At 37.5% G+C, this 230,686-nt stretch carries 216 protein-coding genes, 1 tRNA gene, 1 other RNA gene, 16 pseudogenes and 1 riboswitch (2 of these 235 running past the window's edge); of the genes and pseudogenes, 117 read left to right on the top strand and 117 right to left on the bottom strand.

The window, feature by feature from the left end:
- The 6 genes from IGJ87_RS06590 to IGJ87_RS06565 form a co-directional block, all read left to right on the top strand.
- On the top strand, positions 1 to 103 hold the end of the coding sequence (locus IGJ87_RS06590; protein ID WP_002295807.1) for a hypothetical protein. Its footprint begins 485 nt before the window's first position; 103 of the gene's 588 nt are visible here — the last part of the coding sequence; its start codon lies beyond the left edge, outside the window; it ends in the stop codon at positions 101 to 103.
- Positions 104 to 279: 176 nt separating this feature from the next.
- Positions 280 to 1,221, top strand: a complete 942-nt coding sequence (rnz, locus tag IGJ87_RS06585) for a ribonuclease Z (RefSeq protein WP_002295809.1) — start codon at positions 280 to 282, stop codon at positions 1,219 to 1,221.
- Positions 1,218 to 2,006, top strand: coding sequence for an SDR family NAD(P)-dependent oxidoreductase (locus tag IGJ87_RS06580; RefSeq protein WP_002296573.1), 789 nt, complete (start codon positions 1,218 to 1,220; stop codon positions 2,004 to 2,006). Before rnz ends, IGJ87_RS06580 begins: the two co-directional genes overlap by 4 nt.
- Positions 2,007 to 2,450 (top strand): LapA family protein, encoded by a 444-nt coding sequence (locus tag IGJ87_RS06575; RefSeq protein WP_002303793.1) that lies wholly within the window; start codon positions 2,007 to 2,009, stop codon positions 2,448 to 2,450. It abuts the gene before it with no gap.
- 141 nt (positions 2,451 to 2,591) lie between these two features.
- On the top strand, positions 2,592 to 4,889 hold the full coding sequence (gene recJ / locus IGJ87_RS06570; protein ID WP_002297438.1) for a single-stranded-DNA-specific exonuclease RecJ: 2,298 nt from the start codon (positions 2,592 to 2,594) through the stop codon (positions 4,887 to 4,889).
- Positions 4,890 to 4,902: 13 nt separating this feature from the next.
- Entirely contained in the window at positions 4,903 to 5,415 is a 513-nt protein-coding gene (locus IGJ87_RS06565) for an adenine phosphoribosyltransferase (RefSeq protein ID WP_002295813.1), read from the top strand.
- 288 nt (positions 5,416 to 5,703) lie between these two features.
- Here the strand turns inward: IGJ87_RS06565 and IGJ87_RS06560 are convergent, their stop codons facing one another.
- Together IGJ87_RS06560 and lexA are read right to left on the bottom strand one after the other, a co-directional pair.
- Positions 5,704 to 5,922 (bottom strand): hypothetical protein, encoded by a 219-nt coding sequence (locus IGJ87_RS06560; protein WP_002297436.1) that lies wholly within the window; start codon positions 5,920 to 5,922, stop codon positions 5,704 to 5,706.
- 179 nt (positions 5,923 to 6,101) lie between these two features.
- A complete protein-coding gene (gene lexA / locus IGJ87_RS06555) occupies positions 6,102 to 6,725 on the bottom strand; it encodes a transcriptional repressor LexA (protein ID WP_002296572.1) in 624 nt (207 codons plus the stop codon).
- 146 nt (positions 6,726 to 6,871) lie between these two features.
- On the opposite strand from lexA, the gene IGJ87_RS06550 reads away from it, so the two are divergent.
- The 8 genes from IGJ87_RS06550 to IGJ87_RS06515 all read left to right on the top strand — a co-directional run bounded on the left by IGJ87_RS06550 (position 6,872) and on the right by IGJ87_RS06515 (position 14,855).
- A complete protein-coding gene (locus tag IGJ87_RS06550) occupies positions 6,872 to 7,123 on the top strand; it encodes a DUF896 family protein (protein ID WP_002295816.1) in 252 nt (83 codons plus the stop codon).
- Positions 7,124 to 7,224: 101 nt separating this feature from the next.
- Positions 7,225 to 9,222 (top strand): transketolase, encoded by a 1,998-nt coding sequence (tkt, locus tag IGJ87_RS06545; RefSeq protein ID WP_002295818.1) that lies wholly within the window; start codon positions 7,225 to 7,227, stop codon positions 9,220 to 9,222.
- 245 nt (positions 9,223 to 9,467) lie between these two features.
- Positions 9,468 to 10,355: a glucosaminidase domain-containing protein gene (locus IGJ87_RS06540; protein ID WP_002295819.1), complete on the top strand. Its 888-nt coding sequence runs from the start codon at positions 9,468 to 9,470 to the stop codon at positions 10,353 to 10,355.
- 139 nt (positions 10,356 to 10,494) lie between these two features.
- On the top strand, positions 10,495 to 11,421 hold the full coding sequence (gene cysK / locus IGJ87_RS06535) for a cysteine synthase A (RefSeq protein WP_002296093.1): 927 nt from the start codon (positions 10,495 to 10,497) through the stop codon (positions 11,419 to 11,421).
- A gap of 235 nt (positions 11,422 to 11,656) precedes the next feature.
- The gene (locus IGJ87_RS06530) at positions 11,657 to 12,103 is read left to right on the top strand and encodes a Fur family transcriptional regulator (protein WP_002289542.1); all 447 of its coding nucleotides are present in this window, start codon (positions 11,657 to 11,659) and stop codon (positions 12,101 to 12,103) included.
- Positions 12,104 to 12,375: 272 nt separating this feature from the next.
- Complete coding sequence (locus tag IGJ87_RS06525) at positions 12,376 to 13,728, top strand: NADH oxidase (protein WP_002289543.1); 1,353 nt, start codon at positions 12,376 to 12,378, stop codon at positions 13,726 to 13,728.
- A 170-nt stretch (positions 13,729 to 13,898) separates the two neighbouring features.
- Positions 13,899 to 14,186: a DUF5960 family protein gene (locus IGJ87_RS06520; protein ID WP_002289544.1), complete on the top strand. Its 288-nt coding sequence runs from the start codon at positions 13,899 to 13,901 to the stop codon at positions 14,184 to 14,186.
- 225 nt (positions 14,187 to 14,411) lie between these two features.
- Positions 14,412 to 14,855, top strand: a complete 444-nt coding sequence (locus tag IGJ87_RS06515; RefSeq protein ID WP_002289545.1) for a MarR family winged helix-turn-helix transcriptional regulator — start codon at positions 14,412 to 14,414, stop codon at positions 14,853 to 14,855.
- Positions 14,856 to 14,860: 5 nt separating this feature from the next.
- Here IGJ87_RS06515 and IGJ87_RS06510 read toward each other — a convergent pair whose 3' ends face one another.
- The gene (locus IGJ87_RS06510) at positions 14,861 to 16,045 is read right to left on the bottom strand and encodes a tetracycline resistance MFS efflux pump (RefSeq protein ID WP_002297435.1); all 1,185 of its coding nucleotides are present in this window, start codon (positions 16,043 to 16,045) and stop codon (positions 14,861 to 14,863) included.
- Positions 16,046 to 16,312: 267 nt separating this feature from the next.
- Between IGJ87_RS06510 and IGJ87_RS06505 the strand changes: the two genes are divergently transcribed.
- Positions 16,313 to 17,011 (top strand): DnaD domain-containing protein, encoded by a 699-nt coding sequence (locus tag IGJ87_RS06505; RefSeq protein WP_002289610.1) that lies wholly within the window; start codon positions 16,313 to 16,315, stop codon positions 17,009 to 17,011.
- 6 nt (positions 17,012 to 17,017) lie between these two features.
- Positions 17,018 to 17,695, top strand: a complete 678-nt coding sequence (nth, locus tag IGJ87_RS06500) for an endonuclease III (RefSeq protein WP_002296097.1) — start codon at positions 17,018 to 17,020, stop codon at positions 17,693 to 17,695.
- Positions 17,696 to 17,820: 125 nt separating this feature from the next.
- Here the strand turns inward: nth and IGJ87_RS06495 are convergent, their stop codons facing one another.
- The 4 genes from IGJ87_RS06495 to recU form a co-directional block, all read right to left on the bottom strand.
- Complete coding sequence (locus IGJ87_RS06495) at positions 17,821 to 18,354, bottom strand: hypothetical protein (RefSeq protein WP_002289611.1); 534 nt, start codon at positions 18,352 to 18,354, stop codon at positions 17,821 to 17,823.
- Between the two features lie 95 nt (positions 18,355 to 18,449).
- Positions 18,450 to 19,622 carry an IS256-like element IS1542 family transposase gene (locus IGJ87_RS06490; protein WP_002323245.1) on the bottom strand — a complete coding sequence of 391 codons (1,173 nt, stop codon included), beginning with the start codon at positions 19,620 to 19,622 and terminating at the stop codon, positions 18,450 to 18,452.
- Between the two features lie 360 nt (positions 19,623 to 19,982).
- Positions 19,983 to 22,364, bottom strand: a complete 2,382-nt coding sequence (locus IGJ87_RS06485) for a PBP1A family penicillin-binding protein (RefSeq protein ID WP_002289606.1) — start codon at positions 22,362 to 22,364, stop codon at positions 19,983 to 19,985.
- Positions 22,354 to 23,001, bottom strand: a complete 648-nt coding sequence (recU, locus tag IGJ87_RS06480) for a Holliday junction resolvase RecU (RefSeq protein ID WP_002289604.1) — start codon at positions 22,999 to 23,001, stop codon at positions 22,354 to 22,356. The genes IGJ87_RS06485 and recU overlap by 11 nt, the downstream gene beginning before the upstream one ends.
- Positions 23,002 to 23,064: 63 nt before the next feature.
- On the opposite strand from recU, the gene IGJ87_RS06475 reads away from it, so the two are divergent.
- From IGJ87_RS06475 to IGJ87_RS06435, 9 genes are all read left to right on the top strand, one after another.
- Positions 23,065 to 23,604, top strand: a complete 540-nt coding sequence (locus IGJ87_RS06475) for a DUF1273 domain-containing protein (protein ID WP_002299695.1) — start codon at positions 23,065 to 23,067, stop codon at positions 23,602 to 23,604.
- A gap of 89 nt (positions 23,605 to 23,693) precedes the next feature.
- Complete coding sequence (gene gpsB, locus IGJ87_RS06470) at positions 23,694 to 24,113, top strand: cell division regulator GpsB (protein ID WP_002295835.1); 420 nt, start codon at positions 23,694 to 23,696, stop codon at positions 24,111 to 24,113.
- A gap of 21 nt (positions 24,114 to 24,134) precedes the next feature.
- An RNA gene (gene rnpB / locus IGJ87_RS06465) (RNase P RNA component class B) lies at positions 24,135 to 24,502 on the top strand.
- A gap of 208 nt (positions 24,503 to 24,710) precedes the next feature.
- Positions 24,711 to 25,877 (top strand): THUMP domain-containing class I SAM-dependent RNA methyltransferase, encoded by a 1,167-nt coding sequence (locus IGJ87_RS06460; RefSeq protein WP_002289183.1) that lies wholly within the window; start codon positions 24,711 to 24,713, stop codon positions 25,875 to 25,877.
- 45 nt (positions 25,878 to 25,922) lie between these two features.
- Positions 25,923 to 27,419 (top strand): carboxypeptidase M32, encoded by a 1,497-nt coding sequence (locus tag IGJ87_RS06455; protein ID WP_002289184.1) that lies wholly within the window; start codon positions 25,923 to 25,925, stop codon positions 27,417 to 27,419.
- A gap of 80 nt (positions 27,420 to 27,499) precedes the next feature.
- Positions 27,500 to 28,183 (top strand): HD domain-containing protein, encoded by a 684-nt coding sequence (locus IGJ87_RS06450; protein WP_002289185.1) that lies wholly within the window; start codon positions 27,500 to 27,502, stop codon positions 28,181 to 28,183.
- Between the two features lie 644 nt (positions 28,184 to 28,827).
- Positions 28,828 to 30,018: a glycine C-acetyltransferase gene (locus IGJ87_RS06445; protein ID WP_002299697.1), complete on the top strand. Its 1,191-nt coding sequence runs from the start codon at positions 28,828 to 28,830 to the stop codon at positions 30,016 to 30,018.
- 101 nt (positions 30,019 to 30,119) lie between these two features.
- On the top strand, positions 30,120 to 31,073 hold the full coding sequence (locus IGJ87_RS06440; protein ID WP_002325703.1) for an L-threonine 3-dehydrogenase: 954 nt from the start codon (positions 30,120 to 30,122) through the stop codon (positions 31,071 to 31,073).
- A gap of 68 nt (positions 31,074 to 31,141) precedes the next feature.
- The gene (locus tag IGJ87_RS06435; protein WP_002323546.1) at positions 31,142 to 32,491 is read left to right on the top strand and encodes an APC family permease; all 1,350 of its coding nucleotides are present in this window, start codon (positions 31,142 to 31,144) and stop codon (positions 32,489 to 32,491) included.
- Positions 32,492 to 32,672: 181 nt separating this feature from the next.
- On the opposite strand, the gene IGJ87_RS06430 is transcribed toward IGJ87_RS06435, so the two are convergent.
- The gene (locus IGJ87_RS06430; RefSeq protein WP_002299700.1) at positions 32,673 to 32,996 is read right to left on the bottom strand and encodes a hypothetical protein; all 324 of its coding nucleotides are present in this window, start codon (positions 32,994 to 32,996) and stop codon (positions 32,673 to 32,675) included.
- 128 nt (positions 32,997 to 33,124) lie between these two features.
- Between IGJ87_RS06430 and IGJ87_RS06425 the strand changes: the two are divergent.
- Positions 33,125 to 34,289, top strand: a pseudogene (locus IGJ87_RS06425) (VanZ family protein).
- Positions 34,290 to 34,358: 69 nt separating this feature from the next.
- Complete coding sequence (locus tag IGJ87_RS06420) at positions 34,359 to 35,708, top strand: DEAD/DEAH box helicase (protein ID WP_002289190.1); 1,350 nt, start codon at positions 34,359 to 34,361, stop codon at positions 35,706 to 35,708.
- A gap of 44 nt (positions 35,709 to 35,752) precedes the next feature.
- Here the strand turns inward: IGJ87_RS06420 and IGJ87_RS06415 are convergent, their stop codons facing one another.
- Complete coding sequence (locus tag IGJ87_RS06415) at positions 35,753 to 36,184, bottom strand: GNAT family N-acetyltransferase (RefSeq protein ID WP_002295842.1); 432 nt, start codon at positions 36,182 to 36,184, stop codon at positions 35,753 to 35,755.
- 387 nt (positions 36,185 to 36,571) lie between these two features.
- On the opposite strand from IGJ87_RS06415, the gene alaS reads away from it, so the two are divergent.
- The 3 genes from alaS to IGJ87_RS06400 all read left to right on the top strand — a co-directional run bounded on the left by alaS (position 36,572) and on the right by IGJ87_RS06400 (position 41,280).
- A complete protein-coding gene (gene alaS, locus IGJ87_RS06410; protein ID WP_002299704.1) occupies positions 36,572 to 39,214 on the top strand; it encodes an alanine--tRNA ligase in 2,643 nt (880 codons plus the stop codon).
- Positions 39,215 to 39,413: 199 nt separating this feature from the next.
- Entirely contained in the window at positions 39,414 to 40,010 is a 597-nt protein-coding gene (locus IGJ87_RS06405) for an ECF transporter S component (RefSeq protein WP_002295844.1), read from the top strand.
- Positions 40,011 to 40,131: 121 nt separating this feature from the next.
- Complete coding sequence (locus IGJ87_RS06400; RefSeq protein ID WP_002295845.1) at positions 40,132 to 41,280, top strand: cation diffusion facilitator family transporter; 1,149 nt, start codon at positions 40,132 to 40,134, stop codon at positions 41,278 to 41,280.
- Positions 41,281 to 41,317: 37 nt separating this feature from the next.
- Here the strand turns inward: IGJ87_RS06400 and IGJ87_RS06395 are convergent, their stop codons facing one another.
- Entirely contained in the window at positions 41,318 to 41,731 is a 414-nt protein-coding gene (locus tag IGJ87_RS06395) for a ribonuclease HI family protein (protein ID WP_002295847.1), read from the bottom strand.
- A 78-nt stretch (positions 41,732 to 41,809) separates the two neighbouring features.
- Here IGJ87_RS06395 and IGJ87_RS06390 point away from each other — a divergent pair, with 78 nt between their 5' ends.
- On the top strand, positions 41,810 to 42,241 hold the full coding sequence (locus IGJ87_RS06390) for an EbsA family protein (protein ID WP_002295850.1): 432 nt from the start codon (positions 41,810 to 41,812) through the stop codon (positions 42,239 to 42,241).
- 98 nt (positions 42,242 to 42,339) lie between these two features.
- On the opposite strand, the gene IGJ87_RS06385 is transcribed toward IGJ87_RS06390, so the two are convergent.
- Complete coding sequence (locus IGJ87_RS06385) at positions 42,340 to 42,573, bottom strand: cold-shock protein (protein ID WP_002303804.1); 234 nt, start codon at positions 42,571 to 42,573, stop codon at positions 42,340 to 42,342.
- 182 nt (positions 42,574 to 42,755) lie between these two features.
- Between IGJ87_RS06385 and IGJ87_RS06380 the strand changes: the two genes are divergently transcribed.
- The 19 genes from IGJ87_RS06380 (at position 42,756) to IGJ87_RS06290 (ending at position 61,324) form a co-directional block, all read left to right on the top strand.
- The gene (locus tag IGJ87_RS06380; RefSeq protein ID WP_002295854.1) at positions 42,756 to 44,426 is read left to right on the top strand and encodes a formate--tetrahydrofolate ligase; all 1,671 of its coding nucleotides are present in this window, start codon (positions 42,756 to 42,758) and stop codon (positions 44,424 to 44,426) included.
- Positions 44,427 to 44,572: 146 nt separating this feature from the next.
- On the top strand, positions 44,573 to 44,959 hold the full coding sequence (locus tag IGJ87_RS06375; protein WP_002295856.1) for a hypothetical protein: 387 nt from the start codon (positions 44,573 to 44,575) through the stop codon (positions 44,957 to 44,959).
- Positions 44,946 to 45,644, top strand: a complete 699-nt coding sequence (locus IGJ87_RS06370; protein ID WP_002295857.1) for a CBS domain-containing protein — start codon at positions 44,946 to 44,948, stop codon at positions 45,642 to 45,644. The genes IGJ87_RS06375 and IGJ87_RS06370 overlap by 14 nt, the downstream gene beginning before the upstream one ends.
- Positions 45,645 to 45,648: 4 nt before the next feature.
- The gene (lspA, locus tag IGJ87_RS06365) at positions 45,649 to 46,113 is read left to right on the top strand and encodes a signal peptidase II (protein ID WP_002306762.1); all 465 of its coding nucleotides are present in this window, start codon (positions 45,649 to 45,651) and stop codon (positions 46,111 to 46,113) included.
- Entirely contained in the window at positions 46,110 to 47,021 is a 912-nt protein-coding gene (locus tag IGJ87_RS06360; RefSeq protein ID WP_104770973.1) for an RluA family pseudouridine synthase, read from the top strand. The genes lspA and IGJ87_RS06360 overlap by 4 nt, the downstream gene beginning before the upstream one ends.
- Positions 47,022 to 47,255: 234 nt before the next feature.
- Positions 47,256 to 47,795: a bifunctional pyr operon transcriptional regulator/uracil phosphoribosyltransferase PyrR gene (gene pyrR / locus IGJ87_RS06355; RefSeq protein ID WP_002295862.1), complete on the top strand. Its 540-nt coding sequence runs from the start codon at positions 47,256 to 47,258 to the stop codon at positions 47,793 to 47,795.
- A 13-nt stretch (positions 47,796 to 47,808) separates the two neighbouring features.
- Positions 47,809 to 49,092: a solute carrier family 23 protein gene (locus IGJ87_RS06350; RefSeq protein ID WP_002288870.1), complete on the top strand. Its 1,284-nt coding sequence runs from the start codon at positions 47,809 to 47,811 to the stop codon at positions 49,090 to 49,092.
- Between the two features lie 12 nt (positions 49,093 to 49,104).
- A complete protein-coding gene (locus tag IGJ87_RS06345) occupies positions 49,105 to 50,031 on the top strand; it encodes an aspartate carbamoyltransferase catalytic subunit (RefSeq protein WP_002288872.1) in 927 nt (308 codons plus the stop codon).
- Positions 50,032 to 50,049: 18 nt separating this feature from the next.
- Positions 50,050 to 51,330: a dihydroorotase gene (locus IGJ87_RS06340; RefSeq protein ID WP_002288875.1), complete on the top strand. Its 1,281-nt coding sequence runs from the start codon at positions 50,050 to 50,052 to the stop codon at positions 51,328 to 51,330.
- Positions 51,331 to 51,334: 4 nt separating this feature from the next.
- Positions 51,335 to 52,411 carry a carbamoyl phosphate synthase small subunit gene (locus IGJ87_RS06335; RefSeq protein WP_002288877.1) on the top strand — a complete coding sequence of 359 codons (1,077 nt, stop codon included), beginning with the start codon at positions 51,335 to 51,337 and terminating at the stop codon, positions 52,409 to 52,411.
- A gap of 4 nt (positions 52,412 to 52,415) precedes the next feature.
- A complete protein-coding gene (carB, locus tag IGJ87_RS06330; RefSeq protein WP_002288878.1) occupies positions 52,416 to 55,601 on the top strand; it encodes a carbamoyl-phosphate synthase large subunit in 3,186 nt (1,061 codons plus the stop codon).
- A 53-nt stretch (positions 55,602 to 55,654) separates the two neighbouring features.
- Positions 55,655 to 56,431 (top strand): dihydroorotate dehydrogenase electron transfer subunit, encoded by a 777-nt coding sequence (locus IGJ87_RS06325; RefSeq protein ID WP_002288879.1) that lies wholly within the window; start codon positions 55,655 to 55,657, stop codon positions 56,429 to 56,431.
- Positions 56,428 to 57,360 (top strand): dihydroorotate dehydrogenase, encoded by a 933-nt coding sequence (locus IGJ87_RS06320; protein WP_002288880.1) that lies wholly within the window; start codon positions 56,428 to 56,430, stop codon positions 57,358 to 57,360. The genes IGJ87_RS06325 and IGJ87_RS06320 overlap by 4 nt, the downstream gene beginning before the upstream one ends.
- Positions 57,357 to 58,073, top strand: a complete 717-nt coding sequence (pyrF, locus tag IGJ87_RS06315) for an orotidine-5'-phosphate decarboxylase (RefSeq protein WP_002288882.1) — start codon at positions 57,357 to 57,359, stop codon at positions 58,071 to 58,073. Before IGJ87_RS06320 ends, pyrF begins: the two co-directional genes overlap by 4 nt.
- A gap of 6 nt (positions 58,074 to 58,079) precedes the next feature.
- Entirely contained in the window at positions 58,080 to 58,709 is a 630-nt protein-coding gene (gene pyrE, locus IGJ87_RS06310) for an orotate phosphoribosyltransferase (RefSeq protein WP_002288884.1), read from the top strand.
- Positions 58,697 to 59,011, top strand: a complete 315-nt coding sequence (locus tag IGJ87_RS06305) for a hypothetical protein (RefSeq protein WP_002288892.1) — start codon at positions 58,697 to 58,699, stop codon at positions 59,009 to 59,011. The genes pyrE and IGJ87_RS06305 overlap by 13 nt, the downstream gene beginning before the upstream one ends.
- Before the next feature lie 37 nt (positions 59,012 to 59,048).
- Entirely contained in the window at positions 59,049 to 59,690 is a 642-nt protein-coding gene (locus tag IGJ87_RS06300; protein ID WP_002288886.1) for a YfbR-like 5'-deoxynucleotidase, read from the top strand.
- A 42-nt stretch (positions 59,691 to 59,732) separates the two neighbouring features.
- Positions 59,733 to 60,425 (top strand): carbonic anhydrase family protein, encoded by a 693-nt coding sequence (locus tag IGJ87_RS06295; protein WP_002321477.1) that lies wholly within the window; start codon positions 59,733 to 59,735, stop codon positions 60,423 to 60,425.
- A complete protein-coding gene (locus tag IGJ87_RS06290; protein ID WP_002288888.1) occupies positions 60,422 to 61,324 on the top strand; it encodes a LysR family transcriptional regulator in 903 nt (300 codons plus the stop codon). The genes IGJ87_RS06295 and IGJ87_RS06290 overlap by 4 nt, the downstream gene beginning before the upstream one ends.
- 157 nt (positions 61,325 to 61,481) lie before the next feature.
- On the opposite strand, the gene efbA is transcribed toward IGJ87_RS06290, so the two are convergent.
- Positions 61,482 to 63,188, bottom strand: a complete 1,707-nt coding sequence (gene efbA / locus IGJ87_RS06285; RefSeq protein WP_002295863.1) for a fibronectin-binding protein EfbA — start codon at positions 63,186 to 63,188, stop codon at positions 61,482 to 61,484.
- A 189-nt stretch (positions 63,189 to 63,377) separates the two neighbouring features.
- Between efbA and IGJ87_RS06280 the strand changes: the two genes are divergently transcribed.
- The 11 genes from IGJ87_RS06280 (at position 63,378) to IGJ87_RS06230 (ending at position 73,799) form a co-directional block, all read left to right on the top strand.
- A complete protein-coding gene (locus IGJ87_RS06280; protein WP_002295864.1) occupies positions 63,378 to 64,001 on the top strand; it encodes a hypothetical protein in 624 nt (207 codons plus the stop codon).
- Between the two features lie 449 nt (positions 64,002 to 64,450).
- The gene (gene trpX, locus IGJ87_RS06275) at positions 64,451 to 65,500 is read left to right on the top strand and encodes a tryptophan ABC transporter substrate-binding protein (protein WP_002289632.1); all 1,050 of its coding nucleotides are present in this window, start codon (positions 64,451 to 64,453) and stop codon (positions 65,498 to 65,500) included.
- On the top strand, positions 65,497 to 66,378 hold the full coding sequence (locus IGJ87_RS06270) for an ABC transporter permease (RefSeq protein WP_002289631.1): 882 nt from the start codon (positions 65,497 to 65,499) through the stop codon (positions 66,376 to 66,378). The genes trpX and IGJ87_RS06270 overlap by 4 nt, the downstream gene beginning before the upstream one ends.
- A 2-nt stretch (positions 66,379 to 66,380) precedes the next feature.
- Complete coding sequence (locus IGJ87_RS06265; protein WP_002289629.1) at positions 66,381 to 67,151, top strand: ABC transporter ATP-binding protein; 771 nt, start codon at positions 66,381 to 66,383, stop codon at positions 67,149 to 67,151.
- A 278-nt stretch (positions 67,152 to 67,429) separates the two neighbouring features.
- Positions 67,430 to 68,284, top strand: coding sequence for a shikimate dehydrogenase (gene aroE, locus IGJ87_RS06260; RefSeq protein ID WP_317726873.1), 855 nt, complete (start codon positions 67,430 to 67,432; stop codon positions 68,282 to 68,284).
- Between the two features lie 177 nt (positions 68,285 to 68,461).
- The gene (locus IGJ87_RS06255; protein ID WP_002295866.1) at positions 68,462 to 69,625 is read left to right on the top strand and encodes an LCP family protein; all 1,164 of its coding nucleotides are present in this window, start codon (positions 68,462 to 68,464) and stop codon (positions 69,623 to 69,625) included.
- A 116-nt stretch (positions 69,626 to 69,741) separates the two neighbouring features.
- Positions 69,742 to 70,152, top strand: a complete 411-nt coding sequence (locus IGJ87_RS06250) for a VOC family protein (RefSeq protein ID WP_002295867.1) — start codon at positions 69,742 to 69,744, stop codon at positions 70,150 to 70,152.
- A 173-nt stretch (positions 70,153 to 70,325) separates the two neighbouring features.
- Positions 70,326 to 72,554 (top strand): DNA topoisomerase III, encoded by a 2,229-nt coding sequence (topB, locus tag IGJ87_RS06245; RefSeq protein WP_430609067.1) that lies wholly within the window; start codon positions 70,326 to 70,328, stop codon positions 72,552 to 72,554.
- Between the two features lie 169 nt (positions 72,555 to 72,723).
- On the top strand, positions 72,724 to 73,008 hold the full coding sequence (locus IGJ87_RS06240; protein ID WP_002317704.1) for a hypothetical protein: 285 nt from the start codon (positions 72,724 to 72,726) through the stop codon (positions 73,006 to 73,008).
- Between the two features lie 159 nt (positions 73,009 to 73,167).
- Positions 73,168 to 73,404 carry an AbrB/MazE/SpoVT family DNA-binding domain-containing protein gene (locus IGJ87_RS06235; RefSeq protein WP_002289715.1) on the top strand — a complete coding sequence of 79 codons (237 nt, stop codon included), beginning with the start codon at positions 73,168 to 73,170 and terminating at the stop codon, positions 73,402 to 73,404.
- Positions 73,401 to 73,799, top strand: a complete 399-nt coding sequence (locus tag IGJ87_RS06230; protein WP_002338268.1) for a type II toxin-antitoxin system death-on-curing family toxin — start codon at positions 73,401 to 73,403, stop codon at positions 73,797 to 73,799. Before IGJ87_RS06235 ends, IGJ87_RS06230 begins: the two co-directional genes overlap by 4 nt.
- Positions 73,800 to 74,465: 666 nt before the next feature.
- Here the strand turns inward: IGJ87_RS06230 and IGJ87_RS06225 are convergent.
- Positions 74,466 to 75,410, bottom strand: coding sequence for an L-lactate dehydrogenase (locus tag IGJ87_RS06225; RefSeq protein WP_002289717.1), 945 nt, complete (start codon positions 75,408 to 75,410; stop codon positions 74,466 to 74,468).
- A gap of 296 nt (positions 75,411 to 75,706) precedes the next feature.
- Entirely contained in the window at positions 75,707 to 76,651 is a 945-nt protein-coding gene (locus tag IGJ87_RS06220) for an AraC family transcriptional regulator (RefSeq protein ID WP_025478675.1), read from the bottom strand.
- Between the two features lie 192 nt (positions 76,652 to 76,843).
- Here IGJ87_RS06220 and IGJ87_RS06215 point away from each other — a divergent pair, with 192 nt between their 5' ends.
- On the top strand, positions 76,844 to 78,085 hold the full coding sequence (locus tag IGJ87_RS06215) for an MFS transporter (protein WP_256624758.1): 1,242 nt from the start codon (positions 76,844 to 76,846) through the stop codon (positions 78,083 to 78,085).
- 21 nt (positions 78,086 to 78,106) lie between these two features.
- Complete coding sequence (locus IGJ87_RS06210; RefSeq protein ID WP_002324096.1) at positions 78,107 to 80,122, top strand: family 78 glycoside hydrolase catalytic domain; 2,016 nt, start codon at positions 78,107 to 78,109, stop codon at positions 80,120 to 80,122.
- A gap of 82 nt (positions 80,123 to 80,204) precedes the next feature.
- Here the strand turns inward: IGJ87_RS06210 and IGJ87_RS06205 are convergent, their stop codons facing one another.
- The 5 genes from IGJ87_RS06205 to IGJ87_RS06185 form a co-directional block, all read right to left on the bottom strand.
- Complete coding sequence (locus IGJ87_RS06205) at positions 80,205 to 81,578, bottom strand: PTS ascorbate transporter subunit IIC (RefSeq protein ID WP_002306740.1); 1,374 nt, start codon at positions 81,576 to 81,578, stop codon at positions 80,205 to 80,207.
- Between the two features lie 25 nt (positions 81,579 to 81,603).
- A complete protein-coding gene (locus tag IGJ87_RS06200; protein ID WP_002286047.1) occupies positions 81,604 to 81,888 on the bottom strand; it encodes a PTS sugar transporter subunit IIB in 285 nt (94 codons plus the stop codon).
- Between the two features lies 1 nt (position 81,889).
- Positions 81,890 to 83,905 carry a BglG family transcription antiterminator gene (locus IGJ87_RS06195; protein ID WP_113787818.1) on the bottom strand — a complete coding sequence of 672 codons (2,016 nt, stop codon included), beginning with the start codon at positions 83,903 to 83,905 and terminating at the stop codon, positions 81,890 to 81,892.
- Positions 83,906 to 84,083: 178 nt separating this feature from the next.
- Positions 84,084 to 84,389, bottom strand: coding sequence for a hypothetical protein (locus IGJ87_RS06190; protein WP_002286049.1), 306 nt, complete (start codon positions 84,387 to 84,389; stop codon positions 84,084 to 84,086).
- Between the two features lie 88 nt (positions 84,390 to 84,477).
- On the bottom strand, positions 84,478 to 85,509 hold the full coding sequence (locus IGJ87_RS06185; RefSeq protein WP_002325706.1) for a Gfo/Idh/MocA family oxidoreductase: 1,032 nt from the start codon (positions 85,507 to 85,509) through the stop codon (positions 84,478 to 84,480).
- 206 nt (positions 85,510 to 85,715) lie between these two features.
- Between IGJ87_RS06185 and IGJ87_RS06180 the strand changes: the two are divergent.
- A pseudogene (locus IGJ87_RS06180) lies at positions 85,716 to 86,592 on the top strand (MurR/RpiR family transcriptional regulator).
- 151 nt (positions 86,593 to 86,743) lie between these two features.
- Here the strand turns inward: IGJ87_RS06180 and IGJ87_RS06175 are convergent.
- Positions 86,744 to 87,196 (bottom strand): annotated as a pseudogene (locus tag IGJ87_RS06175) (class C sortase); the annotation flags it as partial.
- A 144-nt stretch (positions 87,197 to 87,340) separates the two neighbouring features.
- Between IGJ87_RS06175 and IGJ87_RS06170 the strand changes: the two are divergent.
- Positions 87,341 to 88,126, top strand: a complete 786-nt coding sequence (locus IGJ87_RS06170) for a hypothetical protein (RefSeq protein ID WP_002325707.1) — start codon at positions 87,341 to 87,343, stop codon at positions 88,124 to 88,126.
- Positions 88,127 to 88,198: 72 nt separating this feature from the next.
- Here IGJ87_RS06170 and IGJ87_RS06165 read toward each other — a convergent pair whose 3' ends face one another.
- Genes IGJ87_RS06165 through IGJ87_RS06155 form a run of 3 tightly spaced genes read right to left on the bottom strand, consistent with a single transcriptional unit; the run spans position 88,199 to position 90,619 of the window.
- Positions 88,199 to 88,846 (bottom strand): TetR/AcrR family transcriptional regulator, encoded by a 648-nt coding sequence (locus IGJ87_RS06165; RefSeq protein ID WP_002324090.1) that lies wholly within the window; start codon positions 88,844 to 88,846, stop codon positions 88,199 to 88,201.
- A gap of 7 nt (positions 88,847 to 88,853) precedes the next feature.
- Entirely contained in the window at positions 88,854 to 89,540 is a 687-nt protein-coding gene (locus IGJ87_RS06160) for an ABC transporter ATP-binding protein (RefSeq protein WP_002286060.1), read from the bottom strand.
- Positions 89,541 to 89,545: 5 nt separating this feature from the next.
- Complete coding sequence (locus IGJ87_RS06155) at positions 89,546 to 90,619, bottom strand: ABC transporter permease (protein WP_002325708.1); 1,074 nt, start codon at positions 90,617 to 90,619, stop codon at positions 89,546 to 89,548.
- Between the two features lie 222 nt (positions 90,620 to 90,841).
- On the opposite strand from IGJ87_RS06155, the gene IGJ87_RS06150 reads away from it, so the two are divergent.
- From IGJ87_RS06150 to IGJ87_RS06130, 5 genes are all read left to right on the top strand, one after another.
- Positions 90,842 to 91,516: a response regulator transcription factor gene (locus tag IGJ87_RS06150; RefSeq protein WP_002286063.1), complete on the top strand. Its 675-nt coding sequence runs from the start codon at positions 90,842 to 90,844 to the stop codon at positions 91,514 to 91,516.
- 4 nt (positions 91,517 to 91,520) lie between these two features.
- A complete protein-coding gene (locus IGJ87_RS06145) occupies positions 91,521 to 92,861 on the top strand; it encodes a sensor histidine kinase (protein ID WP_002297809.1) in 1,341 nt (446 codons plus the stop codon).
- A gap of 88 nt (positions 92,862 to 92,949) precedes the next feature.
- Entirely contained in the window at positions 92,950 to 93,279 is a 330-nt protein-coding gene (locus tag IGJ87_RS06140; RefSeq protein WP_002325709.1) for a transposase, read from the top strand.
- Between the two features lie 30 nt (positions 93,280 to 93,309).
- Positions 93,310 to 93,531: a hypothetical protein gene (locus tag IGJ87_RS06135; protein ID WP_002343483.1), complete on the top strand. Its 222-nt coding sequence runs from the start codon at positions 93,310 to 93,312 to the stop codon at positions 93,529 to 93,531.
- A complete protein-coding gene (locus IGJ87_RS06130; RefSeq protein WP_425277773.1) occupies positions 93,441 to 94,376 on the top strand; it encodes an IS3 family transposase in 936 nt (311 codons plus the stop codon). The genes IGJ87_RS06135 and IGJ87_RS06130 overlap by 91 nt, the downstream gene beginning before the upstream one ends.
- A gap of 197 nt (positions 94,377 to 94,573) precedes the next feature.
- Here the strand turns inward: IGJ87_RS06130 and IGJ87_RS06125 are convergent, their stop codons facing one another.
- Positions 94,574 to 95,560, bottom strand: coding sequence for a DUF2382 domain-containing protein (locus IGJ87_RS06125; RefSeq protein ID WP_002318678.1), 987 nt, complete (start codon positions 95,558 to 95,560; stop codon positions 94,574 to 94,576).
- 731 nt (positions 95,561 to 96,291) lie between these two features.
- Between IGJ87_RS06125 and IGJ87_RS06120 the strand changes: the two genes are divergently transcribed.
- The 5 genes from IGJ87_RS06120 to IGJ87_RS06100 all read left to right on the top strand — a co-directional run bounded on the left by IGJ87_RS06120 (position 96,292) and on the right by IGJ87_RS06100 (position 100,958).
- Entirely contained in the window at positions 96,292 to 97,323 is a 1,032-nt protein-coding gene (locus IGJ87_RS06120) for a tyrosine-type recombinase/integrase (RefSeq protein ID WP_002302025.1), read from the top strand.
- Between the two features lie 108 nt (positions 97,324 to 97,431).
- The gene (locus tag IGJ87_RS06115; protein WP_430609066.1) at positions 97,432 to 98,964 is read left to right on the top strand and encodes an AMP-binding protein; all 1,533 of its coding nucleotides are present in this window, start codon (positions 97,432 to 97,434) and stop codon (positions 98,962 to 98,964) included.
- 138 nt (positions 98,965 to 99,102) lie between these two features.
- The gene (locus IGJ87_RS06110) at positions 99,103 to 99,915 is read left to right on the top strand and encodes a hydroxymethylpyrimidine/phosphomethylpyrimidine kinase (protein ID WP_104858060.1); all 813 of its coding nucleotides are present in this window, start codon (positions 99,103 to 99,105) and stop codon (positions 99,913 to 99,915) included.
- Complete coding sequence (locus tag IGJ87_RS06105; RefSeq protein ID WP_002286069.1) at positions 99,905 to 100,390, top strand: ECF transporter S component; 486 nt, start codon at positions 99,905 to 99,907, stop codon at positions 100,388 to 100,390. The genes IGJ87_RS06110 and IGJ87_RS06105 overlap by 11 nt, the downstream gene beginning before the upstream one ends.
- 22 nt (positions 100,391 to 100,412) lie before the next feature.
- Entirely contained in the window at positions 100,413 to 100,958 is a 546-nt protein-coding gene (locus IGJ87_RS06100) for a TIGR01440 family protein (protein ID WP_002302021.1), read from the top strand.
- A 72-nt stretch (positions 100,959 to 101,030) separates the two neighbouring features.
- On the opposite strand, the gene IGJ87_RS06095 is transcribed toward IGJ87_RS06100, so the two are convergent.
- The 13 genes from IGJ87_RS06095 to IGJ87_RS06035 all read right to left on the bottom strand — a co-directional run bounded on the left by IGJ87_RS06095 (position 101,031) and on the right by IGJ87_RS06035 (position 114,282).
- Positions 101,031 to 102,674 carry a glycoside hydrolase family 13 protein gene (locus IGJ87_RS06095; RefSeq protein ID WP_002302020.1) on the bottom strand — a complete coding sequence of 548 codons (1,644 nt, stop codon included), beginning with the start codon at positions 102,672 to 102,674 and terminating at the stop codon, positions 101,031 to 101,033.
- Between the two features lie 128 nt (positions 102,675 to 102,802).
- Positions 102,803 to 105,031, bottom strand: coding sequence for an AAA family ATPase (locus IGJ87_RS06090; protein WP_104858059.1), 2,229 nt, complete (start codon positions 105,029 to 105,031; stop codon positions 102,803 to 102,805).
- 32 nt (positions 105,032 to 105,063) lie between these two features.
- The gene (locus IGJ87_RS06085) at positions 105,064 to 105,543 is read right to left on the bottom strand and encodes a DUF6530 family protein (protein ID WP_002286073.1); all 480 of its coding nucleotides are present in this window, start codon (positions 105,541 to 105,543) and stop codon (positions 105,064 to 105,066) included.
- A 230-nt stretch (positions 105,544 to 105,773) separates the two neighbouring features.
- Complete coding sequence (locus IGJ87_RS06080) at positions 105,774 to 106,622, bottom strand: DegV family protein (RefSeq protein WP_002298432.1); 849 nt, start codon at positions 106,620 to 106,622, stop codon at positions 105,774 to 105,776.
- Between the two features lie 156 nt (positions 106,623 to 106,778).
- Positions 106,779 to 108,389 (bottom strand): polysaccharide biosynthesis protein, encoded by a 1,611-nt coding sequence (locus IGJ87_RS06075; protein WP_002302018.1) that lies wholly within the window; start codon positions 108,387 to 108,389, stop codon positions 106,779 to 106,781.
- Between the two features lie 243 nt (positions 108,390 to 108,632).
- The gene (locus IGJ87_RS06070; RefSeq protein ID WP_002295896.1) at positions 108,633 to 108,950 is read right to left on the bottom strand and encodes an AzlD domain-containing protein; all 318 of its coding nucleotides are present in this window, start codon (positions 108,948 to 108,950) and stop codon (positions 108,633 to 108,635) included.
- The gene (locus IGJ87_RS06065) at positions 108,943 to 109,722 is read right to left on the bottom strand and encodes an AzlC family ABC transporter permease (RefSeq protein ID WP_002295898.1); all 780 of its coding nucleotides are present in this window, start codon (positions 109,720 to 109,722) and stop codon (positions 108,943 to 108,945) included. Before IGJ87_RS06065 ends, IGJ87_RS06070 begins: the two co-directional genes overlap by 8 nt.
- Positions 109,723 to 109,854: 132 nt before the next feature.
- Positions 109,855 to 110,790, bottom strand: a complete 936-nt coding sequence (locus IGJ87_RS06060) for a cation diffusion facilitator family transporter (RefSeq protein ID WP_002295900.1) — start codon at positions 110,788 to 110,790, stop codon at positions 109,855 to 109,857.
- Between the two features lie 75 nt (positions 110,791 to 110,865).
- Complete coding sequence (locus IGJ87_RS06055) at positions 110,866 to 111,258, bottom strand: DUF4430 domain-containing protein (protein WP_002295902.1); 393 nt, start codon at positions 111,256 to 111,258, stop codon at positions 110,866 to 110,868.
- Complete coding sequence (locus IGJ87_RS06050; protein WP_002295904.1) at positions 111,239 to 111,757, bottom strand: membrane protein; 519 nt, start codon at positions 111,755 to 111,757, stop codon at positions 111,239 to 111,241. Before IGJ87_RS06050 ends, IGJ87_RS06055 begins: the two co-directional genes overlap by 20 nt.
- 147 nt (positions 111,758 to 111,904) lie before the next feature.
- The gene (locus IGJ87_RS06045) at positions 111,905 to 112,978 is read right to left on the bottom strand and encodes a hypothetical protein (RefSeq protein WP_104858058.1); all 1,074 of its coding nucleotides are present in this window, start codon (positions 112,976 to 112,978) and stop codon (positions 111,905 to 111,907) included.
- Positions 112,971 to 113,888 carry a coiled-coil domain-containing protein gene (locus IGJ87_RS06040; protein ID WP_002302013.1) on the bottom strand — a complete coding sequence of 306 codons (918 nt, stop codon included), beginning with the start codon at positions 113,886 to 113,888 and terminating at the stop codon, positions 112,971 to 112,973. The genes IGJ87_RS06045 and IGJ87_RS06040 overlap by 8 nt, the downstream gene beginning before the upstream one ends.
- Before the next feature lie 202 nt (positions 113,889 to 114,090).
- Entirely contained in the window at positions 114,091 to 114,282 is a 192-nt protein-coding gene (locus IGJ87_RS06035) for a hypothetical protein (RefSeq protein ID WP_002295907.1), read from the bottom strand.
- A gap of 158 nt (positions 114,283 to 114,440) precedes the next feature.
- Here IGJ87_RS06035 and IGJ87_RS06030 point away from each other — a divergent pair, with 158 nt between their 5' ends.
- The 3 genes from IGJ87_RS06030 (at position 114,441) to IGJ87_RS06020 (ending at position 118,002) form a co-directional block, all read left to right on the top strand.
- Positions 114,441 to 115,949 carry a DUF1846 domain-containing protein gene (locus IGJ87_RS06030; protein WP_002295908.1) on the top strand — a complete coding sequence of 503 codons (1,509 nt, stop codon included), beginning with the start codon at positions 114,441 to 114,443 and terminating at the stop codon, positions 115,947 to 115,949.
- Between the two features lie 234 nt (positions 115,950 to 116,183).
- Complete coding sequence (locus tag IGJ87_RS06025) at positions 116,184 to 117,365, top strand: NupC/NupG family nucleoside CNT transporter (protein WP_002302011.1); 1,182 nt, start codon at positions 116,184 to 116,186, stop codon at positions 117,363 to 117,365.
- Positions 117,366 to 117,453: 88 nt separating this feature from the next.
- Positions 117,454 to 118,002 (top strand): guanylate kinase, encoded by a 549-nt coding sequence (locus IGJ87_RS06020; RefSeq protein WP_002302009.1) that lies wholly within the window; start codon positions 117,454 to 117,456, stop codon positions 118,000 to 118,002.
- A gap of 255 nt (positions 118,003 to 118,257) precedes the next feature.
- On the opposite strand, the gene IGJ87_RS06015 is transcribed toward IGJ87_RS06020, so the two are convergent.
- The 15 genes from IGJ87_RS06015 to IGJ87_RS05945 all read right to left on the bottom strand — a co-directional run bounded on the left by IGJ87_RS06015 (position 118,258) and on the right by IGJ87_RS05945 (position 134,504).
- Positions 118,258 to 118,770 (bottom strand): GNAT family N-acetyltransferase, encoded by a 513-nt coding sequence (locus IGJ87_RS06015; RefSeq protein WP_002302007.1) that lies wholly within the window; start codon positions 118,768 to 118,770, stop codon positions 118,258 to 118,260.
- A gap of 43 nt (positions 118,771 to 118,813) precedes the next feature.
- On the bottom strand, positions 118,814 to 119,770 hold the full coding sequence (locus tag IGJ87_RS06010; protein ID WP_002302005.1) for a sce7725 family protein: 957 nt from the start codon (positions 119,768 to 119,770) through the stop codon (positions 118,814 to 118,816).
- Positions 119,771 to 119,775: 5 nt separating this feature from the next.
- On the bottom strand, positions 119,776 to 120,465 hold the full coding sequence (locus IGJ87_RS06005; RefSeq protein ID WP_002325714.1) for a hypothetical protein: 690 nt from the start codon (positions 120,463 to 120,465) through the stop codon (positions 119,776 to 119,778).
- Between the two features lie 125 nt (positions 120,466 to 120,590).
- A complete protein-coding gene (locus IGJ87_RS06000) occupies positions 120,591 to 121,250 on the bottom strand; it encodes an amino acid ABC transporter permease (RefSeq protein WP_002321153.1) in 660 nt (219 codons plus the stop codon).
- Complete coding sequence (locus tag IGJ87_RS05995; RefSeq protein WP_002298445.1) at positions 121,250 to 122,086, bottom strand: transporter substrate-binding domain-containing protein; 837 nt, start codon at positions 122,084 to 122,086, stop codon at positions 121,250 to 121,252. The genes IGJ87_RS06000 and IGJ87_RS05995 overlap by 1 nt, the downstream gene beginning before the upstream one ends.
- A 20-nt stretch (positions 122,087 to 122,106) precedes the next feature.
- Positions 122,107 to 123,558, bottom strand: a complete 1,452-nt coding sequence (locus tag IGJ87_RS05990) for an amidase (protein ID WP_002327903.1) — start codon at positions 123,556 to 123,558, stop codon at positions 122,107 to 122,109.
- 134 nt (positions 123,559 to 123,692) lie between these two features.
- Positions 123,693 to 124,637, bottom strand: a complete 945-nt coding sequence (locus IGJ87_RS05985; protein WP_002295918.1) for a dihydroorotate oxidase — start codon at positions 124,635 to 124,637, stop codon at positions 123,693 to 123,695.
- A gap of 83 nt (positions 124,638 to 124,720) precedes the next feature.
- Positions 124,721 to 125,368 (bottom strand): PepSY domain-containing protein, encoded by a 648-nt coding sequence (locus IGJ87_RS05980; RefSeq protein WP_002346575.1) that lies wholly within the window; start codon positions 125,366 to 125,368, stop codon positions 124,721 to 124,723.
- A gap of 133 nt (positions 125,369 to 125,501) precedes the next feature.
- The gene (locus IGJ87_RS05975) at positions 125,502 to 126,674 is read right to left on the bottom strand and encodes an IS256-like element IS1542 family transposase (RefSeq protein ID WP_104775442.1); all 1,173 of its coding nucleotides are present in this window, start codon (positions 126,672 to 126,674) and stop codon (positions 125,502 to 125,504) included.
- Between the two features lie 255 nt (positions 126,675 to 126,929).
- Positions 126,930 to 128,096 (bottom strand): SAM-dependent methyltransferase, encoded by a 1,167-nt coding sequence (locus IGJ87_RS05970; RefSeq protein ID WP_002298451.1) that lies wholly within the window; start codon positions 128,094 to 128,096, stop codon positions 126,930 to 126,932.
- 150 nt (positions 128,097 to 128,246) lie between these two features.
- Positions 128,247 to 129,062, bottom strand: coding sequence for a maltodextrose utilization protein MalA (locus IGJ87_RS05965; protein ID WP_002298453.1), 816 nt, complete (start codon positions 129,060 to 129,062; stop codon positions 128,247 to 128,249).
- Positions 129,063 to 129,074: 12 nt separating this feature from the next.
- Positions 129,075 to 129,926, bottom strand: coding sequence for a sugar ABC transporter permease (locus IGJ87_RS05960; protein WP_002288156.1), 852 nt, complete (start codon positions 129,924 to 129,926; stop codon positions 129,075 to 129,077).
- A gap of 2 nt (positions 129,927 to 129,928) precedes the next feature.
- Entirely contained in the window at positions 129,929 to 131,230 is a 1,302-nt protein-coding gene (locus IGJ87_RS05955) for a carbohydrate ABC transporter permease (protein ID WP_002288157.1), read from the bottom strand.
- 146 nt (positions 131,231 to 131,376) lie between these two features.
- Complete coding sequence (locus tag IGJ87_RS05950) at positions 131,377 to 132,636, bottom strand: extracellular solute-binding protein (RefSeq protein WP_002288159.1); 1,260 nt, start codon at positions 132,634 to 132,636, stop codon at positions 131,377 to 131,379.
- 101 nt (positions 132,637 to 132,737) lie between these two features.
- Entirely contained in the window at positions 132,738 to 134,504 is a 1,767-nt protein-coding gene (locus IGJ87_RS05945) for a glycoside hydrolase family 13 protein (protein ID WP_139914011.1), read from the bottom strand.
- Between the two features lie 388 nt (positions 134,505 to 134,892).
- Between IGJ87_RS05945 and IGJ87_RS05940 the strand changes: the two genes are divergently transcribed.
- The 5 genes from IGJ87_RS05940 (at position 134,893) to IGJ87_RS05920 (ending at position 138,547) form a co-directional block, all read left to right on the top strand.
- Positions 134,893 to 135,741 carry a YitT family protein gene (locus tag IGJ87_RS05940; RefSeq protein ID WP_002288161.1) on the top strand — a complete coding sequence of 283 codons (849 nt, stop codon included), beginning with the start codon at positions 134,893 to 134,895 and terminating at the stop codon, positions 135,739 to 135,741.
- Between the two features lie 96 nt (positions 135,742 to 135,837).
- Positions 135,838 to 136,272, top strand: coding sequence for a VOC family protein (locus IGJ87_RS05935; protein WP_002288162.1), 435 nt, complete (start codon positions 135,838 to 135,840; stop codon positions 136,270 to 136,272).
- A 179-nt stretch (positions 136,273 to 136,451) separates the two neighbouring features.
- Positions 136,452 to 136,862, top strand: coding sequence for an organic hydroperoxide resistance protein (locus tag IGJ87_RS05930; RefSeq protein ID WP_002288163.1), 411 nt, complete (start codon positions 136,452 to 136,454; stop codon positions 136,860 to 136,862).
- A gap of 56 nt (positions 136,863 to 136,918) precedes the next feature.
- Positions 136,919 to 137,359: a MarR family winged helix-turn-helix transcriptional regulator gene (locus tag IGJ87_RS05925; protein ID WP_002311986.1), complete on the top strand. Its 441-nt coding sequence runs from the start codon at positions 136,919 to 136,921 to the stop codon at positions 137,357 to 137,359.
- A 108-nt stretch (positions 137,360 to 137,467) separates the two neighbouring features.
- Positions 137,468 to 138,547: an AI-2E family transporter gene (locus IGJ87_RS05920; protein ID WP_002288167.1), complete on the top strand. Its 1,080-nt coding sequence runs from the start codon at positions 137,468 to 137,470 to the stop codon at positions 138,545 to 138,547.
- A gap of 125 nt (positions 138,548 to 138,672) precedes the next feature.
- Here the strand turns inward: IGJ87_RS05920 and IGJ87_RS05915 are convergent, their stop codons facing one another.
- The gene (locus IGJ87_RS05915) at positions 138,673 to 139,722 is read right to left on the bottom strand and encodes an LPXTG cell wall anchor domain-containing protein (protein ID WP_002298457.1); all 1,050 of its coding nucleotides are present in this window, start codon (positions 139,720 to 139,722) and stop codon (positions 138,673 to 138,675) included.
- Positions 139,723 to 139,869: 147 nt separating this feature from the next.
- On the opposite strand from IGJ87_RS05915, the pseudogene IGJ87_RS05910 reads away from it, so the two are divergent.
- Positions 139,870 to 141,422 (top strand): annotated as a pseudogene (locus IGJ87_RS05910) (helix-turn-helix domain-containing protein).
- 107 nt (positions 141,423 to 141,529) lie between these two features.
- Here the strand turns inward: IGJ87_RS05910 and uxuA are convergent.
- Both uxuA and IGJ87_RS05900 read right to left on the bottom strand, forming a co-directional pair.
- Positions 141,530 to 142,612: a mannonate dehydratase gene (uxuA, locus tag IGJ87_RS05905; RefSeq protein WP_002296275.1), complete on the bottom strand. Its 1,083-nt coding sequence runs from the start codon at positions 142,610 to 142,612 to the stop codon at positions 141,530 to 141,532.
- Positions 142,603 to 144,249, bottom strand: a complete 1,647-nt coding sequence (locus IGJ87_RS05900) for a mannitol dehydrogenase family protein (protein WP_002311989.1) — start codon at positions 144,247 to 144,249, stop codon at positions 142,603 to 142,605. The genes uxuA and IGJ87_RS05900 overlap by 10 nt, the downstream gene beginning before the upstream one ends.
- A 183-nt stretch (positions 144,250 to 144,432) precedes the next feature.
- Here IGJ87_RS05900 and IGJ87_RS05895 point away from each other — a divergent pair, with 183 nt between their 5' ends.
- The 6 genes from IGJ87_RS05895 to IGJ87_RS05870 all read left to right on the top strand — a co-directional run bounded on the left by IGJ87_RS05895 (position 144,433) and on the right by IGJ87_RS05870 (position 149,898).
- Positions 144,433 to 145,095, top strand: coding sequence for a GntR family transcriptional regulator (locus tag IGJ87_RS05895; RefSeq protein ID WP_002288176.1), 663 nt, complete (start codon positions 144,433 to 144,435; stop codon positions 145,093 to 145,095).
- Positions 145,096 to 145,238: 143 nt separating this feature from the next.
- On the top strand, positions 145,239 to 145,802 hold the full coding sequence (gene ahpC, locus IGJ87_RS05890) for an alkyl hydroperoxide reductase subunit C (RefSeq protein WP_430610053.1): 564 nt from the start codon (positions 145,239 to 145,241) through the stop codon (positions 145,800 to 145,802).
- A gap of 9 nt (positions 145,803 to 145,811) precedes the next feature.
- Positions 145,812 to 147,341, top strand: coding sequence for an alkyl hydroperoxide reductase subunit F (gene ahpF / locus IGJ87_RS05885; RefSeq protein ID WP_002325720.1), 1,530 nt, complete (start codon positions 145,812 to 145,814; stop codon positions 147,339 to 147,341).
- A 275-nt stretch (positions 147,342 to 147,616) separates the two neighbouring features.
- On the top strand, positions 147,617 to 147,967 hold the full coding sequence (locus IGJ87_RS05880; RefSeq protein WP_002288180.1) for a DUF2200 domain-containing protein: 351 nt from the start codon (positions 147,617 to 147,619) through the stop codon (positions 147,965 to 147,967).
- A gap of 98 nt (positions 147,968 to 148,065) precedes the next feature.
- On the top strand, positions 148,066 to 148,593 hold the full coding sequence (locus IGJ87_RS05875; protein WP_002324862.1) for a DUF308 domain-containing protein: 528 nt from the start codon (positions 148,066 to 148,068) through the stop codon (positions 148,591 to 148,593).
- 153 nt (positions 148,594 to 148,746) lie between these two features.
- Entirely contained in the window at positions 148,747 to 149,898 is a 1,152-nt protein-coding gene (locus IGJ87_RS05870; protein WP_002298469.1) for a cation:proton antiporter, read from the top strand.
- Positions 149,899 to 150,006: 108 nt separating this feature from the next.
- Here the strand turns inward: IGJ87_RS05870 and IGJ87_RS05865 are convergent, their stop codons facing one another.
- From IGJ87_RS05865 to amaP (IGJ87_RS05785), 17 genes and pseudogenes are all read right to left on the bottom strand, one after another.
- Positions 150,007 to 152,043, bottom strand: coding sequence for a penicillin-binding transpeptidase domain-containing protein (locus IGJ87_RS05865; RefSeq protein ID WP_002325722.1), 2,037 nt, complete (start codon positions 152,041 to 152,043; stop codon positions 150,007 to 150,009).
- Positions 152,044 to 152,168: 125 nt separating this feature from the next.
- Positions 152,169 to 153,054: pseudogene (locus IGJ87_RS05860) on the bottom strand (LCP family protein).
- 91 nt (positions 153,055 to 153,145) lie between these two features.
- Positions 153,146 to 154,252 (bottom strand): FtsW/RodA/SpoVE family cell cycle protein, encoded by a 1,107-nt coding sequence (locus IGJ87_RS05855; protein ID WP_025478677.1) that lies wholly within the window; start codon positions 154,250 to 154,252, stop codon positions 153,146 to 153,148.
- A gap of 180 nt (positions 154,253 to 154,432) precedes the next feature.
- Positions 154,433 to 154,599: riboswitch (M-box (ykoK) riboswitch) on the bottom strand.
- A 225-nt stretch (positions 154,600 to 154,824) separates the two neighbouring features.
- Positions 154,825 to 155,031: a hypothetical protein gene (locus IGJ87_RS05850; RefSeq protein WP_002287763.1), complete on the bottom strand. Its 207-nt coding sequence runs from the start codon at positions 155,029 to 155,031 to the stop codon at positions 154,825 to 154,827.
- Positions 155,032 to 155,046: 15 nt separating this feature from the next.
- A complete protein-coding gene (locus IGJ87_RS05845) occupies positions 155,047 to 155,661 on the bottom strand; it encodes a flavin reductase family protein (protein ID WP_002297470.1) in 615 nt (204 codons plus the stop codon).
- A gap of 146 nt (positions 155,662 to 155,807) precedes the next feature.
- Positions 155,808 to 156,491 (bottom strand): N-acetylmannosamine-6-phosphate 2-epimerase, encoded by a 684-nt coding sequence (locus IGJ87_RS05840; protein WP_002287767.1) that lies wholly within the window; start codon positions 156,489 to 156,491, stop codon positions 155,808 to 155,810.
- A 108-nt stretch (positions 156,492 to 156,599) separates the two neighbouring features.
- The gene (locus IGJ87_RS05835; RefSeq protein ID WP_002295936.1) at positions 156,600 to 157,058 is read right to left on the bottom strand and encodes an ASCH domain-containing protein; all 459 of its coding nucleotides are present in this window, start codon (positions 157,056 to 157,058) and stop codon (positions 156,600 to 156,602) included.
- 83 nt (positions 157,059 to 157,141) lie between these two features.
- A pseudogene (locus tag IGJ87_RS05830) lies at positions 157,142 to 158,733 on the bottom strand (1-deoxy-D-xylulose-5-phosphate synthase).
- A gap of 292 nt (positions 158,734 to 159,025) precedes the next feature.
- Positions 159,026 to 160,486 carry a hypothetical protein gene (locus IGJ87_RS05825; protein WP_002295937.1) on the bottom strand — a complete coding sequence of 487 codons (1,461 nt, stop codon included), beginning with the start codon at positions 160,484 to 160,486 and terminating at the stop codon, positions 159,026 to 159,028.
- Positions 160,487 to 160,693: 207 nt separating this feature from the next.
- Positions 160,694 to 161,620 carry a glutaminase A gene (gene glsA, locus IGJ87_RS05820; RefSeq protein WP_002295938.1) on the bottom strand — a complete coding sequence of 309 codons (927 nt, stop codon included), beginning with the start codon at positions 161,618 to 161,620 and terminating at the stop codon, positions 160,694 to 160,696.
- A gap of 22 nt (positions 161,621 to 161,642) precedes the next feature.
- Complete coding sequence (locus IGJ87_RS05815; RefSeq protein ID WP_002325727.1) at positions 161,643 to 163,070, bottom strand: amino acid permease; 1,428 nt, start codon at positions 163,068 to 163,070, stop codon at positions 161,643 to 161,645.
- A gap of 30 nt (positions 163,071 to 163,100) precedes the next feature.
- Positions 163,101 to 164,315 carry an ammonium transporter gene (locus tag IGJ87_RS05810; RefSeq protein ID WP_002325728.1) on the bottom strand — a complete coding sequence of 405 codons (1,215 nt, stop codon included), beginning with the start codon at positions 164,313 to 164,315 and terminating at the stop codon, positions 163,101 to 163,103.
- Between the two features lie 85 nt (positions 164,316 to 164,400).
- Positions 164,401 to 164,628: a hypothetical protein gene (locus IGJ87_RS05805; protein ID WP_080032953.1), complete on the bottom strand. Its 228-nt coding sequence runs from the start codon at positions 164,626 to 164,628 to the stop codon at positions 164,401 to 164,403.
- 27 nt (positions 164,629 to 164,655) lie between these two features.
- Positions 164,656 to 164,898, bottom strand: a complete 243-nt coding sequence (locus IGJ87_RS05800; protein WP_002290686.1) for a GlsB/YeaQ/YmgE family stress response membrane protein — start codon at positions 164,896 to 164,898, stop codon at positions 164,656 to 164,658.
- Positions 164,899 to 164,929: 31 nt separating this feature from the next.
- Complete coding sequence (locus IGJ87_RS05795) at positions 164,930 to 165,487, bottom strand: Asp23/Gls24 family envelope stress response protein (protein ID WP_002295944.1); 558 nt, start codon at positions 165,485 to 165,487, stop codon at positions 164,930 to 164,932.
- A gap of 12 nt (positions 165,488 to 165,499) precedes the next feature.
- A complete protein-coding gene (locus tag IGJ87_RS05790) occupies positions 165,500 to 165,688 on the bottom strand; it encodes a DUF2273 domain-containing protein (protein ID WP_002290682.1) in 189 nt (62 codons plus the stop codon).
- Positions 165,689 to 165,700: 12 nt separating this feature from the next.
- Positions 165,701 to 166,267: an alkaline shock response membrane anchor protein AmaP gene (gene amaP, locus IGJ87_RS05785; RefSeq protein WP_002297459.1), complete on the bottom strand. Its 567-nt coding sequence runs from the start codon at positions 166,265 to 166,267 to the stop codon at positions 165,701 to 165,703.
- A gap of 386 nt (positions 166,268 to 166,653) precedes the next feature.
- Between amaP (IGJ87_RS05785) and IGJ87_RS05780 the strand changes: the two genes are divergently transcribed.
- Positions 166,654 to 167,826: an IS256-like element IS1542 family transposase gene (locus IGJ87_RS05780; protein ID WP_002323245.1), complete on the top strand. Its 1,173-nt coding sequence runs from the start codon at positions 166,654 to 166,656 to the stop codon at positions 167,824 to 167,826.
- Between the two features lie 216 nt (positions 167,827 to 168,042).
- Positions 168,043 to 168,413: pseudogene (locus IGJ87_RS05775) on the top strand (hypothetical protein).
- Between the two features lie 268 nt (positions 168,414 to 168,681).
- Here IGJ87_RS05775 and IGJ87_RS05770 read toward each other — a convergent pair.
- The 9 genes from IGJ87_RS05770 to IGJ87_RS05730 all read right to left on the bottom strand — a co-directional run bounded on the left by IGJ87_RS05770 (position 168,682) and on the right by IGJ87_RS05730 (position 174,750).
- Positions 168,682 to 168,924 (bottom strand): GlsB/YeaQ/YmgE family stress response membrane protein, encoded by a 243-nt coding sequence (locus IGJ87_RS05770; RefSeq protein ID WP_002291278.1) that lies wholly within the window; start codon positions 168,922 to 168,924, stop codon positions 168,682 to 168,684.
- A 31-nt stretch (positions 168,925 to 168,955) separates the two neighbouring features.
- Positions 168,956 to 169,858, bottom strand: a complete 903-nt coding sequence (locus IGJ87_RS05765) for an Asp23/Gls24 family envelope stress response protein (protein WP_002298670.1) — start codon at positions 169,856 to 169,858, stop codon at positions 168,956 to 168,958.
- Between the two features lie 12 nt (positions 169,859 to 169,870).
- Positions 169,871 to 170,059, bottom strand: a complete 189-nt coding sequence (locus IGJ87_RS05760; protein WP_002291274.1) for a DUF2273 domain-containing protein — start codon at positions 170,057 to 170,059, stop codon at positions 169,871 to 169,873.
- A 12-nt stretch (positions 170,060 to 170,071) separates the two neighbouring features.
- Positions 170,072 to 170,635 (bottom strand): alkaline shock response membrane anchor protein AmaP, encoded by a 564-nt coding sequence (amaP, locus tag IGJ87_RS05755; protein WP_002296677.1) that lies wholly within the window; start codon positions 170,633 to 170,635, stop codon positions 170,072 to 170,074.
- 37 nt (positions 170,636 to 170,672) lie between these two features.
- Positions 170,673 to 171,566, bottom strand: coding sequence for an SDR family oxidoreductase (locus tag IGJ87_RS05750; RefSeq protein ID WP_002298671.1), 894 nt, complete (start codon positions 171,564 to 171,566; stop codon positions 170,673 to 170,675).
- A gap of 77 nt (positions 171,567 to 171,643) precedes the next feature.
- Entirely contained in the window at positions 171,644 to 172,567 is a 924-nt protein-coding gene (locus tag IGJ87_RS05745) for a magnesium transporter CorA family protein (protein ID WP_002376595.1), read from the bottom strand.
- A 48-nt stretch (positions 172,568 to 172,615) separates the two neighbouring features.
- Entirely contained in the window at positions 172,616 to 172,966 is a 351-nt protein-coding gene (locus IGJ87_RS05740; protein WP_002298673.1) for an iron-sulfur cluster biosynthesis family protein, read from the bottom strand.
- Positions 172,967 to 172,997: 31 nt separating this feature from the next.
- Positions 172,998 to 173,900 (bottom strand): glycosyltransferase family 8 protein, encoded by a 903-nt coding sequence (locus IGJ87_RS05735; RefSeq protein ID WP_002298674.1) that lies wholly within the window; start codon positions 173,898 to 173,900, stop codon positions 172,998 to 173,000.
- Entirely contained in the window at positions 173,893 to 174,750 is an 858-nt protein-coding gene (locus IGJ87_RS05730; RefSeq protein ID WP_002298675.1) for a glycosyltransferase family 8 protein, read from the bottom strand. The genes IGJ87_RS05735 and IGJ87_RS05730 overlap by 8 nt, the downstream gene beginning before the upstream one ends.
- 333 nt (positions 174,751 to 175,083) lie before the next feature.
- Here IGJ87_RS05730 and IGJ87_RS05725 point away from each other — a divergent pair, with 333 nt between their 5' ends.
- Both IGJ87_RS05725 and IGJ87_RS05720 read left to right on the top strand, forming a co-directional pair.
- Positions 175,084 to 175,893, top strand: coding sequence for a Cof-type HAD-IIB family hydrolase (locus IGJ87_RS05725; RefSeq protein WP_002298676.1), 810 nt, complete (start codon positions 175,084 to 175,086; stop codon positions 175,891 to 175,893).
- Positions 175,894 to 175,932: 39 nt separating this feature from the next.
- Positions 175,933 to 176,430 (top strand): isochorismatase family cysteine hydrolase, encoded by a 498-nt coding sequence (locus IGJ87_RS05720; RefSeq protein WP_002296667.1) that lies wholly within the window; start codon positions 175,933 to 175,935, stop codon positions 176,428 to 176,430.
- A gap of 386 nt (positions 176,431 to 176,816) precedes the next feature.
- Here IGJ87_RS05720 and IGJ87_RS05715 read toward each other — a convergent pair.
- Positions 176,817 to 176,890: transfer RNA gene (locus IGJ87_RS05715), tRNA-Ile, on the bottom strand.
- Between the two features lie 154 nt (positions 176,891 to 177,044).
- On the opposite strand from IGJ87_RS05715, the gene IGJ87_RS05710 reads away from it, so the two are divergent.
- Complete coding sequence (locus tag IGJ87_RS05710) at positions 177,045 to 178,217, top strand: IS256-like element IS1542 family transposase (protein ID WP_002323245.1); 1,173 nt, start codon at positions 177,045 to 177,047, stop codon at positions 178,215 to 178,217.
- 200 nt (positions 178,218 to 178,417) lie between these two features.
- Here the strand turns inward: IGJ87_RS05710 and IGJ87_RS05705 are convergent, their stop codons facing one another.
- Positions 178,418 to 179,596, bottom strand: a complete 1,179-nt coding sequence (locus tag IGJ87_RS05705; RefSeq protein ID WP_000997695.1) for an IS256-like element ISEf1 family transposase — start codon at positions 179,594 to 179,596, stop codon at positions 178,418 to 178,420.
- Between the two features lie 167 nt (positions 179,597 to 179,763).
- Positions 179,764 to 180,660 (bottom strand): annotated as a pseudogene (locus IGJ87_RS05700) (IS982 family transposase).
- Positions 180,661 to 180,791: 131 nt separating this feature from the next.
- On the opposite strand from IGJ87_RS05700, the pseudogene IGJ87_RS05695 reads away from it, so the two are divergent.
- From IGJ87_RS05695 to IGJ87_RS05675, 5 genes and pseudogenes are all read left to right on the top strand, one after another.
- Positions 180,792 to 181,115 (top strand): annotated as a pseudogene (locus IGJ87_RS05695) (hypothetical protein).
- Positions 181,116 to 181,278: 163 nt separating this feature from the next.
- A pseudogene (locus IGJ87_RS05690) lies at positions 181,279 to 181,532 on the top strand (hypothetical protein).
- A 69-nt stretch (positions 181,533 to 181,601) separates the two neighbouring features.
- Positions 181,602 to 181,847 carry a helix-turn-helix domain-containing protein gene (locus tag IGJ87_RS05685; RefSeq protein WP_002298680.1) on the top strand — a complete coding sequence of 82 codons (246 nt, stop codon included), beginning with the start codon at positions 181,602 to 181,604 and terminating at the stop codon, positions 181,845 to 181,847.
- 75 nt (positions 181,848 to 181,922) lie between these two features.
- Positions 181,923 to 182,288, top strand: coding sequence for a TIGR02328 family protein (locus tag IGJ87_RS05680; RefSeq protein WP_002296662.1), 366 nt, complete (start codon positions 181,923 to 181,925; stop codon positions 182,286 to 182,288).
- 675 nt (positions 182,289 to 182,963) lie between these two features.
- Positions 182,964 to 183,923, top strand: a complete 960-nt coding sequence (locus IGJ87_RS05675; RefSeq protein WP_002293280.1) for an IS30-like element IS6770 family transposase — start codon at positions 182,964 to 182,966, stop codon at positions 183,921 to 183,923.
- A 625-nt stretch (positions 183,924 to 184,548) separates the two neighbouring features.
- On the opposite strand, the gene IGJ87_RS05670 is transcribed toward IGJ87_RS05675, so the two are convergent.
- Entirely contained in the window at positions 184,549 to 184,749 is a 201-nt protein-coding gene (locus IGJ87_RS05670) for a cold-shock protein (RefSeq protein ID WP_002293303.1), read from the bottom strand.
- A gap of 383 nt (positions 184,750 to 185,132) precedes the next feature.
- On the opposite strand from IGJ87_RS05670, the gene IGJ87_RS05665 reads away from it, so the two are divergent.
- On the top strand, positions 185,133 to 185,282 hold the full coding sequence (locus IGJ87_RS05665; RefSeq protein WP_002318983.1) for a hypothetical protein: 150 nt from the start codon (positions 185,133 to 185,135) through the stop codon (positions 185,280 to 185,282).
- Between the two features lie 206 nt (positions 185,283 to 185,488).
- On the opposite strand, the gene IGJ87_RS05660 is transcribed toward IGJ87_RS05665, so the two are convergent.
- The 3 genes from IGJ87_RS05660 to gnd are packed head-to-tail and all read right to left on the bottom strand — an operon-like array spanning position 185,489 to position 188,170.
- Positions 185,489 to 186,256 carry an HAD family hydrolase gene (locus IGJ87_RS05660; protein WP_002298686.1) on the bottom strand — a complete coding sequence of 256 codons (768 nt, stop codon included), beginning with the start codon at positions 186,254 to 186,256 and terminating at the stop codon, positions 185,489 to 185,491.
- An 8-nt stretch (positions 186,257 to 186,264) separates the two neighbouring features.
- Positions 186,265 to 187,266 carry a D-isomer specific 2-hydroxyacid dehydrogenase family protein gene (locus tag IGJ87_RS05655; protein WP_002325732.1) on the bottom strand — a complete coding sequence of 334 codons (1,002 nt, stop codon included), beginning with the start codon at positions 187,264 to 187,266 and terminating at the stop codon, positions 186,265 to 186,267.
- A 1-nt stretch (position 187,267) separates the two neighbouring features.
- Positions 187,268 to 188,170 carry a phosphogluconate dehydrogenase (NAD(+)-dependent, decarboxylating) gene (gene gnd, locus IGJ87_RS05650; protein ID WP_002325733.1) on the bottom strand — a complete coding sequence of 301 codons (903 nt, stop codon included), beginning with the start codon at positions 188,168 to 188,170 and terminating at the stop codon, positions 187,268 to 187,270.
- Positions 188,171 to 188,306: 136 nt separating this feature from the next.
- On the opposite strand from gnd, the gene IGJ87_RS05645 reads away from it, so the two are divergent.
- Positions 188,307 to 189,155, top strand: coding sequence for a MurR/RpiR family transcriptional regulator (locus tag IGJ87_RS05645; protein ID WP_002298689.1), 849 nt, complete (start codon positions 188,307 to 188,309; stop codon positions 189,153 to 189,155).
- A 449-nt stretch (positions 189,156 to 189,604) separates the two neighbouring features.
- On the opposite strand, the gene IGJ87_RS05640 is transcribed toward IGJ87_RS05645, so the two are convergent.
- Positions 189,605 to 190,924 (bottom strand): IS1380 family transposase, encoded by a 1,320-nt coding sequence (locus tag IGJ87_RS05640; RefSeq protein ID WP_002292716.1) that lies wholly within the window; start codon positions 190,922 to 190,924, stop codon positions 189,605 to 189,607.
- Between the two features lie 558 nt (positions 190,925 to 191,482).
- On the opposite strand from IGJ87_RS05640, the gene IGJ87_RS05635 reads away from it, so the two are divergent.
- Entirely contained in the window at positions 191,483 to 191,689 is a 207-nt protein-coding gene (locus IGJ87_RS05635) for a DUF3955 domain-containing protein (protein ID WP_002298690.1), read from the top strand.
- 201 nt (positions 191,690 to 191,890) lie between these two features.
- Here the strand turns inward: IGJ87_RS05635 and IGJ87_RS05630 are convergent, their stop codons facing one another.
- The 3 genes and pseudogenes from IGJ87_RS05630 to IGJ87_RS05620 form a co-directional block, all read right to left on the bottom strand.
- Positions 191,891 to 192,892: an alpha/beta hydrolase gene (locus tag IGJ87_RS05630; RefSeq protein WP_002325734.1), complete on the bottom strand. Its 1,002-nt coding sequence runs from the start codon at positions 192,890 to 192,892 to the stop codon at positions 191,891 to 191,893.
- 4 nt (positions 192,893 to 192,896) lie between these two features.
- Positions 192,897 to 194,809, bottom strand: a pseudogene (locus IGJ87_RS05625) (alpha/beta fold hydrolase).
- Positions 194,810 to 194,976: 167 nt separating this feature from the next.
- Positions 194,977 to 195,483: a cysteine hydrolase family protein gene (locus IGJ87_RS05620; RefSeq protein WP_002298694.1), complete on the bottom strand. Its 507-nt coding sequence runs from the start codon at positions 195,481 to 195,483 to the stop codon at positions 194,977 to 194,979.
- A 1,315-nt stretch (positions 195,484 to 196,798) separates the two neighbouring features.
- On the opposite strand from IGJ87_RS05620, the gene IGJ87_RS05615 reads away from it, so the two are divergent.
- Positions 196,799 to 196,999 carry a hypothetical protein gene (locus IGJ87_RS05615; protein WP_002299261.1) on the top strand — a complete coding sequence of 67 codons (201 nt, stop codon included), beginning with the start codon at positions 196,799 to 196,801 and terminating at the stop codon, positions 196,997 to 196,999.
- 117 nt (positions 197,000 to 197,116) lie between these two features.
- Here IGJ87_RS05615 and IGJ87_RS05610 read toward each other — a convergent pair whose 3' ends face one another.
- Complete coding sequence (locus tag IGJ87_RS05610) at positions 197,117 to 197,956, bottom strand: CPBP family intramembrane glutamic endopeptidase (RefSeq protein ID WP_002296628.1); 840 nt, start codon at positions 197,954 to 197,956, stop codon at positions 197,117 to 197,119.
- Between the two features lie 184 nt (positions 197,957 to 198,140).
- Between IGJ87_RS05610 and IGJ87_RS05605 the strand changes: the two are divergent.
- The 3 pseudogenes from IGJ87_RS05605 to IGJ87_RS05595 form a co-directional block, all read left to right on the top strand.
- A pseudogene (locus IGJ87_RS05605) lies at positions 198,141 to 198,692 on the top strand (rotamase); the annotation flags it as partial.
- 95 nt (positions 198,693 to 198,787) lie between these two features.
- A pseudogene (locus IGJ87_RS05600) lies at positions 198,788 to 199,733 on the top strand (IS30 family transposase).
- Between the two features lie 15 nt (positions 199,734 to 199,748).
- A pseudogene (locus tag IGJ87_RS05595) lies at positions 199,749 to 200,087 on the top strand (rotamase); the annotation flags it as partial.
- A 565-nt stretch (positions 200,088 to 200,652) separates the two neighbouring features.
- Here IGJ87_RS05595 and IGJ87_RS05590 read toward each other — a convergent pair.
- The 10 genes from IGJ87_RS05590 to IGJ87_RS05545 form a co-directional block, all read right to left on the bottom strand.
- A complete protein-coding gene (locus tag IGJ87_RS05590) occupies positions 200,653 to 201,348 on the bottom strand; it encodes a fructose-6-phosphate aldolase (protein ID WP_002299263.1) in 696 nt (231 codons plus the stop codon).
- Positions 201,332 to 201,730, bottom strand: a complete 399-nt coding sequence (locus tag IGJ87_RS05585) for a PTS glucitol/sorbitol transporter subunit IIA (protein WP_002319298.1) — start codon at positions 201,728 to 201,730, stop codon at positions 201,332 to 201,334. Before IGJ87_RS05585 ends, IGJ87_RS05590 begins: the two co-directional genes overlap by 17 nt.
- Positions 201,731 to 201,747: 17 nt before the next feature.
- Positions 201,748 to 202,743: a PTS glucitol/sorbitol transporter subunit IIB gene (srlE, locus tag IGJ87_RS05580; RefSeq protein WP_002326991.1), complete on the bottom strand. Its 996-nt coding sequence runs from the start codon at positions 202,741 to 202,743 to the stop codon at positions 201,748 to 201,750.
- A 17-nt stretch (positions 202,744 to 202,760) separates the two neighbouring features.
- A complete protein-coding gene (gene srlA, locus IGJ87_RS05575; RefSeq protein WP_002319296.1) occupies positions 202,761 to 203,315 on the bottom strand; it encodes a PTS glucitol/sorbitol transporter subunit IIC in 555 nt (184 codons plus the stop codon).
- Positions 203,303 to 203,794: a transcriptional regulator GutM gene (locus IGJ87_RS05570; protein ID WP_002299268.1), complete on the bottom strand. Its 492-nt coding sequence runs from the start codon at positions 203,792 to 203,794 to the stop codon at positions 203,303 to 203,305. The genes srlA and IGJ87_RS05570 overlap by 13 nt, the downstream gene beginning before the upstream one ends.
- Positions 203,787 to 204,137, bottom strand: coding sequence for a regulator (locus IGJ87_RS05565; protein WP_317726878.1), 351 nt, complete (start codon positions 204,135 to 204,137; stop codon positions 203,787 to 203,789). Before IGJ87_RS05565 ends, IGJ87_RS05570 begins: the two co-directional genes overlap by 8 nt.
- Positions 204,138 to 204,241: 104 nt before the next feature.
- Positions 204,242 to 204,463 carry a hypothetical protein gene (locus IGJ87_RS05560; RefSeq protein WP_002319294.1) on the bottom strand — a complete coding sequence of 74 codons (222 nt, stop codon included), beginning with the start codon at positions 204,461 to 204,463 and terminating at the stop codon, positions 204,242 to 204,244.
- A 35-nt stretch (positions 204,464 to 204,498) separates the two neighbouring features.
- Positions 204,499 to 204,846, bottom strand: a complete 348-nt coding sequence (locus tag IGJ87_RS05555; protein WP_002333576.1) for a PRD domain-containing protein — start codon at positions 204,844 to 204,846, stop codon at positions 204,499 to 204,501.
- A gap of 2 nt (positions 204,847 to 204,848) precedes the next feature.
- Positions 204,849 to 205,454: an HTH domain-containing protein gene (locus tag IGJ87_RS05550; RefSeq protein ID WP_002333577.1), complete on the bottom strand. Its 606-nt coding sequence runs from the start codon at positions 205,452 to 205,454 to the stop codon at positions 204,849 to 204,851.
- Positions 205,455 to 205,472: 18 nt separating this feature from the next.
- Complete coding sequence (locus tag IGJ87_RS05545; protein WP_430610031.1) at positions 205,473 to 206,273, bottom strand: SDR family oxidoreductase; 801 nt, start codon at positions 206,271 to 206,273, stop codon at positions 205,473 to 205,475.
- 222 nt (positions 206,274 to 206,495) lie between these two features.
- On the opposite strand from IGJ87_RS05545, the gene IGJ87_RS05540 reads away from it, so the two are divergent.
- The 5 genes and pseudogenes from IGJ87_RS05540 (at position 206,496) to IGJ87_RS05520 (ending at position 209,736) form a co-directional block, all read left to right on the top strand.
- Positions 206,496 to 206,711, top strand: coding sequence for a DUF378 domain-containing protein (locus IGJ87_RS05540; protein WP_002289418.1), 216 nt, complete (start codon positions 206,496 to 206,498; stop codon positions 206,709 to 206,711).
- Positions 206,712 to 206,849: 138 nt separating this feature from the next.
- Positions 206,850 to 207,334: pseudogene (locus IGJ87_RS05535) on the top strand (hypothetical protein).
- Between the two features lie 306 nt (positions 207,335 to 207,640).
- A pseudogene (locus IGJ87_RS05530) lies at positions 207,641 to 208,677 on the top strand (IS630 family transposase).
- Between the two features lie 248 nt (positions 208,678 to 208,925).
- A complete protein-coding gene (locus tag IGJ87_RS05525; RefSeq protein WP_002299276.1) occupies positions 208,926 to 209,339 on the top strand; it encodes an Hsp20/alpha crystallin family protein in 414 nt (137 codons plus the stop codon).
- Positions 209,340 to 209,475: 136 nt separating this feature from the next.
- Positions 209,476 to 209,736 (top strand): hypothetical protein, encoded by a 261-nt coding sequence (locus IGJ87_RS05520; protein WP_002322258.1) that lies wholly within the window; start codon positions 209,476 to 209,478, stop codon positions 209,734 to 209,736.
- Positions 209,737 to 210,021: 285 nt separating this feature from the next.
- Here the strand turns inward: IGJ87_RS05520 and IGJ87_RS05515 are convergent, their stop codons facing one another.
- The 4 genes from IGJ87_RS05515 to lepA form a co-directional block, all read right to left on the bottom strand.
- Positions 210,022 to 210,750 (bottom strand): ROK family protein, encoded by a 729-nt coding sequence (locus IGJ87_RS05515; RefSeq protein ID WP_104832566.1) that lies wholly within the window; start codon positions 210,748 to 210,750, stop codon positions 210,022 to 210,024.
- Entirely contained in the window at positions 210,731 to 211,609 is an 879-nt protein-coding gene (locus tag IGJ87_RS05510; RefSeq protein WP_229059958.1) for an MFS transporter, read from the bottom strand. The genes IGJ87_RS05515 and IGJ87_RS05510 overlap by 20 nt, the downstream gene beginning before the upstream one ends.
- A gap of 76 nt (positions 211,610 to 211,685) precedes the next feature.
- The gene (locus IGJ87_RS05505) at positions 211,686 to 212,864 is read right to left on the bottom strand and encodes an IS256-like element ISEf1 family transposase (RefSeq protein WP_139896849.1); all 1,179 of its coding nucleotides are present in this window, start codon (positions 212,862 to 212,864) and stop codon (positions 211,686 to 211,688) included.
- Positions 212,865 to 213,834: 970 nt separating this feature from the next.
- Positions 213,835 to 215,670 (bottom strand): translation elongation factor 4, encoded by a 1,836-nt coding sequence (gene lepA, locus IGJ87_RS05500; protein ID WP_002319153.1) that lies wholly within the window; start codon positions 215,668 to 215,670, stop codon positions 213,835 to 213,837.
- Between the two features lie 146 nt (positions 215,671 to 215,816).
- On the opposite strand from lepA, the gene IGJ87_RS05495 reads away from it, so the two are divergent.
- From IGJ87_RS05495 to IGJ87_RS05485, 3 genes are read left to right on the top strand one after another with little or no spacing between them, the layout of a single operon-like run.
- Positions 215,817 to 217,037: a GNAT family N-acetyltransferase gene (locus tag IGJ87_RS05495; RefSeq protein ID WP_002319152.1), complete on the top strand. Its 1,221-nt coding sequence runs from the start codon at positions 215,817 to 215,819 to the stop codon at positions 217,035 to 217,037.
- A gap of 19 nt (positions 217,038 to 217,056) precedes the next feature.
- Positions 217,057 to 217,551, top strand: a complete 495-nt coding sequence (locus IGJ87_RS05490; protein ID WP_002319151.1) for a nucleoside 2-deoxyribosyltransferase — start codon at positions 217,057 to 217,059, stop codon at positions 217,549 to 217,551.
- A complete protein-coding gene (locus IGJ87_RS05485; protein ID WP_002376436.1) occupies positions 217,529 to 218,215 on the top strand; it encodes a hypothetical protein in 687 nt (228 codons plus the stop codon). Before IGJ87_RS05490 ends, IGJ87_RS05485 begins: the two co-directional genes overlap by 23 nt.
- 146 nt (positions 218,216 to 218,361) lie before the next feature.
- Here IGJ87_RS05485 and clpB read toward each other — a convergent pair whose 3' ends face one another.
- On the bottom strand, positions 218,362 to 220,971 hold the full coding sequence (clpB, locus tag IGJ87_RS05480; RefSeq protein WP_002319149.1) for an ATP-dependent chaperone ClpB: 2,610 nt from the start codon (positions 220,969 to 220,971) through the stop codon (positions 218,362 to 218,364).
- A gap of 358 nt (positions 220,972 to 221,329) precedes the next feature.
- Here clpB and IGJ87_RS05475 point away from each other — a divergent pair, with 358 nt between their 5' ends.
- Positions 221,330 to 222,508, top strand: coding sequence for an IS256-like element ISEf1 family transposase (locus tag IGJ87_RS05475; RefSeq protein ID WP_000997695.1), 1,179 nt, complete (start codon positions 221,330 to 221,332; stop codon positions 222,506 to 222,508).
- 123 nt (positions 222,509 to 222,631) lie between these two features.
- Here IGJ87_RS05475 and IGJ87_RS05470 read toward each other — a convergent pair whose 3' ends face one another.
- Genes IGJ87_RS05470 through IGJ87_RS05460 form a run of 3 tightly spaced genes read right to left on the bottom strand, consistent with a single transcriptional unit; the run spans position 222,632 to position 223,868 of the window.
- On the bottom strand, positions 222,632 to 222,847 hold the full coding sequence (locus IGJ87_RS05470) for a hypothetical protein (protein ID WP_002319148.1): 216 nt from the start codon (positions 222,845 to 222,847) through the stop codon (positions 222,632 to 222,634).
- A gap of 15 nt (positions 222,848 to 222,862) precedes the next feature.
- On the bottom strand, positions 222,863 to 223,435 hold the full coding sequence (locus IGJ87_RS05465) for a YcdB/YcdC domain-containing protein (RefSeq protein WP_002325739.1): 573 nt from the start codon (positions 223,433 to 223,435) through the stop codon (positions 222,863 to 222,865).
- Between the two features lie 13 nt (positions 223,436 to 223,448).
- A complete protein-coding gene (locus IGJ87_RS05460) occupies positions 223,449 to 223,868 on the bottom strand; it encodes a MarR family winged helix-turn-helix transcriptional regulator (protein ID WP_002319145.1) in 420 nt (139 codons plus the stop codon).
- A gap of 99 nt (positions 223,869 to 223,967) precedes the next feature.
- Here IGJ87_RS05460 and IGJ87_RS05455 point away from each other — a divergent pair, with 99 nt between their 5' ends.
- A complete protein-coding gene (locus IGJ87_RS05455) occupies positions 223,968 to 225,188 on the top strand; it encodes an MFS transporter (RefSeq protein ID WP_317726775.1) in 1,221 nt (406 codons plus the stop codon).
- Positions 225,189 to 225,450: 262 nt separating this feature from the next.
- On the opposite strand, the gene IGJ87_RS05450 is transcribed toward IGJ87_RS05455, so the two are convergent.
- The 6 genes from IGJ87_RS05450 to IGJ87_RS05425 all read right to left on the bottom strand — a co-directional run.
- The gene (locus IGJ87_RS05450) at positions 225,451 to 226,497 is read right to left on the bottom strand and encodes a lysylphosphatidylglycerol synthase transmembrane domain-containing protein (RefSeq protein ID WP_317726773.1); all 1,047 of its coding nucleotides are present in this window, start codon (positions 226,495 to 226,497) and stop codon (positions 225,451 to 225,453) included.
- Positions 226,498 to 226,507: 10 nt separating this feature from the next.
- Entirely contained in the window at positions 226,508 to 226,780 is a 273-nt protein-coding gene (locus IGJ87_RS05445; RefSeq protein WP_002288344.1) for a DUF1294 domain-containing protein, read from the bottom strand.
- A gap of 34 nt (positions 226,781 to 226,814) precedes the next feature.
- Positions 226,815 to 227,723 (bottom strand): diacylglycerol/lipid kinase family protein, encoded by a 909-nt coding sequence (locus IGJ87_RS05440; protein ID WP_002319141.1) that lies wholly within the window; start codon positions 227,721 to 227,723, stop codon positions 226,815 to 226,817.
- Positions 227,724 to 227,854: 131 nt separating this feature from the next.
- Positions 227,855 to 229,087, bottom strand: coding sequence for a peptidase T (gene pepT / locus IGJ87_RS05435; protein WP_002288340.1), 1,233 nt, complete (start codon positions 229,085 to 229,087; stop codon positions 227,855 to 227,857).
- Between the two features lie 14 nt (positions 229,088 to 229,101).
- Positions 229,102 to 230,223 (bottom strand): Nif3-like dinuclear metal center hexameric protein, encoded by a 1,122-nt coding sequence (locus IGJ87_RS05430; RefSeq protein WP_002325741.1) that lies wholly within the window; start codon positions 230,221 to 230,223, stop codon positions 229,102 to 229,104.
- Positions 230,220 to 230,686, bottom strand: the 3' portion of a protein-coding gene (locus tag IGJ87_RS05425) for a tRNA (adenine(22)-N(1))-methyltransferase (RefSeq protein ID WP_002319139.1). The gene runs 235 nt beyond the window's last position; only the last 467 of its 702 coding nucleotides appear in the window; its start codon lies beyond the right edge, outside the window — the gene reads right to left on this strand; its stop codon occupies positions 230,220 to 230,222. Before IGJ87_RS05425 ends, IGJ87_RS05430 begins: the two co-directional genes overlap by 4 nt.

Raw genomic sequence — 230,686 nt, 5'->3', positions numbered from 1 at the left:
GAAAGAAGCTGAAAATCATGCGAAAGAAGCTGCACAAAAGACTTGGAAGGACAAACATCCGCAAACTTCCAACGACAATGAAAGTTCTGGATCTTCAAATTAATAAAAAACAGCAGAGGATCTCAAACGGGTTCGCTGCTGTTTTTATAGTAATTTTCAAAGAAAACGCTATCGCTTTAGAACGTTATTTTTAATTTGAACCCATTCTCGACTTACGGTTGATTATCCCTTCTTTTTACCCTAAAATTAAAGAGGAACTTAAAGAAAGTCAGGTAGATTATGGAATTACAATTTTTAGGAACAGGTGCAGGTGTTCCTGCAAAACATAGAAATGTGACAAGTATAGCATTGAAACTTTTAGACGAGCGCAATGAAGTTTGGTTGTTCGACTGTGGCGAAGGCACGCAAATGCAGATTTTGCGAACGACTATTCGTCCGAGAAAAATCGGTAAAATTTTCATTACACATTTACACGGCGATCATATTTTTGGACTTCCCGGGCTCATCAGCAGCCGGTCATTTCAAGGTGGGGATACGCCATTAGAGATTTACGGGCCAAAAGGGATAGAGGAATACATAAAAGTCTCTTTAGGTATTTCGCAAACGCGTTTAAGTTATCCGCTGAAATTCATTGAGCTAAATGAAACAGCCCCGATTTTTACTGATCAGCAATTTTCTGTTTATACAAAAAAACTAAATCATGGGATCGACAGTTTTGGTTATCGTGTGGTTGAACATGATCATAAAGGAGAATTGCAGGTGGATCGTCTAAAAGAATTAGGTATTCCAGCTGGACCACTGTACGGCAAACTGAAGCAAGGTGAAACGATCCAACTAGAAGATGGGCGGACGATCAATGGAAAAGATTTCGTAGGTCCAGATAAAAAAGGACGAATCGTGACTATTTTAGGCGATACGAGAAAAACACATAATTCCGTTGTGCTTGCGGAAAATAGCGATATTCTGGTACATGAAAGCACATTTAATAAAGATGAAGCAAGAATGGCGCACAACTATTTCCATTCCACGACTCATCAAGCTGCTGAAGTTGCAAAAGAAGCGCAGGCAAAACGGCTGCTACTTACTCATATCAGTGCGAGATATTTAGGAAAAGCAGCTTTAGAGCTTGAAAAAGAAGCACAAGAAGTGTTTGAAAACACGACGATTATGAAAGATTTTGATAGCATTGAGATTCCATTTCGCGAGGAGGAAGAGGCATGAATTTAGAAGATAAAGTTGTTTTAGTAACAGGTAGTTCAGGCGGTCTGGGCGCACAAATCTGTTATGAAGCAGCAAAGCAAGGAGCAATCGTTATAAGTTGCGCACGAAGAATGGCATTTGTAGAAGGTGTCAGAGACGAGTGCAGACGCTTGAGCGGCAAAGAGGCTTATGCTTTCAAGGTAGACGTCAGCAATCCTGAAAGCGTGGACGAATTATATGAAAAGGTGATGGAAGAAGTCGGGCGCGTCGATATTCTGGTAAACAATGCGGGTTTTGGGATTTTCGAAGACTTCCTTACATTCGACCTTGGAAAAGCATACGATATGTTTGAAGTCAACATCTTAGGAATGATGGTTTTGACACAAAAATTTGCGATCGATATGGCAGAAAGAAGACAAGGTCATATCATTAATATCGCCTCTATGGCTGGAAAAATGGCAACTGCAAAATCAACGGTTTATTCTGCCACGAAATTTGCAGTCCTTGGCTTCTCCAACGCTTTGCGATTAGAATTGAAACCACTTGGCGTAGCTGTTACGACAGTGAATCCAGGTCCAATCGAGACAAATTTCTTCGATAAGGCTGATCCAAGCGGAAGCTATTTGGAAAAAGTCGGACAAATCGTTTTAGAACCTGCCAAGTTGGCAAAAATGATCGTCCGCAATATGAGACATCCAAAACGGGAAATCAATCAACCGTTTATTTTAGAAGTTGCATCAAAATTTTATACGCTGTTTCCAACGATTGGTGATTATTTAGCCAGCGGAATTTTTAACAAAAAGTAGGTGAAGGAATTGAAAAAGCAAAGCAATGTGATTCTTGGATTTGTTTTAGTTTTGATTATTGTTCTTTTTGCTGTATTGAACAATAAAAATGTTCCTGTAAGTTTTGGCTTCACTTCCTTTTCTGCGCCATTGATCTTAGTGATCATCGGTTCTGCGCTGATTGGTGCACTGATTGTATTTTTGACTGCTTCGGCAACACTATGGCAGCAAAAAAAGCAAATCAAACAGCTGACTCAGGAAATGTCAGAATATCAAACAGAACTTCAAAAGAAAATTGAAGAAGCAAAAGAAGAACAGCAACGCGAGTTTAGAAACGAACGTGCGGAGTTGGAAGCTGCTTATCAGGCGGAGTTACAAGCGAAAACCGCACAAATCAGTCAATTGAAAGCGCCGGAAGAACAAAAAACTCAATCGCCCAAACAAAGCTTCAATTATTTTGACTAATAGGGATATTTCATAAATGGTCGTACAAAAGATCAGGTCCTGCTGAACATCTGTCTAGCGGATCTGATCTGTTTTTATTCTTTCTTTCTGCTTTTTTTTGCTGATTTCCTTTGCTATAATAACTAAGTTAGGAGTGAGAAAGTGAGACAAGCAAATTTTGATTGGAAGTTAAGCGAGACAGAGCCTTCTGAATCCTTTCTCCAAATGATCCGTGAACTGAAATTATCTCCATTTGTCGGTAAGTTACTGTGGCAAAGAGGTTACCATGAGGAAAAGGATATCAACCGATTTTTACATCCAAAGGAACAAGAATTACATGATCCGTATCTGATGCACGATATGGATAAAGCAATCAGCCGAATCCAAGAAGCTGTAATCAGTGGAGAAAAAATCCTCGTTTACGGTGATTATGACGCAGATGGGATCACCAGTGCAACGGTAATGAAAGAAACACTGGAATTACTTGGTGCAGAAGTAGAAGTATTCCTGCCAAATCGATTTGAGCATGGGTATGGACCAAACCAATCGGTATACCAAGAAAAGATCGAAGAAGGAATCCAGTTGATCATCACTGTTGATAACGGGGTAGCAGGAAATGATGCGGTAGCATACGCTCAGCAAGCTGGTGTAGACGTGATCATTACAGATCATCACGAACTACCTGAGAATTTACCAGACGCTTATGCGATTGTTCACCCTCGTCATCCAGCGGGGCACTATCCATTTCCAGATTTGGCAGGAGTCGGAGTAGCATTCAAAGTAGCTTCTGCATTATTGGAAGAACCGCCTGCAGAATTTTTGGATTTAGTAGCGATAGGAACGATCGCCGATTTAGTTTCATTGACTGATGAGAATCGAATCCTTGTTTCATTAGGAATCGATGCCATTCATCATTCAGAACGGATAGGACTTCAGGCGCTATTTGAAGAAAGCGGCGTAAAAATGAGGGACGCAGACGAAACAACGATCGGTTTTTCGATTGCTCCCAGACTAAATGCAATCGGTCGGATGGGCGATCCACGTCCTGCCGTCTCGTTACTTGCGACGTTTGATGAAGAGGAAGCATCCGTTCAAGCAAAAAAATTGAATGAGATCAATGAAGAAAGAAAAGCAATCGTAGAGCAGATAACACAAGAAGCATTAGCGATGGTCAATAAGGAGAATCATATCCATCTATTGGTAAACCGAGGATGGCATGAAGGCGTTTTGGGCATTGTTGCTGGGAAAATAATGAATGAAACGGGTAAACCAACGCTTGTCCTTACTTTAAAAGAAGATGGATCAGCTAAAGGATCTGGACGTAGTATTGAAGCCTTGAATCTTTTTGAAATGCTTGACCAGATGCGAGATTTATTTACTTACTTCGGAGGACATCATGCAGCAGTCGGTTTAACGATGCCAAGTGAAAATGTCACTATACTACAGGAGAAGATGAACCAATATATAGTCGATCATCAAATTGACTTGATGAGAGGGCCTGAGTTGAGAATTGATGAAGTATTGCTGCCAAATGAAGTAACAGTAGAGCGAATTGATGAGCTGAAACTATTGGCGCCATTTGGTACGGATAATCCTTTGCCTCAGTTTTTATTTCGACAAGTCCAAGCAGAAAATATCAAAAGAATCGGAGCAAACCAACAGCATCTGAAATTTGTCCTTTCCGATGCATCGAGTCAGCTTGATGCGGTCGCTTTTGGTTTTGGTACTCAAGAAGAAGAACTGCTGAATAATCAGGTAGATGTGGTAGGAAAGCTTTCGATCAATGAATGGAACGGGCGTAAGAAACCGCAGCTGATGGTATCTGATTTTTCTGTGGGTGGTCTGCAAGTATTTGATTGGCGGGCAAAACGTTTCCGTGAACAGAGCCGAACGTCGGAAGGTAGCCTTTATTTAGCATTTGATTCTTCGACGTTGAAATTCGTGCCTGAGATTATCCAGGAAGCTGCGATTGTTTTCGAAGGACTAGATTCTGTAAAGGCAATAATTGAAAAAAGAAAACCAAACTCTCTAGTTGTTATGGATTGTCCAGATGATTTAGCGGATCTGAAAGAAGTTTTTCGGTCTTATTCATTCAATCGTGTTTATCTGATGGGGATTTCACCTGATGAGGCCTATTTGAATGGGGTAGGCACAAGAGAACAGTACGCAAAATTGTTTAAATTGATCCATTCTCAAGAACGAATTGATATACGTCATAAAATAAAAGCAATAGCTCAATATTTGCGTATCCCTGAAAAATTATTAATTTTTATGATACAGGTGTTTTTTGAATTGAAATTTGTTACAATAGAGAACGGTGTTTTACAAAAAGTCGCTAGCCCAGAAAGTCATCCTTTGACTGAGAGCAGATTATACCAGCGACGGCTCAATAAAATCAAAGTTGAGGAATTTTTGCTTTTGAGCGATATTCCTACCATAAAGAAATGGTTAACAACCTAGGAGGAAACAAAGAGTGGATTTAAAAGATTATATTGCCAGTATTCCCGACTATCCGTCAAAAGGAATTGTGTTTCGAGATATTTCCCCACTGATGGCAGATGGTGACGCTTATCGGGAAGCTACTAAACAAATCGTAAATTATGCAAAAGAAAAACGAATTGATATGGTAGTTGGGCCAGAAGCCCGTGGATTCATCGTAGGATGTCCTGTTGCTTATGAGTTAGGAGTCGGTTTTGCCCCAGTCCGCAAAAAAGGGAAGTTACCTCGAGAAACCATCGAAGTGACTTATGGATTAGAATATGGAACAGATACATTGACATTGCATAAGGATGCCATTAAACCAGGTCAACGTGTGCTGATTTGTGACGATTTGCTAGCTACTGGAGGAACAATCAAAGCGACGATCGAACTGATCGAACAATTAGGCGGTGTAGTCGTAGGCTGCGCATTTTTGATCGAATTGATGGATCTCCATGGACGCGACAAAATCAAAGGATATGACATCATTACATTAATGGAATATTAAGCAGAAAAAAGAAGCTATTCTTGATGTTATTCTTAAAGAAGCGATTTTAAAGCGACCCTCAAAAGTCAGATTCTCTATCTGACTTTTGAGGGTCGCTATTTTTTTATAAATGGAAACAAGCAAAGACCAGTAGAAGTTTAAAAAATCACTTTTTCCGCAATTTGACTTAATACCGAAAAACTGGCTTTAGAACACCGTTTATTCGAAAAAAAGGATGTGACCGATTTTTGTCACACCCCCGTAAAAGTTTAACTTCTTGTCTTTTGAATAATTAGCAGTCAATCCTTATTATGATTGCCTGGATCTGTAGTAGGGCTCATGATAGAAATGATCTTCATGAATTCTGCGCCGCTCAGATTGACGGTACTTCTTTTCATCCCACAACATGAACCACAAAGTAAATAACGGAACAAACACAAGTAAAGCTGGACGTATGCCGAAATTACCAATAATAATACCTAAAAACAAAACAGTTAATACTAAGCCAAGACGTCTCATTGATTTCATGAATTCTCACCTCTTTAATTTATGCGAACAATTGTTCGTATATTTAGTATACGAATATTTGTTCGGTTTGTAAAGAGGGAAGTGATAAAAATTTGAAAGAAGAAGAACCCGGGCGAAAAAAGAGTTTGAGACCAACGTCTCAAACTCTTTTTAAAAAGTTTTCTTTTAATTAGTAGCAATTAATAGATATGACTACGATAAAGTCCTACTACTCGTCCTAATATAGATACTTGATCTAAGATGATTGGTTCGAGCAAGTCGTTTTCAGGCTGCAGACGGAAAAAGTTTTTTTCTTTATAGAATCGTTTGCAAGTCGCTTCGTCCTCGGCAGTCATTGCAATGACAATATCGCCATTTTGAGCAGTTTCTTGCTTCCGAACGATCACGTTGTCACCATCCAATATCCCAGCATTGATCATACTATCTCCACGAATTGTCAGCATAAAGAGACTGCCTTCTTCGGAAGAAAGATTAGGAGGGATTGGAAAGAAGTCTGAAGCATCCTCTACTGCTAAAATGGGTTCTCCAGCTGTTACGACGCCAAGTACTGGAATAGTTGTTGGACGAATCCCAATCTTTTCTAAACCTTGTTTTGTCAACTCGATTGCACGAGGTTTCGTCGGATCTCTTTGGATAAACCCTTTTTTTTCAAGCCGTGCAAGATGACCGTGAACAGTAGAAGTAGAAGAAAGCTGAACAGCTTCCCCGATTTCACGGACAGTCGGCGGGTATCCTTTTTGGGTTACTTGTTCATGGATATATCGTAAGACTTCGATTTGTCTTGATTCAGTTTGTCGGGCCACAAGGTACACCTTCTTTCACTTGATAAATAAATAGTACCATATAAAAAGCGCTAAATCAAACGAATGTTCGTATTTTATTTAGTTTATCTAGTTGTTTTTTTTTCAGTTTTTATATAATATGAAGGAGAGTAAAAGGAGGGCTGAGCATGCTGTCACCTGAAAAAATAGAGCGGATCAATGAACTTGCACGTAAAAAGAAGGAAAATGGTCTCTCAAAAGCCGAAGAACAAGAACAAATCAACTTGCGCAAAGAGTATTTGGAAGCTTTTCGTTCCGGTATGCGTCATCATATCGAAGGAATGAAAGTCGTCGATCCTGAGGGCAATGACGTGACCCCGGAAAAATTAAAAGAAATCCAAAAGAAAAAAGGCTTACACAACCGAAATGACAACTTTTAGTAAAAAATACTGAAAAAGATTGCTTTTTCGTGTGACATCTTATAGAATGAAAGTGTAAGAAATAAAGGTAAAAAAAACCTAAATTAATAGGAGGGGTTATTTTGTTTGACAAAATTGACCAACTTGGCGTTAACACAATTCGTACATTAAGTATTGAAGCAGTCCAAAAAGCAAACTCAGGACATCCTGGATTGCCGATGGGCGCAGCACCTATGGCATATGCGTTATGGACAAAACACCTGAAAGTAAATCCAACGACATCAAAAAACTGGGCTGACCGCGACCGTTTCGTTCTTTCGGCAGGACATGGGTCAGCAATGTTGTATAGCTTGCTTCATTTAGCTGGCTATCAAGTGACAATCGATGATTTGAAACAATTCCGTCAATGGGATTCTAAAACACCAGGACATCCTGAAGTACATCATACAGATGGTGTAGAAGCCACTACAGGGCCATTAGGACAAGGGATTGCAATGGCTGTCGGTATGGCAATGGCAGAAGCGCACCTTGCAGCAACGTATAACAAAGAAAACTTTAATGTGATGGATCACTATACGTATGCAATATGCGGTGACGGAGACTTGATGGAAGGGGTATCTCAAGAAGCAAGTTCGATGGCAGGTCATATGAAACTAGGGAAATTGATCGTTTTATACGATTCAAACGATATTTCACTAGACGGTCCAACTTCAAAAGCTTTCACAGAAAACGTTGGTGCTCGCTATGAAGCATATGGCTGGCAACATATCTTAGTGAAAGACGGAAATGACCTAGAAGCAATCTCTAAAGCGATTGAAGAAGCAAAAGCTGAAACAGACAAACCAACATTGATCGAAGTAAAAACAGTCATCGGCTATGGTGCTCCTAAAGAAGGAACATCTGCTGTTCATGGTGCTCCTCTTGGTGAAGATGGCATCAAGATGGCTAAAGAAGTTTATGGTTGGGAGTATCCAGATTTCACTGTTCCAGAAGAAGTAGCTGCCCGCTTCCATCAAACGATGATAGAAGAAGGACAAAAAGCTGAAGATGCATGGAATGAAATGTTTGCCAATTATAAAAAAGCTTATCCTGAATTAGCACAACAATTTGAAGATGCTTTTGATGGCAAACTACCAGAAAACTGGGATGCAGAATTGCCAACTTATGAAGTTGGAAGCAGTCAAGCAAGCCGTGTTTCAAGTAAAGAAGTCATCCAAGAATTATCGAAAGCTATACCAAGCTTCTGGGGTGGTTCAGCGGACTTGTCAGGTTCCAATAATACAATGGTGGCTGCAGATAAAGATTTCACTCCTGAACATTATGAAGGACGCAACATCTGGTTCGGTGTCCGCGAATTTGCAATGGCTTCGGCTATGAATGGTATCCAACTTCATGGCGGAACTCGTATCTACGGTGGAACATTCTTTGTCTTTGTCGATTATCTAAGACCAGCAGTTCGTTTAGCAGCAATCCAACATACTCCTGTTGTTTACGTCTTAACACATGACTCGGTTGCTGTCGGAGAAGACGGACCAACGCACGAACCGATTGAACAACTAGCATCTGTTCGCTGCATGCCTGGTGTTCAAGTGATTCGTCCGGCAGACGGAAATGAAACACGTGCTGCTTGGAAAGTAGCGATGGAGACAACAGATGCGCCTACTATCCTTGTATTGAGTCGTCAAAACCTTCCAGTATTGCCTTCTACAAAAGAAGTAGCAGATGAAATGGTGAAAAAAGGTGCGTATGTTCTTTCTCCATCACAAGGAGAAACACCAGAAGGTATTTTGATTGCAACAGGTTCTGAAGTTGATTTGGCTGTGAAAGCTCAAAAAGAATTGGCTGAAAAAGGCAAAGATGTTTCTGTTGTTTCTATGCCAAGCTTTGACCTCTTTGAAAAACAATCTTCTGAATATAAAGAAAGTGTACTTCCTAAATCAGTGAAGAAACGTGTGGCTATCGAAGCTGCTGCATCATTTGGATGGGAACGCTACGTAGGAACAGAGGGCGCAACGATTACAATCGATCATTTCGGTGCATCTGCCCCTGGCACTAAAATTTTAGAAGAATTTGGATTTACAGTAGAAAATGTCGTGAATACGTACAATCAACTATCATAGATCCAAGCAATTGTTTGACTGATAAGAACAGCTGTCTGCAAGTTGGAGACAGCTGTTCTTTATGTGTTAGAAGAATAAATCAATATTACTTTTCGTTTTCGGCTATGTTACATTTAAATGACAAAACAAAGAATTCTTCGGATTAGTTTGTGTTTCTTGAGAATTAAAAGTATAATTTAATTAATTAAGTTTGTTTTAAGAAGAGAACTTTTTATTAAGTTTTTTTATTTTGAGGAGGAATTTGAATGCAAGAGCTGAAGACCCGCAGTGCCCGGCACCATAGACCTAAAAGAAAAATGGTGATCAATAAAAAAGCGATTGCTCCTTTAATTGGAACGAGTCTTTTAGTTGGGCCGATGATGGTTACAGCGGTACCGCAACATGTTCATGCAGATGAACAAGGATCTCAAACAGTCGCTGATCCTCAAGCGTTTATCGATCAAATCGGCTGGTCTGCGTCAGAAGTTGCTGCAAGTAATGACTTGTATGCTTCAGTCATGATCGCTCAAGCGTTGTTGGAAAGTGCATATGGCACTTCCGGATTAGCTAGTGCGCCAAATTATAATCTATTCGGTGTGAAAGGAAGCTATAACGGACAGGTCGTTTATATGGCAACCAAAGAATATGTAAACGGACAATGGGTAACGATGAATGAGCCATTCCGAAAATATTCTTCTTATTGGGAATCCTTCCAAGACCATGCGAATGTTCTTCGTTCAACCAGTTTTTCCACGGGCGATTATCATTATGCTGGCGTGTGGAAAAGCAATACAACAAGTTTTTATGATGCAACAGCGTACTTGACAGGTCGTTATGCTACCGATCCAAATTATGGGGCCAAATTGAACTCATTGATTAATACTTATAATTTAACCCGTTTTGATACGCCATCAACAGGTTCGGCTACAACAACCACAAGTACAACAACAACGACTACTACGACGACTTCAACGTCATCATCTTCAACAACAGATGTAAATACAAATAATGGTCAGACATATACAGTCGTGTCAGGTGATACGCTATGGGATATTGCACAAAAATTTGGCATGTCTGTTGATGATCTAATGGCGAAAAATGGCATGTCTATGTCCAGTTATTCTTTATTAGTTGGTCAAGAACTAAACGTTTGATTTAGATAAAAAGGCAAAGAAATTACCATATATGGTATATCTTTGTCTTTTTTTTGCTAGTCAAAGACGAATCACTCGCCATAAATGAACAGATTGTATTATGATAAGTAAGAAGAGCAAAGACAAGGAGGAATTGAAGATGACAGCTATCTATAACTCAGTCACCGAATTGATTGGCAAAACGCCAATCGTCAAATTAAATAAAATCGTACCAGAAGATTCAGCAGATGTTTTTGTAAAGCTTGAGTTTTTTAATCCAGGAGGAAGTGTAAAAGATCGTATTGCTTTAAGTATGATAGAAAAAGCAGAACACGATGGTCTACTGAAACCAGGTGATACTATCATTGAACCTACTTCTGGAAATACAGGAATCGGATTGTCGATGGTAGGAGTTGCAAAAGGATATAAAGTAATCATCGTGATGCCTGAGACGATGAGTATCGAAAGACGTTTATTGATGAAAGGGTACGGCGCAGAGTTGATTTTGACTCCTGGTGCGGATGGTATTTCTGGATCAATCAGAGAAGCAGAACGTTTGGCAAAAGAAAACGGCTACTTTTTACCATTACAATTTGAAAATGAAGCAAATCCTCTTGTGCATGAGAAGACGACTGGTCCTGAGATACATCAAGCATTTGGAGTAAATGGCTTGGACGCGTTTGTTGCAGGTATCGGTACAGGAGGAACGATCACTGGCGCTGGCCGAGAATTAAAACGTGTGTATCCGAAAATCGAATTAATCGGGGTAGAACCAGCAGAATCTGCTATTTTAGAAGGGAAAGAAGCGGGACCTCACAAAATCCAAGGAATCGGTACAGGTTTTGTTCCTAAAACACTGGATACTTCTGTGTATGATAAAGTCCTTTCTATTAGTGGAGACGAAGCGATGGAAACAGCTAGAGAAGTTGGGCGAAAAGAAGGGATTTTAGTAGGCATCTCATCTGGCGCTGCAATTGCTGCCGCGCTAAAAGTCGCAAAAGAATTAGGAAAAGGCAAGAAGGTATTAGCTGTGGTTCCCGACAATGGTGAACGTTATTTATCTACAGCCCTTTACCAAGAGATATAAGGCACTTGGTTTTTCTCCAGATAGGTTTATGTAAAAAACTTTTAAAGATGAAAAGAACACACAAAAATTTATGATGAGAAAAATTATTTGAATAGAGACGTAGAATAGTGAACGCGACTGTTTTACGTCTTTTTTCATTAAAATACAATAAAATTGAATTTTCTTTTCATGTTAAGTGGATTTTAAAATGTAAAAATAGTATGATAAGACGAGAATAACAACGTGGGGTGTTTACATGGAAAATAAGTTAGTCGAAGAGGTTATCGAAAAGTTAAAAAAAGAGAACATTCGAATCACACCTCAACGGTACGCGGTTTTAGAATATTTGATTGAACATCATTCCCATCCAACGGCTGATGAGATTTATAAAGCACTTGAACATCGGTTTCCAAATATGAGTGTTGCGACTGTTTACAATAACCTTCGCTTATTTACTTCGATTGGATTTGTTCAAGAAATGAAGTACGGCGATGCTTCTAGCCGATTTGATTTCAGTTCAAAGCGTCATTATCATGTAATTTGTGAAAACTGCGGTAAGATTGTTGATTTTCATTACCCAGGGCTTGAAGATATAGAAATGGCTGCAAGCAGACTGACTGATTTTGAGATTAATGAACATCGGTTGGAATTGTATGGACTCTGTCCGGATTGTAAAGAGTCAGCAAAAAAGGCGCAAATGTAAAAACAGTTTCTACAAGTGTTATACCTAAAAAAAGCTAGCTGTGTAAAAAAAACGCTAGCTTTTTTATTTTTTTGTCTTTTATTCACAATCTTAGATATAAAAGTGAATATTATCAAAATAAGAATCTTGTAGATATTGGGTTCTTATGCTTGAAAAGGAATGAAACTACAAACAAACCTTTGTGAATTCACAAGCATTAAACTGTTGTATCCGTTTTATTTCTGTTATAGTAGTTTTGTCGAAGGACAAAATGTTAATCGGAGGGACCATAAATGAAAGTAGTAGTAATTGGCTGTACTCATGCAGGTACTGCAGCTGTAAAAAGTATTTTAAAAAATCATCCAGAAGCAGAAGTGACAGTATATGAAAGAAATGACAATATTTCTTTCTTATCTTGCGGTATCGCACTTTATGTCGGCGGAGTAGTAAAGGACCCAGCAGGCTTGTTCTACTCAAATCCTGAAGAATTATCTTCATTAGGAGCAACAGTTAAAATGGAACACGATGTAACAGACGTCGATACAGAAAATAAAACAGTAACGGCAAAAGATCTGAAAACAGGAGAAACAGAAACGGTTTCTTATGATAAATTAGTGATGACAACTGGTTCATGGCCTATTATCCCACCGATTAGTGGAATCGATGCGAAAAATGTACTCCTATGCAAAAACTACAATCAAGCAAATGAAATTATTGCACAAGCGAAAGAAGCAAAACGTGTAGTAATTGTTGGTGGTGGATATATCGGTATTGAATTAGTAGAAGCTTTTGTCGAATCTGGAAAACAAGTGACATTGATTGATGGATTAGATCGCATCTTGAATAAATATCTAGATAAACCATTCACAGATATCTTAGAAAAAGAATTGACAGACCGCGGTGTTACTCTTGCGCTAGGCGAAAATGTTACTGAATTTATCACAGATGAAGAAGGAAAAGTGAAACAAGTAGCTACACCAACAGATACATTTGATACAGATATGGTCATTTTATGTGTGGGCTTCCGTCCAAATACAAAACTGATCGAAGGAAAAGTAGATACACTGCCAAACGGGGCAATCAAAGTGAATGAATACATGCAGACAAGTAATCCAGACATTTTTGCAGCTGGAGACTCTGCAGTAGTCAACTACAATCCAAGTGGCACGCAAAACTATATTCCTTTGGCAACAAATGCCGTTCGTCAAGGTTTGCTTGTGGGAAATAACTTGACAGATCATAAAATGGCGTATCGTGGTACTCAAGGAACTTCAGGACTTTACCTATTTGGCTGGACGATCGGTTCGACAGGTGTGACCAAAGAAAGCGCAACTTTGAACGATCTAGAAGTCCAAGCGACTGTATTTGAAGATAATTATCGTCCAGAGTTCATGCCAACTACTGAAAAAGTAATGATGGAGCTAGTCTATGAAAAAGGAACGAATCGTATCGTAGGTGCTCAGTTCATGTCCAAATACGACATTACACAATCAGCAAATACCATGTCTTTAGCTGTTCAAAATAAAATGACTGTAGAAGATCTCGCACTTTCAGATTTCTTCTTCCAACCACATTTTGACCGCCCATGGAATTACTTGAACCTACTTGCACAAGCAGCGCTAGGCGAAATCGAAACTGCACAATAAAGAAAAAGGGTTGTGACACAATTTTGTCACGACCCTCTGTCTTTTTTTGTGAAAAGTACAATTAGTTGTCTTTCTTCGAATTTTTTGTCACAATAAGCAGCAAAGATAAAGCTGTTACATAAAAGAACAAGCAGCTTTATTTGATTTTGAAAAGAAAGGTGAGAAAGAAGATGAATAAAGAATATTTTGTCCAACAAGATGCATTTTTAGAAGATTATAAAAGTGCTTCGAAGAAATCAACGATCAATATTGATGAGTTGGCAGATCAAGTACTCTCTCAGTTGAATGAAACGCAAGAGGAATATTACACGATGCCAGCAAAAGACGCCAAAGATAATGTTTCTCATCGTTTTCCTTTCAGTAGACGCATCTACTCAGATGAAAATGACGGCACATTGAATACAGAGTACACATATGAAGGTCAGCCATATGTGCTAGAAACTGATGATGATCTTTAAAGACAGTTTTTGAAAAGGCCGCTCATCCTTAAGTGATGACAAAAAATCATCACAATTACCGATGACTGTCTCTTTACTATCTTTTAATCAGAAAAAGGGGTTATGACAAGCTTTGTCAACCCCTTTTTTTCTTGGTTTCAGATTGGGTTTTCCTACAAAATATTTTTATCTTTGTTGAATAGGAAACAAAAAAACAATATAATGAAAGAAAAAGAAGGTGTAGAAATGGATAAAAGACAACTGCTAATAGAAGAATATCTGGATTTAGCTAATGAGATTATTCATCGTAATAAACCAGAAATGGAAAAAGAATTTGCAGGATTTACTCTAAATGAACTAGAAGTGATTGAACATATCGGGAAAATCCCTGATCCTAACGTGACAAAATTAGCGAATGCTAGTTACATGACTAGAGGAGCCATCAGTAAGCTAACAAAAAAACTGATAGCTAGAGGGATCATAAACACTTATCAAAGCGAAGAGAATAAAAAAGAAATCTATTTTCAATTGACGCCAATCGGACAAAAAATAAGGAATAGACACGAGCAACTCCATCAAAAATGGGTACAGCGAGATGCTACTGTATTTGAAAATATGTCAAAAGAAGAATTTGACACAGTATTTCGTTTTATCGGTCGATACAGAGAATTTATACGAAGTAGCAAATGAAGCTACTATTTTTTATTGTAGTGATAATAGGCAAAAATCATAAGCAAAAATCCGAATACCGTCGGAAGAAATGGTGCTGCAGCATAAAGCTGTCCTGCGATTAGCGGGCCGATGACGCGCGATAGAGATTGTATACTTTGGGTACCGCCCATTACAAGACCTTGCTGGTTATCTGAGACAGAATTGGATAGTTGGCCATTGAATACAGGAGTAAAAATAGAATCACCGAAACCATAACAGATAATCCCAAATAAAAACAAAATCGGCAGTAGAAGAATTCCAGATAATGTGATGAATAGATAGGCGAGGATTTCACTGAACATCCCTATTCTTGTGATCTGCTGTTCTGAAAATTTTTTGAGCAATCGAGGCATAATGAACAATTGCGAGACAGTATCCAAGATTCCAATCAAAGAGAAGCTTAAACCAACCAACCCAGCCTTCCACTGAAAGGCGTCAATCGAAAATTGAGAAAAGATAGATTGAAGAGAGCCAGCTGCCAACCAAACAGCAAAACCTGCTGTCAATAAAGGAATAACGGATGAAATCTTGAATAATTGTTGTAATTGGTGAAAAGGTCTTACATGGGAGAAACTTAAATCTACTGAACGTTTTTTTATTGGAAGGCTTTCTAGCATAAATGTGTAGCCATAAACGGCATTTAAGAAAGTAAAGAGTGCTCCAATAAATATAGGAACAGAATTCCCCAACTCAGCTAATAGACCCCCTATAATAGGACCCAGCGTTGTTCCTATACCGACTAAAGCACCCATCCATCCAAAAACTTTGGTTCTTTCATTAGGTTCCGTGATGTCGGCAAAGTAAGCATATAAGGTGGAGATTTCTCCTGCCGTCAATCCTTCAATGATACGACCAAGGAACAACATCCATATCGAATTTCCTAAACCAAAAAGCAAATATCCGATACTTGATCCTAATAAACTGATAATAAGGATCGGACGACGCCCAAAATGATCACTTAAGCTACCGAGAATGGGGGCAGATAAGAAGGCAGCTAGAGCATAAACAGACATGAGCAAAGTGATATAGAAAGCTTGCTGATGTATGGAGTGAGAATAAGGCAGCGTTAAAAACGGAAGTACAGGACTGACGATAGTAAATCCTAATCCAGTGAATAAGACAGAGACGTATCCAAAAACTTTAGAATGTTTATTTGTGAAACTGTACATGTAAAAACTCCTTTATGCAATAATGTTAACTTGGAAACAAAAATAGTGTATAGTAATTTTGTTTCCTTGTCAACATTCTAAGGAACAGCGAAATCTACTTAATTTATTTATTCCGAAAAGTGAAGATACGCATCAAAAACATGAACAAACAAAAATCAAGTAGACGACATTGTAAATCTGACCGATCAGTGAAGTAAATAGAAAAGAAACCTGTTCTTGCTTCCCATGTTTTTTTTACGTATACTGTGATTGAGCGGAGGAGAAATCATGTTGAATTTAGAAAATTACTTAAGCGCTGGACAAACAGTCATATCTAATCTTTTACTTAAAAATTATCATAGGATCGGTCTACAATCTGAAGAATTTTTATTTGTTCTACAGTTGCATATGGCACAGCTTGAAGGAGATACTTTCCCTGATTTGCAGATGATTGCTATGGATATGGGAATCAAACAAGATCAGATTTTTCAAATACTGGATCGTCTCGTAACAAATGGATTTATCAAGATAGAAACGACGATTGTCAACGGTAAAAAAGCAGATCGATATAATCTTTACCCCATCTATGATCTATTAGGTGAGTATTTAAAAACACAAGAAAAAAAATACGAAGAAAAAACACAAGAAAAAGAAATCCAGTCAGTGTATCAATTATTTGAACAAGAATTTGGACGCCCGCTTTCTTCGATCGAGTTCCAGCGGATCGGACAATGGCTAGAAGAAGACCATTATCAGCCGGAAATTTTGAAGCTAGCACTGCGGGAAGCCGTATTAAATCAGGCTTATAGTTTTAATTACGTTGACCGCATTTTGCTATCGTGGGAAAGAAAAAATCTACGTACAAAACAACAAGTGGAAGAAGACCAAAAACGAAGAAAACAGCAGCTTCTTCAAAGAGAAGTAGAACAGTCAGCTCAACAAGAAGAATTGCCGAAAGTCTCACTGAAAAATTGGTTGGAGGAGTAGCGGAATATGTTAAGCAAACAAAAAACAATGGAAGCTCTAGAAACGATGTATGGAATGTTTCCCGAAGCACATGGAGAACTCAAGCACAATAATCCATTTGAGTTATTGATTGCAGTGATCTTAAGTGCCCAGGCGACAGATGTATCAGTGAATAAAGCAACGCCAGATTTGTTTGCCTCTTTTCCGACACCCGATGCGTTAGCAGAAGCTTCAATCGATGAAATCATTCTTAAAATAAAAACGATTGGTTTGTATCGAAATAAAGCAAAAAACATCAAAGCGTGTGCACAGCAGCTGATTGAACGTTTCGATGGGCAAGTGCCAACGTCAAGAGAAGAATTGATGTCTCTTCCTGGTGTAGGCAGAAAGACAGCAAATGTCGTATTGGGGGATGCATTCGGGATACCAGCAATCGCAGTAGATACCCACGTGGAACGTGTCTCAAAACGCCTGAGGATCTGCAAACTAGATGCTACGGTCATGGAAGTAGAAGAAACACTGATGCGGAAAGTACCACAAGAATTATGGGTAAAGACACATCATACACTGATTTTTTTTGGTAGATATCATTGCACGGCAAGAAATCCCAAGTGCGAGGTATGTCCTTTGCTATCAATATGTCAAGATGGGAAAAATCGGATGCGTCTAAAAGAAAAGGCACTAAAAAAGAAACCACGCCTGTAGACGTGGTTTCTTTAATTGCAAATAAATGTATGAATTATCTTGTTATTATGGAGAAAAGCTGTTTCGTTTATCTTTTTTGCATGAAAAAGTAAATGTACATACTCAGTAGCTAGGATGGTAACTTATTACAATTTATTGCGATAAAAATAAAAGTTGTTATTTTTATTGGGAAAATACCCGATGTAGAAAATAATGCCTTCCAATATACCTATAAAATAAGTCCAGTATTCCAAAGGATTATATAAATAAGTGACGTATCTATCTAAAGGTGTAATAAAAATGATAAGTGATAATAAAAAAATACCATTTATAACTAAACATAAACTAATGGATTTGGGCGGTTTCAGGCTCATCAGAAAAATATAGATTCTGGTGAACAACAACCATAAAAAAGTGAGAATCATTGCATGAGAGCTTCTTTCCATAAATTTTCCTTTAAGAGTAGTGCTTAAAAGTACAGAAAAAATAATAAATGCAAGGATAGGAGCAATTAAAGTAAATTTATTTAATAATAAACAAAATTTTTCAGCTTTTTTATTCTTGGAATAACGAGGTATTGTTTTCGATAAAAAAAGATGGTGCAGACAAATTATGATAATTAAGCATACTATCAGATAACTCAAAATGAAGCCTTCTTTCAAAAAATTATTCAAAACCATATATTGTATTTTTTATTTGATAATAACAATGGGATTATTAAGAAAGTCAAGTCCATAATCCTGTGTAAAATACTATACAATGTTTTACCGGTCTCTCATTGATCAAACTTAATATATTTTCTTGTAGAACTGAGCCATTCGTCATGAAGGTCCATAAGGACAGCTCCAATTAATCGATTGGCAGACGTTCGGTTGGGAAAAATCCGAATAATCTTTTCTCTTCTGCGGACTTCCTGGTTCAGTCGTTCAAGAAGGTTGGTGCTTTTTAGCCGATTATGACTATTTCCGATAACCGTGTATTGAAAGGCATCTTCGAAGCCATTATCCAATATTTCGCAGGCTTTTGTATATTTAGGCTGGTCGATATATTCACCGACTAAGGCATTCTTAGCTGTTCGAGCGAGTTCAATATCCGTAAACTTAAAGATCGCTTTTACTGCTTCTCTAAACGGTTTTGAATTCTTTTTTGGAATGGAACTGAAGATGTTTCTTAAAAAATGGACCTGGCATCTCTGCCAACTTGCGTTGGTAAATGACTTACGAATCGCAGACACTAGGCCTTTATGGGCATCAGAAATGATGAGTTCTGTCCCCTTTAGGCCGCGTTCTTTTAAGTATTCAAAGAAGATGGACCATGTGTCATCACTTTCTTCATTTTGAATCATGAAGCCAATGATTTCACGGTCGCCACCTTCTGTTATCCCGATCGCAATATGGCAGCTTTTAGAAAGCACTCGATGGTCCTCACGGACTTTTATGTAGAGAACATCAGTCATCAGATAAGGATAATTCGTACCTGAGAGTGAACGGTTCTGCCATTCGTTGACCATCGGGTCTAACTGCTCAGTCAGGCTAGAAACAAAAGATTTCGATACAGATTTTCCACATAGCTCTTCAACAATCTTTGAAACTTTACGTGTCGAAACGCCCGAAACATACATCTCAAGCATTGAAGCGAGCAGTGCCTTTTCATTTCGCTGATAACGCTCAAACACCGTCGGTGAAAATTCACCATCACGTGTTCTAGGCACTTTTAATTCGAGTGTACCCACACGAGTCGTAAAGTCTCGCTCATAATAGCCATTTCTTTGACTCTGACGACTTTCTGAACGTTCATAGTCATCGGCTTGAATATATTCTGTTCGTTGATTTTCCATCAATTGGTTGAAAACAGTGGTTAAAATATTTTTAGAAACATCATCTTTTACCGAATGTTCAATAATACTTTGAACCTCTTCGTTGTTCAGTGTAAAATGTACTTGGGTCATGTAACGTCCTCCTGGGTATGTTTTTGTGGTTAAAAACATTGTACCGTAAAAGGGCTGTTACATGGCCTTTTATCTTTTACACAATTATATGGACTTTATCATTAAGAAGTGGCACTAAATAAAAGACTAGTGTGTATTTAGCCGATTTAATTATAAACAAGTAAATGGATAAAGTATATGTAATGATAAAAGAAAAATGGATTTTCTAATTTTTAAGCTAAATGTTAGATCACACATGTATATGCTGGATAGTCTTATAAAAAATCATGTAATACAGCTTGGTACATGATTTTTATTTGTAGCTGTTTTTTACATAGACACAAAAAAGAAACCACGCTTGTAGACGTGGTTTCTTTTTTACTATCTGTTTCCAGAAGCTGAGGTGCTGCTGGATGGTGTATGGTCATTTGCAGCATCCGCTCCGCTAGTTGCTGGCTCACTGGAAGAAGCAGGAGGAGCAGATGAAGACGGTGTCGAGCTTTCTTCGGATGAAGAAGAAGGAACCGTTGTTGAAGACGCTGGCTCGCTTGTTTCTGCTGTCGTGCTTTCTTTTGAGGACTCAGCAGTTGATTCGCTTTGACTAGTAGAGCTAGAGCTTTGAGTCGTTGTCTCTGTTGTTGAGCTTCCAGGAGTCTGGACATAGCTGGAAGATGGAATAGTTGTTGATGGTGTAATTGCATTCGATCTAGCTGTATATTGATCTTTGTAGTACAGTTCACCGCCCACACGAATTAATCCGCTTGGCATCTCCCAGTCTGTATTTGTCACGTTAGCTGAAACATACTGCATAAGCTCGCGATAAACATCAGAGGCTACGTGTGACGATTCCGAAGTGACAGGTGTCATTTTTTTATTGTAACCTGTCCACACGGAAATCGAATAATTTGGCGTATAGCCCGCAAATAGGATATCTGGATACACCCCAGAAGAAATACCAAGTTTTGCATACTCGTCATCTGTGTAATTGGATGTTCCGGTCTTACCGGCTTGATATAACCCAGCGATTTGCGCATTCGTACCAGTTCCTTCAGTGATCGTATCTTTTAAAATGTCTGTGATCATATAAGCTGTTTCTGGAGACATGGCTGTTTTTCCATCTGGCTCATAAGTTTCTTCTGTTCCGTCTTGGAAGACGATTTTATTAACATATTGAGGTTTGTAATAAGTCCCTCCATTGGCGAAAGCCGCATAGGCTGCTGCCATTTTTAAGGAAGAAGCTCCGTATTTTGTCCCATCTTGTTCTTCCGTATTACTAGAGATCGCATTCGATTGATGGATCGTACTGTATTCGATCCCAAGATTTTTTAAGAAAGAAGCCACTTTATCTGAACCGACTTCATTGAATAATTTGACTGCTGGAACATTACGGGATAAGTAAAGTGCTTGGCGTAAAGTAATGGTGCCCATATATTGATTATCCCAGTTTCCTACAGGAGTCGAAGTCCCTTCATAGTTATACGGTGCGTCAGTAATAGTTTTTCCAGTAGAATATTTCAAATATTCAAAAGCTGGTCCGTAATCTGTGACAGGTTTCATCGTAGAACCAAAATCACGGGAAGTATTCACTGCTAAGTTGTTGCCTAAAGTTACGTCTTCTGCGATGTGACGTCCGCCAATCTGGGCTTTTACTTTCCCGGTATTGGTGTCGATAAGGGTGGAGGCAACTTGCATCTCGTCGTCTGGGTAAGAGACATACTGATCCGTGTTGACGATATCATATAGTTTCTTTTGGGCGTCCAGATCCAAATTCGTATAAATCTCTAAACCGTCTGTGTAGACATTCTTATCTGTTTTTTCTTGTACTTCATTGATGACTTCTTTGACATAATTATCGACGATCTTAGTATTGTCATCGGATTGAGTTAGTTCTTGCAGACCATCCGTTACCGGTACATTAACAGCTTGATCATATTCTGTTTGAGAGATTTTTTCGTTTTGAAGCATCGTATACAAAACAGTATCTCGTCTTTTCTTCGCCTGATCTGGATAAACATAAGGATCATAGGCGGAAGGGGCTTGAGGCATCCCAGCAAGCAATGCTGTTTGCGGTAAAGAAAGTTCTGATAATTTCTTACCAAAGTACATCTCAGAAGCTGTCTCCATCCCGTACAAGCCGTTTGACATATACACTTTATTTACGTAGTAGGTCAAGATCTCTTGTTTCGATTTTTTTTGTTCCAATCTTACAGCCATCCACGCTTCTTGGGCCTTGCGTTTCAGAGTCTGATCCTCGGCACTGGTGGAGAAGAAGGAAAGTTTGATCAATTGCTGTGTCAAAGTACTTCCGCCTTGCAGTCCGCCAGAGGTAAAGTTAGAGAGGGCAGAACCGATGATCCGAATAGGGTCAACCCCGATGTGTTTATAAAAACGGCGATCTTCTACCGACACGATCGCATCTTCTAATGTTTTCGGTAATTCATTCGCAGAAATTTTTTCACGCTTTTCTGCGCCTAAATCTTCGAATAGTTCGCCATCTTGTGTATATAGTTTGGAAGATACGGTAGCGTCTAATTTTTTATCCGTCAATTCGGGCGCATCTTTTGCGTAATACCAGAAAAGTCCTACACCTGCTAAAAAGAGGATACAGAAAAATGAGAGTATTCCTAAAAGGATCTTGATAAATAATCCTTTTTTATGTGTTCCAGAGGACTTTCCAGAACCTTTGCCAGAATTCTTCTTCACACTCTTTTTAGGAGTAGGCTGTTTCTGTCGTCTAGAGCTTCTAGTTTGTTCATTTGCCATTCTTGCTTTCTCCTTCAATAGATAATGTTGATAAATAGAAGTCAACCGCGTCCAAATAAGGAATCCGCGGAGAAATACCAGTTTTGATCTCTATTCCTAGTTCTTCGATCAAAGATAAAGGTAGTGATTTGCGTCCTTTTTCCTTTTGGGCGTCCCAGTAAGCAATCAAATGAACACTATTCAAATAAAAACAGCGCTTCAAAGACGAAAACCATAACAAGACAAAGCAGACCCCATTTTGTTCGAGGCATGCTTTCATATGTTCGATTTGATGGGCATGGAAGTTTTTAAAGGGAAAAGATGTTTTGTTCTTGGTTTCTTTTGCTTCAAAGTCCAAGTAAAAGCCTCGATAGACGCCATTATAGTCTGTAGTTGAGGCTTGGGTAAAGTAGGCTTCCTTGATCACAGCAGCACTTCTCTTAGGATAGTCTACTTTCACGATTTGGATAGGGGTAGGCTTTTTATGGATAACCGCCAACCCGCGGGAAAGATAATATTTATTACTTTCATTGATTGCTTCTTCAAAGCGCATCCCCCGATTGCCGAATTCAGTGATCTGATTTCTTTTTTCTTGAATTTTTTCGACGGGAGAGGCATTCTTATAATAAGGTTGGCCATTTGGATAGCGCAATACCATCTTTAATCACACTCCTAGGCCACATTATAGCAAAAAAGCGGATAGAAAGAAAAGGAATCTGAGATGGATAAGTCAAAAGTAATCTATGTGTCTGGGTATCGAAGTTTCGAACTCGGTGTTTTTAAAGAAAATGATCCTAAAATCCAAGTTGTTAAAAATGTTTTAAAAAAAGAACTCCATCAGTTAGCAGAAGAAGGGCTGGAATGGGTACTTGTCAGTGGGAATTTGGGCGTCGAACTATGGGCTGTGCAAATAGTAGCGGAATTGAAAGAAGAATATCCGGAACTATCTCTTGGTATTTTGTATCCTTTTTCTGATTTTGGTAATAACTGGAATGAAGGGAACCAAGAAAAAAAACAATTAGCAGAACAATTAGCAGATTATGTCGAAGCTGTTAGCCATCAACCCTACCAATCACCTAGTCAGCTAAAGAATCACACTCGTTTTATACTTGAGCATACAGTGGGCTGTCTGCTGATCTATGATGAAGAATTCCCTGGAAAAACGAAGTATTTTTTTGAAGATGCACAGAATTACCAAGCAGATCATCCCTACGAAATTCGGCTGATCAGTATGGACGATCTTCAAAATTTTAGTGAATAATCGATATTGTGTTTGATTTATCAACTTTTTTCCTATACAATGAAAAAGGTAGAAATGTTATTACGTAAATGAAAACTAGAGGTGTAAATATGGCGAATTTGGTTTATAGTCCTAAAGACATTTTACAACAAGAATTCAAAACAAAAATGCGCGGCTATGATCCCGTTGAAGTTGATGAATTCTTAGACAATATCATCAAAGATTATGAAACTTACAGCAAAGAACTCCTTGCTTTACAAGAAGAAAACGATCGATTGAGTGCAAAAGTAGCTCAATTATCTAAAACTCAAGGAGCAGCTCAAACACGCGTGCAACAAACAGAGGCACCAAAGAGCGCAGCAGTGACCAATTTTGATATCTTAAAACGCTTGTCAAATCTTGAACGTGAAGTATTTGGTAAAAAGCTTGATCAACAAGCAAGTGCAGTCAAACCAGCACAACCTAATCCAAATAACTACACAAATGCAGACACAAGCTTAGATGATAATGAAAAAACACGTCAATTTTAATTTTTGATTAATGAATTTGCGGTTTTCGGGTAATCGCGGTCTGACTTGATCAGGCTGAGGAAAGTCCATGCTCGCACAGGCTGTGATGCCTGTAGTGTTCGTGCTTAGCGAAACCATAAGCTAAGGTACTCTTTGGAGTAACGGCAGGAAAACAAGCTAAGGCTTCGGCTATGCTTAAGTATCCTTGAAAGTGCCACAGTGACGAAGCGGCTGGGGAAACCCATCCGGTGGAACGCGGTAAACCCCTCGAGCGAGCAACCCAAACAATGGTAGGGGCGCTTTTTGTCTGGAAGAAGAACAGGACAAAAAGGCAGTATAACTGCAGATAGATGGTTACCGCTTTGTTTTTTCTCCCTGGAAAAGCAAAGTACAGAACATGGCTTATAGAAAACCGCAAACATCAGGGAATTAGGTCGTGACAAAAGTAATGCGTTATAAGAAACAAGAAAAACATTTGAAAGCTATTTTTCAATACTTCAGATGAATCGTTCTTATTACAAAACAAACTTTTGTATCACCGGTTATTCGGAATTTGAGTAAAAGTGTGGGGTAGGACTGATGTCCCACCTCCTTTTTTTATAAATAAGGAGATTGTGTATGGAAAAAAACAGGAAGTTCAACCTCGTCGCAACTGCGGCAAGCGGGCTAGAAGCACTGGTTGGTAAAGAATTAAGAGATCTTGGAATCGAATGCCAAGTTGAGAACGGACGTGCACGTTTTGAAGGAACAATGGAAACGATCGCTACAGCTAATTTATGGTTACGTACAGCAGATCGAGTAAAAATCGTGGTTGGGGAATTCGATGCGTATACGTTTGATGAATTGTTTGAAAACGTAAAAGCATTGCCTTGGGAAGATTTTCTTCCACTAGATGCAGCTTTTCCTGTAGCTGGAAAATCGATCAAGTCGAAACTATATAGCACACCTGATTGCCAAGCGATCACAAAAAAAGCAATCGTTGAACGTCTCCGTACCTATTATCACCGTCCAGCTTCTGTACCACTGACGGAAACTGGCGCACATTTTCAGTTGGAAGTAGCTTTGCTGAAAGACCATGTGATGGTAACTCTGGATACGACAGGACCAAGTTTATTCAAACGTGGTTATCGCTTAGAAAAAGGTGGAGCACCATTGAAAGAAAACATGGCAGCAGCACTTATTATGTTGACAAATTGGCGAAAAGACCGTCCATTTTATGATCCTGTATGTGGTTCAGGTACGCTTTGTATTGAAGCAGCCTTAATAGGCCATAATATCGCACCAGGATTCAATCGTGAGTTTGCTTGCGAATCTTGGGATTGGTTCAGTCAAGAAATCATGGAAAATGTTCGATCAGCAGCCGAAGAAAAAGCAGATTATGATATTGAATTAGATATTACTGGTTCAGATATCAATGGACGGATGATTGAAATTGCCAAAGCCAATGCAGAAGAAATCGGATTAGGCTCTTCGATTACCTTTAAGCAACAAGCAGTCAAAGACTTCAAAACGGATAAAGAATACGGGGTCATCGTGGCTAATCCGCCTTACGGAGAACGTCTAGGAGAAGAAGAAACTGTTCGGAAATTATATAAAGAAATGGGCGATGTATTCCGTCCATTAAAAACATGGAGTAAATATATCTTGACTAGCGACTTAGCGTTTGAGGAATTTTACGGACAAAAAGCAACCAAAAAAAGAAAATTGTACAATGGTGCATTGCGTACGGATCTATTCCAGTATTGGGGAACTCGTCCGCCTAGAAAAAAAGAGAAAGACGAATAATCTTACTAATTGATTCATTCAATTGGATGTTTGGAGGAATAGGGAATGAAAGAAAAAGAGTTTTTACAAGAAGTAAAAGAAATCAATCTTCTACAACAAGCTTTAGGAATCCTCGATTGGGATACACAAACAGGTATGCCTGAAAAAGCTAGTGCATACCGAAGTGAAGTAGACAGCTATCTTTACAGCATTTATTTTTCAAAAAAAATCGGTCCAAAAATCAAAGAAGCCATTCGCTATTTTTCTGAACATCCGGAAGAATTGTCGGAAGTTGGAACTGCCGTTTTTGCCAAAGTAAAAGAAGAGTATGATTTGGAACATCGCGTACCGGAAGATCTTATGAGAAAATATACAGCTGCCGTTTCTTCAGCACACGGACAATGGCAAAAAGCTAGAGAAACACAACAATTTTCTGATTTTCAACACGCATTGAATCAAAATATTGAATTAACAAAACAGTTGATACCTTACTGGAGAAAAGATGAAAAGACGAATTATGATGTTTTGCTGAATCAATACGAACCCGGGATGACTGTCGAAATCCTTGATAAGGTATTTGATCAGCTTAAAGAAGGAATTCTTTCGATCCGCCGTACGCTCCAAGAAAAAGGGACTGAACCTGAAACAGACTTTTTAAATCGGAGAATGACGAAAAAACAACAGAAGAGATTTGTAGTGAAAGTAATCGAACAACTTGGTTATGATTTTAGTCGTGGTCGTTTAGATGACACTGTCCACCCATTTATGACTGGAATTAATCCGAATGATGCACGAATCACGACACGATGGAACGAAACAGATTTCAAAATGGCTGTTTTTGGAGTGATCCACGAGGCTGGTCATGGTATGTATGAACAAGACATCGATGATAAATATGCGTATACACCGGTTTATGAAGGTACATCAATGGGTATCCATGAGTCACAATCGTTGTTTAACGAGATCATTATTGGAAGTAGTCGCAGCTTCTGGAAAAAGCAATATCCTTTCTTTCAAGAATGTGCAGAAGGAACATTCGATGATATTCCTTTTGACAAATTTTATCGTTCATTGAACCATACAAAATCAAGTTTGGTTCGTATCGAGGCAGACAGTTTGACTTACCCTCTCCATATCATCATTCGTTATGAAATCGAAAAAATGATTTTCAATGAAGGGGTAGATGTTGCTGAACTACCTGAAATATGGAATCAAAAATATGAAGAGTATCTGGGAATACGACCAACAAATGATGTGGAAGGCATCCTACAAGACGTTCATTGGTCAGGTGCAAGCTTTGGTTATTTTCCCTCTTATGCATTAGGGTACATGTATGCGGCACAATTACTTCATTCTTTGCAGCAAGAAATAGATGTGGAAAATGTTCTAGCGTCAGACGATTATTCTCCAATCAAAAACTGGATGTCAGAGCATATCCATCAATATGGTGCATCTAGAAAACCAAATCAATTAATCATGGATGCAACACATGAACCGCTTAATCCGCAATACCTGATCGACTATATGAAAGACCTGTATTTTAATGTATATCAGGTAAAATAAAATACAATTTACAAAGATAGCTGAAATTCATCTAATCTATAGATGTTTTCAGCTATTTACTTAAGAAAGAAGTGGAACGAATGGATAAATTACAAGTGATCGCTGATTATAGTATGGACCAATTAGCGCATGATCAAACAGGACATGGGAGCGATCATACCAAAAGAGTTGTCAAGTTAGCTGAAAAAATTTTGGAGACGGAACCGCAGGCAGACCGCTTTGTGACGCTTGCAGCAGCTTACCTACATGATACGATTGATGATAAAGTCGTTAAAAATGAGAACGAGGCAAAGCAACAGCTTCGTGTATTCCTTCGCTCTTTGCCAATAGTAGAGGAACAGATCTCGATGATTTTTTCCATTATCGAAAATATGTCCTTTTCTAAAAATCTCTCTGAAGCGGCCGAACTATCTCTGGAAGGTAAGATCGTTCAAGACGCTGATCGTATCGAAGCATTAGGAGCAATCGGCATTTTGCGTACTGCTTATTTCGGCGGTGGACATGGGCACCCGATTTTTGATCCTGAACTGTATCCGCAAACATTCAAGGACAAAGAAAATTACCGAAAAGGCACGACAGTGATCAATCATTTTTATGAAAAACTGTTCTTGCTGTCTGATAAAATGAATACTGATTACGGATATGAAGAAGCCAAACGAAGAGAAACCTTCATGCGTGAATTCTTAGAAGAATTTTTTCTGGAATGGTCTATTGACGATGAAAATTTTACTCCAGACAATTGGATCAAAAATAACAAAAAATGATGGAGGTTGTGACAGAAGTGGTCAGCTCCAAGATATTTCGGATCATTTTCCGTAAAATTTACTTCTGGAACACTGTTTACCAAGAGGTCATGAGCCTGCCGTTCAGCCCCGAGTCACAAGGAACAATTTCAAAAAATAGCTTCTCATGTTTGATGAATATTGTAACTTGTGATTCGGAATTGGCAGGAGAACACCGTTTATTCGGAAGAATAGGACTGTGACAAGACTTTTGTCACAGTCCTTTTTTCGAATTCAACAAGTAAAACTTTTAAGAAATATTCAGAGAGTAAAATTAAAAATTGCTGATAAATAAAGATGGAAGTTTTATGTATTTTTATTGGTCTATGCAATAAATAAATTAAATATTCAGAATACAATTGATTTTAACGAAAGGGCTTCTATCAATGGTTGTGTTGTATTTATCTGCCCAGGTAGAGTAAAATAGATCATTATCTAAAAGGTAATTGTTCATACTATATAAGTCATTTGAAAGTAAAAAGATACTGTAAATAAAAAATGTGGTTAAATAATTCTCATAATCAGTGTAAGCGTTATCAAAAATATGGCATACTTGCTTTGTAGATGAATGACACGATATATGTTTGGTATGTTCTGCAAGACAGATGAATATGGAGGTGGAGACAATGTCTTCCAAAGAACTAACAATGTATTTAGAGAAAGAATTGGATCAACTGAAAGAAAAGGGGTTATACAATACGATCGACATACTAGAAAGTGAAAATGGTGCTTGTATCATCGTAGACGGAAAAAGGATGATCAATCTAGCATCCAACAATTATCTTGGATTTGCCAATCGCGAAGAATTGAAAAAAGCATGTATTGAAGCAACCGAAACTTATGGTGTAGGAGCAGGAGCAGTCCGAACGATCAATGGTTCGCTGAAAATCCATCAGCAATTAGAAGAAAAAATCGCAGAATTCAAAGGGACAGAAGCAGCAATCGCCTTTCAATCTGGATTCAACTGCAATATGGGCGCTATCTCTGCAGTAATGACAAAAGAAGATGCTATCTTATCGGATGAATTAAACCATGCATCTATTATTGACGGTTGCCGCTTATCCGGAGCAAAAATCATCCGAATTAAACATCAAGATATGAAAGACCTTGAGAAAAAAGCAAAGGAAGCGATAGAAAGTAAGAAATATAAAAAAATCATGTATATCACAGATGGTGTTTTCTCCATGGATGGAGACATTGCACGATTGCCGGAAATTATTCCGATTGTTGAAAAATATGGACTGGTCACCTACGTTGATGATGCGCACGGCTCAGGCGTAACTGGAAAAGGTGCAGGAACCGTCAAGCATTTTGGATTAAGCGACAAAATCGATATGCAAATGGGCACGTTATCGAAAGCTATAGGTGTTGTTGGGGGTTATGTAGCTGGATCGAAAACACTAATCGACTGGTTGAAAGCTAGAAGTCGGCCATTCCTATTTTCTACTTCGCTAACTCCAGGTGCAGCTGCAGCTGCATTGGCTTCGATTACTTTGATGCAAGAACATCCGGAACTTGTCGAAAAAGTTTGGGAAAATGCTAATTATTTTAAAGAAGAATTGAAAAAAGCAGGCTATAACATCGGTATGTCTGAAACACCTATTACTCCAGTCATTTTGGGAGACGAAAAAGTGACTCAGACTTTCTCTAAGAAGCTGATCGAACATGGGATTTATGCTAAACCAATCGTTTATCCAACTGTGCCTCTTGGGACAGGCAGGATCAGAAATATGCCGACTGCGGAACATACGAGGGAAATGCTTGATGAAGCAGTAGCAGTTTATCAAAAAATAGGAAAAGAAATGGAAATTATTTAACTAAATTTAGTTTTTTCGTCTATTTAAAATTAGAGAACATGTTCACGCATATATTGTTAATCATCTGAAGATAGTAGTAAAAAAGATCAGGGAGGATCATCATGAAAAAAGTATTGGTGACAGGATGTTTAGGACAAATTGGTTCAGAGTTGATCACACGACTACGTCAAGAACTAGGCAGTGAAAATGTCATTGCGACAGATATACGCATGCCTGAAGTCATTGAGAAAAACGATATCTTTGAGATCCTAGATGTAATGGATTACGAAAAAATGCGCAGCATAGCAGAACAATATCAAGTGGACACATTGATTCATTTGGCTGCTCTTTTGTCAGCTGTTGCAGAAGCAAAACCACAATTAGCCTGGGATTTGAACGTGACTGGGCTGGTCAATGCATTGGAAGTCGCTAGAGAATTCCAGCTGAAATTTTTTACGCCAAGTTCAATCGGCGCGTTTGGTCCAAATACTCCAAAAGATCATACCCCACAAGATACTCTTCAGCGTCCTACAACCATGTATGGGGTAACGAAGGTAGCTGGAGAACTACTATGTGATTGTTATTATGTGAAATATGGCGTAGATACTCGTGGTGTCCGTTTCCCTGGATTGATTTCTTATGCAACCTTGCCAGGAGGCGGTACGACAGACTACGCAGTCGATATTTATTATTCAGCAATCAAAGAAGGAAAGTACACTAGTTTCATTGATCAAGGTACATCAATGGATATGATGTATATGCCAGATGCGATCGATGCCATTATAAAACTCATGAATGCAGATCCTGATCGATTGGTTCATCGAAATGCCTTCAATATATCGGCGATGTCTTTTGACCCGGAAGAGATCAAAGCATCTATTCAAAAAATCATACCAGATTTTGAAATGGATTATGATGTGGATCCTGTACGTCAGTCAATAGCAGAATCTTGGCCAAATTCACTAGATGTTTCTTGTGCGCAAGAGGAATGGGGCTTTTCGCCGAAATACGACTTAGATGCGATGACAAAGGATATGTTGGAAAAACTGAAAGAAAAATTGGTAGAGACGGTATAAAACAAGAACCACATCCAAAAAGTTTTTTATACTTTTGGGATTGGCTATGGTATGAAAGGGGACAAGGGATGGAAGAATATCAAGCCACGCCAGTAAAAGAAGTAAAAATAGAAAATGAATTAAAACGTACGATGGGATTTTTTACTGCTTTATCGACTGTTATGGGCACAGTGATCGGTGCAGGGGTATTTTTTAAAGCCGCAAGCGTAGCAGAAGTTACAGGATCCGCCAGTTTGCATATGTTTTCTTGGTTTCTCGGTGGTATGATTTCTGTCTGTGCAGGACTAACAGGAGCTGAACTGGCAGCTGCTATTCCAGAAACAGGAGGGATGATTAAATATATCGAACGGATTTACGGAAATACAGCAGCTTTTTTATTGGGCTGGGCGCAAGTCGTGATTTATTTTCCAGCAAATGTAACAGCCTTGTCGATCATTTTCGGTACACAGTTCGTCAATCTATTTGGTCTTTCCCAGTCAATGATTGTTCCCGTAGCTGTTACAGCTGCTGTATCGATCCTGCTGATCAATTTTTTAGGTTCTAAAGCTGGAGGGGCTTTTCAGTCGATTACGCTTGTCTGCAAGCTTATCCCTTTGTTTGTGATCGTCATTTTCGGTTTGTTCCGACAAGAAGGAGTAGACTTCCAACTGTTTCCGATCCAAGCAGGAGAAAATCTTTCATTTTTCTCAGCCTTGGGAGCGGGCTTGCTAGCAACGATGTTCGCATACGACGGTTGGATACACGTAGGAAATATTTCGGGAGAATTGAAAAAGCCGGCGAAAGATTTGCCAAAAGCAATTTCTTTAGGAATCATCGGAATCATGATCGTTTATTTATTAGTAAATGCGGTGTTCTTAAGAACCGCATCTATCGACGGAGTCGCAGGAAACAGCAATGCGGCAAGTGACGTTGCAAAAATGATTTTTGGCGGCTTCGGTGGAAGACTGGTCACAGTTGGTATCTTGATTTCTGTTTATGGAACCATCAATGGCTATACCCTTACTGGAATGCGTCTCCCTTATGTTATGGCAAAAGAAAACAACCTGCCTTTTAGCAAGCTCTTTGCTAAACTTCATGATAAAACTAAAGTTCCTGTAGCCGCAGGTATCTTAGAGCTAGTCATCGCTATTGGCATGATGATGATCGGTGGTTTTGATACACTAACGGATATGCTGATCTTTGTCATTTGGATTTTTTATACGATGGTCTTTGTTGGTGTCATTCTTCTTCGTAAAAAAGAACCTGATTTGTTTCGACCATACAAAGTTCCAATGTATCCGTTTATTCCACTAGTAGCAATCATTGGAGGGACTTTTATCGTATCAAGCACGCTTATCACTCAGACCTTTTTAGCTTCGATGGGGATAGTATTGACACTTGCCGGTATCCCGATTTATCTCTATTTAAAACGTAGATAGCTAAAACATTCGAATTTTATTAAAACTGCACTCTCTGCCAAACAAAATATTTTATTTAAATGAGGAGTACGTGGAAGAAATGTCAAAAGTACTCGTTAATTTTGATCACGTAAATGTCGTTTTGTCTACAATGAAATAGCAAAGTAAAAGACAGAAATCGGGCTCAACCGATTTCTGCCTTTTACTTTGATTTGCGTAACTGAACTATTCGGCGTACGCCGCGATAAATATTTAATAAAACCAAGCAACCAGAAATGAAAATGGGAAGCCAAATCAGATAGACAGGGTAGCCAAGCACTTTAGACAAAGCTTGTGGAGTCATTTTATCCATTTCAAGAAGTGCTTGCTGCCAAGTCTGAAGATTGAAGACTAGCATGAAACCCGAAATAATCAGGAGAATAAATCCTAAATAATGAATTGTAGTTCTTTTTCTTACATAAGCGATCGTAGCATAAAGGAACAGTAAAAAAATAGGTACGCCAAAAACAAAGTACATATTCAGCATCTCGACACCCCCTTTGTGTTTATCTTACTTTACTTTGAAAGAAATGAGAAATAATAGCCTCGTTACTTGCTTGAAACAGCAAAGGACTGCTAAGATAAGAGAGATACAAAGAATCAAGGAGGAGTCATATGGCAAGTTATATCGAACCGATTCGTTTTGCGCTGATTGTTTTTCCATTTTTAGCCTTAGCGATCTCATCTGTTTTTTTTTATTTATGAATATCGAAAGTATGGAACATTTCTAGTAACAAGGGCAGTTATTTTGTATTCTTTCGTTTTTTATTTATTGTGTGCGTATTTTTTGGTGATCTTACCACTTCCGGCAAAGGAGACGGTTGCCCAAATGACTGGGCCAAAGATGGAGCTGCATTTATTTGCTTCATGGCAACATTTCAGAGACAACACGGTATTGGTCTTGTCTGAACCTAGTACCTACCTGCCGGCAATGAAGCAGAGTGTATTTTTGGAACCAGCTTTTAATGTTTTATTACTCATACCATTTGGCATTTATTTAAGATATTATTTCCGGCTTTCTTTTATGAAAACGATGATTGCTAGTTTCTGCCTTTCTCTATTTTTTGAATTGACGCAGCTAAGTGGACTTTATTTTATCTACCCAAGACCATACCGCTTATTTGATGTGAATGATTTAGTGACAAATACATTGGGTGGAATCATTGGTTTTGTCGTTACGCCGTTATTTACATTTATGCTTCCTACAAGAAGACGAATGGATGAACTTTCTTATGAAAAAGGAAAGACTGTCTCATTGACTCGACGCTTGGTCGCTTATTTGATCGACTGGACATTTTTATCTCTTATTAATTTGGTAGCGGCGATTTTCTTTAAACTTGCGTTCGATTCAGGGACAGTTACTTCTCATATCTGGTGGCTTTTATTAGAAGTAGGGGTATACTTTATGATTGTACCGTTTATAACCAATGGATGGACACTTGGCAAAAAAATTGTGCGTATCCGTTTGGTGGAAGAAGACCGCGAACGAATTTCTTTAAAAGCATTGATGATCCGCTACGGGTATCTGTACTTTCTTTTTTATGGTTTAAGCTGGTTGGGGCAGTTGCTTCAGCAAATCATGAATTCGACAACGAATACGGTGTTGCAGATGAGTGCAGTATTCATTTCTCTCGGTGTCTTGTTACTACAAGGTATTTTTATTTTAAATATCTTGCTATCATTTTTGAGAAAAAAACGGATTCTGTTTTATGAAAAAGCTAGTCACACATATACTGTTAGCACGATTGGCCAAACAAAGGATGATGATTCTCGAAATTAGCTGAGCAAAAACGCTTTGTCTGTGTTATAATGCCAAAGTCGTGATAATTTAAAGAGAAGAGGTGCACGAATGAATAATTTTGATATATTCCGCTTCAAACCGTTTATCAATGAAGCGTTAACCGCAAAGGGCTTCAAACAGCCCACAGAGGTCCAGGAACGTTTGATTCCTTTAATTGCAAAAGGAAAAAATATCATTGGGCAATCTCAAACTGGTACAGGAAAAACACATACGTTTTTGTTGCCTTTGTTTGAAAAAATCAATGCAGAAAAAGAGGAAGTACAAGTTGTTATTACAGCTCCAAGTAGGGAACTAGCTGCACAGATCTATGAAGCAGCTACACAAATCGCTAAATTTTCTACACCGGAGATCCGTGTCTCGAATTTTGTCGGCGGTACAGACAAACAGCGTCAATTAAATCGTCTGCATCACCAACAGCCACAGGTTGTAGTAGGCACGCCTGGTAGAATATTAGACATGATGAATGAACAAGCGCTGAAGATTCACACCGCATTTGCATTTGTTGTCGATGAAGCGGATATGACATTGGATATGGGTTTTTTAAATGAAGTAGACCAAATTGCAAGTCGATTACCAGAAAAGCTGCAGTTTTTAGTTTTTTCTGCCACTATTCCAGAAAAACTTCGTCCATTCTTACGAAAATACATGGAAAATCCAATCATTGAAGAAATCAAACCAAAAGCAGTTATTTCTGAAGACATTGAAAATTGGCTGATTTCAACAAAAGGTAAAGATGAGAATCAAATGATTTATCAACTGCTGACAATTGGTCATCCTTATTTAGCAATCGTATTTGCCAATACAAAACAGCATGTGGATGAAATTGCCGATTACTTGAAAAACCAAGGCTTGAAAGTAGCAAAGATTCATGGAGACATCACCCCAAGAGAGAGAAAACGAGTGATGCGACAAGTACAGAATCTGGAGTATCAATATGTTGTAGCGACTGATTTAGCTGCTAGAGGGATCGATATCGAAGGTGTCTCTCATGTTATCAATGCAGAAATTCCAGAAGATCTAGACTTCTTTATCCATCGTGTCGGACGTACTGGACGTAATGGCTTAAAAGGAACGGCCATTACGTTATATTCGCCAAATGATGAGCAAGCCATTGATGCGATAGAAAAATTGGGCGTCTCATTTGAACCAAAAGAAATCAAAAACGGGGAAATCGTCAAAACATACGATCGTAATAGACGTGCCAAACGAGAAAAATCAAAAGATGTATTAGATCCCACGCTGATTGGTCTTGTGAAGAAGAAAAAGAAAAAGATCAAGCCTGGTTATAAGAAAAAAATCGATTGGGCAATTGCAGAAAAAAATAAAAAAGAACGCAAAATCGAACGCAGACAGCAAAGCCGTACTGCTCGTAAAAATAAGAAAAATTCACATAAATAAAAAACAAGAGGTTGTGACAAAAGGCGTGTCACAATCTCTTGTTTTTAAGCTAGACTTTTTTCCATTCCGATACAAAGTACTTCATCTTCAATAAAAGGTTCTGTGCAAGTATGATACCCTTGTTTTTCATAAAAATCTACAGCCGTCATTTCAGCTACTACATAACTAGTCTGACAACCTTCTGAAACCGCCCGTTTTTCAGCAGCTTCAAGCAACTGACCGCCTAACCCTTTTCCTCGGTATTCTTTTGCTACGCAAAATCGTTCCGGCTTGAAGCAAGTAGGTGTTTTCTTTTCATAACGCAAAGTAGCTACTGGTCTTTTTTGATCAAGAAATAGATAATAGGTTTGTTGCGGGATATCTTTTCCGTCGAATTCTAGTTCTGCAGGAATCCCTTGTTCTAATACAAAAACTTGATATCTCAAAAAGCAGCTAGCTGCGCGTATCCATTCATCCGCTCCAACTATTTTTTTCATCATATTCCTCCTTGTCATGAATAGCAGAGATGTATTGATTCCTTTATTCTTATCGTACCAAAAATCGTGGAGTATGACCAAAAGGAAATGAAAATAAAAATTGAGATATTGACAGTGATCAATAGAATGCGTATACTAATTAAGTACGAAAAGGATATGATTTGTTTTTTAAGACTCACAGAAAATTCTTTCTTGGCTGAAAAAAGAATAGTCACTAATCAAATTGCTCCCTTTTTCTATTTTGGTAGAAATACCGACGCAGCTCAGCGTTATCGAGTTTAAGAGGTAATGATTACACATCATTGCAATCAAGGTGGTACCGCGAGTTTTCGTCCTTGGCTGTGATGGTGTTTTTTTGTATTTAATTTATAGAAAGCAGGTAATGACATGAAACAATTAAGTAGTGCACAAGTTCGACAAATGTTTCTTGATTTCTTCCAATCTAAAGGACATACGATTGAACCTAGTGCGTCTTTGATCCCCGTGAACGATCCAACCTTATTGTGGATCAACTCTGGTGTTGCAACATTGAAAAAATATTTTGATGGTTCAGTTGTGCCAGAAAATCCAAGAATCACAAATGCCCAAAAATCTATTCGAACAAATGATATCGAAAATGTCGGTAAAACAGCACGGCACCATACGATGTTTGAGATGCTGGGTAATTTTTCGATTGGTGACTATTTCAAAAATGAAGCCATCCACTGGGCATGGGAATTTTTGACTGATCCAAAATGGATGGCATTCGATCCAGAAAAACTTTATGTAACAGTTTATCCAAAAGATACAGAAGCAAAACGCATCTGGCATGAAGAAGTTGGCCTGCCACTAGATCACATTATTGATGTAGAAGACAACTTCTGGGATATCGGTGCAGGCCCATGTGGTCCGGATACGGAAATTTTCTATGACCGTGGAGAAGCTTATAACGATTTAGCAGAAGACGATCCTGAAAACTATCCAGGAGGAGAAAATGAACGTTATTTAGAAATCTGGAACTTAGTATTTTCAGAATTCAACCATAAGCCTGATAACACATTTGAACCACTTCCTCATAAAAACATTGATACGGGGATGGGATTGGAACGCATGGTCTCAATCGTTCAAGATGCGCCAACGAACTTTGAGACAGACTTGTTTATGCCTATTATCCACGCCGTAGAAAAGCTAAGCAAACAAGTAAAATATGGTGAAAACCCAGTAACAGATATTTCTTACAAAGTAATCGCAGATCATATTCGCGCCCTTTCATTTGCTATTGGCGACGGTGCATTGCCATCGAATGAAGGGAGAGGGTATGTCTTACGCCGTTTGCTTCGTCGTGCTGTCATGCATGGGAAAAAATTAGGTATTGAACAAGCATTCTTATATCGTTTAGTCCCTGTTGTTGGGGAAATCATGGTAAGTTATTATCCTGAAGTACTTCAACAAAAAGAATTTATTGAAAAAGTTATCCGTACAGAAGAAGAACGTTTCAATGAAACAATCAATGAAGGTTTGGAAATCTTAAATCAAGTGATCCAAGAAGTAAAAAACGAAAACGGGACGACTCTAGCAGGAAAAGACATCTTCAAACTATACGACACATATGGCTTCCCGGTAGAATTAACGGAAGAGGTGGCAGAAGATGAAGGACTGAAAGTTGATCATGCTGGTTTTGAAAAAGAAATGGATGCACAACGCGAACGTGCTCGCTCTGCCCGCAGTACTGAAAAATCAATGGGGGTACAATCTGCTTTATTGACAGATATCAAAGTAGAAAGTAAATTCATTGGATACACAGAACAAGAATCAGATAGTCAATTATTGGTCATCGTTAAAGGTGAGTCTCTTTTGAATGAAGTCGCAGAAGGTGAAGCTCAAATGATCTTTGATCAAACACCTTTCTATGCAGAAATGGGTGGGCAAGTAGCGGATCAAGGATGGATCATGAATGAAGTAGGCGAAATCGTAGCAGTTGTTACAGATGTTCAAAAAGCGCCTAATGGTCAATTTATGCACACCGTAGAAGTAAAAGCACCAATGAGTGAAGGACAAACCTATCATCTATTGATCGATCAATCGATGCGCAATCGGATCATCAAAAACCATACAGCAACCCATCTACTGCACAAGGCATTGAAAGAAGTACTTGGCGAGCATGCAAATCAAGCTGGTTCTTTAGTCGCTCCTGGACATTTACGATTCGACTTTACCCACTTTGGTCAAATCACTTCAGATGAATTAGCTGAAATGGAAAGAATCGTCAACGAAAAAATCTGGGAAGCTATCCCAGTTGAAACAATTGAAACAGATATCGATACAGCCAAAAACATGGGTGCAATGGCTTTGTTTGGTGAAAAATACGGACATGACGTTCGAGTAGTAAATATTGGCGGCTGGTCAATCGAACTGTGCGGAGGCACACATGTAGCAAATACAGAAAACATCGGAATCTTCAAAATCGTTTCTGAATCAGGAATTGGTGCAGGCGTGCGACGAATCGAGGCTGTAACAAGTAAAGAAGCGTACGAACTACTTGAAGAAGAAGAAAAACAACTAAAACAAGTAGCAACAATTGTTAAATCACCTCAATTGAAAGAAGTTGTTTCAAAAGCGGAACAATTGCAACAGCAAGTAAGAGAGCTACAAAAGGAAAATGAACAATTAGCTAGCAAGTTAGCGAATCAACAAGCTGGTGATGTATTCAAAGATCCAGAAACGATCAATGGAAAAACAATCATTGCAGCACAAGTAAAAGTGAAAGATATGAATCAGCTGCGTCAATTAGCTGACCAATGGAAACAAAAAAATATTTCAGATATTCTTGTTTTAGCAAACGAACAAGAAGGAAAAGTCAGTCTGCTAGCGGCAATGACGAAAGAATCAAATGAAGCTGGACTAAAAGCTGGCGACTTGATTAAAGCAATCGCACCGAAAGTAGGCGGTGGCGGTGGTGGACGTCCAGACATGGCACAAGCTGGCGGGAAAAATCCTGCTGGTATTCCAGATGCACTTAAAGCTGCGAAAGAATGGGTTGCGCAACAATAGGGCGTTTACGTTTGACAGAAAAACAAAAGTTCAAACATTGAACGAAACATGATTATGGGGGCGAAGACAAACAAGTCTTGCCCTCATACTTTTTTCAATTGGCTGGCGCATCTAATCAAATGGTCGGATTCGGATGGTCTTTAGTTGACGAAAGTGACAGAAATTTTTACGATTAGTATAAATAAAAAGGGGTGAAAAAATGAATAGTAGAAATAAGACCTTTCGACTAGTCTTACGTGCGATCTTGTTAGCAATCATCATCGTACAAGCGATGGTTCCTTGGCTGGGGTTTATTCCATTAGGATTCATTAGTTTAACAATTATCCATATCACAGTAATTATTGCTGCAGTAGTATTAGGCCCAAAAGATGGCATGGTGATTGGCTTGTTTTGGGGAATCGCTACAATTGTTCGTGCCTATGCCATGCCAACAACGCCATTTGATACATTAGTGTTCACGAATCCGATTATCTCGGTAGTTCCCAGAGTACTTGTTGGCTTAGTAGCAGGCTTGGTTTTCCACTGGATTTATCAAAAAAATAAATCAATAACGATCAGCTCAGCCTTTGCAGGGGTACTGGGTTCATTGGTCAATACAGTCTTAGTGTTAGGATTCATGGGATTATTTTATACAGGTGCAACGGCAGATGCCTATGGTGTAGATTCTGCTCTTTTATTTAAAACCTTAGCAGGGGTTGCAGCAATCAATGGGATACCAGAAGCAATAGGTGCGGGAATCATAACACCATTACTAGCAAAAGCGTTATTTGCAGCAACACCGTTGAAACCAGAATAATGACCATCTTTTAATAGTAATAGGGCGCACGATAGATAGAAAAAGGAAGAGAGGAGAAGAAAACAATCGTCCTCTCCATCTTTTTACCTGAGCAACAAGCAAACTAGAAGGGGTAAAAAACTTGGCTAAGAAACAAGAAGAAAAAAAGAAACAAATACCGCAACAGCGGACAAAAAAAGGAGTACTAGCGGGTATCTTAGGATTGGTTACGAATCTGATCTTGTTTGTCTCTAAGCTAATGATCGGGCTTTTTTCAGGAAGTGTCTCCATTATGGCTGATGCAGTGAACAGTCTATCAGATACTGCTTCATCCATATTGACTTTGATCGGATTTAAAATTGCTGCAAAGCCAGCAGATCAGGAACATCCTTATGGACACGAACGCTTCGAATATATCAGTGGGTTATTTGTTTCGATCATCATTACTTATGTAGGATTTCAATTTTTAGAGTCTTCTGCTGAAAAAATCATCCATCCAGAAAATGTCTCTTTAACACCCATCGTCTTTTTTGTCCTAATCATTTCCATCTTTTTGAAATTTGCACAAGGCAAAATGTATCAGGTTATTGCGCAATCCATTGATTCTGAAACATTGAGAGCTACAGCAACAGATAGTTATAATGATGTCTTTACTACACTGGCTGTATTGCTTTCAGCAGCAATCGAATGGGTAACTGGATGGCGTATTGATGGATATATAGGTTTTGCTTTAGCATTATATATCCTTTATAGTGGATTGACGATGCTTCGAAATTTTGTATACGAACTATTAGGAAGTCGCCCAACGCCAGCAGAGATTGAAGAAATGGAAGAGCATTTAAATGCTTGCGATGATATACTTGGCTATCATGATTTATTGGTGCATAACTATGGACCCAATAAACGCTTTGCATCAGTCCACATCGAAGTAGATGAATCAATGAATTTGAATGTGGCTCATAAGATTATTGATCTGATAGAAAAAGACTTTAAAAAGTCTTTGGATGTGGAACTTGTCTGTCACTTGGATCCAATGCCTGTTGATAACGAAAAATACTATAATATCTTGCGGCAGTTAAAGCAAATTCTTCTTGAAACAGGTACAGGGCTTAATATTCATGATTTTAGAGTAATTCATCAAGGAAAAACGCTGCAATTTGATGTAGTGGTCCCTGAGAAATTCCAGTTTGTTGATACAGAACTAGAAAGAATCTTACGTAGTCAAATAGAAGAAAAAATCGGAGATTACCAATTGGAAATTACGTTTGATCACAATTATCTTTTATATTAAATGAGAAACTATAAAAAGACTCCTTAAAGTTTTTAATTTAAAGAGTCTTTTTTTCTTTTAATTGTTTATGGAGAGCCTGACGTGCAAGATTATCTGCTCCTTTATTTTTGTTTTCGGGCAACCATTGCAGGATCAATAAAGAAAATTCGGATAGAAGTTCTTGGATTCTTTGAAGGTAGGGAAGGAAGAGCTCGTTCTTCGTTGCGTTTTTGTCGACCGTAGAAACTAGTGTTTTGCTGTCTGAAAAACAGAAAATCGTTTCATTCTGTAAGTCGTTTTTCTTTAGAAATTCTAAAGTTTTTAAAAAGACTTCGAACTCTGCTTGATGGTTTGTCCCTATAGAAAGCGGGATAGATAGCTGTTCTTGTTTACCTTGATAGACAATCAAGATTCCACCTCCACTAGGACCAGGGTTGCCTTTTGTAGAGGCATCAATGTATACTTTTAACATAAAAAGAGATTCTCCTTTTTGTTCAAACTAATGTTATGGTAAGATTATATCATTACTGAATCGGTGAGAGGTTAGAGAATGAAAAAAAATATTCGATGGCAGCCTGAACTGGCACATACGATCATCTATTGGTCATTGACCTTGATCATTCTGTTTTTTAGTCTGATTCTTTCTTTAGAAAACACAGGTCCTTATTGGAAAAGCAATTTTGTTTTAGGTATTTTTCTTGTTTTTCTATTTCTAGGTTTGCGGCGTTCTTTTATTTTAAAATCAAACTCTGTGATTATACGTTATGCTGCTTTTTGGAAAGACCGAGAAATATCTGTCGGACAGATTCGATCTTTGACGCCAACTAATACTGGGGTGCAAATGATGTTGCAAGATGAGAAAGCCCCATCTGTTTTCATGATGCGAAAAAAAGATCAAGTAGTCCTTTTTGATCATTTTGAAAAAAACGGACCCAAATCAGAATCAATTCCTTATCCTTATACGAAAAAAAGAAAAAGCTAATTTTAAAAATCAGAACCTAAAAAAACGAATTTTTACAGGAAAAGAAAAGAGTGAGACGTACGGTTCATCCCGTTTAGCGTCTCACTCTATTTGTTTATCTATTCATGCATACTAGTATCGGTAGTCTGAACGTTGCCTTTCTTGACATGGGCAGCTTGTGTTCCTCGATTCCCTTCGATGATCTCAAATTCGACCACTTGATTTTCTTCCAAAGTTTTGAATCCCTCTTCTTCAATCGCAGTAAAATGTACAAAAATTTCTTCTGTGTCATCATAACTGATAAAGCCGTATCCTTTTTTGTTGTCAAACCATTTTACAATTCCTGTGGTCAAAGCACTCACGACCTTTCTAAAGTCTGATCATAGCCTTCATTATAAAGAGTATTTATAAGTACGTCAAATAAATTAAAAACCTGTAATTTTATGTTTTTTTTCTGAATAAAAAAAGGTATAATTGGCATATCTTAACAAAGAAGATATTTTGTTGAATAAAGTTCGTGAAAAGGGGTAATCAAATGAAGAATGATCTGCAAATTTCACAAGAAACAGAGCTAGAACCGATTGTTGAAGTGGCTAGTAAATTAGATCTTAAGGAAGACGATTTGGAACTGTATGGGAAATATAAGGCGAAAATCAATTTTTCTGGAATCAATCGATCAAAGGATAACGCTGAGGGGCATTTGATCTTAGTTACTTCCATCAATCCAACACCAGCTGGCGAAGGAAAGTCAACGATCACTGTAGGGTTAGGAGACGCGCTCAATAAAATCAATAAAAAATCTGTTATTGCATTGCGAGAACCCTCACTTGGTCCTGTGATGGGAATCAAAGGTGGTGCTGCAGGCGGAGGATATGCACAGGTATTGCCTATGGAAGATATCAACTTGCATTTTACTGGTGACATGCATGCTATCACAACAGCTAATAATGCATTATCTGCTCTTTTAGATAATCATATTCATCAAGGAAATGAATTGAACATCGATGCCCGCCGAGTGATTTGGAAACGGGTAGTCGATCTCAATGATCGTGAACTGCGTAAAGTAATTGTTGGCTTGGGTGGGCCAATCCAAGGTGTTCCAAGAGAAGATGGGTTTGATATCACAGTTGCCAGCGAAATCATGGCTATCTTGTGTCTTGCGGCAGACCTTGAAGATTTAAAGGCTCGTCTTGCAAGGATCGTTGTCGGCTATACATTTGACCGTCAGCCTGTGACTGCTGGAGACTTGAAAGCAGAAGGCGCTCTGGCATTACTGCTGAAAGATGCAATCAAGCCGAATCTTGTACAAACAATTTACGGAACACCAGCTTTTGTCCACGGGGGACCGTTTGCCAATATCGCTCATGGCTGCAATAGTATTTTAGCTACCAAGACAGCATTGAGATTAGCAGATTACGTTGTCACAGAGGCAGGATTTGGTGCAGATCTTGGCGGAGAGAAATTTTTAGATATCAAAGTACCTAACTTGAAAAAAGCGCCGGATGCTGTGGTGATTGTCGCCACTGTCCGTGCATTGAAAATGCATGGCGGAATGAAAAAAGATGAACTTAAAAATGAGAATCTTGATGCTTTGAAAGTAGGTTTTGCAAATTTAAAGCGCCATATACGTAATATGGAACAATATCAGCTACCTGTGATCGTCGCAATCAATGAATTCGTAACAGATACAGACAATGAACTCACACTGTTGGAGCACTTGTGTGAAAATCAGGGGATTCTTGCCAAGAGAGCGAGTGTATGGGCAGATGGAGCAGAAGGCGGCGTTGATTTAGCAAAAGCTGTAGTACGATTGATTGATAGAAAAGAAGCTAATTACAAGCCATTATACCGCCTAGAAGAAACGATACAAGAAAAGACAGAAACAATCGTCAAGAAAATTTACGGAGGAAATGGTGTTGTTTTCAGCAAAAAAGCGCAAAAACAAATAGAAGAGTTTACGAAGAATGGATGGGACAAACTGCCGATTTGTATGGCAAAAACACAGTATTCATTTTCTGATGATCCTTCACTGCTAGGTGCACCGGAAGATTTCACCATCACGATCCGCGAAATCATCCCAAAATTAGGGGCAGGATTTTTAGTAGCCTTGACTGGAGATGTTATGACGATGCCTGGTTTGCCTAAAAAACCTGCTGCATTGAATATGGACGTGACAAATGACGGAGAAGTGTTGGGATTGTTTTAAGCTTGATTATAATCTACCATCGAAGGAGCTGTATTTTGACTACAGCTTCTTTTTTTAGACGATAGGGAATTAATTTTGTTTACACTAGGATCATTCTTTTTCTTTATTGTATTTTGAGCTATACTAAAGCATAATAGGAGGGTATGATGAAAACGACATTTATAAGAAAAACCGGTTTTTACGGTATGGGTAGCTCGATTCAGCTAAGAATCAACAATGAAAAACGCAGTGTTCTCAGTCATGAACAAAAGATAACGCTTGATCTGGAAGTGCCCTTTACGATGCAGGTCACCTTTTATTGGCTAAAAAGCCCCGTTTATACAGTGAAAGAAGCAAAGCCTGCTTATGTGATCACAATGAATTACTTGATTCTTCAAATCTATCCGTTTTTATTTCTAGCAACTGGGTTGGGGGCCGTTTTCCTACAAAATTTATTTTTCAGTTTTTTTGCAGTTATTGTGTTGATTGCGTTCTTTTTCTATATAAAAAACCGGGCATATTTGATCAAGGAGGAAAATTATGGCAAACTCTGATCTTTTTTTAATCAGTTTCAATCGAATCGAAAAATGGATGAGAGACGAGATGGGAAATGCACGAAATATGGGATTTACCGAACTTGTCAGACGCCTAGCTCAAAGAAAACAATTAATGATCAGAAAATACGAAGATGATCTTTTACAGCTTGCTCAGTTAAGGAATGCGATCGTCCATGATCGGATCGCAGTCGATTTTGTCATTGCAGAGCCAAATGATTGGACAGTCAAGCGAATCCAGCTGATCGAACAAGAACTGATTCAGCCTGAAACCGTGCTGCCTCGATTTGCAAAACGTGTAACAGGTTTTGAACAAGATCTTCCGTTACTTGAACTGTTAAAGATAGTAGCAGAAAAAAGGTATTCACAATTTCCGTTATACAATAAAGGAAAATTTGTAGCATTGATTACTTTACGTAATATCGGGTTTTGGCTAGCAAAAGAAAGCCAAAAAGGTCCGGTTGATTTAACAAATAAACGAGCGTTGGATTTGATCATCCAAAACGGAAAGTACACAAATTATCATTTTGTTCCAGCTAAAACACATATTTACGAGGTTGAAGCGATGTTTCGTGAGCAAGGGACTTTGGAAGCCGTACTTATCACTAAAGATGGGAATCCCGATGGTAATCTGCTCGGGATCGTACGACCTCGTGATATTTATAAACAAATAGAAAAGGATTGATTTTTTGTTAATTATTTATTGGATATTCAGCGCTTTGCTAGTAGGAGTGGATCAGTTGGTCAAATGGTGGATCACTGATAATCTAGCGCTTGGAGAGACGAAAAATCTTATACCAGGTATTTTGTCACTGAATCATATTCGAAACACTGGAGCCGCATGGAGTATGCTAGAAGGGAAGATGTGGTTCTTTACTATAGTGACACTCATTGCAGTCGTTGTGATTCTCACATTGATGATTAAAAATCGTGAAAAAGGTAATCGCTGGTTCATGATTGGATTGAGTTTGATTCTAGCTGGTGCGATTGGCAATTTTATCGACCGTATTCGTCTTGGCTATGTAGTAGATATGTTCCAGACAGATTTTATGAGCTTTCCGATTTTTAACGTAGCAGATGTGACACTTGTATGTGGAGTGATTTGTATATTAATTTATATTATTTTAGATGAAAAGGATCAAAGAAAAAAATGACAGAACTTAAAACGACGATTCACCATGAATCTGGTAGGATCGATAAAGTATTGACTAATTTATTCACCGATTACAGTCGTTCGCAAATTCAGCTGTGGCTGAAAAATGGAGCGGTTTCTGTCAATGGACAGCCAGTCAAAGCAAATTACAAAGTAAAACAAGGAGACGAGATTACTGTCTTGATCCCCGAACCAGAAACATTAGATGTGGTCCCAGAAAATATCCCGTTGACGATCGTTTACGAAGATGAAGATGTAGCGGTGATAAACAAACCTCAAGGAATGGTCGTTCATCCTTCAGCAGGTCATACGCATGGCACAATGGTCAATGCGCTGATGTACCATATCAAGGATCTTTCTACGATCAACGGCGTTATTCGTCCAGGTATTGTTCACCGAATCGACAAAGATACTTCCGGACTGCTAATGGTTGCCAAAAATGACCAGGCACACGAATCATTAGCTCAGCAATTAAAAGATAAGACCTCTTTGCGCAAATATGTTGCTTTAGTCCATGGAGAGATTCCTCACGAAAAAGGAACCATCAATGCGCCAATCGGCCGTTCGAAGGAAAACCGGAAAATGCAGGCGATAAGAGAAGATGGGAAGTCGGCTGTCACACATTTTACTGTATTGGAACGTTTCGAAGGATTTACTCTGGTTGAATTAAAACTAGAAACCGGAAGAACACACCAGATCCGTGTGCATATGAAGTATATCGGTTATCCGTTAGCTGGAGATCCAGTATACGGACCGAAGAAAACTTTGAAAGGCAATGGTCAGTTTCTCCATGCGCAAATGTTAGGTTTTACGCACCCGACTACAAACGAAAAGACGATCTTTGAAGCACCTCTTCCAGAAGTTTTTGAAAAAACTTTAGAAAAATTAAGAAAAAACATTGCATTTTAATTTAGATAACGGTATAGTAATTAACAACGAAAGCATAAAACTTAATAGAATTCCTTTAAGTTTAGTCCCGTGAGGCTAAGAAGGGTGGGAGCAAGGATACGTATGGTGCGCCATAAGTAGATTGCTCATTGACATAGTATAGCTATCAGTGTATCAGTATACGCTCAGTCTAAACATTCCTCCTGTCCTCTTAGGGCAGGAGTTTTTTTATGCAAAAAAGTAGGGGGAATGAAAATGCAAGCAAAAGAAGTAGTAGATCAGGTAACCATGAAGCGAGCATTGACTCGAATTACTTATGAGATTATCGAGAGAAACCATAGTATCCAAGATATCGTATTGGTAGGTATCAAAACACGAGGAATCTACATTGCATCAAGAATTGCCGAACGCCTGAAGCAGCTAGAAGATATCGATATTCCTGTAGGAGAACTGGATATCACTTTATACCGAGATGACAAAAAAGAAAATCCAGAAGAACCGGAACTTCATTCTTCTGACATCCCAGTTTCCTTAGAAGGAAAAGAAGTTATTTTGATTGATGATGTTTTGTATACAGGACGAACGATTCGAGCAGCAATGGACGCAGTAATGGATTTTGGCAGACCAAGAAAAATTTCATTAGCAGTCCTGGTCGATCGTGGGCATCGAGAATTGCCAATCCGTGCAGATTATGTTGGGAAGAACATTCCAACATCTCGGGCGGAAGAGATTTTAGTAGAGATGCAAGAGCTTGATGGACAAGATCGCATCATGATTTTGAAAGAGGAAGATTAGAGGAGAGAGAAACATGTCGGAGAAAAAAGGATTTCATAATGATGACGTGGTGTTAGATATCCACGATCGCCCAACCCCAGGACATTGGGTAGGATTAAGTTTACAACACTTGTTCACGATGTTCGGAGCAACCGTGTTAGTCCCCATCTTAGTAGGTATCGATCCAGGTATTGCGCTAGTCAGTTCAGGACTAGGTACATTGGTGTACTTATTTACTACTAAAGGAAAGATACCTGCGTACTTAGGAAGCAGCTTCGCTTTCATTGCAGCGATGCAGCTTTTGATGAAAACAGATGGTTATCCAGCGATTGCACAAGGAGCAGTCACAACTGGATTAGTCTATTTGATTGTTGCGCTGATCATCAAAAAGATCGGTTCAGCATGGCTGGATAAAATCTTGCCTCCAATCGTCGTCGGTCCAGTCATCATGGTTATCGGGTTGGGACTTGCGGCAAATGCAGCAACAAATGCTATGTATAATCAGGGCACGTATGATTTCAAGTATATTGCTGTAGCGCTGATCACATTAGGATTAACAATTTTCTTCAACATGTGGCTAAGAGGTTTTCTCGGATTGATTCCGATTTTACTAGGTATCATTAGCGGATACATCGTAGCCTTGCTGTTTGGAATCGTGGATACTAAGCCAATCGTAGACGCTGCCTGGTTTGCTGTTCCTAACTTTGAGATTCCCTTTGTACAATATGAACCAAAGCTATATCTTGGAGCAATCACAACAATGGCACCCATCGCTTTTGTGACGATGACAGAGCATATCGGCCATCTTATGGTATTGAATAAACTAACTAAACGTAATTTCTTTGAAGAACCGGGTCTTCATAAGACGTTGACAGGTGATGGGTTAGCACAAATCGTGGCAGCCTTTGTCGGAGGTCCTCCTGTAACAAGTTACGGTGAAAACATTGGTGTTCTGGCTATCACACGTGTCCATAGCGTGTTTGTGATCGGTGGAGCTGCAGTATTTGCAGTCATTTTAGGATTCGTAGGAAAATTAAGCGCTTTGATTTTAAGTATCCCTGGACCAGTCATCTCAGGAATCAGTTTTATCTTATTTGGAGTAATTGCCGCAAGTGGAATGAAGATTTTAATCGAGAACAAAATCGATTTTGATAAAAAGAAAAATCTGTTGATTGCTTCAGTTATCTTAGTAGTAGGAATTGGCGGACTCGTCTTTGAAGTAGGCACATTTACATTGTCGGCAATGGCATTAGCAACTGTACTTGGCATCATTTTAAATCTTATCTTACCAGAAACTTCACGAAGCGAAGAAAACTAAGGAGGAAACATTATGATCATCAAATCAGAACGTATCAGCTTAAAGCATTTATTGACCGTTGAGGCACTTACTGATCAAGAAGTTATGGGCTTGATCCGCAGAGGGCAGGAATTCAAGCAAGGTGCTAATTGGACTCCGCAAAAGCGCCAGTACTTTGCTACAAACCTCTTTTTCGAAAATAGTACTCGCACACATAAAAGCTTCGATGTAGCGGAGAAAAAACTAGGGCTAGAAGTGATTGAATTTGAAGCAAGCACAAGCTCTGTCCAAAAAGGGGAAACACTATACGATACAGTACTGACGATGTCAGCATTAGGCGTAGACGTAGCGGTTATCCGTCATGGTGATGAGAACTATTATGACGAACTGATACAAAGTAAAACAATCCAGTGTTCGATTATCAATGGAGGAGACGGAAGCGGACAGCATCCAACCCAATGCTTGCTTGATTTGATGACCATTTATGAAGAATTTGGTCATTTTGAAGGTCTGAAAGTTGCCATCGTAGGTGATATCACTCACTCTCGCGTAGCTAAATCCAATATGCAGATGTTAAAACGTCTAGGCGCACAAGTATTCTTCTCAGGTCCTAGAGAATGGTACGACGATGAATTCGAAGTGTACGGACATTATATGCCATTGGATGAACTACTAGATCAAGTTGATGTCATGATGATGCTTCGGGTGCAACACGAACGCCATGATGGAAAAGAAAGTTTCTCAAAAGAAGGCTACCATCAGGAACATGGGTTAACAGTTGAGCGTGCGAAGAAGTTGCAAAAACATGCAATCATTATGCACCCAGCACCAGTTAACCGCGATGTAGAATTAGCTGATTCATTAGTGGAAGGATTACAGTCGCGGATCGTTCAGCAAATGAGCAATGGAGTATTCGTCAGAATGGCAATCTTAGAAGCAGTGCTAAATGGAAAAGCGTAATTATAGGAGGATGAAAAAATGAAAACACTCATTAAAAACGGTCAGATCAATACACGAAAAAATATGACGACACCAGCAGAAATTTGGATAGAAGATGGGCGAATCAAAGCAATCGGTACAGGATTCTCAGAAGCCGAATTTGATGAAGTGTTTGATGCAAAGGGACAATTGATCACACCTGGTTTAGTGGACGTCCATGTTCATTTGAGAGAGCCAGGATTTACATACAAGGAGACGATCGAAGCTGGGACTCGCTCAGCTGCTCGTGGCGGTTTCACTACTGTATGCGCGATGCCGAATTTAAATCCTGTACCTGATACGGCAGAAAAGCTGAGACAAGTATATGACATCATTAGAAAAGATGCAGTTGTGAAGGTATTGCAGTATGCGCCAATCACAGAAAATCTGCGAAGTGAGAAATTAGTTGATCAAGAAGCACTGATTGAAGAAGGTGCTTTTGCTTTCACAAATGACGGTGTAGGTGTCCAAACAGCTGGGACGATGTATCTGGCTATGAAAGAAGCTGCAAAAAACAATAAAGCCCTAGTAGCCCATACAGAAGATGAATCTTTATTATTTGGCGGCGTTATGCACGCTGGCAAGAAGGCAGAAGAACTTGGTCTTCCCGGGATCTTAAGCGTAACCGAGTCTTCTCAAATTGCTAGAGATCTGTTGCTAGCTGAAGCAACTGGTGTTCATTACCATGTTTGCCATGTTTCTACTAAAGAAAGTGTCCGTGTAATCAGAGACGCAAAAAAAGCAGGAATCCACGTAACAGCAGAAGTTTCACCCCATCATCTTATTTTGATCGACGAAGATATTCCCGAAGATTTCGGCTTTTGGAAAATGAACCCGCCGCTAAGAGGACGGGAGGACAGAGAAGCTTTGATCGAAGGCTTGCTTGACGGTACGATCGATTGCATCGCTACAGACCATGCCCCCCATGGATTAGAAGAAAAAAGCCAAAGTTTCATGAAATCACCATTTGGTATCGTAGGAAGCGAAACAGCGTTTCAACTGATCTATACTCATTTTGTAGAAACTGGTCGATTCACGTTGGAACAAGTGATCAATTGGTTGGCAGTTAAACCGGCTGAGATTTTTGGTTTGAATGCAGGAACGCTAACGGTTGGTGCCCCCGCTGATGTAGCAGTTTTTGATATTACACAAACTTGCACGATCGATAAAGAAGACTTTTTATCAAAAGGGGAGAATACACCTTTTATCGGCTGGAAAGTAAAAGGCGAAACACAAATGACTTTTGTCAACGGAAAACTTGTGTGGCAGAAGGGAGAATAAAAGTATGGAACGTTTGCTTATATTAGAAGATGGAACAGTTTTCGAAGGAAAGGCTTTTGGTGCAGATGCTAGTGTCTTCGGAGAAATCGTTTTTACAACAAGTATGACTGGTTATCAAGAAACTATCACTGATCAAAGTTTTAACGGTCAAATCATTACATTTACCTATCCTATGGTGGGTAATTATGGGGTAAATAGAGATGATTATGAATCGATTTCTCCAACATGCAAAGGAGTAGTAGTAAAAGAACATGCACGTGTAGCTTCAAACTGGCGAAACCAAATGACGCTAGATTCATTTTTGAAACAAAAAGGAATTCCTGGAATATCAGGTATCGATACGCGCGCCCTTACTCGCAAAATCCGTGAAGTCGGAACGATGAAAGCTAGTATCGTTGATGCTGGAGATTCCTTCGAACATGCATTTGATCAGCTGAAAGCAACCGTTCTAGCAACCAATCAAGTGCAGCAAGTCTCAACTAACAAACCTTATCCAAGTCCAGGAACAGGTCGGAAAGTCATTGTCATTGACTTCGGCTTGAAACATAGTATTTTACGAGAATTGAGTAAAAGAAACTGTAACCTCACAGTACTTCCCTATAACACAGATGCCGAGACGATTTTAGCGCTATCACCAGACGGAGTCATGCTGACGAATGGACCTGGTGATCCAAAAGATGTGCCAGAAGCAATCGAAATGATCAAAAAAATCCAAGGAAAAGTACCGATTTTTGGTATTTGTCTCGGTCACCAGTTATTTGCTTTAGCCAACGGTGCAGATACCTATAAAATGAAATTCGGACATCGAGGATTAAATCACCCGGTACGAGAAGTAGCGACCGGAAGAATTGATTTTACTTCTCAAAATCATGGCTATGCAGTCGATGAAGCCACGATTGATCCAGAAAAACTCATCGTAACTCATGTAGAAGTAAATGACGGAACAGTAGAAGGAGTCAAACACAGAGATTATCCCGCTTTCAGTGTGCAGTTTCATCCAGATGCTGCCCCTGGTCCGCATGATGCACTACATTTATTTGATGAATTTATGGAAATGATGGACGCAGGAAAGGAGCAGTAAACAGATGCCGAAACGTACAGATATCAAGAAAATTATGGTGATTGGATCTGGTCCGATCATCATTGGTCAAGCCGCAGAATTTGACTACGCAGGAACACAAGCCTGCCTTGCCTTAAAAGAAGAAGGATATGAAGTGGTTTTAGTAAATTCTAATCCTGCGACGATCATGACGGATAAAGAAGTGGCAGATCAAGTATATATCGAACCGATCACACTTGAATTTGTATCAAGGATTCTTCGAAAAGAGCGTCCAGATGCTCTCCTTCCAACTTTAGGCGGACAGACAGGCCTCAATATGGCAATGGAGCTGGCAGCATCAGGTATTTTAGAAGAATTGAACATAGAACTTCTAGGAACAAAGCTTTCTGCGATCGATCAAGCAGAAGATCGTGATCTATTCAAACAGTTGATGAAAGAATTGAATCAGCCAATCCCCGAGTCTGAAATCGTCAATACAGTAGAAGAAGCTGTAGATTTTGCAAATAAAATCGGCTATCCTGTCATCGTTCGTCCAGCCTTTACTTTAGGCGGAACTGGTGGAGGTATGTGTGAAAATGAAGAAGAATTACGTATCGTATCAGAAAATGGATTAAGTCTTTCCCCCGCTACCCAATGTTTGATTGAACGAAGTATTGCAGGTTTTAAAGAAATTGAATATGAAGTGATGAGAGATTCGGCTGATAATGCAATCGTTGTCTGCAATATGGAAAATTTTGACCCGGTGGGTATCCATACAGGTGATTCTATCGTATTTGCCCCTAGTCAAACATTGTCTGACCATGAATATCAAATGCTTCGTGATGCTTCTCTTTCGATTATTCGAGCACTTAAGATCGAGGGAGGCTGTAACGTCCAACTCGCTCTTGATCCACATAGTTTTAATTATTATGTGATTGAAGTCAATCCGCGTGTTTCTCGTTCATCTGCGTTAGCAAGTAAGGCGACTGGCTATCCGATCGCTAAGCTAGCTGCTAAAATAGCGCTTGGATTAACATTAGACGAAATGAAAAATCCTGTTACAGGAACGACTTTTGCAGAATTTGAACCTGCATTAGATTATGTTGTAGCTAAAATTCCTCGCTGGCCGTTTGATAAGTTTGAAAACGGAGAACGGCTTTTAGGCACGCAGATGAAAGCAACTGGTGAAGTGATGGCTATCGGTCGGAATATCGAAGAGTCTTTATTGAAAGCTGTGCGTTCTTTAGAAATCGGTACACACCATATCGAACTTCCTGAGTTGGCAGACATCACGGACGATGACCTAATCCAAAAAGTGGTTCGAGCACAAGATGATCGCCTGTTTTATGTAGCTGAAGCTATTAGAAGAGGGTACACCATAGAAGAATTAGCGGATTTGACAAAAATCGATTTATTCTTTTTAGATAAACTGTTGCATATCGTAGAAATCGAACAGCAGTTGAAACAGCAGCCGTTGGATGACAAGATATTGAAAACAGCGAAACAAAACGGTTTTACAGACAAAAAAGTGGCGGAGCTGTGGGAAATAAACGAAGAAGCCGTTCGCCAGATGAGAAAAGAAAATGATTTGATTCCTGTATATAAGATGGTTGACACTTGTGCAGCGGAATTCGAATCAAAAACACCTTATTTTTATAGTTCCTATGAATATGAAAATGAAAGTTCACGATCAGAAAAGCCCTCAATTCTAGTACTGGGATCTGGTCCTATCCGTATCGGACAAGGGGTTGAATTTGACTATGCGACTGTGCATTCTGTCAAAGCAATCCAGCAGGCAGGATACGAAGCAATCATCATGAACAGCAATCCTGAAACAGTTTCGACTGACTTTTCTATTTCGGATAAATTATATTTTGAGCCATTGACCTTCGAAGATGTGATGAATGTGATCGAGCTAGAACAGCCGATAGGAGTAATCGTTCAATTTGGTGGTCAGACAGCAATCAACTTAGCCGAACCTTTGACTGCTGCTGGTGTAAAAATCTTAGGGACAACGATCGAAGACTTGGATCGTGCGGAAAATCGTGATTTATTCGAGCAAGCGCTGAAAGAGTTGGATATTCCTCAACCTTTAGGGGATACTGCTACAAGTAAAGAAGAAGCCGTGGTTATCGCTTCGAGAATTGGTTATCCAGTTCTTGTTCGTCCAAGCTATGTATTAGGCGGACGTGCGATGGAAATCGTTGAAAACCAGCGAGATTTAGAAGATTACATGGAACATGCTGTGAAAGCATCTCCAGAACATCCAGTACTAGTGGACCGTTACTTGCTTGGTGGTGAATGCGAAGTGGATGCGATTTGTGACGGTGAAACAGTACTCATCCCAGGGATCATGGAGCATATTGAGCGTGCTGGTGTCCATTCAGGGGATTCAATGGCTGTGTATCCACCTCAAACATTATCTGAATCGATCAAGAAAACGATCGAAGATTACACGATCCGCTTAGCATTAGGTTTGAATTGTGTCGGGATGATGAATATCCAGTTTGTCATCCATGAAAATGAGGTTTATGTGATCGAAGTCAATCCTCGAGCAAGTCGGACTGTTCCATTCTTAAGTAAGGTGACAGGAATTCCAATGGCACAAATTGCGACGAAAGCTATTTTGGGAGAGAAACTAAAGACACTTGGTTATGAAAACGGACTTTATCCAGAAACAAAAGAAGTTCATGTTAAAGCACCTGTCTTTTCTTTTACGAAATTGCAGAAAGTTGATACTTACTTAGGGCCTGAAATGAAATCGACTGGAGAAGTAATGGGATCTGACAGACAATTAGACAAAGCTTTGTACAAGGCATTCGAAGCTTCTGGATTACACTTGCCTGAATATGGAGCCGTATTATTTACGATTGCGGACGAAACAAAAGAAGAAGCACTAGAATTAGCTAAACGTTTTACAGAAATTGGCTATAGTCTGATAGGAACGAAACATACAGCTGCTTATTTCGAAAAAAATGGTCTGGTCGTTGAAACAGTAGCGAAAATTTCTGAGGAAGCAGCAGAAAAAAATGTAGTCGACTTAATAAGAGATGGTAAAACACAAGTGGTTGTCAATACGATTGATAAAGATCGGGGAAATGCTTCTAAAGACGGTTTCATCATCCGAAGAGAAGCAGTTGAACATGGTATTCCATTGTTTACTTCTTTAGACACAGCAGATGCGATCGTTCGAGTGATGGAATCCCGTGCTTTTTCAACTAACCCTATTTAACGGCGAGCACATGTTAAGACAAAAAGACGAAAAACCGTTGCAGGAGGGGACAGATGAAACAAGAAATGATGGAAATCGTTCAGCAAAAACAGCTGGCACCAAAGATTTTTGAAATGACATTGAAAGGTGATCTAGTAAAAGAAATGCAGCAACCAGGACAGTTCTTGCATATTCTCGTGCCGCGTGCAGACTTGCTATTACGCCGACCGATTAGCTTGAATCATATCGACCACGAAACAAATACTTGCCGTATCATTTATCGGGTGGAAGGTGAGGGGACTAGAGTCTTCTCTACTCTTTCTGCCGGAGACCATTTAGATGTCATGGGTCCTTTAGGCAATGGTTTTGATTTGTCCAATCTTCATACAGGAGACGAAGTATTTATAATCGGTGGAGGAATCGGTGTCCCTCCTCTATATGAGTTATCAAAACAGTTAGTCGAAAAAGGAATTAAGCCAACGCATTTTTTAGGTTTTGCCACACATGAAGTCGTTTATTATGAAAAAGAATTTAATCGTCTAGGAGAAACAAGAATCGCTACTGACGATGGAACATACGGTATGCACGGAAATGTCGGTAATTTATTGTTAGGAACGAAGACGGAACCTACAGCTGTTTTTGCATGTGGTTCAAACGGGTTATTGAAGACAGTGGAACAGCTGTTTTCTTCGCATCAAAATGTCCAGTTATCATTAGAATCCCGCATGGCATGTGGGATAGGGGCTTGCTATGCTTGCGTTTGTCATACGCCGGAAGATGAAACAGGAACAAAAAGTGTGAAAGTTTGTGACGAAGGACCGATTTTTAAAATAGGAGAGGTAATTATATGAATGAGAATCCTTTAGCGGTCAAACTTCCTGGCCTAGAATTAAAAAATCCTATCATGCCGGCAAGCGGCTGTTTCGGTTTTGGCAAAGAATACGGAAAATACTATGATTTGAATCAGCTTGGATCGATCATGGTCAAGGCAACGACTCCAAATGCCCGCTTTGGCAATCCCACGCCAAGAGTGGCGGAAACACCATCTGGCATGTTGAATGCAATTGGTTTGCAAAATCCTGGTCTAGACGTTGTTATGCATAAACTTCTTCCAGAATTAGAGGAGTACAATGAGTTACCCATCATCGCAAATGTTGCTGGTGCTTGTGAAGAAGACTATGTAGAAGTTTGTAGCAAAATTGGCGAAGCACCAAATGTGAAAGCAATCGAGCTGAACATTTCTTGCCCAAATGTCAAACATGGCGGAATTGCTTTTGGAACAGATTCTGATGTTGCTTTTCAATTAACACAAGCAGTAAAGAAAGTTTCTTCTGTTCCTGTCTATGTCAAATTGTCCCCAAATGTAACAGACATCGTTCCAATCGCTCAGGCAATCGAAGCTGGAGGGGCAGATGGGTTTACGATGATCAATACTCTTCTTGGTATGCGGATTGACCTTAAGACAAGAAAACCGATTTTAGCCAATCAAACAGGTGGACTCTCCGGACCAGCAATCAAGCCTGTCGCTATTCGTTTGATTCACCAAGTAGCAAGTATATCCAGCCTTCCAATCATTGGGATGGGCGGCGTGCAGACAGTGGATGATGTTCTTGAGATGTTTATGGCTGGAGCAAGTGCTGTAGCTATAGGGACCGCGAATTTCACCGATCCGTATATCTGTCCTAAACTAATTAAAGAGCTCCCTGTGCGAATGAGCGAACTAGGCATCGAATCGCTGGAAAGATTAATCAAAGAAGTGAGAGAGGAACGTGAACGATGAATCAACTAGACCAACGACCAATTATTGCATTAGATTTTTCAACTAGGCAAGAGGTAGAAGACTTTCTTCGATTTTTCCCGAAAGAAGAAAAATTGTTTGTGAAAATCGGAATGGAATTGTTCTACCAAGAAGGACCTGAAATCGTACGTTATCTAAAAGAGGCTGGTCATAATGTATTTTTAGATCTGAAACTTCACGATATTCCGAATACGGTCGAAAAAGCAATGCGGGGATTGGCAAAGCTTGGTGTTGATCTCACCTGTGTTCATGCCGCTGGCGGTATTCGTATGATGGAGGCGGCAATGCGAGGATTAGAAGAGGGGACTCCAGAAGGTGGAAAACGTCCGCTACTTCTAGCTATCACTCAGCTTACTTCTACAAGTGAAGAAGAAATGCATGCCGATCAACTAATCGAAGTTTCTTTAGAAAAAAGTGTGATCCATTATGCTAGCTGTGCCAAAAAAGCAGGATTAGATGGTGTGGTTTCTTCTGCTTGGGAAGTAGAAGCGATCAAAGAAATGGCAGGAGACGAATTTGTTTGCTTAACTCCGGGTATAAGACCAGAAGGAACAGTCGCAGGAGATCAGACAAGAGTAGTCACACCTTCTCAGGCAAAAAAGATCGGCTCAACTTTTATCGTTATAGGTCGACCAATCACTCAGTCAACTAATCCTTATAAAGCATATCAAACGATTCAAACAGAATGGAGCTAACCTAAAATGAATGTTGAACAAAGTATCGCAAAAGACTTATTAGAAATTGAAGCAGTATTTTTAAATCCAAGTAATCCTTTTACATGGGCAAGTGGAATCAAAAGCCCAATTTACTGTGATAACCGAATCACGATGAGCTATCCAAAAGTCCGAAAAGAGATCGCAAAAGGATTAGCAAGCAAAATCAAAGAAGCTTACCCTGAAGTACAAGTGATTGCTGGAACTGCAACAGCAGGAATCCCTCATGCCGCATGGGTAGCGGAAATACTGGATTTGCCAATGGTCTATATTCGAAGTAAGGCGAAAGATCATGGGAAAGGTAACCAAATCGAAGGACGTATATTTGAAGGTCAGAAGATGGTTGTGATCGAGGATTTGATTTCTACAGGCGGAAGTGTCTTGGAAGCAGCTGAAGCAGCAAAAAGAGAAGGTGCGGATATCCTTGGTGTTGCGGCTATCTTTACGTATGAGTTGCCAAAAGGAAAAGCAAATTTCGAAAAAGCCGAAATCCCTCTTATGACGTTGACCAATTATTCTGTATTGATTGAAGCAGCTTTAGAAGATCGTTATATCGATGAGCAAGAATTAACTCTGCTAAAAGAATGGAAAAAAGATCCTGAAAATTGGCAGATTTAAGCGCGCTTGATGAAGATAGAGAAATCCGATTTGTGTCTCCAGAATCATCAATTGGAATAGCAAAAATCCAAAAACTGATTGCGAGAAGCATCTTTTCATCAGGTATGAAAAGAAACTTCTATCGTGATCAGTTTTTGATTTTTTTAAAATTCATTTTTCTAAGACTGGTTAGCAGAAAGAAGAGAATAATCTCTTCTCTTTTTTCTATTATATATAGATTTTCTCTATTTTTTGGTAAGGGAGCTGTTTCAAAAATGGTAAAGAGCGGAAATGTTGCGAATATCAGTTATTTAATGATATGATATTCGGAAAAAGAAATCTCAAAGGGAGGTAACTTTTATGGGGTTGAATGAATTTATTTTAGGATTGAACAATTTAGAGACGATCACAAGGGCACCTGGATTTTTTAAATATACAGAGCATACAGTTGCAGCACATTCGTATCGTGTAGCATCTATTGCGCAAGTTCTAGGAGACATTGAAGAAGCGAATGGACAACCGATCGATTGGAAACTGCTCTATGAAAAATCATTGAATCATGACTACACAGAGCGTTTTATTGGTGATATCAAAACGCCGGTGAAATACGCAAGCAAAGAGTTAAGAGGGATGCTGCAAACAGTTGAAGAAAAGATGACGGACGAATTCATCAACCAAGAGATTCCAGCTGAGTTCCAAGAAGTTTATCGCCGTCGGTTGTTCGAAGGAAAAGATGAAACCGTAGAAGGAGAACTATTAGCCATTTCAGATAAGGTTGACCTTCTTTATGAATCTTTTGATGAAATCATCAAAAATAACCCGGAAAAAGTTTATAAGGAGATGTTCATTGAGGCAGTGACTACGATTAAAAGCTTTGAACATCGGCCTTCTGTTCAGTATTTCTTTAAAGAGATATTTCCGGAACTATTGAACCAGGAATTTTATGGAAAAGAGGCGTTTTTAGAAACCGTCTCAACGATTGTAAAGAAAGAAGAAAAATAAAAATGATATGAGATGCAGGGGGAAGTATAGTTGAAAAAGAATATGGATGTCGAATGGGGCTATTCTGGAGACAAAGGTCCGGAAAATTGGGCGAGTTTATGTGATTGGTTTGCGAGAGGTGCGGAATTTCCATTGCAGTCGCCTATTCATTTGACCAAGGGGGAAGAAACCAAAATAGAAGGAGACACGCTTTCCTTTCATTATCAAAAGCAACGGTTTACTGACAAGGAATTCAAAAACACGATTCATTTAGTACCTTTTGACCAACTCAGTTATGTAGAGTTCAAGAAAGAACGCTATTATTTGACAGATATTCATTTCCACTTGCCTTCTGAACATATCATCAACGGAAAACAGGAAGATATTGAATTTCATTTTGTTCATATGAACAGCAAAAAAGAGAATCTAGTTGTGGGTGTCATGTACCAGCTAATGGTACAGGAAGGTTGGCTGTATAATCAAGAAAATGGGGAAAGTTGGAACTTAGAAAAACATGAGCATTGGGTAAATCCGGATGTGTTCTTTCCGGAGCAAAAAAGCCATTTCCATTATATTGGCTCATTGACAACTCCGCCTACCAGCGGGCCAATCCAATGGTTTGTAATGGATCATGTAGGAAAACTGAACCAAGAGTTTCTTCTCCCCTTCGATGGTCAGTATGCTCGACCGAACAACCGACCAATCCAGCCCTTGAATGGAAGAGAAATTTATTATTTCGAGGAGTTTGAGCAATGAATATTCAGCAGATGAAATACGTGGTCGCTGTAGCAAACAATGGTAGTTTCAGAGAAGCGGCAAAGAAAATGTTTGTCTCCCAGCCAAGTCTTTCAGCTGGTATCAAAGAATTAGAAACCGAGTTAGGGATAACGCTGTTTACTCGAACGAATCGAGGGGCATATTTAACAGAAGAAGGGCAAGACTTCTTAAATCGTGCCGAGAAAATATTGGTCCAGCTTGATACATTAGAAACTCACTATCTAACGAGTGAAAAGAGAGACAATTTTTCGATCGCTGCCCAGCATTATGATTTCTTAGGTCCTTTGACCGCACAGCTACTCGAGGAATTCAAAGACGAGATCAAACAATTTCGGATCATGGAGACGACAACAGCGAGAGTGATCGAAGAAGTCAAAGAGCAGCACAGTGAGATCGGCATTATTTATATGAATGAGCATAATCAAGCTGGTATCAGAAGATATTTACAACAAGGAGAGCTAAGTGGCCGCAGCATTGGAAAATTCAAAACGCATATTTTTTTAAGGCAAGGACATCCATTAGCTGAACACGCAGAGATCACCAAAGAAGAATTGTTATCTTATCCTCAGGTTCGTTTTACACAGGATGGAAATAATTTCCCGTATTTTTATGAAGACCTTATCGAGATCCCTGATCAAGAAACAGTGATTTATACGAGTGATCGAGGTACTTTGATGAATATCGTTCTTGAAACTGATGCTTACGCTTCAGGATCTGGTATTGTGATTGGAGGGATTCGCGAGCACTTGCGGTTAATCCCTTTGGCAGAAGGCGAACTAAATGAATTTTATATCATTTATTCGGCGAAACGTCCGCTCAGTGAAATCGCTCAAAGATTTATCAAAGAGCTTACTCGGTTACTGGACCAGCAGAGCTAAGAAAAGCAGATGAGAACGCTGTTTATTGAACACCGTTGATCAAAAAAGAGGGGTTGTGACAGAATTTTGTCACAACTCCTCTTTTTGTAGCAAACAATTTATAACTAATTGCTGTTGTGGGAAAGTACGCAAATATGATTCTAGAAACACTCATTGATTACCTGTTTTGTTTCATAGCTGTAATTTTTTCTTCTTCTGGTGTCACGATAATCGTCTTTTGGTTTTCATAAATAACATAACCAGGCTTGGCGCCATTTGGTTTTCGGATATGCTTTACCTGTACAAGATCAACCGGCACTTGGGCAGAGTATCGGTATTTTGAAAAATAGGCAGCTAACTCGGCAGCTTCTGTAATTGTTTCATCTGAGGGCTTGTCACTTTTAATGATGACGTGCGAACCGGGTATATTTTTTGCATGAAGCCAATAGTCGGTTTTTTTAGCTGTCTTCATTGTCAGCTGGTCATTTTGAAGATTGTTTTTACCAACAAGAATGAGCGTTCCGTCAGAAGAAAAGTATTGATCAGGCTGAGATGGTTTCTTACGTTTTTGTTTTTTTAAGTTCTTCTTTTTCAGGTATCCTTCTGAAGTCAATTCTTCTTTAATTGCTTCGATATCCATTGGGCCGGCAATTTCCAGTTGAGATAAGACAGATTCAAGATATTGGATTTCATCTTTGGCTTCTTGGATTTGTTCGCCAATCAGCTTAACAGCGTTCTTCAGCTTTTGGTATCGATGGAAATATTTCTGTGCATTTTGATTTGGTGTCAATGCCGGATCTAGTGCTATTTTGATTGGCCGATCTTCTTCATAATAATTAGGTAAAACAACTTCTTTTGCGCCGCGTGGTACTTGTGTCAGAAAAGTAGTAAGTAGTTCGCCATTTCTACGGTAATTCTCAGCGTTTTCGGATTCTTTGAGTGTTTGTTCACGTTTTTTCAATTTATTTTTATTTCGTTTTAGTTCATTTTCGATTTTTCGAATCAGTTCTCCGCCTTGTTGTTTTGCCCGATCTTTCTCTGCTTTTTCGTGATAATAGCTATCTAATAATTGACTGAGTGTTGGATAAGCTGTTACAGCAGATGCCTGTTCGGACAATACCTGATAAGCAATCGGTGTGAAAAAATCTTTATTTTCCGTTTCGTAAAAAGTAGGAATAGGCTGATGGCTGATGGCTGAGAAAAATTCGTCCCATACAACCATCTTTTCATTAGGACGTTCCAGTAATCTTTTGGTCAGCTCTTGAGCGGTATCGAAACCGATTCCCTGAAACTGACGTTGGATTGCTTTTGGATCTAGTTCAGTTTGGGAAAGCCGCTGAAAGATTTTTTCTTTCTCGGAGCTAAATGGGTTCAAGACCTCTTGTTTTGGCGGAGCAACATATTCTACACCAGGAAGCAAAGAACGATAAGTGTTTTGAGAGCTTCCAATGTGTTTGATCGCATCCAGTATTTTTCCAGTTTCTCGATTAACTAAGACGATCGTACTATGACGTCCCATTAATTCAACGATCAATATGATATTTTGTAGATCACCCAACTCGTTTCGTTTAGCAAAGTGGAAATGGATCACTCGATCATTTTCGATTTGTTCGATGTCTTCTAAAATAGCGCCATCCAAATATTTTCGAAGCATCATCACGAAGTTAGGCGGATTATCAGGATTCTGATAATCGATTTGGGTAATCTGTACACGAGCATAACTTGGGTGCGCAGATAATAATAATCGATGGTTTTTGCCGCGTGAACGAATCACCAGCACGATTTCATTTTCATAAGGCTGATGGATTTTCGAGATCCGGCCAGATAGTAACGTTTCACGCAATTCGTTGACCATCGCGTGGGTAAATACACCATCAAAGGACATGGTTCATTCCTCATTTCTTTTCATAAGTATATTCATTATAACGAAAAAAAGAAGAAAAACCAATTTGGCCGAATAGTAAAGCAAAAGTCTAGAAAAATCTTGGACTAATTACATAAAAAACAGTGTTTCTATCGTTGAAATCCAAATTTTTAGGTATAATAAAAAATAGGAGAAAAAGTAGAAAAGAAGGTGTTTGTTATTTGGGAAGTAGTTAAATCGAGAGTACAAGAAATGAATGAACATTTCTCAGTGTCATTCGCAGAAAATCCAAGTAAGTATTTTCGACGTCTTGTTTTTCTGCTCATCTTATCATTGCTGTTAACAGTTGCAATGTTTTTATTGCCGGAAAAAATCCGAGAAGAGCAAGTAAATAGTCTCGTTTATTCGTCCATACCAACCAGCAAATTGAAACCTTTTGATTACAGCAAAGCTGATCAGAAAATCAAACAAAGCCGGGCGATATCGGTGATGTTCAGCAAACCGAACGGGAAAACCTATCAGGACATGCTTGATGTTTTTAATGATCCTGAGCTTATGGAAGAATTGAATCGACCGATCTTTTATTATCCGATCGTTTATGATGTACATGAACTGGAACAAAAATATAACATACGAACGGATGAAGTGACATTTATTTTCTTTGATGGAGGAAAAGAAGCAAATCGGATAACTGCGGGTAAGGGAGGAATAACTGATTTTGATAAGGAGTTGATCCCTGAACTGAATCGACTTCCGTTAGCCAATATCAAACAATTAGAAGAAGAATTGGATAGAACGGGAGTAACTTCCCAAAATTCCGAGATTGCTAATTGAGACATTGGCGCGATGAAACGGTGGGTCTATATAGCGCTATTTTTAATTATCAGAACAAGTGATGTTTGATCTTCAAAATAACAAATAAAAAATTAAAAAATATAGTTGACGAAATTCAAAAATTCGATTAGACTTAAATCAATTCTTAAGGAAAGGGTGACCTGTAATGAACTTATCAAAACGTATTTCAGCAGAAAACAAAAAAAATTGGCGCAGCTGGCGTAGATAAGTTGTATTAATGGTGAGACTTTCCCATAGATACAACTTTTTAGAGTGCATTTCTAAAGCTTGTATCTATGCTAGACATGAACATTGACTGCCGCATAGATTAGAATCTATGCGGTTTTTTGTGTAAAGACAATGACCGCTTTGGCCATTGTCTTTTTTTGTAGACTGGATACTTGCCTGATTATAATAAATAAAAAGATTGACTTTGCAGGAGGAAAAAAATGAAAAACAAACGATTAATAACAGTTGTAGTAATTATTTTAGTTTATTTAGCAGGTGCATTTATTTATGGAAAAGCCTCAGGCGAAAAAGAAAGTACTTCGACGAACCAGACAAAAAAAACAACAGTTGTTGGGGTATTGCAATACGTGAGCCATCCGGCATTAGATGAGATTTATCGAGGAATCAAAGATGGTCTGAAAGAAGAAGGATTAAAAGAAGGAGAAAATCTTGAGATCAAATTTCAAAATGGACAAGCCGATCAGAGCAAGCTAGCCACAATGAGTCAACAGCTAGTACAATCTGATCCAGATGCCTTGATTGGAATCGCAACACCTGCCGCTCAATCATTAGCAAACACGACTTCATCGATCCCAGTTGTGTTAGGTGCTGTAACGGATCCTGTGGGGGCTGGATTAGTCGCTTCTTTAGAGAAACCTGGTGGTAATGTAACAGGTGTTTCTGATCAGCCGCCTGTTACTTCACAAATCAAGCTTGCTTCTGATTTGTTGCCAAATGCAAAAAAAGTCGGAATCTTGTATGCTTCTTCAGAGGATAATTCAAAATACCAAGTAGCACAAGCAGAAGAAGCTGCAAAAAAAGAAGGGTTAGAATCAGTAAAATATGCGGTGCCTTCCACTAATGAGATTGCACAAACGGTTCAAGTGATGAGCCGACAAGTCGATTTTATCTATGTTCCATTAGATAATACCATTGCCAATGCGATGCAAACAGTGGTAAAAGAAGCAAACAAAGCAAATATCCCCGTCATTCCATCTGTGGATACAATGGTGGAACAAGGTGGACTAGCAACAATCGGGATCAATCAATATCAATTAGGGCTTCAAAGCGGTAAGATGGCGGCAGAACTTGCGAGTGGAAAAGAAAAACCGGAAACGACGCCTGTTTATACATTTGATCAAGGGGATACAGTGATCAATCAATCTCAAGCTGATCGCTTAGGAATCATTGTTCCCCAATCGATGAAGGAAAAAGCCAAAATCATTACAGATGACTCGCAGCAAGAAACATCTAAGGAGGATGACAAATGATCGTATCGGCTATTTCACAAGGCATGCTTTGGGCAATATTAGGATTAGGGATTTTCATGACTTATCGGATCTTAGACTTTCCTGATATGACGACAGAAGGGTCCTTCCCATTAGGTGCTGCTGTCTGTGTGACAGCTATTACTCATGGGGTAGCGCCGATTGTAGCTACATTATTAGGCGTAGGTGCTGGCATGATAGCAGGACTCGTTACGGGGTTACTTTATACAAAAGGAAAGATACCGGTTATTTTAGCAGGGATTTTAGTGATGTCAGGATTGAACTCAGTTATTTTGTTTGTGATGCGAACACCAAATCTTTCTTTATTGAATCATCCGATTCTACAAGACAGCTTCCATCGCTTTGGGTTACCTGATTACTTTGACACAGTCCTTCTTGGCTTCATCTCTTTGGGCATCTTGATTGCTGTACTGCTATTCTTCTTCAATACAGATTTGGGTCAAGGCTATATTGCGACAGGAGACAACGAAACGATGGCTCGGTCGTTAGGGATAAAAACCGATCGTATGAAAATTTTAGGTTTAACTTTGTCGAACGGTGTCATTGCATTATCCGGTGCGCTGATTGCCCAGAACGACGGATATGCAGATGTAAATAAAGGGATTGGCGTAATCGTCATCGGTCTTGCTTCCATCATCATCGGTGAAGTGATCTTCCAAGAATTGACGCTAGCAGAAAGATTGATTGCTATTGTTGTCGGCAGTATCATTTATCAGCTATTGATTTTAGTAGTAATCAAACTAGGGTTTGACACGACTTATCTGAAGTTGTTCTCCGCTATCATCTTAGCTATTTGTCTGATGATCCCGCAATTGAAGAAAGCACTGAACTTAAAAACGGGTTTTGAGAAGGAGGCATAGTAATGACTGATATATTGACAATCAAAAATGGCAGAAAAGTCGTAAACAATGGAATGAATGAAGAGAAAGTACTATTGGATGAAATTAACCTTACAATCAGAGAAGGGGACTTCATCACTGTCCTTGGCGGGAATGGTGCTGGAAAAAGCACACTGTTCAATACGATCGCTGGTACGCTTCAACTCAGTCAAGGATCGATCTCTTTTAAAGATCAGCTGATCACAAAAGATTCAGAAGAAAAAAGAGCACGATTCCTTTCTCGAGTTTTCCAAGACCCCAAGATGGGAACGGCTCCTCGGATGACAGTAGCAGAAAATTTGCTACTTGCACAAAAAAGAGGTCAAAAACGGAAATTCCGTTTACGTAACTTGAAAAATCAAAAAGAAGATTTTTTCAGACTATGTCAAGAAGTCGGTAATGGCCTAGAGCAACACTTGGATACTCCAGCGGGTGAATTATCTGGTGGTCAACGCCAAGCATTAAGCTTGCTGATGGCGACGATCACAGCTCCTGAGTTACTATTATTAGATGAACATACTGCAGCTTTAGATCCTAAAACAGCTAAAGCATTAATGCGATTAACAAATCAGCGGATCAATGAACAAAAATTGACTTGTCTCATGATCACGCATCGAATGGAAGACGCCTTGAAATACGGAAATCGTCTGATCGTACTCCAAAAAGGGAAAATCGTTCAAGATATTTCTGAAAAAGAAAAGCAACATTTGACAATGGGCGACCTTTTGCAGTTCTTTGAAGAAGTAGTGGATTGATTTCGACAGAAAAATTCCTTTCAGTAGAAGGACTTGAAAACTCATTGACATCTTCCTTTGATTCATCCTATACTTAAAACAATAAACAATTAAACATATTTGGGTGTTTTGTAGGATCACGTAGTCAATGATTTTAACAATTAAATAGAATATTCTTTGCTCTGACAAGTAAACGATGAGAAAAGAATTTGCTACTTTGCCACCTAGACGTTTCGTACTTTTTCGTATCAAACGCTAAGTGGCTTTTTTTATTGAAGTAAGAACAAAGGAGGAATAAGATGATTTCTGGACAAACCAAATTAGCTGGGCTCTTTGCTGATCCGGCTTCTCACAGTTTATCCCCATTGATGCACAATACTGCTTTTGAAGCAAACAACATCGATGCGGTGTATTTAGCTTTCCAAGTAAATCCAATGAATTTGAAGCAAGCAGTCGAAAGTGTTCGAACTTTTGATATGTTAGGTGTAAATCTTTCGATGCCGAATAAAACAGCGGTTATTCCTTATCTGGATGAGGTAAGCCAGGAAGCGCAATTGATCGGAGCAGTGAATACGATCGTGCACGAAAAAGGTCGTTTGATTGGCTATAATACCGATGGTGCGGGCTTCATGCAATCCGTGCAAGAAGCTAGGATTTCGATCAAAAAGAAAAAAATGACTCTACTGGGAGCTGGAGGTGCAGCAAAGGCAGTCACTGTTCAAGCAGCGTTAGACGGCGCTGAGGAAATCGTAGTTTATAAACGAAACAACAAAACATTCGCTCAAGTAAAAGAAACATTCGAACAACTCAGCTATCGAACTTCTTGTAAGATAAAAGTTCGTGACTTTGCCGATACGCATCAATTAAGAAAAGACTTGAAAGAAAGCTGTCTTCTAGTCAATGCAACAGATATCGGGATGGGAAAGAAAATCAATCAGTCACCGCTCTTAGATATAAGCATGATGCATGAGAATCTAGCGGTTTTTGATTTGATTTATGCACCTAGAGAAACACGTTTATTAAAAGAAGCAAAAAAAGTAGGAGCAAAAGGATACAATGGACTTGGCATGTTGATCTACCAAGGAGCAATCGCGTTTGAATTATGGACAAAGGAAAAGATGCCGATCCATGTGATTGAAAAGCTGTTTGATTAAAAAAGGATAATAGATAAAGATCTTTTATTCTCGCATAAACGGTCTCAAGAAAAGTAATCCTTTATGTATCGAAGCATTTATTTCGTTATTTTTTATTAAATTATCAAAAAATGATAGGCTTTTGTCGATTGGTTATCGTATCCTTTATTTATCAGTAAGAAACGAGGAGGAACCACAATGAGTCGGATGGATCGCTATAAGGACATCCATAAGAAGGCGAAACCTCTGAAGCGGGATACGGGGAGTATTTTTGCTAGAAGAGAACGAAAACGAACGCGTATGGAAAATGAGGAAGATGCTACCCGTATTTATGAAAGAGAGCAGCATTCATTTGAACATTTGAACCAATACGAGCAACAGATATACAGAGATGCACCAAGAGCAGAAGAACAACAAAAAAATAAAAAATTTTTCAATCGGCAAAAGAAGAACAAACCGTTAAAACCTCGAAGAAAGCGATCGTGGAAAAAAATCATTCTATCGATTTTGCTTGTTTTGATCCTTTATTCAGGTATCTCATTTTTTATTGGTAAATATGTAGCTGAACATGACACAAGCTTAGAGGCAGCGACTTCAGAAACCTTTCATGGGCAAAAAGCGACGAATGGTGCGCATAATATTTTGATCCTTGGAAGTGATACACGCGGAGAAGATGCCGGGCGAGCCGATACGATCATGGTCTTACAGTTGGATGGTCCTTCCCATAAGCCGAAACTGATTTCTTTTATGCGTGACAGCTTCGTTACGATCCCAGGGGTAGGACAAAATAAGATCAATTCAGCTTATGCATACGGAGGAGCCGATCTAGTGCGTCAAACTTTAGTAGAAAATTTTGGAATCGATTGTCAATACTATGCGAAAGTCGATTTCAAATCGTTTGAAAAAGTGATCGATGCCTTATTCATGAACGGAGTGAAGATCGATGCAGAAAAAGATCTGAATCTGGATGGTGTAGATATTAAAAAAGGGGTCCAGAAGATGGATGGACATGTTCTTTTGCAGTACGCACGTTTCCGAATGGATGAACAAGGAGACTTTGGCCGTGTCAGACGCCAACAGCAAGTAATGAACGCTATTTTCAGCCAATTGAAGAATCCATTGAATCTGATCCGTGCACCTTATGCAGCTGGTAAAGCTTTAGGATATACATCCACAGATGTCACTGCTTGGTTCTTGACGAAAAACCTCTTTTCGATTGCACGAGGAGCTGGTGGCATTGATCGAATAAGTGTGCCAGTAGACGGTTCGTGGAATTATGGGCAAAGTGATTATGCTGGCAGTATTCTTGAAATTGATAATCAAATGAATCAATCTGCTATTACAGATTTTTTGAATAAATGATCATAAAAAAGATCAAGAAGAAGCTGCGCAAGGCTTTTGTCATGAATCAATCAAACGATTCACTCGTAAAAAACGCTTTCTTATGGTAGATTTAACCAAGAGAGGAGCTGTTTACATTGGATATCTATCTGAACTTCAAAAATGAGTCGCGTGAAGCCATCGCTTTTTATGAAAAAGTTTTTCAGACTGAAGCATCAGGTATCACCACATACGGTGAAATGCCTGGAATAGAACAAATGAACTTGCCAGAAGAAGCAAAAAATCTAATCACGAATGCACGGCTGAACATTTATGATACATTAGTTATGTTTGCAGATACGCCAGAAGGAATTGGTCCTGAATTAGTTGTGGGAAATAATGTTTCTTTAGTCATCCAGACAAGAAATGAAGAAGAAACGAAGCGCCTATTTGAAAGCTTAGCTGAGGGTGGTAAGATTGAGATGCCACTGGATGCTGTTCCGTGGGCTCAATTGTATGGGATGGTAACTGATCGATTTGGCATCAACTGGCAGATCAACCAAGAGTGACAGCTAAAGATGAATATTTTTTGGAAACATCATGCAGCAAACGGAACATCGTTTGTTTGCTTGATGTTTTTTGTGCCTATTTCGACTATACGGTATCTTTTTTTTATTGCCAGATGCGAAAATATGTTCCATAATAGAGAAGTCCGCAAAAATCAAGTAACGGAGGTCAGAAGATGAAGACGGTGATACTAGCTGAAAAACCTTCACAAGCAAAAGCCTATGCCGAAACCTTCCAACAGCGAAAGCGACATGAAGGGTATTATGAAATCAGCGATCCATTGTTTGCTGGTGAAGTAACCATCACTTATGGTTTTGGACATTTGGTAGATATGGTTGCTCCAGGAGCTTATGAAGAGCGTTGGGCAAAATGGTCGTTAGAAAATTTGCCTATTTTCCCAGAAACCTTCCGTTACGAAGTTCCAAGGGACAAACGTACACAATTTTCGATCGTAAAACGAGAGTTACAGTCAGCTGATACCATCATTATTGCAACAGATGGTGATCGAGAAGGTGAAGCCATCGCGTGGTCGATTATTCGACAAGCAAACGCATTTTCTAAGGAAAAGAACTATTTACGTTTGTGGATCAATTCTCTTGAAAAAGAAGCAATCTATGATGGTTTTAAGAATCTTCAACCTGGGAAGAACTATTTTCCAAAATATAAAGAAGCGCAAGCAAGGCAGAACGCTGATTGGCTGATTGGAATGAATGGAAGTCCATTATATAGCTTGCTACTTCAACGAAAAGGGATTGATGGCAGTTTTTCTCTTGGTCGTGTACAAACACCGACACTCTATATGATTTATCAGCTGCAAGAAGAAATCAAACACTTCAAAAAAGAAACGTACTTTGAAGGAGAAGGTTTAATTACGACAAACAAAGGGCAGTTTTCTGGAAAAATCGTACCAAAAAAAGCATTTAAAACCCAAGAAGAGTTAACGAAGGAAATAGAAAAACTTGGAGCGCATTTAGGTAAGCAAAACGGACGGATTCTTGAAGTTACGAAAAAGGAAAAGAGGTTGCATAGTCCACGTTTATTTTCGCTATCTAGTTTGCAGACAAAGATGAATCAGCTAATGAAAGCAAGTGCCAAAGCTACACTTGATGCTGCTCAAGGATTGTACGAAAGCAAGTTTCTAAGCTATCCAAGAACGGATTCTTTTTACATTACAGAAAATGAGCATCAGTATCTGGTTAAACATCTGCAAAATTATAAAAAAATTTTAGGAATAGAAGAAGTACAGACAACTGAGATCAAAGCAAAGAAACGATATGTCGATGCGAAAAAAGTTCAAGAACATCATGCAATTATTCCGACAAAGACGATTCCGACTCCTGGACGCTTTGCGAAGCTTTCCAAATTACAGCAAGCAATCTATTTGCAAGTTTTGCGCACTACTGTGGCTATGTTTGCTGCAGATTATATCTACGAAGAGACGATTGTAATGACGGGCGTACAGCAATTAAAGCTAAAAAGCATCGGAAAGATCCCATTACAGCAAGGTTGGCAGGAAACCTTACGCATCAAGTCAAAAAAGAAAGAAGCTCAGACTCTTCCTCCTATCGTAGAAAATGAAGAAGCAGAAGTAGAACTGAAAAGTATGGAGAAAGAAACACAACCTCCAAAACCCTATACCGAAGGAACGTTGATCACAGCAATGAAAACTGCGGGAAAAACGCTGGATAATGATGAAGCGCAAGAAATTCTCAAAGAAGTAGAAGGAATAGGGACAGAAGCTACACGAGCCAATATCATTGAAAATCTTAAGCAGAAGCATTACATCGAAGTCAATAAAAACGAAATAACTGTTACGCCAAAAGGAATCACTCTTTGTAAGGCAGTAGCCAATGAACCATTACTGACGAGCGCAGAAATGACTGCGCGCTGGGAAGGGTACTTGAGAAAAATTGGTAAACAAGAGGGGACACCATCTGTTTTTTTAGAGAATATCAAAAAATTCATCCTACATTTATTAGCAGAAGTTCCTAATCAAATCGACAAGGTAGACTTTTCAGATGAGATTAGCGGGACACGTCAGATAAAAGCGATGGAGAAGAAAAACGATCAATTAGGAAGATGTCCAAAATGTAAAAAGGGAATAGTCATGCTTTATCCTAAAATCGCTACATGCTTGAATCCGGAATGCGACTTCAAATTGTGGCCAACAGTAGCTAAAAAGAAGCTGACTAAAACGAATCTCAGAGATTTGCTTTCAAAAGGAAAGACAAGTAAAGTTGTCAAAGGTTTTACTGGTAAAAAAGGGAAATTCGATGCAGTTTTAGTATTAAAAGAAGATATGACAATCGGTTTTTCTTTTCCATGGATCGAAAACAGTGGAACAAAAGAAGTTGATGGAAACAAAGAAACATCAAGAAAAAATAATGAAAACGAAGTAGAGTAAATGAAACAGTGAAATAGCGGAATATTTATTCCGAAAAGTGAGAATATAAATACCAATAAAACTAAAAAATATCAGTGAATCAAGCAAAAATGTTGGGGTAGGCTGATTTTATATAGATAGCAAGGAGTTTTTTTATTTGAAAAAAGTGCATTCATTTTTAAATTATCTTATGGGAGCAATCACGATTGTGGCTGTGTACCAAGCATTTCTAAAGTATCCTGATTACGGGACGAAGTTGTTGTCATTGACGCACAATCAAACAGCATATTCACCAACGTTGATTTTATCGACTTTGACTGCAGGAGCTAAAAGCGCTACTTATTTTTTTCATAAAACGACAAGCATGCTAAAGCGAAAGAAACAGCGAAAACAATTGTTGATGGTGGTAGCGGCTATGATCATTATTTATTTTCTACCAGTTATTACACAAGTATTTCATCAATATTTTGGTTAAGAATACGAGAGTTTGTGACAAAAGTCATGTCACAAACTTTTTTCTTTGTCATTTTTTCGTAAGAAAAATAAAAATAAAAGTATATACATTGATTAAATGTATATACTTGGATATAATGTACTTACTATAGAATGAGAATGGTATAGAGGGTGGCGAAATATGAAAAAAATGAAAAAGTATAAAATTAGAAAATCTGGCAATAGCGATGTGACAACTATCCCACCAGAAGTAAAAGAATTTATGGGTGTGCAGACAGGTGACGCAATCAGTTATGTTTTTCAATCTGATGGTTCTGTACGAATGATCAAAGCACAAGAAGAACCTGATATTGATTCATTAGTTGATTCGATCATGAATCAATATGAAGACGCGTTAAAAGATTTGGTTGATTTATGAGGTATCTTTCGTCTAAAGAAATCATTAAAATCAACGCGAAAGTTATTTTACGTCACTCGCCAGGCGAAATGATCGGTGTAAAAGATGCAAATGCATTAGATATGGCCGTCAAACAGCCTTCACAAGCAGTATTCAATCAAGAACTCTATCCCGAAGTCTATGAAAAAGCGGCGATTTTAGCAATTAATTTAGCTAAAAAACATCCTTTTCATAATGGCAATAAACGAACTGCTCTTGTTGCCATGTTGTTGTTTCTTCAATTGAATAATTGTCCAGTTGCTTTTTCTCGTCAAGAAGCTGTTGATTTTATCATAATGATTACCACTAGTTCATTGGATTTCGATTCACTAAAGTCCAAGATAACCAATTATTTACGACAAACCGCAATAAAATGAACGAATTAAAAACTTTATTTCTCAATTAGATCAGCATGTCATTAAGGAATATGCTGATTTTTTTATGGTTAATCATACAAAATAGTTTTTTCATAAAAATATGGAAAATATGGATTAATTTTGAAATAATTGATTTAAAAGGAATACAAAAGAGTGAATAGTAGGAAATAGTGGTTTAGAACTAGTGGACTGGTTTTTTATATATTTTAGTTTACATAATATATATTATACAAAGTAGATTCAAAAAATGATAAACCTCTCTCGAACGGTTTTTTATCAAAAATCGTCATTTTTCCATCAAAATCTGCTTATGCAAAATTATAAAAAAATTTTGCAGTTTTTCTTACTTTTTTTGTCGTTTAATTGAATGATAAAAACCAGTTTCTTTATTCAGTTAATCAAATATGAACGAATTAGATATGAATCATTGTATTTGCCGTTGCAGAAGGATTTTTTAATTAACCACAGATAAACATTGATAACGATTCGCTTATTGTAATCAACAGATTAAATTTCATATGTTCATATGTACGGATACATTTTTGGACCGATTAATTTTAACCATTCTGTTTATTTGCTTACCTATTAGATATCAATAAAAAACTGCTTAACAGCTATTTCAGCTGTTAAGCAGTTTTAGGATTTTTAGTTCATATTCATTGTTTCTTATAATACAGTGTTCAATACTTCTCTTAAAGCACTTGTTGATTTGCTGAACATTGCTTTTTCTTCTTCGTTGATTGATAATTCAACAACTTCACGAACACCATTTTCGTCAACGATTGATGGCACACCTGTAAAGATATCTTTTTCGTCGTATTCACCAGTTAAATAAGCAGATACAGGCAATACAGCTTGTTCGTTATTCAAGATAGCTTTTACGATACGTGCAGTACTCATACCAATACCATAGTAAGTTGCTTTTTTACGATCAATGATCTCATAAGCAGCATTACGGACTTTATCAGCAATCACATCTAATTCATCTTGGGCAATACGATGGTCTTTTTCTACAATTTCAAACACTGGTTTACCACCGACAGTTGTATGTGACCATGCAGCAACTTCTGAATCACCATGTTCACCTAAGATATAGCCGTGGACGCTGCGTGGGTCAACTTTTAATTTCAATGCGATTTCTTTACGGAAACGAGTTGTATCCAATGTTGTTCCAGTACCGATAACACGTGATGTTGGCAGACCAGATTCGTTCCAAGCGATATATGTCAAAATATCTACTGGGTTTGAAGCAACAACGATAATACCGTCGAATCCTGATCCCATGATTTCTTTTACGATTTGGCGCATGATTGACGCATTTGTTTTAACTAAATCTAAACGAGATTGACCAGGTTTTTGGTTGATACCAGCTGTGATAACAACGATATCAGCATCTTTACACTCTTCATAGCCACCTGACCATACAGCCACATTTTCATCGCCCCAAGCCATACCATCTAAAAGGTCCAATGCTTCCCCTTCTGCTTTTTCTTGATTCACATCGATCAATACTAATTCATTAGAGATTCCTTGGTTGATCATTGCATAAGCGATACTTGTTCCAACAAAACCTGTACCGACGATTACTACTTTACGACTTGTTTTTTTCATGAATAAACAGCTCCTTTTCATAACTATTTGTTACTTTCATAAAAAGTATAGTCTTGTTTATTCATTTTATCAACATGTTAATTATAATAGTTGTTATTATAATTTTTGATGGAAACGAATTCCTGAATACGCATAACAGATAAATGACAAATGTTTACACCTATATCCCCTGATAATACAACCAAAAGTTTAGAACTGAAAATAAATCCAAAAAAAATTCGCTGCAACGATATAATAAGACAGCAACCGCACCTAAAACAATTTTCCTTCATATGCTTTAGTGAAAGATTTTCTTCTTAATGTTTATTTCTCCATTCATTGGGAGTACATGTTGAATACTTCTTGAATAATTTGAATAAAGAAGTCGTTTGTTTATATCCGATACGATTAGCGATTTCTTCCAACGAAAAACTCGTTTCTTGAATCAGTTCCAACGCAAAGTCGAATTTTTTATTTAGAACCAGTTCTTGAAAGGAAGCATCAAAATACATTTTCAATTTATTACTAAGATAGACCGGATTGTAGCCAAAATGAGCTGCTGTTTCTTTTAACGTACAAGAAGTAAAATGCTTATCGATATAATCTAATACTCTAAGCATCTCATTTTCTGCGCATCCATCTGTTGATGAAAAGCTTTGTTGTTCTAATAAATGAGTCAATTCGATCAGTAATAGTGATGTATAGAGATTTAACGAACGGATCTTATGACTGTATGTATCAAAATAAATCAACAGCATATTTTCAATCAAATGCGTCAAACGACTTGTTTTTCCGCCGCGAAAATGAATGAATTGTGTATGTTCCCCTTTTTCTTTTGATGCATTGATCAAAAAAGAAGAAAGTAGATTATTTGTGCTTGCCAAATGATTCAATATCTCTGTAGATAAGGTTTCTTCTTTTAATAAGATGTTGATTAAAATATCCTCTTGCCCTGTGTATTCGATTCTTTGAGTAGCTTCTTTATCAATGATCACCACGTCACTTTCTTCCATCTCTATCCTTTCTCCATTGATAATTTGTAAACATGTACCGCTATACATATAATTGATTTCAACAAAATCATGTGTATGCTCGGGAACTTCCGCATATCGACGGTGTTTACTGATATGAATATTTCCCTGTTGAAATAGATCTCCTCGGTGGATTTTTGGCGGTGTCTGAAGATGGTAAGCTAAGTTTAAATCATTGATATTCATTCCTTGTTCACGCTGCAGAGTTTCGATTGATTCTTCGTTACGCAAAAAAGTGTCTAATTCAGCTAGTTCCAATTGACTCCCTCCTTTTTGTAAGTGGTTTCTTTCGCTTATTAGTTTACGCTGTACTGCTATTATATGCAAAGCTATTTTTGGTTTCATAAAGACTTTCTATGGTTGGGACATGAACTTCCTGTGATTCCGCTATTGAGAGAATAACCACTTCATACTATATTTTTGATAAGCGCTTACAAAAATGAAAGGAACATGCTTATGAATAAAAAGATGATGAAATTTTCTCTGCTGTCAGTCTCTCTTATTCTGACTTCTGCTGGTGCAGTCACGTCTGCAATTCCCAGTATGTCAGCTACTTATGTCACGCGTTCTTTATCTGCTGTTGAATTATTAACGACTGCTCCCTCCTTTATGGTCACTATTTTTGTTTTGATTAGTAGTTTTATTGCTAGGAAAATCGGACAAAAACAAACTGTGATCATCGGATTAGTGATTGCATCGATTTGTGGTATCCTCCCCCTCTTCTCACAAAGTTACAGTATTGTCTTAGCTTCAAGAGCTGGACTAGGTATTGGCTTTGGATTGATCAATTCTTTGGCAGTCAGCATGATTGCTGCCTTTTATCACGGAGATGAACGAGCCTCTATGATTGGTTTTCAAAGTGCATTTCAAGGATTTGGTGCAGCTTTAATGACATTTGTTGCAGGACAGCTAGTACAGTTAGGTTGGCAATATACCTTTTTAATCTACGCCATCAGCTTACCTATTCTTGTCTTGTTTGTTTTGTTTGTTCCTACACCTGAAACAACTGAACTTCAATCACATGGCACAGCCCCAACAAGACAAGTTATCAAAACGAATCCTAAAATGATTAGTTATGGTATTTTTCTCTTGCTGGTCATCGTGGTATATAATGCTGTATCGATTAAATTAGCCACAGTCCTGACGACTTATTCTCTAGGAAACGAAACTAATGCAGCGAATATCTTAACAATCATGCAATTGGCAAGTATGGCTGCCGGAGTTTGTTTTGGCTGGCTTCAGACAAAAGCACATCGCTATATGCTTACACTTTCTTTACTACTGATGGGAATCGGCTTTGTATTGATTGCCACTGTGATAAACCTGTATGTGATTGGGTTTGGTGCGATCCTAACAGGAATTTCTTTTTCGTTATTCATTCCTTACTTATTCAACCAAGTAAGTATCCAAGCGCCCAAGCACGCGGAGAGTTTCAATACTTCAATCTTATTGGTTGGCGCTAATTTAGGTACTTTCATTGCACCATATGGTTTGCTCTTTCTCTCTTTTGCTTCTCTTGGGAGTAAAACACTTGCTGTTTTCGTCAATGGCAGTATCTTGCTGTTGATTAGCGCGCTTATTAGCCTTCTAGTAGTACACAGGACGAATAGAAAGACAGTGATAAGAGTAGATGAAGAAATAAAAGAACAATTGACAACAAAATAAATTTGATGGAGGTCGTGTAAAATGACAAATGAAAAACATAAAGATAGATGGCTTTGGTATCCTGGAGACTTTGAGATCCGCCATGGACTGCTACAAAATTTCCAACGGGAAGAACGAGGTTTTGACTGGCCAGCGTACTGGTACATGGATGATTGCCATCGGAACGTCAAGTTTAAGAGATATTACTTTCTTGATCAACCTTCCATGTTTAAAGTGACGATCCAAGGAGTTGGGTATGTAGAAATTAATGGACAAAAACATCCATGTGGAAAATGGCTGACTTGTCCAGCTGGTAAAGCAAAAATTCGTATCTTTGTAGGACATACATCAGGGCTACCAGCGATGTTTATCGAGGGAGACGAAGTAAAATCAGATATTGGCTGGACAGCAAGTAATTTTATTGAAGAATATCCAGCTGGCTGGAGTCCGCTTTATGTCGATATCGCAAAAGACCCAAATCAAATCTATTATCAAAAAGAATGCGTCCATCCAGTCACTGAAACGGAGACTGGCGGAGGAATCTTATTCGATTTTGGGCGAGCAGTGAATGGCTGTGTAGAACTAATATCTCTGGATGACCACATCGAATCTATCACTCTATGTTATGGAGAGTCCGATGTAGAAGCTATGGATATCGATTATTGCTACTATAAGCAAATAGGAATGACAAGAAAAATGAAAGCTCGTAAACGCGCTTTTCGCTATTTGTTTATACCAGAGGTTTCTACTGGAATGGTTCAACTTCAAGTTTTTCATGAATTTTTATCTCTTTCGAAACAAGCTGCTTTTTCAAGCGATTCTTCTTTACTGAATCAGATCTGGTCAGTATCAGAAGAAACCTTCAAGTTATGTAGTGATTTGTTTTTTATCGACGGTATCAAACGAGATCGCTGGATTTGGTCTGGAGATGCGTATCAATCATTCATGATCAATCAATATCTTTTTTTTGACGAGGAAATCAATAAACGAACGATATTAGCATTAAGAGGACAAAATGAAATCAAGCAGCATATGAATACTATCGTTGACTATTCGATCTTGTGGTTGATTGGTATCGAAAACCACTATATGATGACGAAAGACTATGAATTTTTACGCATCGTCTACCCTAAGATGCAATCATTAATGAGATACTTGATGGAGCAAACGAATGAATTAGGGTTTATTTATGGGAGAGCAAAAGATTGGATATTTATTGATTGGTCTGAAATGGATAAAGAAGGAACGCTTGCTGCAGAACAAGTCTTATTACTGAAAGCCTATCATTCCATGATCACTTGCGGAGATATCTTAGCTGAAACATATGGAGAGAACGAAAATTATCATACTCATCTCTATCAAGAAAAATATCAACTATTGAAACAAAACCTATTTGACTACTTTTGGGATGAAGAACTTGGCGCTTTTATCGATTGCTATGAATCTGGGAGAAGAAATGTGACGCGTCATGCGAATATTTTCGCTGTTTTATTCGATTTTGCTAACAAAGACCAACAGCAATCGATCTTAAAGAATGTCTTATTGAATGACACTATCACACAGATTACTACTCCATATTTCAAATTCTATGAACAAGATGCTTTATGCAAACTCGGACAGACGAATATCGTCTACCAAACGATTCTTGATTATTGGGGAGGGATGTTATCTCATGATGCGGTAACTTTCTGGGAAGAATACGACCCTACTCAAACAGGAAATGAAAAGTACAGTATGTATGGAGATCCTTATGGAAAAAGCTTATGCCATGCATGGGGAGCAAGCCCAATCTATCTTTTAGGACGCTATTTTATCGGTTTGTATCCAACAAAGCCAGGTTATGAAGAATTTATGATACAACCTAATCTAGATTCATTTGAAACACTGAATTGTACGCTACCTATCAAAGATGGAAAGATTTCGCTTGAAAAAACAAAAGATAAGATCGTGATTACTTCTGATAGAACAGGCGGAACAGTGAAAATGAATGGTAAAAGTTATCCTCTTCTAGCAAAACAGCCACTTGTCTTAACAAGCTATTCAAAAATAAATGCATAAAACAAAAAACTGCTTGCGACATATCAGAAGACTTTAAATCTTCTTCTGATATTGTCCAAGCAATTTTTATTTTGAAGTTTACTTAATTCTGTTCTTTAGAAACAATGTTTGTTCTTTTTCCGGCAAAAAGAAAGCTAGATAATACGACAAGTAAAAAGAAAGCGATGATTCCAACTGTCAAGGCCATTTGACCGTATTCTCCTAGTTTCCCAAGTACAAGTCCTGGTACTAGATAATCAGTATCGGCAAATGTAGAAGAAGCGATTTTAAGATCTCCTAATACTGGAAGGATAAATAATGGCAGCCAACTAATCAATAAGCTATTGAAAGCAGAACCTAATACCGCCCCTCTTCTACCGCCAGTCGAGTTGCCGAAGACACCAGAAGCAGCTCCGCAGAAGAAATGTCCTACTACCCCAGGAATGATAACTGTAGTTTGCAAGCCTATCATAGCAAACATGGATAGTGTTCCTACAAAGAAGCTAACAAAAAAGCCAATTAATACAGCATTAGGTGCATATGGAAAAACGATAGGAACATCTAATGCTGGTTTAGAATCGGGTACGAGTTTTTTAGCAATCCCTTGGAATGCTGGAACGATTTCTGCCAATACCATTCGAACCCCTTGAAGGACGATAACAAACCCAGCTGTGAATGTTCCAGCTTGGATCAGTGCAAAGATTACAGCGTTGTCTCCATTGCTTAGTTCTCTTTCAACAAATCCAGGACCAGCTAACAAAGCAAGTGCGACATATACGATTGACATCAAGAGCATGATCGATACAGTAGAATCTCGCAAAAAGCTGAAACTTTTAGGAATCTTTATGTCCTCTGTAGAACGGTCTTTGTTTCCAAAAAACTTTCCGATCCATCCACTAGAAGCATAACCGATATTTCCGGTATGCCCTAACGCAACTTGATTGTTTCCAGTGATGTTCTTCATAAACGGTTGACAAAGAGCAGGCGTAATAGTTAATAGTGTTCCTTCGAAGACCCCGCCTAATAAGATCATCCACAAATTTGCAGTAAACCCCGCGCTTACTAAAATGACTGCTGTTAGACAAGAAACATAAAGCATTGCTTGACCTGTAAGAAAAATGAATTTATATCTTGTGAACCGAGCAAGTAAAATATTCACGATCATCCCTACTAGCATGATCAAAGCAGTAGGTGTACCGTATTGTTGCAAAGCAATCGCCACTACTGCTTCATTGCTAGGAACTACTCCTTGAGTATGCAGAGCTGTTTGGAACATCGAAGCAAAAGGGGTTAGTGAATTACTGATTAGACCAGCACCGCCGATCAGTACTAGGAATCCGACAAATGTTTTGATAGTTCCTTGGATCACTTCTGAAAATTTCTTCTTCTGAAGAACGAGACCAAGCAGTGCAATCAAAGAAACGAGGATGGAGGGCTGACTGACGATTGACACAAACAAATTCAATAATTTATCCATTGATAGTTCCTCCCTTGAATCATTTTTATTCTTTTGACAAGATCTTCGTTACTTTTTCTTTTACTTCTTCGCTGTCAATGATCGATTGCAAAGGTACGAGCTTTTCATCAGGTATAGAAGTTAGCGTATCTTTCAAAGAATGCTCAATGAAGAAATAATCAGCCATATCGCTAGATACACTTCCAACATCCGTATGACTTACTTCAAACTCGTCCACATCTGCTCCAAGATCTGCAAGTGCTTGTTTGATGTTCATCTCTACCATAAAACTTGTTCCTAATCCACTTTGACATACTGCAAAAATTTTCATATCATTCATCTCCTTTTCTTATGATCGCTAATATTTCTTCTTTTGTTGATGCGTGTAATAAATCTTGAAGATTTTGTTTATTAGAAAGTAGCTTTGTTAAATTTGCCAACGCCCGAAGATGCGCCTCATTATCGATAGCAGCTAAACAGATAAACAAACTAATGGGATGGGCAGGATCATCAAGCAGATCCACAGGTTGTTGAAGTTTCAGCAAAGACATCCCTACTTCATTTACGCCATCTTCTGGACGAGCATGAGGTAATGCAATGTGGTCGCCAATATGGATAAACGCACCATACTGCTCCACGCGCTCAATCATAGCTTTGATATAACTTTCTTCTATTTTATTTTCTGATAATAGCGGCTGTGCGGCAAATGTGATTGCTTCTTGCCAGTTTTTTGGTTGATCCGATAATTGGATCATTTCTTCTGTTAATAATTCAGATAGCATAGGACGTTGATCCTCCTTCTTTTCTAAAAGTTTGTTCATTTTACGATTTAATACTTGATAGAGCTTTTCTTCGTCTACGCCTTCTTTTAATTCGATATAAGGCAGTAGCGCCGACAACAATTCTTGGGCAGAAGGCATTGAAAATCCTGGTATCAGCCAATCTCTTTGTACTTGATTGATCAGCTGATTTTTTTCCAAGTCAGTCATGATTGGATGCAGAACATAGAGAGACTTTTTCTTATCAGTAAGTATGAGAGGTACAGTAGAAAAAATAATATCGTAAGAAGTTTCGTCAACCTCGTGTAAGCGGTCAGCTGAATTAGTCTCTGTAAAAAAGATCATCGGGAATAATTGCTGAAGTTCACTTTTTAAGATCAATGAAGAGCTAATGCCACTTGGACAGACGATCACGGCTCTTATTTTTCTATTTCTTTCTTCTGCGTCCGCTTTTCTGATCTCTCCGCCAAATAGTATAGTGAAAAAACCAATCTCTTCTTCAGGGATGCTCTTCCCTATTCGTCTTTCTAACGGAAGTAATGCTTTTCTTGTCATTTCGTAGATGGAAGCATATTGATGCTTAATTTGATCGATCATCACATTAGGTAAATAAAAAGAATAGGAAATACGAAAATAGGCAGGGACCAAGTGATAAAAGACATTCATCAATAATTCACGAAACGAATCAAATTCTACGGCCATCAGGAATTCCATGCGATGGATGACTTCTGAAGAACATTCCAGCAAAAAATCAAGTGCAGGCTCCTGGACATCTCCTTCAACGATCGATGCTAAGCAAAGAGAGAAAAATATAATCTCCGAATTTTGATGTTCGGAATAGCCAAGGCCAGTCAATACTTGTCGACTAATGTCAGTGACTGCAAGAGAAGCCAACAGTTCAGCATCTTTTACCAGTTCCATGGATGTTTTTCCAATTCGAATGGTTGTCAAACTCAAATAATAAGCTAATTCATCCATTCGATTTGGTGCGAATCGAAGATCTGATAGTGAAATCGTTTTATCTAGCAAATCTCTAACTTTGGCGTAATAATCAATGGAAAGGGTTGCGGTTAAATACGTGAGCCCAAATCTTCCAGCAAGTGACTGCATCAAACGAGCAGTGCGATTTTTTGCTTCTCTTCTTAATATTGCTTCTGACCCTAGCAGCCTAAAACCAGTTTTCCTAGTATACGACAGCTGACAATCTTCCACTTCTAATTCATTTCTTATCTTTTTGATATCTGACAGGACTGTCCCTTTAGAAACCTGAAGAAAATCTTGAAAATGAAAAACAGAAACAGACGTTGCAGTCGAATAAACCATCAAATAAAGAAGATCTCTTCGCTCTTGTTCGGTATACACAGCTTCAAATCGAGTAATATCCAAAAATTTTTCTGCCCAGTCGATTGCTCGGAATTTCTTTATACGGATATGGGTATCATCCACATATTCGGCAAAAGGAGTTAATTGTTTGATCGCCTCGCTTGTATTTACTTCGATGATCTCTGCTGCTTTTTCTAGACTGATTTCTCTTGGTGTTTTCAGGAGATAACTAATTTTGTAGTTCACAGCGCTGTTCACCTCCTACTTATATTCTAGTATGGTAGCGCTTTTAAATCGAGGGGTGTTTGGTACAACTTACAGTTGGATTTTTTTTACGACTGTACCGAACGACTTCTATCGAATGGATACAGAAAAAAAGCAGGTGACCAAATGTCTCCTGCTTTTATGAATTGATTTCGTCCGATCAATGATGATCATGTTTATTTTTTGAGGTCAGTTCTTCAAATTTTTCTTTGACATCTTCAACCGCTTTTTCGATATCTTTTTCAAAGTGATTGGGCTCATTAGGCTTTGTTTCCTCTTCTACAGAATTTGAACCAGATAAAGCTGTTTCTTTATTTTCTGTTTCACCAGAGTTTGTGCCAGCTAATGATTCTTCTTTGTCTTCTGTTTCACCAGAATTAGTTCCTGCTAAAGCCACTTCTTCTTCTGTTTTAGGGGCCATTGAACCTCTTAATCGTTTGTGTTTTTCACCGTCATAATTTGTCATGTTGGTTCCTCCTAGTAGTTCTATACTTTTTCATCGTACAATAAGACAGTTTATGCGTCAAAAAACAAACCCGATTCTTACAAATATGTCATATTTTTCCTTCTGATTCTTGAATGCTTTTGATTCCTTCTTCCAAAATTTTCATTTGTAAGATTGTTTCTTCATCTTTGATGACTTTTTCTGCGCCATTAACTAATGTCTCGTAAATCCCTTCGTAGACACGGCTGTAATCACCAACCTCGGAAATTACTTTTTCTTCATGATAACTCTCTTGTTCATCTATATAGGTCAATACACCATAATGTTCGGGCAAATCGATACCAAAGTCTTCATGATCAGGCATGTAAAACATTTTCAGATGTTCTTCTTGTCGATCTTTTGTTTGTTTCACGAACATCCCTTTTTTTCCGTAAACGACGAAACTTGGACGTTCTTTGATGCGGAAATAACTGGATTTTATCGAAATTTTCATATTTCCATAGAAAAAATCCAGATCGAAGTAATCATTCATTCGTCCTTTCCCTAAAAGTTGACGTACATCATAGCTGATATCATCTGGTTCGCCGAAATAAGAAAGAACTTGATCTACTGTATGACAAGCATGTCCATATAAATAGCTGTTCGCAGTAGAAAATTCATGCGTATTTTCTGGTACTTCCGGTCTGAAATAATCATAATGCATTTCTACTTCTAAAATATCCCCTAATTTTCCGCTTTCGATTACTTTTTGGACTGTCAAGAAGTCAGAATCGAACCGTCTGTTTTGGTAACATTGGATAAATAGCCCTTTTTCTTTTGCTAATGCAAATAACTCTTCTGCTTCCTTTGACGTTTCTGCAAAAGGTTTCTCTACTAGTATATTCTTACCATGTTCGAGTGCCATTTTTCCATATTCATAATGAAATTGACTAGGTGTAGTGATGACAACTAATTGGATCTCAGGATCATCCCAAAGATCAGACAGCTGATCAGTATATTCGATGTCTTCGAATGTTTTCCACACTGGTTCAGATGGGGAAAAAATTTTTTTGATATTGATTTTGTTCGTAAGTTTTCTTGAAAAAGGCAAATGATAGCGATTTGTACTCTTTCCATTGCCAAGATAAGCGATTGTAAGCATGAGTGGTGCCTCCTTTTATTGATGTTTTCAGTATATCCTAGAAAAGCGCAGAAAGTATTTATAATAGCTATTCTGGTAAAAAAGTTCAGAAAAACACTTGTTATTATTCGGTTTGATGAAATTAATGTTCAAAGTAAGGATAAAAATCAAAAAGATAGTAGCGGAACCAAGTATTTATCAGTAAGATAGAATTTGGAGGTCAGATCATGCTTATTGAAGAAAAACTAACAAAACAAGAGTTGTTTACCACGACAGAGAAACGGATTGCCGATTACATCCGTAGGAATATCGAAGCTGCAGTCTACATGACGATTGAAGAATTAGCAAAAGCTACGTATACTTCCCATTCAGCTATCATTCGTTTATGCAAAAAAAATGGGATTCAGCGGATTTAAAGAATTCCGTTTCGAGTTAGGGTGGGAAGTTCATCAATTGATTGCTCAGTTCAATCAAACGATTGATCCTAATTTTCCTTTTTCAAGTGAAGATAGCACTCAGCAAATTGCAAAGAAAATGGCGGATTTATCGATCCAGTCAATAAAAAAAGCACAATTGCAGATTGAACATGAAGATTTAGATCAAATCGGTAAAGTATTGAACAAGGCACAGCGAATCTTTCTTTTTGCAAAAGGTGATTCTCAAATCACGGCAAGGAAATTCCAGAATAAAATGGTCAAGTTGAATAAGTTTTTGATCATGGCCGAAGAATACAGTGATTCTTCTTGGAATGCAGCCAATTTGATTAGCGAGGATTGCGCCATTTTTATTAGCTACAGCGGTCGCATCCATCATTATGAACGAATAATGACCTATTTGAAGCATGTAGAGGCCCCTACCTTGCTGATTACCGGAAATCAGCATTCAGAAATGGCCAAACAGGCTGATATGTGTCTTGTTATATCGCAGGAGGAATATGATTTTGCTAAAGTAGCAACTTTCTCCTCTCAAATTGCCTTCGATTACGTATTAAATACGTTATTCTCAGTGATATATTCTCAAAATTTTGAAGAGAATATCCGCAACTTGAAAAACAAACAAGAATTGATGCAAAAAGGCCTTCTTAAAGAATATCGGAAAACTTAAGAAAAGATCCTCATTTAGTAATGAGGAAGATAGTGTTTGATAGGCTCTCTTTGATATCATCATAAAAACAGGCTGAAGTTTTCTTTTTCAAACTTCAGCCTGTTTGTTTACGGAACGATTCGAATAGATATATTATAGAAATGAGGAATAGCTAACTTCTGTTTCTTATTTTGAACGATTGACGAAAAAGATATATAAGAAGGAGGAAAATCAGTATACATGCAGCTAACAATCCATACAGGAAAAATCGTTTGTTCTCGGATACTTTCTGTACTTCTTTTTGAACTTCTTTTGCATGATAAGGAACCCGGTGCCCTCTGACAAGTAAGCGATGACTGTTGACCATATAAGGTGTACAAGTTAGGAGTGTCACGAAATCCTGCCCTTTTTCGATTCTCAGATCTTTTGTATCAGTCGGTTCTACCGTCTTGATCTGATCGACTTGATAAGCGAGTGTCCGTCCATTGATTTCGATATAGAAAGAATCACCTAAAGTCAGTTTCGGTAAGTCTGTGAACAACTTTGCTTGAGGCAGTCCTCGATGGCTGGAAATAACGGCATGTGTATTTTCTCCCCCCGTAGGATAAGACGTTCCTTCCAATAATACGGAAGACGCACGCTGCCATTTCCAATCGAAAAAAAGAAGATCAAAGAAATTATGGTCAAGAATAATTGTCAGTTGAATTTGTTTCAGGAAGAAAGCCCATATGAGCAATCTTTCTTTATTATGTATTTTGTTGTGCATCTCATGAGAGAATCCCAAGGAACTCCATTTGAATGGAAAGCTGGAGACTCTTATGTACAGTTGATAAATATCGATAAAAAAGACTTCTTAATCTTGAAAAATCTCTTAGGAAAATTGAAGTACAGCAGCTATATAAAAGTAGTGAACTATTTTGTCAATACGATTTTTTCAGAATTTTCGGAGAAAGAAAAAAATGAAATCAGTGAGCAGATACGAAAAAATATGTCCTACTGTTCGTTTTCATCCTCTGATTGCAAAGAAAAAAACGAAGAATATGTTGTTCAATTATTAACGCAAATTTATTTTTTCTCCCGTATTTTCCCATACGATACGACTCATTTGACGATCTGTGCAACTTACTTTGCACAGCAGATGCAACACCGCCAGATACGTCTATATGCTGGATTTCGTGCAGAACTTCAATTTTATTCCACTCTACTGAATCAGAATCTGATTTATTATTTATCTAGCTATATCTTTTGGATGCTTATCGGTAATCCTGAAATTCACCATTATACTTCTGATAAAAAAATACTGATCATCAGTGACTTAAGTCTTCGACATAGTCAATATATTGAAGAATATATCAGTGATATTCTTGCTGTGCATAAAATTCACTCTGAGACAACTGCTATTACTGAAGATCAGCTGTCGAAATACAATCTTCTCGAGTATGATCTGATCGTTACGAATCAACCCATTTTGAATGCCCATGTTCCTCATATATTGATTGATGATAGTGTGTCATTCGCAAATGAAGAAGAACTCATCCGCTTATTCGAGTTATGAATAATCAAAAAACAGCTATGTATAAACCACCCTGATAAAAATTTCAGGACAAACACACATAGCTGTTTCTTTTTATTGTATTCCTTCAGCAATCCAACGAGATTTATAGCGAAAGTCTTTTAACAACTCTTCTTTTGTCCAATTATTTGCAATGAGATCCGTCAATGTGTTCATTACGAGGGACATGGAAAAGTATAGGAAACTAACTGCTTCTTCCGACGATTGAATGGAGAAATGATTGATTCTTAATAATTCCAGCCATTTTTTGTTCATTGGAGAATCAGCCGATAGTTCTCTACGTTTGGTTGTCTGCTGATCATTTCGCTGGGTTAACAAGTATAACCTTTGCCAATAGATACTTTCGTGATCTAAGTCGCAGCACCACTCTAAATATTTTTCGATCCCCAAAAAGAAATGTTGTTTGTTTTCGCTAATGAATTTTAAGATATCTTGATGGACTATGTGAGAACTGCTTTTGATCGTATACAAATAAGCATCTTCCAAATCTTGAAAATATTTATAAAAAGCACCGCGCGACATCCCTATCTTGTCAACGATCTCTGAGACTTTGACTTGGCTGATGTGCTGTGAGCAAAATATCTCCAGTAATAGGTCATCGATTCTCTGTTTCTTTGCGTTCGATAAATTGAAAAAAGTTTCTTTTGGCATCCACATCTCTCCTTTATCTCTGATTATACGTGGATAGCCCTTCATTGTCATGAAGGATTCATTCCTTCTTTTTCTCTTCTTCTGTCAAGTACCCATCTTCCATTCGATAAACGCGATCACTCCATTGAATCATACGGACATCATGAGTAACCATAATAGTCGCTTTTTGTTTCTCATGAGCTTCTTTAACTAGTAATTTGACGACTTCATATGCATGATCTGTATCCAAACTAGCTGTTGGTTCGTCTGCTAAGATCAAGCTTGGCTCATTATATAAAGCGCGAGCAATTGCCACTCTCTGTCTTTCTCCACCAGAAAGGTCTTTAGGATAACTATTTTTAAGTGACTGGATATCTAAAGATTGCAGCAAGGAATCGATTTTTGTTGAATCTTCTTTTTTTGAAGTAACTTGGTCGACTAGTTCAAATTGTTCCTTTACCGTTAAAAAAGGAATCAAATTAGAGCTTTGGAGAATAAATCCAATTTCTTTAAAGCGTAAATCTGCTCGTTTTTTTTCTGGAAGCTCAGTTAGAGAGTGACCGTTGATCACTATTTCTCCGGAAGTCGGTGTTTGCAATCCTCCTGAAATGGTAAGGAAAGTACTTTTACCTGAACCAGAAGGACCAATGATGCTGACGAATTCTCCTTCCTTTACATAAAAATCAATTGCTTTCAAAGCTGAGACCTTTGTATGACCAGAACCAAATGTTTTGGTAACTTTTTTCATCGTTAATATTTTTTTCATTTTTATTAACCTCCTATTGCTGTAATTGGGTCTACTTTGGTTATCGTACGTATCGAAAACAATCCGCCTAGCATTGCAACAATGATCAAAATCCCACTATATAGCAACCATTGTGACCAAAAAACAGCAAAAGGCATCGCGCTTGGTAAAATCAGACTAGTCAAATAAGCAAACAAAAGAGCAAGCAGAACGCCTACCACCCCAACAATAAAGGACTGTGCTACTAAAGATTTAGCGATGAAGAAATTTTTGATCCCTTGTGCTTTCATTACTCCAAAAATAGCAGTCTTCTGAAGTGTCATCACGTACATGAAAATACCGACCACGGCAGCAACCACTAAGAACAAAAAGTATATCATCGCATTTAAGGTCATATTTTGGGCAGAATAGCCAGGAATACTTTCAATGAATGTCCCAATAGTTAATAACTGTAGACCCTTCGATGCTTTTTCTTTCGAAATTTTAGCTGAATCCTTTATTACGATCCCATTGATCGGCTGTTCTTCTTCAGAAGCAAACGGCTGTTGTCCATACTTCAAAGCAGTCCACGTATCTAGGGACGCATAGATGACGGGAGAAACTGTGTAATAAGTTTCAGGAAAGATACCAACAATCGTCAAAGGATCGTCGTAACTGCCAATTTTGATCGTATCTCCAATTTTATAGCCTGAATCAGCCAGATTTTGAGAGATGATGATTTCATTCTTTGTTTTAAATTCATGCCCTTTCGTGAGTTTTGGTAATAAAAATGCTTCTTTCGTTGTGCCGAAAACTGTAACATTTTCTTTGTTTTTTCCTTTGATTGCTCCGCTGTACAATCCGATTGGTGCTTTCTCTCCTTCTTCAATGTATTTCAGATCTCCTCTTGTTAATTGTGAAGCTGCAAATACTTGATTTGCATCCTCCGATAAAACAATCTCTTGTGCGTCCCAATCATCGATTGCTTTTTTAAACTCTTCTGAAAGTCCATTCGCTAGTCCTGACAACATGAATACGACATACGCAATCAAGAACATAATACCGACGATCAAGCCATATCGTAATTTAGAATAGCGAATTTCTTTGATAGCTAGAAACATTTGTTTTTCCTCCCTATGATAGATTGATAGTGACAAAATGTCACTCGTTGAATAGTGTAACTCCAAAGTGACATTTTGTCACTTATGTTGTTTTTTTTCTTATCAATAAATTGTCTAAGACATCTTTCGATAAAACCTTAACATGAGTCATAAAAAATTTATTTAAGCCTTATTTATGCTTTCCATGATAAACTAAAGTGACCAAATCAATGAGGTGGGAAAATGATTAAACTATTAGTAGTAGAAGACGATAAAGTATTATCCAATAATATAAAAGAAATACTCGCTGCAATCGGCGAGATAACACAAGTTTATGATGGTAGTGAAGGACTGTTCGAGTTGGAAAGTGGAGTTTATGATCTTGCAATCTTGGATTTGATGATGCCGGAAATGAATGGATATGAAGTGTTAGCAAAAATACGGAAAGAAAAAATACAGACTCCAGTATTGATTTTGACTGCAAAAGATAGTTTGGAAGATAAGATTGAAGGATTTGAACGAGGTGCAGATGATTATCTAACAAAACCTTTCTATCGAGAAGAACTGATCATGCGCGTGAAAGCATTATTGAAACGCTCGCTAGGTCTCTTTGATGAAAATGTTCTGAAGTATAAGGATATCAGTTGTGATTTAAAAAGCAATGAAGTCTTGTATAAAGAACAAGTTTTGCCCATACAAGGAAAAGAGTTTGAATTGCTCGTTTATTTTTTACAAAATAAGGGAATCATTTTGACAAAAGAGCAGATATTTGACCGGATCTGGGGATTTGATTCTGATACGACGATTACAGTTATTGAAGTTTATATGAGCAACTTACGAAAACATCTGCGAAGTACTGGATTGGATAAAGAAATCAAAACCTTACGTAATGTCGGTTATATACTGCAAAGGGTGTGATGCAATGAATGGAGATATTACACGAAAGCAACGTAGTCGCTTTTTTGCGACAAATGTAGCAGCATTTGCTTTTATCTTTTTTCTTTTGGGATTCATTACTTTACAGATATTAAACCAATCTGCATACAGAGAAACAGATCTGTCATTAGAGAAAATAAATTTTGATTCTCGAACAGTACAATTAGAGATACAAAGATATCAGCAAGGCGATCCCTTTTTAAACCCGACTCAAACGGAACAAAACAGAACAAACATGGAACAGCCATTAATGGAACCATCAAATGACCGTTTTAACACTCAAGTGATCTTGTGGTCTAAAAATGGTGAGATATTGAATAAAGCAGCTATTGGTGGGCGTTTCAACCAAATCAAAGAATTAAAAATGGATACGAAAAATCTGAATACCATCCAAAATATTGAATTAAATGAAGACAGTGGCTCATCTGCCCTCTCTTTCCGTTCGATTACGAAAAAAGCGGAGACGAATCAAGATGGCGTTGCCTACATCCAAATTTTAGAAAATACAAATCAAATCAAGAATTCATTAGCGACTTTTCGCACGATTATGATTTTGTGTATGATTGTTTTTTGGATTCTCTCTATTGGTATCAGTTATTACTTGTCTAGTCTAAGCATGCGCCCTATTATTCTTTCTTGGAGAAGACAAAAAGAATTTGTTGAGAATGCTTCTCATGAATTGCGCACACCGTTAACGATTATTCAAAATAGTTTGGAACATCTTTTTACCAAGCCTAATCATACTATTATTGAAGAATCCGAAAGCATCGCTCAAGCATTGTCAGAGACGAGGCGCCTCACTGGATTGACTTCGGATTTGCTGACAATCGCTCGGAATGATTCTGATCAGCAGCTGCTTTCAAAGCAAATGATCAATACACAAGAATATATCGAACAACTTGTTAAACCATTTCAAGAGATGGCCACCATAGATGGAAAAGAGTTTATTCTCCATAACGATGCAACATTAGAAGTACCAATTGACGAAAAAAAAATCCATCAAGTTTTGGTTATTTTGCTGGATAATGCATTAAAATATACGAATCCAGAAGATAAGATCATTTTGGACTCATCTGTTAACCATAAAGAATGGCTGATTCACGTAAAGAATACTGGCCCTTCTATCAGTGAAGAAGATCAAGCAAGGATTTTTGATCGATTTTATCGGGAAGATCAATCTAGGGCGAAAGAGACTGGCGGATACGGGCTTGGCTTGGCAATTGCAAAACAGGTGATCGAACAGCATCATGGACAAATTTCTGTATCCAATTATCTTCCACAAGGAGTCGATTTTAAAGTCCAATTGCCGTTGAAGCCTAAAAAATAATGCTTATCCCTAAAAAAGGGCTGTGACAAATGTACCGACCCCCAAAAGTTAGACCAAAAAATCTAACTTTTGGAGGTCGGTATTTTTTATGGCTAAGTATACTTTTGAACTTAAATTAAAGATCGTTCATGATTACTTGGATGGTAAAGGCGGAAGTGATTATCTGGCAAAGAAATATTCCATTAAGGCTCCATCACAAGTGAAGCGCTGGATCAATGCCTATCAAGAATTTGGTGAAGAGGGTCTAGTAAGAAAGCGACAAAAGAAAAAATATTCTGTTCAATTTAAGCTGGATGCGATAGAGTTATATCTAACAAGTGAGCTGTCCTATCGTGAAGTTGCCAACACACTTAACATGAACAACCCTAATTTGATCGCTAGTTGGATGCGTCAATTCCGTGAGGGTGGGATCGATTGACTCTCAAAAACGAAAGGATGTCCACCTATCTTGTCTAAGAAAAATGAACCCAAAAATAAGAAAAAATCTACAACTAAAGCAACGTCTAAAGAACGTGAACGCATCGAGGAGTTGGAGAAACGAGTCCGTTCCCTTCAAATTGAAAATGCCTTTTTAAAAGAATTGAGGAAGCTGCGAAAACAGGAAGCCCAACAACGACGAATGAAGCAATCGCACGAATCATCGCAAGCCTCCGAGGACCGTTTAAATTAGTTGAGCTTCTAGAAACTTTAAAGTTCCCTAAGGCAACCTTTATGTACTGGCAAAAACGATTGGACCGTAAAAATCCAGATCAAGAGATTGAAGCGGAAATGCTTAAAGTTCGGGAGAAGCACAAGGATTATGGCTGTTTACGGATGACCAATGAACTAAGAAACCGCGGTTTCTCTATCAATAAAAAGAAAGTTCAGCGCCTGATCAAGAAGCTAGGAATAAAAGTAACGACATACACACGTAAATCACGGCGCTACAATTCTTATCGAGGACAAGTCGGAACAGTAGCCAAAAATCAGATCCATCGTCGTTTCTACACCAGTATCTGCCATCAGAAAATCACGACGGATACAACTGAATTTAAATACCATGAAGTGGATGCCAAAGGCATTATCCGTCAAAAGAAATTGTATCTAGATCCTTTTATGGATATGTTCAATAGTGAGATTTTATCCTATCGTATCTCTGAAAAGCCCAATGCATTAGCGGTAATGGAAGGTTTGGAGGAAGCTATCCAGACCACTAACGATTGTCCCTATCGTCGTACGTTTCACTCAGATCAAGGTTGGGCGTATCAAATGAAAGCTTATAGAAACAAATTGAAGGAGTACAAAATCTTTCAAAGCCTGTCTCGGAAAGGGAACTGCTTAGATAATTCACTTATGGAGAATTTTTTTGGCTTATTAAAACAAGAGATTTTTCACGGGAAAGTTTATAACTGTTTCGAGGAATTAAAATCAGCCATCGATAGCTATATCTATTACTACAATAATGAACGGATAAAACAGAAATTAAACTGGCAAAGTCCCGTCCAATTTCGTAAAACAACCGCAACGGTTGTGTAAAAATATCATTTTAGAGCATGAAAAAAGGAGTGGATTTCTCCACTCCAAAAAAGTCTAACTTTTGGGGGTCACTACAAAAAGTCTTGTCACAGCCCTTTTTTGTTGCGAATAAACGGTGTTCCAGAAGTAGCTTCTTCGGAAATAAGCCGAAATTTCTTTAAGCTGACCACTTCTGTCACAACCTCTTTAGCTTACGCTTACGATTTTTTATTGCGGTCTTCAATGTGTACATCACCGCTTGTGTCAATATCCAATTCTTCTCGGCTAACATCTTCTGTCACTTTTTCAACATCTTCATGTTCTTCTTTATGAATCCCAACTTCTTCACGAACAACTGTATGTTTGCTTACATCTACTTGCTCTTCTTTGATTGGGATAGTAATCGTGTCATCTTCCAAGTTTTCGTCTGTTCCCTGTGAAGATTGATCTGTTACTGGTTTGCGTTCGATGACGATTTCTTCACGTTTGACCGGTACTTCTACCGTTTCAGTATCGTTGACCACATGTTTGTGGATGTCGACTTCTCCAGTTGTCACATCATGTGTATTTACATCTAATTTTTCTTCTTTTAGTTGAATTGTATCATCATCTAGATTTGGTTTGCGATCGATGTCTTCAGTCTTGCTTGTACCCATTGTATCAGTCTCGCCAGGTACGTCCATCGGATCAGTTCCTGGTGTCATATTCAATGGATCCGTTGTATTTTGAAAGCCTGTCGTGCCACCTACGTCCATTGGATCTGTTCCAGTGCCAGTTTCTAATCCAGTCCCCATTGTGCTTGCTGGGCTAACAGTATCTTGTGTATCCATTGTATCTTCTGTTGTTTCTGGCTGACGATAGCCTTTTACTGTGATGACAAATTTTCCATCAGAAATATCTCCTCTATATTGATATAAAGGATCATTTTCTGGTGTAGCCGTCTCAGAATCATAGGTATCAAAAGAAAAAGTATCTTTTATTTTTTCCCATAAAGAACGGTCTTCTTCACCATCCATCCGATTTTCATCTGTTTCAACATCTATACCAGACAATCCGTCAAATCCTAGTCTAGATGCTGCTTCATCAGTAGTATAAATAACGATATCATCTCGTTCATACCCTTCGTTACGCAACCGTTCAATTACTGATAATGCTTCTTCCCTCGTACTATAGCTTCCGATGACCGTTAAATTTTTCTCTTCCATGTAAATTCCTCCTAGCAAATAGATTTATGATTGGTATATTGTTACTTATAAATTTATTCTATAGGAGACGATTGTTTTCTACAAATATTTAGATTGGAATTTAATTAAAACAATTTAATTTAAATTTGAAAACATTTATGTTAATGAAGTCATATTCTAATAAAATGTCATTTGTTTCTATATGAATTTTTATGAAAAATTTCATATAATTTCCACTCGTTGTGATGGTTTAATTTATCCAATCCATCAATAAGCAAACAACTTATATAAAAAAGGATTAATTCTCAGTATAATTGCTCCTACCATAGAATAAATCTTCATGTAAAGTAATGAAGTACCAACTATTTCTAATACTTATTTAAGAATTATCCCAACAATATCGTTAGACAAACCATTATTGAATAAATGGAGAGCCAATCGATTCTGAAAAAATGTTTTCTAATTTTTCGGAAATAAAAGAAAAAGCCTCCTGCCATTAGAACGAACCAAATCCATTTCATTGCTCATGAAGTAACCACATAGCTAAAAAGAGGATAAATCAATTAAAATATCAAAAGAATGACTGCACTAATAAAATAACTAAAAATGTATCTTCTTACTTCAAATCTTTTAGCTAGTACTTTTAAAAGACAGTTAAAAATTTGCTTCCTAAGATCAAGACAAACTGTCTATCTTCATTTGATGAAATGCGGTAAAATATAGAAAATGAACACTATTGGAGGGAATTTGTAATGGACAGCAAAACTAGAAAACAACTGCAAGAAAAGTTAAAGCAACGTACACACTTGCTCCCTTCCGTCTTTCAACAGTTTTTAGAAGAAAATCGTTCTTCCCTTTCATTAGGCAGTCGCTATGAATACGCAAAAGATTTTCATCTGTTTACTGATTATTTGAGAAAAGTATTTTCTGAAGAAGTGGATGATCAGCTGATTATCCATTTAGAAAAACAAGATTATCAGAATTTCTTAGCTAAAATCTATCGACATACTCGTTCGTTCCAAACTACAGCGAACCAAGAAACGGAGCAATTGTTTGAAAATAGCTATTACGGGATTTCAAGGAAGCAATATTCATTAAATCATTTTTTACGATTTTTGTATCAAAAAGGACTGATTGAAGAAGAGATTTCTCTTTTGGGTACAAGTTTACCGGAAACAACCAAAGCAGCTCCGCGATATATCGATGCAGAACTTTTCAAAGATTTTGAGCATTTGTTTATCCCGATTGAAGGCTTTCGAACAAGCAGAGAAGCTAGCTTTGAAGAAAAGAATCGACCGAGGAACCTTGCAATTACTGCCATTCTTCTGTATTGCGGATTAAAGATCCATGAAGTAGTAGAACTTAAACGTAAAGATGTATCTTTGACCAAGCAGATTCTTAATCTGAATAGAAAAGAAAACAGACTGAATAAAGTACCAATACCAAAAGAAGCGATGCCGTTTCTGGAGAACTATTTTGAGTTAACAGCACAAAATACGGACGAAAATTCTTTTGTTTTTCGTTCCTCACATGATCAGCAAATTTCTCCTCGGACTATTCGCCAAATTTTGAGCAAAATTACAGTATATAAAAACGTATCGCCAGAACTATGCAGAAAAACATATCGTTATTATGCAGAACTATATTTAGATGATGCTGACGCGGTAAATTATTTATGTGGTAATCGATACCTCTCATCCCATTCTTTTCAAGATATCTGGGAAAAGATGGTTGATTTTTCTTATCACGAATTAGCGGCATTCGTTCAGGTTTCTTCCATATAAAACAAATGTATGATCTTTTTTTCACAATAAACTATGTTACTATATAAATGATTATGTTACGATTATCTTGAATTTGTGTATTACTTAACAAAAGATAATGGAGTGTGAATGATGGAGACCATAACGTATTCCCCTTTGAACTTATTTACGAATTTTCAAGAAGCTGCAGCTAACTTTTCCGAGACCTCGATTATCTTTGATGAGCCACTTTCAGCTTTCCCAGAATTAGGACTTGAAACAACTTACAAAAAATGCTGCGAAAGTGTGTTGAAACGGGCTTGTCAATTGGCTCATCTTGGAGTGAAATCCGGATACAAAGTTATTATTTATAAGAGTTCCGCTTTTGACACATACCTTCTAGCTGTTTCTGTGTCTTACCTTGGTGCAGTGCCTGTCATGACTTCTTATCATCTACCAACAACAACAATGGAAGTATTTATCGATCGTTTAGAAGACCCTTTCATTTTATTTGATGATGAGACAAAAAAGCGAGTGAGAGAAATTTCAAATGGAACAAAATCAAAACAGATTCCTATTCTTTATTTAATGGAACAACCTGATTTGTCTGTTTCTCAATCATTTTTAGACAAAAATGAAATTTCTTATATGACCCATACTTCTGGTACAACTGGTATCCCTAAACTTATTTGTCATTCTGCTCATTCTATGGGATGGCGGACGAAATGGCAAAAAACAGTTTTCACAAAAATTTCGGAAAAGAAATTAATCGCTTTTCACATCTCTCCAGTGCATTCCAGATTCAATATTGGTATCTCTTCTTTGATGTCCATGGGATTTCCTATGATGCCTTTAGCAAACGCACAAAGTTCAAAAGTTGTTCATATGTTGGAAGTTCACCGGCCAATTGCACTAGAGACCCATCCGAATAACTTTGTTCAGTGGCGTTTTACTGCTAAGGAGCATCCAGAAGCTTTTTCGGGTATCCGATACTATCACTCCACTTTTGATGCTATAAACAACCAGACAATGAAGACATTTTTGCGAACGTCGATGGCACAGGATGCGGTATTTCTTCAAGTATATGGCCAAAGTGAATGCGGACCAATGATTCTTAAGGCTCATACACTAGAGAGTTTGAAAACAAGTGATGCAAGAGATATGGGCGTTGGACTGGAAGACATGACAAGCGCTCGGATTACAGATTCAGTTGGGAATGTCCTACCTGAAAACACAGATGGTCATATACAATTACTGTCTAAAGGACGGGCTTTGACTTATTACAAGGAAGATGCACGGTTCCAGGAAAATGTTTATGGCGATTGGTGGGATAGCGGAGATTACGGTTTTATGGATAAGCATGGCCACCTATTTTTGAAAGATCGGCAAGTGGATTTGATCGAAACGATCAATAGTACATTAGCTATTGAAGACTTTTTATTAGATTCGTTAGATTTTTTGGCAGAAGTAGTGATTGTAAGGGATAAAAATCATTCTCCACAACCGATTATTGCTTTAGCTCCTGACAAAGAAATGGATTGGAATCGATGGTGGGAGCAAGTCCATGAACTTCCTCGCTTGAACGTCCCTATCATCCGTGATTTTGATGCAATCCCGCGAACAGCTACAATGAAAGTGCAACGGCTTCAAATCGAGAAAGAATTAAAATCACAAAAGTCCTAACTATTTAAGGAAAGAAAGATCCATTTTGGTCTTTCTTTTCTTTTTGTTTTTTTAAATTGGATGAGATAAAAATATGCCAATTGGCTGTTTTTCTTTTTTGAAAATTTCGTTATACTCTTATTCATGGAGGAAAATGTTATGAAAAGAATCTTGACAATTGGCGGTTCTGATCCATTTGCTGGTGGAGGAATCCAAACAGATTTAAAAACTTTTGAGAATTTTGGTCTATTCGGACTAAGCGCCTTGACTTCTATAGGGGCACTAGATATTAATGAGCGATTTATGCTGGAATCTATATCTTTGAAATTGCTTAAACGACAGTTAGTTTCGATTGATAAAATGACTTCATTAGATGGTATCAAAATTGGGTTATTGAACTCAAGTGAAGCAATCATGGTTGTTCGAGACTTCATAAAAACAAAACAAAATATCCCAATCATTTTAGACCCTGTTTTGGCATTCAAAGAAACTGAAGCTGTGATCAATCAATTGTATATTTCGCAGCTCATCGAAGAACTTTTTCCACTTGTTACGATGATTACGCCTAATTTGGCAGAAGCTGCTTTACTTTCTGGTCAAGCTCTTCCCTCTTCGTTAACAGAAATGATCCATCTCGCTAAAGAACTCACTGCTTCAGGAACAAAAAACATTGTGATCAAAGGCGGCACAAGGATGGCTGGAGATGAAGCTGTGGATCTTCTCTATTCAATTGATCATTATGAGGTATTTTCTCATAAAAAAATCGACACTACAACAGTAAACGGGGCCGGTTGTGCCTTTTCTTCTGCAATAACAGCGAATCTTGTGTTAGGGGCAGACTTTACCAAAGCAGTAGCAGAAAGTAAAAAATTTGTTGCCCATTGTATTTCTAATGGTGTGCTGATGAACGATCATACCGGAAGCGTCTGGTCTGGCGGTATTCAAAAAGGAGGAATGAGAAATGAAAACTAAGCAATTAACGATCTATGCTATGCTGATTGCGTTGACAGTTGCCCTTTCATTAACAATTTTGATCCCTGTACCGGCTACGAATGGATTTGTGACATTATGCGAGGCCGGAATCTATACCGCTGCTTTTCTTTATGGTCCAACGGGTGGATTAGTTGTTGGTGCTTCCAGTGGTCTATTGATCGATTTGATTTCAGGATATCCGCAGTGGGCAGTTTTTTCATTAGTGATCCACGGGTTACAAGGATATGTTGCTGGTTCTTTCAGCAAATCTTCTACTCGTATGTGGGGATTAGGGCTTTTATTAGGAAGCTTAGTTATGATCATCGGCTATGGTATCGCCGGTTGGATTTTATATGATTGGCCGGCTGGAGTGGCTTCTATACCAGGAAACATCTTCCAAAATCTGATTGGAATGGGACTTGCCTTTCCTATAACTGCAAGTCTTCAACGTATTCAAGCACGGAAGCAATATTAATTGAAAAAGAAGGTTTTAGAAAATGAAGTTGTCAGAAAAAGAATTAAAAGACCAATTGACTGAAATAGTTAATGACATATTGGCTGAGGCACGCTTGAAAAAAGGTGATCTTTTTGTTTTAGGATGCAGCACAAGCGAAGTCGTTGGAGGACATATTGGAAAAAATTCCAGTGCGGAAGTTGGTCAATGGATCATCCGTACGTTAAAAGAGTTGTTGGATCCTAAAGAAATTGCGCTAGCTGTCCAAGGTTGTGAACATTTGAACCGAGCATTAGTAGTAGAACGAACAGTGGCAGAAGCAAAAAATTTCGAAATTGTCTCTGTTGTTCCTGCACTACATGCTGGAGGTGCGTGTTCTGTTGCTGCTTTTGACCAGTTCAATGATCCTGTCGAAGTGGAACACGTAGTTGGACAAGCCGGTATCGATATCGGTGACACATCAATCGGTATGCATATCAAACATGTCCAAGTACCTGTCAGACCTCGTTTGAAAACCCTTGGACAAGCTCACGTGACAGCCCTTCGCTCTCGTCCTAAATATATCGGTGGTCCTAGAGCGAATTATTGAAATGAGTAATTGACAGAGCAATCTGAAAAACTTCCTCGCAAAGTCCAACTAATGAACTTTAACGAGGAAGTTTTACTTGTTTGTTTTATATAACCGAGCTTCATAAGGTGCTAGTATGCCTTTAGCTTCAAATTCTCCGCTAGAGGAATTTGACAAGAGTAATGTCCAGGACTGATCTGCTTCTTTTGGAAGTTCATAGTCAGCAAGTGATTCTGTTAAGTTTACCATAATAAGATATTGTTCATCTTCTAAATATCTTTCATAGACATAAAGTTGTGGATGTTCATGAAGATATTCTTTATAAGAACCGTATATCAGACCTTTATTGGTTTGTCTAATGCGGATCATGTTCTTATAGAATTGCAGGACCGACTCTGGTTCATATTCTTGTTGTTCTACATTGATCGTTTTGGTATTTGGATTAGTGATCAGCCAAGGTTCATGTGTAGAAAAACCAGCATATTGTTCCGAAGTCCATTGCATGGGTGTCCTGCTGTTGTCTCTCGTTGTTTCACGAATGATATCCAATGCTTCTTCTCTTGTCTTACCTTCCGCAAGCAGCCTTTTATAAAGTCTTTTCGAATCTACTGCATCAACTTGATCGATCGATTCAAAGGGCATATTCGTCATTCCGATTTCCTGTCCTTGATAAATAAATGGCGTACCTTGCAAAAAGAAATACATCATAGCGATTGCTTTTGCAGACATAGCCCAAAACTCGGGACGAGTATCTCCAAACACTGAAACGGCACGAGGAACATCATGGTTTTCCATATATAAAGCGTTCCATCCGATACCATCCAATGAAGTTTGCCAAGCGCTTAATGCATGTTTCAATTTAAGGACATCTAATTGCCCTTCTTTTTCTTGCTGCCAGATATGGATATGATCAAATTCGAATATCATATCGAAATAACCGTCTTTCCCTACCCATTGTGGTCCTTCTTCTGCAGTGACACCACTTGCTTCTCCGACAGTCATGATATCGTACTCTTCAAAAACATGTTTCAAATCGGTCAAATGTTCTTCGATTCCTGAGACATTTTGAAAGGGTGAGAAAGGGTTCTCTGTGGCTTTTACTGAATATTCATCTTTTTTTACATGAGAAATCGCATCTAAACGAAATCCATCTATCCCTTTATCCAACCACCATCGGATCATATTGAATAGTTCTTCTTTCAATTTCTCGCTTTCCCAATTTAAGTCTGGTTGTTCTTTTGCAAAAACATGCAGATAATACTGTCCAGTTTCATGAGAATACTCCCAAGCAGAACCGCCGAAAATCGATGTCCAATTATTCGGTTCTTTGCCATCTACCCCGTCGACCCAAATGTAATAATCGCGATACGGGCTTTCTTTAGATTTTTTCGATTCTTCAAACCATTGATGCTGATCCGAACTATGATTGATGACAAGATCCATAATCACTTTGATCCCTAATTCATGTGCTTCTTTTAGCAATAAATCAAAATCTTCCATCGTTCCGAATCTCTCTTCTATATCTTGATAGTCACTTACGTCATAACCATTATCGACAAATGGAGATTGATAGATCGGATTGATCCAGATAAAGCCGATACCAAGATCTTTCAAATAATTAAGTTTTTCACGGATCCCATTGATGTCTCCTTGACCATTGCCGTTGCTATCTTTGAAACTAGCAGGATAGATTTGATAGCCTACTGCTTCTTTCCACCATTTTTGTTCTTGTATCATATCGTTTCACTCCTTTAACGGTCCCTCTTGATTATAACCGATTCTATTTTAGAAGTATCCTTGTTACCGGTAACTAGAAACGAAAAGCTCAATGAATCTGCTAAGTGCGTTCGTTGAGCTTTATTTTATCATAGATAGCGGGCAATCAGTTGAATCATTTGCTTGGGAAATTCATTCAAGTCAGTAATATCTACAAAACGACTTTCACCGTAGATCGACTTGATTTCTTCTTTGTCTTGGCCAATAGCTGCGGAGACAAATAGGATTCCTTGACGCTCATATTCTTTCAAAACAGACTGGATATCTTCTTTTGCTTTTTTGCCTGTATAATCCGGCAACGCTTTTGGCTGACCGTCACTAATATTAAGCAACAGTTTGGTTGTTGCGGATTGTCTGTTTAATTTTTCTGCTGCTAAACGAAGTGCCGCACCATCACGATTGTTTTGCCTTGGTTTCATAGTGACTAATTTTTCATTTAACCATTGAAATCCGTCTTCAAATTCTTTATAAGAAAACAAAGAAGTCTTTTCTCTTGACGAACGGTCTGCTGTATCTCCGTAAATCAACAATGGGATATCGACTTTCTTAGAAAATTCGGCAATGGCAATCGCTGCTTTTTTTGCCGCTTCGATCCGATCATCCCGTATCATTGACCCAGATTCATCGATCCGTACAGCTACCGCTAAAGAAGGTTGCTCATGTGGCGGGTTCTTTTTGTCAAAATTCCTCAAATCACCATATGCTACTTTGCTTGCATTGAACCGCTGACCTTCGTATTTTCCTTTTTGGTACGTCTCTGTTTGTTCATTATCCAGTAACTCTAAAATTTGTCGGCTAAGTGATTCTACTATTGGCATTACTTGCATGTGTAGCTCACGTACTTCCGGCGTTTTTCCTTGGAAAGATGGTCGGTGAACGATGAGACCTTCTTTTTCATGAATCGTTTCCTTCATGATTTGTCGCGCTTCTTTATTCAGTTGCTTCTTGATTTCCTTATCATGTGCTTCCATGTCAGAAGCAGACATTTCTTGAGAATCATCTCCTGTTTGTTGTTCTTTTTGATTTTTTCCTTCGATATCGCTACTGCGTTCTTTTTGCATTTGAGGAGGAAACTCGTTTTTTTCTATTGTTTCTTCTTGTTTCTCTTCTCCCTCATTTGGTTCTTCAGCAGACAACGATTTCTTTTCATCTAAGCGCAGAATTTCTTCAGCATTTTCAGTGATGTTTCGTTCATTTGCTTCTTCGGCGCTAATGGTTCTTCCTTTTGTATGCTCAGATTGAGGATGACCCCATTTTTCTTTTCTCAATATGTCCTGAAGTTCCAGTAGCAATCCACTGTCAGACAAAGCTTGTTCAAGAATTGCCAATTCATCTGGATCAGTGGATAATTTATACAAAACTTTTGGATAAATCGACTGGAGTAAATCTTGTCCTTGCTTATAGGTATTTGCCCAATAAAAATAAGAACGCATTCCTGCTACACCTTTGATGGCGTTAGCTTTTGCAGTTTCATCCAACAAACGGATAATCTCTGCCATCTTTAAGAGAAGTTCTTGTTTTTGGATCATGGTTTTCGCCATCGCACGTTCTGCCATGACTTTTAAGGCAGGAAGATCCATTTTTTCCGCATGTTGCATCCGATCTCTTAAAGATTCATTTAATGGACGATTTCCTTGGTAATTTCGATTTGTAGTGATCACAATGACGCAATCTGGATGGCGACGAATGATTCCTGTCGGTAAATTCAACATCCCATTTGGTTCAAGCGCTGAGTTAAGTGCCACAAGAACAGAGGCATCTCGGATGACAGTCGGCTCTTGAATCTCTAATAAATATCCTTTTTCAATCGCTCGAACGATTTCAGAAGGATAATAGCTGTAATGGATTGCATCTGGATAATCAGCTTCGATCCTTTGAACTAGCTCTGCTAATTTTTCTTTAGCAGAAAAAGGATCAATGCCGTAATGGTTCTGGATCAGTGTCAGTACAGCTTCAAGTGTATCTGTTTGGTAAATAGCTTCTAGTAATTCTTGGTCTTGTTCCTTATTAGAATCTACTACAGGTAATAAGGCTCCGAAAACATCTGATTTGTCCATATCTGCAAAACAGGTCACTTTTGTATAGGGAAGTTGCAGATCAGCAGATAGTGCTTTGGCTAATTGTGTCTTCCCCGACCCGGCATCTCCTTCCAAAAGTACGTTACTGACTTTCATTTCAGGATCTTGCCAATTCCCTTTAATTTCGGAGGCGATCCGCCATTCTTCTGCACTTGTCCGATGGCTTTTCGGTTTCTTCCAGATCATTTGCTTTTCTAGCCGTGAAAAGGTTCGGTTTTCTGTTAGTGAGAAATTCTCCATGCTTCTCTTCCCCTTTTGATCATCTCTGTCTATTAATATCCTAGCTCATCTAAAAGACGTTTTAAAATACGGAATCGTTCCCCAATCAGTTCTCCGTCTTTTTGTAGTGTATCGTAATACAAAATGATGTCTTCATCGATCTTTGGATTTTTGGTATCTACTTCTACCGTCATTCGGTTCCCTTGCAATCCAATGATGTCTACGACTGGATTTTCTGGATCATAAAATTTTTCATAGCGATAAGCATCTTGGAAGTATAAACTTCCTTGCGCAGCTAAGATCGCTAAATCTAAAATACGTGTGATTGGTAATTCTTCCGACTGTCGTGACCATTTTTCTCCAGTATGTCGCCATACCTTGCCTGAGATATCGACTTTTCCACGATCATTCCACTGAGCAAGGCCCAGAGAAAGCCCTTTTGCGTCCGTATTTAATGCATTTCTTCCATCAACTTTATCATAGTCTTCTACAACGATTACTGGTTTATGTTTTAAATTTGTTGGTATTTCCATTATTTTAACTCCTCATCCTTTTATTTTTAGTAAATAAGTAAATTAGTAGTTTACTCATTTACTAAACTATATGCGACATTATAGAGGATTGAAGTGTGGATTGCAAAGAAAAAGAGCTTCGTTGATAGAAATAAAAACACCATCTCGTTCTTTTACACGCTCATTAGTAACATGTAGAAAGTCCAAGATGATGTTGGAATATTTTTGGTATGTTTTTTGAATAAAAGGAATTATTGCGCTGAAATGGCAATGCCGATGGCTTTTTCACCTAAATGTGTACCAATGACTGGTCCGAAATGACCAATTTCGATTTCTGCATTTGGATATTTTTTCTGCAATTTCTCTTTCTCCGCAATCGCTACTTCTAAATTATTTGCATGTATAACGTAAAGTTTGACTGGCGGTTGTATTTCGTTATTTCTTCTACCAATAATTTCTTCAGCTCGAGCAAATGCTTTTTTACTTGAACGGATTTTTTCGAATAAAACAATTTTCCCTTCAGAAAATGTCAGGATCGGTTTGATTTTTAATAAGCTGCCAATCAGCGCTGCACCATTTGTCAAACGTCCTCCTCGTACTAAATTGTTCAAATCATCTACAATCAGATAAGCGTAGGTATTATCTCGGATTCGATCGACATGTGCAAGTATTTCATCAAGGGACTGACCTTCATCATTTAAGTCTAAGGCAGCTTCTACCATGTGTCCCATCGGCATACTAGTGATCTTAGAGTCATAAGGAATGACCGTTACTCCGCTGATGTCATCTTTCATCGCAAATAATGTGTTGACAAAGCCAGAAATCCCTGAAGAAAGATGGATACTTAAAATCGTGTCATACCCTTTCTCTTTCAATTCCTCATATAAACCCAAAACTTCCCCTACGACAGGTTGTGAAGTAGTAGGAAAATCTTTACTGTTTTTTAAAAGTCCATAATATTCATCCGCTTCGATATCGATTCCTTCGTTATAAATTTTCCCATCCATAATCAAAGGGATTGGAATAACGAATAAGTCGGGATGGTTCTTGATACGTTCCGGCAGATATGCCGAACTATCTGTAACTACTGCAAGTTTCATGTGTTTAATTTCCTCGTTTCAAAGAATTTTTCCAGACCTTATAACTATATCATAAGTAAGATTAGATATGAAACTAAAATTGGAAAATAGAAAAACGACAAGCGTAATCATACGAGTTGCCGTTTTTCAAGTGACAGCAAAAAACGATTAGTTAACCTATTCTTTGCTTCTGCTATGATGTTTAACATTTTTCAACATTCGAAACCCATTTTTTCCGAATTGAGAAAATAAAAATACTAAGCCGCCAATACTTCCTACAGCCACACAATAAATCATTGCATAGCTTTTTGATTCCATTGACAATCGCTGATTCAGCAAAAAGAAAACGGCAAAACATACTGCAAGCATAATCAGGGTGGAGCGGAAAGTTTTTAAGAAAAAATTGCTGATCTTTGCTAAAGGTGCTATTCGGTATTCTTTGCACATAAAGTGATAGCCGCGAACAAAGACAATACCGAATGCTAAGCCATTTGATAAGCTCATCCCGTATCCTCCAACTAATCCTAATCCGATTACTTCGAAGATGACTTTCAGGATAATTGCTTCTACAGTTAATCGGATCGCAAAACGATGGTGATTCAAAGATTGAAGCATCGTAGATTGGATCGTGAATAAAGAGAAAAACAAAGAAGCTAGCAAAGCCATTTGGAAATATCCGACACTTTCAGGATCATAGCCAAAAAACAATGTGTATAGTGGTCCAGCTAATAAAGACATTCCAGTCAATGAAGGAAGAAGAATCAATAACGCAATCGAAAAACTATCTCCTACTGTTTTTTCGATTTGTATCCGATCTTTTTTCTTCATCGTGCTTAATATTGGCAAGCTGCTTATAGCTACTGTTCCTACCATGGAGATCAGGATCAATGTCAATTTATTTGGATTGACAGAAGCACGGCTGAATAAGAATTCCAGTTGCTGATCTGCGATCTCTGGACGGAAAAAGTGAAGCAGTGGTTTCATCGTTACTTGGTCGATCATTTGAACGATAGTAATGACTGAGCCGACAAAAATAAACGGTAGTGTTTCCCGAATGATAGAGACAGAGGCAGATCGGTTTTCTCTTTCGAAATAACGGCTGGAAATCAAAAAATCTTTAAGTTCGAAGAAGTCTTTTCTGCGTCCGACGATATACATATGGATAATCGCAGCTAACCCACCGAAGAAAGAAGCGACTGTACTGATCAATACAGCTTCTAATATGGTTCCGTCAGTCAATACGCGCAAGTAATAAGTACCAGCCAAGATAACGATCACTCGCACAGCCTGTTCGATAATCAAAGAAGTTCCATAAGGCCGCAGATCATTTTTTCCTTGGAAATATCCTCTCATTGCACTAAGAATTGGGATAGCAATCAAAGATGGGCATAAACTTCTGATAGCTAGTATCCCATTATTAACGTTAGCAATCGGACTGATTCCGGCTAGTAAAGGAGCAAATAAATACATCAGTGCAGCAGAGGCGATACCGATGACAAACATGATATTGATCGTACTTCTAAAAATCAGCCGACAAGCAGCGTTATCTCCTTCTTTTGTGGCTACAGCTACTTTTTTTGCAATCGCATTTGGAAATCCGACTGTACCAAGCATCAGGAACAATCCATAAGGAAGATAGCCAACATTATACAATGTCGTAGCAAGCATACCATCTTGATTGTTCCCCATCATACTTAGCCAGGGAATCAAATAGACTACCCCTAAAACTTTACATAGAAGATTAGCAAAGGTTAGCCAAAATGTTCCTTGCATCAATTTTTTATTCATTTAAATTCCCTCAACTATTCTTTCATAAAATAAACATCTTCCCTATTATAGCAAAAAATCATAGAAGGACAAATCCCTCTCTAATTCCTAAAATAAAAAAGAGCTTGCATCATAAGCCAACACTAATCTTTTTTATCCCTACGAATAAACTTGCATCCAGAATTGACTGTTGCAAATGCAGTTCGGATAGATCAGTTTGAACAACTTATGTCGCAATCTCTGTTTTTAATAAAATAAAACAGTTTAAAGCATAGACAGCAAAAAGACAGACGCAAGTCCTGTCAAAACTGACAACGCCATCGAACGTGTTTTGTAAGCCACGCCTGCTACTAGAATCATTGCAGCTATTTTGATATTCCAAGCAATATCCAGATGTTCATGAGTAATGAAAACATCTTTAAAAGCTAACGCCGCAAATAATGCCACCGGTACATATTTCATCCAGTCACTGAACCAGGATGGCACTTTTCGATGAGTAAAATAAAGCATCGGGAACAAGCGCGGGATATATGCCACGATGAACAGACAAGCAACTAAAAGTAGCAAATATAATTTAGTCATGGTGATTGGCCTCCTGTTCCGGGAAGTTGAAGAGCGGCTCATTGACATCTTTACCGCGGTCTCTTAGTTTCTTAGCTTTTTCTTTTTTGAATGCCTTCTCCAGCATAAATCCGGCAAATGAAGCAATGACTGTTGCTGCAATCAATCCGAAAGTATTTTGGAATAATACCATGAATACGACCCCTAATACGCCTGAGAATAAACCTGTAAAGATCAGTAGTGCGCTTTTCATCTGCATGATAAACATGAAAATGAACATGGCCGTCAAAGCAAAATGGACAAGGTCAGCATCTACTCGAATCACCGAGCCGAAAAAATTACCGATCATATTGCTACCGGCCCATGCAGTCATTGAGAACCAATTGACATATAAAGCCTTTCTTTTATTCCAGGAAGGGTCAGTTGAAAACTTTAAGTAGTTCACCGCATAGTTTTCATCATTCAGTGATTGAGAAAAGACAGCCAAAAACGTCCGCTTTTCTTTTTTCATAAAACCGGCAAGACTTGCTCCTAATAATGTATAGCGTAATTCTAAAAAGAAAACCATCAATAATGTCGTTGCAAATGATGCTTGCGTCGTAAGCATAGATGCAACTAAAAACTGCGCGCCACCGGAAAAGACCAGAATCGATAACAGTCCTGATAAGAGAGGATCAAATCCAACTTTTTGCAACAATACTCCGCAAGCTAATCCTACTGGTATATAGCTTATACAAAGTGGCATCACTGCATGCAAAGCTTGAAGCCATGGCGCACTTTTCTTTTTGTTCATTAAAATATCTCCTTTAATTACAACAAATAAACAGCGGACTCATTGTAACATAAATTCGCTAAATTGTAGCCGTTTTATTTAAAAACAAGATTATATTTTTCTCATTTTTGCTTCAATTCATGAATAAACGTTTTATTTACGAGAATAATTTGGGTCATATTTATCTGTTTCAATGTATATATACATCTTCTTGTCAGGAAGAGACTGACGCATATTTTTTTCAATATCGTTGATGACCGAGTAAGCTTCATTCTCTTTGTTACCAACGATATCTGCTTTTGCTGCAACTAAAATCTCCGTTGGACTTAAATGAACTGTTTTGATATCAATTAGCCGACTGATTTCAGGTCGTTCAAAGGCTAACTTGATTTTTGACAAATCGCTTGCTGTCACGCTTTCACCGATGATCAGACTATAAAATTCTTTTGCTAGGAAAATGGCGGCTCCCATCAGCAAGAAACCGATCAGCAATCCGCTGATCGCATCAAATGCAGCAATCCCGGTTGCATAAGTCAATATTGTTCCTGCTAAAGCCAAGACCAAACCGATTACAGCACACAAGTCTTCCGTAAAAATAATCAGTATTTCACTGTGTCGACTTTCGCGCAAAAAGCGCATCGTGGAAAGTTTTTCAGTATTCAATTCTTTGATTTCTTTCATTGCCACGCGTAACGAACTTCCTTCGATTACCAAACCAAATAACAGTATTGCTATAACAATGATCGGATTACCCACTTCATGGGATGGATGCGTCAATTTTTCAAAAGCTTCCATCACCCCAAGTGCCCCACCGCCGAAGAAAAGCATCATTGCGACGATTGTACTGAAAAAGTATTTTGCTCGTCCTTCACCAAATTGATGCAACTCGCTCTGTCCTTTATTGGCTTGTTTATCACCGAATAACAGCAAAATCTGATTGCTGCAATCAACGATACTGTGGATGCTTTCGTTTAGCATGGCGGCACTGCCACTGATTGCATAGCCGACAAATTTGCTGATAGCAACTAGAATATTAGCCCCTAGAGCAGCAATTACGGAAAACATTCCGCTTTTTTTAAAATTTTCCATGTTATTTTCCTTCTTTCATCAACTGAACTCACTGAATTATGGCAATATTCGCCCTTTAACAGTTTTTTATGAAACTTATAGTTTAGACAAATTGAAAATGACCGATTGTCCATCATTCAATTTGATCTCTTTGGCACCAGTAGTAGCACTTTTCCCGTCCACAGTAAACATCCAATAGAGTTGATTTTTCTCATCCTGTGAGTGCCCTTCAAGCGAAGTGATGAAGCCGTTATCTTCTTTGACTTCAAAATTTCGTTTCAAAATACTCAGTAAATCATCGCCTTTTTTGAAGACCACTTCTTTTTCCGAAAAGTTTTGACCATTTTCTTGTAACGTGATTGTTGCTTTTTGCGATGTTTTTACTTCCTCCTTTTGGTTGGAAGCCGATTGTGTATAGGTTGTACTGCAACTTGTCAAAATGAGTATACTGACACTCATTGCAAGCAAACTATAAATTATTTTTTTCATTTTTTCCTCCTGAATGATTGTAAAAACGTTTGACGACTGGCAGAAAAACAAGAAAGAACACAACATTGCCTATACTGTGCATCAAATCAAACGACACCCCTTGAAGGTAATAGATCCAAGGTTGAGGCAAACGATATAACAGCGTATCAAAAACGGTCATACCTATTCCGTAAACCATGCCCGCCAGAAAAAAACAGACTCCCTTTAACCATAGATTCCTTTGCACTGTTTTTCTCAAGCAGACGATTGAAAACAAACTCAGAACAACAGTATAGCTGATCCATTGGCCGATGACCCATGGTCCAACACCAAAATAAAAACTGCTGATCGCAATAGAAAGACTCATGACAATTAACGCATCTTTTAAGCTTAAGTAAAGTACTATAAATAAAAAAATAGCAGTCATTGGCTGGAAATTCGGAATAAATTGAAAAGCGATCCTACCTGCTACACAAGCAGCAGACAATAAGCTAAGCTGTGCTATTTTATTTGTGGACATTCCTAATGAAATCCCTCCTTCATCAGCAAGTTATTCACGTCCATTTAGTACATACAGAAAAGACTTGTGACAATTATTCTGGATAACTGCCGCAAGTCCTTTGGAACAGAATTATCTGAATGACATCTGGTAATCCAACTTATCCAATCAGGACTTTCTCACCATTAATGGGACCAAGAATTCGTAATTGATAAAGAAATCAATGACAGATCGTGGGTAGTCTCCAGATGAGATCGACAAGACTGTTTGATCTTTTTCGTTTGTTGTTATCGTTAAAGACTGTCCTTTATCTAATCGTACTTGATAAGTAGTTTCGTTGATCTTTTCCATATCGTAGGATGGATTTTTCATTGCCACGATAAAAATATCATCCAATACTTCATTCGTCAATTCAAATTCGCTCTGAAGATTCAAACGAAGTGGCTTCGTATTGTCTAGTAATGTCTGATTAACGGTAAAACCAAGTGTTCTTGCATGGGCTAATAATTGATTCAATTTGTGATTGAATATCGTGATCTGCCCTGCAGAGAATACTCGATCCACTGACCAGTGTCGGATCAAAGAAAGCACCCGGTCATCTTGGACATTGATTTCCATTGTCTCTGGTGATACGTTTAGGAGACTCATCGATTCCACTTGGTATCGTTGATCGATGGTCGGTAATACAAAGGAAAAGACTAATTCGTTTTGTCCATTCAACGTATAATTGATCGAAAAATGTCTTGTTTTCCATGTGTCATAAGCTGAATTTGACCGTTCCAGACCAATATCATTCAACGGTTTCAGTAATTCATACGTGAAGTATTCGATCAGGCTTGTCTTTCCGATCGTGGAGATTGGTTCTTCATTCAATATAAAACGATCATATGATTCTAATAATTGTGGAAAATCTGATTCGATCAAATCTTTTCTCATACGTAAATCCGCTAATTCTGCTTCCGCTGTTTCAATCAAAATGACGATATCTTGATGATCTTGCTCTTTTCCTTCTAAATACCCGGGATTTTCAGTTATTTCGTAAGCATGGGTGTTTTCTGCAGTATTCGTATTCGTCGGAGTTACTTTTTCTTTTTCGTGTATTTTTGTTTCCTCTAGCATAGGGATTTCTTCTGTGTCATCCAGAGGATTACTTGTTTGTTCTTCCAATGAAGTGTTCGTTTCTTCATGATCTTCTGTTTGTTCTTCATTTTTTGTCCATTCTGCTTCATCGTGTTCATTCATACTCGGAACCTCCTTCATTAGATTGATTATTAGGATTCTCATTGCCAAGATAATTCATCAAGAATTCATGGATTGCTTGACCGAATCCCTCTTTGCTACCGAAATAGCGTCTGATTTGCCTTTGTTCTTTTTCTACGATGGCTGCACGAAGCTGGTCCGCTCTTGCTTCTTGCTGCAATGCTTCTTTTTGCTGCTGAATTGTTTCAGGCGTCTCAATATAAGGAAGCCAGCCTAATTTTTCATTAGATAGTACTTGCTTCTTCTTCTCTAATTCTTGAATTTCTTCCTCGATTTTTTTACGATTCAAGAATCCTTTATTGTCGTTCAAATCAGTCATTTGTCGATTGATTTCTTTTATTTGTTCATCTAAACGTTCAATTTCTGTCTGAGCAGTGATCACCTTTGCGTCTAGCTCATTGATTTTTTTGTCATAGTCCGTTGACTCCGGTTGAGAATATTTCTCCCACTCTTCATCGATCTTAGGCAAAACAAAAATTTCTGGCAGACTTGCATCAATACCGACCGTGGGCCGATCATGGTAATAAGTGCCGATTTTGTAATAGCTCATCGTTGGCGAGATGCTTTCTACTTGTTCCATAAAAGGAAATTCCTGTAAAAAACGATCATGGATCTTACGCATCAGTAATTGATCGATCTCGTGATTTTCATTTGAGCTTCTTTTTAATTCTTCATTCAATCGGCCATTGTATAAACGGTAGATCTCAGGGATATCTTCTTCGCGGACAGCTTTTTCAAAAGCCTGTAAGTCTTCTAATAATTGGGAAAGATTCATGCTTGCTTTTTCTTTGATATCGTAAAAAGAAGACGATTCTTGTCCTGTATCCTGATCCGCGTTCGTCTCCTCTAGTTCGTCTGGCTCATAATTTGCATTTGTATCTGGCTCTTTCATACTACTTGCCTCCTCTTACTCATCTGTTTTTCACTTATTAATACTTCAATAGTACCATTTTCTGTAAAAAATTGTTATAAAAAAGAGCGGGCAATGCTCCATAAAACAGGCTGCACCAAAATTTGGTACAGCCTGTTTTTCGATCAACTAGTCTTTCCATCTGATAGGACAGAATCGAATCCAATGACCTTTATCTTATTTTTTATTTACTAGGCAGATCTCTTGTTGTGAAATGAATGCGCTGATGCTCATCACGAGTTAGCTGCGTTTCTTCGTTTAGATAAGTAAACGTCAATTGTTCCAATTCGGGATCTTCAAGCATTCTTTCATAACCGGTAAAAATCGAACGGATATAGTGTTTATATGCGTTTTTCTTTTTCTGTCTTTTTTTCATGTAGCACCTTCCTTATCAAAAACTATCATACCAATGAATAACTATCTAGACAAGTTGGTTTAAACCATTTTCTTTGTTTTTTTGAGGAATTTCGCTCTTCCAGTTGACGAATCCTCAAAAAAATGAAAAAATGCTTTAGTACTTAAGGAGGGAACCTAGTGAAAAAAATTGGTTTTGATTCAGAAAAATATATTGAAGAGCAGTCAGCGTATATTTTGGAACGAGTGAACCACTATGACAAATTATATTTAGAATTTGGTGGGAAGCTAGTTGACGACAAGCATGCGAAACGTGTACTTCCAGGATTTGAAGAAGATGCGAAAATCAAATTGCTGCAAAAATTGAAAGATCAAGCTGAAATACTGATTTGCGTCTATGCTGGAGATATTGAACGTAATAAGATCCGTGGTGATTATGGGATTACTTATGATATGGATATCTTGCGGTTAATCGATGAATTACGTGGTTATGGCTTATTAATCAACAGTGTCGTTATCACTCGCTATAGTGGACAGCCTGCCACGAAAGTCTTTATCAATAAACTAGAAAGACGAAACATCAAGGTCTATAAACACTCAGAAATCGAAGACTATCCAGTCAACGTAGAAAAAATCGTCTCAGAAGATGGTTTTGGAAAAAATGAGTATATTGAAACAACTAAACCAATCGTTGTAGTGACAGCTCCTGGCCCAGGAAGTGGAAAGCTCGCTACTTGCTTGAACCAACTGTATCATGAAAGCCAAAAAGGACATGCAGCTGGTTACTCCAAGTTCGAAACTTTCCCAGTATGGAATGTTCCGTTGAAACATCCGCTGAACATTGCTTATGAAGCAGCCACAGTCGATCTAAAAGATGTCAATATGATCGATTCCTTCCACTTTGATGCCTACAATAAAGTAGCTGTGAACTATAATCGGGATGTTGAGACATTTCCTGTAATCAAACGTATTATTGAAAAAATTACTGGTAAAGAATCTGTTTATCAATCTCCTACTGACATGGGTGTGAATCGTGTAGGATTTGGGATCGTGGATGATACCGTTGTCCAAGAAGCCTCTAAACAAGAAATCATCCGTCGTTATTTCCAAACAGAATGCGACTTCAAAAAAGGATTGATCGATGAAGAAGCAGTTAATCGAATCAAACTGATTATGGAAGAAGTCGGTTTACGTCCTGAAGACCGAAACGTGGTAGTCCCTGCCCATGACTATGCAGATAAGATTCAAGCGCAAAGTCCTACAAAAGATCCTTCTGCTGTGATTGCAATCGAATTACCAGATGAAGTCATCATTACCGGGCGTACAAGTTCATTGATGGATGCGTCAGCGGCAGTTATCTTAAATGCAGTAAAACATTTAGCCCATATCGCAGATGACATTCCTTTATTGTCACCATTAGTTCTTGAAACAATACAAGGATTGAAATCAAAGACACTTCATTCCTCTTTGGATGCACTAAGCATCAATGAAGTCTTGATCGCTTTATCAATCAGTGCAGTAACGAATCCAATCGCTCAAGTTGCTTATGATAAACTAGCTGAACTTGAGGGAGCACAAGCCCACTCTACTGTGATGGTCAATAAAAATGATGAACAAACATTGAAAAAACTAGGAATCGATATTACCTGCGCACCTGTCTACCCTTCCGAAAATCTATATTACCAATAGAAAAAGTTTACTTATAAATGTTGAAAACGAAACTATTAGCTTAATCAATAGTTTCGTTTTTTATAGACTTTACTAAGACGTTACACTTTTTGAACCTTTTATTTTGTTCGCTTTATTTTCTAATGGAAAATGAATGCGTTTCACTCTAAAAAAGTAATGAAAATTTCACTAAAGATTAGTATTTTATTTGCAAAACAGGTAAAATAAAACGGAATTTGGAATAGGAGTGATTATTTGGGTTATTTATTAGGTATTATTGGTTTATTTGTCACATTAGGGCTTGCTTTTTTGATCAGCAGTAACAAAAAAGCAATCAAATTGAAACCACTAATTGTGATGTTCGTTTTACAGCTTGTTCTTGGTTTCGTATTATTACGTACAACTTTTGGTACAGCGGTTGTTTCTGTATTGGCAAAAATGTTTGATCATCTTCTTGCTTTTGCTGGGCAAGGTGTTGACTTTGTTTTTGCCGGTGTAGCAAATAAAGGAAGTGCACCTTTCTTTCTTTCCGTATTGATGCCAATCGTATTTATTTCTGCTATTATCGGGATTTTACGCTATATCAAGATTCTTCCATTATTTATGAAAGCTGTTGGTCTAGGATTAAGTAAAATCAACGGGATGGGCAAATTGGAATCTTATAATGGAGTAGCTTCTGCTATTTTAGGACAATCGGAAGTTTTTATTTCCATAAAAAAGGAATTACCCTTCCTATCTGAGAAACGTTTGTTCACCATGAGTGTATCGGCTATGTCTACAGTTTCTATGTCGATCGTCGGATCTTATATGGCACTGATCGATTCTAAATATGTGATCACTGCCCTTGTTTTGAACTTATTTGGCGGTTATATTCTGGCTTCAATTGTAAATCCCTATGTATTAGAAGAAAAAGAAGATGAGCTGATCATTGAAGAAAACAAAGAACAGACATTTTTCCAAATGTTGGGAGAATACATTCTTGATGGTTTCCATGTGGCGATCACGGTTGCTGCTATGCTTATCGGTTTTGTTGCTTTGATTGCCATGATCAATGCTATCTTCCACGGGATATTCGGCATCACTTTCCAAGAGATCCTAGGTTACATCTTTGCCCCTCTTGCCTTCATCAGCGGAATCCCATGGAAAGAAGCAGTGGATGCCGGTAGTATCATGGCGACTAAACTGGTTACAAATGAATTTGTTGCTATGACAGAATTAGCAAATGGTAATTTCCATTTTACTGAGCGTACAACAGCAATTATATCTGTCTTCCTCGTTTCATTTGCCAACTTCTCTTCTATCGGGATCATTTCTGGTGCGATGAAGGGATTAAATGAAGAAAAAGGAAATCTTGTCGCAAAACACGGATTGAAAATTTTGCTAACAGCGACTTTAGTCAGCTTTTTAAGTGCTATTGTGACTGGCTTGCTGGTATAATATACAAAAAAGCAAAGTTGCTTTTAAAAGCTTTGGAAATATTTTCCAAAGCTTTTTCACTTGTTCAATCATCAAAGGAGAAATGACAATGAATTATTGCTATGTATTTATCGGTCCTTCTGGTTCTGGAAAAACTTCACTCGCAGAAGCTATTTTTCAGCCGGAACAAAAGATCATTACTTACACGAATCGATCACCAAGACCTGGGGAAAAAGATCAAGAGGATTATTATTTTGTTTCTGACAATACATTCAATCAGATGATCAAGGGAAATGAGTTTGCAGAGTGGGACCAATATGCTCAACATAAATATGGTTCCAGTAAAGCAGAAATTAAAAAGAAACTGACAGTAGGAAATTGTTACGCCGTTTTGACAGCAAATGGTTTTTGGCATTTATATGAGTATTTCGGGACGGTAGTCCGTCCTATCTTTATTACGATCTCTAAAGAAATATTGCAATCGCGCCTGAAAAAACGTGGAGATTCATCTGAACAGATTTCAGCCAGAATGGCGGTTTATGTAGAAGATTTAGCACAGTTGAAACGTTTGAAAGCTATCCCCTCACTTTTAGTCGTGTCAAACGATGGAACGTTCCAAGAAGCTGCAGATAAAATAAAAAAAGGATTATTGATATAAATGTATCGAATAATACTCGTAGGATAAGCCGAGAGGTCGTGACAAAAGCTATGTCACGACCTCTCGATGAAGGGAGTTTCAGAAAGCAGCTGTTTCGTAAAATACGCTAAAATTCCACAAAAATTTGAGAAGCATTTTCGGAAATTCTTTCTTGTTTTTTGAAGCTGGCCACTTCTGTTACAACCTCTTGGCTATCATATGATTGTTTTTTTCAGTAGTGTTAATGTCTTTATCTTTGCTCAGATGATTTTATAGTCAATTGATGATTATTTGATATGCTTTTCTTTCGCCGTGTTCAAAAGGAAATTCAATCATCCCTTGATAAGTGAATCCAGCAGAATAGATGGTCTTTTCCATCGGTTCATTAGCTGGATAAGTATCGATACGGATATCTTGGATATTTTTGCTGGCTGCAATCGTCAACAAATGTTCTAAGAACGGTTTTGCTAGTTTTTTTCCTCGAGTACTTTCTGCTAAAGCGACACGATGAATCGATAAATAAGAACCAGTTGATTCTTTCCAACTACCATCTATTTTTGTGTAAACGGGATCCACGCCTGAGACTAATGCAGCTGTTCCAGCAATTTGATCTTCCACTATTAATACATAGCTTTCTTTTCTTTCAATATCGTTCAAAATCGTTTCTTTTGTTGGTTTCTGCCCGTTTTGCCATTGAGGAGAGCCTTGCGAAGCAATGAAATCTGCTGCGGCATTAATGATTTCTACCACTTCTTTTACTTCTTCTTTCCTTGTTTGCCGAATATACATCCAGTTTCCTCTTTTCTATTCCTTTTTCATTTACATTATCTAATCATTGGATCACTTCATATAGTTCCTGAACTTTTGAATAATATTTAAGCCAATCTTTTGGATGATCTAGCAGGTGACTAATAAGTTCTAAATGATGCATAAGTGACCACTTTTTCAACACTCCCAGTCCAGGGAATTTTTGTTGCTGGTAAAGAGCCAATAATTCAATCATTCCTGAAGTAATCAAGAGTTGATGATGGTGACGCATGATCCATTTTTTCATTTTATCTCCTGCTTCAAGAAACTTCAATGCTTGGTCTTTAGCAGAGTCGTTACTGTCAGAGACAAAATGTTTCACGCGTATATTGCCGTAAGCATCAATATACGTTAGATGGATAGCAAGCGCTCGGCTAGGGAACCCTTTATCGAAATAACGGCTACCTTCGATCGTGAAATCAGAAAATCCAATATATCCGTCTGCGTGGAAAAAAAGATAGTCATCACTAAAAAAGTCATCTGTTTTATCTGCATAACTTTCAACATGCTTTCTCGTTTGAAAAGAGTCACGGATCACAATTTTGTTTTCGGGCAGCCAGATGCGAAAGCGACTAGTATCTGGTATCAAAAATTTCGAATCAACTCCTGCCAGCTGTTTCCACACCTCTGTATCTTTTGGGTAGTGCTGTCCATCGAAAACAAGAAACGCTGGAGGTGAATCCAGTACTTCACTGAGATTTTCTGGCGTTAAGATCTGTGCAGGGACGACAGAGCTATTTTCTTTGACTTTCCAACTGTGCACATGCTGATCGAATAATTTGAATTGTCCTACTTGGGGATTTTGGATCACAGCGATTGGATGGTGCTTTTTTTGAAATAATTCGATCACATTTTTAAGCGTAGCGGAATCACGTACTGGTTCGATCACTGGTTGGATTTTATTGGAGAGCAATCCTCGCGACAGTGCTTCTTTTAATGCTAATAGGTCAAATTGTTTTCCTCTTAAATAAGGATAGTACATATTTTTCACTCCAATGACTCTGTAGGCAACCGACGGATCTGCTGTTGTTGCCTCAAATATTCATAATCATGCTGAAGCGCGATAACTTCTTCTTGCAACTCATTGATTGCCTGACTAGCTATTTCCTCTAAAAACCGTTCATAATATCGTTCGTTAGAAAATGGATTTTGGTTTTCTGAACGTCTTTTCAATTCTTTGTACAATTGATCTGTTGGAAAATATTTTACGCCTCGCTCCATTTGCTTTGCTTTTCTTACTTCCCTGAATAAAGAAGCCATGAAGCGGTTTGTCAAAGCTTCTTCCGGTACAGCAAGCTCTTTCTTTGCTGCTTTTTTCGCAATCAGAAATGTACCAGAGGCAGGCATCTCCTCTTCAACCGTGTACGGACGATACACTAAAACACCTATTCCTGTAGGGATTTCAGTTTTTACTTCTTCATATAGTTTACTTGGTAAAACAAAATAATTATAATGTCCAACAAATGACAGTTTGGCTGTAGAGCGAAAATCTGCTTTTGTCACTTTCAGCTCATAGCATCGCCATTCTCGGCTTCCATCAAATTTTGTCAAGCAGCTAAGCGTATCTACAATTCCTTGGTCATCAGGCATCGTGACTTCTTCTACAACCAAGCCGCCTTGCTCGATGCAATATTGGTATAACGAGGATTCTATTTCGATGGTTAGCGGGGTCTTCATGTTTTCTACCTCCGAACATATTTTCGATTTACATTTTACATGAAATGGTTTTAAAATACTAGGCAGAATATACAAGAAACAAAAAATAGAAATGGTGCCAGCCACGCTAGCACCATTTCTATTTTTCAGATTGACTGATGGATAGAACGTTTTTCTAAATACTGTTGCACTTTTTCGATCCCGATACAAATGACCCAATAAATCAGTGCAACTAAAATATAGAGAGAAAAATAATCGAATGTCCGACCGCCTATGATCTTTGCTTTTTGAAATATTTCTGGCACTGTGATTGTTGCTGCTAACGAAGTACCTTTCACTAGATCCATAGCTACGTTACTGAGTGCCGGTACCGAGATTCGAAAAGCTTGCGGCAAAACGATATATTTCAATACCCCAAAGAAAGAAAAACCAGAAGCTAAACCAGCGTCCCACTGACCTGAAGAAACGCCTGCTAGTGATCCTCGATAGATTTCACCAATAAATGCACTGCTGGTAATCGTAAAGCAGATGACTGAAGCCGTTAAGGCACTTAATTGATAAGGTAACCCGAAATATAACAGAAACAGCAGGACTAGCGCGGGAATGCCTCTAAAGAACGATAAATAAAAACGAATAAATACATTCAGAGGCAGCCAATCCAAAAGACCTAAAACTGTCAAAAGCAACCCTACCAAATTTCCTAAAAGAAACGACACGAAGCCAATCCCTAATGTGTATACCAAGCCCTGCAGTACGAAAGGAAGCGAAGTCCACATGAGGGAAAAATCAATTAGAGGAAAGTACATCACTCACTCACCGACTCAGCCATCGTTTCTTTCGGTTTGACTGAAACATCAGTTTGAAAATATTTTTCAGATATTTTCTTTGTCGTCCCATCTTCTTTCATCTCTTTTAATACGCCATCGATTTTCTTTTTCAGAGCATCATTTCCTTCTTTCAATAAAAAACCACTTTCGTTTTCATTGAAATAAACGTTCTCCAGTATTTTTACAGGGATATCTGGTAAAGCAGATACGGCCATTTTCTGCAGATAATAATCATTTAGAATAACATCTGTTCGACCATTTGCTACATCGCTTAAATACTGATCATTCGTGGCATTGTCATATGTGACTAATTTAGCTCCGTGTTTTTCCGCTAAACGCATATAGCTAGTATTGGGTTCGCCAGCTGCTTTTTTCCCTTTAAGATCTTCAAGTGAGTGGATTCCTGAATCATCTTTTTTTCGTACGATCATACTGTCAAATGAATATTTGAAAGGCTCTGAAAGGGAGAATTTTTTTTCTCTTTCTTTTGTGATACCAAAATCGTTCGCAGCAAAATCTGACTCTCCTTTTGAAACAGAAGTGATTTGTCCATCCACGTTGTATTCTTTAAAGGAGATTTTGACATTTAACCGTTTAGCCACCTCTTTTGCCAAATCTACGTCATAACCAACTAATTCATTTTGATCATTATAATAAGATGCGGGAAACAGTGTGCCAGAAGTCGCTACTACTAATTCTTTCTTTTTTTCTACATTACTCCAGCTGTTATCTTCCTGATTAGCGGCAGCTGTACCGCAAGCGCTTAAAATAAAAAAGGCACTAGTTATTAGAGCAAACAATCTTTTTTTCTTCATTCTTCTTCTCCTTGTTTCTGCTATTTCCATGGGTTTGGTAAATGGAACTGATGATTTGCTTCAAATAGATAGCCGATTTGAAATAGCAAATCTTCTCTTCCTCTGGCAGCCATAAATTGGATTCCTAGAGGCATGTTTTCTTTTGTCAAATGAGTAGGCAAGCTGATTGCTGGTTGTCCAGTCAGATTAGCCAACTGTGTATAAGGTGTGATCTTCAAGCTCTCCTCAAACATGGAAGAAACAACGTCTAAAGCTTCTACTTCAGAACAATCAGTGATGTGTTCCATCTGTGCTCTTATCGCATCACTTTGCAAATCTTCGCTGATTTTAGGGGCGGTAAATGCAGTCGTTGGTGAAAGGAATAGATCGTATTCTTGATGTAGGTTTTCCATGACAATTGCTGCTTCATCCCATACATGCAGAGAATCGATGTAAGTAGCGGCAGAGAGCTTCTGACCATATTGGAACAAAGTCCAAGAAATGGGTTCAAGTTCTTCTTTTCTGACAGCTCGCTGGATGCCTGTTTCAATCGAGCGGATCATTGCTGCTGTTTCTGCGCCATTCATCTGATAATAAGACGTGATCAGTTTACGACCATCTAGTGGGTAAGGAATCTCTGTCAAATCATGCCCTTCTTTTCCAAGGAAATCTACAGCTTTTTTTACAGCAAGTACTGCCTCTTCACTAATCTGTGAGTGGATCGGTGAATCAACACAAAAAGCTATCTTCAACCGTTTTTTTCTTGGATGTGTTTGCCACTCAACTGGCGATACTTGATATGGCGCACCGGAATGGATACTTCTCATCCCATAAAATAAAGCCTCCGTGTCTCTCATAGAAACTGTCAAGCCGAAATCAATAGCAGCTCCTTGCCATCCTCTCCAAGCATATGGACCAACTGGCATCGTCCCTCGCGAAGGTTTCAGCCCAATCAATCCGCAAAACGAAGCGGGTATTCTAATAGAACCACCGCCATCACTAGCACCAGCTAAAGGAACGATTCCTGATGAAACTGCAGCAGCAGCTCCTCCACTTGATCCGCCCGGTGTACATTCAAGGTTCCAAGGGTTTCTTGCTGGGCCATAGATGACTGGGTCTGTAATATTTTTGAAACCAAACTCTGACGCATTGGTTTGTCCAAAAGGAACTAGACCTATCGCTTCTGCTTGCCGCACATAATTAGATGTATGAGAAGCTCGGTGTGTTTCAAATAAACGAGATCCTGAAGTAGCTAGCCATCCCTTTTTTTCTTGACCGAGCATTTTTAAAGGAAATGGGATACCAGCCAATGGCCCTTTTTCTGACTGGGGAATCAATAGCTCGTGGGAATTACTCTCGAATGGTTCAAGCGCGACAAACGCATTCAATTCATGATTTTGCTTCTTTATTTTTTTCTGTATATCCGTAACTAGTTCTTGAAAGCTAAATTCTTTTTCTTTAAGCTCTTTTGCTAATTCTGTTGCATCATTCATATTATCCTCCTTTTTGCCTCTGTTATTTTCCCACAAGTTCGTCTAACATACAATGAGTACGCTTGCACAGGAATGAACAGACGAGTGTTTTTTATAAAAAAAGACGAAGATCAATCATGACCTTCGTCTCTTTGCTATGAAATGGTGCGTAATTTGCCTTTAAATTCGTCAATTGACGTATATCCTTTTTCTGACATAATCTGCGTTAATTCTTTTATGATTCTAGAAAAAATTTCCGGCCCTTCTTTATGAAGCTCGGTACCAATCTGTAACATGCTTGCGCCACATAGCAGATGTTCAAATGCATCTTGTCCTGTCCGAATCCCACCTGTACCAATGATTTGGATTTCTGGTTTCAAACGTGTATAAAAAGCGCGAACATTTGCCAAAGCAGTCGGCTTGATATACTCTCCGCCAATGCCGCCGAACCCTTCTTTTGGTTTGATGACTACTGCTTCTTGTTCTGTATCGATATACAAACCATTGCCCACACTGTTGATAGCATTGACATAGGTCAATGGAAACTGATTCAAGATATCAGCCATCTGATCAAAATGAGCAAAATCAAAATAAGGAGGCAATTTGATTCCTAGCGGCTTAGAAAAGATGCTGAATACTTCTTTCAGTGTTTCATAAGTGGCCTCAAAATCGTAAGCTAGTTGTGGTTTTCCAGGCACATTGGGACAAGATAAATTTAATTCAGTGATCCCATTAAACCCACTTTTTTCTATTTTCTCAAGCATTTCCAAGTTTTCCTGGACACTCATCCCGGCAATGGAAAAAAATAACGGTTGATTTTGGTTTTCCTGCACTTTTTCATACGCAAGAGCATACTCTAGATAATAAGAAAAACCTAGGTTTGGAAGCCCCATAGAATTGATACTGCCTAAAGGAACATCAAAATAGCGTGGTTCGGGATTTCCTTTTCGTTCATTGATCGTACAGCTCTTAGTGATAAATGCTCCTGCTTCTGAATGAGCCAGTTCATCTAATTCCTGGGTAGTCATGCAGTGGACACCAGATGCATTCATCAAAGGATTGGCAAAGATATGATTGGCAAAGGTCGTTTCTAAACTCAAGTAAATCGCTCCTTCAAACAAGTTATTTTATCTAGTGTATCATGACTAAAAGAAAAATCAACTCTTGTTTTCCGAAGAAATTCTTAATCATCTTGTTCAGTTGACAGTACTTCGCCTGTTTGGCTATTGATCTTGACTGATGTACTTTGATTGCCGTCTTTTACTTTGACTTCCCAATAAGTAGTACCTAAATCTTTATCCAAATCCCAATCTGTTACCGTACCGCTTCCTACTTTGTCGACGGCGATTTTTGCTGCTTCCTCAATCGTGATCAATTTATCAACATCCAGACCATCTTCTTTTTTCTTTTGACCATTTTGTTCATCTCGATCTAGAGTTCCTGGATTCTCTGTCTCCATTTTTTCATTTTGAGCATCAATTCTTGCTTCGTATTCTTTTTGATCATCGACACCTTCTATCTTGTAGAAGTAAGATCCCCAATCACTATCTAATTCCAAACTAGTAATTGCAGTATCTGGGTATTTATCTTGGAACAATTCGATTGCACGAGCTGCAGACACTTTGATATCTGACTGAGTACTTGCTTCACTAGAACTTTTTGTCTGGCTAGACGAAGATGTGCTTGCTTTTGTTGAGGAGTCCGATACCTGTGAAGAGCGCTGTTCGCTACTGGAAGACGTATTCCCAGATGTGCCTTGATTGGTATTTGATTGACAAGCAGCTAAAAACAAAGCTGCAAATAAACTAGTATAAATAACAGTTTTTTTCATTGATTCGATCCCCTTTGTAATAAAATAGTATTCTATTACAAGTATAACGAAGAAAAAATTTTCTGTCATGTTTAAAAATTAAAGTCAAGTCCATAATCCTGTGTAAAATACTATACAATGTTTTACCGGTCTCTCATTGATCAAACTTAATATATTTTCTTGTAGAACTGAGCCATTCGTCATGAAGGTCCATAAGGACAGCTCCAATTAATCGATTGGCAGACGTTCGGTTGGGAAAAATCCGAATAATCTTTTCTCTTCTGCGGACTTCCTGGTTCAGTCGTTCAAGAAGGTTGGTGCTTTTTAGCCGATTATGACTATTTCCGATAACCGTGTATTGAAAGGCATCTTCGAAGCCATTATCCAATATTTCGCAGGCTTTTGTATATTTAGGCTGGTCGATATATTCACCGACTAAGGCATTCTTAGCTGTTCGAGCGAGTTCAATATCCGTAAACTTAAAGATCGCTTTTACTGCTTCTCTAAACGGTTTTGAATTCTTTTTTGGAATGGAACTGAAGATGTTTCTTAAAAAATGGACCTGGCATCTCTGCCAACTTGCGTTGGTAAATGACTTACGAATCGCAGACACTAGGCCTTTATGGGCATCAGAAATGATGAGTTCTGTCCCCTTTAGGCCGCGTTCTTTTAAGTATTCAAAGAAGATGGACCATGTGTCATCACTTTCTTCATTTTGAATCATGAAGCCAATGATTTCACGGTCGCCACCTTCTGTTATCCCGATCGCAATATGGCAGCTTTTAGAAAGCACTCGATGGTCCTCACGGACTTTTATGTAGAGAACATCAGTCATCAGATAAGGATAATTCGTACCTGAGAGTGAACGGTTCTGCCATTCGTTGACCATCGGGTCTAACTGCTCAGTCAGGCTAGAAACAAAAGATTTCGATACAGATTTTCCACATAGCTCTTCAACAATCTTTGAAACTTTACGTGTCGAAACGCCCGAAACATACATCTCAAGCATTGAAGCGAGCAGTGCCTTTTCATTTCGCTGATAACGCTCAAACACCGTCGGTGAAAATTCACCATCACGTGTTCTAGGCACTTTTAATTCGAGTGTACCCACACGAGTCGTAAAGTCTCGCTCATAATAGCCATTTCTTTGACTCTGACGACTTTCTGAACGTTCATAGTCATCGGCTTGAATATATTCTGTTCGTTGATTTTCCATCAATTGGTTGAAAACAGTGGTTAAAATATTTTTAGAAACATTATCTTTTACCGAATGTTCAATAATACTTTGAACCTCTTCGTTGTTCAGTGTAAAATGTACTTGGGTCATGTAACGTCCTCCTGGGTATGTTTTTGTGGTTAAAAACATTGTACCGTAAAAGGGCTGTTACATGGCCTTTTATCTTTTACACAATTATATGGACTTTATCAAAATTAAAGAACCAAACTTTTATTATGAAAATATAAAGAAAAAGAAACTAAGCTTTAGAGACAATCCTAGAAGTTAGACAAAAAATCTCACTTCTGGAGCATCATAAGACTTAGCTTCTTTTTAAATAGTCTTTAAACAGTACTTTTGCCTCAATTATGCCCGATGCATTGGGATGTCATTGTTTCCAGGTTGAACAAGCAAATATTGAATCACATCGATATTACTTGATTCAAATGAAGCTGCACAAGCTTGTAAATATAGATCCCACATTCGATAGAAGGAATCACCCATTTCTTTCGTGACTTGATCTTGGACTTGATGAAAATTCTTTGTCCAATGTTCTAATGTCAATTGGTAGTCACGACGTAAGCTTTCCAAATCAATCAGTTGCAAATCGTTTTTTGTAATATTATCAACTAATTCAGTAACACCAGGGACATAACCGCCAGGGAAAATATATTTATTGATCCAAGCATTTGTCGCACCGCCTTGTTGTCGGCTGATTCCATGGATCAAAGCTGTTCCTTTTGGTTTCAATAAATCTTTTACCACTTTGAAATAACCTTCAAGATTTTCAGAACCTACATGTTCGAACATACCTACACTTGTGATATGATCAAACGTTTCGCCTTTTAGTTCGCGGTAATCCATTAATAATACACGGCATTTATCTTCTAAATGTTCTTCTTTTATTCTTTTGGTAATCAAATCGTATTGTTCTTCACTTAGTGTGATCCCAGTTGCCTTGACATTATACTCTTTGGCAGCAGTGAACATCAATGTTCCCCAGCCACAACCGATATCAAGCAACGTTTCGCCTTCTTTGATAAAGAGTTTGTCTAAGATATGATGGACTTTATTGATTTGTGCTTGTTCCAACGTATCTTCAGGTGTGTTGAAATAGGCACAAGAATAAGTCAAAGTTGGATCTAGCCAAAGTTTATAAAAGTCGTTACCTAAGTCATAATGCGCATGGATATCTTCTTTGTTTTTTTGTTTCGTATGTTTTTCTTTCTTTGGCAGCCATTTTAGATAATCTTTTCCTCGTAAAAAGCTGTTTGCTTGCTGATAAGCATCGTTGATCAATGCTTGGATACTTCCCTCGATCTCGATTCGATGATCCACATAGGCTTCTCCTAGTGCCAAAGAAGCGTTACTTGTAATCTCTTTCATTGGGATTTCTTCATGGATATTGATTTTGATTTGGGGAGGAGTGTCCGTATCTCCGTATTGTTTCGTTGTACCGTCCCAATAATTTACTTCGACAGGGAGCGAGAAAGAACGTGAAAATAATTGATTGTATAAAGTTTTCTCTAACATGATTTTCCTCCTTAAAAAAACTACCCTATTACGTTAATACTAAAAAAGAAAAGAATCAACTAAGAAGTTTAATTTTTTCAGAAATTTTTCAAAAACTACTTTATTTTTCATTTTTTTCACATTCATTGTCGCACAAATCACTTAAACTTGTCATTCGACACGCTTATCTTTGAATCTTGTTTTGACAAAAACCCATAAAAGCAGCAAGACAGTTATCGTTGTTTGGATACTTAGCATCAAGATAAAGTCAAAGTGGATAAACCCTACAACTGCTGCTGCCATGGAACCTATTCCCATAACATTCAGCATCAAATTTGCACTCTCTTTGAATGTATGAATGGATGAAAGTTGGCTTTTTCTTGTCATCCACAAGAAAAAGGAAGCCCCGAATAAAATGAGACTCGTCATGACAAATAGGACAAGACCAAGACTTAAACTATAAGATAAAATGATTGTTGGACGATTACTGGCATAAAATTCTCTTTCTAAAAATCGTTGGAAATCTTCGGGCGTACGTACAGAATCTGGTTGGAAAGATGGGCTATAATTCATCGTATAGCGGCGTATACCAGATTTATCCTTTTGTTGGATCACCCATTGTTCCTTCTCAAAATCAATAAAAGTTCCATGATCGGATTGTTGTTTCTCAGATAAAGACACACCTACCAAAATTTCAGGGGTCACAGCTATCGTTTGTTGCGATGATTGTAACCCAGTTTCAGATAATTCAAGTTCAGAAAATTTTTTGGTTCCTTGTTCATCGATCAGCGAATGAACGGATAGAAATTGTTCTAATGGAATCGCTTGGATCTGATTGGCATAAAAAAGAGTCACAGGCATGACCATCAAGGAAACTAAAAATACAAATATCAAGAAAAATTTAGGCCATGATAATAGTTTGCGTCCCGCAAACACTTGAGTTGGCGTACGTAATGCGGAAAAATAGTTTAACGGAAATGTTTGCATGATCCTCTGCTCCTATCCTTTTGTTCCGCCAGATGTCAGGCCGGTAACAAAGTTCTTTTGTAAAAAGAAGAATAATAGACAAATCGGTAGTGCAATCAAAATTGCCCCAGCAGCAAAAAGAGAGACTCTTTGGTTTGTCACATCAGAAATAAATGTTTGTAAGCCGACAGCAACAGTCTGATTTTCAGGTGTTCGAAGCAGGAACTTAGCTAACATGAAATCCCCAAAAGGTCCCATAAAAGCCCATAATGCTTGAACGGCGAGCATCGGTTTGACAAGAGGTAATACAATCTGGAAAAAAATCCTGAAATGCCCTGCCCCATCAAGTTTAGCAGATTCATCTAAATCTATTGGTACAGTGTCAAAGTATCCTTTCATCAGCCAAGTATTCATTGGAATTCCACCGCCTATATAGATCATTGTCAAGAACCAGTACTTATCTAGCGCCTCTAATAGAAAAGCCATGACATAAAAGGCAGTCAATGCTGCCATAGTCGGTACCATCTGAATCACTAAAAAGAACATCAAACTTGATTTGCGGCCGATAAAACGATAACGGCTATACGTATAGCCAGCTAAAGTTACTACAGTTACTTGTACGATCATCGTTAGGACAGAGATGATTAACGTATTTTTATACCAAGTCCCGTAAAGTGTTTCACTGAATAGCCGAGTAAAGTTTCCTAAAGTCCAGTCACTTGAAAGATCTAAACTAAAAGCTGCAATATTTCCTGACTTGAAGGCAGTACTTGCTGTGATCAAAAGCGGATAGATGATAATGACTGACAGTATTAAAAGAAAAAAGTAAGTAAAAAAGTGAGAAAGTCGTTTTTGGAATCGAGCACTCGAATGAAATTTTTTCATTGTTAATCCCCCATATTGAACGCATTTGTCTTTTTAAATACCAGCAATGACACACAGATAACGATGACGGAGATAATCAACGTGATTGCTGAAGCCATAGAATATTGCGGAGAAGTTCCAGTCGTAAGTTTATAGATCCAGGAAATAAGAATATCAGTAGAACCAGCTCCTCCGCCTACGCTTCCGGGACCACCATTGTTAAACAGATAGATCATGGAGAAATTATTGAAATTCCCCGTATACTGTGTAATAAATGTTGGTGCTGCCACTAGAAATACAGCTGGAAGTGTGATATTTGAGAAACGTTGCCATGCATTTGCTCCATCGATTTTTGCTGCTTCATACAAATCTTCAGAAATCGACTGTAAAATCCCTGTAACCATTACATAGATATAGGGAAATCCTAACCATCCTTGAACCAAGATGATTGCCACTTTCGTCCAGTTCGGGTCCGTTTTCCAAGAGATTGCACTGATATCTACAAAAGGAAGCTGGTTTATGAAAGGAATCACTTGAGTATTGATGGCACCTACGCTATCGTTGAATATATTCGAAAAACTCATGATAGTAATAAAAGCTGGGACCGCCCATGGTAATAAGAAAATGATACCGAAAATACGTTTGAATTTAATAAATTTCTGGTGAGCAACAACCGCTGTGAGAATACCAAGGGTGATTTGCAAAGTTGTTGCACATAAAGTCCAAATCACGGTCCACGAAAAGACTGCAAAAAAAGTATTACGATATGAGCTTAAAAAGAAGATACTAAAAAAGTTTTTAGCCCCTACCCAATCAATCAAACTGGCTGGTGGAATATGATTGAAGTCATAATTAGTAAATGCAGTGAACAATGTAACTAGGACTGGGAAAATGATCGTAAAAATCATGAGAAGATAAGCGGGAAGTGTCAATAGATAAGGAAAACCTTCATCACCTATATTATGTATGACTTCCTTCATCGTCCGATTGATTTTTTTGCCCTCTTGACGCATCTTCGCTACTCGATAAGCGTCTAAAAGATTCAAACCGTAAAAAATCAAGAAAATGATTGTAATGATGAATTGCAAAGTGCCTTCAATCAAAATAAATAATGAATGATCTTCCATTGGTATACTTCCCAAAGTAACCAATCCTACCAATGCATGAAATCCGCCCAGAAGCATCTGACCAATGAATAGGACGAATATGGCGAAAAAAACGATACCTTTAAAAGCTTGGCCATTTACAAACTGCCCCATCCCTGGAATAAGTGAACAAAGCGTGATTTTTTTTTCGTTGATATTGCTTGTTTTATCTTGCTGCATCTGAATGCCCCCTCTAAACTTGCTAAACCGCAAACTGCTTTTAAGATAATGGCAACAAGAGCAAGATAATTTTCCATCTCGCTCTTGCCACTTTTATCTGAAGCACCTGTTCCATTTTTTATAAAAATGGACGGTTATCATTTTAATCAGTATTTTTGTTCTATGGCTTCACTGATTGTTTTTACTGCTTCATCTGCGGATTCTTTTGGTGTTTTTGAACCTGATGCTGCATCGAACATCAAGTTTTCTGCACCTGTCCAAACTTCGCCCATTTCTGGGATGTTTGGCATCGCTTGAGCTGTTTCATATTGTTCAATCACAGCTGTTGTTAATTCATCGTTTTTAGCCTTTGCTGTTTCCCTAGCTTGTTGGTTTGCAGGGATTTCATTTACCATTTCAAAGAATTTTTCTTGATTTTCCTGATTCGTTACATAATCAAGCCATTTTTGAGAGAGGTCTTTGTTTTTAGCATAATTGCTGACTACCCATCCTTTTCCTCCGCCAAACGGTTGATAAGGCTGTCCATTATTTAGAGTAGGAATTTTGGCTACACCATAATTGATATTGTTTTCTTTGTATGTTTGCGCTTGCCATGGACCGTCAATGATTGCTGCAGTTTTATTGGACATGAATTGCTGGCTGGCGAAGTCTCCTGCACTTTTTATGTCTTGCATTCCCTTTGGCCAAACATTTTTGAACCAATCTGTTGCATAAGAGATTCCTTCTACAGCACCTGCATTATTCAAACCGATATCTGAAGGATTTGTACCATCATCACCAAATACATAGCCACCGTAACCTGCAATTAAACCATAGGAATAATAAAAGTCAGTCCATTTAGCTAAAAATCCTGTATTTTTTCCTGCTTCTGACTCAAAAGCAAAACGACTGTCTTTGGATAGATTCTCCAAATCTTTAAACGTTGATGGTGCTGTATCGACTAAATCTTTGTTATAGTACAAAACAAGGGTCTCGATTACTGCAGGTTCTCCGTAGATTTTTCCATCATAAGTCACTTGGGCTTTGTCTGTTTCATCGTAAGCTGCTTCATTTCCCAGTTTTACTTCCGCCAGATGTCCTTGCTGTCCTAACGCACCGATCCGGTCATATGCTGCCATCATAACGTCAGGTCCCTTTCCAGCAGGCCCATCTAACGCTAATGATTCCAACTGATCGAACATGTCCTTTTCTACTAGCTTGATTTTCACATCGTTTTCTTTTTCGAAAGTGTTTTTTATTTCGTTTATATAATCTTTATATCCAGAATCAACGGAAACTGTTAACGTTTTTCCTTCATCGGCTTCCCCTTCTGCTGAAGAGTTACCATTGCCACAAGCCGCTAATCCGCCTAAGATTCCTAAAGAGATTAACCCTAAACCCAACTGTTTCACACTTCTTTTTTTCATCTTCATTTCCTCCTGTGTATTCAACGTGCTGTTACACCCTTATTATAATGGGCACAAATCTTCATTTGCAAACGCTTTCTTGTTGTTACCGGTAACAGTTTTCAACACATGATCAAAAATCCGTATTGTCGTATCTCTGCTTTCCCGTCTTCTAACAACTGACAATTTTGACTAAGAATCACCTCATTTTCCTGTTCTACTACCCAAGGTTCTTTTGACTGATTAAAGTAAACATAGATGATCTGTCCCTCTAGTTCCCGTGTGAAATAGAGCTTATCTTCACGATCATTTACTATTAGCCACTGAGTAGAACCTTCAGAAATAATCTTAGACAACTGTTTCCTTAGAGAAACAAGTTCTTTTATAAAACCGAATAGCTCTAGATCTTGTTCCTCCTTCTCCCATATCATACATTTGCGGCAATTCGGGTCATCTTCACCAGTCATCCCTATTTCTGTCCCGTAATAGACACAAGGAGACCCTTTTTGAAGAAACATAAAGGCCATCACAGACTTCATCAATTCTTTGTTACCTTGGCAAAGGGTCAAGATCCTGGCAGTATCATGAGAATCTAATAAGTTAAATGTTCCTTCGTTCACCTGATCTCTGTAAAGCATTTGCTGATGATTCATTCCACTGACCATTTGTGAAGCTGTGATTTTCTTTTTTGCAAAATAATCTTTAATCGAATCTGTAAATGCATAATTCATCACTGCATGGAATTCATCCCCTTGCAGCCAAGCTTGAGAGGAATGCCAAATCTCTCCAAGGATATAGATGTCTGGTTTGATTTCTGTAACTGCTTCTCTGAATTTTTTCCAAAAATGATGATCGACTTCATTAGCAACATCAAGACGCCATCCATCAATATCGAATTCTTTTATCCAATAAGTTGCGATATCCAGCAAATATTTTTGCACTTCTGGATTTGCTGTATTTAGTTTCGGCATGAATGGAGTAAAAGCAAAAGTATCATATGGGATATTTTCAGCAGTTTCTGGTAAGTCAGTCATCTGATAAGAATCTACTGGGAAAAAACGGATGTGGAACCAGTCTTTATAGATCGATTTTTCTCCGTTTTTGAGAACGTCTTGCCACTGTGGTGAATGGACACCCATATGATTGAATACAGCATCGAACATGATACGTATCCCTCGTTTATGTGCTTCATCAATTAAGTTTTTTAAAAGTTTTTTATCTCCAAACGCGGGATCGACTTCATAATAGTCGATCGTATCGTACTTGTGATTGGATGTAGCTTTAAATATGGGACAAAAATAGATGCCATTGATGCCAAGGTCCGTCAAGTAATCCAAATGATCCATCACACCTTGCAAATCTCCCCCGAAGAAGTCTTCTCGGTCTGGATCTTTACTTCCCCAAGGTAAAGTGTGTTCGGGGTCATTTGCTTTGTCCCCGTTTGCAAATCTTTCGGGAAAAATTTGATACCATACTGTTTCTTTTACCCATTCTGGAATAGTGAATCGATCGATTTGATGAAAATAAGGTATTCGAAAATAAAAATTTGGTTCAGTAATCACATTTTCTCGATAAGGAAAAATTCCTTGATCACCGTAAAAACAGTCCGTGTTATCTTCCCCAACAACATGGAACGCATACTGTAAGCGCCTTGTTTCGCTCGTCACTTCAATTTCCCAATAATCATGAACATTGGTACTTAGACATTTTTTCATTGGTCGTTGTTTTTGATACCATTTTTCAGTTGTTATGGTATATGGATCTCCACATAGCACATATACTTTTTTGATATCATTTTTCCTAGTACGAAGCCGAATACGAAATCTTGTATTCGTATATAGAAATGCATATTCACTTTCCGGTCGATGATAAATTGCAGCTGTATCCATTGATTTCCTCCTTGTGTTTTAATATGACGTCATCACTATAAGTGATAGAGAAGCAAAAGACAACGCTTTCAAAAATGTTATCGGTAACAGTTTTTTGATACCGAATTTTTATTTTTTAAACGTGCCAAATAGATAGACTTAAAACTTTTAAAAGTTTTAATCTACTTCCTGTACTATTTAGTGTCCTGAATTTATCTTAAGCGATCAATTTCTCCAATTTTCTAAAGTAAAAGTTTTTTAACAGTTTTTAACGTAGAAGTATATTCTAGAAGAATGTAACATAATAATTTAGACTAGCCTAATTTTTTTATTAATTAAAGTTAACTTAAGGTGAAAAGTAAGTTATAATAAGATAAGAGTATTATTAATGAATTAAGGAAGTGGATAAATGAAAGAAACGAGACAATTTATATGGACATACATTAAGATTATTTTTGCCCTCTTCATATTAGGAGTCGCTATCAATATGTTTTTAGGGCCTCATCATATTGCTGCTGGAGGTGTCAGCGGTCTAGGAATATTACTGGAAGCTGCTTTAGGCTTTGACCGAGCTATAGTTATTTTAGTGTTGAATATCGTTATGTTGGTACTAGCTCTTCTATTTTTAGGTAAAAAGCCCTTTTTTAAAGTACTTTTCGGAAGCTTGGTTTTTCCTTTAATCATTGCAATAGTTCCAGAAACAATGATTACTTCAGATCGGTTGTTGTCTGTCATTTTTGGAAGTGCGATTTTTGCTTTAGGAGTTGCGATTTTATATAAAAACAACTCTTCTAGCGGCGGTACGACGATCCCTCCCCTCATTTTTAAAAAATATTTCCACTTGAATACTTCGATTGGCTTATTTTTTACAGACGCATTCGTTGTTTCTCTTAATCTGTTTGTTTTTGGAATAGAAGAGTTTCTTTATGCTATTTTATCTATTGCAATCACTTCAATTGTCATGACTTATATCGAAACAGGTATCAATCGAAAGAAATCTGTTATGGTCATGAGTGAACATTATTTGGAAGACATCCGCCTTCGCTTAAGTGCTGAGATTGGACGTGGCCTTACCCTGCTAGAGGCAAAAGGCGGGTATAATCGAAAGTCAAAAGAGGTTTTATTGATCGTTGTGACTGATCATGAATTTTCCCGAATGAAACCATTGATAGAAGAAATCGATCCAAGTGCCTTTGTCATTGTCAGCAGCGTAGCAGAAGTAATGGGACGCGGATTTACTTATCATCCAATCGAATGAGTTGGTAAGTAAATCCGCTTTTTTGAATGCGTTTTCTTTAACTGGTATAATAGAATAATCTAGTAACTGTTCGACTGAAAAGGAGAGGAGATCTTTATGCATAAAGGAACGGAAATCGATTTTGTATTAAATGATAGTTTGAAAGCACTAGAACTGTATCAAACAATCTTTGATGAAATACAACTGATTGAGGCAACAGATTACCCTAGAGGCAATAATGAAGTCATTTTTACCTTGTATGGCACGAGATTCCATATGCTGGATGAAAACACGTCTCTTGGTTTGACTGCTCCTACTGCTGAACATCCAAATACGATCTGGTTCAATATCATCGTCTCTGATATCGAGGACACACATAATAAAGCATTACGAAATGGCTGTGTAGAGATTCAAGAAATGACAGAAATGATGGACTTTGGTGTGACTAACTCAATGTTCAGAGATCCTTTTGGTTATTTATGGATGCTTCATCAGGTCCATCGTGAAGTAAGTTTTGAAGAAAGAAAACAACTTTTTGAGAAATATATGTAATGTTTATGATGAGATTAGTTTTTGTCTCTGATATTTTTTGTATATGTTTGCTATTCGAGAAAGCGCGTCTGTTTCATGTGCTTTCTCTTATTTATCTTATGCCAATCCATTTCTTTGCTTTTCACAATTATATTGTGTAAAATTCAATTGTATAAAATATAATTAAAGGTGGTAATTTTATGAAAAAAATGTATTCTACGAAAATGATCAACACAGGCGGACGCTCTGGAGAAGTGCATAATCCCGATCGTACATTCGAATTGAATATTGCAGCTCCTGGTAAACGCGTCGAAAATGCAACCAACCCTGAACAATTGTTTGCAGCTGGTTTCAGTGCATGTTTTAACAGTGCATTAGAATTGATCAAACAGCAAAAAAATATCTCTGGGGCTTCTACTGTCAGTGCACAAGTTTCCCTTTATTCAGAAAGTGAAACGAGCTTTGTCTTAGGTGTAGAGATTGAAGGATCTATCGAAGGTCTTTCTCTGGAAGAAACGCAAGAATTATTAGAGGCAGCGCATAAAGTGTGTCCGTATTCAAAAGCTACAGCTGGAAATATAGAAGTTACTCTGAAAGCAGTTAGTGAATAGACTTTTTTGTGTAAATCCGCTATGATACACTATAGTAAAACAGCGGAGGTGGAAAAATGGAAGATCTATATTTAGTTAATCAAGTATGTTTTCCTTTATATGCCGCCTCTAAGGAAATCATTAGACACTACACTCCCCTCCTCAAGCCGCTGAATCTTACCTATACCCAGTATCTTGTGATGTTAGTTTTATGGGAAAAGAAAAAGACTTCAGTGAAAGAGCTAGGAAATGATTTGTGTCTGGATTCTGGTACGCTGACTCCCTTACTAAAAAAGTTAGCAGAAAAAAATTATATTAATCGTCAGCGTGAAACGGGTGATGAAAGAATCGTAAATGTTACGCTGACTCCTCAAGGTGCTGCGTTGCAAAAACAAGCAGAAGGTATTCCACAAAAGATCAAGTCTTATCTTCCACTTGAACAGGAAGAATTGGATACACTGCAACATCTGACCCGAAAAATGCTAGATAATTTTCATCAAGACCAGAAAAAGGGCTGAAACTGCTAGATGAACGATTTTATGAGGAAAACCAACTCATAAGATAACGTCATTTAGCGGTTTTTCTTTTTGCTCTTTCTCTTTCTTATTTTCATATTCCATCATATAATGAATAACGTGTTTATTTTTTGTTATTTGGAGGTTGTCGATTTGACCGTTTATCAGCGTTTTTTGGCGAATGAAAAAATACGCCGTCTCACTGTTTTATTATTTGTCGTTTTTGTTCTTTTCTTAGTTAGAAGTATGATTACAACCATTTTGCTCACATTTATCTTTACTTATTTGATGATTCATCTTGTTCAAATCATTCAACGATTTGTCCGAATCCCTACAGGTGTTTTAGCTATCATGATTTATACACTGATCGTTTACCTTATCTATCTGGCATTCACAAAGTATATCCCGATGCTTATTCATCAAACATTTGATATGATCCAGTCCGTTATTGATTTTTACGAGCATCAGCCAAAAGATGCAGATCCTGTTTTACAATATATCCATACTTATATTGAGCGAAACGATTTTTTTGAACAGCTTCAAAATGGCGCTTCGATTGCGCTTGGCTATTTACAGGATATAGGAAAAATGGCAGTGGCGTTTGCTATGTCATTCATCTTAAGTTTCTTTTTTATGATTGAAAAGAAAAAAACAATTGTATTCTCAAGATTGTTTTTAAAAAGTGAATTTTCTTGGTTCTTTCAAGATATTTACTATTTTGCCGATAAGTTTGTCAATACATTTGGTTTGGTATTAGAAGCTCAATTTGTTATTGCTCTTTTAAACACGTTGCTCACTACAATCGCCTTGGCTGTATTTGGCTTTCATCAGCTGCTGAGTTTAGCGATCATGATTTTCATTTTAAGTCTGATCCCAGTAGCAGGTGTTATCATTTCTTGTATTCCTCTATCTTTCATAGCTTATTCCCAAGGAGGCATCCGAGATGTTGTTTATATCCTGATTACGATTTTGATTGTCCATCTAATTGAGTCTTATGTGCTGAATCCGAAGTTGATGTCCAGCAAAACAGAACTGCCGATTTTTTATACATTTGTGGTCTTACTTGTTAGCGAACGGTTCTTTGGCGTTTGGGGCTTGATTGTCGGCATTCCGATCTTTACCTTCTTTTTAGATGTATTGAAAGTGAAAAAGATCCCGAACCATCTTCCAAAAGAAACAGATATCCCTTAAAATAAATATGAAGAAAGATAAAGTATGAACGACCCCAAATATCAGATTTCAATCTGGTATTTTGGGGTCGTTTTCTGGATATTTCTTTTTATTTGAAAAATGCGTTCACAGACATTATTCAAATGTTAGAGAGATCTGTTTTGTTTAAATCTTTTTGCAGAAAGCATTGTTGCTATACTTAATAGAATGATTCCGCTCCACAGTATAACTTTGTTTTGTGACTCTCCGGATTTTGGTAGCTGTTTATTTTTCGTTTCAGGACTAGCAAAGGTTGTATCCTTGCTTCTTTTTAAGGTTTCAGCTGATTGGGCGCTATCAAATATTCGTGATTTTTTATTCAGCTGCTCTTCATTTATTTTTAGAATTGCTAGATTTGATTTTTTACTCTCTTTTTTTCCATCCTCTTGAATTGTTTTTTTGTTTATTTTTTCTGGTATTCCTTGGTCTCTTGCGTCCGTATCTGGTTCTGGAGTCACATCTGGTTTTTCTTCTGGGTCTACATCTGGTTTTTCTCCAGGGGTTATTTCAGGTTTTGATTCATTGTCTGGCTCTGGTTGAGTTTCTGTATCGGGTTCTTCTCCAGGTTCTATTTCCGGTTTCTGTTCTCCGTCTGGATTTTCTGTAGGCGGTACTTCTGGCTTATTTTCATTTTCTGGTTTATCTGTTGGTTCTTCAACAAGATCTCCTCCTGAGTCGATAGCTGAATCTTGCTCAATTGTCTGCCGCTGACTATACGGCGTTAAATGATGATGATCGTTCGGTAGTCCATCTGATACCTTGACAGTAAAAAGCGCTGGTTTTAACAAGTCCTGATTTAATGTAACGGTGAAGGTAAATATCGCTTGCTTGTGTTGGATAGTCAAAGTGTTCTCGTCATAGCCAATCGACAAAGCGGGATCAACATTCTCAAATGTAACAGCTGATTGTAGTATAGGTGCTAAGTCTCCTGAATAGTCAATTTTTGCTTTGATGGTCGCTGTTTGTCCTTTTCTTAATTTTGCGACTCCTGAATTGAAGGATGAAAATTCATCCTGAAAGGTAATTCGATTGACGTTGGCCCACTTGGTTTCTGTCCATTTGGCTGTTTCTATCTCCTCTGTGTGGACTGTCTGATTTATAGTAAGCGATAAGCTTAAGGCTGCAAATGTTGATATTAAGATGGTTGAATATCTCATAACTCTCTCACTCCTTGATTTTTTTGTATGCAAGAAATAAGATAGTAGAGATTCTACCTATATGTTTACTGTTTTTTTGTCTAAATTTATGAAAAAAACAGTAATATTTTCAAGTTTTAACAATTTAAGTAAAAAGGAGCCTCTTTCATGCAAACTCAAGAAGCGATTAAAACGTTTCTCTTGAAGAAAAAAAGCAATACAGAATTAGATATTTTTCTTTTCCTATCTGAACATCATTTCTTTATTACTACACAATATTTAGCAGATCATTTCCATATGTCTGAATCAAATTTTTTACTATACATCAAAGAATTAGAACAAGACTTTGAGCGTCTCAATCTAACAGAACTGCATATTGATAAGCAAAAACCTTTTTTAAAGTTGAATTTTGAAGGAATTGATCCGGCTTACTGCTATTATCGTCTATTTGGAAGATACTGCAACGAATCAGTCAGTTATCAGATCTTGACTTCTTTGTTCAGCTGTCAGACAAATTCGATTATCAGTTTAAGTCAGCAAACAAACTATAGTGCCTCTTATTTGTATACGAAAATGAAAAAGATTAATGCATTTTTAGCATTGTACGGTTTGTCTATCTCCTTTTCTAATAACGGCAGAAAGTCTTTTTCTGGAAAAGAGGTACAAATTCAATATGCAGCATTAGATATTTATTGGAACATCTTTTCAAGTACTGCTACAGAATTTTATGATGAAGATCCGCAAGTAGTGGCTTTTATGATGAATACTTTTTTTAAAAAAGAAGTACTTGACCGACTAAATAGCGGTATGATAGATAAATTATATTTTCTATTAAAAATATGTAAAGAGAATTTTCCTGCAACTTCTGTGAAAGACGTACAAAAAGAATTCACAGAGTATGAATATATTGACTTTTTTATTGATCCCTCTGTAGATATTTTGCGACCTAATCTGCCAATTTGTCGCGAACAACGCATCTTAGTGAATATTTTAGCTCGACTTTCTATCACGAAAATCGAATCGGAAGAAACAAGCTTGGAGCAATACAAACTTTTAAAAAAGCAAACGTTCCTCATGTTCTTTATTCAAGAGAAATGGTGGAGTCCTTTTGTACTGTATTTGATTTGTTTATACCTGAAAAAGAAAAGATTCTTTACTCATTGGCATTCGCACGAAATAAACTTTATAATGGATTTCTTAACTTCAATCAACCAAATACGCCCCTTCCTACTTTCATGCTTTATCAAGAACATAGCGTATTGAAAGAAGTCCAAACCGCCATTGAACAATTTTATATGGATTTCAGAGAACAAAATCAACACTTGTTACCAGTTATTTTAGAAAAGGAAAATGTGCAATGGATGGTTGAAGACCTAGTACATTTGTATGATCGCTACAAAAAACAGCCGCGAATTGTGATTGGTGTGAACTATACGCGTGATTTCTATATCAGTAAAGATCTGATCATTAAGATAGAACAAATTTTTTCAAATGAATCGATCAAAATACAAAATGATTTTATGGAGAACTGCAACATCGTTATCAGCGACTGCCCTTTGAAACAATTGCCTTCTCATATCAAAAAAATCTATATTTTAAAAGGAATCATCACACCAGAAGACTGGAAAAAAGTGATTATGAGGATCTCAGAATATATCTTTGAATTAAAAGAAGAAGCACTCATGGATCAATCGAAAAAAGAAAATCAAGTTACTTCCTAGACCAAATAAGATACATAAATCCGAATGCTTATTAACAACCTCCGGATTTATGTATCAAGAATTTGAACACCCTCCTTATTTACATAATAAAATTACAGTTTTTTTCACTAATTATCTTTACTTTTGTTTCCTTTTTCGATTGCTTCCCATAATCCATTTAGATAAACAGCACCTAATGCTCGATCATATAAGCCGTATCCTGGTCTTCCTGTCTCATTCCAGATCATTCTTCCATGATCAGGACGGATGTATCCGTTAAATCCGTTGTCATACATTGTTTTTAGTATGCGGTACATGTCTAATGAACCGTATTCGGATTTATGCGGTGCCTCATAGAAATCTCGATTAGCTAAAAATTTAATATTTCGAACATGTGCAAATGGGATTCGATCTCTTTGGCAAAATTCTGCTAAAATTCCATATACATCATTTTCTGGATCTTCTGCAATACTCCCTGTACAAAGAGTGATTCCGTTATAAGGGCTGTCTACTATGCGGCACAACCAATCTAAATCTTCTCGATTCTTTACGATTCGAGGTAATCCAAAAATCGAGTATGGCGGATCATCTGGATGTACAGCCATTTTGACCCCTACCTCTTCACATGTTGGGATGATTGATTGGAGAAAATAGGCAAAATTTTCTCGAAGTTTTTCTTCGTCTACTGATGCATAGGCTTCAAGCAAGGATTTGATATGAGCTAAGCGCTCAGGTTCCCATCCCGGCAATTCAAATTCATTGCTGGAATGTTCGATGCGCGCGACGATTTCTCTTGGATCATCTGGAATATCATCAGATATAAAAGCTAACGTGGATGAGCCGTCTTCTAAGCGGTAGTCAAGGTCAGATTTCACCCAGTCAAATACAGGCATAAAATTATAGCAGATGACTTCTATTCCATATTCTGCCAAGTTTCGGATTGTCTGCTTATAGTTTTCGATATACTGCTCACGGGAAGGTAATCCAATTTTAATGGCATCATGCACATTGACGCTTTCAATTACTTTTAGTGTTAACCCACGAGACTCAATTTCTTCTTTTAGTTCTTTGATCCTCTCCCTAGGCCATACCTCTCCTACTGGTATATCCATCAATGTGCCTACAATCCCTTTGACCGCAGGAATCTGTCTGATTTCATCTAAGGTAATCTTTTCTTCTTGTGATCCGTACCATCTAAAAGTCATTTCCATGATAAATTTCCTCCATGTTCTTGTAAGTAATCCTGTAATGTTTTTCGTACGGCATTTGGTCCTGCTACCATCTTGATGAACATTTCTTCTATTTTTCTGCCAAGCTCTGCTTGGTAAAGATCTACACCAAAAATTTCTTTATTTGACAAAATAGGAGCCATTTTCTCATGAATATGTGATGTATCTTGCGTACCCAGTTGAATATCGGAAAGCTTATGCTGAAGGTCTGTCAATAGTGGGTCTGGACTCGGGATGAATGGTTTTCCTTGATCATCAATGCCAATAAGGTATCGAAGCCAAGCAGCGAGAGTCAATGGTATGAATACAAGTGTCTGCGGGTCTTTAACTTCTATTTCCATATATTTTTTAATCGTCTCACCATAACGAATCGCCACCTTTTGAGAGGTATCCGTGGCGATTCGCTGAGGCATATCAGGAATATTTGGATTAGAAAAGCGCACAGTAATTACTTCTTCCAGAAAGATCTTTGGATCAATGATACCTGGAGACTCCACAACTGGGAGGCCTTCATTGTACCCGATTTCAGAAACTAGCAGCGATAAATCTGGATCTTTCATCTCCTCAGCTATGCTCCTATACCCCAGTAAACAACCCATAATAGCTAAAGACGTATGCAAAGGATTAAGGCAAGTCGTCACCTTCATCGTATCTGCTTTATCTACCGTTGCACGATCAGTCAAGAATACCCCAGCTTTTTCGAATTTCGGACGTCCATTGGGAAAATGATCTTCCATGATTAAATAATGGATGTCCTCTGTATTGACAAATGGAGCAATATTATTTCCTTTTGCGGTTTGGAAAATCGACATATTTGAAAAGCCCTCTTTTGCCAACATTTTGCTAACTGACAAGGAAGGATTCGGGGTGATACGATCAATCATCGTCCATGGAAACGCAACAATTTCTTCATTCGATAAGTATTGGATAAATGTATTTTGTACATGACCTTCCTTTTGCCATTCTTTTGCGATCGTTAGCAAAGAAGTACGTAATTGACTACCGTTTTGTGAAAAATTATCTGTAGAGACAAGTGCAATCGGCCAAGCTCCAGATAAAAAACGTTTATAAAGTAGCGCAGCAAGAATACTCATTGTATGTGATGGCTTCTTTGGACCATTTTTTATATCAACTGCAATCGGTCCTATATATTTATTATTTGTATCTTTCAATCGATAACCTTTTTCAGTAATAGCAAAAGTAACTAATTGTAAACTAGGATTTTCAAAGTGTCGAATCATCTTATCAAAGTGTTCAGAACAATCTGGATGACAATACAGACTGTCAGCTGTCGCAGCTAATATACGTTTGACGAACTCTCCACTGCTTGGCATGACCACTTCAAGAATCAAATCATCAAAATCTTGGTAAGCCCTTTCAATTATTTCTTCATCGAATGTTTCACAAACAATGACACCAGTGGACAATTCGCCTAGATCCGCTAAACGTTGAGCGATTTCTGCATGAAATCCTCGATAAAGATTTCCGCCACCGAAATGGATCCAGACAGGATTTTTTTGTCCATTTTCTCTTAATGATGCACGGTCAAAATGAGGTATTTCTACTTCTTTTTGAGATAATTCAGGAATAAAGTTCCTCCAGTTGTTTAAATCAATCATTTTTCCCCTCCTAAACTAACATATTAGTTTTTGTATTCAAGTGAATTTTATGCAATAAAAATCGCTATGTCAACCAAAATTTTACTATTTATACAAATTTCCTAGTTAATGTGACATATCAGATTATTTTTCAGACCTCTTCTGTTATACTACGTTCATAGAAATGATTTTGGAGGTATAAAAATGAAAAGCAGCTTGCAATCTCAAGCTTATCAAGCGATTCGTAAACAAATTATCTATGCTGACTTAGAACCTGGAAGGAAAATATCTGAAAAGGCACTGGAGGAACATCTTGCTATCGGCCGGACTCCCATTCGCGAAGCATTGATTCAACTACGTCAGCAAGAACTCGTGTATACGATACCTCAAAGTGGTACGTATGTTTCAAAAATTAATCTTGTTTCTGCAGAAAATGCTCGCTTTGTCCGAGAACAGTTGGAAGAGCAAATCATGATTGAATGTTGTTCCAAATTGGACACACAAACACGAATAGTGCTAGAAACGATTTTAGAAGAACAAGAAAAAGCAGTCAAAATAAATGACGAACGCGCTTTTTTCCGTGCAGATAATTTATTTCATGAAGCTTGTTTCGAAATTGCAGGAAGAAAAGAAGTTTGGAACTGGTTAGATGACCATAATACCCATTTAGAACGTTTCCGCTGGTTACGAGTGACCATTCAGGGGCTTCCATGGGAAACGATCATGGAACAACATTATGATTTACTCAAGGCTTTAGTTGATAAAAAACCAGAAGAAGCTCGATTTCAAACGGGATTGCACTTACACATGATGCTGAAAGAACAGGAAACTGTTACTCAACGTTATCCCGAGTATTTCCAGCAGTAGCATTTTCTTGCGACCTCTTCTATTTTTATAATTAACCTTCGTTTTTGAGTAATCTTTATTAAATAACAAAATATCCATTGACTTTGCAACTCCAACTAAATTACAATAATTACAAATAAATAATCATTATTGGAGGTTTTACTATGTCATTGATTGGAAAAAAAATCGAAGAATTTAATGCACATGCTTATCATCAAGGAGAATTTTTAGAAGTCAGTGAAAAAGATCTTATGGGGAACTGGAGTATTCTTTGCTTCTATCCAGCTGATTTTACTTTTGTTTGTCCTACTGAATTAGAAGACTTACAAGAACAATACAGTACATTGAAATCTTTAGGTGTTGAAGTCTTTTCTTGCTCTACCGATACCCACTTTACTCACAAAGCATGGCATGATACATCAGATGCTATCGGTAAAATCGAATACGTGATGATCGGTGATCCGTCTCATCAGATTTCTCGTATTTTTGATGTTTTGGATGAAGAGCAAGGATTAGCTCAGCGAGGAACATTTATTATTGATCCAGACGGAATCGTTCAAGCTATGGAAATCAATGCAGATGGAATCGGTCGTGACGCTAGTGCACTGACTGATAAGATTCGCGCTGCTCAATATGTACGTACCCACCCAGGTGAAGTTTGTCCGGCAAAATGGAAAGAAAGTGGCGAAACATTGAAACCAAGTTTTGATCTTGTTGGAAAGATTTAGGTGGTGGATATGTTAGACAAAGAAACTAAACAAAATCTCGAACAATATTTAGCACTGATTGAATCTCCTATTGTTTTTTCTGTTAGTTTGGATACTAGTGAAAATAGTCAAAAACTAGCTGAATTTACGAAGGAAATAGCAGAAATGTCTCCTAAAATCTCTTGGGAAAAAAGAGATTCGATGCGAACACCTAGTTTTTCTATCAATCCAGTTGGCAAAGAAAGTGGAATCGTTTTTGCTGGTATCCCCCTCGGTCATGAATTTTCCTCTTTTTTACTGGCTATGTTACAAATTAGTGGACGGGCACCGAAAATCAGTGAATCTTTGAGTCTTAAAATCAAAAAAATAACACAAACATTGCATTTTGACAGTTATGTTAGCTTGACTTGTCATAATTGCCCCGACGTTGTACAGGCATTGAATATATTAGCTGTATTAAATCCAAATATTACTCATACGATGATTGATGGTGGGATGTTCCAAAAAGAAATCGATGATAAAAAAATCATGGCAGTGCCAACTGTGTTTTTAAATGGAGAAGAATTTAGTAGCGGACGCATGACGATCGAACAAATTGTTGAAAAAATCACTGGCCCTTTGATTGAAGAAGAGTTGTTTGAAAAAGAACCTTATGATGTATTAGTGATTGGCGGTGGACCAGCAGCTAGTAGTGCAGCTATCTATGCATCACGTAAAGGAATCCGTACAGGACTTGTCGCTGATTCTTTCGGCGGACAAGTCGTTGAAACACTCGGGATTGAAAATATGATTGGTACCCCTTACACAGAAGGTCCAAAATTGATGCAGCAAGTAGAAAGTCATGTGCGTAGTTACCCTATCGACATTATGATGAATCAACAGGCCGTTTCCTTAAATAAAGAGAAACATTTTATTAATATTGGCTTAGCTAACGGTATATCACTTAAAGCAAAAACCGCAATCATCGCGACAGGTGCGCACTGGCGTTCTATCAATGTACCAGGCGAAAAAGAGTTTAAAAATAAAGGAATTGCTTATTGCCCACACTGTGACGGCCCTTTATTTAAAGGAAAAGAGATTGCTGTAATCGGTGGTGGTAATTCTGGTGTTGAAGCAGCGATTGATCTAGCTGGGTTAGCAAAACATGTTTATGTTCTAGAATTCTTACCCGAATTAAAAGCAGATCAAGTTTTACAGGATAAACTAGTTTCTCTTGCGAATGTCACTGTTATCAAAAATGCAGCGACGAAAGAAATCAGCGGGTCGAATCAGGTCGAATCTCTCTCCTATATCGATCAACATACGAAAGAGTTGCATACTCTAGCTGTTTCAGGTGTATTCATTTTAGTCGGTTTACTTCCTAACACGGATTGGCTAGATGGAACAATCGAAATGAACCCAAGAAATGAAATAGTGACTGAGAAAAATGGCGCGACGAATATCCCCGGTGTTTTCGCAGCTGGTGATTGTACAGATAGTCCATACAAACAAATCATTGTTTCAATGGGTTCAGGAGCTACTGCAGCTTTAGGAGCCTTCGATTATTTGATGCGCACTTGAGCGATGAAGATTATACAAAAGACAGATAGAGGTTGTAAGCCTGCCGTTTCGCTCCGAGTCACAAGGAACAATTTAATAAACAGTTTCTCATGTTTGTTGAATATTGTGACTTGTGACCAAGGAGTTGACAGGACAACACCGTTCACTCGGAAAAAAGGATTGTGACAAGAATTTTGTCACAATCCTTTTTGTTTTTTTGAATAATCGCTTTTTCTTCTCTTTTTCTTATATACTATAAGTAGTAAATAATTTGAAAAAAAGAAAGGTGACTGATTATGGCGCAAAATCGTATTTTTACGACAAGTTTTGCAAGCGTTTATCCTATGTATGTAGCAAAAGCGGAGAGAAAAGATCGTATAAAAGAGGAAGTAGATGAAATCATTTGTTGGCTGACGGGTTATTCCCAAACAGAACTAGAATATCAACTACAAAAACAAGTGACTTTCGAACAATTTTTTGCGGAAGCCCCTGTCCCCAATCCTTCACGTTCCTTGATTACAGGTGTTGTTTGTGGTGTACGAGTAGAAGACATCGAGGATAACTTGATGAAAGAAATTCGTTATTTAGATAAAATGATCGATGAGCTAGCAAAAGGCAAAAAAATGGAAAAGATCCTCAGAAGTTGATTTTTCCAGAGATATTCTTCTCCTTCGCTCATTTTGTAACATTTAATTTGGTAAAATGACTAGTTCACGTTAAAATAAGTCAAAGGAGGTTTTCTTATATGTTTGAGACGATTAAACAAAATATTCAAAAATACGCCTTATTAAGAGCTGCTGTTTATATTATTTCTGGGATTGCGATTGTGCTAAACCCTTCTGCTGTTTTTCATTTTATCGGTTATCTGATCACTGCCTATCTTGTTTTGCTTGGGTTGTTGAATCTTTTTGAGGCTTACCGTTTTAAAAGGAAAACAGGTTCTTGGAGTATCGGTCTGTTCAGTGGTCTTTTTTTCCTGATCTTAGCTCTGATCGTTTATGCTTTTGCACCTGCCATTGTTTCTATCCTGCCGATTCTTCTTGGATTAGCCGTTATCATCAACAGCTTGTTCCAGTTATTCTTCAGCATGAATACAAAAGCTAAAAGTTGGAGTGTTTATAGTATTCTGTTGTTGATTGGCGGATTCGTCTTATTGTTCAATCCATTCAAAAGTTTGATGCTTCTATTCCAAATATTCGGCTTTATTTTGATTTTCATGGGCATCCAGGAGATTATCAATTTCATCAGAATAAGAAAAATGACTATACGTTAATCATTTTTAGTTATTAAAATAGACCGTATAAAAACCAACAATCCAAAAAAATCTTTTGGATTGTTGGTTTTTTTGTGAGTATATTTTCCTATTTTTTCAATAATGTATGTTATGCTAAGTTCGGGCTATATTTTATACAAAGGAATGATGAGAATGGAATTTATTGGTATTTTATGCCTGATATTGATTTCAACAACGATTGGCTCACATATCTCGCGGAGATTAGGTATCCCAGCAGTGATTGGACAATTACTTGTTGGTGTTTTGCTAGGCCAAGCTGGATTGAATTGGGTCAAACCTGATATTCTAGTCCATGACTTTTCGGAGATTGGTGTGATCTTATTAATGTTTTTAGCTGGTCTGGAAAGTGATTTATCTCTTTTGAAAAAATATTTCCGACCTGGTATGTTCGTTGCTTTGCTTGGGATCATCTTCCCGGTTGTTTTTGGCTGGTTGACAGGCGAAGCATTCCAAGTTTCGGGAAATGAAGCGATTTTCTTTGGGATTATTCTTGCGGCAACTTCTGTCAGTATTTCAGTAGAAGTATTAAAAGAACTAAACGTAGTGAATACAAAAGAAGGATCAACAATTTTGGGTGCTTCTGTGGTAGATGACATTTTAGTCGTTTTAGTTCTAAGTTTCAGCCTATCTTTTCTAACGGGGGAAGCTTCTAGCAATGCTTCTTTACCGCTTGTTTTGATTGAACAGCTAATTTATTTTGTTTTTATTTTCTTATTAGTCAAATGGATTGCGCCTTTCCTACTTTCATTTGCAGAAAAAGTGTACGCAAATTCTTCTATTATCATCGTATCGCTAGTTATTTGTTTAGGAATGTCTTACGTAGCGGATCTTGTTGGGCTTAGCTCTGTCATTGGTGCTTTTTTTGCAGGGATAGCTGTCAGTCAGACAAAGGTTAAAGAAGAAGTATACCACAATGTAGAGGCTTTAGGATATGCAGTATTTATACCAGTATTTTTTGTCAGTGTAGGATTAGAAGTTGATTTTTCTGACTTTAGTGAACAACTACTCTTTATTTCTATATTGACGCTTGTAGCGATTTTGACCAAATTGCTTGGAGGGTATTTTGGTGCTCAGATTGCCGGTTTTTCTCAACATAGTTCATTGATGGTCGGTGCTGGTATGATCTCTCGTGGAGAAATGGCTTTGATCATTTTACAAATTGGACAGCAAAGTCAATTGATCGAACCACAGTACTATTCACCTTTAGTTATCGTGATTTTATTAAGTACACTTATTTCTCCACTTGTTCTAAAATATTTTACAAAAAAAGTTTATGAAGTGTGAGTAAATCAAAAAGAAGTTGTGAAAGAGACATCGTGAAAACCGTTTATTTGAAAAAAGGACTGTGACGATAACGCCACAGTCCTTTTACTGTACTTAAAAAGCAATTTTTTATTGATAATTTTGGTTGAGGTATTGCAATAGTTCCGGTGCTCGTTTGGTTGCTGAATCATCATCTTCTTTATTTTCCAACATGCTGACCATCATATAACCTTGGTTATCAGGATTGAAAGCAAACAAGAAACTGTTCTCTTTCCCTTTTTCATCCTGTTTTTCTTTGATTTCCGCTGTACCAGTTTTCGCTGCCAACGGAATCCCTAAAGCAGAAAGAGAATGTGCTGTACCATTTACATCTTGCACAACTTCTCTCAGATCTGGCACGATCGTTTGTACTGCTGTTTCGCCGATGACATTCTTCTTATCTTTTGTCTCTTTATCTGCAATCAATTTAGGATAGACAAGTGTGCCATTGTTGGCAAAAACAGAATACATTGCTGCTTGCTGGATAGGATTAATTAGAAGTTCGCCCTGTCCATATCCAGTATCAGCTAGCAAGATATCTGAGTTAAAGCTATCTTCATTAGAAATTTGTGCTGGATTCATACTAATTGGCAAATCAAGGTCTTCACCAAAAATGAATTTATCTAAGCCTGTACGAAATTTTTTCTCACCCATTTTCAACGTTTCTTGTGCCATATATATATTATCGGAATAGATCAAAGCAGTTTTTAAGTCTACTTGTGATACATCACTGACACGCGTTACTTGATAAGATCCCCAAGAACTGTCTTTTTGCCATTTAAGCCCGTTGATCGTCAACACTTCATTTGGATCGATAGTGCCGTTGTCAAGACCGATTGCTGCTGTAATCATTTTAAACGTAGATCCAGGAGCATAACCTGTCGCAAATCGGCTGATGAATGGCTGTTCAGGATTTTCTTCATAAGCTTTGTAATCTTCTTGTGAGATCCCGTTTGTCATTTTGTTTGGATCATAGCTTGGAGAGCTAGCAAGCGCAAGAAGATCACCGGTTTTTGGCGTTGTCGCAACAGTTGATCCAGCTTTTCCTCCTAGACTGTCAAAAGCTGTTTTTTGTGCCTTCGCATCGATTGTCAATTTGATATCTTTGCCATTTTGAACTTCATGTTCGATCAGAACTTTTTTCTCTACACCGTCTGCATCTGTAATGCTTAATTTCCCACCTGTTGTCCCACGAAGATCCTTATCAAAAGCCATCTCCAAACCTGAGCGACCGATTTTTCCATTACTGCTTAATTCTGGATTCTTATCAATATCTTCTGCTGTGATATCTCCCACGTAACCAATCAGCTGAGCAGCTGCTTCACCCAAAGGATAATATCTGCCGTCTACTTCTTGAATGGTAGCTCCAGCTGGAAGTTCTGGCGTTGCTCCATCAATGATTTTCAATGGGACAAAGTAATCGGGTTGTACCCAGCTTTGTGAAATCGCCTGATTGATAGCATCTTCTGTTAAGTCGAAGGAGGAAGCAATCGCTTTGATATTGGCTGTTTTTTCGTCTCCATCTCCAAGTTTACTTGGAACGACTCCTAATTGTTTTAGTTTGCCTGTTGTTGCTAATGGTTCACCATTTCGATCTATAATATTCCCTCTTGCTGCTTCTTGTGTGGTCAGGCTTACTTTGTCATTTCCTTCCATTTCTGGAAAAACCAAGTTGGGTTGCCAGTTGATCGTGGTTTGACCATCATTTCTGTCTAATGTTCCTTTATAAGAAAGATCTTTCAATTCACCTAATGAGGTATTCATCTTTGCTTTATATGAAAAACTGTAAGTAGAATCGTCTTTTTTATCTACTTTTAGATTCGATATCTGAAGTCCTTTGACATCAGCAGCACCGTATATATTCTGGTATTTCTCTAAGATCTCTTTTTCAGATAATGCACTTTTATTTGCCGCCTTTTTTGATGCCATTTCTGCAGCTTTGTTATAATCTCCTTTGTTCAAAGCTTGGACAAATTGCTCAACCGTCTTTTCTCCAGCTTCTACTGCTTGGTTTTCTTGATAGTGCTGGTAGTAAAAATAACCGCCACCCGCAGCTGCTATTAAGATCACTGCGCCGGAAATATAAGCGCCTGTTCGATTTTTGCCGTGCTTGTCACTTCTTTTCATTTTTTCCTCCTTCTCTTGCTTGTCATTCCTTTATTTTCACTATTTATCCCTGTTTATTCTAACATAATAAAAGAAGTCAGAACATAACATAGATTGTTATTTCTAACTTCTTTTATTTTCTTTACTTAATTATTCAGAAATTTTTTGATTGCTTCTTGGTTTTTGGTCAAATCTAATTCCAGAACACTTCCGGAAGGCGTATTGTCGTTGAAGTCCCAACTGCCGTCTACTGGTACGGATAATGTATCGATCTTTTTATTATTGTCTTTGAGGAAATCCATACCACAATCCAGAAGCACACTTTCTGGAAGGTTCGTTTGGATACTACCAAGTAATTTCCCAACCGCTTTGGGTAGCTTGAATATTGAAGTTACGTCTTTCAGCTGCTGAGAGATAGCTTTGATCACTTGCTGCTGCCTTCTGATCCTCCCGAAGTCTTCCTTCTTTGTCTTCCCGAAATCGAGCATACTGGAGTAAAGTATTACCATCCATCACTTGCTCTCCTTTGTTTATATATACGCCATCTAAATCTAGAGATTTTTCTGCATCGATCTTGACTCCACCAGGAAAAAGTTCATTAACGCAATCGATAAAATCTTGAAATGTGATACTTGCATAATAGGGAGCTTCAAATTTGAAATTTTCCTTTAATGTTTGATTTAATAAATCAACTCCCCCATAAGAGTAAGCTGCATTTATCTTATTCATTCCGTAACCTGGAATATCGACATATGAATCTCTCATGATAGAGATCAGTTTTGCTTGTTGTGTTTTCTGGTTGTATTGTGCAACCAGAAGTGAATCCGAGCGACCGTTTTCGTCTTTCGAACGAGCATCTGAACCAATCAAAGCCACATTTAGTGTGGTAGGGACACTTTTCGGCTCTACCTTTTTCACAGTTGAACTCTGTTTTGCAGACGAAAATCCATGGATAAACTCAATCGAAAAATAGCCAACTACTAATGTAAGCAGTAACAAAATAGATAATATGATTTTTTGAGATACTTTCATTGCGAATTCCTCTTTCTAAAAGAACCTCTCGCTTGAAAAATAAAAGATTGTACTTTATGATAATTCAAACTGAGAGTTTCTCAGTTTCTCTTTATTGTTTTTCAGATCGATAGAGCGGCAACTCTTCGGCCTGTATCTTTGAAGAAATATTCAACGTGATTCCGATTCCTAAAGAAAGGATCAGATAACTTGTTCCTCCGTAGCTAACAAATGGCAATGGCACACCAGTCATTGGCATCAGCCCCGCGATACTTCCCACGTTCATTATCGTCTGAACGAATAGCAAAGTTCCGAATCCTAAAAGAAACAATCCAGCTTGCTGATTTTTACAGCGACTGCTTAAACAAAAGATTCTCATGCATAATGAGAACAATAAGAAAAGCACACACAATGCACCGATTAGCCCAAGCTCTTCTGTAATAATCGAAAAAATAAAATCTGTTTCTGTCTCTGGAAGATACCCTTTTTTTGTGATACTATTTCCTAATCCCCGCCCAAATATGCCACCATTATATAGTGCATAAAACGAATGGGTCATTTGATAGCCCGCACCATGACTATCGATAAAAGGATCTCTTAAAGTCGCGATCCTTTCATAAGCATGATTAAACATCTGTGGAAGCCAACCTTTATTTCCTAAATATAATACCCCGCCTGCTGCTCCAATCAGCAATGCAGAAAAAGTAACGATTAGATAGATCCCTTTTTTAAATGGAACCGCCGCTGCCCAAAATATGACCCACGCAATCGAAAGGATCATCAATGCTCCAGCAATCTTTGGCTGGAATAAAATCAGAAAAGTTATACCTACTGTAATCAGGAATGGTTTTTTTAGATCTTTTGGGCTACTATTTCCGTCACGAAAAAACCAGCTTAAATAAAAAATCAAAAAAAGATTTGCCAGTTCAGAAGGCTGGAATTGAATGCCAAACAGAGAGATCCAACGTTGTGCGCCATTGACAGTGACACCGAATATCCCTATTCTTACTAATACTAAAAAGAAAATCGATAAGGCTAAACCGTATCCTGCTATTTTAGGGTGAAGTAAATAGTGTAGTTTGACTGAACGAGCTAAGAAGATCACGCTCCAACTCAAAAATATGAAAATTAGTTGACGCAATAATAGACTTTTTGTATTTTCATCGGCTTGCAATAAACGATAAGAACTGGCACTGTATACTTCTAAAAGACCGATCATGGACAAAGTCAAATAAGGACCCAAAATCCACCAATCGATCTTTTTTCTTTTTTCACCGCATCTCCTCCTCACACAGCAATCCACTTGTCAGGTGAGGAGCGAGTTTGTCTCATCAAATAAGTCAGTCACAAAAATATAAAGAAAAGGTCAGAAACCTTTTCGAACAAGAATTCTGACCTAGCATCATCTCATCGTCCGAGTTTTAGCACTATACAACGTAAAGAAAACATTCTTAGCTATTGGAAAAAGCCTTAATCCGACAGTTTCTGTTTTACCCATTGGCGACTTTCGACGTTTCTGGGCAACAGCCTATGTTTGTATAGGAGCCTCACCTAACAAGGTTATTACTATATTCTATTTACGAGTTCATGATAGACTTTTCCTAATGATTAGGCAATGGAATTTGAAATGAAATAGTGAAATTTAACAATCTTTAATATTTTTTAGAAAAAAATAACAAATAAGTTGAAAGAATCCCGTTGCAAATTATTTCAGTTGCACCAGGATTCTTTGATAATTTTTTAGTTTTATGTGTTTTTTTATGTGTTTTTTCACTTTTTCGGAATAAATATTTATTTGTTAAAGTAATTAAACAATCCGCTAATCGTTTGATCTGGCATTTCTATTTCCTTACCATCTAAAGTAACAGTAGTAACGACAAAATGGTCTTGCAATGGCGGAACTTCTAAGTACTGCCCTTGCAGAAAATCATTCACTGTTTCATATTCTTTTTTCATTTCTTTTGAATCTGTCGATGGTTTATAGCTTATTTTTAACATAACTAGTGCTCCTTTTTATTCGGGACGTGCAATCGTGAAAATTTCTCCTATTGCTGCATAATCATTTCCTGCCAAACGGCTTACAGCATTCAATTTTCTTGGATCGATCCTTCCTGTCTTATCATCATAGACTGTTTCATTTAAATGATATTTCTGTACTTCTAGCAAAAATAAATCAGCTGTTACTTTATTTTTATTCCGTATCTCGACATGTTCATATAAGGATGTTTCAAAACGAACTTTTGCTTCTGTCAATGCTGGTACTGAAATGATTACTGAATCAGTTAAAGTCAAGTCAGTCAGGTACAGTTCGCTTTCCTCATTAGGCAGATTGGCTGCTGTTTTATTTACTTCTTCTACGTTGTCCTCATCAAGGATATGGATAACAGCTTCTCTTGTCTCAAGAATATTCTTTGCTGTGTCTTTTACTGCATCTTGTTTTCTTTGGATCGCCAAGGATAAGATGGGTGGATTCGAACTGACGATATTGAAGTAACTGAAGGGTGCGATATTCACTATATCTTTTGCTGATTTAGTCGTTACTACTGCTACTGGTCTAGGGATGACTGAACCAATCAGCAACTTGTAATTTTCACGTTCTGTCAATTCTGAAGGACTCCGTTCAAACATGGTTTCGCCTTCTTTCTATAAAATTCGTTAAAAAGCAGATCTTGAAGACAAAATGAAAAGTAATGCTTTTTTCATCTTCTTAGAATCTGCTTTAAACTATCTATCAATTTTTCTTTTTTGTCAAGAATCTGTGCCGTGCGTGTTTTTTAGTTATTTGCTTTACTTGCGGCTTCGACATATCTTTTAGTGATCAATTGCGGACGGGTGATAATAGATCCAACTACGACTGAAAAAGCACCTAATTCATATGCTTTCTCTACTTGTTCAGGAGAGTCAGTATGTCCTTCCATAATTACTGGGATATCGACTTGTTCTATGATTTGATTCAATAAATCAAAATCAGGTGTCTGCGTCTTTCGTGAATATTCTGTATAGCCTGCTAAAGTCGTAGACAAAAGATCAAAACCATCTTCTTGCGCTTGAAGCGCTTCCTCAAAAGTCGAAATATCTGCCATAGCTAACCGACCGTGTTCGTGAATCATTTGGACAAGTTCAGCAGTTGTTTTTTCTGTCGGACGTTTACGAGAAGTTGCATCCAGTGCAATGATTTCTGCTTGCGTCTCCAAAAGTTCTTCCACTTCTTTTTCTGTCGCAGTAATAAACACTTCTGACCCATCGTAATCTCTTTTGATAATCCCTATTACCGGTAAATCAACGATTCGCTTGATTTCATTGATATCTTCTGTCGTATTTGCTCGAATACCAACTGCTCCGCCTTCTTTTGCAGCCAAAGCCATTCTCCCCATAATAAAAGAACTGTGTAGCGGCTCGTTTTCCAAAGCTTGACAAGAAACGACGACTCCGCCTTTGATTTGTTCCAGTGTATCCACAATATCTCCTCCAGTAATGTTATATAAAAATACAGCTTCATATAAAAATGTAACCCTTTTCTATTCAGGAGTCAATAATGAGCTATTTCTTTCAGCAGACCTTTCTTACTAAAAGAAAATTACTTCAAATTCTTCGTATACGACCAGCTTCTCTTCTGTAAATTCTATGTTCAACGCTTCTTTATAAGCATGTTTAAAAAACTCAGCATGGACTTTCCGCCAATAAGCTAATGTCCGATCCCCTTCTCCTTCTTTCCAAGCATGCTCTTTCGTGACTTCACTAAAAGGCAAGATGGTCACATTTATATTTTTGATGATACAAACTGGTTCATTTTTTCCATTCAGGACCACGTCTAATTGACCAACTTTTGGTAAAGGCTCATTCTCTTGTTTATACAGATCGTAACCACTTGATGTACCAGTCTTTATCTTTTTTACAACTAGTTCGCTCAACTCGTCTGCCATTTTTTCTGTATCCCCAAATGAAAAGAAACCTAATTTTTCTGATTGATAACTAGGATATTTTTCTTGGAACTTTTTGACATATTCTTCTACTTGCTGATACATAACATCCACTCCTTTGCTTTTTATAATGAAAAAACCATCCAGATACTAGTATAAACAATTATCTGGATGGTGAGCATAATGAATTATTGAATATTCAAGACACGCAGACTATCTTCAACGATTTGTTTTGGTGTTAAATGATAACGTTCATAAAGCTGCCCTACAGGAACGCTATCCGTGAATTCTTTCTCTGCACCAAAATTTAATACGTTCATTGAAGAATCACCATAATAACGACTGATATTTTCGCCAAATCCTCCTGACAAACTACCATCTTCTAATGTGATGACTAATTCATGTGTTTCTTTTAATTTATCTAATGTTTCTACGTCATTTTCTGTGATCGTTCCTGGATTGATCAACGTTGCTTCGATTCCTTTTTTTCTAAAAGCTTTTACTGTTTCTTTTCCTAATTCAAGAAAACCGCCTAAAGCTAAAATTGCTACTTTTCCTCCATTATTTACTGTTTGATAGGCTGGAATACTATAATCATTTGCGATAGCTGTACCATGTTCTACACCATGTGTAGGAATTCGGATTGCTACAGGCTGCGCTGTTTGTTCGAACGCCCAATCTAGCATAGAGATCATATCCTCTTTTGTTGCTGGAGCAAGATATTTGATGTTCGGGATACTTGATAAGTAAGGAATGTCAAATGTTCCTTGGTGTGTTCGGTCACTAGCTGAGATCGTTCCGCCACCGACTAAAATAATCACTGGATTCTCGTTGATCGCTAAATCATGTGATAATTGATCATATGCCCGTTGCAAGAAAGTACTTGATTGGAAGACGACTGGACGTACTCCCTGAGAAGCCAAAGCAGAAGCGAAAGTGATAGAGTGCTGTTCAGCGATCCCCACGTCAAAATAATGATCTGGATGTTTTTCTTGGAATGTTTTCAGTCCAAAGGCGCCTGGTATCGCTGCATTGACTGCGGCAATAGGAGCTGTACTTGTTTGCATTTTCTTATCCAAATAATCCATGATGATCATATTAAATGTTTCTCCAGAAGTTACCTGCTTTGCCTCCCCGGTGGACAGATCAAATGGTACATGCCAATGATATTTCATTTTATTATCGATTGCCGGCTGATAACCGCGACCTTTTTCCGTATGTACGTGAAGTACAATCGGATGATCAATATCTTTTACTTCTTCAAATAAACGGATCACCGTTTCCAGATCGTTTCCATTATCCACGTAACGATAATCAAATCCCATTGCTTTAAATAGGTTATTGCTGCTTTTACCGTTGGTTTGACGAAGCTCAGCTAAGTTTTTATATAAACTGCCATGGTTCTCATCAATAGACATCTCATTATCGTTTACTAATACGATTAGATTGGATTGTAAAACACCACCATTGTTCAATCCTTCAAAAGCTAAGCCACCACTTAGGGAGCCGTCACCGATAAATGCTACCACATTTCCTGATTCTTTCTTCAGATCACTTCACAGTAATGTCCTTTTTCAAAACCATTTTTTCGACCAGTTAAAAGCTTATGACCATAAGACTGATGGGAAACATCCCAAACGATTTTATCCTTTGGTGAATCAAATACATAATGAAACGCAATCGTTAATTCTACTACACCTAGATTCGGACCAACGTGCCCACCTACATCGCTGTCCTTTTGCAAGATTTTTTGGCGCATCTCTTCTGCCAACTGTTTCATTTACTCAACAGATAATTTTTTGACATCTGCGGGGCTATTGATTGCATCCAATACATGTAATACTGTACTCATAATACATTCTCTCCTCCGTACTATCTTCTTTTAATGAAAATAGATTTGTTACACTTTATCTATTCTACTACTTAGAGTTGACTCTAAGTCAATAGCATTTTAAAAAAATTTCAGAGAAAGCTTGTTATATAAGTAGATCTTCGCACGAATCAGGACTCAAATAAAAACCTTCTACAGACAACTAAAAAGCTTTGTAGAAGATCTCCTAATTAAGGTCTCATCAAGAAATATGTTTTTTTAATAGGTGAAGTTCCTGAGCAATATGATACAAATGGATGTTTGCACCTTTTAATGAGATTGGATAGATCTTTGTCTTTTCAGTTTCTAATCCATTTTGATAGCTAGCAGCATCGCACAAAACCACTCTTTTTTTCGCACATAGACATTCATCAGGCAATTCTTCTAATGAACGAAATAAAATAGGATTTATTTCGGCGATGCCTTCTTCCGCATACAAATGAAATTGGGTTCGATAAAAAAATTGTTTGACTGAACTTTCTGAAACAACAAAAATTTCTATTTCCTGTCTCCCCGCTTGTTCACTGTTGATCAAAGAAAGACTTTTGACGAATTTTCGAATGAAATTTTCATTCCATCTTAGTTGGATTTGATTTTTCTTTTTCCACTCTTCCAATATTTCTACAATTTTTCCGTACAGAAGTTGTTCTTTTTCTGATAGAAGATAGATCCTTTCCGGTAAAAATACTTGTCCATCTGCCCACAACGTACGGACAAATTGTAAAAAGGATTGCTTGAAAATAAAATTTTCTGCATCGTCGATTTCAGCGATACTAATAATCTGTAAAATCAATTCATTCAGTGATAGGTCATTGAGAACAAAATTTTTATAAACAACTTCGAAATCTTTTCTTAACAGCTCCATGTTCTCATTGGTATAATTTCTACTGTTGAACAAAGAAAAAATATAATAGACATCTTCTTCTTGTAAGTCTAGAATTCCTTTTTGCTCTTCCAATCCTTGACAAACTAATTGAAATAACGGCTTCGTTTCTGCGCTTTTCTTATCTTCTTCTTTCAGTCCAAGGGGAAATGCCTTTCTTCCGATTGCGATCTCTATTCCTCGTATGATAAAGGACTTTTCATCTTCCGAATATCTTCTTTTAAAAAAATGAGTCTCTACATAATCAATCAACTCGTTACAAGCTTCTTCTACATACGGATTTTTATTTTCATAGCCTTCCCAATTGACATAACGTACTAAAGCTAGCAAGATGTTCCGCGAGTCAAATTCTGGGATAATGATTTCTTTATTTTTCAAATAATCATTTTCTTTAAAAAAATCCAATACGATTTTTTTGATTGTATATACTTTGCTCAAAGAAATAAATTCAAGATCAGCCAGTTCTGTACTCGTGAATATACCATTAAAATAATAACTTAAAAACTTTAAAAAATAAGATTGACCGTACAGAAACTGTGTGAGCTCAGAAAGAGCAATACCATGTTTGAATACGAGTTTATACTTATGCTTCTCTCTTACTTGTTCTTTTATGCAATATTCTAGACACTCGGCTAGACTTTCTAGATCGTGAAGGATCGTTGGTGTAGTCACCCTTAGTGAAATAGCTGTTTGTTCGATATCTATTTCTTGGAATTCAAATAATTGTTCACACAGATACACTTTTCTAAATATATTTCGCTCGATGTAATTTTCCAGCATTCCTGATACACGCCTCCAGTTTTTCTTATGATTTTATTTAATCATATCTGTAAATCGTATTTTTGTTTCCTTTTTATTTAGAAAAGCCCTTTCAAAAACCAATAAAAAAAGAAACTGGGACAAAAGTCAAACAAGCTCACAATCTCAGCCTCATTGTAGGTAGCTTTGAGCCGTTTGGACTTTTACCCCAGTCTTTTTTAAGAATGCTTATTCAAAGATGTCAGCGTCTAGTTCTTTGACTACATCTTTCAACAATTGGATACCAGCTGCGCTGTTACCAAATGGATCTAGTGCCGGGCTGAAGACACCTATGCCGTAACGATTTGGCACAGCTGCCATCAACCCGCCGCCTACACCGCTTTTTGCAGGTACACCAACATGGACGGAAAACTCTCCTGATTCATCATACAAACCAGCAGTTGTCATAATTGATTTGACGATTGTAGCACTTTCTTCAGTAATGATTTGTTTGCCATTCCAAGGAGCGATTCCTTTATTTGCCAGCACAGCAGCTAATTTTGCTATGCCTGTAGCGGTGACATTGAGGGAGCATTGTCTGAAATAAGCATCGAGTATCTCCGGTACGTCTCCTTCGATCATTTGATTACCTTTCATATAGTAAGCAAGAGAGCGATTGATATCACCTGTTCTTGATTCAGAATGATAGATTTCTTCATTCAATGTGATATTAGGATCATCACAGATCTCTTTCATAAATGACAAGATTCGCTCAAATTTTTCATCTGCATCTTTACCGGCAATCAATGAGGTTGTTGCAATCGCTCCTGCATTAACAAAAGGATTCATTGGATGTTTGCGATGATTGATTTCCATATTCATGATAGAATTGAAAGCAAATCCGGTTGGTTCCGTGTTGATTGTTTGAAAGACTTTTTCTATTCCGTTGTCTTTGATTGCTAATAACAATACGGGAACTTTTGACATGCTTTCGATGGCAAAGCGCACATCGGCATCTCCACCCTCAATCAGTTGTTTTGTATCCAAATCATAAATCGCCATACCTAATTGTTTGGGATCTACTTCAGCTAATGCTGGAATGTAATCCGCCACTTGTCCTGTTTGATAATAGTGGAAATTTTTTCCAATCAATTGTTCTAATTCTTTTACTTCCATTTGAATAACCAGCTTTCATTTTTTATTTTTCTGCATGCTGGAATTTATGACGGCATGCGTAGATCGTAAATGGAATAACTAAGACGATAAGATAAGAAACAATCAGAATCGTTTCATAAATCCCGTGCTGTCCAGCTGCGATACTAGCAGGTGGAACAAATGAGATACAAAAAGCAAAAAGTGAAGTCAAAAGACCTAAACAAGCAACGATTACTTTTACAACTTTTCCGCCTGGAACCTGATAGGCTCTTTCAAGACTGTCATCTTTAAAAACCAGCTTCAAATAGCCCGCGAAAAACATAAAGTACAACATCAGGTAGATTACAACAGTCAATGACATCGCTGCAAGAAATGAAAGATTATTCCCCCCGCCGCTTAATGTAAAGACGGCTGCCCAGATTGTTGCAACGATCCCATTTGCGATCATCAAATGAGCAGGAACACCGTGTGTGTTTTCTTTTGCAAAATATTCAGGAAGTAATCCTTCTTCTGCTGCTACGTGAAGTGCTTTTGAAGGAGAGGTTACCCAAGAAGCAATTTCTCCGATGACACCTAAACAAACAAGAATCGCAAGAATTTTCGCAATCCATGCAAGATTTGGATCAATGTGTCTTAATAGGAATTCTAACGATTGGATCACCCCTGTATTAAGAGATAAACCATGTTGAGGTACTGTAGTAGCGACGGTCAATCCGCCAAAAGTATCTAAAATGATTGCCAGAACAACCAATACAAACATTGCTAATGGATAATCCTTTTTAGGGTTTTCCATTTCATTTGCATGACTGGCAGATGTTTCTACGCCCATATATGCTAAAATAAAGGAAACAAAAACAACCAGCGTAGGCAATTTCGAAAAATCAGGAATCAATGTTTTCATAGACAGTGTCGTTTGTAGTGGAGCGCCTGAAGCGACATAATGGATCCCTAAGCCAAACAAGACTAATGCTGGCAACAAGATACCAGCTACAAAACCGATCCGAGCAATTAATGAAGTGTATTTGGTTCCTTTTAACTGAGAGAGTAAAATAGCCCAGAAAATAATCAATAGGATTGCCAATTTCAGATATTTATTGTTTTGTATAGCACCAATACCCGTTGCATAGGATAATGCACCAGTTAAGAAATACAGCATGGTCAAGTAGCCAACTGTTATCTCAAACCATTGGAAAAAGATTGCGGCAAAACCGAATCGTTTTCCCAATGTGCGACTGACCCAAGTATAGACACCGCCTTTTTCCCATCCTTTCACCGTTGCCATCTCTGCTGCGCACAATGCCACAGGGATAAACCATAGCAAACCGCCTAATAACAAGAAAAATACTAAGCTGAAGCCTGAGGTCGCGAATGTGGGATATTCATATAATGAAACGACCATTGAGATGGTCATAGCCATAAAGCCAAAGAACGTTAATTTTTTTGCAGGAATTTTCGTTTTGCTTTGTTGCATGAATCTTCCTCTTTTCTATTTGAATTTGTTTCAATTGAGTTTGTTGCCAAAGAAGAAAAAGTCCAATCCTTCTTCTTGTTCTTCTTTTGTAGTAGTGATCGTTGTAAAGTGCATCGCCGATTTTAAAATCACTGTTGTCAGCACATAGGCATACACGGCAGTAATGATGACACCAATCACTTGAATCCCTAAGAAGTACCAGCTGCTTGGATTCGTTAGTAAATGGCTGTTAGATGCAAAGATCCCTATCAGAATCGTACCTGTGAATCCGCCCATGCCATGAACACCCCACACATCAAGTGCATCATCCCATTGTTTCTTTTTACGAAAATCAACAGCAGCATGACAGACGATACCCGCAATGATCCCAATCAGCATGGCACTTTTTGCTTCTACATAACCGGCACAAGGCGTAATGGCTGCCAATCCAGCAACGGATCCTGTTAGTACGTCGACAAAATCAAAGCCATTTCCTTTTACTTTTGCAATGATCAGCCAAGTAATCATCGCAAATGCAAGAGCGATGAATGTTGAACCAAATGCATTGACTGCTTGTTCATCTGCTCGAAGTGCACCACCGGAATTAAAACCGAACCAGCCAAACCAAAGCAGTCCTGTACCGATAGCAGCTGCCATAAGACTGCTATGCTGATTTCTTTCTCCTAAAGGAATCTTTCTTTGACCAAGTGTGAGGATACATGCTAGAGAGCCGAATCCAGCTGTCGTGTGGATGACTGCTCCACCAGCGAAATCTCTAAATCCCATCTGATCCAAAAATCCGCCGCCCCATATCCAGTGGCAAACAGGGAAATAAATCAGCAGATTCCAAAAAATAACAAGTATAATATATCCTTTTAAATTCAATCTCCCTGCAAAAGCTCCTGTCATCAAAGGAACCGTAATCACGATAAACATCAGTTGGTAAAGAAAGAACATTAAAAATGGAATCGTTGCACCATGAAACATGTTGGGGAAGCTTGTAACATGTCTCATCAAAAAGAAATCTGCCGGGTTTCCAATAACACCGCCGATATCCCGTCCAAAGGCCAATCCGAATCCACCAAATACCCACATAATCGTTGTTATCCCAACGGAGAGAAAAGATTGAGACATGATCGTTAGTATATTATTCTTCCGTGCTAATCCACCGTAAAAAAATGCTAGACCAGGAGTCATCAGGCAAACCATTGCTGTACATAAAATCATGAATGCTGTATCTCCTGTATTGATAGGTAATGTATTCATTTTTTTCGCCTCCTTTCTACGATTACGAGTATAAAAGAAGGTGTAGTTGTTTTTTTCTTCTGTTTTTTTGAATTAATACTTGCGTTTATAAAAGACAGACAATTAATAAAAGCTTGATGTGTTGTGCTTTTTTTCGTTTTTCACACAAAAAAAGACAAAAAATAAACGGTCTTCTTTTTATAGAAAACCGTTTATTTTCGTCTTTTTTTATTTTTAAAGATATTTTTTCATAAGGAATAAAGAATACTTCATATAAAATATATAAAAAAGAATCGCAGCGAATTTCGCTACGGTTCTCAAATTTGTTCTTCATTTCAACATAAGTTTTTCTTCAATTTGCTTATAATTTACGTGCAAAGAATGAAACGACTAATACTAAAATGATTGCACCGATCAATGATGGAATGATAGCCATTCCTGCAATTGTTGGTCCCCAAGTTCCTAGTAAAGCTTGTCCAATTGCTGAACCTACTAAACCAGCAATGATGTTTGCGATGATCCCCATTGATGATCCTTTATTCGTGATTGCTCCTGCAATTGCTCCAATGATACCGCCGACGATTAATGCCCAAATAAATCCCATTTTAAATTCCTCCTAACTGACTTTTTACTTCTTATTGTACACGTGGTTCGTTATTTTCTTTGACTTTTTGTGCACCTTTGCCTACAGCAGATTTTGCTTTATCTGTTTGGCGTGAAGCAAATTGTCCAGTTGATTTTGCTGCTTCTGTTACTTTGTCTTGTACTGTTTCTTGATCTTTTTGGTATTCTTCTTGTGTTTTGATGTCTGCAACATTCACATTCACTTCGATAACATCTAAATGTGTCATATTGTTGACTTCAGTACTGATCAATTCTTTGATTTGGTTGTAAATATCTTCGATGTCTTTACCGTATTCTACGATCACATCTAAATCCACAGCTACTTGTTTCTTACCTACTTCTGTATTGATACCTGCTGTTACGTTATCTGTGTTGACTAATTTTTCAGCCATATTTGAGAAAAATCCGCCATCTAATGTCAATAGACCATCTACATCTTTCAATGCATAACCGATGATTTTTTGGATGACTTTGTCTTCATAAGTCAATTCACCATTCATCATGCGGTTTTCTCCTTTTTCATTTGCCAAAACTGATCCATTTGTTGTATTCATGTTTTTGTTTTCCATCTTTGTTTCCTCCTATGATTTAAAAAATTGATCAACTATTCCTGTCTGTTTCAAATAAAAACCGATTCCTGCGCCAATTGCTGTCATGATTATGATCAACAATGTCTTGAAAAATCCAATCGTTAACCATAAAACAGCTAGCAGTAGTCCAAGCCCCCCAAAGATAATAGGGAGCTTGTATGCTGAAAATAGTTCTTTCATTATTTGGCCCTCCTATTCCACTCGAGAGTGCTTGTAGTCTCTTGTATCTTCTTGTTCTTCATAACCGCTGTATGTGACTGCCACTTTGACCGTTTCTTTTGTTCCAAGTACTCTAGTCACTTCTTCTTCGATGTCTTGCATCAATACACCTGTTTTCCCTACTAATGAAGAAGTTCGTTTCAAGTCTCCGTTGACATGGATATGGATTCGATTTTTCGTTGAACGTATCCGTACTTTAGGTGAATGAATGAACTCTTCTTCGTGTAAATGGGAACGTACCAACCCTTCGATCGCTTTTTTGTCGATTGTTAGTTTGCCATCTTCCCGTTTCATAACGAAAGTTCCTCTTGACTTTGGATAGAAAAGAACGACTAGCAAGATGATAATAGCAAGAACGGCAAATACTACAGCTGCCCAGAAAATATATTGTTGCATGTAGTAATTCGTTAAAGTAAAGAAGCGAAATCGTTCCAATTGTTCAGGCATAATATACGGCGCATTGATCAACGCAATCGCTAGAAATACTGAAAGTAGCAGTAAACTCATGATAACACCGATTATTTTTAACCCCTTATTCATTTTCCACCTCCTATAAACTTATTTTTATCCTGTAAATAACTCTACCGACAATCACAGTATAGATAGCGAACAGTTAGCATAGCACCAGTAAATAAAGCGCTACCAAACATTGCTGGATCATAACGGCGTTTTATTGCCAGTCTGATACTGAAATAACAATTGCTTACTTATTCTCTATTTACTTTTGATTGCTGGCTATACTTAAAGGATATTATTCAAGATTAAAAATTGCAAAGATTATGCTCAGTTATTATTACAAGATTCTATTTATTTATTAAATTTTTTCGATAAAGTCCATATAATTGTGTAAAAGATAAAAGGCCATGTAACAGCCCTTTTACGGTACAATGTTTTTAACCACAAAAACATACCCAGGAGGACGTTACATGACCCAAGTACATTTTACACTGAACAACGAAGAGGTTCAAAGTATTATTGAACATTCGGTAAAAGATGATGTTTCTAAAAATATTTTAACCACTGTTTTCAACCAATTGATGGAAAATCAACGAACAGAATATATTCAAGCCGATGACTATGAACGTTCAGAAAGTCGTCAGAGTCAAAGAAATGGCTATTATGAGCGAGACTTTACGACTCGTGTGGGTACACTCGAATTAAAAGTGCCTAGAACACGTGATGGTGAATTTTCACCGACGGTGTTTGAGCGTTATCAGCGAAATGAAAAGGCACTGCTCGCTTCAATGCTTGAGATGTATGTTTCGGGCGTTTCGACACGTAAAGTTTCAAAGATTGTTGAAGAGCTATGTGGAAAATCTGTATCGAAATCTTTTGTTTCTAGCCTGACTGAGCAGTTAGACCCGATGGTCAACGAATGGCAGAACCGTTCACTCTCAGGTACGAATTATCCTTATCTGATGACTGATGTTCTCTACATAAAAGTCCGTGAGGACCATCGAGTGCTTTCTAAAAGCTGCCATATTGCGATCGGGATAACAGAAGGTGGCGACCGTGAAATCATTGGCTTCATGATTCAAAATGAAGAAAGTGATGACACATGGTCCATCTTCTTTGAATACTTAAAAGAACGCGGCCTAAAGGGGACAGAACTCATCATTTCTGATGCCCATAAAGGCCTAGTGTCTGCGATTCGTAAGTCATTTACCAACGCAAGTTGGCAGAGATGCCAGGTCCATTTTTTAAGAAACATCTTCAGTTCCATTCCAAAAAAGAATTCAAAACCGTTTAGAGAAGCAGTAAAAGCGATCTTTAAGTTTACGGATATTGAACTCGCTCGAACAGCTAAGAATGCCTTAGTCGGTGAATATATCGACCAGCCTAAATATACAAAAGCCTGCGAAATATTGGATAATGGCTTCGAAGATGCCTTTCAATACACGGTTATCGGAAATAGTCATAATCGGCTAAAAAGCACCAACCTTCTTGAACGACTGAACCAGGAAGTCCGCAGAAGAGAAAAGATTATTCGGATTTTTCCCAACCGAACGTCTGCCAATCGATTAATTGGAGCTGTCCTTATGGACCTTCATGACGAATGGCTCAGTTCTACAAGAAAATATATTAAGTTTGATCAATGAGAGACCGGTAAAACATTGTATAGTATTTTACACAGGATTATGGACTTGACTAGTGATATGATGGACTATTCTTTTTTATTTTTAACATTATTTTGATAATAATGATTATTTATTTAAAAATACATTAGATAACATTTGTTACGACACGAAAAAGCTTCACAAATAAATATCGTTATTTTAAAATGAGGGCGAACTCACACAATTAGGAGGAATAGTATGCCATTTATTGTTTACTTTTTTCTTTCATTACTCGTGATCTATATTCCATTACCAACATTTTTCCTGCTCGTCAATCGTCTAGCAGAGCAACATGATGCGATTACGGCTCTTACGAAACTTTGTTTACTTCTATTTGTTTGTCTAGATTACTTTACGAGCTATTATTGGCTAAAACAGACAAGAGTAAAAAAGAGATATATTTCTTCCTTGTCTTTTTCAATCTCTTTGAGTTTCTGATCCATTGCTTTTTACTTCATCAGTATCATACGATCCATTTGTGGATCATCTGGGTTTTCCAAGTGGTCGTATTATTTTGTATGTTCACCTTTCCTATCTCAAGAAAATTTAGGGAGGCATTGTTTTATTAAAAGGTTGTGAAAAAGCTGTCTTATAGCAATCAACAAGGACACATTTAAGGAAAAACTTTTAAAAATCTAATTGGGAATTTGCCCGCATAAATAAGAGGCTGTGACAAAAGTCTTGTCACAGCCTCTTATTCCGAATAAACAGTGTTCAAAAGCTTGCATCTTCGATAATAAGCCCAACCAAATGAAAAATATGAGAAGCTATTTTTGTTTGGCTGTTCTTATTACTTGATGAAGAACAGCTTTTTCACGACCTCTTTTAAAAGTCTTTTTACAGTTTTCGAGCAAAGAATGATACGATTAGTACTAAAATGATGGCACCAATCAATGATGGCACGATTGCCATTCCTGCAATACTTGGTCCCCAAGAACCTAATAATGCTTGACCAAGTGCTGATCCAACTAAACCTGCTACGACATTTGCAATAATCCCCATCGAAGAACCTTTATTCGTGATTGCTCCTGCAATTGCTCCGATAATTCCTCCGACGATAAGTGACCAAATAAATCCCATGTTTCGTTCCTCCTAATGTTTTACTTCCTTATTACTGAACCCGTGGTTCTGTATTTTCTTTTACTTTTTGTGCGCCGCTTCCAGCTGCTGATTTTACTTTATCTGTTTGATTCGAAGCAAATTCACCGGTTTTTTTCGCTGCGTCAGTTACTTTGTCTTGCACCGTTTCTTGATCTTTTTCAAATTCTTCTTTTGTTTTGATGTCCACTACGTTAGCGTTAACTTCGATCACTTCTAAGTGTGTCATATTTTTTACTTCTTTGCCGATTATTTCTTGCATTTCTTCAAAGATTTTTTCGATATCTTTGCCATATTCCACAATGACATCCATATCAACTGCTACTTGTTTTTTACCGACTTCTGTTTCGATCCCAGCCGTTACATTATCTGTATTCACAAGTTTTCCTGCCACATTAGAGAAGAAACCACCGTTTGCAGATAATAAACCGTCTACTTGTTCAATTGCGATTCCGATGATTTTTTGCACAACTTTATCTTCATAATTCAGCTCACCGCGCATTGAATCTTCCTGTTCAGAATCATGCTTTCCTTGGTTATTTGTATGATCAGAACCAAGTTTTCCTTGTCCGTTTGTGTGGTCAGAACTAAGTTTTTCTTGTGCTTTCGCATGGTCAGAAGGATGTTTTTGCTCTTCCACAGGTTTAGAAGGATCGATTGCATCATGTTGTTCTGGAACTTTAGATTCTGGAGTTCCTGGATGACGAGGTGCATGCTTTTCTGCATCATGTTTCTTCTCTTCTACTCCTTGTTGAACGTTAGGGACTACTGGATCTGGATGTGCAGATACTGGTGCTGTTTTGTTCTTTTCATCGTTCACACCATTTGATTGGTTTGGTGTCGTTGGGTCTGGATGTGCAGACACTGGTTTTTGGTTGTTCATTTTATTGTTATTATTTTTGTTATTGTTATTCATGGATGTTTCCTCCTAAGATTTAAAATAGTGATCTAAGATTTTCGTTTGTTTCAGATAAAAACCGATAGCGACGCCGATCGCTGCCATGATCAAGATCAATAAGGTCTTGAAAAAGCCCACGGTGATCCATAAAACGGCTAATATCAATCCAAGTACCCCAAAGATGATAGGGAGCTTGTATGTCGAAAATAGTTCTTTCATTTTTGGTCCCCCCTATTCTACTCGTTTGCGGTCATTGCTTCGTTTAGCTGGTTCTTCAAAGCCTGTGTATTTCACCGATACTTTCACTGGCTCTTTTGTTCCCAATATGTGTTGTACTTCATTTTCGATTTCTTTCATCAATGTTCCTGTTTTACCAATGAGTGCTGAAGTTCGTTTCAACTCTCCTTTTACATTGACGGCGATCTTGTTTTTCGTTGCTTTGACATTTACTTTTGGTGAATGGATGAATTCATCTTCATGCAAGTGAGAACGAACCATTCCTTCAATTGCTTTTTTATCCAACGTCAACTCCCCATCACCATGTTTCAGTAGAAAGTTTCCGATTGTTTTTGGATAAAACAGGAAAACAAGTAACGTGATAATTGTCAAAATAGCAAATGCAACGGCAAGCCAAAATACATATTGTTGCACGTATGAATTAGTGATGGAAAAGAATCGAAACTTCTCTAGCTGAAAAGGCAATGGATAGGTTGCACTTAATAGTATCGCAAACAAAAGCACAGATAGCAAAAGTAACGTTCCGATCACTCCGATCGTTTTTACACCTTTATTCATTTTCGCACCTCCTCATAGGGGTGAAACGATCAACTTCTTATAAGTTGATCGCTTCTCCACCAGTTACTCCGTAAATTTGGGCTGTAACATAACTTGCTTTATTCGATGCTAAGAAAACATAAACTGGTGCTAATTCTCCTGGCTGACCTGCACGTTCTAGTAAACTTTGCTGACCAAATTCAGGGATCGAATCAGAAGGTTGTCCTTCGTCTAGTTGTAATGGTGTCCAGATTGGACCAGGTGCTACACCATTTACACGGATTCCTTTAGGTGCAAGCTGTTTTGCTAAACCGATCGTAAAGTTAGCGATTGAAGCTTTTGTTGCTGCGTAATCTAATAAATGTTCGCTTGGATTGAATGCTTGAACAGAAGTTGTTGTTACGATTGCTCCTCCTGCTGGGATATGCGGAACAGCTTCTTTCACTAAAGCAAACATAGCGATGATGTTTATCATAAATGTGTCTTTGACTTGCTCAAGTGGTAACTCAGCAATAGACTGACAAGAAATTTGCTGTCCTGCGTTTAGTACCATCGTATCTAGCCCGCCAAGTTCACTCACGGCTTTATCTATGATTTCTTTAGGTGCTTGTTCGTCACGAAGATCAAAAGGTAGTAAGACAATCTTACGTCCTGCATCTTTCACGTATTTTGCTACTTTCTCTGCATCTTTTTCTTCTCCTGGGAAGAATTGAAGAGCGATATCTGCCCCTTCTCTAGCAAATGCAATCGCTGCTGCACGACCGATCCCTGAATCTCCACCAGTGATTAGTACACGGCGGTTTTCTAGTTGATTATTGCCTTCATAGGATTCTTCTCCACAATCAGGAACAGGAATCATATTCTGCTGTAAAGCGGGTGTATCCTGATCTTGTTTAGGAAATTTCTCCGTATGGTACAAGTTTCGCGGGTCGATTAATTTTGGTTCTGTCATTGCTGTATTCCTCCTAGTTTTTAAGTTGTATTGCCAAAACAAATTTCTTTGTTTGATACCTGTTTTAAATAGATTCTTTAATTTGTATAATCTTTCCGGTATAAATGGTAACCTAAAACTACTGCTGCTATCAAAGAGCCAAAGACTACGAGTATAAAGCCTAGAGCAGAACTTTTACCCGGTAATCCTCCTGTATTCATTCCCCAAATCCCTGCGAACAACGCCGGAACGGAAATGATTAATGCAGCTGAATCTAGATATTTCATGATATGATTTAGATTATTGTCCATCATCCCGTTGAATAGATCACCAATACTCTCTAATAAATCTCGATAGATCTCGATCATTTTTTCTGTTTGTCGCTGTCTCAAATGGACATCATAGAGTAGCTGTTCATCATCTAAACGTTTGATGAAAGTTTCAGAATTCCATAATTGATCCATTGTTTCCCGTTGATCTCTTAAGGTATGATCGATATATACGATGTCTCTTTCAAGATCTGCCTGTTTATACAGTTCTTCATTTTCCGTTGTTTTACGAGCTGCTTTATCCAAAGCGTCAATTCGCTTTTTCATCTCTCTTAGTTCTTTCACGTAATGGGTGTAAATATCTAGTAATGTATACGTGATGATCTTTTCAAACGAGTTTAAATGATTTCCATGCTTTGTCAGCAGCCGATCCACAAATTCGGTTTTTCTATCGATACAAGTAATCAAGAGATTATCGGAAAGTACAAAAGATATTGGCGTTAATTTTTTTTCGATACGATTATCTGACTGATCTAGATTAATCACTACCAAAGAAAATGGATGCTCTAGTTTCGTCTCATAAAGGCGCTCCATCCGAGAAACTTCTTCCGGATATTCGGTTCCTACGAAAATATCATCAGGAAGCTCGAATTCTTCGATTGCTTGCTCAATCTCTTCGGGCTTTGCACTATCAAGTACGAGCCAATTATATTTTTTTTCATCTGTTTCTGTTACATTCTTTTCTTCATCCACAAAGTAGTATCTCAATGTATACCTCCTTTTTGGACTTTCTCGAAACTATTAGCTGAAGAAGCAGTTCTTTAATTTGATATTATAATCGAGTACTGCGATTTCATTTTCTAATGAAAAGCTGTCAAGCTGTTTGTTAAAGTCCATGTTCAATCGTTTACCGAAATAATTTTGCTCTAATTTAGATGTATAGATGTCCAATAATGGATGCTCGATTTTAGTCGCATATTCTCCAAATTCCGAAACAAAAGGAATGATTTGAAAAAAGCTGCCTTTTGCAAAAGCACATTTGTCCCTTAAAAATGGATCGGAATCATTGATGAGCGCGAGTGCGATTTTTGTATTTTCCCCAACCTTTTCAATTAACGTCTCTACTGCATTTTTAGACATTGTAATTTCCATTCCTACTCCCCTCTTCAGTTGTTGTCTTCTATTATTTAACAACTACATCTGTTTTTGGTTGAACTTTTGCGTATTTCGGATATTTAGGGAATTTAGCTACACAGCGGAAAGCCGTCATCCCTGCATATTTTTCGTAATATTTCTTCGTTGGCCCTTCAAAATCCTTGCTCCACGGTTTCACATGTCCTGAAAAATGGATAATGTAAGGATTGTTGCGAGTTTCTTCGTATTCACGTTCGCCTGCTGCTGTTGGATGTTTTTTTGCTTTTGCCATGATATAGCCTTGTGCATTCCAACGCGGATGAAGTGGTAACCAACGGTCATGTAAGATAGCATTTAATGCATCTTGGTCATGGAATCGTAATTTTTCTGGATTATGTTCGATGAAATCTAATACTTTTTGCGTAATATTTTCATCTAACCATTTTTTCACATTGATCAGCATCAAACCTGAGTTGAAATAACGCATTGATTTAGCTGAAATTTCCATTTTTTCCAGTCGTTGATGGAACCCAGCGTCTTCAACAGCTGCTACGATTGAATCACCGAAGTCAAGACGCCATAATTTAGAGATATCTTGTAAAGCGATCATGTCGCAATCCATATATAAGATACGTTCAACTTCTGTGCCGCGGAACAATTCCGGAATCGCAATACGATAATAAGCTGTTTCCGGAATACGATCGCTGATTACCACATTTGTAAAGAATTCTTTATTGATTTTCAAGAATTCCACATCTGAGTTCATTCGTGCGTTTTTCACTGAGAAGCGTAAAAGCTGTTTACTTTCAAAATCGATATCATCGTCAATCACATAGAACCGAACAAATTTAGACGGGTTGCAATTATCTAATACTGAGACAAATAATGCAGCTAAATGTGGTACGAATTTTGTGTTACAACTTGCGACTACTGCTATTTCTTTTTTATTCATTGATCTCGCCTACTTTCGTTAGAGTACTGTGTGCTAATTTTTTTAAGTATAAATTGGTATACGGATGATCTTTCAACGTATTCCAAGGTTTATCATGTCCTGTAAAGTGAACGATCGAAGGTTTTTCATTTCCTTCTTTATACTGACGTTCATATTTTTCATTTGGTGCTGGATGACGTTCAAAAATCAGCGAAGTCTGCATGTTCCATTTTGGATGAAGTTGTTCCCAATCTTCATAAAGTACAGCATTCAAAGCATCTTGGTCGTGATAGATGATTCGATCGCTATTTTCACTGAGGTAATGGATAGTTTTTTCTGTAATTTCTTTTTTATTCCATTGATCAATGTCAATCACCATCACTCCTGAATTGAAGTACAAGTCATCGGAATCGATTCCTAATCTTTCCAAAGCTTTCACTTGGCCTGGATCGATAATAGCGCCGATTGTTTTTCCATTTAACGGCTCATCATATAGTTTTACGATATCGTCTAGTACTAACACATCTGAATCTAAGTAAAGGACTTTCTTATAATCCTCTTTAGCTAATAAGTTTGGTAAAGAAATTCTTAAGTAAGCGGTAGTTGTGATATGGTCACTGACTAGGAAGTCTTCGTAGATATCTTTTTCCACTGTCAGGAATTGGATACTTGCATTACTTGAATATTTATTTACCGTTTCTTCCAATCCTTCTTTACTATATTCTGATAGACCATCGTCAATCACATAAAATTTTATGCGTCTTGTTTTATTGCAATTTTCTAATGCAGTTGCGATCATCACGCTCAAGTAAGGAGCATAATTTTCGTCTGAAGCAGTTACCACAGGAACTACGCCGTATCTCTTCTCCATCAAAACCACTCCTTTTTCTAATCTTTTTCTAACCTGTTATACATTTAGAATATTCCTCATTTGGTTTTAAAGCAAAATATATGCTTTGTTTTCATTGAATATTTTAAAATTTTTTTATCACAAAACGCATTGGTAAGCGCTAACTATTCGTTTTTCATGGCTTTTTATTCAAAGGTATTGACCAAAAACTACTATATATAGCCACCTTTTTCTTAAGAATGTTTTTTGAAAAAATTCATAATGACAAAGCAAGTTAGTTTCATTTTTTTAAATTCTCATTTAATCTTAAGGTAACAGGAAATTAGATATGTAAAAAGAAAGTAGGAAGATAAAATGAAACTAGCAGCGATTGATTTAGACGGTACCTTACTTGATCGAAATGGAAAGATACCAGAAGAAAATATCCAAGCACTTCGGAAATTTGATGAAAATGGCGGAATCGTAACCGTCGCTACCGGAAGGAACAGCATTTCTGCTAAAGATATTTTTTCCGAATTAGGAATCGGTGGCTATTTGATTTCTTCCAATGGTTCACTGATTGCTGAAATGAAGGATGGAAAAATGGCGAAAGTTCTCAGACGTTCAAAAATAGATAGCGATACACTGAGAAAAGCCTTCTTCTATGCTCAAGAAGCGAAAATATCCATCATTGCTAGCCGAGAAACCCAAGATGATCAGCTGACATTCGATGAATCAAATCTAGTCAAAGATGACCCTTATTATGAACATTTCAATTTGCAGAACCATTCTTTTGATCAAATTTTAAATATGTTGGAAGATCCTTCTCTTAGCTATCTTAAATTAGCATTAACAGATAAGAGTGAAGAAAAACTACAGAAGCTACAAAGAGATCTGCAAGCAGATGGTATCCAATCAGTATTCTCTGATCCGCATTTCTTAGAAATCACGCCTACAGGTATCACTAAAGCTCATTCACTTGTTTTTCTGGCGGATTACCTTGGAATCGAATCGGGTGACATCATGGCTTTTGGCGATCAAGAAAACGACATTGCTATGTTGAATTACAGCGGGTTGAGTATTGCGATGGGGAATGCACAGCGGCAAGTAAAAGAAATTGCAAACCAAGTAACGCTGACGAATGAAGAAGCTGGTGTTGCTTATATTTTAAAAAACTTCTATTGAAAATAAAAAAATGACGATATGAATGTAGGAGGAAAGAAAATGTTAGTTATTATTGATATGCAAAATCATATTCTTGATCCAAACAGCGAATTTTATATTCCAGAGTCAGATCAATTGGCAGAACGTATTGCTCAAAGATTAGCTAAAGCACGCCAAAATAATGAATATATTCTCTTCACACGGGATATTCCAGTTGAACTGAAGGACAAAGAAGAAGAACGAGAAGATTTGCAATTGATCCCTCTTCTTTCTCCACAAGAAAATGAACGAGTGATTAAAAAGTATTACTTTACGATTCCACCTGAAACTTTAGCTGAAATCCAGGAAACTTTATTTGAAAGCAAAGAAGAACAAAAAGAGATCGAAGTAGTCGGGATTGAAACAAACTTGTGTGTACTCTCTAATCTGATAGGCCTGCAGAGTGCTTTTCCTGAAGCAGACTTTTTTGTTGATCCAATGTTAGTCTCCAGTAGAAAACACGGAGAATCCGCTTTAGAGCTGTTGAAAGATTTCAACGTCTCTATCGTCGAATCATAAAAATATCTATCTTCATTTACGATATTTAGCACACAATAAAAAAAGCACGCAGAACTGTTTTAGTCCTACGTGCTTTTTTTATCAAAGTAGATTGGCTTTTTTATGACACAGAGTTAAACGGCAGGCTCACGACCTCTTTCTTAAATGGTGTTCAATCAGCTGACCCTCGGTATTAGCTCAACAAACGGCAAAATATGAGGAACTATTTTTCCGTTTGTTGAGCTAATACCGAGGGTCAAAACGCTGATTTCACAACCTCTTCCTTAAACGGTATTCAAAAGCTTGCATCTGCAGTAATAAGTCCAGCCAAGTAAAAAACATAAGAAGCTGTTTTTACTTGGCTGTTCTTATTACTTGATGCAGGGCAGCTTTTTCACAACCTCTTATGTACCTTGTAGGACTCGAACCTACGACCGGACGGTTATGAGCCGTCTGCTCTAACCAACTGAGCTAAAGGTACATCATAAATAAAATTTATTTTTGTTACTTTTCAACTATAGTACGAATGACAAACGATAAAGTCCATATAATTGTGTAAAAGATAAAAGGCCATGTAACAGCCCTTTTACGGTACAATGTTTTTAACCACAAAAACATACCCAGGAGGACGTTACATGACCCAAGTACATTTTACACTGAACAACGAAGAGGTTCAAAGTATTATTGAACATTCGGTAAAAGATGATGTTTCTAAAAATATTTTAACCACTGTTTTCAACCAATTGATGGAAAATCAACGAACAGAATATATTCAAGCCGATGACTATGAACGTTCAGAAAGTCGTCAGAGTCAAAGAAATGGCTATTATGAGCGAGACTTTACGACTCGTGTGGGTACACTCGAATTAAAAGTGCCTAGAACACGTGATGGTGAATTTTCACCGACGGTGTTTGAGCGTTATCAGCGAAATGAAAAGGCACTGCTCGCTTCAATGCTTGAGATGTATGTTTCGGGCGTTTCGACACGTAAAGTTTCAAAGATTGTTGAAGAGCTATGTGGAAAATCTGTATCGAAATCTTTTGTTTCTAGCCTGACTGAGCAGTTAGACCCGATGGTCAACGAATGGCAGAACCGTTCACTCTCAGGTACGAATTATCCTTATCTGATGACTGATGTTCTCTACATAAAAGTCCGTGAGGACCATCGAGTGCTTTCTAAAAGCTGCCATATTGCGATCGGGATAACAGAAGGTGGCGACCGTGAAATCATTGGCTTCATGATTCAAAATGAAGAAAGTGATGACACATGGTCCATCTTCTTTGAATACTTAAAAGAACGCGGCCTAAAGGGGACAGAACTCATCATTTCTGATGCCCATAAAGGCCTAGTGTCTGCGATTCGTAAGTCATTTACCAACGCAAGTTGGCAGAGATGCCAGGTCCATTTTTTAAGAAACATCTTCAGTTCCATTCCAAAAAAGAATTCAAAACCGTTTAGAGAAGCAGTAAAAGCGATCTTTAAGTTTACGGATATTGAACTCGCTCGAACAGCTAAGAATGCCTTAGTCGGTGAATATATCGACCAGCCTAAATATACAAAAGCCTGCGAAATATTGGATAATGGCTTCGAAGATGCCTTTCAATACACGGTTATCGGAAATAGTCATAATCGGCTAAAAAGCACCAACCTTCTTGAACGACTGAACCAGGAAGTCCGCAGAAGAGAAAAGATTATTCGGATTTTTCCCAACCGAACGTCTGCCAATCGATTAATTGGAGCTGTCCTTATGGACCTTCATGACGAATGGCTCAGTTCTACAAGAAAATATATTAAGTTTGATCAATGAGAGACCGGTAAAACATTGTATAGTATTTTACACAGGATTATGGACTTGACTTGACAAACTCTCACAAGTTTCAAAATATAAGTAAAATAATATTGTTATTCTTATTTCTTTTACTTGTTTCACAACTATTTTGTTACTTTAATTTTTAGGGAGCGTCAATAATTTTGTGTAAATAAATTGTCCTCCTGCAAAATAATTAGTTACTCAGTAAACATTGAAACTAATGTATCGGTTACCTGTTGAAAACCTTTATGGCTTCTGTTTAGAAATTTTTGATTGTATGTATCAAAAATGCTGACTAGAAAGCGTTCTAGTGATTCTTCATTTTGAAACTGCTCTTTTCTACGGCTGTATCTTTTAATTTGCTTATTGAAAGACTCGATTAGATTGGTTGAGTAAATGGTTCTACGAATGCTAGGTGGAAAATCATAAAAAGTTAATAAGTCTTGGTTTTCTATGAGTGACTGCGTCACTTTAGGATAGTTTTTCTTCCATTTCTCAATCATGCCGGATAAGAAGGTATTCGCTTCTTCTTTTGAGTTAGCTTGATAAACAGCCTTAAAGTCATCACAGATTTCTTTTCGGTCTTTGACACGTACTTTATGAGCGATATTACGAGATACATGGATACAACAATGCTGATATTTTGCTTTAGGATAAATTTGATGGATAGTATCTTTCATGCCTTTTAAGCCGTCCGTAATAAAAAGCAAGACTTCTTGAACTCCTCTGGAGTTAATATCCTGTAGCAGCTCATTCCAAACGTATGTTGATTCAGTTGGAGCAATCGCATAACTCAGTACTTCTTTAGTGCCGTCTTCTCGTATACCAATGGCAATATAAATCGCTTCTTTGGATACAGTTTGACGTTTTAGTGGAATGTAAGTAGCGTCCATAAAAATAGCGACATACTTATCATTTAAGGCTCTGGATTTAAAGGCATTTACTTCTTCAGTCAGAACTTTAGTCATGTTGGACATGGTTTGTGGAGTATAGTGATGACCGTACATTTTTTCGATCAAATCAGCAATTTCAGACATCGTAACGCCTTTTTCGAATAAATGGATAATAGTGGTTTCCAATGTATCGTTTGTTCTTTTGTAGGCTGGTAAAGTTTGTTGTTTAAACTCACCATTACGATCTCTAGGTATTTCCAATGTTAATTCACCATATTCGGTTTTGATTGATCGAAAGTAAGAACCGTTTCTCGAATTACCTGAATTAAAACCAGTGCGATCATATTTTTCGTAATCTAAAAAAGCCGTTAATTCAGTCCGTAGGAGTGTGTTTATCGCTTTTTCTAAGTGCGAACGGAATAATTCATTTAAATCGCCTTTAGTGACTAGAGTTTGCACAATTTCTGTAGTAAAATCATTCATAGGGAAGTCCTCTTTTCTGTGAATTGGTTGTCGTTAACTTTATTCTACAGAAGGGACTTCCTTTTTTGTATGGATTTTTTCATTTACACAAAATATTTTATACTCTCAATTTTTACTTGCTTATTTTAGAAAAAATGTTATTCTTTTACCCGTGGTGCTAGTTAATTTTAATATCCTAAAGAATATCTCAAAGTTCCTTCAAAACGTCGTTGTGCTCGACTTAATAGAACACTGTAAGCCAGTAATATGCTTTCAAATCTACTCTCTAGCCCTTTAACAGAACGTGAGTTGAAATTTTGACAACCTAATTTTTCTAAGGAAGAAAAAACAGTCTCAACTGTTTTTCTTTGTTTTCCAAGTAAGCTGTGGTCTAGTTTTTATGATTTATCCATGTTTTTACGTGGCGGAACGGATATAGTAATGCCCTTAAGGGCAAGCTTTTCATGGATTTTATGGCTAATATATCCTCTGTCCCTAGGATATTGGGAAGATTCGCTAGTCTCTAACACTTTCACGTCATGGACACCTGGATTCGTGATTGAGTAAGTAATCGGAAAGCCAGTCTTAGTAACGATCATATGAATTTTAAGACCATAAAAATAAGATTTTTTTGTTGAGTTATAGCCAACTTTGGCTATGTGATTCAATAGTTTTGCTTGTCTATTTCTAACTGGTTTACATAATGGATTAGGAAAACTATCTATAATTCCGACTAGTTCACCTTTGGTGAGCTTCTTGATGAAAAAGTATCGAATAATCTTGATAGTGTAAGCTAAGTTTGAACTTAAGCGAGTGAATCGACTCCTACTAGGAAAGTCACCATTAGGAAATAAGACGGAACAAACCGCTCTATACGTGGCTCTTTGGCTAGTATAGCCATTAATTATGCCCCATACAACACAAGCAATAATCACTGTATCGCGTTGCTTCAGTTGATCAGTATTTCTTCGGTTTTTAATCTTATCTGGTACACAATTGTGGTATATGTTAGAAACAGTTCTCATAATTTCCTTGAATGTTATAAAAGTATCTGTATAATGTTCAGTATATTTTGATGAACGCATATGTAGTCCTCATTTCTTGGGAGTTTTGAGACTACTATATGCGTTTTTTTGTTGATTTACCAACATGTTTAGACATTTTCCTCTAGGAAAAAATTAACTAGCACCACGGGTTATTCTTTTATTTATTCTCAATGTTAGGAGTGATTATTTTGCCATTTATTGCGATTTTATTCGATTTAGTTGCGGCAGCAGCTTATTTTCTCCAATTAAATTATCAAACCTAAGGAATTCTGTTTATTGGAATGGTTTTTCAAGGTGTGATTACCCTTTTGCTTCTTGTCATGATGCTCAGCTATAAAGGAAAAAGATATGCCCGTATTCAAACAAAAGTATTTGTTAAATATGTTTCCATTCGCTATGGGATCATCATTCTTTCCTTTTTAGTGAATGCGATCGTCCTCTTTTTATATGTATTGAATTACTTAGATATCAATCCATTGATTTTTTCTCGATAGATAAGACACATTCAGCGGAACAGTTCCTGCTTATCAGCAGAAAACTGTTCTGCTTTTTCATTTTTCATTGATCTATTCTTCTTTTATTTTCCTAGCATTTCATTTGTGATGTATGCAATAACATGTTATCTTTTATTATATGAATCGTTGAGGAGTCCGTTACATGATTACGTTGGTGAGAGTTTTGTTTTGGGTGCCTGCGGTCGCACTGGTCGCAAGTATTGTTTATCTTATGAATTGAACAAAGAACGGTTTTATTTAGCTATTTTGACTCTTCCGGCTATCTACTTTATGTGGAAAGTTTTTAATTACAACTACTTTGAACCCGATAGTGTTTTTATAGAAGAATTATCAGGACTGGTTTTGTCTTTATTGATCGTCATTCTTTATTTGATACGTTTAAATAAAAAACATTGAGTACTATTGATTGCATGTGTAGCTTTCTATAGTCATTATAACTATTCTACTATAATGAAAGGTGATTAAATGAGTATCGAAGAAACTATTTTACTGGATACTTTACGTTGTCGTCTGAATTTCTTAAGAACTGGCCGATCTTTATCTCAAGTAGCTGTTTCTAACGCGTTAAGTATTCCTTTATTCAAATATCGTAAGTACGAAGAAGGAGAAGAAATTCCAAGCATCATTGAATTAATCTATATCGCTGACTTTTACGATATTTCCGTTGATTACCTAATTGGTCGCTCAGAAACAGCAAGCAGACTTAAGTGATTTTTTCCAGCCTTGGTGCTGGTTTTTTCATTTAACGTCTAAAGTTAACAATCTATATATAAAGGAGATATTTCTATGCGATTATGGCATGAAAAATTGATTTCAAAGCTTCCTCGTCAACAGCTTTTAGGACAACATCGGGAATGCTGTGCATTAAGAGGAAATGGCTGGGGAAAGAAACATGCTACTGTGGATTATGTTTTTCACTATTCTCCTTATAGATTATTCCAATATCATCAGCTTGTCATGGATGAAATGGAAAAACGTGGTTACAGCCCAGCACCAGAGTGGAAAAATCCTATGTATCGTGGCAAATCATGCGAAGCATTTTTTGATTTACCTACTGTAGAGCGCAACGTGCCGATTTATCCGGAACACGATGAAGTTTATCTAGCAGAATGTTTAGCAAATTTGGAGCAAAAAGGAATTTATCTTACCTAATATAACTAGAAAAGCCTTCTATCTCCTCTTACTTCATTAAAAAGCTTTAACCATCTTAGATCAAGCTAAAATGTCGTAAGTTTTAGGGTTATCTTCATCCTCACGTGCAAAACTAAAAGCGTACTCTAGTTTTGGTTCATCGCCAGCTTTCCTAGACATAAATGAACATCTCCTGACGTGGTTTAAAGGTACCGCATCTTCGACGTCTGCATACGATGCACAGCACAGTTTGCTTCTTTTGATCTTTCTTTTGATTTTTCTGTTGCTTCTTCTACACCTTCTTCGATTACTACATCGATGCTTACAATTGCTTCTGCCTAATATTCCCATGCATCGACGATTTAAGCCTCTATAGTCACTGTGATCGTTTCCACATTTTAACTCCTCTGTCGTGGCTTCAGTTGATTTTGTGATCAGTTCAGTTGCTAAGCCAGAGTCAGAACAACCTGCCATTGCTAGCGTTAATATTGATAGTAAAAATAGTTTTTTTATCATAAGGTTACCCCCCTGAAAATAGACTAAAATAATAACGCTTTCTTTTTTGTTTTCAGACGAAAATTAATAATTTCTAAATATTCTCGCGAATTGTAAAATTAAGTTAGAAAAATAAAAAGGCATTTATGGTACACTCAAATTGTATTTCCGACGAAAGAAAACAAAGGAGTGTAACCATAAATGACCTACAAACATCTTACCATAGACGAACTGACAATGATAGAATCATATTATCTTCAACATAATAAGCCGGTTGAAATCGCTAACCGAATGGGACGTGCTATACAAACTATTTATAATGTAGTCAATAAGTTCAAGCAAGGCAAGACTGCTCTTGATTATTGGCACCAGTATAAAGAAAATAAGAAAAAATGTGGGAGAAAAGTCATTCAATTACCTGCTCATGAAGTAGATTACATTAAAGAGAAAGTCACTCTTGGTTGGACGCCTGACGTCATTATCGGGCGAAAAGAAAGGCCTGTTTCATGCGGTATGAGAACACTTTATCGTTTATTTTCTAAAGGAATATTTGATATTGACACACTACCGATGAAAGGTAAAAGAAAACCCAATGGCCATCAGGAAAAACGGGGAAAACAACAGTATCAGCGCTCAATCCATGATCGACCTGATAATTATCCTGATTTCAATTCTGAGTTTGGTCACCTTGAAGGTGATACGATCGTTGGCATTCATCATAAAAGTGCCGTCATTACTTTAGTTGAAAGATTATCTAAAGTCATTATCACGATTAAACCCAACGGCCGTAAGGCATTAGATATTGAAACTGCCCTTAATCAATGGTTTTCTCGCTTCCCTAAAAACTTCTTTAAATCTATTACGTTTGACTGTGGAAAAGAATTTTCTAACTGGAAAGCCATTAGTAACCAACATGATATTGATATATATTTTGCGGACCCTGGAACACCTTCTCAACGCCCATTAAACGAGAACTCTAACGGGATTCTGCGTCGTAATGGACTGCCGAAATCAATGGATTTTAGAGAAGTGAATCAGACATTTATTTCCAGTGTCAGCAATCAACGTAATCATATTCCAAGAAAATCATTGAATTACAGAACACCAATCGAAATATTTTTGAGCTATGTACAAGAAGCATTTTATTCTAGCTTAATTTGACAAATCATATCTTTAAAAAAATTAATAACTATTATGTCTTTTTTAATATATAACACAGTTATTTTTAAAAAATAAGAATGCTAAATCACTTTACAATAACGGCGAAAGCACAAAAAAACAAAAAAATTATTACGTTATTTAAAAAACAGATGAAAGATCAGGTTTTATTAGATCTCATTCTTTCATCACTTGAAGGGATTTAATGAACTACTTTTTCCTCTTTGTCGTTTTTATATACTCGTATTCCTTCAAACAGTAGGATAGCCTCTTTCAATGCTTGATATTTGAACTGTCCGTTACTTAAAAATTTAGATGTGCCGCCCTCTTCCTAGAACATATTCTTTTTTACTTTTTCATTAATTGACAGACCAATCGAACGAAACTGTAAATTTCGATAGGATAATGATTGGTCAAACTCATTCATTTTCAAGACATCTCGTTTCATATTCAAGATAGGAATCTTTTTATCAACATCACTTTATTCGTATTTTCCTCTACCATAAAAGCTTCACGCTCCACAAAATTGTTTTATACACTACTATTCAGCCCATTCAACGACCAATGAATTTTTTCGTACAAAAAAACCGTCTTTTCTTTCGAAAAGACGGTTAAAAGTCAATTTTTATTAAGCTTTAACAATGTTTGTTGCTTGAGGGCCACGTTGACCATCTTCAACATCGTAAGACACTGCTTGGCCTTCTTCTAAAGTTTTGAAGCCGTCACCTTGAATAGCTGAGAAATGTGCAAATACATCATTTCCATCTTCACCAGTGATAAAGCCAAAACCTTTGTCTGCGTTGAACCATTTTACTGTACCGTTATTCATAAATAAATTCCTCCTGATACGTATCAATGTACGTTTTTTCGTTGCAATAAATATTTGATAGGCAAAAGGAGTTTTATCTATGTAGATATATCGCTCAAATTACGTTTCAAAATAGATTACTCATTTAATATATCATGCTTTTTCTAATAACACAAGGATAATGCAATGAAATATAAAATTCATTGTCTTCTATTGTCTTCGAATCGAAGAAAAAGTTGAACAACCGCGTTTGATTCATTTTTTGTTTTCTTGTTTATTTGCTTTTTGACTTTAAAATTTCTTAACTATGAAAACCTTTCAATTGGTGGTATACTTATAAATGGAATTTCGTTATCAACGCGTTCGTTGCCTTTCAGCAAGTATTTAAAGAAAGGAGAATGGCTATGACATTCTATAACAAAGATATACAATATCGAGTAACCTTGGATACAGATTTGAATCTATTTGTCGTTTTTGACAAAGAAAATACCAATCATGTAGCGACAGGTGTTACGATCGAACAAGCAGTGCAAGAATTAAAAAAATTTGCATAAGGAGTGGAAACCCTCATATGGACGATTCTCGTTCTTCTCTTTAAACGCATCTACTGGTAGATAATAGTAGATGCGTTTTGTGTTTGTTCTAAATTGTTCACTACAAATAAGGTAGATACTTCAAAATAAAAAATTACTTCTTTTTCATCTGTTCCCTCAGTCGTGCAGGACAATAAATAAAGAGGACTAGAAAATAGTCCTCTTTATTAGAGATACAACCCTTTACTTTCTAAAAATCGTTTTGCTTGATGCAGGTCATAAAATTCATAGTCTGCTTTATTGGATTCATATAAACTTACATCTACTTTCAACTTATGCTTCCCATTATGATCGGGCAACCCTATCAAATGATCTTTGATGAGAAAAGACAAAATGCCCGCTCGCCTTGCTGCTTCGATCCCTGCAATCGAGTCTTCAAATACAAGTGCTTCACTTGGAGGAATATTCATTTTTGAACAAGCTTTCAAAAAGATTTCTGGTTCCGGTTTTCCTTTTTCCACGTCATCTCCCGAAATGATTTGTTCAAAAAAATCGTATAGATTTTCCATTCTTAAATACATTTCTATTTTCTCGCGTGTATTAGACGAGGCCACGATTGTATGGATTCCTCTTTCTTTTGCAAAAGATAAAATTTCTTCTGCTCCTTTTTTCGTATATACTCTCTTATCTTCTTTCACGATTTTTTCTTTATATTGATTGATTGCTTCTCGCCATTTGATATATGGAACATCTTCTCCGTACAAAATGCCCATTTGTTCTCTTATCGCCATTTCTGTTTGGCCAGTTAGTAAATAATAGACTTCCTTACGCATTTCATAATCATACTTTTGTGCTGATTTTACATAAGCACGATAAGCTAAACGTCCAGTTTCTAATAAAAGGCCATCCATATCAAAGATGAAGAGCTTTGAAATACCACCTTCTTCATATAAATAAAATTGAGGGCCTATTTTCACTTTTAAACCGTTCACCATTTTCTTCATCATCCTTTTATATAGTTGCTCTTTGTCTGGACAGAACGTTCAGGAAGAAGGTGCTGACTGATCTGTTCGACATCTCTGACACATTTTTCACCCATTGCTTCTAAACATTCCCTTGTGTAGGCCGATATATGTGGCGTAATCACTACTTGTTCAAACGCTAAATACGGATGATCTTGACGTCCCGGTTCTTCTTCTAAAACATCTGTGGCATATCCTGCGATCTTTCCACTTTTTAGACCATTAATCATCGCTTCTTCATCAACTAGAGCGCCTCTTGCACTATTAGATAGATAAACATTTTCTTTCATCTGATCGACTTCTTTAGCAGAAATCATGTGATAGTTCTCTTCTGTCAAATTCGCACATAAACAAATGATATCTGGATGTTCCAGTAATTCTTGAAGTTCTACTTTTTTTGCACCAAAGCTTTCGATGTATAAATCTGATTTGTAAGGATCATAAGCTAGAACATCACAGCGAAAACCGTTACGCAAAATTTCGATTACTCCGCTTCCGGTATTTCCTGCACCAATCACACCAACTGTTTTGTTAAACAGCGTCCTACCGACGAACTCCGCCCGATCTTCCCATCGATCGTCCTTGACTCTTGCTTGTGCTTGTGTCGTGCGTCGAAGCATAGACAACAAATTAGTTATATTATTTTCTGCTACAGCATTTCGTTCAACTAAAGCAGGTATGATAGATACGATTGTCTGGTGTTCTTTTGCTGCTTTTAAATCAATATTGTTGTAACCAATACCATGTCGGGAAATCAATAGCAGTTCATCTTTGTTTTCAAAAAAATCTCGTCGAAAAAATGGCGTAACACTTGCAATAATGATATTGAATCCTTTAAGTAACTCCGCTAGTTCTTTTCCTGGAATCTCTTGATCAACAGTAAAGAAATGAACGTCTCCAACTGACTTTAATCTTTCCAAGTGGTGTGGAAAAACTCTTCCGAAACTGCTGGAATTAACGATTGCTATATGATAATCTGGCATTTTACTCACCCTTTTCAACTATTTCATGTCCGCCAAACCCATTTCTTAGTGCTGAAACTACTTTTGCTGAAAAACTATCTTCTTCCTGTGAAAGATTCCTCATGAACAAACTAGTTGCAATTACTGGAACTGGAACAGCCATTTCTAGCGCTGTTTCAACCGTCCATTTTGCTTCACCTGATGCAGAAACGATTCCCCGATAATTACTTAAATTGGGATGTTCGTTTAACTGATCTTCCATGATTTCCATAAGCCAGCCGCGAATCACCGAACCATGATTCCAAACACGTGCGACTTGTTCCAAGTCAAAAGCATACTCACTTTTTTGTACAAGTTGGAATCCTTTACCGATTGCTTGCATCATTCCATATTCGATTCCATTATGGATCATTTTCAAGAAGTGTCCGCTTCCGGATGCACCAGCATACAGATATCCTCTTTCAATTGCTACATCTTTGAATAATTGTTCCACGGATAGAAAAGTTTCTTTATCTCCTCCAATCATTAAGCAGGCTTGATGTCGTGCTCCTTCGATTCCTCCAGAAGTCCCACAACCAAAGTAACCGATTTCATTTTTCTGAAACTCTTCTGCTCGACGGATTGAATCTTTATAATAAAAGTTTCCGCCTTCAATAATAATGTCTCCTGGTCCGAGTTTTGGAAAAAGTTTTCTTAACATGTTTTCGGTTATCTCTCCAGCAGGAAGCATTAACCAGATGATTTTTTTCTGCTCAAAAGTAGCTAGAAATTCAGAGATCTCTTGATAAGCAGGAATGTCATTTTCTCTTGCCTGACTAACAGCTGTACTAGAAATGTCGAGTCCTTGTACTTTGTGATGGTGCTCTTTTAAGTTTAAAGCTAAATTCAATCCCATTTTTCCCAAACCAATTACACCAATTTCCATGATAGCGCCTCCATCTCTTATACCCTCATTATACAAAAAAATATTTTTTGTTTGATTTTTTCCTACTCTCCTTGTATTTTTAACATTAACGAGAACGGAAAAAATGATAATCTTATTATGAAAAGGAGGAATTCTCATGAGCGTCTCCATAAGACTACAAATCAAAACAATGTACAACGACTTCAGCCCAAAAGAACAGGCTATCGCCGATTATATTTTAGAAAATCCAAGCAAAGTAAGTCATAGTCCGATTAGCAATTTAGCAAGTGAACTAGGTATTGCTGACTCTACTTTTTTTCAATTTACAAAAAAACTTGGTTATAATGGATTTAAAGATTTTAAAATGGCCATGTTGATCCAAGAAAATGATCTATCTGCTATTTCTATCCACGAAAATATTCAGAAAACAGATACTGAGCTCACTATGGCGCAAAAGGTGTTCGAGTCTAGTATTTCAACTTTAAATGACACAAAAAAGTTGTTACAACAAAAGGATCTAAAAAAAGCGGCTACTATTATCAATGAATCTAAACGTGTCTATTTTTTCGGTGTTGGCGGTTCAGAGATTGTAGCAACTGACGCTTATCATAAATTTTTGCGTTCCCCTATTGCAACTTCTCACAGCACGGATTACCATATTCAATTGATGGAAGCTTCTTTATTGACGGAAAAAAACTGTGCTGTTTTGATTTCTCACACAGGGCAATCAAAAGAAACAATCCATATTGCTGAAACCGTAAGAAAAACTGGAGCAAAAACAATCGTTATTACTAGCCAAGCTAATTCTTCCCTTGCTAAACTTGGCGATGTCGTTTTTATTTCTATTTCTGAAGAAACAGAATTCCGATCTGAAGCTTTAGCTTCCCGTATTTCTCAACTAAGCATTTTGGACTCTCTATATGTGATTTTGATGTTTTACAACGAAAAAGAATCACGTCGTTCTATCGCTAAAGTTCGACATACGATTTCTGAAATCAAAGAATAGCACCATAACATAAAAAGCGAAAAATCCATAAAACAAAAAAAGCCACTACCAAATATTTGGTAGTGGCTTTTTTGGTTCTGCAAGGGTGGTACAGAACATCAATAGTCGGTGGGTTAGAACGTATGTCATCGCATCTTTGGAGAAGGTTGTATTGGTATTATTCGAGTTACTTGTTAGATGCGATAACAAAGTTAGTATACAGTAGTAAAAAATTTATCTTTTCTTTTTTTTATTATTTTTGTTTCTTACCTGAATAATTCATAGCTCTAAATTTAAGCTATTTTTTTGAACAAAGTGCCTACATTTAAATTAGGCAGATACATTCTTCCAAAATAATGTGTTTTCGAACAGGATATATACGGAAGAAGGCTATAATAAAAATTATTTGTCTATTTAAGGGCAGACTGACCCCTTGGAAAAATAGGTTAAAAATTTTTACGATAACTAGCCTAAATCCATTGCCTAGATCGCCGTAGGCGTTCAAAAACCTTATAAAATTCAGTTTGATACACATGATAACTCGACAGTTTGAGATAGACTTGTCTACCTGTTTTAACGAGTTTTCCGGCAACTTTAAGCAATGTCAATCGTATAGAATGAATCGTCATCCCCCGATTCACTTGTTCAAATCCAATGGTCTTTAAAAAATTGACGAGGTTGTAAGCCAGGACACTGATCATCATTCTGACATGATTTTCCAGGAAACGCGGACTATCTGTTTTGTCAAAATAAAAGCCTGATTTCGCTTCTTTGATGAAATTTTCCATTGTTCCACGCTTGCCGTAAAGAGAGAATATGACTTCAGGCGAGACATTATCGGATAGATTCGTCACAATGAATGCGTGGTGAAAAAGAAGCTCTCCTGCTTCACGGATTGATCGAATACAAACGCGACGGGGTTTTGACCAGGATTGTGCTTGATAAGGGAGTGAAAAATACTGTATTTCTCGGTCTTCCCATTTTTTATTATCCCCATAAAGAACAGAGTGTTCAGCTAACTGACTTAACCTCCGATTGCTCTTTAATCGGATAACGTACTGGCTTTCAGTTGCTTCACAAGATTCATACACCTCTGGTGTGGCGAAGCCGCTGTCACCCCGAACCAATATCTCGGTATGAGGTAACGTGCTCTTGTAGTGGTGTAACAGCGGGTCGATAAAGGCTTTTACCCCTTTAGACGTGTACTGATTGCCTGAACGCAGTTCAGCTTTTAGGAAATCTCCGGTCAATCCGTCAAATGCAACTAATGGGTGATAGCCGTAGGTTTGATAATGGGCATTATAATCTGTTTGTTCTTGGCGTCCAAAGGTATCCAAATGTGTGGAATCGACATCAATGATTAACTCGGTGTCATTGCGAATCAAACGCGCTTTATCAATCAGCGACTGATTTAATGCTTGGAGTTGATCCATGTTCTCCTCGGTGAAACGATCTAAAAACCGTGAGATTGACGATTGTGAGGCCAACTCTTTTTTACCGAGTACAGCTTGAAAGACTGGATCCTGTCTTAATAGATTAGCTGATGAGTCTGCCGAGTACCCAGCAATTAACTGCATAATGAGTTGTTCTAATATCGCTAAGTTATCATGTGTGAAGTAAACACGTTTGTCTTTAATATGGAGCCACTGTTTAGCTACGTGTGAAAAGTCGAAGGTATTCATCACCTCTTTAACTAAGACCAAACCCGAATCACTCGATAAGCGACCACCTGTATGTGAAATAGTCAAATTTGAATTGAATTTTACCTGGTTTTTGTGTAAGCTAGTCATGAGAAGAACTCCTTTCTTATGGTTGGTTTCGACACCTTTACCATATCAGAATGGGGTTCTTTTTGCATCACTTAACAGGTGAAAATGAAAAAGTAAATGAAGACTGCTGTTAGGCAGTTTCAGACGGTTTGAAGTCAAAGTATGAATTATTCAGGTTCTTATTTTCTAAAAAATTAAAAAAAATTTTGGTAAATTAAGTATTTCCTTGATAACACTGGCTTTTGGCCTCATTTTAGGTTATCATTTGTAATTTTATTTCACAGTTGATATGATTGTTATGTAAAATAAAAAAGTTTAGGATACATCGAATTTTTGGGGAAATTCTTTTGGGGGTATCCTAAATCTTTTCTATTATATTCCCATATTTTCTATTATTGGTCTATACGTATGATGGTAAACTTTGTAACTATCTGATTGCTGAATCATTAATTGCTTATCATTAGCCATCTTTGTTTCAAGTTCGCTGGATGATCATTTTATTCACATCCTAACAAACTTGTCACATTTATAGATTCTTAATCTATTTATCATACAATTATAAAAAAGGAGGTGCTGCTTATGAAAGCTATCCATATTTCTTTGCTTTTTTTCGCTAGTGCATTGATTTTATTTGCTATTCATCTTTGTTCCCAGCCTTATATCAATAACAACGGAATATTAGTGGAACCAGCATTCTTTTGCTTACCACTCGGCTTTTTGTCCCTTCTTGCCTCCGCAGGCTTCGGATTTGTTGCTTTTTTTAAACGATCAAAACAAAAAATCTGACTTATAAAATTTACGTAAAAGAGATCGTGACAATAATCGTGTGATATTCCCAAATTTCGAATAAAAGGTGCCCCTTGCCATCTCTAACTCCTCAGTCACAAGTTACAATATTCATAAACCATGAAAAGCTTGTTTATTGAAATTGCTCCTTGTGACTTGGAGCTAAGTGACAGATTACAACCTCTTTTGCATCATAAGACTTTACTCCTTGAAAAACATTACTAACTTTTTATATGTTTCTTGCGCTTGTTTATTGCTGAAATCAAACTGATATTCATGGTTCAAAACAGCATTTTTCTCCGCATAATCTACTTTTGTGACTTTCACCCCCGCTTTCTCAAATACAGAAGTTACTTCTTCCATTTGTTTCGTAAACGTATTTGTATTTCCATCCGTTAAGAATGTGTTTTGCGTCCAACGATCCGCATGTCTGACCAAGGCTAAACTTTTGACCTTCTCTGATTGTTCAAAGTCCTTATTATCAAAGTAAGCCCATCCACATTTTTCATAAAGAAAGCTAGAGATTTTATCACTTACTTGAGTAAATGCAGAAGGATCCAACAGACCAGACAAAGAAATAAACTTCGTAATCTGCTTGTTCTCCAAAGTCGGATCAAGATGATCAGCTTTTTTAATTTCTTCATTTTGAAGTGCTAACAAATATTCTCCACTAATTTGTGCACCTGCCGAATCTCCACCAATCGAAATATTCGACCAATCTGCTTGATCTTTTATCTCTTTTTTAGCTGCTTGAATGGCTTCGTTCAATTGGATAACTGGTGTAGGATGTTTTGCTTCCGGTGATCGTTCATAATCTATATTTACGATGATTTGCTGCGTGTCTGAACATAGATATTCCAAATAATCACGACAATCATTTTTATCCCCTCCTACATATGCGCCTCCATGCATCCAGAAAAGAATCGGTGACTTTTTCTTTTCCACTTTCGGTGTGTAGATATCCATATTATTATTTTTGTATTTTGAAAGATAGGATATTTCTTTTTTTATATCGATTTGTTCGATTTTTTGCTGGAAATCATCTGGTCGGGCATATACTTGTTCTTTTTCACTTGTGTCAAATTGTTTTCTAACAAGCAAGCTAATCGGCTTTGGTGTGATTTGATTAATCAAAAATACAGTGACTAAAATAACTACGATGATAACTGGTACTGCAATCACTATTCGCTTGAACCATTTCATTCATTTACCCTCTCTTTCTTCGCCAAATCCATGTGATAATCGTGCTAACAGATAAAAATCCACCTGAATAAATGAGAAGCGAATGTTTCTTTTCTCCAGTTTTCGGCAACATTCTTTTTTTGCATCTGTCTTTTTTTGTACTTTCACTGTCATCTGAATCGGTTGCGTATCATCACTTGATTGATCCTCTCGAGGTTCATTCTTTCCCTTATTGTCTGCATTCTCTGTCGGATCTTGCTTTTTTGGTGGAGCTACTGGGATTTTTTTGTAATGGTAAATAATAGTTGGTATCGTCTCATTAAAAACCCCTTCAGTCGGTCCTTCAACATTTGCTAATTCGTATCCTTCGAATGTCTTTTGCTCTGTCATATAATTCTCTCCATAAGCTCCGTAAAGCTGGATTTCGTCCTGGTCTTTGAGTAGACTTTTATTGTTTTCATCCACATACTTTACGTTTATCTGATCATGAAACACTACTTTCAAAAAGTCCGTTACATGTTTCGTGTAGGCAGCATGGTCAACTTCCTGTGCCTTTCCATGCCCTGCTCCTTCTACTAATAAAAGATCTTTATACCCTCCTGATAACTCATATAATTTTTGCGCGTTAGACACAGGTACTACATCATCTGCTGTTCCATGGATAATCAATTTAGGCAATGAATCTGACATTCCAATCGTAGGTAGAGCAGCTTTTGTATCCAAATGCATCTCCTGATCAAAATAGTATTGTTTCAAAAGGCCCATAAATAAATATTCATGCTCTTGATCCCCAATGATGTCTAACTGATTTTTTATGGCATCCGGTAGTGCGGGGACTACTGTCCGGTTGTACGTAAAACGTAGTTGTTCATCAATTGATGCAAATCCGCAATTTTCAATAATTCCTTTGACATTGACAGGAATATCTTTCGCTAATACAGACATCATCGTAGCTGCTCCCATCGAACCACCATAAAGTAAAATCTTTTGAGATGGCCGCTCTCGAACTTCTTGATTTATCCAGTAAAGGACGTCATCTGACTCATATTGTCCATAGGTCACATAATCGCCTCCGCTATTACCAGTCGCTCTGGAATCAACAAATAATAAATTATACCCGGCCTTATAAAAATCATTGTATTCTTCTGTAATGATCCCGTTATTCCAATTCCCTCGAAATCCGCCATGGATCATGACTGTTTTATCTGAACCTTGATCGACATAATATGCATATACATTCATCATTTTGCCATCTTGTTTGTTTAGTACAGTTTGATGAAGTTGTTTTGTATTTGGATAGAAGCCTGTGTTTTCTGTAGGCGTTGTCCCATCATCTGTACCTCCAAGCATCGACATCAACACACTGTTTTTTGCAAAAGCGATATCGTACAATAGATAAGTAGCAATCAGATGTTTGATAATCTCTTTATCTACACCATAATCATTAACAGCAAGCTCAGTGACTAATAACTCTATTAATTTTGACTTGATGTCTTCTGTTGGTCCATTAAGTATTTCTGTCATCTGTTTACCGAAGTAATTCAAATATTCTTTACCATTGAAATTTTCACCTTTACCGATATCATCATTTTCTGTCCCATTCTCTTTGTCACTTACTTTAGCAGAAGAGGATTCGTCGTTTGACATTTTTGTAGCTGTTGCTTCTTCTGTTTGTTGGTTATCTGTGGTAGCGGTCGTTTCTTGATCTGTGCTAGTAACAGATGTCTCAGCCGTTGTTTCAGTATTTGTTTCTGTTTGTGAAGTACTCGATTTCGTTTCATTTCCAGCATCAGTAGTTTCTGTGGTTTCTACCTCCCGAGATTCCGATTCGGAAGAAATGCTCTCTCCATATACTGTCCATTGCGGGACGCTTGTACTTACAGCAAATAAGATGACCAACGCTCCCTTTAATACTTGTTTTGTTCTCAAGCTATTCACTCCTTTTTATGTTTCTAGGAGAATTGTATGTAAACGCAAACATTTTTTATACAAAAAATAAATGGTTTATCCCATAAAAATAGAACAGGATTATTTTCTCATTTTACGTAATAAAGCAGAATGGATAAACCAGTATCCATTCTGCTTTTTTTAAACGAAGAAACAACTTATTGCTCCAAAAATGTCAGAAATCGTTTATCCCAAATTTTCTCGTAAAAAGCGATTGTTTCCTTTGCTTTCATAAAAGGATTATCATAAGTTGTCGTTGCTCCTCTACACATCATAAGCTGGTATCCTAATCCATGAGCAAACTTCACAGTCGTATCTATACAATACTCTGCTTGTGCCCCACATAATTCGATCGAATGACAGTCCAATTCAGTTAATAAAACACTCAAATTAGTCTTATAAAATGAATTCGCATGGGTTTTTCTCACAAAATAACTGTGCTCAGGAATAGATAATTCCGACAATATCTCCCATGGTTTTGTTTGTGGCACTAATTGATCATCTTCGTGTTGAACGAAAATAACTGGCTTTCCAATCGTTTCGTATGTTTTGATTCTTTTATTCACTAATGCTGTCACTGTTTCTAATTCGTGTATCGGTGAAGAATCAAAACATACCCCTTTTTGTAAATCGATCACTACTATTGCGTCGGCTGTGTTTGACATACGTATGCCTTCTTTCTTTTTTCTAGTTCTTTCTTCTAATGATGTTTCGTTTACTACTATTTTCCATTTTATGGTTAGAAATCAAAAAAATATATTCCATTTTCTGATTTTTTTATTGGGGTTCCTTTGATAGCATTTCTTATCTCGTTCGTTCCTTTATATGTGACAACATTTTCTTATTTTACACCTATAAATGGCACTTTTCGACTATTTCTTCATGTTATTATTTCATAAATATTTAGCTATTGGAGGAATGTATCATGATTAAATTATATACAGGTTCTGGTTGCTCGTCTTCTAGACGCGCAAAACGTTGGCATGTTTAAAGAAAAACCATTTATAAAAGATATCTTGAAAAGATAGAGAAAACAAAAAACAACCACTTTCAGTTGACTACTGAGCAGTTGTTATCTTATGAAGTAAAAACTATTATACTATCATTCTATCACTAATTCTTTTCTTTATTCTCCATGTCTCTTTTTAAAGCTTTTATGTCGAGTTTTAATAAAATCAATCAATTACTTCTATACTAATAGATCAATGTCCACATCTTTTTGAACCAGTAGGTACCTTACTACTTACTATGAAATTTCTCAAGTATTAAAAACATCAAAAACATATGCTCTGCTGCCTGTATCATAATAATTAAAATAGATACAACTAATTTTTGTTTCTTTCGTCTAAAGGATAATTTTTAGGCAATACATTCTGTTTACTAGCACGTCAAATGACACTAGCGATTATGACTTCAAAACAACTGTTTGTGATTTTTTCTCTTTTAAAACAAGTCACATGTTATATTAAATTCGTAAATACGTATATTACAATTTATTTTAAGAGGCGGACATCAAGAAAAAATATTATTAAAAAGTTTGCTATTATCAACCTTGTTACTAACTTTTGGATCAACAATTCTCCCAACTGGAATTGTTTTTGCTAGCGAACAAAATATCATCAAAAATACTAGTTATTCTAACGATGATAACTTGAATGTATCTATAGAAAAGACGAGAACGGTCGTCTTATGGTAGTAAAAATGGAAACAAAAGCTCGTGCTAATGTTGCAACGTGGGAAGCATGGCAATATCCTCATATTGCTTTAAGTACTGGTATAACAGCTGGAGCTATAAATACTGCCTACTCTAGCAGCTGATTGGACAAATTATGGCAATATCCCAGTAAATGCAGTCGCTCGACTATAAGACAAAAATTGTAATAGCTGGGTAGGATTTTACAAACGAACTGGCTATGACGGAGTGAGAAGAGCTGTGACCACTGATTATAAAATAGAGTAAATAATACAAAAGGAGAACCTATGAAAGCTAAAATAGATTTATTCTACGAAAAACATCCTTATCTTTCCCTTTTGATCAATTTGTTGTTAGGTAGTATTATCGGAATTTCTGTTGAATATTTACTAAATAAAGACTTTATAGGTTCTGGTTTCTATACGGTATTGTTTTTAAGTGTTCTTGAAGCTTTTTCAATTTACAGGAAATCCAAAAAAAATAAATAACTTCAAAGTCTCTTTTATTAGAAGGGACTTTTTTGTTGCTTATAGCAGGTACTAAAGTATACTCTGTTGATCTCCATATAACATTTTAAATATGGATAATCATTAATAGCTATATAGTTATTGATAAACAGCAGTGTATTTCTTCATCCGCTTTGTTTTATATGCATAGAGTAACAAACCAACAATCAAGACTAACAAGAATAATGTAGTCGATATAGATGCTTCAGCCCCAAAGTTTCCCCCAGTAATTATTGTATTTTGCGATTGGATCAGAGTGGAGAAAAAACCTTGTTCTTGCGTTCCGCTGACTGGTATACCCAAAATAGCTCCTTGTGTCCAATTCCAAGTAATATGAGCACCAATAGCCGTAAATAAACTTCCTGTACTGTAGATAAGTGCGCTGAAAAAGCAACCTGCTAAAAAGATATTGAAAACTGCCAGAAATGTCATGTTAGGATTCAATCCGTGCAAAAGAGCAAATAATGCAGCAGATCCAATCATTGCTATTAACGGACCAAATCTAAGCATCTGATGCTGAAAAAAGCCACGGAATAAAAGCTCTTCTGATGCCCCCACTGCAATAAATAAAATAAAACTCGTTATCAGCGGCACAATGTTTGCGTTTCCTGAATCTAACCGATACGCCCCCGTCAAATATAATGGACTAGTAATAAGCAGAAACACTCCAATTCCAACAACGAGACCTCCCGCTAAATACCCCCAGTCTTTTCCTCGAACAGAAACACCATAATCTTCTATTCTTTTTCCTTCGACCTTACTAGCAAGAAATAAAGCTAGTAAAAAAACAGCTAAATGTCCGACTGTACCGGCAATTGCTCCAATCCATTCACTATTTCCAATAAACATATCCGCAAGTGCATTATTGACAAGAATTCCTAAAACAAAACCAACTAAGACTATTAAAACAGATCCAATCAACCGAATAATCCTGATCATCTTTCATCCCTCCTTTATATTAAGTTTAACAACCCTTTTCTTTCTTGTCTCGTGAAAACTATGTAAATGTTCTCCATCATAGAGAGAATAGATTTTTACGAACTAAGAATATCTACAGCAACCTTACGAAAATGAAAGACTGTCTCCCTAATTCTTCTGTTAGACTGTTTTTAATAAGGAAAGGATGGGAAATTTTTTGAAAAAACAACTACTAATTATGTGCCTTTCAGCATGTGCAATTTTACTATTCTCAGGTTGTAGCAAGTCCAATGAAACGATTGCAACGTTTAAAGGTGGAACACTTACAGTTCAGGATTTTTATGATAACCCAAAAGTTAAATCAAATAATCAAACACTATTAAAAAAAATGATTGTCTTCAAAGCATTTGATGATGTATACGGAAAAGAGATTTCTTCAAAGGAAGTAACAAAAGAATATAATGAACAAATCAAAAAACTCGGTCCAAACTACAAGGAACAATTAAAAGCAGTTGGCCAAACAGAAGAGACATATAAGAAACTCTTTAAACAGATGCTGGCTTTCCAATACGGTTTGAAAGCCAATGTAAAATTAACAGATAAAGATCTAGACACTGCTTGGAAAGAATTCTATCCAGAAGTTAGTACACAGATCATTCTATTTTCGACTAAAGAAGAAGCAGATAAAGCAAAAAAAGCAGCAAATGAAGGGGAAAATTTCTCCAAGCTTGTTCAAGCTTATGGAAAAAATAAAACCGCCGTTTGTATAATTAAGCGAGACAAATAAAAAAGCCATTTATGTTACACTCAAATTGTAATACCCGCTAAAGCATACAAGGAGAGTGAACATAAATGACTTATACCCATCTTACACCAAACGAGCTTGTAATGATAGAAGCATATTTTCATCAAGAAACTCCGGTTGCTATCGTTGCGAAGCAGCTTAAACGTGGACGCCAAACAATTTACAATGTCTATAACTTTCTCAAATGTGGTGGAACAGCACTTGAATACTTTGAACAATACAAAGAAAATAAGCGACGTTGTGGGAGAACCGAAATCATTTTTCCTGCTGAGGAAAAAGAATACATTGCAAAAAGATCAACTGAAGGTTGGACCCCAGACGTCATTATTGGCCGTGCAGAGCGAACCTTCTCTTGTTCAGTAAGTACCCTCTATCGCCGGTTTAAGACGGGAGAATTCAATGTTTTACATTTACCGATGCAAGGAAAACGAAAACCAAATGGTTATAAGGAAAAACGTGGAAAACAGGCATTCAAAAGAAATATTTCTGAACGTAAAAAAGATTATGTCGTTTTCGAAGAAGAATTTGGACATTTAGAGGGTGATACGATTGTCGGCATCCACCATAAAAGTGCCGTCATCACACTCGTTGAGCGACTTTCAAAAGCCATTATCGCCTTGAAACCAGAAGGCCGTTGATATTGAAAATTCGATTAATCAATGGCTTCAATCCGTACCCAAAAATCTTTTCAAATCAATTACCTTTGATTGTGGAAAAGAATTCTCTAATTGGAAAAGTATTAGTAATACGAATGATATTGATATTTATTTCGCAGACCCAGGAACGCCTTCCCAACGGGGATTAAATGAACATTCAAACGGACTCCTCCGAAAAGATGGACTACCAAAAGAAATGGACTTCAACCAAGTCAATCAAGGATTCATCTCATCCGTTGCGTCCAAAAGAAACCATATCCCTAGAAAATCACTAAATTACCAAACACCATTAGAAGTTTTTTTGAGTTACGTAAATGGAAAGTTTTGTCTCGCTTAATTTGACAAATAATAAACATTAAAGGAAACTGATGGAAAAATGAATTTTGATTCAACCAATCCAGAGATTCCTACTGAAGTAAAAAAAGCAGCATTTAAACTAAAAAACGGGGAAGTTTCTGATATCATTCCTGTAACAGATCCAACGACTTATCAGCAAAGCTATTATCTAGTAAAAATGGTAAAAAAACAGGATAAAGGTTCTAATAAAGGCAAATACAAATCTGAGCTAGAAAAAATTGCTACCGAAGCAAAAACTCTTGATACGGAATTCATGGATAAAACAATCCGTAAAGTGATGAAAAAAGACAATGTAACTATTAAAGATCCTTATGTAAAAAATATATTCAAATAAACAAATTTGACCCAATTGGGGATGAAATTTGAGAAGTGATTTTTGGAAATTCCTTCTTATTTTTGAGGCAAACCACTTTTGCCACAACTTCATTGGGGTCTTTTTTTATTTGTTACAATCATGAGGATATAAATTTAAAAAAGTTTTTTATTTCTATTACATGAATCAATGCGCCATTAAGTAGATTCTTTCATGCTCCCCTATTTTTTCACTTGCCGTATCGCTTCAAAAACAACTATCATAAACTCAAACTCGACTGAAAAGTTATTTAAAAAAAGACTGAAAATATCCCTTCTGGACTTGTTCTTCTTATTCTGTTATACTAGAGAAACACGAAAGATATTTTTATGCGACACTTTTCATTTGTTTTTATGAAATTTATTCAAAACTGGCGTAACTTCAGAGTTACAAGGATGTATTAGAGGTTAGGGAATACATCGTTTAAATGAGAAATAAGTAATAGTTAGTAATAGTCACCCAAACTTTAAATTAATGAATATTGAATCGTCAGATAGCCTTCTCGAGTTTTCGAGAAGGCTATCGTTTATTTTATGGAGAAATTGATTCAGAAGTAATCAGCGACCTTTTTTAGTTCACCAATCGTTTCTGCTTGGAAAGTTTGCACCCAATCTTCTTGGAAGCCCCTCACTGCTTTATCAATCGAGGGCATCTCTAATACTTGATCTAGTAGCTCTTTACTTAACGTTATCGCATGAGCTCCAGATCGAATGGCTGTAGTGACTTGTTCACAATTTTTGAAACTAGCTGCTAATATTTTTGTTGGACTTTGCGTACGTTCGATCTCAGTCCGCAACGAATCAATCACTTTCATAGCATCAATGCCTTGATTTTGCATCCTGTTATAATAAGGTGCAATATAATCTGCTCCATTATTAATAGCTAAATACCCTTGTAATTCTGTGTAAATAGCTGTACCAGTAATCAAATAACCTTCTTTTTTCAACTTTTTGCTCGCTTGAAGGCCTGCTTGATTCACCGGCACCTTGATAAACGTATCTTTTCCCAGTTCTTCTATGATAACTCGAGCATCCTCTATCATTTCTTCTTCCGTTCTTCCTATTGTCTGAATATGGATAGGAATCTGTCCGATTATTTTTTTGATTTCTTTCATATGCGAGAAGAAGTTTGACGCTCCTTCTTTTTTCAGAATAGTAGGATTTGTTGTTACGCCTGTTAAATTCAAAAACTGTTGACAAGAATAAATACTTTTTGTATTTGCTGTATCAAGCATGATTTCCATATAGCTTTCCCCCATTCTGATCCTCTTGATCGATTTTAATGATTGTCCCCTTTCTTAAATACGGCATTTCCTTATCTTCTACATACATTGTTCCTGGAAGTTCCGGCTCATGAGATCCATCAAATTTTATCGTGATATGTCCTAATTCATTCAAATTAGTTTGGACAACATCTCCTACTGCTGTGATTACATACATTTGTTTATCAAAGCAGAGCTTCATATCACAAGTTATTTCTTTTCTTACCTGATTCAATTCAATCTTATAACAATAATCTGTTAATGTTTCCGGTGCTTCATCTCCAAATAAAATCATTATTTTTTCTTTCCTGAATACTTCTGCTTCTATACCAACATCTGTTACAACCGTTTCAAAGATCGTCATCTCTGTTCCTCCTAAACTCAGCTATATAATCCAAAACTTGCTACCCAAGCAATGATAACTCGTGGGATGCCGTTAAGAAATCTTGAATAAAGAACTGATGGTACACCTACTTCTACTGTCTCAGCTTTTGCTTCTTCCAAACCTAGACCGACTGGAATAAAATCACATGCATTTTGAGTATTGATAGCAAATAGTGCCGGTAATGCTAATTGGGGAGGAATATTTCCTTTTCCAATCTCTACACCGATCAATGTTCCAATCACTTGGCTAATAACTGCCCCTGGACCAAGCAAAGGAGATAAAAATGGCAGTGAACAAATAAAGCCAATGATTGTTAATCCAACTGCATTTCCTGCTAAAGGTGCCATAATGTTAGCAAATACATTACCGATCCCAGAACCTTGTATCACACCAATCAAAAGGGAAACGAAAGCCATAAAAGGGATCACTGTCCGGATCATCGTATCTACTGCTTCTCTTGCTGATTGATTGAATGTAGCAACTACTTTTCCCGCGCCCATTCCAATTTTTGCTATCCAGTTTTGCTGCTCTGCTTTTTGCTCGGTTATCTTTTTAGAAGTATCATATTTGTACTTTTTATCTGGAGATGTAGTATTTACTGTTTCTTTGTTATCACTAGTTTCCATTAGTGGCTGTATTTGTTCTAATCCTACTGCTGAAACATAAATATCTTCAGTGATATATTGTGCTAATGGGCCACTTTTTCCTGTGGGAACGATATTGATGGTTGGTATCCCTTTTTTAGGATAAATTCCACATCTAAGAGTCCCTCCACAGTCAACGATTGCAAGCGCGATTTCACTATCAGGTATTGATGTTTTGAATCCATTGATAGACTCCATACCTGTCAGTTCTTCTATTTTATCTACGATCATTGGCCTCTCACCTCCACCTGTGACATAGATGAACTTGTGTTTAACTTTTGTCGGCCTAATAATCAAAGGACCTCCATACCCGCCGTTTCCTTTTACGATCTTGATATCACTATACATTTAAAACACTCCTTTCTCTAATCAACTGAAAGCTCTACTTTTTTGCTAAGAACGATTCCTTGCTGTCTGCATACAAATCCAGTAGTAAAATCAGTTATCCAACCACCAATAAAGTTCATCAGCAGTCCCACAAGCAAGTATCGGATAGCCAGCTCCATCGAATTTAGCCCTAAGGTTTCGATCCCTTGAGCAATCCCAATCCATACAAACAATTCTCCAGGATTAATATGGGGGAATACACCATTGCTCGTATGACAAAATTGAGCTTGAGCAGCATAATAGCTTGGTTTGTAGTATTCTGGAAGGAAACGAGCCATTGTAAATGACATAGGATTTCCCAACATAAAAGCAGATAAGAACGGTAACACAAGGTAACGAGTAAGCGGATTTTTCGCTGATAATTTGGCTACTTTCGTTACTCGGTCTTCACCTAAAAAAGCAATCAGCGTATTCATTGCAACCATCAGCATCAAGACAACTGGTACGATTCCTGTCATCCAGCTTATGAATGTTTCTGCACCTGTTTGGAACAGCCTCATAAATCTCTCAGCAAATTTTGTTATGATATCCATCGTTTGTCACTCCTTTTTTCTTTGATCGTACTTTTCCATATCCGAAAATTATTGAGCATAGCAATAAAAGGCAATGTAGGTTGTTCACTTTTTTCATTTCCTGCCTCTATTCGTAAGTATACTTCTCTGGCATTTTCTAAAGCTGCTTGTGTCAAACGATCTTCCGCTCGAACTGAGGGATGGTAACGATCGATGTAATGGATATCTTCACCCGCATAGACAGGTAATGAATGAAATTTTGCCAAAGATGTAACCCCTTGCATTTTTCTGACTTCTAAAACTTGATCATGATCGTCTATAGCTAGCATAACAATCGTGCCTGAACGGATTTTCCCAGGTCGTTTACCAATCGCTACTTTTCCTTTTCTTCGCAGTTCGCTATATGTTTGATTGAAATGCTTTAGTTGCTTCCAACTGATAACTGCTTGCAGCACATAAGCTGAAGCTGCGAAAACTATGAATAGATACATATCATTCATGAAGTCTCTCTCCTTTACTTTTGATTAGTTTTAAAAATGATTCCTGTGTCGGTGCTAATTCAATAAACTCATCTATTCCCATTTTTATGAGTTCAAATAGGATATCGTATAGCTCAAATAATTCATTTTCAACTTCAGCCGTCATTTCTTCAGGTATGGCAAATAAAAAAATAACTCCATTTCCTCCTGTTTCTGCTAAACCTTGATCAGTTATTAGCCCTACTGATAAAACAATGTGTTGAGATAGCTGGTTGGTTGTGTGAGGAAAAGCAAATTCTTTGTTAACAAATGTGTTTTGCTGAGATTCTCTTTTCAAGATCCTTTTTTCAAATTCTTCATCCACATAATAGCCTCTGATCAAAGGAGCGACTAATTTGTTTAAATATTCTTGATACGTCTTTTTTTCTTTCCATATTTGATAGAAAAAAACAGTAGAATGAAACCCGACTAATCGCTTTTTTTTGCTTTTTGCCATTGTGCCCTTAACCAAGAGTCATCGAAAAGATTAGTCAAATGGATCACCGGTGTCTCTTCATTTACATTTTTTAACGGAATCGTTGTAAAAACAGCGAAATATTTGTTTAGATCTACTTTTTCATATTGTTCTTCTGAAACATGTGTTATTTGTATATCCGTCCCCAATATCCTTTTGATTTGTCTTTGGATCATTAATGCTGTTCCTTTTCCTGTCGTATGAACAATGGCTACTTTTTTAGAGGAAAAATGCTCTTTTGATATCGAAATGCTAACTCCAAATACAACGTTAGGTAGCTGATCTCTACTTTAGAGATCTTATGTTGCAAGATAGCTTCTAATGCTTGTATGCATTCGCTAGCGATTTGGTAAGAAAAAGGATACTTTTTTTCTATCTCACCATAAAATAAATCAGTCAATCGATAACGAAAAATTACCCGATTTATCAATAAAGAGAGGTGCTGTTTCATCTCTTGATATAAGAAGGACTCATCCAGATCAATGAGATCTAATCGTCGAATACGCATCATCATGGGGTCGAAATATAAGCGCAAATCAGAGTTAGCTTTTCTTATCATCGTTATACTTGTAGGGTGATTTCTTGTTTACTAGCATTCGTCTTCTTCTGAAAATGTTTGATTGCTTGTTTTTCTTCTAGAACCTGTTCTGTTTTCGTCTCTGAAAAGTAGGGAGAAACAAAATAAAACAAAAGTAGTCGTAATTCTAGCTCATCTCCTATTATTCTTAGTCCTTTATTTGGTGTGCCTGTAATCTTTACATCAAAATCATTGATCATCTCTTTTAATGTCTTTAGATCCTTGACCACTGTTCCTCTGCTGACACCGACTTCTTCAGACAAATCATCCATACGTAAGAAATCCTCTGTTTCGATCAGCCTATTTAGTAAATAAGCGATTCTTTTGGATGCCGAATTGAAATCCCTGGCTGTTTTCAATTTTCCTTGCATGATCTCATCAAAAAAATCAAAATCATAAATTTCAAGTTCAAAATGTTTGTTTTTTTGGATGATTTTTGCAATACCGGCAATTTCTTCATTCAACTCCCCAATATCTTTTTTTATGGTTTGATTACTGGTTCTGATTTCTTTTTGCACTTCCTGGATTGAAACTTTCTTGTGAGTGACTAGTAATTTCAATAATTGGTACCATCTGTTTACTAGCGTCACGTGCGTCCCCCCTATCCTTTATCCTCTTGTTTTACCTCCTGAAATATTAGTCGTGACTCCAGTGATATAACTTGATCTTTCTGAAAGATAATAGCAGACTAGATCCGCCACTTCTTGCAGCTTACCACTCCTTCCCAGAGGGATCGTACTTGTTCGACTGTAACCGTTTCTCAGCTGTTCGACGCTTATACCTCTCGTATAAGAAAGAGCTTCTTCATATTCTTGTGTTCTCAAACCGGTTTCTTCCAGTATCCCTGGTGCAACACCTACCACACGAACATTCCTCTTTCCTAACTCTTTTGCCCAAGAACGAGTAAAATTGTTCATCGCTGCTTTTGTAGCAGCATAACAGCTCTGTCCTTCTGATCCTTCCAATCCTGATTCAGAAGAAAGATTCACGATCACTCCTGATCCCTTTTGCACCAAGATTCTTCCAACTGCTTGGCTCATCAAATATACACTTTTTTGATTGACAGCGATCATCTTATCAAAAACCTGTTCTGATAATTCATACTTGCTTTTTGGATGATTTCTATCTATTAGAAGAGAAGGAATATTTATTCCTGCATTATTGACTAGACCATCGATCGTCTTGAAATGTTTCATTACTTTATATATCCCTTCTTCTATGTCCGTTTTAGAAGACACATCGACTTTTAAAGATAGTAGGTTTTCATGCTGTATACGGCATTCAGTTACATCAAAATTCGCTACTTGTGCATTCTGCTTCAACAAATTTTCGACGATACTTCTTCCAATTCCTGAGGAACCTCCAGTTACAATTACTACTTTTCCTGCAATATCCAACCAATCCGGCATATGTGATCCTCTCCTTCTTTTTTCTTACAAATCCAGTATAAAAGCTCACTAAAAAAAATTAAGACATGAAATTTACAGCTTCAGCTAAAAATGTGTACTAATGGAAGAGCAAAAAAAATTTTCATCTTTTTGCATAGATTGCTAAAATTCCTGAGCGTTATATAAGCAATGTTTCTCTTTTTGATATATAATTGTTTTATCATTTAAGGAAGGAGAATTCTAATGAAAACTTTAGATGCTATTGCATTAACTTTATTGATTGTGGGAGGGTTGAACTGGCTGTTGGTAGGCTTGTTCGAACTTGATTTAGTAGCTATGATTGCTGGTGGTTCAACAACTATTTTTGCGAAGATCATTTATATCGTCGTAGGTATTTGTGCGATCTACTGCTTGAAATTTTTCCCAATGATTACTAGAAAAGTTGATGAAAGATATTAGAAAGCTATAATTATTAAAAAAGTTATTATCTTCATGAACCTTCTCTTTATTGGGAAGGTTTTTTCATTTTAAACCATCTGCTTTTCTTTGTTTAAGTGATATACTGAATAAAGATAATCTATTTTAGGAGGAGCTATCATGCATAAAGGGATTTACGCAGGCTTGTTGGGAACTGTAATACTTTTTTCTGCCTGTGGATATAAAAAAAGAATTCTGTTAAAGAATATTCAGCAGCCATTTCAACAACTGAGGTTGGTTCAACTAAAAGTACTTCTACTACTTCCATTACTAATACTTCTACTGGTAATGTAGATTCGCAACATAGCCAATCAAGTATTCAGTCGTCTAGCATTTCTTCAACATCTGAAATGCAAGAAAGCACTGTACCTTCTCTTCCATTAGAAAACTCTGACAAAGCACTTCTATTTCTTATTGCCCACCGTTCCGAATTACAAAGTGACGATATTGTTATTAGCTTTTATCAAAAAATTGATCGAGATTATTTGTTCACAGCTTCCAGCAAACAAATCCGTTCCCAAGGGGGATCTGGAAGCGTTGGTTTTTATCGAGTGTCACCCGAAGGATCGATTACGATGACAGATGCAAATGGAACACCATTTTGATTAGATGATATTATACGGATTTACAGTACTAGCAAGTCTTTATCGGTATCATTTTTTCTGAGAAAGTTATACGGAGTATAAATAAGCATTTGCATTAACCTAATAATTCGTTACAGCTATTTCTCTTATGAATATACTCACTTCTCTACTTGCTCTCTTGATAAATTTTTGGTATGTACTTCATTTTCGGTCAACTGAGTTAATGAAATTTATTGTCGGGCGGTTTTCTATATAAATTGAGTTAAATTGTATTCGTTTTTCCTCCTATAGGCGGATACTAAAGAAAACACTTGAGGAGTGGGGAACATGGAAACAGAACGCCAAATCCGTGAATTGGAAAAAGCGATGAATACGACAGACAACCGCCGGTTGTACGAGCGTTTCCTGGCAGTCAAGTTGGTTCTTGAAGGCCACACCCGGAAAGAAGCCGGGCACACCATCGGCCGCGACGAGCATACTGTCAGCCACTATGTGAAAAACTACTGCCATAATGGAATCCAAGGTTTAGTCTCCAAAAAACAAAGCGGACGACCTTCACGGCTGACAGATGAACAGGAAGCGGAACTGGTCCAAATCGTCGCCTACCACACTCCGGAGGAAGTAGGTTTCAAATCCCGTGCCAATTGGACATTGGCGATTGTGTGTGACCTGATTCTCCGGGAATGGAGTTATGGATATACGCAAAAAGGCGTGGCGGACCTCCTTCACCGGCTAGGACTAAGCTGGACCCGTCCGACGTATACCCTCAAAAAAGCGGATTCCAAGAAACAACAGGTATTTTTGGAAAAAACCTTCCCGAGCCTAAAAAAAAATTGCTGAATAGCGATATTGACCACCTCCTATTCGAGGACGAAACCATGATCCGGGATTACCAAGCCATTGGCTGCACCTGGTTTCTCCGCGGCCACCAGCGAAAAATCCCCACTTATGGACAACACAAAGGGGTAAAATTGATAGGCACCTTGGATTATGAAACCGGTCGGATCATTTGTACAGAAGAAGGGGCATACGACGCAGCGGCCTTCCTCCGTTTTCTGGAGCGGACATTGCGGGAATACCCCACCGGAAAAATCGTGATGGTATTGGATAATGCCCTTATCCACCACGCCAAGCTGATCCAGTCTTTTCTTGAAGAAAACGCTAGGCGCCTGGCACTCATCTTCCTCCCTACAGCCCTCAGTTGAACCTAATGGAAGGCGTTTGGAAGTGGCTCAAGGAATCGGTCATCAACAATGTTTTTTTTTGACCACGTCCAGAAAATCAAACAGTCGGTCCGCGGTTTCTTAGCCGATGTAAACGAGCGTCCCCTTGAGGTGATTGACCGACTGTGCGTGCGGATGTAAAGTATTTAATTCAACCTATATAGATTCAATTTTTCTATATTTGGATAGAAGAATTTACTTTTTTTACCTTTTGACATATTTTCTTCTTATTATTTTAATGATCCCTTTTTCAAATTAGAAAGATAGCCTTTGTATCGTATTAGATGAAATATTCACAAAGCTAACCATTATACTTGCATTTTTTTCAAAATAGAGTTATTACGTAAATAGGGATAAATAAAAAATACTTATTGAAAGGATGATCAAAAATGGCAAATGTACCTAGCATTCGCGACATGTTCCCTGATTTCAATGACGTGTTTAGTCCAGCATTCAATGATTTTTTAGGTGTTTCAAGTTATCCAAAAGTGGATTTAGTCGAAAATGAAAAAGAATACAAACTAACTGCTGATATGCCTGGCTGTGACAAAGAAGACACGACAGTTGAATATTCAGATAATACTTTGACGATCTCCGCCAATCATGAGTCCCATACAGAAGATAAAGAAGATGGCAACTATGTACGGAAAGAAAGACATTCGGTCTCTTACAAACGTTCATTCTATCTTCCTAATGTTGATGAAGAAAAAATCACTGGAACCTTTAAAAACGGTGTGCTGAAATTAGTATTACCTAAAACAGCTCATCAGCCAAAAGAAACAAAAAAAATTGAGTTAAATTAGAACTTATCGCCTCTCGATGGATGAGGGGCGATTTTTATATATTTGGATAAGAACGAGTATGTTTAAATTTTCAAAATGAGCAAAAAAATATTTTGTTTTTACGATAAAGATGTTATGATCTCTCTTGGTAAAAAATATGGGAGTTGATCATTTGATTGTCTTAAGTAAACTTTTGTTTTGGATACCATTTATCATAATGACCAGTGCTTTCTTTTACTTATTCAAAAGGCCTAATAAATACTTACTCTTATCTGCTTGTCCGATGATCTATTTTATCCATAAGATTAGAGGATTTTATTATTACGACTCTGGTATCTCATTGTTTTGCTACGAAATCGGCTTATTAGCTTCGGCCATCTTTTTCATATTTGTGTTAGAATATTTCAGAAAAAAATAAACTTCCAGTCAGTTTTGGCTGGAAGTTTTTTATTTGGTGCAGATCTTTTCAGCTGATATTCATACAAGTTGATCCATTTTTCTATTATTAAGTACATACCATTGTTACTCTTTGAATGTGGGGGAGAAAAAAATAAAAGGAGCTGGTATTTTGTTAGTTATGAGTAAAGCTTTGTTTTTACTTCCCTGCACGTTCATGTTTATTGTTTTATGTTATTTCAAAAGAAGAAAAAAATGGTGCTGGATCGATGTTCTACTATTCCTTCCCTTTTTCCCGCTTATTTATTTAGGTATTCTGACTTACTCCTCCGCCAATCAATATTACCTCAGGATCAATGACGTATTGCAAGGTTATAAGTGATGAAGCTAGATACTTTAATTCATCAATTATCAGCTTTTCTAATTTTCTATCAGTTTGAGATTTTAAAAATAAGTCTTTTCCATTTTCAAATTTATATCCTTGTTGATTGATTTTTTTCAATAATGCATTAAATCCAATCTTTCCTCCCAACGAACTATACTTATCTGTTGTAGGCAGATTATCTACCAAACTATAACCTAGTTCGCCAGCATTATTATTCGCACCACGAAGAATCTCACCACTAATTTGAATACTCCCTCCAACTGTAGAACCAATCACATAGATTGCAGATGAACGTGAATATTGACAATTCCCTTGCCAATACTCCCCTAGCAGAGCGCAGTTTCCATCATTTTCGATAGCAACTGTAGTATTTAATGCCCAAGATATGTCCGCTTTTAGTGGTCTCCCGATTAAATATTTCAAAGCTGAAGATCCAGTAATTCTATTGCTTTTCATATCATATATACCAGGTGAACTTATCCCTACCCCAAGGATATTCTCAGAGGAAAGATATATTGCTGTTATCTTCTGAAGCAAATCATTATAATTCGTTGGTACAGGGATAGTCCAATGTTGTAACAGATGGCCATCTTGAGATACGTACCCGTACTTCAAATTGGTACCACCTATATCAATTGCTAAGTATTTCATTGTGTTGTCTCCTTAAAATCAAAATAACCATAGGGAAGCTAGCAATGCAGACAAATAAAAATACCCAAATTATCCCTTGAGTACCAATATATGGCAACATAATTGAATATAGCTGTGCTAAAATGATTCCCATGATATTTGCAAAAAAAGAAAATCTCATTGATAACTCCCCCATTTCAATAGTATCTGATACACTAGCAATAAAATGTATGCTACCTATAAAAATGAAAGCAAAACTGATTCCATGGAGGAGATATGTCGAAATAAACATTTCTTCAGAAGTACTTACAAGCGCAAAGAACCACCTAAGACCCGAAAAAATAAAGCCTATAAAAACCACCTTTAACGGTGAAAATCTTCGAATCACAGAATCGACAGCAAAAAATCCAAACATTTCTGATATACAGGAACCGATGAATACTGCAATACTTGCGTAAAAAGTAGCTTTATTCAGATCAAGATCATATTCATTTCTCAAGTGACTATTTAGTATATAGCCAAATGAATTTGGTAGTGTAATTATTAAGGTACAAAATGCAAAAAATAAATAATAGATTCTCGGTACCTTTTTGCCTTGGATTTTTTCAATTGTAATTTTCTCGATTGTATTTGGAATTGGTTTAGTTATATTCGAAAACAATAAGACGAGATTTATTGCACAAGCTAACAGGAGCATATAAGATACGTTTCGTAGTAACACTAAAAATAGGGAAATCCAAAATCCACTAGTTGCATACCCCAGTGAACCAAACATCCTGTATTTTCCGAAATCTTTTTTCTCAGCCGTTATCCAACTCATTATCGAACTCTCAAAATATATATCTAAACCTGTAGATACATTTTGTAGAAGAACGAACATTACTACAAACAAACCACTTGATTGGGGAGCGTCAATAATTTTGTGTAAATAAATTGTCCTCCTGCAAAATAATTAGTTACTCAGTAAACATTGAAACTAATGTATCGGTTACCTGTTGAAAACCTTTATGGCTTCTGTTTAGAAATTTTTGATTGTATGTATCAAAAATGCTGACTAGAAAGTGTTCTAGTGATTCTTCATTTTGAAACTGCTCTTTTCTACGGCTGTATCTTTTAATTTGCTTATTGAAAGACTCGATTAGATTGGTTGAGTAAATGGTTCTACGAATGCTAGGTGGAAAATCATAAAAAGTTAATAAGTCTTGGTTTTCTATGAGTGACTGCGTCACTTTAGGATAGTTTTTCTTCCATTTCTCAATCATGCCGGATAAGAAGGTATTCGCTTCTTCTTTTGAGTTAGCTTGATAAACAGCCTTAAAGTCATCACAGATTTCTTTTCGGTCTTTGACACGTACTTTATGAGCGATGTTACGAGATACATGGATACAACAATGCTGATATTTTGCTTTAGGATAAATTTGATGGATAGTATCTTTCATGCCTTTTAAGCCGTCCGTAATAAAAAGCAAGACTTCTTGAACTCCTCTGGAGTTAATATCCTGTAGCAGCTCATTCCAAACGTATGTTGATTCAGTTGGAGCAATCGCATAACTCAGTACTTCTTTAGTGCCGTCTTCTCGTATACCAATGGCAATATAAATCGCTTCTTTGGATACGGTTTGACGTTTTAGTGGAATGTAAGTAGCGTCCATAAAAATAGCGACATACTTATCATTTAAGGCTCTGGATTTAAAGGCATTTACTTCTTCAGTCAGAACTTTAGTCATGTTGGACATGGTTTGTGGAGTATAGTGATGACCGTACATTTTTTCGATCAAATCAGCAATTTCAGACATCGTAACACCTTTTTCGAATAAATGGATAATAGTGGTTTCCAATGTATCGTTTGTTCTTTTGTAGGCTGGTAAAGTTTGTTGTTTAAACTCACCATTACGATCTCTAGGTATTTCCAATGTTAATTCACCATATTCGGTTTTGATTGATCGAAAGTAAGAACCGTTTCTCGAATTACCTGAATTAAAACCAGTGCGATCATATTTTTCGTAATCTAAAAAAGCCGTTAATTCAGTCCGTAGGAGTGTGTTTATCGCTTTTTCTAAGTGCGAACGGAATAATTCATTTAAATCGCCTTTAGTGACTAGAGTTTGCACAATTTCTGTAGTAAAATCATTCATAGGGAAGTCCTCTTTTCTGTGAATTGGTTGTCGTTAACTTTATTCTACAGAAGCGACTTCCTTTTTTGTATGGATTTTTTCATTTACACAAAATATTTTACACTCTCGAAAAAATAAAGGGGATATAACTTTATTATTTATTAGTAAAATCTTATTCTGGGTTACTTGTGCATATAAAATTATTGTTCTAAGTTGTTTGAAAATATGGCGTAAAAAAGATTGTTTATTGGTCGTCTCATTCCTCCCATTTATCTATTTCATGATCAAGATTTGGGATGATTCAGATTCTGATCCCCTTTTTTTATCCAATTATTTAGTTGGGTTAGTGTTTTCGATAGTATTTTTTATTTGTATATTAATTTATCTGAATACAAAAAATTAACTTTTCCAGCTCTTGTAGCTGGCTTCTTTTGTTTCTAGCCTAATTATTTTTCTAAAAAGTTATTTGAATAAATACTCTTTTTGAGAGATCTTAGCCAAACCATTTTTTAAATAGCTAGGGATTCTGCGCTAACTTAAACGGCATAACTCAGTTTATACATGGATTCTTTTGATTAATCCAAAGTTGTTTCCAACTCATCCACTGATTCCAAGGTATCCAAAGCATTATTAGATGTACACCTATTCTCATGTGACAAATAAGATAAAAACTGAAACGATAGATATCATGGAGAATTTAAGAAAAAATTCTTGAATTTTACCAAAAAAAGCCACCGGTAACAATCCGGTGGCAAACCCAAAAGAAATCCAGGCTCGAGTTGGTAATTCTAGATTAGTTACTACTATGGATGCTTACGCACATGTAACCAAAAAAATGAAAAATGAAGCTGTTGATATTTTCGCCCAACGTCTGAAAAGATCTTTGATTTAAAATGCAAAAAATTCGCCCAAGTAAAAACTTGGGCGAACATAGGGCGAATATTTTTGAATTTCACAAATTTTGAAAGCTAAGAAACTCCTAAATTCCTTGCTACTTCTTACTTTCTTCCTCATCCATCTTCAGAACGGCCATGAAGGCTTCTTGCGGAACTTCGACTGAGCCGATTTGTTTCATCCGCTTCTTCCCTTCTTTTTGTTTCTCTAAGAGTTTACGTTTACGAGAAACATCTCCACCATAACATTTAGCCAAGACGTTTTTACGCAAGGCTTTGATGTCTGAACGGGCAACGATTTTTTGTCCAATAGCTGCTTGGATTGGCACCTCAAATTGTTGGCGTGGGATTAGTTTTTTCAGTTTTTCAACGATTGCTTTTCCACGTTCATAGGCAAAGTCTCGGTGAACGATAAAGCTTAATGCATCGACTTTTTCTCCATTCAGCAAGATATCCATCTTCACTAACTTGCTTTTTTGATAACCAGACATTTCATAATCCAATGAGGCATAGCCTTTCGTGCTTGATTTCAATTTGTCGAAAAAGTCAAAGACAATTTCAGAAAGCGGAATATTATAGACGACATTTACTCGGTAATCATCTAAATAATCCATCGTAATGAATTCTCCCCGTTTTCGTTGAGAAAGTTCCATTACTGCACCGACAAAATCATTTGGGACCATGATCTGTGCTTTGACGAATGGTTCTTCTACATCCTGGATCGTTACAGGTTCAGGAAAATCTGCCGGGTTATCTACTGTAGCAGTCGTACCATCCGTTTTATTAACATGGTAAATAACGGATGGTGCAGTCGTGATCAATTCTAGATCGAATTCCCGTTCCAAGCGTTCTTGGACGACATCCATATGAAGAAGTCCGAGGAATCCACAGCGGAACCCAAAACCTAATGCTTGAGAGGTTTCTGGTTCGAATTGTAAAGCAGCATCATTCAATTGCAGTTTTTCTAAAGCTTCCCGCAAATCGTTGTAACGAGAAGTATCAATTGGATAAAGACCACAATAAACCATCGGATTCATTTTTCGGTAACCTGGTAAAGCTTCAGCGGCAGGATTGTCTGCTAACGTTACTGTATCCCCTACTCGTGTATCTTGGACAGTTTTGATACTTGCTGTGATATAACCGACATCACCGACCATCAAAAAGTCTCTAGCAACTGCTTTTGGCGAGAAGACCCCGACCTCTGTAACATCAAATGTTTTTCCATTACTCATCAGTTTGATTTTGTCTCCGGGTTTGACCATACCGTCCGTGATTCGGACATTTAAAACAACACCGCGGTAACTATCATAAATAGAGTCAAAGATCAAAGCTTTTAGCGGTGCATCTAAGTCTCCACTTGGTGCAGGAACATATTCCACGATCTGCTCGAGAATATCTTCAATCCCAATCCCTGATTTGGCACTAGCTAATACAGCTTCACTAGCATCAATTCCGATTACGTCTTCGATTTCTTGACGGACACGTTCGGGATCTGCTGCGGGTAGGTCGATTTTATTGATGACTGGCAGGATCTCCAAATCATTGTCTAAGGCTAAATAAACATTGGCCAATGTTTGGGCTTCGATTCCTTGTGCTGCATCGACCACTAAAACGGCACCCTCACAGGCAGCAAGGCTTCGAGAGACTTCATAGGTGAAGTCGACGTGCCCTGGGGTGTCAATCAAGTGAAAGATATATGTTTCTCCATTTTTCGCTGTGTAATTGAGTTCTACAGCATTTAATTTAATCGTGATTCCACGTTCACGTTCCAAATCCATCGAGTCTAACAGCTGATCTTGCATTTCGCGAGACGTCACAGTGTGCGTCATTTCTAAAATACGATCGGCCAATGTAGATTTCCCATGGTCGATATGAGCGATGATCGAAAAATTACGAATCTGCTCTTGGCGTTCTTTCATTTTCTTTATATCCATAGCGTCTCCTCTTTTCATATAATCAGCACTTTCCATTATACCAACGAAAAGCAGTAATTTAAAGAGTTTTTAATTAGTCAGCTATAGAAGTTTTTTTTGTAGAATTTTGCTATACTGTTATCAAGCTAATAAATGGAGATGAAAAAATGGATCAAAAAGATTTTAGAGAAAATCTTGAATTAAAACCGGTCACTCAAGAACATATCGATCAATTCAATGAATTGCTTTCCTATGTGTTCCAAGTGACTGAAGCAGATATCGAGGAAAGCGGGTTTGAGAATAAACGAGCTTTTATCCGTTCCAAAAAACCGATTTTGGAAGTATCGAAAGTGTTCGGATGGTTCCACGAAAATAAACTGATCTCTCAAATCGCTATCTATCCTTGTGAAGTCAATATTCACGGTGCACGTTATAAAATGGGTGGTGTGACTGGAGTTGGAACTTATCCAGAATATGCTAACCATGGATTGATGCAAGATCTAATTATCGTTGCATTGGATAATATGCGCAAGAATAAGCAATGGATCTCTTATTTGTATCCTTACAGTATCCCCTACTATCGGCGTAAAGGATGGGAAATCATGTCTGATAAACTTTCCTTTAAAATCAGAGATACACAGCTACCTAAACAAATCCCAGTAAGTGGTATGGTTGAGCGATTACCAGTTGATAATCCAGACGTATTTTCCGTTTATGACAAATTTGCCCAACAAAACCATGGTGCTTTATTCCGCAGTGATTTTCATTGGGAAGAGTATTGGCGTTTCGAAAATGAAGATGAGCGCACAGCCGCTGTCTACTACGATAGCAACCATGAACCAAGAGGTGTTCTATTCTACTGGGTAGCTGAAGAAATATTTCACGTAAAAGAAATGTTCTATCTTGATCAAGAAGCTCGAAATGGCTTATGGAACTTTATTTCCGCACATTTTTCCATGATCTACTGGGTACATGGAGATATTTATAAAAATGAGCCTTTAGCATTTTTGATTGAAGATAGTCAGATCAAAGAGCAGATCGAACCATATTTTATGGCTCGGATCGTTGATGTAAAAGAATTCCTTCAACGGTTTCCGTTTGTTGGAACAACTGATGCTTTTCATTTCATCATTGAAGATCCTGTCGCTCCTTGGAATAATGGCGTCTTTGCTTTAACATGGGATGAACAGGGAAAAGTCCGTGTCTTGAATGAACCTATAGGAAACCCTGTTCGATTGAATATCCAAACATTGACTTGCTTGATGATGAATTATCGACGTGCTTCTTATTTGGCAAGAATCGAACGGTTAGAAACAGATGAAGAAACACTGAAGTCACTAGAGCGTATCATTCCAAACATGGAAGCTTACTTTAGCGATTATTTTTGATAAGAAGGATGATGTTTAGATGAAACTTTATTTTGCCGCACCAATGTTTGCTAAAAGTGATTTGTTATACAACCAACAGTTAGTTAAAGAAATCAGAGAGCTTTCTTCTGAGCTTTCGATCTATCTTCCTCAAGAAAATGAAGCAATCAATGACAAAACTGCTTATGCAGACAGTCGAATGATTGCTCTTGCTGACACAGAAAAAGTGTTGGCTAGTGATTTAATGATTGCTTTACTAGATGGGCTGACGATCGATGCCGGGGTAGCATCGGAAATCGGTGTGGCTTATGCGAAAGGCATCCCAGTGATCGGCTTATATACTGATACTCGACAGCAAGGCGGAACCCACCCGAAAAAAATCGCTGCACTACAAGAAACAGCTGAAAATCAATTTCACTACCTGAACTTATATACAATAGGTCTGATCAAATTGAACGGAAAAGTGGTTTCTTCAGAAACTGAGTTGCTTTCAGAAGTAAAAAGATTTTTAGATGGAGGGACTTTCAGTGATTAAAGAAATCAAAAAGGTGCAAATAGCTTTACTTGCTTTTGGCATATTCGTTGTCTGCTATAATTTTTATGAATTTATCACACAAAAATATTCGACTTCTCAAGGAATCACATTTATCGTGGAATCTTTATTAGGGATTGCATTGATTTTCATGCCACAAGTCATTTTGAAAGTTTTCAAACTTAAAATACCAGCAGCAATCGTTTTGTTTTACTGGTTTTTCTTGTTCATCTCTGTCTTTTTAGGCACAGGGATGCATTTGATCAGTATCATCTCTTTTTGGGACAAAATTTTACACGCTGTGAGTCCAATGGTCCTGACAGCTCTTGGCTATGGATTGATTGGTTACTTGATGAAAGATGCTGAGATATCAAAAACCAGTCCTTGGTTGTTCCTCTTATTCGGCTTTGCGTTTGCTGGACTTTGCGGCGTGTTTTGGGAGTTCTGGGAATTCTTATGTGACCAATTCTTAGGCATGAATCTTCAACGCTTTGCTGCTTCTGACGGCACACTGTTTGTCGGACGAGCAGCATTGATGGATACGATGGGCGACTTGCTGACAAATACGATAGGTGCTGCCTTGATGGGATTGTTTGCTTGGTCTCAAAGTAATAAAGATGAGCGTTATTTTGAAAGTTATAAATTAGAAAAAGTAAAAAATATTTAATAAAAGAGATTGTGGCAGAAGCGGGCAGCTTCAAGGAATTTCGACTTATTTTTCGAAGAAGCTACTTCTGGAATTTATTCGGAAAAAAGGGGTGTGACACTAGTTATGTCACACCCCCTTTTTCTTTCATAGTCTCAATTTGAAGATTAGACGATTTCTTCTAGTTCTTCTGTTTTGAAATGAAGTTGTCCATCAAGTAAAGTAATCGTTACTTTTGATTTAGGCATAACATGCCCTGCAACGATTTCTTTAGCTAGTGGTGTTTCTACTTCCTTAGTGATAAATCGTTTCAGTGGTCTTGCACCATATGCTGGTTCATAAGCATTTTCAGCGATCCACGTTTTGGCTTCATCACTGATCGTCAACAGGATTTCTTGATGTTCCAGACGTTGCGCCAATTGTGCCACCATTTTGTCAACGATACCTTTCACGTTGTCTAGGCTCAATGGTGTAAATAAAATCGTGTCGTCGATTCGGTTCAAGAATTCTGGTTTGAAGTTTCCACGTAATAGCGTGTTGACTTGTTCAGCCACTGCTTCTGGAATCGTTCCATCAGCAGTCACGCCTTCCAGCAGTAACTGTGAACCGATATTGCTGGTCATGATCAGAACCGTATTTTTGAAATCTACTACTCGCCCTTTTGAATCAGTCAAGCGTCCGTCATCTAGGACTTGTAACAAGATATTGAAGACATCGGGATGCGCTTTTTCGATTTCATCCAACAAGACGATTGTATAAGGATTTCGTCTGACAGCTTCCGTTAATTGACCACCTTCTTCGTAACCTACATAGCCTGGAGGAGCTCCGACTAGACGAGACACAGCATGTTTTTCCATATATTCACTCATATCGATCCGTACCATATGATCTTCTGAGTCAAACAAGTTCTCAGCTAACGCTTTCGCTAATTCGGTTTTTCCGACACCAGTTGGTCCTAGGAAAAGGAAAGAACCTAGAGGACGATTTGGGTCTTGCAATCCAGCACGTGAACGAATCACCGCGTCACTGACCGCATCAACTGCTTCATCTTGACCAATCACTCGTTTATGAAGTGTTTCATTCAATTTAATCAGTTTTTCTCGTTCACCTTCTACAAGTTTCGTTACGGGGATACCCGTTAATCTGCCAACGACTTGAGCAATCTCATTTTCGGTAACGGACTCTTGAACCATCTTAATCTCGCTGTCTTTTGCTTTAGCTTCTAATTCCTTCAATTCTTTTTCTAATTGAGGTATCGTACCATGACGCAATACAGCAGCGCGTTCTAAATCATAGTTATTTTCTGCATCTTCTAATTCGTGTTTTGCTTTATCGATTTCAGCACGTTTTGCTGAAACAGAATTGACTTCTTCTTTTTCTGTTTCCCACTGCATCTTCATCGCATTTGCTTCTTCACGAAGTTCAGCTAATTCTTCTTGCAAATTTTTCAAGCGTTTTTTACTTGCATCATCTGATTCTTTTTTCAGTGCAGCTTCTTCGATTTCCAACTGCATCAAACGTCTAGTAACTTGATCTAATTCCGTTGGCATAGAGTTCATTTCTACCCGAATCGTTGCACTGGCTTCATCGATCAAATCGATTGCTTTGTCCGGTAAGAACCGATCAGTAATATAACGGTCAGATAAAGTAGCTGCTGCTACTAATGCGTTGTCATGGATGTTAACACCATGGTGGATCTCAAAACGTTCTTTTAATCCACGCAGAATACTGATCGTATCTTCCACTGTTGGTTCTTTGACTAATACCTTTTGAAAGCGACGTTCCAACGCTTTGTCTTTTTCCATATATTGACGGTACTCATCTAAAGTTGTGGCACCGATCAAATGTAATTCACCGCGAGCAAGCATTGGTTTCAACAGATTTCCGGCATCCATACTTCCTTCTGTTTTTCCTGCCCCTACGATATTGTGGATTTCATCGATGAACAAGAGGATACGTCCATCACTTTTTTTGACTTCTTTCAAGACTGCTTTTAGTCTTTCTTCAAATTCACCACGGAATTTTGCTCCAGCGATCAATGCACCCATATCTAATGAAAAAATCGTTTTATCTTTTAAATTTTCAGGCACATCTTTGCGTACGATACGTTGAGCAAGCCCTTCAACGATTGCCGTTTTCCCTACACCGGGTTCTCCTATCAGAACAGGATTATTTTTTGTTTTTCGTGAAAGAATACGGATGACATCACGGATTTCTTCATCACGACCGATGATTGGATCCATTTTTCCGCTTTTGACTTGCTTTACTAAATCGACGCCGTATTTTTCTAATGCTTTGTATTGTTCTTCTTGGTTTGGTGAGGTCACTCTTTCTCCTCCTCTCATCTCTTCGATGTTTTTACGTAATTCTTTTTCAGATAATCCGTTTTTATTCAAATAAACAGTTAACGGATAATTTTTTAATTTCATCAACGCTAAAATAACGACTTCCGTTGAAAGAAACTCGTCACCGAAGCTTTCACGTATTTGGTCTGCTTCATTCAATAATCGAAAGAAATTCTGGCTGAGGTTTTGTCCATATTGGACGTTTCCACCAGAAACAACTGGATACTCATCCAGTAGACGATCAATTTCATGTTCAAAAGATTCGACATCCAGTCCGGCATCCGTATAGAAATTTCGACCAAAATGATTAGGTTGTAAAAAGATTTTCCATACATGGGCAATGTCGATATCTTGGTGTTTTCGAGTGACCGCAATCTGTTGAGCTTCAGCAATCGCTTCTTGAAGCGTCGTAGTCATTTTCTCAATATTCATACAGGTATACCCTCCTAATTAAAGGTAAGATCACTTATTTCTTTGATCTTTACAAAAACTATTATATCGCTTTAGTCAATTTTGGTCAAAATATACACATATTTTTTTGACTTTTTTTCTCGTCTTATATAAATCTTAAAAAAACAAAATTGATTGTATGTATATAAAAAAAGGGCCAAACAAACGTAAAATTATCTTATCCATTATATCTATTTGGCAAGCGTTCTTTTTCAATAAAATAATAACATTTCGAGAGTGTAAAATATTTTGTGTAAATGAAAAAATCCATACAAAAAAGGAAGTCCCTTCTGTAGAATAAAGTTAACGACAACCAATTCACAGAAAAGAGGACTTCCCTATGAATGATTTTACTACAGAAATTGTGCAAACTCTAGTCACTAAAGGCGATTTAAATGAATTATTCCGTTCGCACTTAGAAAAAGCGATAAACACACTCCTACGGACTGAATTAACGGCTTTTTTAGATTACGAAAAATATGATCGCACTGGTTTTAATTCAGGTAATTCGAGAAACGGTTCTTACTTTCGATCAATCAAAACCGAATATGGTGAATTAACATTGGAAATACCTAGAGATCGTAATGGTGAGTTTAAACAACAAACTTTACCAGCCTACAAAAGAACAAACGATACATTGGAAACCACTATTATCCATTTATTCGAAAAAGGTGTTACGATGTCTGAAATTGCTGATTTGATCGAAAAAATGTACGGTCATCACTATACTCCACAAACCATGTCCAACATGACTAAAGTTCTGACTGAAGAAGTAAATGCCTTTAAATCCAGAGCCTTAAATGATAAGTATGTCGCTATTTTTATGGACGCTACTTACATTCCACTAAAACGTCAAACCGTATCCAAAGAAGCGATTTATATTGCCATTGGTATACGAGAAGACGGCACTAAAGAAGTACTGAGTTATGCGATTGCTCCAACTGAATCAACATACGTTTGGAATGAGCTGCTACAGGATATTAACTCCAGAGGAGTTCAAGAAGTCTTGCTTTTTATTACGGACGGCTTAAAAGGCATGAAAGATACTATCCATCAAATTTATCCTAAAGCAAAATATCAGCATTGTTGTATCCATGTATCTCGTAACATCGCTCATAAAGTACGTGTCAAAGACCGAAAAGAAATCTGTGATGACTTTAAGGCTGTTTATCAAGCTAACTCAAAAGAAGAAGCGAATACCTTCTTATCCGGCATGATTGAGAAATGGAAGAAAAACTATCCTAAAGTGACGCAGTCACTCATAGAAAACCAAGACTTATTAACTTTTTATGATTTTCCACCTAGCATTCGTAGAACCATTTACTCAACCAATCTAATCGAGTCTTTCAATAAGCAAATTAAAAGATACAGCCGTAGAAAAGAGCAGTTTCAAAATGAAGAATCACTAGAACGCTTTCTAGTCAGCATTTTTGATACATACAATCAAAAATTTCTAAACAGAAGCCATAAAGGTTTTCAACAGGTAACCGATACATTAGTTTCAATGTTTACTGAGTAACTAATTATTTTGCAGGAGGACAATTTATTTACACAAAATTATTGACGCTCCCAACATTTCAGCTGTTTGGATCTTTTTTCATTGATTATTTATGTTAAATATTTGCTTTTCATAACTATTTTTTTACCACTGTGTTTCTTCCATACGATCTTCTAATTCTCGAATTGCGTGAGACAATTCGTCTATTTCTTCTTTTATTTCGTCAAGTGTCATCCCACTCGCACTATATCCTTTATAGTAGGCAGTCATATAGTCTGTGTCTTCTAGTCTCTGCAGCCGATTTCTGAGATTTCCTAAAAGTTCAAGATCAAATTCATCATATAGTTCGTTCGTGTTCATTTCTGTCCCTCCTTGTTAGGCTAATGCATTCGGACTTGGAAGCTGAGGCCCTTTTCCTTCTCGAGCTAATACCCAATCGTCATTGTCCCACATTTCCGTTTGTCGGCGTCCGTGAAAATAATCCCATCTTGAGTCGATTTCCATCTCAATGAGCTTTCCTTTGGCTCCTAGTGTGACCCAGTTGTAGCTTCCATTTCGATGAGCAAATTTGATCCATTGAACAGGAAATGTTTGTTCAACGCTGTTTTCGTCCATAAAGCTACGTTTTTGCTGTTCTATGCGCATAAATGTCAACCCTTTCGCATAAGTTGGAACGAGCTTATGAAATATCTTTTCAGCTAAAGATTTGGCCTGTTCGATTGATAACAATTTTCCTTCGGGTGTTTCGGACAGATTCTTAAAACTGACTAAATGATTATCTTCCATGACTTCAATGATTCTTGGTCCATTATAAAGATAGATTCCTTGGTTTTGATAACGGATGATGATGACTTTCTTTTTGTTTCTTTGTTCTATTAATTCATTGACTAATTCATAATTAGTGGGAATTTCTTCTAGTCCCTTTAGTACGTTTGATGTGTTTTTCATGAGGATCGCCCTTCTATTCTTCTTGTGCCAATTTTCCTAACAGATACTCAAATGTTCCTTGCTCATCAGCTGTCAATTTTGATAGAAATTTCTTCTGAGCATTTTCTACAGATTCTACTACTTGAGCGTGAAGTTCTTGTCCTTTTTTTGTTAATTCTAAAAGAAAACTTCTGCGATCTTGTGTACTTTTTTCTTTTGTCACTAACCCCATCTTCGTCAACTTCTGTATTGTTCTGGTGACATTGCTTCCATCCAATCCGGTCAATTTGATTAATTCTTCTTGTTTCAATTGGTGATAATCATGGATTTTCACAATAAAGTAATAATTCGTTGAATTTAATTTGAGCGGAGCTAGTGCTTGGTCTAATTCTTTTTGATAAGTTCGGGTCAATTTGGCTAACCACTTCAAATTGCTTTCGCCTTTGTTTTCCATTCTTCTCCTCCTTTTAGTTGACAAACTATTCTCGCAAGGCATATAATTGCGTGCGCAAGCATATTCTAAAACAAATAATTGAACTTGTCAATTTGTAGGATGCTCAAAAAGATTTTTAGGAGGAAAAAAGATGAGTCAAACAAAAAAAGATGGATATTAATAGCAATCTATCTTGCTACATTTATGACTGCATTCGAAACCACGATCGTCATCACAGCTGCTAATGCTATTGCTAATAGTTTTGGTCGTGAAATTCCGATTGCCTTACTGTTTTCTAGTTACTTATTTTCCAGTGCATTGTCAACACCTGTATTCAGCCGTCTGGCGGATCAGTATGGAAAGAAACCGATTTTTATAATTGGATTGCTCTTGTTTATGACAGGTACTTTTCTTTGCGGTATTTCCCAATCATTTTTTATTCTGGTATTTTTTAGGATGGTTCAAGGAATAGGTGCGGGAGGAATCGTGCCCATTACTTTCTCTCTGATTGGTAATTTATTTGATTATGAATCTCGTGGAAGAATAATGGGATTGAATAATTCAGCATGGGGGATTGCTTCGTTAGCTGCTCCTCTTTTAGGTGGGCTATTGGTCGAAAACTTTAGTTGGCACTGGGTGTTTTTTATAAACATTCCTGTTGGCTTAATAACGATTTTGATCTTACTTTTATTCTATGATGAAGAAAAACGTCCGTCTGTCTCTTTTTCTTATCAAGAACTGGGACAATATCTCTTTCTGATTACAGTTTTATTTCTTTTACTAGTTGGTATCCAGATAATACCAGATCATTTTATACTTGGTGGTGGCGTCTTCCTTTTTGGCATCCTTGTTTCTTTCATTTTGCTTTCCTATGAAAATAAAGTAAAGGAACCAGTCTTACCTGTCGAAACATTGAGATCATCTGACTTTCTTTTGTTCAACCTCGTTACTTTTCTCATGAATGGAGCAATGATGGGGTTTCAGGTATATCTTCCGTTATGGATGCAGACGCAACTTTCTTTATCACCTAGCCCTGGTGGTTTAGCGCTTATACCTTCCTCTATCTTTTTTATTACTGGATCGATGATTGCTGTGCCATTAGGAAAACATTTTGGAACGAAACGTTTATTAACCTTTTGTATGGGGGTGAATGGTTTAGTTTTTCTTATTTTAGGATTTCTACCGCAAATGACTCCTTATTTCGTTTTCCTTATCTTAGCCTCTTTTTCAGGATTTGGTGCTGGCACAACGGTTACTACAAGTGTCTTGTCTGCACAAGCTTTAGCTACAGAAAAAAAATCAGTACGGTATCTGGTTTCATCACCCTTTGCAGAAATCTAGGTCAAAGCTTCATGATCACTTTTTTTGGTATCGTATTCCAATTGTTTGGTAAAAGTACTTTTTCAATTGATGGTTATCAGGGAGTATTTTTTTCTGCTTTATTTGTTGTTCTATTAAGCACCTTAATGGTTCTTTTAAAAAAAGACAGTCAAGAATAAATGCATTGGTAGAGTTGCTTCAAGAAAAAATGTTTTACATGTTCAAGTGACATAGCTTCCTAATGTTTTTCTTTTATTAAAAAAGGGTAGATCTTATAAAAGACCTACCCTTGATTTTCTTTATTCTCTTTTTTTACTTCTGTTATTTCTTCTTTGATCACTCTTCGCCGTTCAGCAATCACATACACAAATCCATAGAGAAATGGCAAGATAAAGGAACTGAAACGATACAGTAAAAGCGAAGAAACTGCGTCAACTGTTCCAACAACTGGTCTGAATAATAACAAATAGACAAATTCAAAGGAACCAATACCAGCAGGCGTAGGAATAACCCCTGAAAGCACTACTGCAAAGCTGATAAACGAAATGGTCAGTAGAAAATCTATTTTAGGATGGTTTTCAATCAGAATCAAATAGGGAAGTACATACCAAAATACAAGTTTTAACATATTCCATAGATAAATCCGCAATAGCGCAGTCCTGTCTTGGATAATGGTTTGGACCGTTTCCCTTAAAGAGTAGATCTGCTGATTGCATGTATCCACCCATTTTCGCAAACGCTCACTCTTAAATAACTTATTCGATAAGCTGACAAAAAATATTTGGACATTCAAGCTGACGGACATCGCCAATAATAAGGCAACAATCACGATCGTCAAAAGGATACCAGCGATGATAAACCAGATCATTGACGGACCATTAGAATAAAAAAGAGAGAATTGGATGACCAAGCCAGCTAATGCATAAGTGATCACTGCCAGTTTGTACATAATCATATGGAGTGCTGTCACCCCTGCTCCCTGGGATAGCTTCATTCCTTTTTTGTTATAAAAATAAATCTCCGAGATCAGCGTTCCTGTACCAAATGAAACGATTCGGTAAAACGCAATATAGCTAGAGGTCAAGAACCCATCTTTCGTTGTAAAATTCGGCGCGAAAGGTTCAGCAATTTCTTTGATTGAGCGCCCTTCAGCGATTTGGTAAACTGTCCCTAATATAACAGCGGCTGCCAAAACAACAACACTGGTAGACAGCAATTCGGCAAAGATATCTGCAAATGATTGATTGATTAAATAATAAATAATTGCAAAAATCACAATCAGCAAAAGCAGATTCAGAATGATTTTAGTTTTCGTTCCTTTAGACGACATCTCCTGCTCCTTAATGGAAAAAATAAATGAGAATCAAATCAACAAGTACACCTGCAGCGAATCCTATAGTAAACTTCTTTTTCCGCGTTTTATGATGGAAAACTTTTCGAGAGATCAATCCTCCCAAACCACCGCCTAACAGGCTGACAAATATCAAATTATTCTCAGGAACACGCCAGCCGCTAGTTCTAGCCTGATGTTTATCATACCCCATCAGACAAAATAAGTAAAAATTCACAATGAAAAGGTAAAACCACAAAGGATTGTGTAACAATACATCCATTACTCTTCTTCCAACTTTCTGTTAACTACTATTTCTAAGCTTTTTCTTCTTTCTTTGGTGAATAAACTGTTAATCCTTTTGATACAACAGATAATTCAACTGGAAGATCATCTGTCGTGTCTCCATCCGTTCGAGTGCCCACAGATTTTTCCTGCGCTTGGATTTTCATGCGTTTGGCTGTGAAATAAGTAATGCCGGGGATCGTATAGAATTTGCCTCTCATGATTCTAGGCAAATAAAAAATAAATCGGAAAATATCTAAGGAAGGTACGATCGTTACATGGAATTTTCCATCATCCGGGGTCGCTGAGTCGTCAAAATTTGTAAAACCGCCCACGGAGTTAGACATCGTGACTGTCAACAGTTGGGATTTTCCTTTCCAATGCTCCTCGTCTGTTTCTAAATCCAAATGATACTTTTTCTTCTTCAGCAATGACTTAAAAAACTTCTTGATAAAAATCCACGAGCCATAACGCTGTTTTTCTTCTTGACTGATCCAAACTGCTGTATCTGCTAAGATTCCGATTGTCAGTGTAGAGATAATGACTTCATCATTGACTTGACCATAGTCTATTTTCCGTACATTGCCTTCCAGGATCACGTCAGCAGCTTCTTCTTTTTTGAGGGGAATCTCAAGAACACGTGCAAGGTTGTTGACAGTTCCACCTGGAAGTAATCCGACATGGTATTGAGATAATTTTTTTTGGAACGCTTGGACGATATGATGAATCGTGCCGTCTCCACCTATAATTACTAAAGTATCAGCTTCTATGGCTTCTGCTTTCTTGACTAATTCCGCATCATCAATCGATGGGCCAGTTTCAGCTAGTTCTACATATAATTCTGGCTGCTTTTCTTTTACATAATCTTGAAACCAGCGTGCTAATTTCTCACCCTCATCTTTCCCTGAACGTTTGTTATAAAAAACTAGCAGCTTTTCCATTCTTTACCTCCTATTTACTCTTCAAAAAAGAGGGCGGGACAACCAATTCCATTGTCCTGCCCTTTAGCCTTAGACAGATGACATTCCATCATTGGGACGAACGCCTTGTCATAAGCTGTTCTTTTTCGATTTTAACTCTTTGTGTTCAATTCTGCAATTTTTACAATCACGTCTGTTGCTTTTTCCATTACTTGTAAAGAAACAAATTCGAATCGTCCGTGCATATTTTCTCCTCCGGCAAATAGATTTGGCGTCGGAATACCCATGTAAGAGATTTTTGAACCATCTGTTCCTCCACGAACTGGTTCGATCACTGGAGAGATACCAAGCTCGATCATTGCTTGTTTCGCTAATTCCACGATGCTCATATCTTTTTCAATGATTTCTTTCATGTTGTAATATTGATCATACATATCTACTTTGATTCGTTCTTGATCAAATCGCTGATTCAACTCTTCTTGGATATGTGTGATTTGTGCTTTGCGTGCTTCGAATTTTTCACGATCATGATCGCGAATGATATAACTCATAGAAGCTTCTTCAGGATTCCCATCCAATGCCATCAAATGGAAGAAACCTTCGTATCCTTCCGTTTTTTCTGGAACTTCATCGGCTGGAAGCTGATTATGAAAATCGATTGCTAACTGTAGAGCATTGATCATTGTATCTTTTGCCGTCCCTGGATGTACATTTTTCCCTTGGATCGTAATATTTGCTTGAGCAGCACTAAACGTTTCATACTGCAACTCACCTAAAGGACCACCATCGACTGTATAAGCAAAATCTACATCGAATTGCTCAACATCGAATTTATCAGCTCCGACACCGATTTCTTCATCAGGACCAAAAGCCACTTTGATGGTACCGTGAGGGATAGAAGGATTATTGATCAAGATCTCCATTGCAGTCATGATTTCCGCAATCCCTGATTTGTCATCTGCTCCCAGTAATGTACTGCCATCTGTTGTGATCAATGTGTGGCCTTCATAATTTTTCAAATTTGGAAAATCTTTTGTATTCAATGTATAGCGTTCTTCCGCATCTAGTACGATCGTAGACTCGCCATCATAGTTTTCAATGATTTGTGGATTGACTCCTACTGCATTAAAATCTGCTGTATCCATGTGGGAAATAAATCCAATGGAACGCACTTCATGATCAACATTGCTTGGTAATGTTCCCATAACGAATCCGTTATCTTCATTATAGAAAACATCAGCTAAGCCTAACTCTTCTAATTCTTTTTTCAATTCTTGCGCAAAAGCAACTTGTGTCTGAGTCGATGGAGTCGTTTTGCTTGTTGCATCGGAGCGTGTTTCTGTTTTGACATATCGTAAAAAACGTGGCAAAAGATTTTCGTACATAGTATTCTCTCCTTTTAATTAAATTGAAATGGGTTTGTATTTGTTTCAGAAACGAAAAAGTTAATATCCCAATTTTCTTCTTGTTTCCAAGATTCAAATTTCTCGATAAATCGTTGCTTGCATAACGATTCAATATAATGACCGGGATCAATTGCGATCAACCCAGCGCTTTGCATATCATGAGCCGTATGATAATAGATATCTCCCGTGATATAGACATCTGCTCTTTGGGCGATTGCTTGCGGATAAAATTTTTCACCGCTTCCACCGCAAATCGCAATGCGCTTCACAGAGGATTTTGCATTTTTTGGCTGGACTATTCTAAGTCCATCTAGTTGGAACGCTTCTTTTACTTGTTCTACAAATGCCTCTATAGAAATTTCTTGCGGCAATTCACCTACTCGTCCTAACCCAAACATTTCGACTGGTTCATCTATAGCGAGAAGATCATAAGCAGGTTCCTCATAAGGATGAGCTGACCGCATGGCTTGAATCACTTGTTTTTCGATAGTTTCCGGAAAAATAACCTCAACTTTTGCCTCTTGAACTTGTTCTGTCTTCCCTACTTTCCCAATCGCTGGTTGTGCACCAGCTTCCGGAGTAAATCGACCGTGTCCAATCGAGGTAAAACTTGTACCGGTATAATCACCTTGTGTACCAGCACCAGCTGCAGCTAATACTTCACGCATTTTCTGTGCATGATCCACAGGTACATAAACGGCCAGTTTTTTATAATGAATCTCATGAGTCTTTACTAAATAACTCTCCACTTCAATACCGAGAAGTTCACAAAACCAGTCATTCAGTCCATCCCAAATAATATCCATGTTCGTGTGTGCTGCATAGACGGCAATATCATGTTTCAACAAATCTGCATACATTTTTTCTTGTGGCTGATCAGTAACCAGCCGTTTTACAGGACGAAAGATTGGAGGATGTTTAGCAATCAGCAAATCGATTTTTTTCTTGATTGCTTCTTCGACCACTTCTGGACGAACGTCTAATGTCATCATTACTCGTTGGATTGGCTTATCCAATGTTCCGATATGCAGTCCGACTGGGTCTCCTTCTTCAGCTAGCCACTGAGGACAATAGCTTTCAAACTTTTGGATGAAGGTGCGTCCGCTGATTGTCATGTCTTTAAAACCTCCTCAATCATTTCGATTTCCTGCTCGATTTGTTTTTGACGTGCCTCTTGATTAGCTGCTTGTTTGAGCTGTTCACGGATAGCTTTTCTTTGTTGAAGCTCTCTTGACCATTTTGATTTGAAGATCTCACTTTTCTCTTCAAGCAGAAATGGCCCGAACATCAGCTCCATTTCATTGTAAGTAACTGGTTTTTGTTCTTTTTCGGCTACAATGATTTCATATATTTTTTTATTTTCTTCAAGTATTTTTTCTGATTGGATTTTATACTGATTTTCTTGCAGCCAAGATCGTAATGTACGCTCTCCGATGTTTGGCTGAAGGATCAAACGTTCTTGTCCGCTTAAGCGTTGATTCAACTTGCCAGCTTCTAGGATATCTCGGATCAGTGAACCTCCCATACCCGCAATCGTGACAGCTGTAATACCATCTTGTGGCTGGATAGCATCTAGAC

Source organism: Enterococcus sp. DIV1411a (assembly GCF_050531945.1).
Lineage (GTDB): Bacteria > Bacillota > Bacilli > Lactobacillales > Enterococcaceae > Enterococcus_B > Enterococcus_B faecium.
This window is presented reverse-complemented; position numbering and strand designations above follow the sequence as displayed.

Coding starts and splice junctions, on each gene's coding strand:
- IGJ87_RS05455 (WP_317726775.1), top strand. CDS start 223,968: ATGCTCAAAAAGATTTTTAGGAGGAAAAAAGATGAGTCAAACAAAAAA.
- IGJ87_RS06295 (WP_002321477.1), top strand. CDS start 59,733: ATGGATGTCGAATGGGGCTATTCTGGAGACAAAGGTCCGGAAAATTGG.
- IGJ87_RS06580 (WP_002296573.1), top strand. CDS start 1,218: ATGAATTTAGAAGATAAAGTTGTTTTAGTAACAGGTAGTTCAGGCGGT.
- IGJ87_RS05555 (WP_002333576.1), bottom strand. CDS start 204,846: ATGATAAGAAAAGCTAACTCTGATTTGCGCTTATATTTCGACCCCATG.
- IGJ87_RS06360 (WP_104770973.1), top strand. CDS start 46,110: ATGACAGAACTTAAAACGACGATTCACCATGAATCTGGTAGGATCGAT.
- IGJ87_RS06550 (WP_002295816.1), top strand. CDS start 6,872: ATGCTGTCACCTGAAAAAATAGAGCGGATCAATGAACTTGCACGTAAA.
- rnz (WP_002295809.1), top strand. CDS start 280: ATGGAATTACAATTTTTAGGAACAGGTGCAGGTGTTCCTGCAAAACAT.
- IGJ87_RS05855 (WP_025478677.1), bottom strand. CDS start 154,252: ATGATCGGTCTTTTAGAAGTATACAGTGCCAGTTCTTATCGTTTATTG.
- IGJ87_RS06165 (WP_002324090.1), bottom strand. CDS start 88,846: ATGACAATGAAGGGCTATCCACGTATAATCAGAGATAAAGGAGAGATG.
- IGJ87_RS05835 (WP_002295936.1), bottom strand. CDS start 157,058: ATGTATCAGCAAGTAGAAGAATATGTCAAAAAGTTCCAAGAAAAATAT.
- IGJ87_RS06450 (WP_002289185.1), top strand. CDS start 27,500: ATGGATAAATTACAAGTGATCGCTGATTATAGTATGGACCAATTAGCG.
- efbA (WP_002295863.1), bottom strand. CDS start 63,188: ATGTCCTTTGATGGTGTATTTACCCACGCGATGGTCAACGAATTGCGT.
- IGJ87_RS06095 (WP_002302020.1), bottom strand. CDS start 102,674: ATGATACAAGAACAAAAATGGTGGAAAGAAGCAGTAGGCTATCAAATC.
- gpsB (WP_002295835.1), top strand. CDS start 23,694: ATGGCGAATTTGGTTTATAGTCCTAAAGACATTTTACAACAAGAATTC.
- IGJ87_RS05710 (WP_002323245.1), top strand. CDS start 177,045: ATGACCCAAGTACATTTTACACTGAACAACGAAGAGGTTCAAAGTATT.
- IGJ87_RS06065 (WP_002295898.1), bottom strand. CDS start 109,722: ATGAACAAAAAGAAAAGTGCGCCATGGCTTCAAGCTTTGCATGCAGTG.
- IGJ87_RS06445 (WP_002299697.1), top strand. CDS start 28,828: ATGTCTTCCAAAGAACTAACAATGTATTTAGAGAAAGAATTGGATCAA.
- IGJ87_RS05495 (WP_002319152.1), top strand. CDS start 215,817: ATGGATCAAAAAGATTTTAGAGAAAATCTTGAATTAAAACCGGTCACT.
- IGJ87_RS05850 (WP_002287763.1), bottom strand. CDS start 155,031: ATGTTAAAAATAAGCTATAAACCATCGACAGATTCAAAAGAAATGAAA.
- IGJ87_RS06205 (WP_002306740.1), bottom strand. CDS start 81,578: ATGGATAAATTATTGAATTTGTTTGTGTCAATCGTCAGTCAGCCCTCC.
- lepA (WP_002319153.1), bottom strand. CDS start 215,670: ATGGATATAAAGAAAATGAAAGAACGCCAAGAGCAGATTCGTAATTTT.
- IGJ87_RS06140 (WP_002325709.1), top strand. CDS start 92,950: ATGGCTAAGTATACTTTTGAACTTAAATTAAAGATCGTTCATGATTAC.
- IGJ87_RS05790 (WP_002290682.1), bottom strand. CDS start 165,688: ATGAAAGAACTATTTTCAGCATACAAGCTCCCTATTATCTTTGGGGGG.
- pyrF (WP_002288882.1), top strand. CDS start 57,357: ATGAATCAACTAGACCAACGACCAATTATTGCATTAGATTTTTCAACT.
- IGJ87_RS05815 (WP_002325727.1), bottom strand. CDS start 163,070: ATGCAACAAAGCAAAACGAAAATTCCTGCAAAAAAATTAACGTTCTTT.
- pepT (WP_002288340.1), bottom strand. CDS start 229,087: ATGTACGAAAATCTTTTGCCACGTTTTTTACGATATGTCAAAACAGAA.
- IGJ87_RS05610 (WP_002296628.1), bottom strand. CDS start 197,956: ATGATCAGGATTATTCGGTTGATTGGATCTGTTTTAATAGTCTTAGTT.
- IGJ87_RS05615 (WP_002299261.1), top strand. CDS start 196,799: ATGAAAGCTAAAATAGATTTATTCTACGAAAAACATCCTTATCTTTCC.
- IGJ87_RS05485 (WP_002376436.1), top strand. CDS start 217,529: ATGGAGGGACTTTCAGTGATTAAAGAAATCAAAAAGGTGCAAATAGCT.
- IGJ87_RS06505 (WP_002289610.1), top strand. CDS start 16,313: ATGTTGAATTTAGAAAATTACTTAAGCGCTGGACAAACAGTCATATCT.
- IGJ87_RS06270 (WP_002289631.1), top strand. CDS start 65,497: ATGATCGTATCGGCTATTTCACAAGGCATGCTTTGGGCAATATTAGGA.
- carB (WP_002288878.1), top strand. CDS start 52,416: ATGCCGAAACGTACAGATATCAAGAAAATTATGGTGATTGGATCTGGT.
- gnd (WP_002325733.1), bottom strand. CDS start 188,170: ATGGAAATTGGTGTAATTGGTTTGGGAAAAATGGGATTGAATTTAGCT.
- IGJ87_RS06560 (WP_002297436.1), bottom strand. CDS start 5,922: ATGAAATCAATGAGACGTCTTGGCTTAGTATTAACTGTTTTGTTTTTA.
- IGJ87_RS06325 (WP_002288879.1), top strand. CDS start 55,655: ATGAAACAAGAAATGATGGAAATCGTTCAGCAAAAACAGCTGGCACCA.
- IGJ87_RS05440 (WP_002319141.1), bottom strand. CDS start 227,723: ATGGAAAAGCTGCTAGTTTTTTATAACAAACGTTCAGGGAAAGATGAG.
- IGJ87_RS06075 (WP_002302018.1), bottom strand. CDS start 108,389: ATGAATAAAAAATTGATGCAAGGAACATTTTGGCTAACCTTTGCTAAT.
- IGJ87_RS05945 (WP_139914011.1), bottom strand. CDS start 134,504: ATGGATACAGCTGCAATTTATCATCGACCGGAAAGTGAATATGCATTT.
- IGJ87_RS06430 (WP_002299700.1), bottom strand. CDS start 32,996: ATGCTGAATATGTACTTTGTTTTTGGCGTACCTATTTTTTTACTGTTC.
- IGJ87_RS06125 (WP_002318678.1), bottom strand. CDS start 95,560: ATGGAAGAGAAAAATTTAACGGTCATCGGAAGCTATAGTACGAGGGAA.
- amaP (WP_002296677.1), bottom strand. CDS start 170,635: ATGAATAAAGGTGTAAAAACGATCGGAGTGATCGGAACGTTACTTTTG.
- IGJ87_RS05915 (WP_002298457.1), bottom strand. CDS start 139,722: ATGAGATATTCAACCATCTTAATATCAACATTTGCAGCCTTAAGCTTA.
- IGJ87_RS06485 (WP_002289606.1), bottom strand. CDS start 22,364: ATGGCAAATGAACAAACTAGAAGCTCTAGACGACAGAAACAGCCTACT.
- IGJ87_RS05645 (WP_002298689.1), top strand. CDS start 188,307: ATGAGCGTCTCCATAAGACTACAAATCAAAACAATGTACAACGACTTC.
- IGJ87_RS06225 (WP_002289717.1), bottom strand. CDS start 75,410: ATGAAAAAAACAAGTCGTAAAGTAGTAATCGTCGGTACAGGTTTTGTT.
- IGJ87_RS06395 (WP_002295847.1), bottom strand. CDS start 41,731: ATGTTAAAAGTATACATTGATGCCTCTACAAAAGGCAACCCTGGTCCT.
- IGJ87_RS05730 (WP_002298675.1), bottom strand. CDS start 174,750: ATGGAGAAGAGATACGGCGTAGTTCCTGTGGTAACTGCTTCAGACGAA.
- IGJ87_RS06415 (WP_002295842.1), bottom strand. CDS start 36,184: ATGAAAAAAATAGTTGGAGCGGATGAATGGATACGCGCAGCTAGCTGC.
- IGJ87_RS06520 (WP_002289544.1), top strand. CDS start 13,899: ATGAATAAAGAATATTTTGTCCAACAAGATGCATTTTTAGAAGATTAT.
- ahpF (WP_002325720.1), top strand. CDS start 145,812: ATGTTAGACAAAGAAACTAAACAAAATCTCGAACAATATTTAGCACTG.
- IGJ87_RS05865 (WP_002325722.1), bottom strand. CDS start 152,043: ATGAAAAGAAGTGACAAGCACGGCAAAAATCGAACAGGCGCTTATATT.
- IGJ87_RS06015 (WP_002302007.1), bottom strand. CDS start 118,770: ATGTATATTCGGCAAACAAGGAAAGAAGAAGTAAAAGAAGTGGTAGAA.
- IGJ87_RS05995 (WP_002298445.1), bottom strand. CDS start 122,086: ATGAAGAAAAAAAGATTGTTTGCTCTAATAACTAGTGCCTTTTTTATT.
- IGJ87_RS05630 (WP_002325734.1), bottom strand. CDS start 192,892: ATGAAATGGTTCAAGCGAATAGTGATTGCAGTACCAGTTATCATCGTA.
- srlA (WP_002319296.1), bottom strand. CDS start 203,315: ATGGATATCATAACAAAATTTGCTGAGAGATTTATGAGGCTGTTCCAA.
- IGJ87_RS06170 (WP_002325707.1), top strand. CDS start 87,341: ATGAGAGAATCCCAAGGAACTCCATTTGAATGGAAAGCTGGAGACTCT.
- IGJ87_RS05920 (WP_002288167.1), top strand. CDS start 137,468: ATGAATAACGTGTTTATTTTTTGTTATTTGGAGGTTGTCGATTTGACC.
- IGJ87_RS05620 (WP_002298694.1), bottom strand. CDS start 195,483: ATGTCAAACACAGCCGACGCAATAGTAGTGATCGATTTACAAAAAGGG.
- IGJ87_RS06020 (WP_002302009.1), top strand. CDS start 117,454: ATGAATTATTGCTATGTATTTATCGGTCCTTCTGGTTCTGGAAAAACT.
- IGJ87_RS06150 (WP_002286063.1), top strand. CDS start 90,842: ATGATTAAACTATTAGTAGTAGAAGACGATAAAGTATTATCCAATAAT.
- IGJ87_RS06340 (WP_002288875.1), top strand. CDS start 50,050: ATGAAAACACTCATTAAAAACGGTCAGATCAATACACGAAAAAATATG.
- cysK (WP_002296093.1), top strand. CDS start 10,495: ATGACAGCTATCTATAACTCAGTCACCGAATTGATTGGCAAAACGCCA.
- IGJ87_RS05465 (WP_002325739.1), bottom strand. CDS start 223,435: ATGAAAAACACATCAAACGTACTAAAGGGACTAGAAGAAATTCCCACT.
- IGJ87_RS06515 (WP_002289545.1), top strand. CDS start 14,412: ATGGATAAAAGACAACTGCTAATAGAAGAATATCTGGATTTAGCTAAT.
- IGJ87_RS05960 (WP_002288156.1), bottom strand. CDS start 129,926: ATGAAAAAATTTCATTCGAGTGCTCGATTCCAAAAACGACTTTCTCAC.
- aroE (WP_317726873.1), top strand. CDS start 67,430: ATGATTTCTGGACAAACCAAATTAGCTGGGCTCTTTGCTGATCCGGCT.
- IGJ87_RS06255 (WP_002295866.1), top strand. CDS start 68,462: ATGAGTCGGATGGATCGCTATAAGGACATCCATAAGAAGGCGAAACCT.
- IGJ87_RS05635 (WP_002298690.1), top strand. CDS start 191,483: ATGAAAGCTATCCATATTTCTTTGCTTTTTTTCGCTAGTGCATTGATT.
- IGJ87_RS06455 (WP_002289184.1), top strand. CDS start 25,923: ATGAAAGAAAAAGAGTTTTTACAAGAAGTAAAAGAAATCAATCTTCTA.
- IGJ87_RS05845 (WP_002297470.1), bottom strand. CDS start 155,661: ATGTTTGAACGGAGTCCTTCAGAATTGACAGAACGTGAAAATTACAAG.
- IGJ87_RS05665 (WP_002318983.1), top strand. CDS start 185,133: ATGACATTCTATAACAAAGATATACAATATCGAGTAACCTTGGATACA.
- IGJ87_RS06115 (WP_430609066.1), top strand. CDS start 97,432: ATGATGGAGACCATAACGTATTCCCCTTTGAACTTATTTACGAATTTT.
- IGJ87_RS06420 (WP_002289190.1), top strand. CDS start 34,359: ATGAATAATTTTGATATATTCCGCTTCAAACCGTTTATCAATGAAGCG.
- IGJ87_RS05805 (WP_080032953.1), bottom strand. CDS start 164,628: ATGAAGAACAAATTTGAGAACCGTAGCGAAATTCGCTGCGATTCTTTT.
- IGJ87_RS05810 (WP_002325728.1), bottom strand. CDS start 164,315: ATGAATACATTACCTATCAATACAGGAGATACAGCATTCATGATTTTA.
- IGJ87_RS06000 (WP_002321153.1), bottom strand. CDS start 121,250: ATGTACTTTCCTCTAATTGATTTTTCCCTCATGTGGACTTCGCTTCCT.
- IGJ87_RS06380 (WP_002295854.1), top strand. CDS start 42,756: ATGAAGAATGATCTGCAAATTTCACAAGAAACAGAGCTAGAACCGATT.
- IGJ87_RS05760 (WP_002291274.1), bottom strand. CDS start 170,059: ATGAAAGAACTATTTTCGACATACAAGCTCCCTATCATCTTTGGGGTA.
- IGJ87_RS06345 (WP_002288872.1), top strand. CDS start 49,105: ATGATCATCAAATCAGAACGTATCAGCTTAAAGCATTTATTGACCGTT.
- IGJ87_RS05720 (WP_002296667.1), top strand. CDS start 175,933: ATGTTAGTTATTATTGATATGCAAAATCATATTCTTGATCCAAACAGC.
- IGJ87_RS05990 (WP_002327903.1), bottom strand. CDS start 123,558: ATGAATGATGCAACAGAATTAGCAAAAGAGCTTAAAGAAAAAGAATTT.
- IGJ87_RS06090 (WP_104858059.1), bottom strand. CDS start 105,031: ATGGAGAATTTCTCACTAACAGAAAACCGAACCTTTTCACGGCTAGAA.
- IGJ87_RS05900 (WP_002311989.1), bottom strand. CDS start 144,249: ATGATTGATTTAAACAACTGGAGGAACTTTATTCCTGAATTATCTCAA.
- IGJ87_RS05825 (WP_002295937.1), bottom strand. CDS start 160,486: ATGCTGGAAAATTACATCGAGCGAAATATATTTAGAAAAGTGTATCTG.
- IGJ87_RS06160 (WP_002286060.1), bottom strand. CDS start 89,540: ATGAAAAAAATATTAACGATGAAAAAAGTTACCAAAACATTTGGTTCT.
- IGJ87_RS05680 (WP_002296662.1), top strand. CDS start 181,923: ATGCGATTATGGCATGAAAAATTGATTTCAAAGCTTCCTCGTCAACAG.
- IGJ87_RS06145 (WP_002297809.1), top strand. CDS start 91,521: ATGAATGGAGATATTACACGAAAGCAACGTAGTCGCTTTTTTGCGACA.
- IGJ87_RS05705 (WP_000997695.1), bottom strand. CDS start 179,596: ATGAATGATTTTACTACAGAAATTGTGCAAACTCTAGTCACTAAAGGC.
- IGJ87_RS05795 (WP_002295944.1), bottom strand. CDS start 165,487: ATGGAAAACAAAAACATGAATACAACAAATGGATCAGTTTTGGCAAAT.
- IGJ87_RS05950 (WP_002288159.1), bottom strand. CDS start 132,636: ATGAAAAAAAGAAGTGTGAAACAGTTGGGTTTAGGGTTAATCTCTTTA.
- IGJ87_RS05970 (WP_002298451.1), bottom strand. CDS start 128,096: ATGTTAGAGAAAACTTTATACAATCAATTATTTTCACGTTCTTTCTCG.
- IGJ87_RS05980 (WP_002346575.1), bottom strand. CDS start 125,368: ATGAAAAAAACTGTTATTTATACTAGTTTATTTGCAGCTTTGTTTTTA.
- IGJ87_RS06320 (WP_002288880.1), top strand. CDS start 56,428: ATGAATGAGAATCCTTTAGCGGTCAAACTTCCTGGCCTAGAATTAAAA.
- IGJ87_RS05870 (WP_002298469.1), top strand. CDS start 148,747: ATGGAATTTATTGGTATTTTATGCCTGATATTGATTTCAACAACGATT.
- IGJ87_RS06200 (WP_002286047.1), bottom strand. CDS start 81,888: ATGAAAATTTTTGCAGTATGTCAAAGTGGATTAGGAACAAGTTTTATG.
- IGJ87_RS06070 (WP_002295896.1), bottom strand. CDS start 108,950: ATGACTAAATTATATTTGCTACTTTTAGTTGCTTGTCTGTTCATCGTG.
- IGJ87_RS05660 (WP_002298686.1), bottom strand. CDS start 186,256: ATGGTGAACGGTTTAAAAGTGAAAATAGGCCCTCAATTTTATTTATAT.
- IGJ87_RS05560 (WP_002319294.1), bottom strand. CDS start 204,463: ATGATCCAAAGACAAATCAAAAGGATATTGGGGACGGATATACAAATA.
- IGJ87_RS06080 (WP_002298432.1), bottom strand. CDS start 106,622: ATGAAACTTGCAGTAGTTACAGATAGTTCGGCATATCTGCCGGAACGT.
- IGJ87_RS05545 (WP_430610031.1), bottom strand. CDS start 206,273: ATGCCGGATTGGTTGGATATTGCAGGAAAAGTAGTAATTGTAACTGGA.
- IGJ87_RS06110 (WP_104858060.1), top strand. CDS start 99,103: ATGAAAAGAATCTTGACAATTGGCGGTTCTGATCCATTTGCTGGTGGA.
- ahpC (WP_430610053.1), top strand. CDS start 145,239: ATGTCATTGATTGGAAAAAAAATCGAAGAATTTAATGCACATGCTTAT.
- IGJ87_RS05975 (WP_104775442.1), bottom strand. CDS start 126,674: ATGACCCAAGTACATTTTACACTGAACAACGAAGAGGTTCAAAGTATT.
- IGJ87_RS05570 (WP_002299268.1), bottom strand. CDS start 203,794: ATGAATGATATGTATCTATTCATAGTTTTCGCAGCTTCAGCTTATGTG.
- IGJ87_RS05445 (WP_002288344.1), bottom strand. CDS start 226,780: ATGGATGTATTGTTACACAATCCTTTGTGGTTTTACCTTTTCATTGTG.
- pyrR (WP_002295862.1), top strand. CDS start 47,256: ATGCAAGCAAAAGAAGTAGTAGATCAGGTAACCATGAAGCGAGCATTG.
- IGJ87_RS05935 (WP_002288162.1), top strand. CDS start 135,838: ATGCATAAAGGAACGGAAATCGATTTTGTATTAAATGATAGTTTGAAA.
- IGJ87_RS06120 (WP_002302025.1), top strand. CDS start 96,292: ATGGACAGCAAAACTAGAAAACAACTGCAAGAAAAGTTAAAGCAACGT.
- IGJ87_RS05780 (WP_002323245.1), top strand. CDS start 166,654: ATGACCCAAGTACATTTTACACTGAACAACGAAGAGGTTCAAAGTATT.
- alaS (WP_002299704.1), top strand. CDS start 36,572: ATGAAACAATTAAGTAGTGCACAAGTTCGACAAATGTTTCTTGATTTC.
- IGJ87_RS06050 (WP_002295904.1), bottom strand. CDS start 111,757: ATGTCCACAAATAAAATAGCACAGCTTAGCTTATTGTCTGCTGCTTGT.
- pyrE (WP_002288884.1), top strand. CDS start 58,080: ATGAATGTTGAACAAAGTATCGCAAAAGACTTATTAGAAATTGAAGCA.
- IGJ87_RS06190 (WP_002286049.1), bottom strand. CDS start 84,389: ATGACAAATTATGACGGTGAAAAACACAAACGATTAAGAGGTTCAATG.
- IGJ87_RS06085 (WP_002286073.1), bottom strand. CDS start 105,543: ATGGAAATACCAACAAATTTAAAACATAAACCAGTAATCGTTGTAGAA.
- IGJ87_RS05725 (WP_002298676.1), top strand. CDS start 175,084: ATGAAACTAGCAGCGATTGATTTAGACGGTACCTTACTTGATCGAAAT.
- IGJ87_RS06035 (WP_002295907.1), bottom strand. CDS start 114,282: ATGAAAAAAAGACAGAAAAAGAAAAACGCATATAAACACTATATCCGT.
- srlE (WP_002326991.1), bottom strand. CDS start 202,743: ATGTATAGTGATATCAAGATCGTAAAAGGAAACGGCGGGTATGGAGGT.
- IGJ87_RS06265 (WP_002289629.1), top strand. CDS start 66,381: ATGACTGATATATTGACAATCAAAAATGGCAGAAAAGTCGTAAACAAT.
- IGJ87_RS06490 (WP_002323245.1), bottom strand. CDS start 19,622: ATGACCCAAGTACATTTTACACTGAACAACGAAGAGGTTCAAAGTATT.
- IGJ87_RS06230 (WP_002338268.1), top strand. CDS start 73,401: ATGAGGTATCTTTCGTCTAAAGAAATCATTAAAATCAACGCGAAAGTT.
- IGJ87_RS05895 (WP_002288176.1), top strand. CDS start 144,433: ATGAAAAGCAGCTTGCAATCTCAAGCTTATCAAGCGATTCGTAAACAA.
- IGJ87_RS05505 (WP_139896849.1), bottom strand. CDS start 212,864: ATGAATGATTTTACTACAGAAATTGTGCAAACTCTAGTCACTAAAGGC.
- trpX (WP_002289632.1), top strand. CDS start 64,451: ATGAAAAACAAACGATTAATAACAGTTGTAGTAATTATTTTAGTTTAT.
- IGJ87_RS06060 (WP_002295900.1), bottom strand. CDS start 110,790: ATGGAAAATTTTAAAAAAAGCGGAATGTTTTCCGTAATTGCTGCTCTA.
- IGJ87_RS06155 (WP_002325708.1), bottom strand. CDS start 90,619: ATGTTTCTAGCTATCAAAGAAATTCGCTATTCTAAATTACGATATGGC.
- IGJ87_RS05655 (WP_002325732.1), bottom strand. CDS start 187,266: ATGCCAGATTATCATATAGCAATCGTTAATTCCAGCAGTTTCGGAAGA.
- IGJ87_RS05770 (WP_002291278.1), bottom strand. CDS start 168,924: ATGGGATTTATTTGGTCACTTATCGTCGGAGGAATTATCGGAGCAATT.
- IGJ87_RS05955 (WP_002288157.1), bottom strand. CDS start 131,230: ATGCAGCAAGATAAAACAAGCAATATCAACGAAAAAAAAATCACGCTT.
- IGJ87_RS05880 (WP_002288180.1), top strand. CDS start 147,617: ATGGCGCAAAATCGTATTTTTACGACAAGTTTTGCAAGCGTTTATCCT.
- IGJ87_RS06475 (WP_002299695.1), top strand. CDS start 23,065: ATGGATAAGTCAAAAGTAATCTATGTGTCTGGGTATCGAAGTTTCGAA.
- IGJ87_RS05640 (WP_002292716.1), bottom strand. CDS start 190,924: ATGACTAGCTTACACAAAAACCAGGTAAAATTCAATTCAAATTTGACT.
- IGJ87_RS05740 (WP_002298673.1), bottom strand. CDS start 172,966: ATGGAAATTACAATGTCTAAAAATGCAGTAGAGACGTTAATTGAAAAG.
- IGJ87_RS05925 (WP_002311986.1), top strand. CDS start 136,919: ATGGAAGATCTATATTTAGTTAATCAAGTATGTTTTCCTTTATATGCC.
- IGJ87_RS05490 (WP_002319151.1), top strand. CDS start 217,057: ATGAAACTTTATTTTGCCGCACCAATGTTTGCTAAAAGTGATTTGTTA.
- IGJ87_RS06055 (WP_002295902.1), bottom strand. CDS start 111,258: ATGAAAAAAATAATTTATAGTTTGCTTGCAATGAGTGTCAGTATACTC.
- clpB (WP_002319149.1), bottom strand. CDS start 220,971: ATGAATATTGAGAAAATGACTACGACGCTTCAAGAAGCGATTGCTGAA.
- IGJ87_RS06335 (WP_002288877.1), top strand. CDS start 51,335: ATGGAACGTTTGCTTATATTAGAAGATGGAACAGTTTTCGAAGGAAAG.
- IGJ87_RS06495 (WP_002289611.1), bottom strand. CDS start 18,354: ATGGTTTTGAATAATTTTTTGAAAGAAGGCTTCATTTTGAGTTATCTG.
- IGJ87_RS06390 (WP_002295850.1), top strand. CDS start 41,810: ATGAAAAAAAATATTCGATGGCAGCCTGAACTGGCACATACGATCATC.
- IGJ87_RS05430 (WP_002325741.1), bottom strand. CDS start 230,223: ATGACAATCAGCGGACGCACCTTCATCCAAAAGTTTGAAAGCTATTGT.
- IGJ87_RS06040 (WP_002302013.1), bottom strand. CDS start 113,888: ATGAAAGAGCCAGATACAAATGCAAATTATGAGCCAGACGAACTAGAG.
- uxuA (WP_002296275.1), bottom strand. CDS start 142,612: ATGGAAATGACTTTTAGATGGTACGGATCACAAGAAGAAAAGATTACC.
- IGJ87_RS06235 (WP_002289715.1), top strand. CDS start 73,168: ATGAAAAAAATGAAAAAGTATAAAATTAGAAAATCTGGCAATAGCGAT.
- IGJ87_RS06440 (WP_002325703.1), top strand. CDS start 30,120: ATGAAAAAAGTATTGGTGACAGGATGTTTAGGACAAATTGGTTCAGAG.
- IGJ87_RS06100 (WP_002302021.1), top strand. CDS start 100,413: ATGAAGTTGTCAGAAAAAGAATTAAAAGACCAATTGACTGAAATAGTT.
- IGJ87_RS06370 (WP_002295857.1), top strand. CDS start 44,946: ATGGCAAACTCTGATCTTTTTTTAATCAGTTTCAATCGAATCGAAAAA.
- IGJ87_RS06350 (WP_002288870.1), top strand. CDS start 47,809: ATGTCGGAGAAAAAAGGATTTCATAATGATGACGTGGTGTTAGATATC.
- IGJ87_RS06210 (WP_002324096.1), top strand. CDS start 78,107: ATGACAAATGAAAAACATAAAGATAGATGGCTTTGGTATCCTGGAGAC.
- IGJ87_RS05930 (WP_002288163.1), top strand. CDS start 136,452: ATGAAAAAAATGTATTCTACGAAAATGATCAACACAGGCGGACGCTCT.
- IGJ87_RS06460 (WP_002289183.1), top strand. CDS start 24,711: ATGGAAAAAAACAGGAAGTTCAACCTCGTCGCAACTGCGGCAAGCGGG.
- recU (WP_002289604.1), bottom strand. CDS start 23,001: ATGGTATTGCGCTATCCAAATGGCCAACCTTATTATAAGAATGCCTCT.
- IGJ87_RS05685 (WP_002298680.1), top strand. CDS start 181,602: ATGAGTATCGAAGAAACTATTTTACTGGATACTTTACGTTGTCGTCTG.
- IGJ87_RS06045 (WP_104858058.1), bottom strand. CDS start 112,978: ATGAATGAACACGATGAAGCAGAATGGACAAAAAATGAAGAACAAACA.
- IGJ87_RS06290 (WP_002288888.1), top strand. CDS start 60,422: ATGAATATTCAGCAGATGAAATACGTGGTCGCTGTAGCAAACAATGGT.
- IGJ87_RS05590 (WP_002299263.1), bottom strand. CDS start 201,348: ATGGAAATCATGCTTGATACAGCAAATACAAAAAGTATTTATTCTTGT.
- IGJ87_RS06405 (WP_002295844.1), top strand. CDS start 39,414: ATGAATAGTAGAAATAAGACCTTTCGACTAGTCTTACGTGCGATCTTG.
- IGJ87_RS06510 (WP_002297435.1), bottom strand. CDS start 16,045: ATGTACAGTTTCACAAATAAACATTCTAAAGTTTTTGGATACGTCTCT.
- IGJ87_RS06010 (WP_002302005.1), bottom strand. CDS start 119,770: ATGTACTATCCTTATTTAAGAGGAAAACAATTTGACCTATTAGCATTA.
- IGJ87_RS06435 (WP_002323546.1), top strand. CDS start 31,142: ATGGAAGAATATCAAGCCACGCCAGTAAAAGAAGTAAAAATAGAAAAT.
- IGJ87_RS05585 (WP_002319298.1), bottom strand. CDS start 201,730: ATGACGATCTTTGAAACGGTTGTAACAGATGTTGGTATAGAAGCAGAA.
- IGJ87_RS05875 (WP_002324862.1), top strand. CDS start 148,066: ATGTTTGAGACGATTAAACAAAATATTCAAAAATACGCCTTATTAAGA.
- IGJ87_RS05670 (WP_002293303.1), bottom strand. CDS start 184,749: ATGAATAACGGTACAGTAAAATGGTTCAACGCAGACAAAGGTTTTGGC.
- IGJ87_RS06105 (WP_002286069.1), top strand. CDS start 99,905: ATGAAAACTAAGCAATTAACGATCTATGCTATGCTGATTGCGTTGACA.
- IGJ87_RS05800 (WP_002290686.1), bottom strand. CDS start 164,898: ATGGGATTTATTTGGGCATTAATCGTCGGCGGTATCATTGGAGCAATT.
- IGJ87_RS05750 (WP_002298671.1), bottom strand. CDS start 171,566: ATGACAGAACCAAAATTAATCGACCCGCGAAACTTGTACCATACGGAG.
- IGJ87_RS06005 (WP_002325714.1), bottom strand. CDS start 120,465: ATGAAGACCCCGCTAACCATCGAAATAGAATCCTCGTTATACCAATAT.
- IGJ87_RS05940 (WP_002288161.1), top strand. CDS start 134,893: ATGAAAGAAACGAGACAATTTATATGGACATACATTAAGATTATTTTT.
- IGJ87_RS05965 (WP_002298453.1), bottom strand. CDS start 129,062: ATGCAAACATTTCCGTTAAACTATTTTTCCGCATTACGTACGCCAACT.
- IGJ87_RS06540 (WP_002295819.1), top strand. CDS start 9,468: ATGCAAGAGCTGAAGACCCGCAGTGCCCGGCACCATAGACCTAAAAGA.
- IGJ87_RS06300 (WP_002288886.1), top strand. CDS start 59,049: ATGGGGTTGAATGAATTTATTTTAGGATTGAACAATTTAGAGACGATC.
- IGJ87_RS05470 (WP_002319148.1), bottom strand. CDS start 222,847: ATGAACACGAACGAACTATATGATGAATTTGATCTTGAACTTTTAGGA.
- nth (WP_002296097.1), top strand. CDS start 17,018: ATGTTAAGCAAACAAAAAACAATGGAAGCTCTAGAAACGATGTATGGA.
- glsA (WP_002295938.1), bottom strand. CDS start 161,620: ATGGAAGTAAAAGAATTAGAACAATTGATTGGAAAAAATTTCCACTAT.
- amaP (WP_002297459.1), bottom strand. CDS start 166,267: ATGAATAAGGGGTTAAAAATAATCGGTGTTATCATGAGTTTACTGCTA.
- IGJ87_RS06530 (WP_002289542.1), top strand. CDS start 11,657: ATGGAAAATAAGTTAGTCGAAGAGGTTATCGAAAAGTTAAAAAAAGAG.
- IGJ87_RS05765 (WP_002298670.1), bottom strand. CDS start 169,858: ATGAATAACAATAACAAAAATAATAACAATAAAATGAACAACCAAAAA.
- IGJ87_RS05450 (WP_317726773.1), bottom strand. CDS start 226,497: ATGTCGTCTAAAGGAACGAAAACTAAAATCATTCTGAATCTGCTTTTG.
- IGJ87_RS06375 (WP_002295856.1), top strand. CDS start 44,573: ATGAAAACGACATTTATAAGAAAAACCGGTTTTTACGGTATGGGTAGC.
- IGJ87_RS05460 (WP_002319145.1), bottom strand. CDS start 223,868: ATGGAAAACAAAGGCGAAAGCAATTTGAAGTGGTTAGCCAAATTGACC.
- IGJ87_RS05735 (WP_002298674.1), bottom strand. CDS start 173,900: ATGAATAAAAAAGAAATAGCAGTAGTCGCAAGTTGTAACACAAAATTC.
- IGJ87_RS06185 (WP_002325706.1), bottom strand. CDS start 85,509: ATGCTTACAATCGCTTATCTTGGCAATGGAAAGAGTACAAATCGCTAT.
- IGJ87_RS05675 (WP_002293280.1), top strand. CDS start 182,964: ATGACCTACAAACATCTTACCATAGACGAACTGACAATGATAGAATCA.
- IGJ87_RS05525 (WP_002299276.1), top strand. CDS start 208,926: ATGGCAAATGTACCTAGCATTCGCGACATGTTCCCTGATTTCAATGAC.
- IGJ87_RS06240 (WP_002317704.1), top strand. CDS start 72,724: ATGGGAGCAATCACGATTGTGGCTGTGTACCAAGCATTTCTAAAGTAT.
- IGJ87_RS05475 (WP_000997695.1), top strand. CDS start 221,330: ATGAATGATTTTACTACAGAAATTGTGCAAACTCTAGTCACTAAAGGC.
- IGJ87_RS05520 (WP_002322258.1), top strand. CDS start 209,476: ATGGGAGTTGATCATTTGATTGTCTTAAGTAAACTTTTGTTTTGGATA.
- topB (WP_430609067.1), top strand. CDS start 70,326: ATGAAGACGGTGATACTAGCTGAAAAACCTTCACAAGCAAAAGCCTAT.
- IGJ87_RS05510 (WP_229059958.1), bottom strand. CDS start 211,609: ATGTTCGTTCTTCTACAAAATGTATCTACAGGTTTAGATATATATTTT.
- IGJ87_RS05540 (WP_002289418.1), top strand. CDS start 206,496: ATGAAAACTTTAGATGCTATTGCATTAACTTTATTGATTGTGGGAGGG.
- IGJ87_RS06525 (WP_002289543.1), top strand. CDS start 12,376: ATGAAAGTAGTAGTAATTGGCTGTACTCATGCAGGTACTGCAGCTGTA.
- IGJ87_RS05515 (WP_104832566.1), bottom strand. CDS start 210,750: ATGAAATACTTAGCAATTGATATAGGTGGTACCAATTTGAAGTACGGG.